The 223,611-nt window shown below is 65.5% G+C and carries 212 protein-coding genes, 1 tRNA gene and 2 riboswitches (1 of these 215 only partly in view); of the genes, 106 read left to right on the top strand and 107 right to left on the bottom strand.

Translation table 11 applies throughout. The features are described from left to right. On the top strand, positions 1–729 hold the 3' portion of the coding sequence (locus AB4Z00_RS16630; RefSeq protein ID WP_442046634.1) for an alpha/beta fold hydrolase. Its footprint begins 33 nt before the window's first position; the window shows 729 of its 762 coding nt (coding positions 34–762); the start codon falls outside the window, past its left edge; its stop codon occupies positions 727–729. 246 nt (positions 730–975) lie between these two features. Further along, complete coding sequence (locus AB4Z00_RS16625) at positions 976–2,811, top strand: M2 family metallopeptidase (RefSeq protein ID WP_442046633.1); 1,836 nt, start codon at positions 976–978, stop codon at positions 2,809–2,811. A 181-nt stretch (positions 2,812–2,992) separates the two neighbouring features. Here the strand turns inward: AB4Z00_RS16625 and AB4Z00_RS16620 are convergent, their stop codons facing one another. From AB4Z00_RS16620 to AB4Z00_RS16590, 7 genes are all read right to left on the bottom strand, one after another. Beyond that, positions 2,993–5,779 (bottom strand): TonB-dependent receptor, encoded by a 2,787-nt coding sequence (locus AB4Z00_RS16620; protein ID WP_442046632.1) that lies wholly within the window; start codon positions 5,777–5,779, stop codon positions 2,993–2,995. A gap of 399 nt (positions 5,780–6,178) precedes the next feature. Further along, on the bottom strand, positions 6,179–7,609 hold the full coding sequence (locus tag AB4Z00_RS16615; protein WP_442046631.1) for an AMP nucleosidase: 1,431 nt from the start codon (positions 7,607–7,609) through the stop codon (positions 6,179–6,181). A gap of 82 nt (positions 7,610–7,691) precedes the next feature. Beyond that, positions 7,692–8,192 (bottom strand): GNAT family N-acetyltransferase, encoded by a 501-nt coding sequence (locus AB4Z00_RS16610; RefSeq protein ID WP_442046630.1) that lies wholly within the window; start codon positions 8,190–8,192, stop codon positions 7,692–7,694. A gap of 88 nt (positions 8,193–8,280) precedes the next feature. Then, on the bottom strand, positions 8,281–8,877 hold the full coding sequence (gene rplI, locus AB4Z00_RS16605; protein WP_132263229.1) for a 50S ribosomal protein L9: 597 nt from the start codon (positions 8,875–8,877) through the stop codon (positions 8,281–8,283). A gap of 14 nt (positions 8,878–8,891) precedes the next feature. Next, positions 8,892–9,116, bottom strand: a complete 225-nt coding sequence (gene rpsR, locus AB4Z00_RS16600; protein WP_021232952.1) for a 30S ribosomal protein S18 — start codon at positions 9,114–9,116, stop codon at positions 8,892–8,894. 5 nt (positions 9,117–9,121) lie between these two features. Next, the gene (rpsF, locus tag AB4Z00_RS16595; RefSeq protein WP_132263227.1) at positions 9,122–9,484 is read right to left on the bottom strand and encodes a 30S ribosomal protein S6; all 363 of its coding nucleotides are present in this window, start codon (positions 9,482–9,484) and stop codon (positions 9,122–9,124) included. A 289-nt stretch (positions 9,485–9,773) separates the two neighbouring features. Continuing rightward, on the bottom strand, positions 9,774–10,595 hold the full coding sequence (locus AB4Z00_RS16590; protein ID WP_132263226.1) for a flagellin N-terminal helical domain-containing protein: 822 nt from the start codon (positions 10,593–10,595) through the stop codon (positions 9,774–9,776). Positions 10,596–10,818: 223 nt separating this feature from the next. Here AB4Z00_RS16590 and AB4Z00_RS16585 point away from each other — a divergent pair, with 223 nt between their 5' ends. After that, positions 10,819–11,763, top strand: coding sequence for a DUF808 domain-containing protein (locus AB4Z00_RS16585; RefSeq protein ID WP_132263224.1), 945 nt, complete (start codon positions 10,819–10,821; stop codon positions 11,761–11,763). A gap of 58 nt (positions 11,764–11,821) precedes the next feature. Here the strand turns inward: AB4Z00_RS16585 and AB4Z00_RS16580 are convergent, their stop codons facing one another. Further along, positions 11,822–13,234 (bottom strand): glutamate ligase domain-containing protein, encoded by a 1,413-nt coding sequence (locus tag AB4Z00_RS16580; RefSeq protein WP_442046629.1) that lies wholly within the window; start codon positions 13,232–13,234, stop codon positions 11,822–11,824. A 53-nt stretch (positions 13,235–13,287) separates the two neighbouring features. Between AB4Z00_RS16580 and AB4Z00_RS16575 the strand changes: the two genes are divergently transcribed. The 5 genes from AB4Z00_RS16575 to dnaN all read left to right on the top strand — a co-directional run bounded on the left by AB4Z00_RS16575 (position 13,288) and on the right by dnaN (position 17,783). Further along, positions 13,288–14,115 carry an LD-carboxypeptidase gene (locus AB4Z00_RS16575; protein ID WP_442046628.1) on the top strand — a complete coding sequence of 276 codons (828 nt, stop codon included), beginning with the start codon at positions 13,288–13,290 and terminating at the stop codon, positions 14,113–14,115. 78 nt (positions 14,116–14,193) lie between these two features. After that, on the top strand, positions 14,194–15,129 hold the full coding sequence (gene fabD / locus AB4Z00_RS16570; RefSeq protein WP_442046627.1) for an ACP S-malonyltransferase: 936 nt from the start codon (positions 14,194–14,196) through the stop codon (positions 15,127–15,129). A gap of 109 nt (positions 15,130–15,238) precedes the next feature. Continuing rightward, on the top strand, positions 15,239–16,003 hold the full coding sequence (gene fabG, locus AB4Z00_RS16565) for a 3-oxoacyl-[acyl-carrier-protein] reductase (RefSeq protein ID WP_132263218.1): 765 nt from the start codon (positions 15,239–15,241) through the stop codon (positions 16,001–16,003). 22 nt (positions 16,004–16,025) lie between these two features. Continuing rightward, the gene (locus AB4Z00_RS16560) at positions 16,026–16,478 is read left to right on the top strand and encodes a GNAT family N-acetyltransferase (RefSeq protein ID WP_442046744.1); all 453 of its coding nucleotides are present in this window, start codon (positions 16,026–16,028) and stop codon (positions 16,476–16,478) included. Between the two features lie 186 nt (positions 16,479–16,664). Beyond that, a complete protein-coding gene (gene dnaN, locus AB4Z00_RS16555; RefSeq protein WP_132263216.1) occupies positions 16,665–17,783 on the top strand; it encodes a DNA polymerase III subunit beta in 1,119 nt (372 codons plus the stop codon). A gap of 123 nt (positions 17,784–17,906) precedes the next feature. On the opposite strand, the gene AB4Z00_RS16550 is transcribed toward dnaN, so the two are convergent. Next, positions 17,907–19,277, bottom strand: a complete 1,371-nt coding sequence (locus AB4Z00_RS16550) for an FAD-dependent oxidoreductase (protein WP_442046626.1) — start codon at positions 19,275–19,277, stop codon at positions 17,907–17,909. A 186-nt stretch (positions 19,278–19,463) separates the two neighbouring features. Here AB4Z00_RS16550 and AB4Z00_RS16545 point away from each other — a divergent pair, with 186 nt between their 5' ends. The 6 genes from AB4Z00_RS16545 (at position 19,464) to AB4Z00_RS16520 (ending at position 28,326) form a co-directional block, all read left to right on the top strand. Further along, positions 19,464–22,172, top strand: coding sequence for an EAL domain-containing protein (locus AB4Z00_RS16545; protein ID WP_442046625.1), 2,709 nt, complete (start codon positions 19,464–19,466; stop codon positions 22,170–22,172). A 66-nt stretch (positions 22,173–22,238) separates the two neighbouring features. Next, a complete protein-coding gene (gene lepA / locus AB4Z00_RS16540) occupies positions 22,239–24,041 on the top strand; it encodes a translation elongation factor 4 (protein WP_132263211.1) in 1,803 nt (600 codons plus the stop codon). Positions 24,042–24,498: 457 nt separating this feature from the next. Continuing rightward, positions 24,499–25,068 carry a helix-turn-helix transcriptional regulator gene (locus AB4Z00_RS16535; RefSeq protein WP_442046624.1) on the top strand — a complete coding sequence of 190 codons (570 nt, stop codon included), beginning with the start codon at positions 24,499–24,501 and terminating at the stop codon, positions 25,066–25,068. Positions 25,069–25,134: 66 nt separating this feature from the next. Then, positions 25,135–25,473: a hypothetical protein gene (locus AB4Z00_RS16530; RefSeq protein WP_442046623.1), complete on the top strand. Its 339-nt coding sequence runs from the start codon at positions 25,135–25,137 to the stop codon at positions 25,471–25,473. A gap of 467 nt (positions 25,474–25,940) precedes the next feature. Next, positions 25,941–26,579: a JAB domain-containing protein gene (locus AB4Z00_RS16525; RefSeq protein ID WP_442046622.1), complete on the top strand. Its 639-nt coding sequence runs from the start codon at positions 25,941–25,943 to the stop codon at positions 26,577–26,579. A 97-nt stretch (positions 26,580–26,676) separates the two neighbouring features. Beyond that, positions 26,677–28,326, top strand: coding sequence for an alpha-D-glucose phosphate-specific phosphoglucomutase (locus tag AB4Z00_RS16520; RefSeq protein ID WP_442046621.1), 1,650 nt, complete (start codon positions 26,677–26,679; stop codon positions 28,324–28,326). Between the two features lie 3 nt (positions 28,327–28,329). On the opposite strand, the gene AB4Z00_RS16515 is transcribed toward AB4Z00_RS16520, so the two are convergent. Genes AB4Z00_RS16515 through npdG form a run of 4 tightly spaced genes read right to left on the bottom strand, consistent with a single transcriptional unit; the run spans position 28,330 to position 31,430 of the window. Then, positions 28,330–29,250, bottom strand: coding sequence for a TIGR03619 family F420-dependent LLM class oxidoreductase (locus tag AB4Z00_RS16515; protein WP_132263204.1), 921 nt, complete (start codon positions 29,248–29,250; stop codon positions 28,330–28,332). After that, the gene (locus tag AB4Z00_RS16510; protein WP_442046620.1) at positions 29,247–30,125 is read right to left on the bottom strand and encodes an SDR family NAD(P)-dependent oxidoreductase; all 879 of its coding nucleotides are present in this window, start codon (positions 30,123–30,125) and stop codon (positions 29,247–29,249) included. Before AB4Z00_RS16510 ends, AB4Z00_RS16515 begins: the two co-directional genes overlap by 4 nt. A gap of 13 nt (positions 30,126–30,138) precedes the next feature. Then, a complete protein-coding gene (cofC, locus tag AB4Z00_RS16505; protein ID WP_442046619.1) occupies positions 30,139–30,783 on the bottom strand; it encodes a 2-phospho-L-lactate guanylyltransferase in 645 nt (214 codons plus the stop codon). Next, on the bottom strand, positions 30,780–31,430 hold the full coding sequence (gene npdG / locus AB4Z00_RS16500) for an NADPH-dependent F420 reductase (protein ID WP_442046618.1): 651 nt from the start codon (positions 31,428–31,430) through the stop codon (positions 30,780–30,782). The genes cofC and npdG overlap by 4 nt, the downstream gene beginning before the upstream one ends. A 99-nt stretch (positions 31,431–31,529) precedes the next feature. Between npdG and cofE the strand changes: the two genes are divergently transcribed. From cofE to cofH, 3 genes are read left to right on the top strand one after another with little or no spacing between them, the layout of a single operon-like run. Beyond that, positions 31,530–32,312 (top strand): coenzyme F420-0:L-glutamate ligase, encoded by a 783-nt coding sequence (gene cofE, locus AB4Z00_RS16495; protein WP_442046617.1) that lies wholly within the window; start codon positions 31,530–31,532, stop codon positions 32,310–32,312. Continuing rightward, a complete protein-coding gene (gene cofD, locus AB4Z00_RS16490) occupies positions 32,309–33,265 on the top strand; it encodes a 2-phospho-L-lactate transferase (protein ID WP_442046616.1) in 957 nt (318 codons plus the stop codon). The genes cofE and cofD overlap by 4 nt, the downstream gene beginning before the upstream one ends. A gap of 11 nt (positions 33,266–33,276) precedes the next feature. Further along, positions 33,277–35,595 carry a 5-amino-6-(D-ribitylamino)uracil--L-tyrosine 4-hydroxyphenyl transferase CofH gene (cofH, locus tag AB4Z00_RS16485; protein ID WP_442046615.1) on the top strand — a complete coding sequence of 773 codons (2,319 nt, stop codon included), beginning with the start codon at positions 33,277–33,279 and terminating at the stop codon, positions 35,593–35,595. A 117-nt stretch (positions 35,596–35,712) separates the two neighbouring features. Here cofH and AB4Z00_RS16480 read toward each other — a convergent pair whose 3' ends face one another. From AB4Z00_RS16480 to AB4Z00_RS16470, 3 genes are all read right to left on the bottom strand, one after another. Continuing rightward, complete coding sequence (locus tag AB4Z00_RS16480; RefSeq protein ID WP_132263193.1) at positions 35,713–36,186, bottom strand: VOC family protein; 474 nt, start codon at positions 36,184–36,186, stop codon at positions 35,713–35,715. Between the two features lie 88 nt (positions 36,187–36,274). Further along, positions 36,275–37,456: a sulfotransferase family protein gene (locus AB4Z00_RS16475; RefSeq protein ID WP_442046614.1), complete on the bottom strand. Its 1,182-nt coding sequence runs from the start codon at positions 37,454–37,456 to the stop codon at positions 36,275–36,277. A gap of 148 nt (positions 37,457–37,604) precedes the next feature. Continuing rightward, positions 37,605–38,498, bottom strand: a complete 894-nt coding sequence (locus AB4Z00_RS16470; RefSeq protein WP_442046613.1) for a helix-turn-helix transcriptional regulator — start codon at positions 38,496–38,498, stop codon at positions 37,605–37,607. A 182-nt stretch (positions 38,499–38,680) separates the two neighbouring features. Between AB4Z00_RS16470 and AB4Z00_RS16465 the strand changes: the two genes are divergently transcribed. Genes AB4Z00_RS16465 through AB4Z00_RS16455 form a run of 3 tightly spaced genes read left to right on the top strand, consistent with a single transcriptional unit; the run spans position 38,681 to position 41,752 of the window. Then, positions 38,681–39,472: an SDR family NAD(P)-dependent oxidoreductase gene (locus AB4Z00_RS16465; protein WP_132263188.1), complete on the top strand. Its 792-nt coding sequence runs from the start codon at positions 38,681–38,683 to the stop codon at positions 39,470–39,472. A gap of 23 nt (positions 39,473–39,495) precedes the next feature. After that, positions 39,496–40,503, top strand: coding sequence for a zinc-dependent alcohol dehydrogenase (locus AB4Z00_RS16460; protein WP_442046612.1), 1,008 nt, complete (start codon positions 39,496–39,498; stop codon positions 40,501–40,503). 1 nt (position 40,504) lies between these two features. Beyond that, entirely contained in the window at positions 40,505–41,752 is a 1,248-nt protein-coding gene (locus tag AB4Z00_RS16455; protein ID WP_442046611.1) for an MBL fold metallo-hydrolase, read from the top strand. 136 nt (positions 41,753–41,888) lie between these two features. Here AB4Z00_RS16455 and AB4Z00_RS16450 read toward each other — a convergent pair whose 3' ends face one another. After that, positions 41,889–42,992: a helix-turn-helix transcriptional regulator gene (locus tag AB4Z00_RS16450; protein ID WP_442046610.1), complete on the bottom strand. Its 1,104-nt coding sequence runs from the start codon at positions 42,990–42,992 to the stop codon at positions 41,889–41,891. 105 nt (positions 42,993–43,097) lie between these two features. Here AB4Z00_RS16450 and cysD point away from each other — a divergent pair, with 105 nt between their 5' ends. The 10 genes from cysD (at position 43,098) to AB4Z00_RS16400 (ending at position 54,356) form a co-directional block, all read left to right on the top strand. Beyond that, complete coding sequence (gene cysD, locus AB4Z00_RS16445) at positions 43,098–44,000, top strand: sulfate adenylyltransferase subunit CysD (RefSeq protein ID WP_132263182.1); 903 nt, start codon at positions 43,098–43,100, stop codon at positions 43,998–44,000. Next, positions 44,000–45,937 (top strand): sulfate adenylyltransferase subunit CysN, encoded by a 1,938-nt coding sequence (cysN, locus tag AB4Z00_RS16440; protein ID WP_442046609.1) that lies wholly within the window; start codon positions 44,000–44,002, stop codon positions 45,935–45,937. The genes cysD and cysN overlap by 1 nt, the downstream gene beginning before the upstream one ends. Next, the gene (locus tag AB4Z00_RS16435; protein ID WP_442046608.1) at positions 45,937–46,674 is read left to right on the top strand and encodes a 3'(2'),5'-bisphosphate nucleotidase CysQ; all 738 of its coding nucleotides are present in this window, start codon (positions 45,937–45,939) and stop codon (positions 46,672–46,674) included. Before cysN ends, AB4Z00_RS16435 begins: the two co-directional genes overlap by 1 nt. Positions 46,675–46,747: 73 nt before the next feature. Then, on the top strand, positions 46,748–47,416 hold the full coding sequence (locus AB4Z00_RS16430; RefSeq protein WP_132263176.1) for a TetR/AcrR family transcriptional regulator: 669 nt from the start codon (positions 46,748–46,750) through the stop codon (positions 47,414–47,416). Between the two features lie 307 nt (positions 47,417–47,723). Then, positions 47,724–48,707 carry an acrylyl-CoA reductase (NADPH) gene (gene acuI, locus AB4Z00_RS16425; protein WP_442046607.1) on the top strand — a complete coding sequence of 328 codons (984 nt, stop codon included), beginning with the start codon at positions 47,724–47,726 and terminating at the stop codon, positions 48,705–48,707. Positions 48,708–48,805: 98 nt separating this feature from the next. Then, complete coding sequence (locus AB4Z00_RS16420; RefSeq protein ID WP_442046606.1) at positions 48,806–50,506, top strand: class I adenylate-forming enzyme family protein; 1,701 nt, start codon at positions 48,806–48,808, stop codon at positions 50,504–50,506. Between the two features lie 47 nt (positions 50,507–50,553). Further along, positions 50,554–50,973: a nuclear transport factor 2 family protein gene (locus tag AB4Z00_RS16415; protein ID WP_442046605.1), complete on the top strand. Its 420-nt coding sequence runs from the start codon at positions 50,554–50,556 to the stop codon at positions 50,971–50,973. A 266-nt stretch (positions 50,974–51,239) separates the two neighbouring features. Further along, positions 51,240–51,977, top strand: coding sequence for an SDR family oxidoreductase (locus tag AB4Z00_RS16410; RefSeq protein WP_314465627.1), 738 nt, complete (start codon positions 51,240–51,242; stop codon positions 51,975–51,977). Positions 51,978–52,024: 47 nt separating this feature from the next. After that, complete coding sequence (locus tag AB4Z00_RS16405) at positions 52,025–53,509, top strand: aldehyde dehydrogenase family protein (RefSeq protein WP_442046604.1); 1,485 nt, start codon at positions 52,025–52,027, stop codon at positions 53,507–53,509. Between the two features lie 19 nt (positions 53,510–53,528). Next, entirely contained in the window at positions 53,529–54,356 is an 828-nt protein-coding gene (locus AB4Z00_RS16400; protein ID WP_442046603.1) for a TetR/AcrR family transcriptional regulator, read from the top strand. Between the two features lie 59 nt (positions 54,357–54,415). Here the strand turns inward: AB4Z00_RS16400 and AB4Z00_RS16395 are convergent, their stop codons facing one another. From AB4Z00_RS16395 to AB4Z00_RS16385, 3 genes are read right to left on the bottom strand one after another with little or no spacing between them, the layout of a single operon-like run. Continuing rightward, positions 54,416–55,849, bottom strand: a complete 1,434-nt coding sequence (locus AB4Z00_RS16395; RefSeq protein ID WP_442046602.1) for an efflux transporter outer membrane subunit — start codon at positions 55,847–55,849, stop codon at positions 54,416–54,418. After that, positions 55,846–59,046 (bottom strand): efflux RND transporter permease subunit, encoded by a 3,201-nt coding sequence (locus AB4Z00_RS16390; protein WP_132263162.1) that lies wholly within the window; start codon positions 59,044–59,046, stop codon positions 55,846–55,848. The genes AB4Z00_RS16395 and AB4Z00_RS16390 overlap by 4 nt, the downstream gene beginning before the upstream one ends. 8 nt (positions 59,047–59,054) lie before the next feature. Continuing rightward, complete coding sequence (locus tag AB4Z00_RS16385) at positions 59,055–60,236, bottom strand: efflux RND transporter periplasmic adaptor subunit (RefSeq protein WP_442046601.1); 1,182 nt, start codon at positions 60,234–60,236, stop codon at positions 59,055–59,057. Between AB4Z00_RS16385 and AB4Z00_RS16380 the strand changes: the two genes are divergently transcribed. Beyond that, positions 60,235–60,564, top strand: coding sequence for a hypothetical protein (locus tag AB4Z00_RS16380; RefSeq protein ID WP_442046600.1), 330 nt, complete (start codon positions 60,235–60,237; stop codon positions 60,562–60,564). The two genes, AB4Z00_RS16385 and AB4Z00_RS16380, sit on opposite strands and share 2 nt — an antisense overlap. Here AB4Z00_RS16380 and AB4Z00_RS16375 read toward each other — a convergent pair. From AB4Z00_RS16375 to infA, 11 genes are all read right to left on the bottom strand, one after another. Then, positions 60,525–61,547: a glycosyl hydrolase family 8 gene (locus AB4Z00_RS16375; protein ID WP_132263161.1), complete on the bottom strand. Its 1,023-nt coding sequence runs from the start codon at positions 61,545–61,547 to the stop codon at positions 60,525–60,527. The genes AB4Z00_RS16380 and AB4Z00_RS16375 overlap by 40 nt on opposite strands. A 32-nt stretch (positions 61,548–61,579) precedes the next feature. Then, entirely contained in the window at positions 61,580–62,041 is a 462-nt protein-coding gene (gene bcsD / locus AB4Z00_RS16370) for a cellulose biosynthesis protein BcsD (protein ID WP_134093044.1), read from the bottom strand. Beyond that, positions 62,038–65,541 (bottom strand): cellulose synthase subunit BcsC-related outer membrane protein, encoded by a 3,504-nt coding sequence (locus tag AB4Z00_RS16365; RefSeq protein ID WP_442046599.1) that lies wholly within the window; start codon positions 65,539–65,541, stop codon positions 62,038–62,040. The genes bcsD and AB4Z00_RS16365 overlap by 4 nt, the downstream gene beginning before the upstream one ends. Further along, complete coding sequence (gene bcsA, locus AB4Z00_RS16360) at positions 65,538–70,004, bottom strand: UDP-forming cellulose synthase catalytic subunit (RefSeq protein WP_442046598.1); 4,467 nt, start codon at positions 70,002–70,004, stop codon at positions 65,538–65,540. Before bcsA ends, AB4Z00_RS16365 begins: the two co-directional genes overlap by 4 nt. Then, the gene (locus AB4Z00_RS16355) at positions 70,001–70,732 is read right to left on the bottom strand and encodes a cellulose synthase operon protein YhjQ/BcsQ (protein ID WP_442046597.1); all 732 of its coding nucleotides are present in this window, start codon (positions 70,730–70,732) and stop codon (positions 70,001–70,003) included. Before AB4Z00_RS16355 ends, bcsA begins: the two co-directional genes overlap by 4 nt. Further along, positions 70,732–71,079, bottom strand: coding sequence for a hypothetical protein (locus AB4Z00_RS16350; protein ID WP_132263153.1), 348 nt, complete (start codon positions 71,077–71,079; stop codon positions 70,732–70,734). The genes AB4Z00_RS16355 and AB4Z00_RS16350 overlap by 1 nt, the downstream gene beginning before the upstream one ends. Before the next feature lie 261 nt (positions 71,080–71,340). Beyond that, positions 71,341–71,416, bottom strand: a tRNA-Val gene (locus AB4Z00_RS16345). A gap of 139 nt (positions 71,417–71,555) precedes the next feature. Then, positions 71,556–71,711: a DNA gyrase inhibitor YacG gene (yacG, locus tag AB4Z00_RS16340; RefSeq protein WP_132264136.1), complete on the bottom strand. Its 156-nt coding sequence runs from the start codon at positions 71,709–71,711 to the stop codon at positions 71,556–71,558. Between the two features lie 74 nt (positions 71,712–71,785). After that, positions 71,786–72,760, bottom strand: coding sequence for a ribonuclease E/G (locus AB4Z00_RS16335; protein ID WP_442046596.1), 975 nt, complete (start codon positions 72,758–72,760; stop codon positions 71,786–71,788). Then, the gene (locus AB4Z00_RS16330) at positions 72,753–73,370 is read right to left on the bottom strand and encodes a Maf family protein (RefSeq protein ID WP_442046595.1); all 618 of its coding nucleotides are present in this window, start codon (positions 73,368–73,370) and stop codon (positions 72,753–72,755) included. Before AB4Z00_RS16330 ends, AB4Z00_RS16335 begins: the two co-directional genes overlap by 8 nt. A gap of 2 nt (positions 73,371–73,372) precedes the next feature. After that, complete coding sequence (infA, locus tag AB4Z00_RS16325) at positions 73,373–73,618, bottom strand: translation initiation factor IF-1 (protein WP_132263148.1); 246 nt, start codon at positions 73,616–73,618, stop codon at positions 73,373–73,375. A 460-nt stretch (positions 73,619–74,078) separates the two neighbouring features. On the opposite strand from infA, the gene AB4Z00_RS16320 reads away from it, so the two are divergent. The 3 genes from AB4Z00_RS16320 (at position 74,079) to AB4Z00_RS16310 (ending at position 81,628) form a co-directional block, all read left to right on the top strand. Further along, positions 74,079–76,637 carry a TonB-dependent receptor gene (locus AB4Z00_RS16320; protein WP_442046594.1) on the top strand — a complete coding sequence of 853 codons (2,559 nt, stop codon included), beginning with the start codon at positions 74,079–74,081 and terminating at the stop codon, positions 76,635–76,637. A gap of 146 nt (positions 76,638–76,783) precedes the next feature. Beyond that, on the top strand, positions 76,784–78,727 hold the full coding sequence (gene uvrC / locus AB4Z00_RS16315) for an excinuclease ABC subunit UvrC (protein ID WP_442046593.1): 1,944 nt from the start codon (positions 76,784–76,786) through the stop codon (positions 78,725–78,727). A 198-nt stretch (positions 78,728–78,925) separates the two neighbouring features. Beyond that, positions 78,926–81,628, top strand: a complete 2,703-nt coding sequence (locus AB4Z00_RS16310; protein ID WP_442046592.1) for a M1 family metallopeptidase — start codon at positions 78,926–78,928, stop codon at positions 81,626–81,628. Between the two features lie 113 nt (positions 81,629–81,741). Here AB4Z00_RS16310 and AB4Z00_RS16305 read toward each other — a convergent pair whose 3' ends face one another. From AB4Z00_RS16305 to AB4Z00_RS16270, 8 genes are all read right to left on the bottom strand, one after another. Further along, on the bottom strand, positions 81,742–82,602 hold the full coding sequence (locus tag AB4Z00_RS16305) for a transcriptional regulator (RefSeq protein ID WP_208324774.1): 861 nt from the start codon (positions 82,600–82,602) through the stop codon (positions 81,742–81,744). Further along, on the bottom strand, positions 82,599–83,753 hold the full coding sequence (locus AB4Z00_RS16300; RefSeq protein ID WP_442046591.1) for a GNAT family N-acetyltransferase: 1,155 nt from the start codon (positions 83,751–83,753) through the stop codon (positions 82,599–82,601). Before AB4Z00_RS16300 ends, AB4Z00_RS16305 begins: the two co-directional genes overlap by 4 nt. Before the next feature lie 130 nt (positions 83,754–83,883). After that, on the bottom strand, positions 83,884–85,977 hold the full coding sequence (locus AB4Z00_RS16295) for a sodium-translocating pyrophosphatase (protein ID WP_442046590.1): 2,094 nt from the start codon (positions 85,975–85,977) through the stop codon (positions 83,884–83,886). Positions 85,978–86,115: 138 nt separating this feature from the next. Next, on the bottom strand, positions 86,116–87,075 hold the full coding sequence (gene thiL / locus AB4Z00_RS16290) for a thiamine-phosphate kinase (protein ID WP_442046589.1): 960 nt from the start codon (positions 87,073–87,075) through the stop codon (positions 86,116–86,118). A gap of 82 nt (positions 87,076–87,157) precedes the next feature. Then, positions 87,158–87,604 carry a transcription antitermination factor NusB gene (gene nusB, locus AB4Z00_RS16285; protein WP_134093033.1) on the bottom strand — a complete coding sequence of 149 codons (447 nt, stop codon included), beginning with the start codon at positions 87,602–87,604 and terminating at the stop codon, positions 87,158–87,160. Continuing rightward, a complete protein-coding gene (gene hisD, locus AB4Z00_RS16280; protein WP_431567046.1) occupies positions 87,601–88,890 on the bottom strand; it encodes a histidinol dehydrogenase in 1,290 nt (429 codons plus the stop codon). The genes nusB and hisD overlap by 4 nt, the downstream gene beginning before the upstream one ends. Continuing rightward, the gene (hisG, locus tag AB4Z00_RS16275) at positions 88,890–89,558 is read right to left on the bottom strand and encodes an ATP phosphoribosyltransferase (RefSeq protein WP_132263134.1); all 669 of its coding nucleotides are present in this window, start codon (positions 89,556–89,558) and stop codon (positions 88,890–88,892) included. Before hisG ends, hisD begins: the two co-directional genes overlap by 1 nt. A gap of 70 nt (positions 89,559–89,628) precedes the next feature. After that, positions 89,629–89,901: a BolA family protein gene (locus tag AB4Z00_RS16270; RefSeq protein WP_207912811.1), complete on the bottom strand. Its 273-nt coding sequence runs from the start codon at positions 89,899–89,901 to the stop codon at positions 89,629–89,631. Positions 89,902–89,940: 39 nt separating this feature from the next. Here AB4Z00_RS16270 and AB4Z00_RS16265 point away from each other — a divergent pair, with 39 nt between their 5' ends. Beyond that, a complete protein-coding gene (locus AB4Z00_RS16265; protein WP_132263131.1) occupies positions 89,941–90,540 on the top strand; it encodes a J domain-containing protein in 600 nt (199 codons plus the stop codon). Between the two features lie 45 nt (positions 90,541–90,585). Here the strand turns inward: AB4Z00_RS16265 and AB4Z00_RS16260 are convergent, their stop codons facing one another. The 7 genes from AB4Z00_RS16260 to AB4Z00_RS16230 form a co-directional block, all read right to left on the bottom strand. Further along, positions 90,586–91,044 (bottom strand): SRPBCC family protein, encoded by a 459-nt coding sequence (locus AB4Z00_RS16260; RefSeq protein WP_442046588.1) that lies wholly within the window; start codon positions 91,042–91,044, stop codon positions 90,586–90,588. A gap of 26 nt (positions 91,045–91,070) precedes the next feature. Continuing rightward, complete coding sequence (locus AB4Z00_RS16255; protein ID WP_442046587.1) at positions 91,071–91,736, bottom strand: glutathione S-transferase family protein; 666 nt, start codon at positions 91,734–91,736, stop codon at positions 91,071–91,073. Next, the gene (locus AB4Z00_RS16250; protein ID WP_442046586.1) at positions 91,733–92,248 is read right to left on the bottom strand and encodes a VOC family protein; all 516 of its coding nucleotides are present in this window, start codon (positions 92,246–92,248) and stop codon (positions 91,733–91,735) included. The genes AB4Z00_RS16255 and AB4Z00_RS16250 overlap by 4 nt, the downstream gene beginning before the upstream one ends. After that, the gene (locus AB4Z00_RS16245; protein ID WP_132263124.1) at positions 92,245–92,871 is read right to left on the bottom strand and encodes a glutathione S-transferase family protein; all 627 of its coding nucleotides are present in this window, start codon (positions 92,869–92,871) and stop codon (positions 92,245–92,247) included. The genes AB4Z00_RS16250 and AB4Z00_RS16245 overlap by 4 nt, the downstream gene beginning before the upstream one ends. 102 nt (positions 92,872–92,973) lie before the next feature. Next, on the bottom strand, positions 92,974–93,780 hold the full coding sequence (locus tag AB4Z00_RS16240; protein WP_132263123.1) for a VOC family protein: 807 nt from the start codon (positions 93,778–93,780) through the stop codon (positions 92,974–92,976). Then, positions 93,777–94,163 (bottom strand): DUF1428 domain-containing protein, encoded by a 387-nt coding sequence (locus AB4Z00_RS16235; RefSeq protein ID WP_134093027.1) that lies wholly within the window; start codon positions 94,161–94,163, stop codon positions 93,777–93,779. The genes AB4Z00_RS16240 and AB4Z00_RS16235 overlap by 4 nt, the downstream gene beginning before the upstream one ends. Positions 94,164–94,173: 10 nt before the next feature. Continuing rightward, entirely contained in the window at positions 94,174–94,839 is a 666-nt protein-coding gene (locus tag AB4Z00_RS16230; protein WP_132263120.1) for a glutathione S-transferase family protein, read from the bottom strand. A gap of 140 nt (positions 94,840–94,979) precedes the next feature. On the opposite strand from AB4Z00_RS16230, the gene AB4Z00_RS16225 reads away from it, so the two are divergent. Then, on the top strand, positions 94,980–95,747 hold the full coding sequence (locus AB4Z00_RS16225; protein ID WP_442046585.1) for a winged helix-turn-helix transcriptional regulator: 768 nt from the start codon (positions 94,980–94,982) through the stop codon (positions 95,745–95,747). Positions 95,748–95,902: 155 nt separating this feature from the next. Further along, positions 95,903–96,895, top strand: a complete 993-nt coding sequence (gene cobS / locus AB4Z00_RS16220) for a cobaltochelatase subunit CobS (protein WP_132263117.1) — start codon at positions 95,903–95,905, stop codon at positions 96,893–96,895. Between the two features lie 84 nt (positions 96,896–96,979). Here the strand turns inward: cobS and truA are convergent, their stop codons facing one another. Continuing rightward, on the bottom strand, positions 96,980–97,726 hold the full coding sequence (gene truA / locus AB4Z00_RS16215; RefSeq protein WP_132263115.1) for a tRNA pseudouridine(38-40) synthase TruA: 747 nt from the start codon (positions 97,724–97,726) through the stop codon (positions 96,980–96,982). 96 nt (positions 97,727–97,822) lie between these two features. Here truA and AB4Z00_RS16210 point away from each other — a divergent pair, with 96 nt between their 5' ends. Further along, positions 97,823–98,389, top strand: coding sequence for a cupin domain-containing protein (locus tag AB4Z00_RS16210; RefSeq protein ID WP_442046584.1), 567 nt, complete (start codon positions 97,823–97,825; stop codon positions 98,387–98,389). Between the two features lie 3 nt (positions 98,390–98,392). On the opposite strand, the gene fmt is transcribed toward AB4Z00_RS16210, so the two are convergent. Next, complete coding sequence (gene fmt / locus AB4Z00_RS16205; RefSeq protein WP_442046583.1) at positions 98,393–99,304, bottom strand: methionyl-tRNA formyltransferase; 912 nt, start codon at positions 99,302–99,304, stop codon at positions 98,393–98,395. Between the two features lie 60 nt (positions 99,305–99,364). Here fmt and recR point away from each other — a divergent pair, with 60 nt between their 5' ends. The 3 genes from recR (at position 99,365) to rmuC (ending at position 102,700) form a co-directional block, all read left to right on the top strand. Further along, the gene (gene recR / locus AB4Z00_RS16200) at positions 99,365–99,961 is read left to right on the top strand and encodes a recombination mediator RecR (RefSeq protein ID WP_132263112.1); all 597 of its coding nucleotides are present in this window, start codon (positions 99,365–99,367) and stop codon (positions 99,959–99,961) included. Between the two features lie 62 nt (positions 99,962–100,023). Beyond that, positions 100,024–100,593 carry a peptide deformylase gene (def, locus tag AB4Z00_RS16195; RefSeq protein WP_132263110.1) on the top strand — a complete coding sequence of 190 codons (570 nt, stop codon included), beginning with the start codon at positions 100,024–100,026 and terminating at the stop codon, positions 100,591–100,593. Positions 100,594–101,089: 496 nt separating this feature from the next. Continuing rightward, positions 101,090–102,700: a DNA recombination protein RmuC gene (gene rmuC / locus AB4Z00_RS16190; RefSeq protein WP_442046582.1), complete on the top strand. Its 1,611-nt coding sequence runs from the start codon at positions 101,090–101,092 to the stop codon at positions 102,698–102,700. 3 nt (positions 102,701–102,703) lie between these two features. Here rmuC and AB4Z00_RS16185 read toward each other — a convergent pair whose 3' ends face one another. The 8 genes from AB4Z00_RS16185 to AB4Z00_RS16150 form a co-directional block, all read right to left on the bottom strand. Further along, the gene (locus AB4Z00_RS16185; RefSeq protein ID WP_134093021.1) at positions 102,704–103,135 is read right to left on the bottom strand and encodes an META domain-containing protein; all 432 of its coding nucleotides are present in this window, start codon (positions 103,133–103,135) and stop codon (positions 102,704–102,706) included. Positions 103,136–103,185: 50 nt separating this feature from the next. Next, on the bottom strand, positions 103,186–104,031 hold the full coding sequence (locus AB4Z00_RS16180; protein WP_442046581.1) for a TrmH family RNA methyltransferase: 846 nt from the start codon (positions 104,029–104,031) through the stop codon (positions 103,186–103,188). Further along, complete coding sequence (locus AB4Z00_RS16175) at positions 104,028–104,306, bottom strand: HPr family phosphocarrier protein (RefSeq protein WP_132263103.1); 279 nt, start codon at positions 104,304–104,306, stop codon at positions 104,028–104,030. The genes AB4Z00_RS16180 and AB4Z00_RS16175 overlap by 4 nt, the downstream gene beginning before the upstream one ends. After that, the gene (locus AB4Z00_RS16170) at positions 104,303–104,710 is read right to left on the bottom strand and encodes a PTS sugar transporter subunit IIA (protein ID WP_132263101.1); all 408 of its coding nucleotides are present in this window, start codon (positions 104,708–104,710) and stop codon (positions 104,303–104,305) included. The genes AB4Z00_RS16175 and AB4Z00_RS16170 overlap by 4 nt, the downstream gene beginning before the upstream one ends. A gap of 55 nt (positions 104,711–104,765) precedes the next feature. After that, positions 104,766–105,737, bottom strand: a complete 972-nt coding sequence (gene rapZ / locus AB4Z00_RS16165) for an RNase adapter RapZ (RefSeq protein WP_134093019.1) — start codon at positions 105,735–105,737, stop codon at positions 104,766–104,768. A gap of 56 nt (positions 105,738–105,793) precedes the next feature. Next, the gene (locus AB4Z00_RS16160; protein WP_442046580.1) at positions 105,794–106,222 is read right to left on the bottom strand and encodes an HPr kinase/phosphorylase; all 429 of its coding nucleotides are present in this window, start codon (positions 106,220–106,222) and stop codon (positions 105,794–105,796) included. Between the two features lie 2 nt (positions 106,223–106,224). Continuing rightward, positions 106,225–107,802, bottom strand: coding sequence for a sensor histidine kinase (locus AB4Z00_RS16155; RefSeq protein ID WP_132263097.1), 1,578 nt, complete (start codon positions 107,800–107,802; stop codon positions 106,225–106,227). A 66-nt stretch (positions 107,803–107,868) separates the two neighbouring features. Further along, the gene (locus AB4Z00_RS16150) at positions 107,869–108,672 is read right to left on the bottom strand and encodes a response regulator transcription factor (RefSeq protein WP_442046579.1); all 804 of its coding nucleotides are present in this window, start codon (positions 108,670–108,672) and stop codon (positions 107,869–107,871) included. A 258-nt stretch (positions 108,673–108,930) separates the two neighbouring features. Between AB4Z00_RS16150 and AB4Z00_RS16145 the strand changes: the two genes are divergently transcribed. Both AB4Z00_RS16145 and AB4Z00_RS16140 read left to right on the top strand, forming a co-directional pair. After that, positions 108,931–110,532: a phosphoenolpyruvate carboxykinase gene (locus tag AB4Z00_RS16145; RefSeq protein ID WP_134093015.1), complete on the top strand. Its 1,602-nt coding sequence runs from the start codon at positions 108,931–108,933 to the stop codon at positions 110,530–110,532. 156 nt (positions 110,533–110,688) lie between these two features. Further along, positions 110,689–111,042, top strand: coding sequence for a hypothetical protein (locus tag AB4Z00_RS16140; protein WP_132263092.1), 354 nt, complete (start codon positions 110,689–110,691; stop codon positions 111,040–111,042). Positions 111,043–111,102: 60 nt separating this feature from the next. Here the strand turns inward: AB4Z00_RS16140 and AB4Z00_RS16135 are convergent, their stop codons facing one another. Beyond that, a complete protein-coding gene (locus AB4Z00_RS16135) occupies positions 111,103–112,935 on the bottom strand; it encodes a DUF885 domain-containing protein (RefSeq protein WP_442046578.1) in 1,833 nt (610 codons plus the stop codon). A 94-nt stretch (positions 112,936–113,029) separates the two neighbouring features. On the opposite strand from AB4Z00_RS16135, the gene AB4Z00_RS16130 reads away from it, so the two are divergent. Further along, complete coding sequence (locus AB4Z00_RS16130; protein WP_132263089.1) at positions 113,030–113,242, top strand: hypothetical protein; 213 nt, start codon at positions 113,030–113,032, stop codon at positions 113,240–113,242. Positions 113,243–113,295: 53 nt separating this feature from the next. Here the strand turns inward: AB4Z00_RS16130 and AB4Z00_RS16125 are convergent, their stop codons facing one another. Continuing rightward, on the bottom strand, positions 113,296–113,952 hold the full coding sequence (locus AB4Z00_RS16125) for an alpha/beta hydrolase (RefSeq protein ID WP_132263087.1): 657 nt from the start codon (positions 113,950–113,952) through the stop codon (positions 113,296–113,298). A 130-nt stretch (positions 113,953–114,082) separates the two neighbouring features. Between AB4Z00_RS16125 and AB4Z00_RS16120 the strand changes: the two genes are divergently transcribed. Genes AB4Z00_RS16120 through AB4Z00_RS16110 form a run of 3 tightly spaced genes read left to right on the top strand, consistent with a single transcriptional unit; the run spans position 114,083 to position 116,548 of the window. Further along, positions 114,083–115,138 carry a cysteine desulfurase family protein gene (locus tag AB4Z00_RS16120; protein ID WP_442046577.1) on the top strand — a complete coding sequence of 352 codons (1,056 nt, stop codon included), beginning with the start codon at positions 114,083–114,085 and terminating at the stop codon, positions 115,136–115,138. Continuing rightward, positions 115,135–116,214: a cysteine desulfurase family protein gene (locus tag AB4Z00_RS16115; protein WP_442046576.1), complete on the top strand. Its 1,080-nt coding sequence runs from the start codon at positions 115,135–115,137 to the stop codon at positions 116,212–116,214. The genes AB4Z00_RS16120 and AB4Z00_RS16115 overlap by 4 nt, the downstream gene beginning before the upstream one ends. Before the next feature lies 1 nt (position 116,215). Further along, positions 116,216–116,548, top strand: a complete 333-nt coding sequence (locus tag AB4Z00_RS16110) for a 2Fe-2S iron-sulfur cluster-binding protein (RefSeq protein ID WP_132263082.1) — start codon at positions 116,216–116,218, stop codon at positions 116,546–116,548. A 58-nt stretch (positions 116,549–116,606) separates the two neighbouring features. On the opposite strand, the gene AB4Z00_RS16105 is transcribed toward AB4Z00_RS16110, so the two are convergent. Then, a complete protein-coding gene (locus AB4Z00_RS16105; RefSeq protein ID WP_134093009.1) occupies positions 116,607–117,146 on the bottom strand; it encodes a type 1 glutamine amidotransferase domain-containing protein in 540 nt (179 codons plus the stop codon). A gap of 102 nt (positions 117,147–117,248) precedes the next feature. Here AB4Z00_RS16105 and parC point away from each other — a divergent pair, with 102 nt between their 5' ends. Beyond that, complete coding sequence (gene parC / locus AB4Z00_RS16100; RefSeq protein ID WP_132263079.1) at positions 117,249–119,558, top strand: DNA topoisomerase IV subunit A; 2,310 nt, start codon at positions 117,249–117,251, stop codon at positions 119,556–119,558. A gap of 44 nt (positions 119,559–119,602) precedes the next feature. Here the strand turns inward: parC and AB4Z00_RS16095 are convergent, their stop codons facing one another. The 7 genes from AB4Z00_RS16095 to AB4Z00_RS16065 form a co-directional block, all read right to left on the bottom strand. Continuing rightward, the gene (locus tag AB4Z00_RS16095) at positions 119,603–120,259 is read right to left on the bottom strand and encodes a retropepsin-like aspartic protease family protein (RefSeq protein WP_442046575.1); all 657 of its coding nucleotides are present in this window, start codon (positions 120,257–120,259) and stop codon (positions 119,603–119,605) included. 43 nt (positions 120,260–120,302) lie between these two features. After that, positions 120,303–120,974, bottom strand: coding sequence for a retropepsin-like aspartic protease family protein (locus tag AB4Z00_RS16090; RefSeq protein WP_442046574.1), 672 nt, complete (start codon positions 120,972–120,974; stop codon positions 120,303–120,305). After that, positions 120,971–122,143, bottom strand: a complete 1,173-nt coding sequence (locus tag AB4Z00_RS16085) for a CCA tRNA nucleotidyltransferase (RefSeq protein ID WP_442046573.1) — start codon at positions 122,141–122,143, stop codon at positions 120,971–120,973. Before AB4Z00_RS16085 ends, AB4Z00_RS16090 begins: the two co-directional genes overlap by 4 nt. After that, positions 122,136–122,729 carry a CoA pyrophosphatase gene (locus AB4Z00_RS16080; RefSeq protein ID WP_314465535.1) on the bottom strand — a complete coding sequence of 198 codons (594 nt, stop codon included), beginning with the start codon at positions 122,727–122,729 and terminating at the stop codon, positions 122,136–122,138. Before AB4Z00_RS16080 ends, AB4Z00_RS16085 begins: the two co-directional genes overlap by 8 nt. Next, entirely contained in the window at positions 122,726–123,271 is a 546-nt protein-coding gene (locus tag AB4Z00_RS16075; RefSeq protein ID WP_442046572.1) for a DUF1285 domain-containing protein, read from the bottom strand. Before AB4Z00_RS16075 ends, AB4Z00_RS16080 begins: the two co-directional genes overlap by 4 nt. A gap of 133 nt (positions 123,272–123,404) precedes the next feature. Beyond that, the gene (locus AB4Z00_RS16070; protein ID WP_132263069.1) at positions 123,405–123,923 is read right to left on the bottom strand and encodes a GNAT family N-acetyltransferase; all 519 of its coding nucleotides are present in this window, start codon (positions 123,921–123,923) and stop codon (positions 123,405–123,407) included. 115 nt (positions 123,924–124,038) lie between these two features. Next, positions 124,039–125,220 (bottom strand): PQQ-dependent sugar dehydrogenase, encoded by a 1,182-nt coding sequence (locus AB4Z00_RS16065; RefSeq protein WP_442046571.1) that lies wholly within the window; start codon positions 125,218–125,220, stop codon positions 124,039–124,041. Between AB4Z00_RS16065 and AB4Z00_RS16060 the strand changes: the two genes are divergently transcribed. The 4 genes from AB4Z00_RS16060 (at position 125,219) to folP (ending at position 129,339) form a co-directional block, all read left to right on the top strand. Further along, on the top strand, positions 125,219–125,854 hold the full coding sequence (locus AB4Z00_RS16060) for a ribonuclease HII (protein WP_442046570.1): 636 nt from the start codon (positions 125,219–125,221) through the stop codon (positions 125,852–125,854). The two genes, AB4Z00_RS16065 and AB4Z00_RS16060, sit on opposite strands and share 2 nt — an antisense overlap. Beyond that, positions 125,851–126,765, top strand: a complete 915-nt coding sequence (locus tag AB4Z00_RS16055) for an oxidoreductase (protein ID WP_132263063.1) — start codon at positions 125,851–125,853, stop codon at positions 126,763–126,765. The genes AB4Z00_RS16060 and AB4Z00_RS16055 overlap by 4 nt, the downstream gene beginning before the upstream one ends. Positions 126,766–126,986: 221 nt before the next feature. Continuing rightward, positions 126,987–128,120 carry a site-specific DNA-methyltransferase gene (locus AB4Z00_RS16050; protein WP_442046569.1) on the top strand — a complete coding sequence of 378 codons (1,134 nt, stop codon included), beginning with the start codon at positions 126,987–126,989 and terminating at the stop codon, positions 128,118–128,120. 109 nt (positions 128,121–128,229) lie between these two features. Then, a complete protein-coding gene (gene folP / locus AB4Z00_RS16045) occupies positions 128,230–129,339 on the top strand; it encodes a dihydropteroate synthase (protein WP_442046568.1) in 1,110 nt (369 codons plus the stop codon). Positions 129,340–129,343: 4 nt separating this feature from the next. On the opposite strand, the gene AB4Z00_RS16040 is transcribed toward folP, so the two are convergent. Continuing rightward, entirely contained in the window at positions 129,344–130,090 is a 747-nt protein-coding gene (locus tag AB4Z00_RS16040; protein WP_132264131.1) for an SDR family NAD(P)-dependent oxidoreductase, read from the bottom strand. Positions 130,091–130,413: 323 nt separating this feature from the next. On the opposite strand from AB4Z00_RS16040, the gene AB4Z00_RS16035 reads away from it, so the two are divergent. Further along, positions 130,414–130,800 carry a hypothetical protein gene (locus AB4Z00_RS16035; RefSeq protein WP_243654071.1) on the top strand — a complete coding sequence of 129 codons (387 nt, stop codon included), beginning with the start codon at positions 130,414–130,416 and terminating at the stop codon, positions 130,798–130,800. 97 nt (positions 130,801–130,897) lie between these two features. Here AB4Z00_RS16035 and AB4Z00_RS16030 read toward each other — a convergent pair whose 3' ends face one another. Further along, positions 130,898–132,322: a sigma-54-dependent transcriptional regulator gene (locus AB4Z00_RS16030; RefSeq protein ID WP_442046567.1), complete on the bottom strand. Its 1,425-nt coding sequence runs from the start codon at positions 132,320–132,322 to the stop codon at positions 130,898–130,900. Positions 132,323–132,596: 274 nt separating this feature from the next. Here AB4Z00_RS16030 and AB4Z00_RS16025 point away from each other — a divergent pair, with 274 nt between their 5' ends. The 12 genes from AB4Z00_RS16025 to AB4Z00_RS15970 all read left to right on the top strand — a co-directional run bounded on the left by AB4Z00_RS16025 (position 132,597) and on the right by AB4Z00_RS15970 (position 143,289). Next, the gene (locus tag AB4Z00_RS16025; RefSeq protein WP_132263053.1) at positions 132,597–132,722 is read left to right on the top strand and encodes an aa3-type cytochrome c oxidase subunit IV; all 126 of its coding nucleotides are present in this window, start codon (positions 132,597–132,599) and stop codon (positions 132,720–132,722) included. Positions 132,723–132,725: 3 nt separating this feature from the next. Beyond that, positions 132,726–133,859 (top strand): NAD(P) transhydrogenase subunit alpha, encoded by a 1,134-nt coding sequence (locus AB4Z00_RS16020; protein ID WP_134093000.1) that lies wholly within the window; start codon positions 132,726–132,728, stop codon positions 133,857–133,859. Between the two features lie 41 nt (positions 133,860–133,900). Continuing rightward, positions 133,901–134,236, top strand: coding sequence for a proton-translocating transhydrogenase family protein (locus tag AB4Z00_RS16015; protein WP_132263049.1), 336 nt, complete (start codon positions 133,901–133,903; stop codon positions 134,234–134,236). Beyond that, positions 134,236–135,648, top strand: coding sequence for an NAD(P)(+) transhydrogenase (Re/Si-specific) subunit beta (locus AB4Z00_RS16010; RefSeq protein WP_132263047.1), 1,413 nt, complete (start codon positions 134,236–134,238; stop codon positions 135,646–135,648). The genes AB4Z00_RS16015 and AB4Z00_RS16010 overlap by 1 nt, the downstream gene beginning before the upstream one ends. 25 nt (positions 135,649–135,673) lie before the next feature. Further along, positions 135,674–135,991, top strand: coding sequence for a hypothetical protein (locus AB4Z00_RS16005; protein ID WP_132263045.1), 318 nt, complete (start codon positions 135,674–135,676; stop codon positions 135,989–135,991). Positions 135,992–136,033: 42 nt separating this feature from the next. Beyond that, complete coding sequence (locus AB4Z00_RS16000; protein ID WP_442046566.1) at positions 136,034–137,194, top strand: deoxyguanosinetriphosphate triphosphohydrolase; 1,161 nt, start codon at positions 136,034–136,036, stop codon at positions 137,192–137,194. Continuing rightward, positions 137,187–137,867 (top strand): NAD(P)H-binding protein, encoded by a 681-nt coding sequence (locus AB4Z00_RS15995; protein ID WP_314465503.1) that lies wholly within the window; start codon positions 137,187–137,189, stop codon positions 137,865–137,867. The genes AB4Z00_RS16000 and AB4Z00_RS15995 overlap by 8 nt, the downstream gene beginning before the upstream one ends. A gap of 101 nt (positions 137,868–137,968) precedes the next feature. Beyond that, positions 137,969–138,074, top strand: a riboswitch (glycine riboswitch). Between the two features lies 1 nt (position 138,075). Beyond that, a riboswitch (glycine riboswitch) is annotated at positions 138,076–138,193 on the top strand. Positions 138,194–138,227: 34 nt separating this feature from the next. Then, positions 138,228–139,397: a glycine cleavage system aminomethyltransferase GcvT gene (gcvT, locus tag AB4Z00_RS15990; RefSeq protein WP_442046565.1), complete on the top strand. Its 1,170-nt coding sequence runs from the start codon at positions 138,228–138,230 to the stop codon at positions 139,395–139,397. A 12-nt stretch (positions 139,398–139,409) separates the two neighbouring features. After that, positions 139,410–139,781 carry a glycine cleavage system protein GcvH gene (gene gcvH, locus AB4Z00_RS15985; RefSeq protein WP_314465499.1) on the top strand — a complete coding sequence of 124 codons (372 nt, stop codon included), beginning with the start codon at positions 139,410–139,412 and terminating at the stop codon, positions 139,779–139,781. A gap of 31 nt (positions 139,782–139,812) precedes the next feature. Beyond that, positions 139,813–141,171: an aminomethyl-transferring glycine dehydrogenase subunit GcvPA gene (gene gcvPA, locus AB4Z00_RS15980; protein WP_442046564.1), complete on the top strand. Its 1,359-nt coding sequence runs from the start codon at positions 139,813–139,815 to the stop codon at positions 141,169–141,171. After that, positions 141,168–142,769 carry an aminomethyl-transferring glycine dehydrogenase subunit GcvPB gene (gene gcvPB, locus AB4Z00_RS15975; protein ID WP_442046563.1) on the top strand — a complete coding sequence of 534 codons (1,602 nt, stop codon included), beginning with the start codon at positions 141,168–141,170 and terminating at the stop codon, positions 142,767–142,769. The genes gcvPA and gcvPB overlap by 4 nt, the downstream gene beginning before the upstream one ends. A 4-nt stretch (positions 142,770–142,773) precedes the next feature. Then, a complete protein-coding gene (locus AB4Z00_RS15970) occupies positions 142,774–143,289 on the top strand; it encodes a DUF1453 family protein (protein ID WP_132263032.1) in 516 nt (171 codons plus the stop codon). A gap of 66 nt (positions 143,290–143,355) precedes the next feature. Here the strand turns inward: AB4Z00_RS15970 and AB4Z00_RS15965 are convergent, their stop codons facing one another. From AB4Z00_RS15965 to AB4Z00_RS15955, 3 genes are all read right to left on the bottom strand, one after another. Continuing rightward, positions 143,356–143,484, bottom strand: coding sequence for a hypothetical protein (locus AB4Z00_RS15965; RefSeq protein ID WP_431567012.1), 129 nt, complete (start codon positions 143,482–143,484; stop codon positions 143,356–143,358). Positions 143,485–143,652: 168 nt separating this feature from the next. Further along, positions 143,653–143,787, bottom strand: a complete 135-nt coding sequence (locus tag AB4Z00_RS15960; RefSeq protein ID WP_132263029.1) for an entericidin A/B family lipoprotein — start codon at positions 143,785–143,787, stop codon at positions 143,653–143,655. Between the two features lie 83 nt (positions 143,788–143,870). Further along, positions 143,871–144,791 carry a DMT family transporter gene (locus tag AB4Z00_RS15955; protein WP_442046562.1) on the bottom strand — a complete coding sequence of 307 codons (921 nt, stop codon included), beginning with the start codon at positions 144,789–144,791 and terminating at the stop codon, positions 143,871–143,873. 92 nt (positions 144,792–144,883) lie between these two features. Between AB4Z00_RS15955 and AB4Z00_RS15950 the strand changes: the two genes are divergently transcribed. Further along, positions 144,884–145,090 carry a hypothetical protein gene (locus AB4Z00_RS15950; RefSeq protein ID WP_132263025.1) on the top strand — a complete coding sequence of 69 codons (207 nt, stop codon included), beginning with the start codon at positions 144,884–144,886 and terminating at the stop codon, positions 145,088–145,090. Here AB4Z00_RS15950 and AB4Z00_RS15945 read toward each other — a convergent pair. The 7 genes from AB4Z00_RS15945 to AB4Z00_RS15915 all read right to left on the bottom strand — a co-directional run bounded on the left by AB4Z00_RS15945 (position 145,087) and on the right by AB4Z00_RS15915 (position 153,285). After that, on the bottom strand, positions 145,087–146,583 hold the full coding sequence (locus AB4Z00_RS15945; protein ID WP_134092991.1) for a CpaF family protein: 1,497 nt from the start codon (positions 146,581–146,583) through the stop codon (positions 145,087–145,089). The genes AB4Z00_RS15950 and AB4Z00_RS15945 overlap by 4 nt on opposite strands. A 258-nt stretch (positions 146,584–146,841) precedes the next feature. After that, entirely contained in the window at positions 146,842–148,389 is a 1,548-nt protein-coding gene (locus tag AB4Z00_RS15940; RefSeq protein ID WP_442046561.1) for an ArnT family glycosyltransferase, read from the bottom strand. A gap of 43 nt (positions 148,390–148,432) precedes the next feature. After that, a complete protein-coding gene (locus AB4Z00_RS15935) occupies positions 148,433–148,687 on the bottom strand; it encodes an ATP synthase F1 subunit epsilon (RefSeq protein WP_132263020.1) in 255 nt (84 codons plus the stop codon). A 6-nt stretch (positions 148,688–148,693) separates the two neighbouring features. Beyond that, positions 148,694–150,151: a F0F1 ATP synthase subunit beta gene (gene atpD / locus AB4Z00_RS15930; RefSeq protein WP_132263019.1), complete on the bottom strand. Its 1,458-nt coding sequence runs from the start codon at positions 150,149–150,151 to the stop codon at positions 148,694–148,696. 24 nt (positions 150,152–150,175) lie between these two features. Continuing rightward, positions 150,176–151,057 carry a F0F1 ATP synthase subunit gamma gene (locus tag AB4Z00_RS15925; protein ID WP_132263017.1) on the bottom strand — a complete coding sequence of 294 codons (882 nt, stop codon included), beginning with the start codon at positions 151,055–151,057 and terminating at the stop codon, positions 150,176–150,178. A gap of 130 nt (positions 151,058–151,187) precedes the next feature. Further along, positions 151,188–152,717: a F0F1 ATP synthase subunit alpha gene (gene atpA / locus AB4Z00_RS15920; RefSeq protein WP_132263015.1), complete on the bottom strand. Its 1,530-nt coding sequence runs from the start codon at positions 152,715–152,717 to the stop codon at positions 151,188–151,190. 13 nt (positions 152,718–152,730) lie between these two features. Further along, on the bottom strand, positions 152,731–153,285 hold the full coding sequence (locus tag AB4Z00_RS15915) for a F0F1 ATP synthase subunit delta (protein WP_132263014.1): 555 nt from the start codon (positions 153,283–153,285) through the stop codon (positions 152,731–152,733). 228 nt (positions 153,286–153,513) lie between these two features. Between AB4Z00_RS15915 and AB4Z00_RS15910 the strand changes: the two genes are divergently transcribed. Together AB4Z00_RS15910 and ada are read left to right on the top strand one after the other, a co-directional pair. Continuing rightward, the gene (locus tag AB4Z00_RS15910; protein WP_132264127.1) at positions 153,514–153,993 is read left to right on the top strand and encodes a DUF1203 domain-containing protein; all 480 of its coding nucleotides are present in this window, start codon (positions 153,514–153,516) and stop codon (positions 153,991–153,993) included. Then, positions 153,990–155,030: a bifunctional DNA-binding transcriptional regulator/O6-methylguanine-DNA methyltransferase Ada gene (gene ada, locus AB4Z00_RS15905; RefSeq protein ID WP_442046560.1), complete on the top strand. Its 1,041-nt coding sequence runs from the start codon at positions 153,990–153,992 to the stop codon at positions 155,028–155,030. The genes AB4Z00_RS15910 and ada overlap by 4 nt, the downstream gene beginning before the upstream one ends. Before the next feature lie 40 nt (positions 155,031–155,070). Here ada and AB4Z00_RS15900 read toward each other — a convergent pair whose 3' ends face one another. Next, positions 155,071–157,236 (bottom strand): primosomal protein N', encoded by a 2,166-nt coding sequence (locus AB4Z00_RS15900; RefSeq protein ID WP_132263010.1) that lies wholly within the window; start codon positions 157,234–157,236, stop codon positions 155,071–155,073. Between the two features lie 48 nt (positions 157,237–157,284). On the opposite strand from AB4Z00_RS15900, the gene AB4Z00_RS15895 reads away from it, so the two are divergent. The 6 genes from AB4Z00_RS15895 to AB4Z00_RS15870 all read left to right on the top strand — a co-directional run bounded on the left by AB4Z00_RS15895 (position 157,285) and on the right by AB4Z00_RS15870 (position 165,263). After that, a complete protein-coding gene (locus tag AB4Z00_RS15895; protein WP_442046559.1) occupies positions 157,285–158,070 on the top strand; it encodes a DUF4197 domain-containing protein in 786 nt (261 codons plus the stop codon). 130 nt (positions 158,071–158,200) lie between these two features. Beyond that, positions 158,201–158,851, top strand: coding sequence for a fructose-6-phosphate aldolase (gene fsa / locus AB4Z00_RS15890; RefSeq protein WP_132263009.1), 651 nt, complete (start codon positions 158,201–158,203; stop codon positions 158,849–158,851). 162 nt (positions 158,852–159,013) lie between these two features. Beyond that, positions 159,014–160,840 carry a cobaltochelatase subunit CobT gene (gene cobT / locus AB4Z00_RS15885; RefSeq protein ID WP_442046558.1) on the top strand — a complete coding sequence of 609 codons (1,827 nt, stop codon included), beginning with the start codon at positions 159,014–159,016 and terminating at the stop codon, positions 160,838–160,840. A gap of 140 nt (positions 160,841–160,980) precedes the next feature. Beyond that, positions 160,981–162,432, top strand: a complete 1,452-nt coding sequence (cysS, locus tag AB4Z00_RS15880) for a cysteine--tRNA ligase (RefSeq protein ID WP_442046557.1) — start codon at positions 160,981–160,983, stop codon at positions 162,430–162,432. Positions 162,433–162,553: 121 nt separating this feature from the next. Next, on the top strand, positions 162,554–163,492 hold the full coding sequence (locus tag AB4Z00_RS15875; RefSeq protein ID WP_442046556.1) for a D-2-hydroxyacid dehydrogenase: 939 nt from the start codon (positions 162,554–162,556) through the stop codon (positions 163,490–163,492). A 97-nt stretch (positions 163,493–163,589) separates the two neighbouring features. Next, on the top strand, positions 163,590–165,263 hold the full coding sequence (locus AB4Z00_RS15870; RefSeq protein WP_442046555.1) for an acetolactate synthase large subunit: 1,674 nt from the start codon (positions 163,590–163,592) through the stop codon (positions 165,261–165,263). A 57-nt stretch (positions 165,264–165,320) separates the two neighbouring features. On the opposite strand, the gene AB4Z00_RS15865 is transcribed toward AB4Z00_RS15870, so the two are convergent. Further along, the gene (locus tag AB4Z00_RS15865; RefSeq protein WP_442046554.1) at positions 165,321–165,716 is read right to left on the bottom strand and encodes a hypothetical protein; all 396 of its coding nucleotides are present in this window, start codon (positions 165,714–165,716) and stop codon (positions 165,321–165,323) included. Between the two features lie 280 nt (positions 165,717–165,996). Between AB4Z00_RS15865 and AB4Z00_RS15860 the strand changes: the two genes are divergently transcribed. Together AB4Z00_RS15860 and AB4Z00_RS15855 are read left to right on the top strand one after the other, a co-directional pair. Beyond that, entirely contained in the window at positions 165,997–166,647 is a 651-nt protein-coding gene (locus AB4Z00_RS15860; RefSeq protein WP_442046553.1) for a S24 family peptidase, read from the top strand. Positions 166,648–166,718: 71 nt separating this feature from the next. Further along, positions 166,719–167,411: an MBL fold metallo-hydrolase gene (locus AB4Z00_RS15855; protein WP_314465462.1), complete on the top strand. Its 693-nt coding sequence runs from the start codon at positions 166,719–166,721 to the stop codon at positions 167,409–167,411. A gap of 62 nt (positions 167,412–167,473) precedes the next feature. Here AB4Z00_RS15855 and AB4Z00_RS15850 read toward each other — a convergent pair whose 3' ends face one another. After that, complete coding sequence (locus tag AB4Z00_RS15850) at positions 167,474–167,866, bottom strand: MAPEG family protein (RefSeq protein ID WP_132262994.1); 393 nt, start codon at positions 167,864–167,866, stop codon at positions 167,474–167,476. A gap of 161 nt (positions 167,867–168,027) precedes the next feature. Between AB4Z00_RS15850 and rpmF the strand changes: the two genes are divergently transcribed. From rpmF to AB4Z00_RS15825, 5 genes are all read left to right on the top strand, one after another. Then, positions 168,028–168,207, top strand: coding sequence for a 50S ribosomal protein L32 (rpmF, locus tag AB4Z00_RS15845; protein WP_132262993.1), 180 nt, complete (start codon positions 168,028–168,030; stop codon positions 168,205–168,207). Positions 168,208–168,234: 27 nt separating this feature from the next. Further along, positions 168,235–169,296, top strand: coding sequence for a phosphate acyltransferase PlsX (gene plsX, locus AB4Z00_RS15840; protein ID WP_132262991.1), 1,062 nt, complete (start codon positions 168,235–168,237; stop codon positions 169,294–169,296). Next, positions 169,296–170,264 (top strand): beta-ketoacyl-ACP synthase III, encoded by a 969-nt coding sequence (locus tag AB4Z00_RS15835; protein ID WP_442046552.1) that lies wholly within the window; start codon positions 169,296–169,298, stop codon positions 170,262–170,264. Before plsX ends, AB4Z00_RS15835 begins: the two co-directional genes overlap by 1 nt. Positions 170,265–170,377: 113 nt before the next feature. Continuing rightward, positions 170,378–170,671 (top strand): integration host factor subunit alpha, encoded by a 294-nt coding sequence (locus AB4Z00_RS15830; protein ID WP_132262987.1) that lies wholly within the window; start codon positions 170,378–170,380, stop codon positions 170,669–170,671. A gap of 41 nt (positions 170,672–170,712) precedes the next feature. Further along, on the top strand, positions 170,713–171,153 hold the full coding sequence (locus AB4Z00_RS15825; RefSeq protein ID WP_132262985.1) for a MerR family transcriptional regulator: 441 nt from the start codon (positions 170,713–170,715) through the stop codon (positions 171,151–171,153). Between the two features lie 30 nt (positions 171,154–171,183). Here AB4Z00_RS15825 and AB4Z00_RS15820 read toward each other — a convergent pair whose 3' ends face one another. Together AB4Z00_RS15820 and AB4Z00_RS15815 are read right to left on the bottom strand one after the other, a co-directional pair. Further along, positions 171,184–171,729, bottom strand: coding sequence for a SixA phosphatase family protein (locus tag AB4Z00_RS15820; RefSeq protein ID WP_132262983.1), 546 nt, complete (start codon positions 171,727–171,729; stop codon positions 171,184–171,186). Positions 171,730–171,753: 24 nt separating this feature from the next. Continuing rightward, positions 171,754–174,528 (bottom strand): ATP-dependent DNA helicase, encoded by a 2,775-nt coding sequence (locus AB4Z00_RS15815; RefSeq protein ID WP_442046551.1) that lies wholly within the window; start codon positions 174,526–174,528, stop codon positions 171,754–171,756. A gap of 168 nt (positions 174,529–174,696) precedes the next feature. Here AB4Z00_RS15815 and AB4Z00_RS15810 point away from each other — a divergent pair, with 168 nt between their 5' ends. From AB4Z00_RS15810 to AB4Z00_RS15795, 4 genes are all read left to right on the top strand, one after another. After that, the gene (locus AB4Z00_RS15810; protein ID WP_442046550.1) at positions 174,697–175,479 is read left to right on the top strand and encodes a PadR family transcriptional regulator; all 783 of its coding nucleotides are present in this window, start codon (positions 174,697–174,699) and stop codon (positions 175,477–175,479) included. Beyond that, entirely contained in the window at positions 175,476–175,769 is a 294-nt protein-coding gene (locus AB4Z00_RS15805; protein ID WP_134092975.1) for a DUF2218 domain-containing protein, read from the top strand. The genes AB4Z00_RS15810 and AB4Z00_RS15805 overlap by 4 nt, the downstream gene beginning before the upstream one ends. A 177-nt stretch (positions 175,770–175,946) precedes the next feature. Next, a complete protein-coding gene (locus tag AB4Z00_RS15800) occupies positions 175,947–177,581 on the top strand; it encodes a lysine--tRNA ligase (RefSeq protein WP_442046549.1) in 1,635 nt (544 codons plus the stop codon). Between the two features lie 20 nt (positions 177,582–177,601). Then, positions 177,602–178,183: a DUF1003 domain-containing protein gene (locus AB4Z00_RS15795; protein WP_442046548.1), complete on the top strand. Its 582-nt coding sequence runs from the start codon at positions 177,602–177,604 to the stop codon at positions 178,181–178,183. 130 nt (positions 178,184–178,313) lie between these two features. On the opposite strand, the gene AB4Z00_RS15790 is transcribed toward AB4Z00_RS15795, so the two are convergent. The 3 genes from AB4Z00_RS15790 to ettA form a co-directional block, all read right to left on the bottom strand. Then, entirely contained in the window at positions 178,314–178,979 is a 666-nt protein-coding gene (locus AB4Z00_RS15790) for a 2OG-Fe(II) oxygenase (RefSeq protein ID WP_134092973.1), read from the bottom strand. Between the two features lie 112 nt (positions 178,980–179,091). Next, entirely contained in the window at positions 179,092–180,132 is a 1,041-nt protein-coding gene (locus AB4Z00_RS15785; protein ID WP_442046547.1) for an RcnB family protein, read from the bottom strand. 225 nt (positions 180,133–180,357) lie between these two features. Beyond that, the gene (gene ettA / locus AB4Z00_RS15780) at positions 180,358–182,031 is read right to left on the bottom strand and encodes an energy-dependent translational throttle protein EttA (RefSeq protein WP_132262972.1); all 1,674 of its coding nucleotides are present in this window, start codon (positions 182,029–182,031) and stop codon (positions 180,358–180,360) included. Between the two features lie 323 nt (positions 182,032–182,354). On the opposite strand from ettA, the gene AB4Z00_RS15775 reads away from it, so the two are divergent. Further along, positions 182,355–183,743, top strand: a complete 1,389-nt coding sequence (locus AB4Z00_RS15775) for a M28 family peptidase (RefSeq protein WP_442046546.1) — start codon at positions 182,355–182,357, stop codon at positions 183,741–183,743. A 145-nt stretch (positions 183,744–183,888) separates the two neighbouring features. Here AB4Z00_RS15775 and AB4Z00_RS15770 read toward each other — a convergent pair whose 3' ends face one another. From AB4Z00_RS15770 to AB4Z00_RS15760, 3 genes are all read right to left on the bottom strand, one after another. Continuing rightward, a complete protein-coding gene (locus AB4Z00_RS15770; protein ID WP_442046545.1) occupies positions 183,889–184,788 on the bottom strand; it encodes an HpcH/HpaI aldolase/citrate lyase family protein in 900 nt (299 codons plus the stop codon). A 357-nt stretch (positions 184,789–185,145) separates the two neighbouring features. Further along, positions 185,146–186,051: an SDR family NAD(P)-dependent oxidoreductase gene (locus AB4Z00_RS15765; protein WP_442046544.1), complete on the bottom strand. Its 906-nt coding sequence runs from the start codon at positions 186,049–186,051 to the stop codon at positions 185,146–185,148. Between the two features lie 42 nt (positions 186,052–186,093). Continuing rightward, complete coding sequence (locus tag AB4Z00_RS15760) at positions 186,094–186,831, bottom strand: TetR/AcrR family transcriptional regulator (RefSeq protein WP_442046543.1); 738 nt, start codon at positions 186,829–186,831, stop codon at positions 186,094–186,096. Between the two features lie 72 nt (positions 186,832–186,903). Between AB4Z00_RS15760 and AB4Z00_RS15755 the strand changes: the two genes are divergently transcribed. The 7 genes from AB4Z00_RS15755 (at position 186,904) to AB4Z00_RS15725 (ending at position 194,300) form a co-directional block, all read left to right on the top strand. After that, positions 186,904–188,265 (top strand): hypothetical protein, encoded by a 1,362-nt coding sequence (locus AB4Z00_RS15755; protein ID WP_442046542.1) that lies wholly within the window; start codon positions 186,904–186,906, stop codon positions 188,263–188,265. Continuing rightward, positions 188,262–189,680, top strand: coding sequence for an acyl-CoA reductase (locus tag AB4Z00_RS15750; protein WP_442046541.1), 1,419 nt, complete (start codon positions 188,262–188,264; stop codon positions 189,678–189,680). Before AB4Z00_RS15755 ends, AB4Z00_RS15750 begins: the two co-directional genes overlap by 4 nt. 134 nt (positions 189,681–189,814) lie before the next feature. After that, a complete protein-coding gene (locus AB4Z00_RS15745) occupies positions 189,815–190,045 on the top strand; it encodes a biotin/lipoyl-containing protein (protein WP_132262960.1) in 231 nt (76 codons plus the stop codon). Between the two features lie 74 nt (positions 190,046–190,119). After that, positions 190,120–190,662 (top strand): peroxiredoxin, encoded by a 543-nt coding sequence (locus tag AB4Z00_RS15740; protein WP_132262958.1) that lies wholly within the window; start codon positions 190,120–190,122, stop codon positions 190,660–190,662. A gap of 189 nt (positions 190,663–190,851) precedes the next feature. Continuing rightward, the gene (gene prfB, locus AB4Z00_RS15735; RefSeq protein WP_132262956.1) at positions 190,852–191,979 is read left to right on the top strand and encodes a peptide chain release factor 2; all 1,128 of its coding nucleotides are present in this window, start codon (positions 190,852–190,854) and stop codon (positions 191,977–191,979) included. A 74-nt stretch (positions 191,980–192,053) separates the two neighbouring features. Then, positions 192,054–192,818, top strand: coding sequence for a class I SAM-dependent methyltransferase (locus tag AB4Z00_RS15730; RefSeq protein ID WP_132262954.1), 765 nt, complete (start codon positions 192,054–192,056; stop codon positions 192,816–192,818). 75 nt (positions 192,819–192,893) lie between these two features. Continuing rightward, the gene (locus AB4Z00_RS15725) at positions 192,894–194,300 is read left to right on the top strand and encodes an NAD(P)H-dependent flavin oxidoreductase (RefSeq protein ID WP_132262952.1); all 1,407 of its coding nucleotides are present in this window, start codon (positions 192,894–192,896) and stop codon (positions 194,298–194,300) included. A 102-nt stretch (positions 194,301–194,402) separates the two neighbouring features. Here AB4Z00_RS15725 and AB4Z00_RS15720 read toward each other — a convergent pair whose 3' ends face one another. The 9 genes from AB4Z00_RS15720 to miaA all read right to left on the bottom strand — a co-directional run bounded on the left by AB4Z00_RS15720 (position 194,403) and on the right by miaA (position 204,014). Beyond that, entirely contained in the window at positions 194,403–195,266 is an 864-nt protein-coding gene (locus AB4Z00_RS15720) for a GGDEF domain-containing protein (RefSeq protein WP_442046540.1), read from the bottom strand. A gap of 242 nt (positions 195,267–195,508) precedes the next feature. Beyond that, on the bottom strand, positions 195,509–197,182 hold the full coding sequence (gene leuA, locus AB4Z00_RS15715) for a 2-isopropylmalate synthase (protein WP_442046539.1): 1,674 nt from the start codon (positions 197,180–197,182) through the stop codon (positions 195,509–195,511). Positions 197,183–197,483: 301 nt separating this feature from the next. Then, complete coding sequence (locus AB4Z00_RS15710) at positions 197,484–198,113, bottom strand: TMEM175 family protein (protein WP_442046538.1); 630 nt, start codon at positions 198,111–198,113, stop codon at positions 197,484–197,486. 108 nt (positions 198,114–198,221) lie between these two features. After that, complete coding sequence (locus tag AB4Z00_RS15705) at positions 198,222–198,548, bottom strand: I78 family peptidase inhibitor (RefSeq protein WP_442046537.1); 327 nt, start codon at positions 198,546–198,548, stop codon at positions 198,222–198,224. A 72-nt stretch (positions 198,549–198,620) separates the two neighbouring features. Then, a complete protein-coding gene (locus tag AB4Z00_RS15700; RefSeq protein ID WP_132262942.1) occupies positions 198,621–199,277 on the bottom strand; it encodes a YceI family protein in 657 nt (218 codons plus the stop codon). Positions 199,278–199,387: 110 nt separating this feature from the next. Beyond that, positions 199,388–200,407, bottom strand: a complete 1,020-nt coding sequence (gene ilvC / locus AB4Z00_RS15695) for a ketol-acid reductoisomerase (RefSeq protein WP_132262940.1) — start codon at positions 200,405–200,407, stop codon at positions 199,388–199,390. Between the two features lie 103 nt (positions 200,408–200,510). After that, positions 200,511–201,029: an acetolactate synthase small subunit gene (ilvN, locus tag AB4Z00_RS15690; RefSeq protein WP_054441698.1), complete on the bottom strand. Its 519-nt coding sequence runs from the start codon at positions 201,027–201,029 to the stop codon at positions 200,511–200,513. A gap of 31 nt (positions 201,030–201,060) precedes the next feature. Continuing rightward, positions 201,061–202,803, bottom strand: a complete 1,743-nt coding sequence (gene ilvB, locus AB4Z00_RS15685; protein WP_442046536.1) for a biosynthetic-type acetolactate synthase large subunit — start codon at positions 202,801–202,803, stop codon at positions 201,061–201,063. A 218-nt stretch (positions 202,804–203,021) separates the two neighbouring features. Continuing rightward, positions 203,022–204,014, bottom strand: coding sequence for a tRNA (adenosine(37)-N6)-dimethylallyltransferase MiaA (gene miaA, locus AB4Z00_RS15680; RefSeq protein ID WP_442046535.1), 993 nt, complete (start codon positions 204,012–204,014; stop codon positions 203,022–203,024). On the opposite strand from miaA, the gene serB reads away from it, so the two are divergent. Together serB and AB4Z00_RS15670 are read left to right on the top strand one after the other, a co-directional pair. Then, entirely contained in the window at positions 204,007–204,891 is an 885-nt protein-coding gene (gene serB / locus AB4Z00_RS15675) for a phosphoserine phosphatase SerB (protein ID WP_442046534.1), read from the top strand. The two genes, miaA and serB, sit on opposite strands and share 8 nt — an antisense overlap. A gap of 14 nt (positions 204,892–204,905) precedes the next feature. Further along, positions 204,906–205,565, top strand: a complete 660-nt coding sequence (locus tag AB4Z00_RS15670) for a DUF1345 domain-containing protein (protein WP_442046533.1) — start codon at positions 204,906–204,908, stop codon at positions 205,563–205,565. Between the two features lie 67 nt (positions 205,566–205,632). Here the strand turns inward: AB4Z00_RS15670 and purL are convergent, their stop codons facing one another. Then, positions 205,633–207,804 (bottom strand): phosphoribosylformylglycinamidine synthase subunit PurL, encoded by a 2,172-nt coding sequence (gene purL / locus AB4Z00_RS15665; protein ID WP_442046532.1) that lies wholly within the window; start codon positions 207,802–207,804, stop codon positions 205,633–205,635. A gap of 140 nt (positions 207,805–207,944) precedes the next feature. Between purL and AB4Z00_RS15660 the strand changes: the two genes are divergently transcribed. The 9 genes from AB4Z00_RS15660 to tgt all read left to right on the top strand — a co-directional run bounded on the left by AB4Z00_RS15660 (position 207,945) and on the right by tgt (position 215,540). Then, positions 207,945–208,229, top strand: a complete 285-nt coding sequence (locus tag AB4Z00_RS15660) for an exodeoxyribonuclease VII small subunit (protein ID WP_132264115.1) — start codon at positions 207,945–207,947, stop codon at positions 208,227–208,229. A gap of 3 nt (positions 208,230–208,232) precedes the next feature. Next, on the top strand, positions 208,233–209,141 hold the full coding sequence (locus AB4Z00_RS15655; protein ID WP_442046531.1) for a polyprenyl synthetase family protein: 909 nt from the start codon (positions 208,233–208,235) through the stop codon (positions 209,139–209,141). Continuing rightward, the gene (coaD, locus tag AB4Z00_RS15650; protein WP_132262929.1) at positions 209,141–209,659 is read left to right on the top strand and encodes a pantetheine-phosphate adenylyltransferase; all 519 of its coding nucleotides are present in this window, start codon (positions 209,141–209,143) and stop codon (positions 209,657–209,659) included. The genes AB4Z00_RS15655 and coaD overlap by 1 nt, the downstream gene beginning before the upstream one ends. 111 nt (positions 209,660–209,770) lie before the next feature. Continuing rightward, positions 209,771–210,457 carry a peptidylprolyl isomerase gene (locus AB4Z00_RS15645; protein ID WP_132262927.1) on the top strand — a complete coding sequence of 229 codons (687 nt, stop codon included), beginning with the start codon at positions 209,771–209,773 and terminating at the stop codon, positions 210,455–210,457. A 53-nt stretch (positions 210,458–210,510) separates the two neighbouring features. Continuing rightward, a complete protein-coding gene (gene queA, locus AB4Z00_RS15640; protein WP_442046530.1) occupies positions 210,511–211,545 on the top strand; it encodes a tRNA preQ1(34) S-adenosylmethionine ribosyltransferase-isomerase QueA in 1,035 nt (344 codons plus the stop codon). A 42-nt stretch (positions 211,546–211,587) separates the two neighbouring features. Beyond that, positions 211,588–212,523, top strand: coding sequence for an ABC transporter ATP-binding protein (locus tag AB4Z00_RS15635; RefSeq protein WP_132262923.1), 936 nt, complete (start codon positions 211,588–211,590; stop codon positions 212,521–212,523). After that, positions 212,520–213,293, top strand: a complete 774-nt coding sequence (locus AB4Z00_RS15630) for an ABC transporter permease (RefSeq protein ID WP_134092956.1) — start codon at positions 212,520–212,522, stop codon at positions 213,291–213,293. The genes AB4Z00_RS15635 and AB4Z00_RS15630 overlap by 4 nt, the downstream gene beginning before the upstream one ends. A gap of 47 nt (positions 213,294–213,340) precedes the next feature. Beyond that, positions 213,341–214,384 (top strand): DUF481 domain-containing protein, encoded by a 1,044-nt coding sequence (locus AB4Z00_RS15625; RefSeq protein ID WP_243840837.1) that lies wholly within the window; start codon positions 213,341–213,343, stop codon positions 214,382–214,384. Positions 214,385–214,403: 19 nt separating this feature from the next. Beyond that, positions 214,404–215,540 (top strand): tRNA guanosine(34) transglycosylase Tgt, encoded by a 1,137-nt coding sequence (gene tgt, locus AB4Z00_RS15620; RefSeq protein ID WP_442046529.1) that lies wholly within the window; start codon positions 214,404–214,406, stop codon positions 215,538–215,540. Positions 215,541–215,959: 419 nt separating this feature from the next. On the opposite strand, the gene AB4Z00_RS15615 is transcribed toward tgt, so the two are convergent. From AB4Z00_RS15615 to rpiB, 7 genes are all read right to left on the bottom strand, one after another. Further along, entirely contained in the window at positions 215,960–216,157 is a 198-nt protein-coding gene (locus tag AB4Z00_RS15615) for a hypothetical protein (protein ID WP_134092953.1), read from the bottom strand. Between the two features lie 167 nt (positions 216,158–216,324). Beyond that, the gene (rpsD, locus tag AB4Z00_RS15610) at positions 216,325–216,939 is read right to left on the bottom strand and encodes a 30S ribosomal protein S4 (protein WP_021235709.1); all 615 of its coding nucleotides are present in this window, start codon (positions 216,937–216,939) and stop codon (positions 216,325–216,327) included. 308 nt (positions 216,940–217,247) lie between these two features. After that, a complete protein-coding gene (locus tag AB4Z00_RS15605; protein WP_442046528.1) occupies positions 217,248–218,000 on the bottom strand; it encodes an RNA methyltransferase in 753 nt (250 codons plus the stop codon). Then, on the bottom strand, positions 217,993–218,481 hold the full coding sequence (nrdR, locus tag AB4Z00_RS15600) for a transcriptional regulator NrdR (protein WP_132262913.1): 489 nt from the start codon (positions 218,479–218,481) through the stop codon (positions 217,993–217,995). The genes AB4Z00_RS15605 and nrdR overlap by 8 nt, the downstream gene beginning before the upstream one ends. Before the next feature lie 32 nt (positions 218,482–218,513). Continuing rightward, the gene (locus AB4Z00_RS15595) at positions 218,514–218,738 is read right to left on the bottom strand and encodes a hypothetical protein (RefSeq protein ID WP_132262912.1); all 225 of its coding nucleotides are present in this window, start codon (positions 218,736–218,738) and stop codon (positions 218,514–218,516) included. A 19-nt stretch (positions 218,739–218,757) separates the two neighbouring features. Beyond that, the gene (glyA, locus tag AB4Z00_RS15590; protein ID WP_442046527.1) at positions 218,758–220,056 is read right to left on the bottom strand and encodes a serine hydroxymethyltransferase; all 1,299 of its coding nucleotides are present in this window, start codon (positions 220,054–220,056) and stop codon (positions 218,758–218,760) included. Positions 220,057–220,073: 17 nt separating this feature from the next. Continuing rightward, on the bottom strand, positions 220,074–220,511 hold the full coding sequence (rpiB, locus tag AB4Z00_RS15585) for a ribose 5-phosphate isomerase B (protein ID WP_132262908.1): 438 nt from the start codon (positions 220,509–220,511) through the stop codon (positions 220,074–220,076). Positions 220,512–220,677: 166 nt separating this feature from the next. On the opposite strand from rpiB, the gene AB4Z00_RS15580 reads away from it, so the two are divergent. Both AB4Z00_RS15580 and AB4Z00_RS15575 read left to right on the top strand, forming a co-directional pair. Further along, a complete protein-coding gene (locus AB4Z00_RS15580) occupies positions 220,678–222,390 on the top strand; it encodes a M28 family peptidase (protein ID WP_442046526.1) in 1,713 nt (570 codons plus the stop codon). Positions 222,391–222,485: 95 nt separating this feature from the next. Next, entirely contained in the window at positions 222,486–222,737 is a 252-nt protein-coding gene (locus AB4Z00_RS15575) for a hypothetical protein (protein WP_132262905.1), read from the top strand. 67 nt (positions 222,738–222,804) lie between these two features. Here AB4Z00_RS15575 and rpoD read toward each other — a convergent pair. Next, a partial coding sequence (rpoD, locus tag AB4Z00_RS15570) for an RNA polymerase sigma factor RpoD (RefSeq protein WP_442046525.1) occupies positions 222,805–223,611 on the bottom strand: 807 nt, incomplete at its 5' end.

Genomic DNA, 223,611 nt, shown 5'->3' with positions numbered 1-223,611 from the left:
TACGCAGGCACCGATCTGGCCGTGCACGTCACGGGCGACACGGGCGCGCGGCCGTTGCTGCTGCTCCACGGCCTGTTTTCCAGCGCCGACGTGAACTGGATCAAGTACGGCAACGCGAAGATCCTTGCCGATGCCGGGTTCGAGGTCTTCATGCCCGACCTTCGCGCTCACGGCCAGAGCGGCGCGCCGCACGACCCGGCGGCCTATCCCGCCGACGTGCTGGTTGAGGACCTGAAGCTGGTGATAGCGGCGCTCGGCCTTGCCGACTACGACCTCGGCGGTTTCTCGCTCGGCGCGCGAACGGCGGTGCGCGGCGTCCTGGCGGGGCTCGCTCCCCGTAAGCTGATCCTGGGCGGCATGGGCCTGACCGGCCTGTCCGGCTGGGCACGGCGCAGCGCGCACTTCGTGGATGCCATCGACCGTTTCGGCACCATCGAGCGCGGCGACAAGGCTTTCGTCGCGCAGGCCTTCATGAAGTCGATGAAGATCGACCGCGTTGCCGCGCGGCTGCTGCTGGGTTCGGTCGACGATACGGGGGCGGATGCGATCGCGCGGATCACCATGCCCACGCTCTGCGTCTGCGGCGGGGAAGACCACGACAACGGTTCCGCGCGGGAACTGGCAGAGGCGCTGCCGCAAGGCGAGTATGTCGAGACGCCGGGCAATCACATGTCCTCGGTGACGTTCAAGGATATGGGGCGGGCTATGGCGGCGTTTCTGCTCGATTGAACCTCGTCATTGCGAGGAGGCGAAGCCGACGCGGCAATCCAGAGCGGCGCGGGACTGCCCTGGATTGCTTCGCTACGCTCGCAATGACGAAGTGAGGGAAGGGGGAAGGTGTACAGGCATATAGGAGGGAACGCACGCATCGGTGTCTCCCCTGCTTATTCTCCTCCCTTTCTGCCTCGACGGTTGATCTGACGCAGCGGGCGACTAGTCTCCCGCGCCATCAGAGAGAAAAATGAGGCAAACCCCATGAAATTCGCATCCACTGCGCTTGCCGCGCTCGCGGCCGGCCTGTCGTTCGGCGTGGCGGCGCCCGCCTTTGCCGAGGACGCGCCGGCTTACCCGGAAACCGCACAAGGCGCCGCGCAGTTCATTGCCGCCGCCGAGAAGGACCTGTTCGATTTCTCGGTCGACAATGCCCGCGTCAACTGGGTGAACTACACGTATCTCACTGACGACACCGATGCCCTGGCGGCGCAGTCCAACGGGCTGCTGACCGAGAAGCAGGTCGCCTATGCCGTGGAAGCCGCGAAGTTTTCCAAGCTGCCCGGCCTCGACGCCGACGTCTCGCGCAAGCTGGGCATCCTGCGCCAGGGCATCGTCCTGCCGGCGCCGACGACGCCCGGCGCGGCGGCGCAGTTGAGCGAGATCAGCACGCGGCTTGCCTCCACTTACGGCAAGGGCCGCGGCACGCTGGACGGCAAGGAAATCAACGGCTCGGATATCGAGGCGGAGATGGGCAACCTCACGCACACGCCTGCCGAGTTCGCCGAGATGTGGACGACCTGGCACGACAATGTCGGCAAGCCGATGAAGGGCGACTACGTCAAGATGGTCGGCATCGCCAACCAGGGTGCCAAGGAACTCGGCTATGCCGACGTCGGTGCCATGTGGCGTTCGGGCTACGACATGAGCCCCGAGCAGTTCTCCGCCGAAACGCAGCGCCTTTGGGAAGAAGTGAAGCCGCTCTATCTCGCGCTGCATACGTATGTCCGCCATAAGCTGAACGAGAAGTACGGCGATGCCGTGCAGCCCAAGACCGGACCGATCCGCGCCGACCTGCTGGGCAACATGTGGGCGCAGGAGTGGGGTACGATCTATCCGCTGGTCGCGCCGAAGGGTGCCGGCGATCTCGGCTACGACATCGGCGATCTGCTGAAGGCGCAGGGGCGCACGCCGATCGACATGGTCAAGGCGGGTGAGGGCTTCTACTCGTCGCTCGGCTTTGCGGCGCTGCCCGAGACCTTCTGGAAGCGCTCGATGATCGTGAAGCCCGCCGACCGCGAGGTGATCTGCCACGCCTCGGCCTGGGACGTGGACAACAAGGACGACGTGCGCATCAAGATGTGCACCAAGGTGGATTCGACCGACTTCGTGACTATCCACCACGAACTCGGCCACAACTACTACCAGCGCGCCTACAACAAGCAGCCGTTCCTCTACCTCAACGGCGCCAACGACGGCTTCCACGAGGCCATCGGTGATTTCATCGCGCTGTCGATCACGCCGCAGTACCTCGTGCAGATCGGCCTGCTCGACAAGGCCAAGGTGCCCAGCGCCGACAAGGACATCGGGCTCCTGCTGCGCCAGGCGATGGACAAAGTGGCTTTCCTGCCCTTCGGCCTGCTGATCGACCGTTATCGCTGGGGCATCTTCGACGGTTCGATCCAGCCCGCCGACTACAACAAGGCCTGGACCAAGATGCGGCTGGACTACCAGGGCGTTACCCCGCCCGCCGCACGCAGCGACGACGGTTTCGATGCCGGCGCGAAGTTCCATGTTCCCGGCAACACGCCTTACACGCGCTACTTCCTCGCCCGCATCCTGCAGTTCCAGTTCTACCAGGCGGCGTGCAAGCAGGCCGGCTGGAAAGGGCCGCTGCACCGTTGCAGCTTCTACGGCGACAAGAAGGTCGGCGCGAACCTGAACAAGATGCTGGAAATGGGCATGTCGAAGCCCTGGCCGGAAGCGCTCAAGGCCTTTACCGGCACCCCGCAGATGAGTGCCAAGCCGATGCTCGACTACTTCGCGCCGCTGAAGAAGTGGCTCGACGAGCAGAACAAGGGCGAGAAGCAGGGCTGGTGACGCCTGCGCCCGCGCGATCGAGGGCGGCGCGAGGTGGCCCTGGATTGCCGCGGGCCTTCGGCCCTCGCAATGACGAGGTTGGGGAAGATACCTTGAATTGAAAAAGGGGAGCCGGTTTGCACCGGCTCCCCTTTTTGTTTGCGCGGCAAGGGGTGATCGCCCCCTGTCCGTCCTTGGACGCTTAGAAGTCCACCGTGATGCCGGTGAAGAACGTGCGGCCGTAGACGTCATACGTCGTCGGGTACGTGTTGGCCTGTTCCTGGTTGTCGCCGAGGATCGGCGGCTTCCTGTTGAACATGTTGTTCATGCCGATATTCCAGGTGAAGCGCTTGGCCACGTCGATCTGCGCGGTGAGATCGAAGTAGTCGTAGGCCTTGATCCGCTCGACGCTGTAAGTGGTCGAGCCGTCGTCATCCTTGACCGGCGAGAGATGACGCCAGGCGAGCGAGAGCGTCTTGCCCTCGGTCGACCAGGTCGCGCGGCCGTTGAGGCGCCACTTGGCGTAGACATTGCCGCAGAGCAGGCCGAACTTGCCGGCGCATTCCACGGTGAGGTCCGACAGGGCGGCGATCGGCTTGAACGTGAAGTTCATCAGGCGCGTGCCGCTGAAGCGCAGGGTCAGCTTGCTGGAATCGTGCACGCCGAATGCCAGCGGAACCGCATACTGCATGTCGAAGTCGATGCCGTCGGTCTTCACGCCGCCCGAGTTGGACAGGTTGTCTGCCGCGCCGGTGATCGTGTAGCTGTTGGCGTCACGCGGCAGCATCGAGCAATAGCTGGTGTCGTAAGGCGTCCAGCCGTTCGCGGCGGTGCCGTAGCAGGCCGAGATGATGTTCGAGGTGCCGGCGGCGGTGATGTAGTTGTCGATCTTGATGTGGTAGTAATCGACGGTCAGCGACAGGCCCGGGATGAAGCGGGGCTGGATCATCGTGCCGAAGGTCCAGGTGTTCGCCGTTTCCTCACGCAGCGAAGTGTTGCCGCCGTTGTAGCTGTCGATCTGCGAATCGCCGCCGTTGTATTCGGTGCCGATCAGGTTCGCCGGAATGCCTGCCGAAACGCAGCTGGCGTTGAGGTTGGCATTCGAGAGCGCTGCCGTCGTCGCGCAGGGGTCGGTGGCCTGCTCGAAGTTCTGGGCGTTGCCGCTGTAGAGGTCGTTGACCGTGGGTGCCCGCACCGCGCGCGAGAACTGGCCGCGCAGGCTGACGTCCTTGATCGGAGCCCAGACGAGGCCGCCAGAGAACGTGCCGACCGACTTGGCCGCCGTCGAATAGTACGAATAGCGTGCGGCGCCGTTGAATTCGAGGCGGTCGATGAAGGGCTTGTCGGCGATCAGGGGCACGTTGAACTCGGCGAAGAGTTCCTTGACGTTGTAGCCGCCTGAAATCGGTTCCGAACCGTTGAAGCCGATCACGTCACCCGAAGCGAGGGCTTCGTCGGGATCGAAGCTGCCGTGCTCGCTGCGATACTCGCCGCCGATCGCCAGGCCGGCCGGACCGGCGCCGAGATCGAACAGGTTGTTGTTGGTGATCGCGCCGCTGACGACCTTCTCGGTGATGGTCGAGCGATTCACCGTGTCGATCGAGATGAAGTCGGCCGCTTCCTGGCTGATGTTGCCGGCGCCGAAGATGTTCAGCGGGACGCAGCCATTGCTGGTGTCCGAGCAGACGAGATTGCCGTCGGTATCGTACGTGGTGCGCAGGGCCTGCTGGACACGGCTGGCCGAGACGTTGCCGTACTGGTGCTCGACCTGCTTCGTGCGCGAATAGCTGAAGTAGGCGTCGTAGCTCCAGTCGCCCGAAATCTCGCCGCGCGCGCCGATCAGGCCGCGATAGGCCTTGCTGTCGAGGTTGGAGATGCGGTTGCCCACTTCGGACAGGCGGCGATAGACCGATGCCGAGGTGTAGCCGTCGCCGTCGGTGTCGTAGCTGCCCAGCAGCGACTGGGTATCGGCCGACAGGAACGAGGAATCGGTGTCGAGCGAGAACGTGCCGGTCAGCGGGGTCGGCGCGAGCTGGTTCTTCACGCGGTTGTGGATGTACTGGCCTTCGCCGTAGATCGTCAGGTGATCGCTGACGTCGAAGTGTGCCTGGGCCGAGAAGAGCGCGCGCTTCTGCGGGACCTGGAGGTAGTTCTCCGAGGCGTAGTTATAGGCATCGGCCGAAGTGTAGGCAGAGGTGCTGCCGTCCTGGCCGAACTTGTAGTTGCTGCCGTCAAGCGCGATACGGCCGGCCGGGATCGAGCTGGAACCGCCGCCGGTCAGGCCGCCTTCGCCGTCATCGGTCTGCGCGATCGAGGTGTAGCTGCGGGCGGACTGCAGGATCGACTTGCGGCGCATGTAGTCGCCGTAGATCGTGATATTGCCGCGGCCTTCGGCGAAGTTCTTGCCGACGAGAAGCCCGCCATTGTACTGGGCGCCGTCGCCATTGCCGGTCAGGCGGTAGTTGGCGTTGGCCTGCACGCCTTCGAAATCCTGCTTGGTGATGAAGTTCACCACGCCGGTCACGGCGTCGGAGCCATAGACCGCGGACTTGCCGCCGGTCACCACGTCCACGCGCTCGATCAGCGCGGTCGGGATCGTGTTGAGGTCGACGATCTGGTTGGTGTCATAGGACACGTAGCGATGGCCGTTGACGAGCACCAGCGTGCGCGCGGCGCCCAGGCCGCGCAAGTCGGCCGTGGCGACGCCGCCGCCCGGATTGTTCGATGCGGCCGTCGCGCCCGGCAGGATCTGTGGCAGGTCCTTGAGGATGTTCTCGACGTTGACCTGGCCGGTCAGCGCGATTTCCTTGGCGGAAACGGCCATGATCGGCGCGGCCTGTTCCAGGTTCGGATTGGACAGGCGCGAGCCGGTGACGACGATGGCGCCGCCTTCGGGCTCGGCATCGGCGGAGGCTTGGGCATGCGCCACGGTGGGCAAGCCCATCAGCAGGGTGGACGCCAGCAGCAGGCGCTTCATCTCGGATGTCATTCGGTACTCCCTTTGCAGTTTCCGGCGCGGGATTTGCCGCAGGCCGGAACCAGATCAGGGGGTGTGCTCCCAAGATGAACTATCTGTCATCATGTAATAATAGTTCAAATCTATTGTTGGATCGCCGAGTTGTAGATGAGCAACTATTATTTCAACTGTTGATACATCTATGTAAAAATAGCGTAAAATATTGAAACAAACGCTTCACATGAAATAACTTGTTGATGGATCTTATCTGAAGAATATTATTATCATGTGCTGATGTTTGGTGTCACAAGATTGCTGAATTCGGTGACCGATGCAATGGATCATTCTGATCGTTCGCCGGGAAACTCTGAAACAAAACGGGCGCCGCTCCTTTCGGAACGGCGCCCGCCGGATGTCTCGCTGCGCCGCGGCTTAGCGGAACGGCGGCTCGTTGAAGGCGCGCAGCTTGCGGGAATGGAGTTTCTCGCCCTCGGCGCGCAGCAGGTCGCAGGCGTGGAGACCGATCTTGAGGTGGCTGGCGATGGCCTCCTCGTAGAAGCGGTTGGCCTGACCCGGCAGCTTGAGTTCACCGTGTATCGGCTTGTCGGACACGCAGAGCAGGGTGCCGTAGGGCACGCGGAAGCGATAGCCCTGGGCGCTGATCGTGGCGCTTTCCATGTCGATGCCGATGGCGCGGCTGAGGCTGAAGCGGTGGGCAGATTCGGTATAGCGCAGTTCCCAGTTGCGATCGTCGGTGGTGACGACGGTGCCGGTGCGCATCCGCTTCTTGAGATTGGCGCCGCCTTCGCCGCTGACGGCCTCGGCAGCCGAGGCCAGTGCCTGCTGCACTTCGGCGATCGCGGGAAGCGGGATTTCCGGCGGGAGCACCGGATCGAGCACATGGTCGTCGCGCAGATAGGCATGGGCGAGCACGTAGTCGCCGATGCGCTGCCCTTCGCGCAGACCGCCGCAGTGGCCGATCATCAGCCAGACTTCGGGGCGGATCACCGCGAGGTGATCGGTGATGGTCTTGGCGTTCGAGGGACCGACGCCGATGTTGACGAGCGTGATGCCCGACTTGTCCGGCCGGATCAGGTGGTAGGCCGGCATCTGGTGGCGGCGCCAGGCCGTATCGGACAGACGCTCGCGCGCATTGTCCACCGGCGTGTCGAGGTAGAGGCCGCCGGCGCCCGAGAGTGCGGTGTAGCCGTCCGAACCGATCTGCTTGCCGGCCCAGTCCACGAACTCGTCCACGTAGCGGTGGTAATTGGTGAAGAGGATATAGCGCTGGCAATGCTCGACGCTGGTGCCGGTGTAGTGCTGCAGGCGCGCCAGGCTGAAGTCGGTGCGCAGGCCATCGAAGAGGGCCAGCGGCAGCGGCTCGTTGGAGCCTTGGCGGAAGACGCCGTCGGCGATTTCGTCACCGATCATGGCCAATTCGGTGGTCGGGAAATGCGCGGCCAGTTCCTGCGGGGTGACACTGCCCATGCCGACGCCGTCGAGGACGTAGGGGAAGGGGATTTCCTGCGTCGAGCGGCCGACCTCGATCTCCACCTCGTAATCCTCGTGGAGCAGCGCGAGCTGTTCCGTCAGGTAGTCCGCGAAAAGACGCGGCTTGGTGATCGTGGTGACATAGACCCCGCTTTCGTTCAGGCGGCCGAAGGATCGGCTGTAGAACGTGCCGCGCTCGATGCCGGCATAAGTGATGCGCAGCTCGGGATAAGACCAGGCGCGCGTCTCGCGGCGGTCGAGCGGGGGCGGGGTGCCGTTTTCGATGAAGGCGGAAATGTCTGCGCGCAGGGTGCTGACGGCAGTTTCGTATACGCGGACCAGTTCCGCGAGGGTGTTTTCTATCGTTTCCATCGCCCACTCTTACGCGATTCGTATTGCAGTGCAATAGTCGCGGGCGAGGATGGCTGAACCCTGCGGGCGGCAGGCGCGGTGGCTACAGCGGCCGCATCAGATAAGTCACGGTCTTGCCGTTCTCCAGCAGYGCCTCGCCAACGGGTTCGAAGCCGAGGGCGCGATGGAAGGCTTCGCTGGCGGGATTGGGCGGATCGGAATTGACCTCGCAGACCGCCCGGTCGTGACCGGCCGCGCGCGCCTCATCGAACAAATGCGCATAGAGCTTGCGGGCAAGGCCGCGTCCCCGCGCCTGGGGAGCGGTGACGACGCGGTCGATATAGACGAAGCGCGGATACTTGGCGCGGAACCACTGGAAGTTGGCGCTGTCGTAATCGGCGTCCTGATCGAAAGCGATCAGGGCTGCGTCCAGTCGCCCGATCCGCGCCGCCACGAAAGCGCGCTCCACCAGCATGTCCATGCGGGCCTCGTCGGCGAGCGAGAGTTCCACGGCATGGCTGTTGTTGAGCGCCAGCAGTGCGGCGCGCAGATCCGCGTCGGCCGCGTAGTCGTGCCGAAGCTCGGCCGGGATGTCGGTGGTCATGGTCTATTTCCTGCAAAAAGAGAAAGGCCCCCGCTCCGGTTGGAGCGAGGGCCCTGAATCTCTTCGGTCGTTACCGCGAAAAGGAAGCTCAGGCTTCTTCTTCGGTCTCGGCAACTTCCTCTTCGACCGCGATTTCGCCGGGTTCGGCGTTCGGGTCGTAGGCTTCGGTGAAGCCCGAGACGTCCTGTTCGAACATCGCGGCCATCACGTCCACGCCCTGCGACTGCAGGTCGGCTTCGTCGGGCGAACGGGCAACGTTCACCTTGACGTTCACCGAGACTTCGGGGTGCAGGTTAACGCGAACGTCGAACACGCCGATGGTCTTGATCGGGCGTTCGAGCACGATCATCTGCTTGCTGACTTCGGCGCCCTGCTCGTTGAGAGCGTCGACGATGTCACGCACCGAGACCGAACCGTAGAGCTGGCCCGAGTTCGACGAAGCGCGGATCAGGACGACCTGCTTGCCTTCGACGTTACCCGAGTGCGCTTCGGCCGAGGTACGGCGTTCGGCGTTTTCGGATTCGATCTTCGCGCGGTTGGCTTCGAAGACCTTCTTGTTCTTCTCGTTGGCGCGCAGGGCCTTCTTGTTGGGAAGAAGGTAGTTGCGGGCGTAACCGTCCTTGACGGAAACGACATCGCCGATGGCGCCGAGCTTTTCGACGCGTTCGAGGAGGATGATGTCCATGGGGCTAGCCCTCCTTACTTGACGATGTAGGGCAGCAGGCCGATGTGCCGGGCGCGCTTGATCGCCTGGCTCAGCTCACGCTGCTTCTTTGCGGAAACCGCGGTGATGCGGCTGGGAACGATCTTGCCACGCTCGGACATGAAGCCCTGAAGCAGACGCACGTCCTTGTAGTCGATGGCCGGAGCGTTCTTGCCCGAGAACGGGCAGGACTTGCGGCGGCGGAAGAATGCACGTGCCATGGAAATCAGTTCCCTTCACGTTCACGACGGCGAGTACGCTCGCGGTCGCTCTTGCGCATCATGACCGACGGACCGGCTTCGTGCTCGTCGACACGAATGGTCACGTAACGAATGACGTCTTCGTTGATCTGCGTCTGGCGCTCGAGCTCGGCGACGACGTCGCCCGAAGCTTCGATGTTCAGCATCACGAAGTGCGCCTTGCGGTTGCGCTTGATCTTGTAGGCGAGATTCTTGAGGCCCCAGGTCTCGGTCTTGGTGACCTTGCCCTGATTCGACTCGACGATCTCGGTAGCGGTGGTGGCAAGCGCGTCGACTTGCGCCTGGCTGAGGTCCTGGCGTGCCAGGAACACGTGCTCATATAGAGCCACGGCAGCTTCCTTTTCTCTAGTCTAACCGATCGCTGGCTTGTCCGCGGGATTGCGGGGCCCCTCCGGCTTTCTTCCCTCCCGTCCGGCATGTCGCACGAGACGGAAGGCGGCCCCTTAGCGGATCTGGCGCGGAACGCAAGCCAAAGCTGCATTCCCGGCGGCCGGGAAACGTTCCTAACCGCAATCCGGCCTCGGGCGCAACCGGGCGGCAGGCGATCCCCGCGCATGGCAAGACGGCGGACCTTGCGGCCCGCCGTCTGCTTGCGACCCTTCCCGGGCTAGTCTTGCGTCAGCGCAGCAGGCTCATGACGTTCTGCTGGGCCTGGTTGGCCTGGGCCAGCATCGCGGTCGAGGCCTGGCTGAGGATCTGCGCCTTGGCCATCTGCGTGGTTTCGGTGGAATAGTCGGCATCCTCGATCCGCGACTTCGCATCGGACAAGTTGGTGACGTTGTTGGTCAGGTTGTTGATCGCCGATTCGAGGCGGTTCTGCCCGGCGCCGAGCGAGGCGCGGTTGGCGTTGACGTCCGCCAGGGCGTCGTCGACGTTGTCGAGCGTGGCGGAGGCGGCCGTGCTGGTCGAGACATCGAGCGCCGAGGCGGTGAGGTTGGCGCCGTCGATCACCTTGGAGGTCAGCGTAACGGTTTCACCCGAGTTCGCGCCGGTCTGGATGTCGAAGGTGACGTCGCTGCCGGTCGTGGCGAAGAGGTTGTTGCCGTTGAACTTGGTCTGCGAAAGGACGTCGCCGATCTGGTCGGTGAGCGCCGTGACTTCCTGCTGCATCGCGTCGCGGTCGCTGTCCTGATAGGTGCTGGAAGCCGACTGGATCGCCAGTTCGCGCACCCGCTGCAGCATGTTCGACACTTCGGAAAGCGCGCCGTCGGCGGTCTGGGCGAGCGAGATGCCGTCGTTGGCATTGCGGATGCCCTGGCTCATGCCGCGAACCTGCGCGGTCATCGAGGTGGAGATGGCGAGGCCGGCGGCGTCGTCCTTCGCGGAGTTGATGCGCTTGCCGGTGGAGAGGCGCTCCATGGCGGTGCCCAGCATCTTGTTGGCGGAGTTGGAAGCGTTTGCGGCGCGCAGGGCGCTGATATTGGTATTGATGACGGACATCGTAAATCCCCGGATTGTCAGGCGGTTGGCAGGTGGCGGAAGCTCTCTTCCGTTCGAAGCTGAGAACGGATGCCGGCTTGCGGAGTTAAGGGCAGGGCGGGGATTTCGTGAGCGCTGCGGGTGCAAGTCGCTTGGGACTCACGACTTTGTCCGCTTTCGCTTGATCGCGGGTGGTTTCCCCCGCATGGCTGCTGCCACCATTCAACAGGGGATATTCTTAAAGATGGCTTCCGGCCTCGTTGCTCTTCTCGATGACGTTGCGGTGATCGCCCGCGCCGCCGCAGCCTCGCTCGACGACGTGGGGCTGGGCGTCGCCAAGGCCGGGAGCAAGGCGGCGGGCGTCGTGATCGACGATGCCGCGGTGACGCCGGGCTACGTCACCGACTTCACGCCAGAGCGCGAATTGCCGATCATCTGGAAGATCACCAAGGGCAGCTTGCGCAACAAGCTGTTCATCCTGCTGCCGATCGCGCTGCTGCTCAGCGCGTTCCTGCCCTGGCTGATCACGCCGATCCTGATGCTGGGCGGCAGCTATCTGGCGTTCGAAGGCGCCGAGAAGATCCTGGAGAAGTTCGGCGGCGCCCATCACGGCGAGACGCTGGAGGCCCCCGTCACCGACGTGGCCGCTTTCGAGCAGGCGCGCGTCTCGGGCGCGATCCGCACCGACCTGATCCTCTCGGCGGAGATCATGGCGATCGCCCTTTCCGAAGTGGCCGACAGTTCGCTTCTCACCCGCGCGGTGGCCCTGGCGCTGGTGGGCATTCTCATCACCGCGGGCGTTTACGGCGCCGTCGCGCTGATCGTGAAGATGGACGACATCGGCCTGCATCTCGCCAAGAAGCAGGGCAAGGGCACGCAGGCTTTCGGGCGCATGCTGGTGAACGGCATGCCGAAAGTGCTGACGGTGCTGGCCTCGGTCGGCACACTGGCGATGCTCTGGGTCGGCGGCGGGATCATCCTGCACGGGCTGGAAGAGCTGGGCGTTCCCGCTCCCGCGCATGTGGCGCACCAGTTCCAGCACTGGCTGGCCGTGCTGGGCGGCCCGGTCGGCGGCGCGCTCGGCTGGCTGGGCTATGCCGCGGCGTCGGCCGTGGTGGGCCTGGCGCTGGGCGCGGTGATCGCGGCGATCGTGCACTTCATCGCCAAGGCGCGCGGCGGGGCGCATTGATCGGCTGAAGCCAAATTCTGGATAGCCGTCGTCCCGGATTAAGTCCGGGAACGACGTTTCAGAGCCTTGCCAGCAGGTCCTTCGCGAACACCGTCAGGGTATCGTCTCGCGCGCCCATGACGACCACGCGGTCGCCGGGTTTGGCGATTTCGGCGATGCGAGCGGCGCAGTCTTCGCGGGAGGGCAGGTACTCGGCCTTTCCGCCATCGGCCTCGATCAGGCGCACGATGCGTTCGCTGCCTTCGGAGCGGTCCACGGTGCCGCCGAAGTAGACCGGGTCGCACAGGATCGTCATATCGTCCGGCCCCAGCCTGGTCGCCAGAACTTGCGCCAGTTCACGGCCCATCTGCTTGAGCGGGCCATAGCCGTGGGGCTGGAAGAACGCGATCACGCGCCCCGGATGGGCCTTGAGCGTTGCCAGCGTGGCGGAAACCTTGTCCGGGTTGTGGCCGAAGTCGTCGATCACTGTCACGCCCGAGGGAGAGGTGCCGACGATGTCGAACCGCCGGGCGAGACCCACGAAGCTGCCGAGCCCTGCAACCGCATCGGCCACGGCAACCCCGGCCGCGTTGGCGGCGGCAATGGCGGCCAGCGCGTTGTAGAGATTGTGGCGCCCCGGCACCTTGAGTGCGAGCGCATGCGAAGATCCATCGCGGCGATCGAGCACGGTGGCAGTCAGCGAAGTCGGGCCTTCGAATACTTCGGTCGCGCCGATCTGCGCGTCCGGTGAGGTGATTCCAAACGTCACCAGCGCCTTGGCATGCGGGGCGAGGGCGGCGGTCTCCGCGTCGTCGAGATTGATCGCGGAAACGTCCGCGCGGGTAAGGAAGTCCCCGAAAAGCTGGCGCAGTTCCTCAAGGCTCTTGTGGTCCAGGCTGACATTGCCGAGCACCGCCACCTTGGGGCGATAGAGCGCGATGGAACCGTCGCTTTCGTCCACTTCCGACACGAAAACCTCGCCTTCACCGACGCGGGCACTGGCGAAAGGCGCATCGGGGCTGGCGAAGTTCTTCATCACTGCGCCGTTCATGATCGTGGGATCGCGCCCCGCATGGGTCATGATCCAGCCGGTCATGCCGGTGACGGTGGACTTGCCCGAAGTGCCGCCGATGGCGACGCCGAACGGTGCGGCGTTGAACAGCGTCGCCAGAAGTTCGGCGCGGCTCATGCGCGGGCAGCCGAATTCCTTGGCGCGGACCACTTCGGGCACGGTGTCTTCCACGGCTGCCGAAGCCACCAGCGTCTGCTCCGCGCCGGTGATCCCGCTGCCGTCCTGCGGGTGCAGGTCGAAGCCGAGGCTCTCCAGCCAGGCGAACTTCTCGGGCGTGCGGCCCTGGTCGCGGCTGCGGTCCGAGCCGGCGACTTGCGCGCCGTGGCCCTTGAGGATCAGCGCGAGCGGCAACATGCCCGATCCGCCGATGCCGCAGAAGAACCAGGGATGTGAAGTGAGTTCGTGATGCGCGGAAGTCATGACGCTTCGGTATGCGGCCTTGTTCGTCCTGACAACCTCGATAGGAAGGTGCCATGACCCGTATCGCAGTTTGTGCACCGTCCACCCCGATCACCCGCGAGGATGCGGAGGCCGTCACCGCGCTCGCCGCCGCCGAGTTCCCCGATGTGGAGTTGGCGATCCACGACCAGTGCTTCGAGGTGGAGGGCCACTTCGCCGGCAGCGATGCGCGGCGGATCGCGGCGCTGGTGGAATGCGCGAACGATCCCTCGGTGGACGCGGTGTGGTTCGCCCGCGGCGGCTATGGAGCCTGCCGCGTCGCCGAAGCGGCCATCGCCAGGTTCACGCACGATGCGCAGGGCAAGACGTTCCTCGGCTATTCCGATGCCGGATATCTGCTCGGCGGTCTCTACCGGGCGCGGATCGGCAAGCCCGTTCATGGCCCGATGCTGGCCGACATCCGGCGCGACGGCGGGGCAGAGGCGGTGCGCCGCGCGCTCCGCTGGCTGACCGGCGATGCCTCGGGGCTGGAGCCGACCGGAGACGATCATCCGCGCGTCGCCTTCAACCTGATGACGCTGGCGATGCTCTGCGGCACCCCGCTGATGCCGGGGCTCGCCAAGCATGTCGTGCTGGTGGAAGAGGTATCGGAATATCTCTACGCGGTGGACCGCCTGTTCTTCCACCTGACTGCGCATCTCGGCGGGGTGGCGGGATTGCGGCTTGGCCGGGTCAGCGACGTGCCTGAAAACGACCGCCCGTTCGGCGTCGAGGCCGAGGAGATCGTGCGTCACTGGTGCACGCACCATTCGATCCCCTACCTTGGCCGCGCGGATATCGGCCACGACGCGGCGAACCGTATCGTGCCCTTCGGGCTTGCAGAGCGGCTCCAAGGTCAATAACGCGCCGCGCCACACAAGAATTTCAAAAAATCGGCAGGGCGCAACCGTAGGGCCCGCCGGACAGAAGGAGCCGCCAAGATGCGTGCATTCGTTTTCCCCGGACAGGGCAGCCAGAAGGTCGGCATGGGCGCCGAACTCGCCGAAGCCAGCGCCGTCGCGCGCGAAGTCTTCCAGGAAGTGGACGAGGCGCTCGGCCAGAACCTCTTCCGCGTGATGACGCAGGGCCCCGAGGAGGAACTGACCCTCACCGAGAACGCCCAGCCCGCGATCATGGCCAATGCCATCGCCGTGCTGCGCGTGCTGGAGAAGGAAGGCGGCGTGACGCTGGCCGACAAGGCGGACTTCGTCGCCGGCCACTCGCTGGGCGAATATACCGCGCTCTGCGCCGCCGGTGCCTTCAGCCTTGCCGACACCGCGCGTCTGTTGAAGCTGCGCGGCCAGTCGATGCAGGCGGCCGTTCCGGTCGGCCTTGGCGCGATGGCGGCACTGCTGGGCGCGGACATCGAGAGGGCCACCGAACTCGCTGCTGCTGCGGCCGAAGGTCAGGTCTGCACCGTCGCCAACGACAACGATCCCACGCAAGTCGTGATCTCGGGCCATCGCGAAGCCATCGAACGCGCCGTTGCGCTGGTGAAGGACTTCGGCATCAAGCGCGGTGTCCTGCTGCCGGTTTCGGCGCCGTTCCACTGCCCGCTGATGCAGCCCGCCGCTGACGCCATGGCCGAAGCCCTGGGCAAGACCCCTCCCGGCAGCCTGCATGTGCCGCTCTTCGCCAACGTCACTGCCTCGGTCGTCACCGATCCTGCCGAAGTCCAGCGCCTGCTGGTCGAGCAGGTCACCGGCCGCGTCCGCTGGCGCGAAAGCGCGATCGCCATGCGCGAGGCGGGCGTCGAGACCTTCGTCGAACTCGGCGGCAAAGTGCTCGGCCCGATGATCAAGCGCTCGGCCGGTGAGGTGGAGGTGATCTCTGCCGTGACCATGGCCGAGATCGAGGAACTGGCCAAAACCCTTTGATCCGCGTCGTCCTGGGCTTGACCCGGGACCGCAGGAGGCTTGAAGAAAGGTCCGTTCAGCGGGCCAGCGCTCCCCGCCTTGGGAGAGCGCGTCACGGAGATTTGAAAAGATGTTCAACCTCAACGGAATGACCGCCCTCGTCACCGGCGCCTCGGGCGGCATCGGCTCCTCGATCGCCCGCGCGCTGGCCGCGCAGGGTGCGCGCCTGGCTATCTCGGGCTCGAATGCCGACAAGCTGCGTGCCTTCCGCGACGAGCTGGACGAGCACACCCCGCAGCATGTGCAGGACGTCGACCACGTCGCCATCGCCTGCAACCTCGGCGATCCCGAGCAAGTGGAGAAGCTGGTTCCCGCCGCGCTCGAATCGCTCGGCAAGATCGACATCCTCATCAACAACGCCGGCATCACCCGCGACAATCTCGCCATGCGGATGAAGGACGAGGAGTGGGATCAGGTCATCAAGATCAACCTCGAATCGACCTTCCGCCTGATGCGCGCCGTCACCAAGCCGATGATGAAGGCGCGCTTCGGCCGCATCATCAATGTCACCTCGGTCGTCGGCACCACCGGCAATCCCGGCCAGATGAACTACTGCGCGGCCAAGGGCGGCATCACCGCCATGTCGAAGAGCCTCGCGCAGGAACTCGCCAGCCGCAACGTCACTGTGAACTGCGTCGCGCCGGGCTTCATCCGCACCGCGATGACCGACGTTCTGCCCGATGCGCAAAAGGACGCGCTGAACGGCCGCATCCCGATGGGCCGCATGGGCGAGGGCGAGGATATCGCTGCCGCCGCCGTGTTCCTCGCCTCGAAGGAAGCGGGCTACGTCACCGGCCAGACGATCCACGTCAATGGCGGCATGGTGATGATCTGACAGGACGCGCGGGGTCGTGCGGATGGTAAGGGTCGAACCTTGCGATCCGCGCGAGCCCGATGCAGTCGCGGTGATGGCGCGCCTTTCGGGTGCGCTCGCCGCGATAACCGGCGATGGCGGCACGGCCTCGTTCGATCCGTCCGACGTCCTTGTGCCCCGCTCCCTTTTCGTGCTGGCGCGGGACGGGGAGGGCGCCGCGATCGGTTGCGGCGCCTATCGGCCTCTCGAAGGCGATGTGGCCGAGATCAAGCGCATGTATGCCGAGCAGGGCTGCGGCGCGGCGCTCCTGGCCAAGCTGGAAAGGGCTGCATCGGCCGATGGCTATCGGCAGGTCTGCCTTTCCACCCGCAAGATCAACGAACGGGCGACGGCCTTTTATCGGCGGCACGGCTACCTGCCCATTGCGCCTTATGGGCGATATGCGGGCCGGAAAGAATCGATCTGCCTGGGCAAGGCCTTGATTGAAGCAATTTGACGGAGCGGCGCACGAAACGCGTTCGAAGTGGACGAAAAACGTCTAAAGTCCCCTCATTTATCCCCAGATTCACCGGTACCCGGTCAATACTCGCTTGCCGCATGCCTTCCGTTCGCTAGAGATATTCGTCCTGAAATTCGGGATGTTTTGCATCCCTTGCCCGATCAAGGGGGACTAAAGGCTGTCATGAAGGCCACCATCGAACGTTCCACGCTCCTGCGCTGCCTGTCGCACGTGCAGTCCGTTGTCGAGCGGCGCAATACCATTCCCATTCTCTCGAACGTCCTGATCGAGGCCTCGGGCACCGGGTCCTTGCGCATCATGGCGACCGACCTCGATCTGCAGGTCGTCGAGACGCTTGGCGTCGTCTCGGTCGAGCAGGCCGGCGCGATCACCGTTTCCGCCCACTTGCTGTTCGACATCGCGCGCAAGCTGCCCGATGGCAGCCAGGTGAGCCTCGACGCTTCGGACAACCGCATGGTCGTGAAGGCCGGACGCAGCCGCTTCCAGCTTCCCACCCTGCCGCGCGACGATTTTCCGATGATCGCCGAGGGCGAGCTGCCGACCAGCTTCGAGATTCCGGCCGCCACGCTGGGTCAGCTGATCGACCGCACGCGCTTTGCGATCTCGACCGAAGAGACGCGCTATTACCTCAACGGCATCTTCCTCCACGTTTCGGACGAGGAACTGAAGGCCGCGGCTACCGACGGCCACCGCCTTGCGCGCTTCACCCTGGCCCGCCCGGACGGCGCCGAGGGCATGCCCGATGTGATCGTGCCCCGCAAATGCGTCGGCGAGCTGCGCAAGCTGCTTGAAGAAGCGCTCGATACCAATGTCCTGGTCGATCTTTCGGCCAGCAAGATCCGCTTCACTCTGGGCGGCGAGCACGGCGTTGTGCTGACGAGCAAGCTGATCGACGGCACGTTCCCCGATTACACGCGCGTGATCCCGACCGGCAACGACAAGCTGCTCAAGATCGATCCCAAGAGTTTCTTCGAAGGCGTGGACCGCGTGGCGACCATTGCCACCGAGAAGACCCGTGCCGTGAAGATGGCGCTGGAGCAGGACCGCGTGACCCTGTCCGTCACTTCGCCGGACAACGGCACGGCAGCGGAAGAAGTCCCGGCGGACTACTCTTCGGATGGTTTCGAGATCGGCTTCAACGCCAACTATCTCAAGGACATCCTGGGCCAGATCGACGGCGATACCGTGGAACTCCACCTTGCCGACGCCGGCGCGCCGACGCTGATCCGCCAGGACGAGAAGAGCCCCGCGCTCTATGTCCTGATGCCGATGCGCGTCTGACCGGACGGTTCGATCGAACAGGAAAAGGCCGGGGTTCACCCCCGGCCTTTTTTGTTGGCGCCGTAACCGCCGCTGCCACCGCCGCCGTCCGGGCCGCCCTGGGCCCGAAGCGGCAGCCTGCTCTCAGCTTTCCTGGATCGAGGGGTGGGCCTTGGCGATCATGCGGTCCACTTCGGTGAACTTCTCGCGCGGGGCGCCCTGGCGGGCATTGGCGACTTCGGCCTCGTCGATCTTCTGCCACTCGGTGAACTTCACGTAATCGATCCCTCGCTCGGCGGCGAGGGCGTCGAAACCGGGACGTCCGGCCTTGCCGCTGCCGGCTTCGCCCAGGCCGCCGACATCGGCGTCGATCTTCTCCACGATGGCGAAACCATCGGGGCGGTTGGTGCCGATCGTGCCGGTCGGTCCACGCCGCGCCCAGCCGACGCAGTAGAGGCCGGGCATGATCCGCCCATCGACATTGGCAAAGCGGCCACCCTGCTCGTCGTAGGGCACGTCGGGAATGCGCGAGGTCTGATAGCCGATGCAGGCCACGACGATTCCGGCCGGCACATGATAAGTCTCGCCCGTTCCCACTGGCTTGCCGTCAACCAGCCGCGTGCGTTCCACCTCCACGCCTTCCACCCGGTCGGTGCCGAGTATGGCGCGGGGGGCGGCGAAGAAATCGAACTCGATTCGCACGTCGCGGTCCGGGCAAGGCGCATCGTCGGCCGTGCCGGTGCCGTTGTCGTTCGCGCTGCCGCCCGCCATCGCGAAGCTGCGCAAGTGGCCCATGGTCTTGCGCATGCCCGGATCGAGCGCCGCGTCTTCCGCCAGGGGCGGCAGGTCGGCGGGATCGACGCGGGGGCAGGCGCGCGAGAGCTTCGCCAGTTCGCCCAGCTCCTTCGGCGTCATCGTCACCTGGTGCGGTCCGCGCCGCCCGAGAATGACGATGCGCCTGATCCGCGAGGCTTCGAGGGCGGTGAGGGCATGGGCGACGATGTCGCTCCCCTCGAATTCGGCGCCGGACTTGGCAAGGATCCGCGCCACGTCGAGCGCGACATTGCCGTTGCCCACGACCACGGCCGTGTCATGCGCGAAATCGGGATGCAGCTCGGCGAATTGCGGATGTCCGTTATACCAGCCGACGAAGGAGGCGCTGCCGAAGACATTGGGCAGGTCTTCTCCCGGAAGGTCCAGCCTGCGGTCGTTGGGCGCGCCCGTGGCGAGGACGACGGCGTCGTAGAGGCCGCGCAATTCGTCGATCGAGATGTCCCGGCCCACCATGACATTGCCGACGAAGCGCACGTTCTCGCTGAGGGCGGTGGTTTCGTAGCGGCGGGCCACGCTCTTGATCGACTGGTGATCGGGGGCAACGCCGGTACGGATCAGGCCGAAGGGGACGGGCGAGGAATCGAAGATGTCGACCCGGACGCCGTCTTTCCATTGCTTGAGCGCTGCCTCGGCCGTGTAGTATCCGGCCGGTCCCGATCCGACGATGGCGATGTGTCGCATGGATTTTTCTCCCAAGCGGGCGGAACCTGGGCAAATGCGCCCGCCAGCAAAGAAGCAAACACGGCTGCGGACCGGCGGCAAGCGAAATCCGGCAGATCGGGCGAGATGTGCCATATCCGGTCGACAATGGGTTTGGTTGCCGGGACTTAACACTTTCGCAATGGCCGCGCGGCAATAGCCGATGCGATGGCGAGGAAGGGATTCAACAAGCTGCCGGGGGCACCGCGTGAAGACGCGCAGAACCCGCATGCCCCTGCGACTCGTCCCGAGGCCCAGAACCGGCCCGGCATTCCGAATTTCGCCTTTTTGCGCCCGCGTGGACCGAGCAGCGATCCCCTTCATTTCTTCATAGCCCGGCGCTGGGAACTCATGGCGCCGGCCATGGTCTGCATCATGGTGGGGCTGGGCGTCGTCTCGCACAGCGCGCCGGGCCGGCTGCCCCTGGCACTGTCCTTTGCGGCCATGCTGCTCTGTCTTGGCGCGCCGCTGCTGGCGACCGTGGAGAACAGGCTCCATCATCGCAGCTGGAAACGCTACCCCCTGATGTTGCTGGCGGTGGCCATGCCCATGCTGCTCTTCGGCGTCGCCGCGGCGCAATGGACTCAGGATACTGCCGCACTCGACTGGCGGCTGACCGTCAAGGGCTATGGCATTCTGGTTCTGCTCGCCACCGTGCTGCTCGACCGCCGCCTGACCTCGATCGTGGCCGCCACCGTCGGTCTCTGGGCCGGCGCGGCGGCGCATTCCGCTTCGACCGCGACCCTGGGCATGCTGGGTGCGGGCCTGGGCATCGGCCTTGTCGTGGCGATGCGCCAGGCGCGGCTCGGCGCCGAGGAATCGGCGCACCGCGCGGAGCAGGAACGCGAACGGCACCGTGCCGAGGAACTCCTGCGCGAATATGAGGATACCGGGCAGGGCTGGTTCTGGGAAACCGACCGCCGCGGCTGCATCGCCTATGTCTCGCCGCGCATTGCCGAACTGCTCGATACCGAACAGATCCAGCTTTACGGACGACCGTTCCTGAGCCTGTTCCGCCTGCGCGCGGAAGACCATGACAGCGAGCGGACGCTGGCGTTCCACCTCTCGACCCGCTCGTCCTTCCAGGACGTGACGGTGCGGGCGGCGACGAACGAGAAGGACGAGCGCTGGTGGTCGATCAATGGTCGCCCGGTGCTCGATCAGTTCCACAATTTCCTGGGGTTCCGCGGCTCCGGCATAGACCTCACCGAGACGCGCAAGTCGCAGCAGCATGTCACTCAGCTGGCGCGCTTCGATTCGCTGACCAAGTTGGCCAACCGGTTCCAGATGTCGGAATGGCTGGAAAAGGTCATCAACTCGCCCCGCATCGAGAACCGCGCCTGCGCGGTGTTCCTGCTGGATCTCGACCGCTTCAAGCAGGTCAACGATACGATGGGCCATCCGGCCGGCGACGCCCTGCTCAAGCAAGTGGCAGAGCGCCTGCGCGTGACCGTGGCGAACATGGGCCGGGTCGGACGGCTCGGCGGCGACGAGTTCCAGGTCATCCTGCCCGGCTATCACCAGCACGAGGGGCTCGGCCATCTCGCCCGCCGGATCATCGAGAATCTCTCGCAGCCCTATTCGATCGACGGCACCCGCGTCATCATCGGCGCTTCCCTAGGCATCGCCATGTGCCCCGAAGACGGCACCACGGTCGAAACGCTGATCCGCAATGCCGACCTCGCGCTCTATGCCGCCAAGGGCGGTGGCCGCGGGCGCCATCATTTCTACGACGACGATCTTCATTCCGACGCCCGCGAGCGCCAGCAGCTTGAACAGGACTTGCGCGACGCCATCGACGCGGGCGCGCTGGAGCTGCATTACCAGCCGCAAGTGCACACCACGACCGAGAAGATCACCGGATTCGAGGCGCTGCTGCGCTGGAAGCATCCCAAGCACGGCTATCTCTCGCCCGCCAAATTCGTGCCCGTGGCCGAGGAAACCGGCCTGGTGGCGGAAATCGGCGAATGGGCACTGCGCAAGGCCTGCAGCGATCTGGCCGGCTGGCCGCACGCGGTGCGCGTGGCCGTGAACGTCTCGCCGCTCCAGTTCGCCAATACCGAACTGCCGGCGATCGTCGCGCGCGCGATCGCCGATTCGGGCATCGATCCCGGCCGGCTCGAACTGGAAATCACCGAAAGCGTGTTCCTGGGCGAGGACATCTCCACCGAGGCGATGTTCAGCGCGCTCAAGGATGTCGGCGTGCGCCTGGCGCTCGACGATTTCGGAACCGGCTACTCCTCGCTCGGCTACCTGAAGAAGGCGCCGTTCGACAAGATCAAGATCGACCAGAGTTTCGTGCGCGGCGCCACCATCGAGGGCAGCCGCAACGGCGCGATCATTTCCTCCATCGTCAGCCTCGCCGAGGCGCTGGGCATGGAAACGACGGCAGAAGGAGTGGAGACGCTCGACGAACTCGATCTCGTACGCCTGCTCGGATGCAGCCACGTTCAAGGCTATATCTATGAAAAGTCGCTGACTTCCACCGAAGTCGTGGCGCGGCTGGAGCGGGGGTTGATCGCGGTGGCCGTGGGCCCGCGCTCGGCCCGCGCACCGCGCCAGACCATGCTGCGCAAGGTCGTGCTGGAGCACGGCGGGCACATCTATCACGCCACGATCCGCAACATTTCCAGCACCGGCGCCATGGTCGAGGGCTTGTGGAACGTGCCCGCGGAGACCCAGTTCGGCATTCATCTCGCCGACGACAATGTCGTTCTGGCCACCGCGCGCTGGTGCCGGGAGGATCGCATGGGCGTGGAATTCGTCCGCCCGCTCGAACTCGATGCCACCGGCGGGGTGCAGTTCACGCCGGCCCGCGCCGGGCCGGAATCCGCTCCGGAAGGCGCCGATGCGGGATTGCTGCGCAAGGCTGGCTGACGCCCTACCCGAAAATGCGCGATCACCGCATTTTCAAACGATCCAAGCGCTGCTAACGGCGCTTCCATGACCGAACTCGCCCAGATCCGAAATTTCTCGATCATTGCCCATATCGACCACGGCAAGTCGACGCTTGCCGACCGTCTGATCCAGCGCACCGGTGGCCTCTCCGACCGTGAGATGAGCGCCCAGGTGCTCGACAACATGGACATCGAGAAGGAACGCGGCATCACCATCAAGGCGCAGACCGTGCGCCTGAACTACACCGCGTCCGACGGGCTCACTTATGAGCTGAACCTGATGGACACGCCGGGCCACGTCGACTTCGCTTATGAAGTCAGCCGCAGCCTGGCCGCTTGCGAAGGCGCGCTGTTGGTGGTGGACGCGGCGCAGGGCGTGGAAGCGCAGACCCTGGCCAATGTCTATCAGTCGATCGAGCACGACCACGAAATCGTCCCGGTCATTAACAAGATCGACCTGCCTGCCGCCGAACCCGAAAAGGTGCGCCACGAAATCGAGGAAGTGATCGGCATCGACGCTTCCGAAGCCGTGCTGGCCTCCGCCAAGTCGGGCATCGGCATCGACGAGATCCTCGAAGCCGTCGTCGCCAAGATACCTGCGCCGAAGGGCGACCGTACCGCGCCGCTGAAGGCCATGCTGGTCGATTCCTGGTACGATCCGTACCTGGGCGTCGTCATTCTGGTGCGCGTGATCGACGGCGTCATCAAGAAGGGCCTGAACGTCAAGTTCATGCAGGGCGGCACCGATCACCTCGTAGACCGCGTGGGCTGCTTCACGCCCAAGCGCATCGACCTGCCGGAACTCGGTCCGGGCGAGATCGGCTTCATCACCGCGCAGATCAAGGAAGTGGAACAGGCCAAGGTCGGTGACACCATCACCACGGTGAAGGGCGGCGCGACTCAGGCCCTGCCGGGCTACAAGGAAGTGCAGTCCGTGGTGTTCTGCGGCCTTTTCCCGGTCGACGCCAACGACTTCGAAAAGCTGCGCGAATCGATCGGCAAGCTGCGCCTGAACGACGCCTCCTTCAGCTTCGAGATGGAATCGAGCGCGGCGCTGGGCTTCGGCTTCCGCTGCGGCTTCCTGGGCCTGCTGCATCTGGAAATCATCCAGGAGCGCCTGAGCCGCGAGTACGACCTCGACCTCATCACCACTGCGCCTTCGGTGGTCTATCGCCTGACGATGACCGACGGCACCGTGAAGGAACTGCACAACCCGGCCGACATGCCCGATCCGGTGAAGATCGACTTCATGGAAGAGCCGTGGATCAAGGCGGTGATCTACACGCCGGACGAATACCTCGGCTCGATCCTGAAGCTCTGTCAGGACCGTCGCGGCATCCAGAAGGACCTGACTTACGTCGGCGGCCGCGCCCAGGTGACGTACGAGTTGCCGCTGAACGAAGTGGTGTTCGACTTCTACGACCGCCTGAAGTCGATCAGCCGCGGCTATGCGAGCTTCGACTACGAGCAGATCGGGCTTCAGGAGGGTGACCTCGTGATGATGAACATCCTCGTGAACAACGAGCCGGTCGATGCGCTGTCGATGGTGGTCCACCGCAGCCAGGCCGAACCGCGCGGCCGTGCGCTGGTGGAACGCCTGAAGGAGCTGATCCCCCGGCACATGTTCAAGATCCCGATCCAGGCCGCTATCGGCGCCAAGGTGATCGCGCGCGAGACGATCTCCGCGATGCGCAAGGACGTGACCGCCAAGTGCTACGGCGGCGACATCACCCGTAAGAAGAAGCTTCTGGAAAAGCAGAAGGAAGGCAAGAAGCGCATGCGCGAGTACGGCAACGTACAGATCCCGCAGGAAGCCTTCATCGCCGCACTGCGCATGGGCGAGGAATAAGTCCCGCCTGATCCGGCGGCGGTTCGAATGACCGCCGCCGCCTTCCATCATTGAAACGCTTGTCCGTCCGCACCGAGATGTCGGTGCGGGGCGGCCGGATGCTTGCGCCCTGGTTCGCGCCCGTTCTTGACCAGATGCGGGGTAAATCAGTCCATTTCCGATCCAATTCCCCTTGGATTTCGCTGAAATCGGTTGCGACTCGTTGCCTGAGCAAGGTTGGTTAAGGTTCCCGACTTAGGTCGTGGATGGCTGACGGCGCGATTCGATGTCTTCAGCAATCGTTTCCAGCGCAATGCCTTGGTCATAGTGGCCCGGCGATGAGTCCATTGTGGTTAAATTGGCGCCTGTAACGGGTTGATAGTACGTTTACAGACAACCTATAACTGCGTGGCAACGGTGGCGCGGATGAGGCACGACGGAACGAGGGTGGTTCGGTAGCGTTATGGAACTTGAGCGAATGGACGCTGGCGGCGACATGACGCAGTTTCAACGCATTCTTGCGATATTTCCCAGTCTGACTTCGAAACAGCACGAGGTGTTGGGCTTCGTCGCCGAAAACCGCACCAGCAAGGAAATTGCCTGGGAACTGGGCATTTCCGAAAGCGCCGTGAACCAGCGGATCGAAGGCGTTCGCAGCCGCACCGGATCGCCGCCGCGTGCCGAGCTCGCCCGTGCTTACAGGCAGTTTCAACAGGACCAGGCTCAACCGGAACAGGTTCAGCCGGACCTGGCAGCAGCCTGTAATCCGCTACCAGAGAAGAATCCTCAGGTTCCGACCGTTTCCCTCTTCGATGAGGATCGGGGCAGGGACGAACTGGTCGAAAGGCTCACGCTTGCCGACGGCGCCAAATTCAAGGTGACGGCGCCCTGGCAGGAAGAGAATTTCTCCCGGGTCGTTCCGGAGGTGCTCGATGGAGCGAACGCGGGTCTCAGCCGCACGGCCGCCATGATCGCCATCGCCGGGGGATTGCTCCTCGTCGCGGTGTTCGGTCTGGATCTGGCCACCAAGCTGAGCAGCCTGCTTTGACCCAACCTCCTGCCACGATTGAGACACGCGCATCGGACGGGCCGATGCCGCTGGATGGGGGTCACTATGTCGATCACGATTTCCGCTGCTACCGCCCGGATCGCGCGCCAGCTTCCCGAGGCCGAACTTTCGCTCGATTCGGCTCTGCTCGCTTCGGCGCGTCTGATGGAATCGATGCTGCTGGCACGCCAGGCAGATGGCAGCGCCACGTTCACCGGCCAGACCGCGCTGATGCGCCTGGCCAAGACCCAGCGCACTTTGCTCGAAAGCCAGAACGACATGATCCGCGTCCACCAGGAACTCCTGGGCATCGGCCGCGACATCAATGCGATTGCCGACGAGCCGGAAGCCTGCCCGGATCGCGCCCAGCTGGTGGACGCCGCCGCCATGTTGCGATCGGCCTAAGCGACCCAGGTACGATCGCGGGTTCCGCGCGTTTCGGGCGGCATGGCCATGGGGGGCTTGCATGCTGACCTGGGGCGCGCGGGCCTACGTTCAATATGGGCTCTACCTCATACTCTTCCTCTTGGCCTGGCGCCGCGGCGATGCACCTGAGCGCGTCCTTGCCGGGATCATGCTCGGCATGGTCGTGGTGGACCGGATCTATCATCTCGGCCGCGGCACGGACCTGCTGGTGTACCACGGGGTGGATGTCGTCCATCTGGCGATCGACACGTCGAGCCTGCTCGGCATCGGCTACGTCGCGCTTCATGCCAACAGGTTCTACCCGTTATGGATAGGTGGGGCGCAGATCATCGCCTTTTCGAGCCATTTCTATCGGCTGGGTCTCGTCGAAATCCAGACGACGGCCTATCAGGTGATGTCGATCATACCATCTTACGTGCAGCTGCTGCGATGGCCCTGGGCCTGGCATGTCACATGCGGCGGCAGAAGAGACGGGGCAATTATCCGTCCTGGCGCAGATACTCCGCCCCGTCGTCGGCGCGGGGAGCGAGATCGTTGCCCGCCGTCTGATTCGGCGCTTCGGCTCGCTGAGCACGATCTACACCGCTTCGGCCCAGGCGCTGGCGGACGAAATCGACGAATCGGGCATCAACAGCCGCGCCATCGCGGCAGTGATCGTCGCGGCGCGAGACCTTGCAGCCGTTGCCGGGCGGGAAACCCTGCTGGGCGAACCGATGAAGACGGGCAGTCCGGCTTTCCGCCAGTATCTCGCCAAAAGGCTGCTCGGCCGCCGCGAGGAATGCGTGATGGTGCTGTTCTTCACCCATGAAGGCCTGTTCATCGCGGAGGACTTCCACGTCGGCACGCGTCAGTCCACCTGCGAACTGCCCTTGCGGCGGACGGTTCGCCGGGCTTTCGACCTCGACGCCCGCCGCTTGGTGATGGCGCACAACCACCCCTCCGGCGATCCCACGCCCAGTGCCGACGACGTCCAGTCCACCCGGACTTTCCGGCAGGTGATGGGGGCTCTGGAATTCAGCCTGGACGACCATTTCGTCGTCGCACGGGGGGGTATCTTCAGTATGAGTGACAACGGTCTGATTTAGATGGCGATTTGCCTTAAGGGACGTGCAACCGGATTGTCTTAGGGGCTATCTATACCGACACGCGCATTCGCGCCGCACGCCTGCATGGAGATTGGGTTTGACCGACATCGTCACCGTACCGACCACGCCTTTCGAGGGACAGGCGCCGGGAACGTCCGGCCTGCGCAAGAAAGTGCGCGTGTTCCAGCAGCCGAACTATGCCGAGAACTTCATCCAGTCGGTGTTCGACGTGGTGAAGCCGCAGTCTGGCGCTGCCTCGGCCGACGCGGCGCTGGTGATCGGCGGTGACGGCCGCTTCCACAATCGCGCGGTGATCCAGCAGGCGATCCGCATGGCCGCGGCCAATGGCTATGCCCGCGTGCTGGTGGGGCAGGGCGGCATTCTTTCCACGCCGGCCGCCAGCAACGTGATCCGCCAATACGGCGCCAGCGGCGGCCTGATCCTCTCGGCCAGCCACAACCCGGGCGGCCCGGATGAGGACTTCGGCATCAAGTACAACATCGCCAACGGCGGTCCTGCGCCGGAAGGCGTGACGGACGCGATCCTGGCGCGGACCAAGGAAATCAGCCTCTGGCTGACCGTCGACACGCCGGACATCGATCTCGACACGCCGGGCGAAGTCACGGTCGGCGATATGGTGGTGCAGGTGATCGACCCGGTCGCCGACTATGCCGACCTGATGGAAGAGCTGTTCGACTTCGACGCGATCCGAAAGGCGGTCGCCAGCGGCTTCACGATGCGCTTCGACGCCATGAGCGCGGTCACCGGCCCTTACGCGGTCGAGATCCTCGAAAACCGGTTGGGCTTCGCTGCGGGCACCGTGGTCAACGGCACGCCGCTGGAAGATTTCGGCGGCCATCATCCCGACCCCAACCTGATCCACGCCAAGGAACTCTACGACCTCATGATGGGGCCGGATGCGCCGGACCTGGGCGCCGCGTCGGACGGGGACGGGGATCGCAACCTGATCATCGGGCGCGGGCGCTTCGTTACGCCTTCCGATTCGCTCGCCATGCTGGCCGCCAATATCGAAATCGCACCGGCCTATCGCGGCCGCCTTTCGGGCATTGCCCGTTCGATGCCGACCAGTGGCGCCGCGGATCGCGTGGCGGAAGCTCTCGGCATCCCGTGCTTCGAAACGCCAACGGGCTGGAAGTTCTTCGGCAACCTGCTCGATGCCGGAATGGTCACGATCTGCGGCGAGGAAAGCGCGGGCACGGGATCGGACCACGTGCGCGAGAAGGACGGGCTCTGGGCCGTGCTGCTCTGGCTGAACATCCTGGCCGTTCGCGACATCAGCGTGGACCAACTCGCCCGCACCCATTGGGCGCGCTTCGGCCGCAATTACTACGCCCGCCACGATTACGAGGCCGTCGATAGCCAGGCTGCGGCTGGCCTGATGTCCGAACTGAAGGGCGCGCTTGCGGACTTGCCGGGCAAGAGGTTCGGATCGCTCACCGTGTCCCATGCGGACAGCTTTGCCTATACCGACCCTGTGGATCAGTCGGTCAGCGAGAACCAAGGCGTGCGCGTGCTGTTCGAGGACGGCAGCCGCGTGGTCTTCCGCCTTTCAGGCACGGGCACCCAAGGCGCCACCTTGCGCGTCTATCTGGAGCGTTACGAGCCGGCGTCCGGCCAGATCGATGCGGATACCGGCGTCATGCTGGAAGCCCAGATCGCCGCCGCGCAGGAAATCGCCGGTATCGCCCGCCACACCGGGCGGATGGCGCCCGACGTGGTGACCTGAGCGTCAGAAGTCGATCCGCGCAATCACGTCTTCGCCGAACTTCAGGGCCTGGTCACAATACTCGGCCCGGGTTTCGGCGTAGACGGAGGCGCCCGCACCGTGGATGCCGAGCGACTTCAGGTGCGCGAAATGGTCCAGCGCTTCCTGCGCGTTCCACCCCGGCTTGATCGAATATGTCGATGAGGCGATGACCTTAGGCGGCTCGGCGCGGCCGATCTTTTCCGCATGGGCGTTCATGTAGGCGATCGCTTCGCTGATGTCCTCGTCGCCCTCCAGATTGGCCGTGCGCGCGGTGTCGGTGACTGACTTGGGCACGAAGAAGGGGTGCCAGGCGTCGCCCATCTCGGCAGCACGGCGCAAGGCGCGCTTCGAATTGCCGCCGACCAGCAGCGGCGGATGGGGCTTTTGCGCCGGGGTAGGCAGGACGCGGTTGCCCAGCGCCGTGTAGCCCGTGCCTTCGAAGGTGAATTCCTCGCCGGTCCAGGCCAGCTTCATGGCCATGATGTACTCATCCATGAGATCGTTGCGCGCATCGAAATCGACGCCGAGCGCCTTGTACTCGGCTTTCATGTAACCCGCGCCGAGGCCCAGGATCACGCGGCCCTGCGTGAAGTGATCCAACGTCGAGACCCCCCGCGCCACCACGAAAGGGTTGCGATAGGGCAGGACGAGAATGTTGGTCTGCAGGCGCAGCCTGGTCGTCACAGCGCCCAGCATCGAAAGCATGACGAACGGGTCCTGCGCATAGTGCCCGCCGGCATCCAGCCAACGCGCGGAAGGCACCGGATGGTCAGTGACCGTTCCGGCGTAGAAGCCGGCCCGTTCCACCGTGCGCGCGATTTCCTGCAGGGCTTCGAGCGTGCCGTATTCCTCGGGCCTGTCGATGCGATCGAAGGGCAGGCTGGTGCTGAGCGTGAAGGTCATGGCTGGCTTTCTCTCGTTCGCGATGCGGCTTCGGGGGGCAGGACCCAGTCGTCCTGATCGTTGCGGACCCAGCCCCCGGAAGCCCATGTGCCGCCATCGACGGGGATGATCGTGCCCGTGAGGTAGCTTGCGAGTTCGGAGGCGAGAAACACCGCAACGCGGCCGCATTCCTCGTCGATTCCGGCTCGGCCCAGCGGGATGCGGCGGCGGATCGCTTCCTCCTGCTGCGGCGTCGGCCGGTGCCAGAGCGCCGGATCGACCGGCCCCGCGAACTGGCCCCGCGTGCCCGGCGTCTCGGTGAAGTCCGGCGCGATGGCATTCACGCGGATGCCGTGATGGGCAAGTTCCACGGCCAGGGTGCGGGTCAGGTTGTTCAGCCCGGCCTTGCAGGCGGCATAGACCGCATATCCCGGCGCGGCGCGTGAGCCTTCGATACTGGTGACATTGATGATCGAGCCGCCGTTGCCGCCTTCGATCATGATCGGCACGGCAGCCTGCGTCGCGGCGAGGTTGGACACCAGGTTGAGATCGATGTGTCGGCGCCAGTTCTTCTCGGCGAGGTCTACGAAAGGCCGCCGCGAGACGCCGCCGACATTGTTCGCCAGCACGTCGAGCCGGCCGAACACGCGTGCGGCCTCTGCCACGGCGTTCTGGACGACATCCGCGTCCATGGCATTGCCTGCGATGCAGAGCGCCCGCCGCCCGCGCGCCTCCACCAGTTCGGCCACCTGGTCGCAGCGTTCGGGAATGGCTTCCAGAATGGCGACGTCCGCGCCCATGTCTGCCATGCAGAGCGCAATCGAGCGCCCTATGCCGCCGCCACCGCCGGTGACGAACACGACTTTACCTGTCAGGTCGATGACCGTGCCATCCACACCGCTTCTCCCATCATGCCGGACGTTTTCGGCGCTCCATGCGTGGTCGGCGGCCTGGTCCGGCGTTGAACACGCGTCTTAGCAGGCGGACAGCATCCGCGAGATCGAGGGGGTGGTCTATATCTTTCTCCAACCCGCACGAGACGATCGTCTCCACGGTAAGTCCGCGATTTATGGCGTGATTGCAGTGGGTTGGAAAACTGTTCTGGCCGAAGGAAAAGGGAAACCAGATACCGTCGGGCAGCGGCAGGGAGAGACCGTTGGTGCCGGTGTGATGGCGGTCGGGGGCGATGCCGACGGTGCCTGCGGGAAGGCGCGCCAGTCGCTCCACGTCGGCGAGGCTCAGGCAGGGCAGGTCGGCCGGGAGGATGACGATACGTTCCGGCCCGGCGGCGGTGATGGCGGCCATGGTGCTTTCCAGCGCGCCATTGAGATCGGGGCCGGGATCGTCGAAGCGCAGGATGCCGGTGCCGAGATTGGGCCGGGCCGGGCCCAACACGCAGACGCGCTGGATCGCAGGGCAGGCACCCACCGTGTCGAGGACGTGGCGCAGCATCCCGGAAACCAGCGCCTCGCGCGCCTCTGGGTCCAAGGCGGAGGCCAGTCGGGTCTTGCCCAGACGCGGCGCCTTGACCGGGATGAGTGCCCAGCAGCTCACGGCACTTGCGGCGCTGCGGTGAGGTTGGTGAAGCGTATCCCGGCGCCGTCGGCCTTGTAGGTCTTGTTCATGTAGATGAGGATCGAGGTCAACGCTTCCGCCGCCGCGGAATTGGCCAGTGCGCCGCCGGAAAGCCCGCGCAGGCCCATGCCGGGGCAGAGGTCCACCACCGTCTGGCGCGCCTCCACGTCGTCCGAGAAGACCAGCACGTCGCAGTCGATCGCATGGTCGCTGTCGAGGTGGTGGGCGGAGACGTTATGGAAGGCAGTGACGAGCCGTGCGTCCGGTCCCAGATGCGCGCGCGCCTGCATGGCGGCGCTGCCCTCGGCCGGTAGCTGCACGCGCATGACCTTGGGCGGCACCAGCGGCACGGTGGTATCGACGACCACGGCATTGCCCACCACGCCTGCGATCTGCCGCAACGTATCACCTTGCGAGGCATGGGGTACGGCGACGATCACCACGTCCTTGCCCTTAGCGGCATCCCCGTTCTCGGCATGGCCGGCCGCGCCCAGTTCCTCGGCCACCGCACGGGCCTTGTCCGCCGTGCGTGAGCCGATGGTCACCTGATGCCCCGCCTTGACGAGCCTTCGCGCGATACCCTTGCCGAGCGCTCCGGTTCCGCCGATCACCGCGATTGCTGCCATCAGATTATCTCTCCCGCGAATTCTTGGTTGTTGTCATTGTCGTTCCCGGCATTTTCGTTTCCGATAGGGCGGTTTTTAGAAAGGCGTTCGGGAAGACCGATGAAGCGAAATCCAGAACTGACCGTGCGACCGCTCGCCGGATTGCCCATGTTCGCTACCGGAATGTCGATTGCGCAAGCGATATGCGCGAGCCTTGCGGCTGAAGGCGACCGGTTCCGCGATGGCGATATCTTGGTGGTGGCGCAGAAGATCGTCTCCAAGGTGGAGGGCCGCGCCCGCGATCTCGCAAATTTCTCCGCTTCTGAGGAAGCACTTGAACTTGCAGGCGCAACCGGACGGGAGCCGGAGATGATGCAGGCGATACTGGAGGAAAGCTCTCGGATCCTGCGCCGCACGCCCGCCGCCGTGATCGCAGCGCACCGGACGGGCCACGTACTGGCCAACGCGGGGATCGATGCCTCCAATGTCGAGGGCGGTGAGAGTGGCCGTGTGCTGCTCTGGCCGCTCGACCCGGACGCCTCTGCCCGTGCCTTACGGGCCGAAGTTCAAAACGCGTGTGAAGTCAGGGTTGGCGTCGTGATCGCGGATTCGATGGGTCGGGCCTGGCGGATCGGGACGCTGGGCACTGCGATCGGTTGCGCGGGGCTGACCGTATTGGAAGACCGTCGGGGCCGTGCGCAGGACTTATATGGCCGCACCTTGCAGGCAACCGTGATCGGTGTTGCCGACTCCATTGCGGCCATGGCGGCGCTGGCCATGGGGGAGGGGGCGGAGGGTACCCCGGCTGCTCTGGTGCGGGGCTGCGAACGCTGGATAACCGAGGAAGACGGGCCGGGCGCGGTCAGCGGGCTACGGCCCATTGAGCAGGATATGTTTCGATGAGCGGCAAGCACATTCTCGCGCTGTCCGGCGGAGTCGGAGGCGCGAAACTGGCGGCGGGACTGGCTGCCGTCATGGCGCCCGACGATCTCACCTTGGTCGTCAACACCGGAGACGATTTCGAGCATCTTGGTATAACTATCTGTCCGGACTTGGATTCCGTAACTTATGCGTTGGCCGGGCTTAACGATGCCGTGCGCGGTTGGGGCGTGAAGGACGAAACATGGCAGACCATGGCGATGCTGCGTGCATTGGGCGAAGAGGGCTGGTTCAACCTTGGCGACCGCGACATGGGCATGCACATCGCGCGGTCCTGGCGGCTGCGCGCAGGTGAGACGCTTTCCGAGGTGACGGCGCGGCTGACGCGGGAACTCGGCATTGCCCATGCAATGGTGCCGATGAGCGACGATCCGGTGCGTACGCAAGTTCTCACCGATGCGGGATGGACTGATTTCCAGAGATGGTTTGTGGGAAATCAATGTGTTGATCCGGTACTTGATGTGCGGTTCGAGGGAGTGCCGGGTGCGAGGCCGTCGCCCTGTCTGGCGAAGACATTGGCGCGGGACGACCTCGCCGCCGTCATCATCTGCCCTTCCAACCCCTTTCTCAGCGTCGATCCGATTCTTGCGCTCGATGGTGTGCGAGACGCGCTGGCGGCGCTGCGGGTGCCGGTGATCGCGGTCTCGCCTCTGGTGGGAGGGGCTGCAATCAAAGGGCCGCTTGCCAAGATGCTCGCCGAGCGCGGGCACGGCGTCAGCAACGAGGCCATCGCCTGTCACTACCAAGATCATTGGGGCGATCTTCTCGACCACCTCTTGATCGACGAGGCCGATGAGGCCGATGTCTCATGCTTGCAGGCACGGGGCCTTCGGGTCACCGTGACGAAGACAATGATGCGCGAAGCCGCCGATCGGGAAAGGCTCGCGAAGGAGGTGCTTGCCATCGCAGGCATCTGAAGGGTGAGCAGATGCAGGATGAGACCCGCCAGTTGAAGGCATGGTTGCTGGCCGCTCCGCTGGAGGAGGTCACCGCCCGGGCAAGAGCCCGCCGCGATGCGAAGGGCCCGGCGCGGATGACTTATTCGCCCAAGGTCTTCATTCCGCTGACGCGCCTTTGCGCCGATGTTTGCCACTACTGCACTTTCGCGACCACGCCCTCGCGTCTTGCGGCGCCCTACCTGACGCCTGAAGAGGTGCTGGAGATCGCCCGCGCCGGCGCGGCTGCGGGGTGCCGCGAGGCGCTGTTCACGCTGGGAGACGCGCCGGAGCGCCGCTATGCCGTCGCGCGCGAATGGTTGGCGGAGCGTGGTTTCAAGCGCACCATCGATTACGTCCGCCACTGCGCCGAACTGGTGCTGAAAGAGACCGGCCTGCTGCCGCACGTCAATGCCGGCGTGCTGGAGGAAGACGATTACCGCATGCTCCGCCCGGTCTCGGCTTCGGCGGGGCTGATGCTGGAAAGCACGTCGGAACGGCTGCTGGAAAAGGGCATGTGCCACCACGGCTCGCCCGACAAGGAACCGGCCCTGCGTCTTGCCTCGCTGGCCGCTGCGGGCAGAGCGAAGGTGCCGATGACGAGCGGGGTGCTGATCGGCATCGGCGAGACGGCGGACGAGCGGATCGATGCCCTGCTGGCCCTGCGCGACCTGCATCTTGAGCATGGCCACCTGCAGGAAGTGATCGTCCAGAACTTCTGCCCCAAGCCGGGCACGAAGATGGCGAAAGCGCCCGAGGCGAGTGAGGCCGATTTCCTGCGCATTGTCGCGGCCGCGCGCATCCTGCTGCCGGACGGGGTTTCCGTGCAGGCGCCGCCCAATCTCAATGACGAGCGCCTGGTCGAGCTGATCGACGCGGGAATCGATGATTGGGGCGGCATTTCACCGGTCACGCTCGATCATGTGAACCCGGAGGCGCCGTGGCCTGAAGTGGAACGGCTGCGCGCCATCTGCGCCGCGAAGGGCCTGCCGCTGGTCGAGCGGCTGACGGTCTATCCGCGCTTCGTCATGAGCGAGGACCGGTCATGGCTCGATCCGGCGATCCGTCCGGCGGTGCTGCGCCATGCCGATGCCGAAGGGCTGGCGCGCGACAGTGTCTGGAGCCCGGGGCTGGCCGATCAACATGCGCCGGGCAGTGTGCGGGCGCCGCTGGGGCGGTATCACGAAGGCCCGGTTGCGGCCTCGCTCCACCGTATCCTCGACCGCGCGGCGAGCGGGGCGACATTGAGCGAGGACGAGATCGTCGCGCTGTTCGCGACGCGCGGCGCGGCGGCGCAGACGGTGATTGCGGCGGCGGACGCGCTGCGGGCGGAAGTCAGCGGCGATACCGTGACTTACGTGGTCAACCGCAATATCAACTATACCAATATCTGCACGCACACCTGCTCGTTCTGCGCGTTTTCCAAGACGAGCAGCAAGGCGGGCTTCCGCGACAAGCCGTATAACCTGGACCTGTCCGAGGTCGCCGGCCGCGCGCGAGAGGCGGTGGAGCGGGGGGCGACCGAGGTCTGCCTGCAGGGCGGCATTCACCCGAGCTATACCGGCGAAACCTACCTTGCGATCCTGCGCGAGGTGAAGGAGGCTTGTCCCAGCCTGCACGTCCATGCCTTCTCGCCGCTCGAAGTCAGTCAGGGCGCGCGGACGCTGGGCATGCCGGTGCGGGACTATCTGGCGATGCTGAAGGACGCGGGGCTGGGCTCGCTGCCCGGCACCGCCGCCGAGATCCTCTGCGACGACATTCGCGAACAGATCTGCCCCGGCAAGCTCACGACCCAGGAATGGCTCGACGTGGTCGGCACCGCCCACCGGGTCGGACTGCCGACGACTTCGACAGTGATGTTCGGCCATCTCGAAGGTACCGAGCACTGGGCGCGGCACTTGCTGGCCTTGCGCCATCTCCAACTCGACACCGGCGGCATCACGGAGTTCGTGCCGCTGCCGCTGGTCCACATGGAAGCGCCGTTCTACCGGCGCGGACAGTGCCGCAAGGGGCCGACCTGGCGCGAGGCGGTGATGATGCATGCGGTGGCGCGCCTGGCGCTGAACGGGGCGATCAATTCGATCCAGTGCTCGTGGGTGAAGCTGGGCATGGACGGCGCGGCCGCCGTGCTGGCAGCGGGAGCCAACGACCTCGGCGGCGTGCTGATGGACGAGAGCATCAGCCGCGCGGCGGGCGCAGCGCACGGACAGGGCGTGACCATCGCTGAACTGCGCGCGGCGGCGGAGAGTGTGGGGCGCACACTGAAACAGCGGACCACGCTCTATGGGGAAGTGGTGCTGGAAACGGCTTAAAGCTGCGTCGCAGGCTTTTCCTGGCGTCTAACTCGACATGAGCGCGGGACGTAGACTGCAAGCCCAAGGCATGCGGTTCGGGGGGGCAGGGGCGATGGCCCCTGCTTTTCCTTTATCTTACATGGCCTTGATCTGCTGCCACATTGCGTCAGGCATCCAGGTATATTCGATGTAGTGCCCAAGAACGTTGCGCGCATCGAGGTAGAGGAACTTCAGCGCGTTCGGATCGTCGCCTTCCGGCCGCTCCATGGCGAGCGGGAATTCCTGCGTGTCCACGCGCTTACGGAAATCGGCCCAGTCGTCGACGCCGAAGCAGATGTGGTGGAAGCGCAGCGGGCCGCCGTTGGACTGGCAGCCTGCATAGATGCCCGCTTCATCGATCTCGTTTTCGATCAGTTCGATCTGGAGTTCGCCGATCCAGATGAAGCAGATCCGGCCCTTCTGGCGCTTCAATCCCTGCGGGGTGAGCACTTGCTGATCGACCGGGATGATCATCGGTTCGCGGGTCAGCCCGCGCCCGCGGAACAAGTCGATCCCGGCTTCCAGATTGTCGCAGACGTAGGCATTCTGGTAGTGACGGCCTTCGAGCATCAGTCTCTCCTAAAGTTTCTAGCGCCCGGCCTTAATTGCCATCGCCCGCGAAAGCGGGGGCGATGGGCTTAGGTAGGCGGATGGGCGATCAGCCTTCGCGGGCCACGTCGTAGCGCGACAGATAGCGTTCGAAGAGCGGATCCAGCTCGGCTTTCTCGATGCCGTACTGGGCCAGCTTGTATTCGTGCTTGCCGAACTTGTCCTGCGGGTTGTCGTCCACCCATTGCTGGATGCCGGCCTCGGCCTCGGCGGTCCATTCGTCGCCGAGCTGCTGGTAGACCTTCTTCATCGTGCCGATGGGATCGGCGGTCATGTCCGCATAGTGGACGTCGATCACCTTGTCCTCGCCGTGTTTGTCGCGGAAATCCATGATCCGGTTGGCGTGCTCGGCTGCCTGCCAGGTGTAGTTCTCCTTGAGCCACGCGGTGTCCGGCTTGCCCATGTGCGCCATGTGGCTGAGCGAGATGACGGAGCACAGCGAGCCGGTGGCGGCGAAGGGATCGCGGTGGGCCCAGAGCACGCGGGCGTCGGGATAGACCTTGAAAATCGTTTCCAGCCAGAGCGCGTGGCTCGGTTTCTTCACGTTCCAGACTCCGCCGGCATTCTGCTGCAGCACCTGAAGGAACTTCTTGTGGTACTCATAGGCGCTGGTCATGTCGCAGGAGAAGATGAACTCCTTGTATTCCGGCAGCTTGCCCTTGGAATCGATCATCAGCGTCTTGAAGTCATGCGCCATGAAGAACACGCATTCGTTCGGATAGACAGCGGAGCCGCGATAGTACTTGCCCATGGCCGGATTGGCTTCGAGCATCGCCTTTTCCTGCGTCAGACGGGTCTGCGCGCGCGGATCGGTGGTGAGCAGGTCCTTCGAGGCGACCGGAGGCACCGGATCGTCGATTTCCCAGGTCAGCGGCGAACGGCGCGCCGGATCGGCGGCGAGCAGGTTGGACAGCAGCGTGGTGCCGGTGCGCGGCACGCCCATAACGAAGACGGGACGCTCGACCGGGCGGGTGAGCAGTTCCGGGTTCTGGCGCAAATAGTCCGAGATTTTCAGGCGGCCGCGAAGGTAGTGGAGGGTATCGGCGGTGGCGCGGGCGATGCCGCCTTCGGTGTACTGGCCGCGCGCGATTCCGGCGTTGAAGTCGTTCACGAAGACGTCGAAGCCCTCGCGCCAGGTGTCGTTGTCGAAGGCATCGATGCCGGTGTCCTTCATTGCCTGTTCGACGAGGGCGTCGCCGACGATCTGGTCCGCCGTAAGTTGCTCGGCCATTGCGTGATCCTCTTTCCCGTGTCTCTGTGCGGGCCGCTGCGGCGGCCTCATGGATACGAGATAGCCTGCGCGCGGGGCCGATTGGCAATGCGGCAGGCGCGTCAGATCGGGCCGTTATGTCGAATCCGGGTCAAGACCGGCAGCAGCCTCACGCCGCGACCGACGTCGAGGCCAGGGCGCGTCCCTGCCGCTGGCGGAAGGTGCTGGGGCTGGCGCCGACCGCGCGGCGGAAGGCGAAAGTGAAGCTGGATGGCGAGGCGAAGCCCATCGAAAAGGCGATCGTCTTCACGCTCTCCCCCTCCATCAGCAGGCGCTTGGCGGCTTCCATGCGGCGCTGTTCGATATAGTCGCCGATCGAGCAGGCGCGGCTGACGCGGAACCCGCGCGTTAGCTGGCGCACCGAAAGGCCGCACAAGTCTGCTAGTTCCTTGAGCGGCGGCGCGTTCAGGTCGCCGGCAAGGCGTTCTTCGATCACGCGCAGGCGCCAGCCGGACAGGCCGCCGGTCATCGGCCTTTCGGAGACTTCCAGGCCATAGCGCCCCAGTTCGATGGCCAGTTCGCCGCCCAGCAGTTCCAGCATCCGGCGTGAGGCGAGCCCGGGGTGACGCACTTCGGCGGTGATGCGGAACAGCAGCGCGCGCACTTGCGCGCTGCCGATATCCAGCGCGGCGGCGAGGTGAGCATCGTCCCACGGCAGTTCCCGGCCGAGCAGTTCGTGCACCAGCGACGCGTCGATCGTGCAGACCAGCGATGCCTGTCGTCCGCTCCCGCCCCGGATGTAGAGCGACTCGCCGGGGGGAATCGCGAAAACGTCGCCCAGCCGCTCGAATCGATGCGGCCCCCAACGCTCGCGATAGCCGCCGCGCGATTGCAGCGGGCGAGGCGTGAGGCACAAGTTCACATGGTATCCGGCGCCCACGGCATGGCGGGTGTCGGTGGGCTCGGGGATGTCGAAACGGACGATTTCGGCATGGATTCCCGGCGCGGAAAGCGCGGCATCGACAGTCATGGTCGGCAGCGGGGCGGCCGTGCTGGCGGGCATCTCTCATTCTCCCGGACGCTTCAGGTGCCTATCGGGTCTCTGGCCCGAATTCGTGTCCCTGACGCTTGGATAAGGCTTGATTTCTATTCCCCCCACGCTTGCGGGACAAGGCCGGTGTCGGGAAACATCGCGCCAACGAAAGTGCCGGCAGGAAGGCCGGTAACGGGATCGAGGAGAGAATGATGGCCAAGGGCCTTTTCGACTGCACGGGCAAGGTGACGGTGGTGACCGGCGGCAACGGCGGCATCGGCTTCGGCTTCGCCATGGGCGTCGCCAAGATGGGGGGCGACGTGGCGATCTGGGCCCGCAATGCCGAGAAGAGCGCCAAGGCCAAGGCCGAACTGGAAGCGGCCGGCGCGGGCAAGGTGATCGCCTATCAGGTGGACGTTTCGCAGGAAGCGAACATCGTCGAAGGCTACAAGCAGGTCATGGCGGATTTCGGCCGGGTGGACTGCGTTTTCGCCAATTCAGGCGCTTCGCCGCGTTATAATTCGGTATTCGAGATGCCGACCGAGCACTGGCATGAATTCCAGAACACCGCGCTCCATGGCGCTTTCTTCACGCTGCGCGAAGGTGCACGGTTGATGAAGGAACGGGTCGAGGCGGGTGACGAAAGCGGCGGCAGCCTGGTCGCTTGCGGTTCGCTTTCGCTGTTTCAGGGCCTGCCGGGCAAGATGGAATATGCCTCTTCGAAGGCCGCGATTGCGGCGGCGGTGCGCTGCCTTGCCATCGAACTGGCACCGCTGGGCATCCGCGCCAACGTCGTCGCGCCCGGCCTGATCATGACGCCGATGATGGGTGACGGCGCCCGCGCCGACGCCGTGGCCGCGCACTTCGCCCCGACGATCCCGATGAAGCGCACCGGCTATCCGGCGGACTTCGAAGGCATCGGCGCCTATCTGTGTTCGGACGCCAGCTCGTTCATGACCGGTGAGACCGTCACCATCGACGGCGGCTACATGGTCCGCCCCTAAGCGGCCGGATGAGGAGAGAAGCTATGGAACTGCTCAAGATCCACGGCGTCGGCGATGTCCGCGTCGATGCTTACGAACGTCCGACGGCGGGACCGAAGGATGTGGTCGTGAAGATGAAGTCGGTCGGCATCTGCGGATCGGACCTGTCCTACATCAAGATGGGCGGCATTCCGCCGGGCGTCGAAACCGCGCTGGGCCATGAAGGCGCCGGCGAGGTGATGGAAGTGGGCGCGGAAGTCTCCGGCATTGCGGTGGGCGATGCGGTGATCGTCAATCCGATGATGACGCCCAGCAACATCGGTTCGGGCGGGCCGGAAGGCGCGTTCACGCAGGAACTGCTGGTGCGCGAGGCGCGTCTTGGCGACTCGATCCTCCCGATCCCCGAGGGCATCTCTTACGACGTTGCCGCCATGTGCGAGCCGCTGGCCGTCGCCATGCACGGCGTCAACCGGGCGGACGTTAAGCCCGGCGACAAGGTCGTGGTGTTTGGCTGCGGCCCGATTGGCCTCGGCATGCTGCTCTGGCTGATCGATCGCGGCGTGACCGACGTGGTTGCGCTCGATCTGTCCGAGGAACGGCTGGAACGCGCGCGCGCACTGGGCGTGCAAGCCGCGCTCGATCCCAGCAAGATCGATCTGCGCGCGGAACTGGTAAAGCTTCACGGCGAAGTGCCCAGCTATGGCCGCGTGGGCGTGGGCACCGATGCCTTCATCGACGCAGCCGGCGCGCCGAACATCCTCACCGAAGTGATCATGATGGCCAAGTTCCATGCGAAACTGGTCATTACGGCCGCCTATATGCGGCCGATCGAGTTCCCGGTCGGTCGCATGCTCACCAGCGAGATGACCATCACCACGGCGGTCGGTTATCCCACCGAAATGCCCGAGGTGATCGCCGCTATGCCGCGCCTGAAGGACAAGATCGCAGCGATGATCAGCCACAAGCTGCCGTTCAGCGAGATCATGAAGGGCCTGGAAATCGCCGCAACGCCGCAGTCCGCCAAAGTCATGATCGGCATCGAGGAGGCTTGAGATGAGCGAAGTGAAAGACGCCGGACCGAAGCTGGCCGGTCTCGTCCGTTCGGGCGACGAACAGGCGGAAGCCATCGCGATCACCGATTTCGTGTTTCAGGCGAACGACATCTCGAACGCCTATCTGGTGACGACGGCCGAGGGCGACGTCATGGTCAACACCGGCTTCATGGACAATGCGGAGCGCACCAAGCGCCTGCTGACGCCGCCGCGCACCGGGCCGCTGGCCTTTATCATCCTTACTCAAAGCCATGCCGATCACTACGGCGGCGTGCCGGAATTCCTGGAGGACGGCACGCAAGTCGTCGGCGGGCCGGGCTTCAACGAGGCGCTGGGCGACATGATGGGCCTCCAGTCCTTCTTCGGGCCGAGGAGCGGCAAGCTCTGGGGATCGACCCTGAAGCGCGGCGGGACGCCGAAGCCTGCGCCGAACGTGGTTCCCGACATTCTGGTCGACCGCAAGCTGACCATCGAACTGGGCGGCCGTACTTTCGAGCTGATCTCCACGCCTGAGGGCGAGACGGTCGACTCGCTGACGGTATGGATGCCCAAGGAGAAGATCGCCTTCACCGGCAATGTCTTCGGCCCGGTCTGGCTGTCGATGCCGTTCCTCAACACCTTGCGCGGTGACAAGCCGCGTCTGGTGCGGAACTACCTGAAGTCGCTGGAGACGATCCGCGATCTCGGCGCCGAGATCATCGTCACCGGCCATGGCGAGGCCATTCGCGGTGCGGAGCGCATTCGCGCCGATCTCGACAAGATGCATGCGGCCGTCAGCTTCGTGCGCGACTATACGCTCGATGGCATGAAAGCGGGCAAGGACGTTCACACGCTGATGCGCGAATTCGCCTGGCCCAAGGGGCTGGAAATCGGCGAATTCCACGGCAAGGCGTCCTGGGCGGTCAAGTCGATCTGGCGCGAGTATTCGGGCTGGCTTCACTACGAGGATGGTACCACCGCGCTCTATGGCGTGCCGCGTTCCAGCGTGGATGCCGATCTTGTCGAACTGGCGGGCGGCGCGGCGAAACTGGCCGAACGTGCACAGGCCAAGCTGGATGCGGGGGCTCCGCTGGAGGCCGTGCATCTGACCGATATTGCGCTCAGTGCCGAGCCGGACAATGCGGCGGTGCTCACCGTGCGCAAGGCGGCGCACGAGGCGCTGCTGGCGGCGTCCGGCGGCAAGAACCTGTCCGAGACGATGTGGCTGCGGTCCGAGATTGCGGCGATGGAGGCCAAGCTCAGCGATTGATGGTTTGGGTATGGGGCATCGGCCCATCACCTCCGACCAGACAATCTACCACGGAGGGTGGTTGCGATAGCTTGTGACGGACTATTCAGGTGGTAGTCGCCCTAGGTGTAGTCAGCGCGTGAATGATATTGCGGCACTACCCCATCACCGCGCTGCTCTCGTAAACCAGCCGCACCAGTTCCGCCTGCCCCCGCACGCCCAGCTTGGCATAGAGTCGCTTGGAGTAGTTCCGCGCGGTTTCCAAAGTCAGGCCCATACGCGCAGCTGCTTCGGCGATGGAGTGGCCGTCCGCCAGCGCCATCGCCAGTTCCGCCTCGCGCCGGGGCAAGTCGAACACTTCGGCCAATCGGTTCGCGCCATCACCGGAAAGTGCGCGGGGCAGGGTGCAAAGTGCGAGCAGGGCCGGCGCGGCAAGGGCCTGTTCCGCCGCATTTTCGGCCGGCATCAACAGTGCCTCGACATGCGGCTTCTCCCGCAGCAACAGCGGCCGTGCGGACAACGAGCGATCCTGCGCCATTTCCGCCGCGACACTAGCCAGCTTGCGCTCTGCATTGAGATCGAGCCCCAGCACGCGCTCGCCGGGGCGCAGAGCGGCGCCGCAGTGCTCCTGCCAGAACTGCGATAGCGCCGGATCGGCCGCCACCACGCGCGCCTCGGCGTCGAGCAGCATCCAGCCTTTGCCCGTGCGCTCCAGCCCCATGGCATTGATCCGCGCAGCCATGCGCTCGCGGTCCATCGAAACGAGGTTTTCGACCGCGATGGCGACATAGGGTGCCAGGCTGGAGAGCAAGGCGCTGTCGGAGGCCGTGCACTCGCGCGTGCGGGCCATCATCAGCCATGCGCTGTAATGCTCGCACCCCGCGATCCGTACTACCCGCTCATCCCCGATGCCGAGTTTCGCCATGCGCCGGTTGCGATCCGCGCGCGCCACGGGGTCGTGATCGATCATCTCCCCGATCGAATAGACCCGGCCCGGTCGCAGCCCATCGTAGAGATAACGGTCGAGGTCGAACGGGCCTTGCGTTTCCGACTCGCGGGCGCGTTTTCTGAGGTCGATTCCGGCGTAGCTTTCCACGATTACGGCATGCGGCCCATCGCCCATGCGAAGGATCAGGCTGACGTAATCGGCTTGGGTGCGACGACGCAATCTTTCCAGAAATGTCGAAAAGCGCGGATTTTCGGCATTTCCCTGAAAGAGCGGGATCAGGAGATCGGTCTCGTCGTTGCTGGTAAGAGCCATGCCCTCCCATATGGGAGGTTCGCGTAAATGTCATCCCTGCGATTCGGTTTGGGACAGCACCAGAGGAAACAGCCAACGGGCACGCGCCCCGGCAGAGGAAACCTGATGAAGACACTCACGCACCTGGAGCGCCTCGAAGCCGAGAGCATCCATATCATCCGCGAAGTCGTCGCCGAGGCTGAAAAGCCGGTGATGCTCTATTCGGTCGGCAAGGACAGCGCCGTGATGCTGCACCTTGCTCGCAAGGCCTTCTATCCTTCGCCGCCGCCGTTCCCGCTGCTCCATGTCGACACGACCTGGAAGTTCAAGGCGATGTACGATCTGCGCGACAAGATGGCGCGTGAGAGCGGCATGGAACTGCTGGTCTATCAAAACCCCGAAGCCATCGAGAAGGGCATCAATCCCTTCGACCACGGCGCGCTCCACACCGACATGTGGAAGACCGAAGGCCTGAAGCAGGCGCTGGACAAGTACGGTTTCGACGCGGCCTTCGGCGGCGCCCGCCGCGATGAGGAGAAGAGCCGCGCCAAGGAGCGCATCTTCTCGTTCCGCACATCCTCGCACGGCTGGGACCCGAAGAACCAGCGCCCGGAACTGTGGAACCTCTACAATGCCCGCAAGGCGCGCGGTGAATCGATCCGCGTCTTCCCGATCTCCAACTGGACCGAGCTGGATATCTGGCAGTACATCCACCTGAACGACATCCCGATCGTGCCGCTCTACTTCGCCGAAAAGCGCCCCACCGTGGAGCGTGACGGCATGCTGCTGATGGTGGACGACGAACGCTTCCCGCTCCAGCCGGGCGAGGTTCCCGTCGAACGCTCGATCCGCTTCCGCACGCTCGGCTGCTACCCGCTGACCGGCGCGGTGGAGAGCGAGGCGAAGACGCTTCCCGAAGTGATCCAGGAAACGCTCCTCACCACCACATCGGAGCGGCAGGGCCGCGCCATCGACAAGGACGCCGGCGGTGCCGGCATGGAAGTCAAGAAGCAGCAGGGGTACTTCTGATGGCCGATATCGAAACCAAGGAAGCGGTCTACGTCACCGACCAGCTGATCGCAGACGACATCGACGCCTATCTCGTCCAGCACGAGCACAAGACGATGCTGCGCTTCATCACTTGCGGCAGCGTCGATGACGGCAAGTCCACCCTGATCGGGCGCCTGCTCTACGATTCGAAGATGATCTTCGAGGACCAGCTGGACGCGCTCCAGTCGGATTCCAAGAAGGTCGGCACGCAGGGCCAGGAAATCGACTTCGCGCTGCTGGTCGACGGTCTTGCCGCCGAGCGCGAGCAGGGCATCACCATCGACGTGGCCTATCGCTTCTTCAACACCGAGAAGCGCAAGTTCATCGTCGCAGACTGCCCGGGCCACGAACAGTACACGCGCAACATGGTCACCGGCGCTTCCACTGCCGACCTTGCGGTGATCCTGATCGATGCGCGCAAGGGCGTGCTGGTGCAGACGCGCCGCCACTCGTACTTGTGCCACCTCATCGGCATCAAGAACATCGTCCTGGCCGTCAACAAGATGGACCTGGTGGACTACAGCCAGGAAGTCTTCGACAAGATCGTCGAGGAATATGGTGAGTTCGCGCGGGACATCGGCATCGAGAGCTTCACCGCTCTGCCGATCTCGGGCTTCAAGGGCGACAACATCACCACGCTCTCGGACAAGACCCCGTGGTACAAGGCGCCGCAATACGCGGGCATCACGCTGGTCGAGCACCTGGAAACGGTCGAGGTTCTCTCCTCGGTCGACGCCGACAAGCCGCTGCGCTTGCCGGTGCAGTGGGTGAACCGGCCGAACCTCGATTTCCGTGGTTTCTCGGGCCTGATCGCCACCGGTTCGGTGAAGCCGGGCGACAAGATCCGCGTCCTGCCCTCGGGCAAGACCAGCACGATCACCCGCGTCGTCACCTATGACGGCGATCTGGAAGAAGCGGTTGCCGGCCAGTCGGTCACCGTCTGCTTCGCCGACGAGATCGACTGTTCGCGCGGCTCGGTGATCTCGGTCGCGGACAATCCGCCGCAGACTGCCGACCAGTTCGAGGCGACGTTCGTGTGGATGGCCGATGAGGCCATGGTGCCCGGCCGTGCCTACTGGCTGAAGGTCGGCACGCAGATGGTTTCGGCGACGGTTCAGGAGCCGAAGTACGAAGTCAACGTCAACACGATGGAGAAGCTGGCGGCCAAGACGCTGGAGCTGAATTCGATCGGCGTGGCGGAACTGACCACCGACAAGCAGATCGTGTTCGAGGCCTATGCCGACAACCGCACGCTGGGCGGCTTCATCCTGATCGACAAGATGACCAATGCCACGGTGGCGGCGGGCATGATCCACTTCTCGCTGCGCCGTTCGCAGAACGTGCACTGGCAGGCCGTGGACATCGACCGCAAGCAGCACGCCGGCCTCAAGAACCAGCGCCCGGCGGTGCTGTGGTTCACGGGCCTGTCGGGCTCGGGCAAGTCGACCATCGCCAACCTCGTCGAGAAGAAGCTGCACCGGATGAACCGGCATACCTTCCTGCTCGATGGCGACAACGTGCGTCATGGGCTCAACAAGGACCTGGGCTTCACCGAGGCTGACCGTATCGAGAACATCCGCCGCGTGGGCGAAGTCTCGAAGTTGATGACCGACGCGGGCCTGATCGTGATCACCGCCTTCATCTCGCCCTTCCAGGCGGATCGCGAGATGGTGCGTTCGATGCTGCCTGAGGGCGAGTTCTTCGAGGTGTTCATCGACACGCCGCTGAAGGTGGCCGAGGCGCGCGACGTCAAGGGCCTCTACAAGAAGGCGCGTGCGGGCGAGCTGAAGAACTTCACGGGTATCGACAGCCCGTACGAAGCGCCGCGCAACCCGGAAATCCGCGTGGATACCACGCTGATCTCGCCGGAAGACGCTGCGAACCTGATCGTCGACACGCTGCTGGGAGACGCCTGATGAGCCTCAATGACGGTGATCTCGCGGCCCATCTGGCCGAAGTGGCGGGGAAGATCCTGCTCGACGTGCGGGCCTCCGGCCTGTTCTCGGGCAAGTCGCTGGGTAAGGCGGGGGACCAGACCGCCAACCAGTTTCTCTGCCACGCCCTTCGCGAGCAGCGGCCCGAGGACGGGCTGCTCTCCGAAGAGGAGAAGGACAATGCCGAGCGTCTGGCCAAGGAGCGGGTATGGATTGTCGATCCTGTCGACGGCACCCGCGAATATGGTGAGGAGCGGGCCGACTGGGCTGTCCATGTCGGGATGGCGGTGGACGGCGAGCCGGTGCTGGGGGCGGTCGCGCTCCCCGGTGCGGGTGTGGTCCTGCGCTCCGACCAACCGGGCGAAGTGCCGCCCGCACCTGAGCGGCTGCGCATGGTCGTCAGCCGCACGCGTCCCGCCAAGGAAGCAACCGGCGTGGCCGAAGCCATCGGTGCCGAACTCGTTCCGATGGGATCGGCAGGCGCCAAGGCCATGGCGATCCTGCGCGGAGAGGCGGATATCTACCTCCATTCCGGCGGCCAGTACGAATGGGACAGCTGCGCGCCTGCCGCCGTCGCACAAGGCTGGGGCCTCCACGTCTCGCGCATCGACGGCAGCCCGCTGGTCTACAATCGGGAAGACGTCTATATGCCGGACTTGCTGATCTGCCGGAAGGAGCACGCGGAACTGGTGCTCGAAAAGGTGAAAGCCTTCCTCTGAGGTCAAGCTGATCAACATTGTCGATTAGTAAGCCTGCCGCTATGCTCGCCCTTTGATAATGAGAGGGGCGAGCATGGAGGCGAAAATCAGGCGCAGGACGCGCGACCCGGTCGCGACGCGCGCGGTGATCCTCGATGCCGCTGCCAACCTGCTGGCCAAGGACGGGCCGGAAGGCGTCAGCCTCTCCGCCGTCGCCCATCTCGCCGCCGTCAATCGAGGCACCGCCTACCAGCATTTCGAAACGCGCGAGAAGCTGATCGAGGCGACCATGCAGTGGGTCTCTGACAAGCTGTTCCACGCCGTTTTCGGCGATCCCGAAACTGTCGGAGAGCGCCGGGTCGAGGATGTCGACGTGGTCGCGCTGACCGAGCGGCTATGCGATTTCGCGATGGAAAATCCGGACATCTGCCGCGTCTGGCTCCAGCAAGTGCTGGCCTCGCCCAACCCGGCGCAGGATCCGTTCTGGCGGGAGTATTGCGGCTCGCTTGGCCGCTTTGCGGGCACCGATCTGGCGGAACCGGGCATCGATTTCGAAGTCTATTCGGTGATGAACCTGGCCGGGGTGTTCTTCTGGCCGATCCTCGCCCGCGCGCATGCCGCGGACGAGGGCGAACGCCGGGAACTGTCGCGCCGCTATTCGCGCGAGATTCTGCGGCTTTCGATGTACGGTACGATGCGGGCCAAGGCGTTCCCCAAGGTGGCGGACCTGCTGGCAGCTCACGGCGTTTCACCGGGCGGCTGAGGCTGCGTCGCTCTCATGCGGTCCGTCTTTTCTTCTCCTCGTCATTGCGAGCGCAGCGAAGCAATCCAGGGCGGTTTACGCGACTCTGGATTGCTTCGCTGCGCTCGCAATGACGAGGTGAGGGGGCAGGCGAAGGAGATAAGTCGGCGCGTAACGTGGGCTGCCAGGCCCCAGCGGGATACCCTGCCCATGATGCCGCTTCGCCTAGGCGATGCCGTGGCGCGCCGGCATTGACGCAGCGGCGCATATTCCCTTTCAGCTAGGGACTGCATCGTCGGGCCGGAAAGGGCCCCTGAGGGAGTATGCCATGTTTTCCGCTATCGTGATCGACAAGACCGATGAGGGCCAGACGGTCGCTCTCCAGCAGCTTGACGAAAGCGCGCTGCCCGAAGGTGATGTCGCCATCGACGTCGCGTTCTCGACGCTCAATTTCAAGGACGGCCTGGCCGTTACCGGCACTTCGCCGGTCGTGCGCAAGTTCCCGATGGTGCCCGGCATCGACCTCGTCGGCACTGTTACCGAAAGCAGCCATGGCGACTGGAAGGCCGGCGATACCGTCGTGCTCAACGGCTGGGGCGTGGGTGAGGGCCACTGGGGCGGTCTGTCGCAGAAAGCCAGGCTCAAGGGCGAGTGGCTGGTGCCGCTGCCCTCCGCCTTCACGCCGAAGCAGGCCATGGCGATCGGCACGGCCGGCTATACCGCCGCGCTCTGCGTCGATGCGCTGGTGGATTGGGGTGTGACCCCCGATCAGGGCGAAATTCTCGTCACCGGTGCCACTGGCGGCGTCGGCTCGGTCGCCATCGCGATCCTCAAGAAGCTGGGCTACTCGGTCGCCGCGCTCACCGGCAAGCCGGGCGAGGCGGACTATCTAAAGTCGCTGGGCGCAGAGACGATCATCGACCGCGCCGAACTGTCCGAGAAGGGCAAGCCGCTCCAGAAGGAGCGCTGGGCCGGTGTCGTCGACACCGCCGGCAGCCACACGCTGGCCAATGCCATCGCCCAAACCCGCTACGGCGGTGCGGTGGCGGCTTGCGGCCTGGCGCAGGGCTTCGACCTGCCTTCGACCGTCATGCCCTTCATCCTGCGCGGCGTTTCGCTGCTCGGCATCGACAGTGTCATGGCCCCCAAGGCCAAGCGCCTGAAGGCCTGGGACCGCCTCGCCAAGGATCTCGACCCGGCAGCGCTGGAAACCATCGGCCAGACCATCGGCCTGGGCGAGGCGATCGAGGCTGCGCGCAAGTTCATGTCCGGTGAGGTCACTGGCCGTTACATCGTTGACGTGAACGCCTGATGCAGCCGGCGCGGCAGGCGGCTTGAGGGAGCCGCCCGCCGCGCCTGTACTTTGATGCGACAAGCGGGCCGCAGGCGCGCAAGGACGATGAGGAACGCATGGTCGAGGTAACCGCAGGCTTGTCCATCGCAAACGGCATTCCGCTGGCGGAAGAGCAGGGCATCGGCCCGCTCACGCTAGGCGGCTTCGTCCGCGAGGTATCGCGTCGTTATGGCCCGTCAGAAGCGGCGGTGATCCACCTTGGCGACAAGATCGAGCGCTGGACTTATGACGAGCTTTGGGCCCGCTCGATGGAAGTTGCCCGCGCGCTCACGGCCTGCGGCGTCGGCAAGGGCACGCGTGTCGGCGTGCTGGCGACCAACCGGCTCGAATTCCTCTCCGGCGTCTTCGGCACCGCGCTGGCGGGCGGCGTCGCCATGACGGTGAGCACCTTCTTCACGCCGGCGGAACTCGAAACCGTCTTGCAGATGGGCGGCTGCTCGGTGCTGCTGCTCGAACGCCGCGTCCTCAAGAAGGATTTCGCGCAGACCCTTGTCGATCTGGAGCCGCAGATCGGCACGGCCCGGCCGGGCGAAGTCGCTTCCACCAAGTTCCCGTTCCTGCGCCATCTCGCGGTGATCGACAGCGACGAAGGCCTCGGCGCGATCGAAGGCTGGAGCACGTTCCTCGCGCGCGGCAACAGTGTCGATCCGGCGCTCGTCGATGCCGCCGCAGCCTCGGTGCAGCCCAGCGATCCCGGCGTGCTGTTCTTCTCCTCCGGCTCGACCGGCAAGGCCAAGGGCATTCTGTCGGCGCATCGCGGTGTTTGCCTGCAACTCTGGCGCTGGCCGCAGTGGTATGACGTCAAAGTGCCACCGCGCACCTGGTCGGCCAACGGCTTCTTCTGGTCTGGCAATTTCTCGATGGCGCTGGGCGGCACGCTGGGTTGCGGCGGGTCGCTGGTTCTCCAGCGCTGGTTCGATGCCGAAGAAGCGCTGGCGCTGATGGAGGCCGAGAAGGCATCGATGATGCTCGCCTGGCCGCACCAGTGGGCCCAGCTCATGGCGGCTTCAAATTATGAGAGCGTCGATCTTTCGGCGATGCACTATATCGACGCGCTGACGCCCTGCGCGCAGCATCCAACCATCGATACCGACTGGCGCGAACCGGCGCAGGCCTTCGGCAATACTGAGACGTTCACGCTGATTTCGGTCTTCGCCTCCGGCACGGCGGAAGAGATCGCCGGCAAGTCGCACGGCGTGCCGACCGCCGGCTCCACGATCAAGATCGTCGATCCGATGACCGGCGCGACGATGCCCTTGGGCAAGCGCGGCGAGATCGCCGTCAAGGGCCCGACGCTGATGCTCGGTTATCTCGGCGTGCCGCTGGACGAGTCGCTGGACGGTGAAGGCTTCCTGCGCACCGCGGACGGCGGCTACATCGACGAGCAGGGCCGTCTGTTCTGGGAAGGCCGCCTGAACGACATCATCAAGACCGGCGGTGCCAACGTCTCTCCGATCGAGATCGACGAAGTGATCCGCGCCCATCCCGAAGTGAAGATGGTGCAGACCGTCGGCGTGCCGGACGATCTTCTGGGGGAACTGGTGGTTTCCTGCGTCGTCGCAGTCGATGGGTCGCGCCCGGATGCCGGTGCGATCCGCGATTTCGCGAAGGAAAAGCTGGCGAGCTACAAAGTGCCGCGCCGCGTGCTCTTCGTGGCCGAGAGCGACCTCAAGACCACGGGCAGCGCCAAGATCAAGACCGCGGACTTGCGCAAGCTGGCCGCCGAACGATTGGAAGCGGAAGTGAGTCCAGGCTGACCGGGCCTGGATAGCAGGGCCAAGCTGACGCCAGAGGGGAGAAGCGCATGACACAGGCACTCGATTTCGGGGACTGGCTGGATATCTGCAATCTCAAGGCCCGTTACTGCCGCCTGCTCGACACCAAGGACTGGGAGGGCTGGGCCGCGCTCTTTACCGAGGATTGCGAGATCGACACGCGCCCGGCCGGCGGCACATTGGAAAAGGGGCGGGACAGGTTCGTCTCCATGGTCCGCCAGTCGCTGGCGGACGCAAAGACCGCGCATCAGATCCATTCGCCGGAAATGAAGCTGGACGACGGCAAGGTCGAAGTGATCTGGGCCATGCAGGATCGTGTCATCAAGGACAGTTTCGCGCTCACCGGCTACGGGCACTATCACGAGACCTGCGTGCGGACGGCCGAAGGCTGGAAGATCGCCAGACAGACGTTGTCCCGGCTGATCGTGGACATGTCCCGGCCCTCCTGACCACTGCTGTTTCGAAGAGCGGCGCCCGGCGGGCGCGCCGGGTGTGGGAAGGCTCCTCAAGACCGGGAAGCGATGCCGGTTTGAAGCCCGCCGATCCGGGCGGTGAGGGGGCGGTATCGGCGCGTTTCTTCGCGGCCAAGGTATCGCGGGGACGCTCCCGTCGAACCATCGTCGCCGCGATAGGCGGCGGCTTGCGGAGAGGCTAGTGTGTGCGAAATCGTGTCGGCAAGCACCGGCACTCGATAGCCGTAAAAGCGGGAGGATGCGTGGGTAAGACGATCGTGATCACTGGCGCCGGGGCCGGCCTCGGACGCGCGCTGGCAAGGCGCTTCGCCGGTGAGGGGGAAACCGTGATCCTGCTGGGGCGCACGCTGTCCAAGGTGCAGGAACTCGCGAGCGAAATCGGCGGCGCGGCCATGGCCGTGGAATGCGATGTCGCCTCTGCCGAATCCGTGCGCAAGGCCTTCGCGGCGATCGCTGAAAAGCACCCGAAGATCGACGTGCTGATCAACAATGCCGCAATCTACGAGCCGTTCACGGTGGCCGAGGCTACCGATGCGCAGATCAACGACATCATCGCCACCAATCTCAACGGACCGATCTACTGCTGCCGTGCGGCCATTCCGATGATGGAGACGGGGGCTCAGATCATCAACGTGGGCAGCGAATCCATCGCCGTGCCTTTCGTGATGCTCTCGCTCTATCAGGCCACCAAGGCAGGCCTCGAGCGGTTTACGGAGGCCCTGGTGGAGGAACTGGAGCCCGCGGGCATCCGCGTGACCACCGTGCGCGCGGGGCCGATGTACGAGCCCGGCAAGACCGCGCCGGGCTGGGATCAGGACGCGGCCATGCGCTTCCACGGCGGTTGCGCCGCAAAGGGCATCGACCTGCGCACGCGGCCGATCTCGCAGACCGAAAATGTCACCGGCGTGTTCCGCTCAGTGCTCGACCTGCCGCCAGACGTGCGCGTGCTGCACGTCTCAGTCGGGGCGCGCCGCCCATGAACGCTCCCGATCTCGTGCAAGAACCCGTTTCCGCCAAGGACCCGAACATGACCACTCTTCCCGAAGCCAAGCTCTATATCGACGGCCAACTGCGCGGCGCCAGCAACGGCGCCACGTTCGATGTGATCAGTCCCTGGACGGGCGAGCCGGTGGGCAAGGCCGCGGATGCCACTGCCGATGACGTGAACGCCGCGATTGCCGCGGCCCGCCGCGCCTTCGACGAAACCGACTGGGCCACCAATGTCGAAAAGCGCGTGGCGCTGGTCAAGAAATACCGCGATCTCTTCGAAGCCGCCCGCCCGCGTCTGGGCGAACTGGCGATGTACGAGGCCGGCGCGGCGCAAGGCGCGGTGAACCGCGCCCATGTCGACATGGCGCTTGACGGTTGGGACGATTACATGCGCGTCTTCGACCAGCTGGAGTGGGAAAAGGACTACGGCGAGAAGCCGGCCTTCGGCATGATCCACAAGCGCGTCGGCGTACGCGAGGCGGTGGGTGTGGTCGGTGCGATCACGCCTTGGAACGTGCCGCTCTATGTGAACATCGGCAAGATGGTCGCCGCGCTGCTGGCCGGCTGCACCGTGATCCTGAAGCCCGCGCCGGATACCCCGGGCATGGGCGCGATCTTTGGCGAACTGGCCAGGGAAGCCGGTTTCCCGGATGGCGTGATCAATGTCGTCTTCGGCGCGGACCCGGCGCTGGCGGGCGAAATGCTGGTCACCGATCCGCGCGTGGACCTGATCTCCTTCACCGGCTCCACCGGCGTCGGCAAGCGCATCATGGAGCAGGGCGCGCCCACGCTGAAGCGCGTGTTCCTCGAACTCGGCGGCAAGTCGGCCAAGATCGTGCTCGACGACGCGCCGAACTTCGCGATGGAAGTGGGCATGGCGATGCTGGTGTTCCACGCCGGGCAGGGCTGCGCCGTGCAGTCACGCCTGCTGGTGCCCAGGAGCCGCTATGACGAAGCCAAGGCCATCCTCAAGGGCGCCTATGGCAACTTCGGCGACAACTGGGGCGATATCGCCAATCCGGCGCATATCATGGGGCCGGTGATCTCCAGGCGCCAGATGGAGCGCGTGAAGAGCTACATCGACCTTGGCCAGGAAGAAGGCGCGACCCTGCTGGCGGGCGGCAGTATCCGTCCCGACAAGGGAGGCGGTTATTTCGTGGAGCCTACCTGCTTCGTGGACGTTACCAATGACATGCGGATCGCCCAGGAAGAGATTTTCGGCCCGGTGCTTGTCGTCATTCCTTACGAGGACGACGAGGACGCCGTGCGGATTGCCAACCAGAGTTCCTATGGCCTATCGGGCGGTGTCAGCTCGGGTGACCTGAACCGGGCCATCAATATCGCCAAGCGCGTGCGCACGGGTTCGATGAGCGTCAACAACGGCATGTGCATTGCCGGCGACATTCCGTTCGGCGGATACAAGGCGAGCGGCATGGGCCGCGAATGGGGCGTTGAAGGCATTGAAGAGTTCACCGACGTCAAGATCCTCGCCTGGCCGGTCGGCCAGGTCCAGGCAGCCTGACGGCGAACGGCCCGGCCCGGTGGAATCCACGTCGCAGGATGCCGGGCCTGAAGCTGCCGGGAATCAGAAGATAGCGTCCGAAGAGACTGGCAGGGACGGGGCTGGCAAGGACGAGACGGCGATCGGACTTTCCGCTTTGCCGCCCTTGCTGGCCGCGGCCGTCACGGACGCCAGTGCGGGGATCAGCCACAACCTTCACGGACAGCGGCTGGGCAAGAAAGGTCGGATCACGCGCGAGCGCATTCTCGCGGCTGCGATCGAACTGGTCGAGAAGACCGACGAACCCGTCACGCTGGGCGCGGTTGCGCGTGCAGCGGGGCTGGGGATGACCTCGCTCTACAACTACTTCACCGATTTCACGGAATTGCTGCTGGCGATCCTCGAGCCGGTCATGGGCACCGCTCAGGAGGAATATTTCGCGCAAGTCCGCGACTATTGGCCTGACGACGACTTGTCCTCGCGCGCCATGTCCTTCGTGCGATCGTACCACCAGTTCTGGGCCCGCCACACCGGACTGCTCCACTTGCGCAATGCCATGGCGGACCAGTTCGACGTTCGCATCATGCATCAGCGCGTCAACTCCACCCGGCCGTTGATCGGTCTGTTCGTGGCGCAGATGGACCACCGCGGTATCCTGGGCGATACCGCCGTGCTCATGGCCACGACGCTGATGACCGGGATCGAGCGTTCGATCACGCTGGCGACCGACCGCAGGCTGCGGCGCATCCTGGGCACGCTGCCCGGGCGGCGGGACGAGAGCCTGCTCGAGATCAACGCCCGGCTGATGGAGCTGGCCATCCGCGACACGCGTGAGCGCGCGGCCGCCGAAGAGGCGCAGTCCCGCTAAAGGACTGGCCAGGCTTCAGCCGCGGTAGGCTTCAGCCGCGAACTTGCCTGAATTCTGCCTCACTGGCCCGATGCAGGCGTGGCCTGATCGCCGCCGAGCACGCGGTAAAGCGTGATGCGATTGCTCGCCGCGGCAAGACGTACTGCAATTTCCTGCTGCCTGGCGCTGTAGAGGCTGCGCTGCGCGTCCAGGTTTTCAAGCGAACTGGTGATGCCCTGCCGGTAGCTGGCCTCGGTCAGCCTGGCGGTATCGGAGGCGGCCTCGGTGAAACGGGAGGCAGCGCGCATCCGTTCGTTCAGCGTGCCCTGGTCCGCCAAAGCGTCGGCCACTTCGCGGAAGGCGGTCTGGATGGCCTTTTCGTAAGTTGCCAGCGCGGCGTCGCGCTGGGCCTTGGCGACGTCGACATTGGCCACTCGGCCGCCGGCGTTGAAGATCGACCAGCTGGCGTCGGCGCCCAGGCTTGCCGTGAAGGCGCCCTTGTCGAACAGGGCGGACAGCGCATTGCTGGCGAAGCCGAGCAGGCCGGTCAGCGAGATCGAGGGGAACAGCTCAGCCCGCGCCGTGCCGATATCGGCATTGGCCGCGCGCAGCGAATATTCGGCTTCCACCACATCGGGGCGGCGAAGCAGGACTTGCGAACTGGTGCCCGCTGGCAGAACGGCGAGCGACTGGTTCACTTCGTCGACGCTGGCGGGAAGCAGGCTCTGGTCGAAATCGGCGCCGACCAGAAGGCGGATCGCGTTCACATCCTGCGCCAGTGCCGTTCTCTGCGACGCGACATCGCCGCGCGCGGTTTCCAGCACTTGTTCGGCCTGCCGCAGATCGGTGCGCGGGGCGACGCCGCCCTTGAGGCGGGCGCTGGTGAGCGTAACGCTACGCTCGGCATTGGCGGCCGTGGCCTGGGCAATGCGGAGCAGGTCGTTGTCGGCGGCGTAATTGGCCCATGCCTGCGCGAGGTCTGCGACGAGGCCGAGGCGCACCGTGCGCGCTGCCGCCTCGGTGGAGACGGCGGTATCGCGCTGGGCCTGGGTGGCGCTGGCATATTTGCCGAAGAAGTCGAGTTCGAAGCTCGAAATACCGCCCTGCACGGAATAGGAGGTGCGGTCTCCCGTCCCGTTGGTGCCTGATCCGTTCGTCGTGCTGCCGCTGCCCGCTTCGGTTCGCGTGACCGATCCGTTGACACCCACGGCCGGGAACTGGTTCGCGCGGACCACCCTGACTTGCGCGCGGGCGGCGGCCAGGTTGGCTGCGGCGACCCGCAAGTCACGGTTGTTGGTGAGCGCCTGTTCTACCAGCGACTGCAGGCGGCGGTCGCGGAAGATCTCGGTGTAGGACACCAGCGGCAGCGCCGCCTCGCTCTGCGCGAGATAGGCGTCTCCGACCGGCCAGGAGACTGGGACGGGCGGGGCCGGCGCGACATATTTCGGTGCCATCGAGCAGGCGCCGAGCATGAGGGTGAGCGCGGAAAGGCCCGTGAAACGAGAGCGGATCATGCGGCGCCTCCCTTGCGCGCGCGGCGCTCCTGCATGCGGCGGCGGACCGAGGCGATGCCATCGCGTACGCCGCGGCGAACGAGCACGAAGAAGAGCGGGATGAAGAAGATCGCCAGCAGGGTTGCGGTCAGCATGCCGCCGACCACGGCGGTGCCGATGGCGATGCGGCTGTTGGCGCCGGCACCGCTGGCGATGGCCAGAGGAACCACGCCGAAGATGAAGGCGAAGCTGGTCATCAGGATCGGCCGCAGGCGGATGCGGGCGGCTTCGAGGGCAGCGTCGATCACGCGCTTGCCCTGTCGCTCGGCCTGTTCGGCGAACTCGATCATGAGGATCGCGTTCTTGGCGGCCAGACCCATCGTCGTAAGCAGGCCGATCTGCAGGTAAACGTCGTTTTCCAGCCCGCGCAAGGTGACGGCGAGGATGGCGCCGAGCAGACCCAGCGGAATGACCAGGATCACCGCGATCGGGATCGACCAGCTTTCGTAGAGCGCGGCGAGGCAGAGGAACACGACCAGGAGCGAGAGCGCATAGAGCAGCGGCGCCTGGCCCGAGGAAAGCCGCTCCTGATAGGACGAGCCGGCCCAGGCGACGGCGGTGCCGGGGATCTGGCTGGCCAGTTCCTCCATCACGTCCATGGCCGTGCCGGAGCTGACGCCGTCCCCGGGGCTGCCTGAGAATTCGTAGGCCTGAAGGCCATTGAAGCGCGAGGACGTGCTGGGCGCCGTGGACCAGCTGATCGTCGAGAAGGCCGAGAAGGGCACCATCTGGCCGCTCGTGCCGCGCACGAACCAGTTGGCGAGATCCTCCGGCCGCGACCGGAACTGGGCGTCACCCTGGACGTAGACACGCTTGACGCGGCCCTTGTCGATGAAATCGTTGACGTAAGTGCCGCCCCAGGCCGTTTGCAGCGTGGAATTGGCATTCGCCGCCGTCACGCCGTAAGTCGTCAGCGCGCGCGTGTTGGAATTGACCTTCAGGGTCGACACGTCGGGAAGGTCGCTCAGGCGCACGTTGGTGAGGCGGTCGTCGGCGCCGGCCTTGGCCAGCAGTTCGTCACGCGCCTTCTGGAAATCGGCGCGGGCCATGCCGTTGCGGTTCTGCAGTTCCATCGTGAAGCCCGAAGACGAGCCGAGACCCCGGATCGCGCCCGGAACCAGTGTGAACACTTGCGCATCGCGAATGCCGCGGAACGCGCCATTGGCCCGCTGGACGATGGCATCGGCGGTGTTCTTGCTGCCCGGGCGTTGCTCCCAGTCCACCAGCGTGACGAAGGCCTGGCCGGTGTTCTGGCCTGCCGCGCCCTGGCCGCCGCCCGAAAGCGTGAACATGCTGGCGATGTTCGCCTTTTCGTATTTGGTGAAATATTGCTCGACCTGGCGCTGCACGTCTTCGGTGCGGGTGCGCGGGGATCCGGCCGGCAGGCGCCACTGCACGATGATCGTGCCCTGGTCCTCGTTCGGCAGGAAGCCGGTGGGCAGGCGCTGGAACAGGCCATACGTGGCGACGCAGGCAATGGCGAAGAGCAGCAGCCAGCGCCACTTGTGCTCGACGACGCGGCCGACGCGGTGGGCATAGGCCTCGGTCAGGTTCTCGAAGCTGCGGTTGAACCAGGTGTGGAAGCGCTCCCAGGGCCTCACGACCCAGGGCATCCGGCGCTGGATCCAGCTGGGCACTTCCTCGCCCTCGATATCCTTGGGCTTGAGCAGGGTGGCCGTCAGCGCCGGGCTGAGGATCAGCGCGACCAGCACGGACAGGACCATGGCGACCACGATGGTCAGCGAGAACTGGCGGTAGATCACGCCCGTCGAACCGCCGAAGAAGGCCATCGGCAGGAACACCGCCGAGAGCACCAGCGCGATCGCCACGAGCGCCGTCTGGATTTCCTCCATCGACTTGATCGTGGCCTCGCGCGCGGACATGCCCGGGTTTTCCTCAAGCAGCCGCTCGACGTTCTCCACTACCACGATCGCGTCGTCCACCAGCAGGCCGATGGCGAGGACGAGGCCGAACAGGGTCAGCGTGTTGATCGAGAACCCAGCCACGTAGAACACCGCGAACGTGCCCAGCAGCACGACCGGCACCGCGATCGCCGGGATCAGCGTGGCGCGCCAGCTTTGCAGGAACACGAACATGACGATGACGACCAGCACGATCGCCTCGAACAGCGCCTTTTCCACTTCCGCGACGGAGAGCTTGATGAAAGCGGTGGAATCGTTGCCGTACGTATAGGCGAGGCCGTCGGGCATGCCCTTGGCCAGCTCGGTCATTTCCGTCTTCACCAGCTCGGCCGTGGCCAGCGCGTCGGCGCCCGGCGAGAGCGAGATCGAGATACCGGCGCCGGGGTGGCCGTTGATGCGGCTGATCGAGCTGTAGTTCTCGGCGCCGATCTCCACGCGGGCGACATCGGCAATGGTGACGACGGAACCGTCGCTGTTGGTCTTGAGCACGATGTTGCGGAACTGCTCGGCCGTCTGGAGGCGCGAGCCGGCCGTGACGATCGCGTCGATCGCCTGGTCCTTGGGCGAGGGCAGGCCGCCGATCTCGCCGGCGGCAACTTCGGTATTCTGGGCGGTGATAGCCGAAGTGACGTCGCTGGGCATCAGCGCGACAGCGGCAAGGCGCGTCGGATCGAGCCAGATGCGCATCGCGTGAGGCGCGCCGAAGACGTTGACGTCGCCCACTCCGGAAATACGCGAAAGCGGGTCCTGGATGTTCGAGGCCAGATAGTCCGACACGTCCTGGTTGGAGCGGGTGTCGGTCTCGTCATAGACGGCCACGAGGAGGAGCTGGTCGGGGTTGGACTTGGTGACCGTGACGCCCTGGTTCTGCACCGCCTGCGGCAGGCGGGAGAGCGCGGACTGGACCTTGTTCTGGACCTGGACCTGCGCGATGTCCGGGTCCGTGCCCTTGGTGAACACGGCGCTGATCGAGGCCTGCCCGCGGTTGGACGACTGAGAGCTGAAATAGAGCAGGCCGTCGATGCCGGTGAGCTGCTGCTCGATCACCTGGGTGACGCTGTTCTCGATCGTTTCGGCCGAGGCGCCATTGTAGGTGGCGCGGATGTTCACCTGGGTCGGCGCGATGTCAGGGTATTGCTCGTTCGGCAGGTAGGCCAGCGCGCCGAGGCCCGCCAGCATGACGATGATGGCCAGAACCCAGGCAAAGATCGGTCGGTCGATGAAGATGCGCGACATGGGGTGGCTCAGTTCCCCTTGGCGGCGGGCCGGCCGCCGGCATTCGCCCCGCCGGATTTGCCTTCACCGGGCTTGCCGGAAGGCGGGGAGATGGTCTGCGCGCTCGACGCCGCGACCGGGGTGATATCCGCGCCCTGCTTGAGGCCATTGAGGCCCTGAACGATGACCTTGTCGCCCTTCTTCAGGCCGGCTGTGACCACGGCGTTCACGCCCTGCGTGCGATCGGCGGTGACCTTGCGGCGCGCGGCCTTGTTGTCGGCGCCGACGACCATGACATAGGCCGAACCGTCGAAATCGCGCTGGACCGAATTCTGGGGGATGAGGAATGCGTTGGGATCGGTGGCCTGATCGAACACCGAGGAAACGAACATGCCGGGCAGCAGCAGGCCGTCCGGATTGGGGAAGCTGGCGCGCAGGGTGACGGTGCCGGTGTCGGGATCGACGGTTACTTCCGAGAACTGGACGGTGCCTGGCAGGGCATATTGCGATCCGTCGTCGAACTTGAGGTGGACTTGCGTGCTGCCGGGATTGACGCCGCCGGCCGCCAGCTTCCGCCGCAGTGCGGTGAGGTCCGAGGCGGACTGCTGCATGTCGACGTAGATCGGGTCCATGCGCTGGATGACGGCCAGGGGGTCGGTCTGGCTGGCGCTGGCAAGCGCGCCGACGGTCGAGAGCGAGCGGCCGATGCGGCCGCTGATCGGCGCGGGCACGGTGGTGAAGCGCAAGTTGATCTTGGCCGTATCCAGCGTGGCCGCGTTCTGGGCGATCGAGGCCTTGGCCGAACGCGCGGTGGCCAGCGCGTCGATATAGTCCTGGCGGGCGACGGCTTCCATGTCGGCCAGCGGCTTGTAGCGCTGGGCCTTGGCGGATGCCGCTTCGGCGGTGGCGCGGGCGCTGGTCAGGTCGGCCTCGGCCTGGTTGACGGCGGCGCGGTAGAGGCTGGGGTCGATCTGATAGAGCGGTTGCCCGGCCCGGACCATCGACCCTTCGGTGAAGAGGCGCTTGACGACGACGCCGGTGACCTGCGGGCGGACTTCGCTGGTTTCGAAAGCGACGGTACGGCCGCTCAGCGTGACGGCCAGGGCGACCGAGGATGGCTCCACGACGACGAAGCCCACTTGCGGGGCTGCGCGCTTGTCATCCTTCTTCTCCCCCCCGGAACAGGCCGCGAGCAGCGCGGCGGAAAGCATGGCAAATGCCACCCGGCTCGCAGAGAGACGCAGGGAAAGGCGCGGCAGCGAAGCCGCCACAGGGGAAGAAGACGTGATTTTCAAGTCGCGCACCGTCAAAAGTCGTGTCGGCGCAGCTATTCAGCCTATTGTTGCCGCCCGCAAGCGGGCTTTTCGCAAGTGCGACAATTTGCGACCAAATACGAAGATTCTGGTGCGTTTTCGGCTCACCTATACGTCAAACACCCCCGTTTCCGGGGGTGTCCGAGATGTCCAGCCGATCCGGACGTCCTATTGGCGCGAAACGCCCTACTGGTACCGCGCGAGCATCTGGAGCGAGGCGGCGTAATAGTCGTTCGTCAGCTGCGAAGGCTGGGCGCTGCCAAGCAGTTTGCCCACGACAGCGGCGCCGCCTGCCGAAAGGGCGTAGTTTGCCTCCTCGCCGGTGACCACGTCCACCCAGGCCGGGATCGGCTTGTTGGCGGCAAGGCAGGAGCGCCAGTAGCCGGCAATGTCCGGAACCAGCGACTGCCGGCCGCTGAGCGCGGCATAGAGGGGCACGCGGATGGCGTCGTAGCCGAAGCGGGGGGGCTTGTCCCGGGCCGGGGCGACCTGGTTGGGCGCGCTGATGACCACCCAGTCACTGGGCAGATGGTGGGTTCCGAAGCGGGAAAGGCGAGTGATGGCCTCGCAATCGCTGATGATCGGACCCCAGACCTGCTGGCCGTCGAGCTTGGTAAAGGCGTCCATCGCGGGCCAGGCGAAATAGGACAGGTTCAGCGTGACTTCCTCGCCCTTCACGAAGCCCTGGACACCGGGCAGCAGCAGGCGGCGGCCGTGGCGTTCGACCACGCAGTGGCTGCGGATCGAGGAGCGGATCTGCGCGGCTCGGGCGGTGTAGTCGCCCCGGTTCCAGCGCTGCCCGGCCATGCCGAGGGCCCAGGCGATGACGAGATCGCCATCGGTGGCGTTGTTCTGGTCGGCCACCGGGTTGGGCGAGGCGGGATCGTAGCGCCAGGCATGGAGCGCCATGTCGGTGCGCGAGAGGTGGCTCTGCGTCCAGCCGGCGATCCGTTCGAATGCCTCGGTATCGCCTGCCTTGTAGGCGAAAAGCAGGCCGTAGCTCTGGCCTTCGCTATGGCTGATGCCGTTGTTGCCGGTATCGACGATACGGCCTTCGGGATTGACGTAGAGGTCGCGCCAGGTGCGCCAGCTGGCGTCGCGCACGGGTGCGCGGCTTTGCGCGTCGGTGTTGCAGGCAGCCGTCATCGCCAGCATCAGCCCCAGTGAGAAGTTGCGGCGGTTGATGCCGGTGTCGAGAAGGAAATTCATGCCGATGCTCTTTCGTTGATCGACGGAAAGGCTCAGCGGCCGTGGCGCAGTTCGATCACGTCGCCCTGCCATTGGGCGACCGTGTGCAGCGCCGGGCCGCTTCCGAGCACGCGGAACCACGCATCGTAGGCGCCTTGCAGCAAGCCCAGCAGCATCGTGTTCCAATTGCCCTGCTGGTCGGAGGCAAGGGCCTTGGGCAGGTTGCGGTGGTGGACGACGATGGCATCGTCACCCACGGCCAGTTCGATCTCGCCCCAGCCCAGGTCCTGCCAGAAGCCGTTGATGCGGGCGCAGAGCACGGCTGCATCGCTGACGCCTTCCAGCGGCTCCAGCGTGGCCATGCGCCGGCCTATGGCCGCGAAGAAACCCTGCGCCTGCGCGGAAGGTGCGCCTTCGCAGACTTCGGCTGCGGCCATCATCGCGAAGAGCGCAAGGCCCCCTGCGCCGCTCTGTTCGCCCTCGGAACGAGGGGAGGGAAATGCGTGAAGTTTCATCGGCCGGTGCTCCCGAAATTCTGTCTCACGCCCAATAAGCTCCGGAACTCGTCATAAGATCCGAAGGTGTTGTAGCTGGCCTCGCCGCCGATGCGGGTGGTGGGGCTCAGCTTGTAGTAGATCGACAGGTCGCTCGACACGGCGAAGCCGGTCTTGCTGATGCTGTCGTAGTAGGAACGCACGTCGTTGTTCGCCGCCTTCAGCACGTCGAGCGCAGCCTGCAACTCGTCGTTGATCGGATAGAGGTTGGTCTGATCCTGCTTGTAGCTTTGGAAACCGGGCGTGAACGAGGCGCGGATATCGAAGAGTTCGTCTTCCATGGTGTAATTCACCGGGAAGCCGACGCTGATGAAGTTCTGCGGGCTGAAGTAGCCGCCGTTGCCCCAGGTGAAGTAGTTCTGGCTCTTGTCGTAGCCCTGGTAGTTCACGTTGAGGCCCACGGTGAGGTTGGCATGCGTGCCGTGGTAGGCGCGCAGGTAGCCGCCGACGTTGGCCTCGAAACCGTCGTTGCGAGCGACGTTGGTGCCGCGGAAGCGGTAGTAGCGGCCTTCCGCGTAGACGCCGCTGCCATCCTCGTCATAGGAAAGCCCGGCGCCGCCTGCCGAGCGCATGACCTGGCCCCAGCGCATGCCCGTCACCGGATCGCGGGTGCCGGCGTAGGACAACACGCTGTCGGTCACGGGCTGGCGCTCCGCGAAGACCTTGGCGCGCACGGTTTCGGATAGCTTGGGCGAGGCTTCGGCGTGGAAGGTGGCCTTGGTCTTGCCCATGCCGACCGGCGTGGTGCCGCCTTCGAGCTTGACAGTGTCGCTCTCGTAACCCGCCGTGAAGGCGACGCCCGAGGCGTTCTGGGTCTGGGCCGAGGGGAAGACCGAGGGCTGTTCCAGGACGATGGCCGCCGCCTCGATCAGGCCGTTGAGGCCGAACCGTGCCTGACCGGACTGGTTGGCCCGTCCGGCATCGATCACCGAGGCTTCCGCCTTGGCATAGACCCGGCCGCCCGGCGCATCGGTGGAGAAGCGGGCCGAACCCTTGATCTCGTCCAGCTGGCTGAGCCCCGCTTCGCCCGAGCGGCGGCGGTATCCGGTGACGATGTCGGCGCGGGGGCCGCTGTCCTGGGAGAGGTCGGCGATCTGCGACTGGATCTGGGCCATGACCGGATCGGCCGAGTAAGCGGTGGCCGAGCCTGCATCCATGCCCGCGTCGGCCAGTCCGCTTCCGTAGCTGCCGCCACCATACGTGTTGCCGCCATAGCTGCCGTTGCCGGCTGCCGGGTAGGGCGCTGCGGCCATGGCGGGGGCGCCGTAGCCCGAGGACGCGCCGTAGCTGGGTGCCGCGCCATAGTTCGAAGGCGCGTCGTAGCTTGCGGCCGAGCCATAGCTTGCGGCGGGCGCGCTCGGGACGCGGGTGCCGCTGCCCAGAGCGAAGGGGTTGACTGGCTGAGGCGCGGCGACGGCGCGGCCCCGGAACGGGTTGGAGCCGCCGGCCGGGGTCATGGCCGCGAAAGGATTGCCGCCGGCAAGACCCTCGATCGAGGTGCCGCCCTGGCCGCGCGCATAAAGGTTCTGCGCATCCTTGAGCAGGTTCATGGCTGCCCGGTCGTTGCCGCGCGCGCGCTCCACATTGGCGAGCGAGAGGCGGACCTGGTAGTCCTGCGGGAAGGCGCGGAGCACGTCGTTCTGGGCGCGGCGGGACAGATCGTTGTCTCCGGCCGCCTGCGCGGTTTCGGCCAGGCCGAGCAGGGCGTCCTTGTCGCCGGGCTTGCGCGCCAGCACGAGCTGCCAGGTCTGGGCCGCGCGTGCGGGCATCTGGCCGCCCTGGTAGAGGCGGGCGAGACCGGCAAGGATGTCCATGTTCTGCGGAGAGGCGCTCCAGGCGCTCTGCAGTATGTCGAAGGCCTCGGCGAAGCGGCCTGCCTGGCGCGAACGGTCTGCCTGGCTGACGAGCAGGGCGGCGTTCATGCGGGCATAGGCCTGTTGGCCCTCGGCCGAAGTGCCGGCCATGGCGCTGGCGCGCTGGAGTGCCTGCTGCGCGAGATCATCGCGGCCGACGCGGGCGAGGACGCTGATCAGGCCCTCGTAGTCGGCAATCCCCGTGACCTGGCCCTGCATGGCGTTTTCCGCCACCGCGGCGGCGCCCTGGGCATCGCCCAGATCGTAAAGGGCATTGGCGACGGCGGCCTGCTTGCCGACCGGAATGGCCGACATGGCGCCCAGCTGGCGGAGCGAGGCGAGGGCCTGGGCCTGTTGGCCGCTGGCGGCCATGGCCTTGGCGCGGGCGATCGCGGCATCGCTCTTCACGCCGATGGCGAAAGTGCGCATCGGTGCGGTGCGCTGTGCCTCTGGGATCATGTCGATCAGGCGAGCGGCTTCGGGCGCGCGGCCGAGATCGTTGTTGAGCAGGGCGGCGGCGTAGAGCGCGTCGGGCTGGCCCATCGAGGTCAGCGAGCGCAGCAGCGATTCCGCTTCGGGAATGCGGCCGCGGCGGATCTGGAACTCGGCGAATTCGTAGCGGATCCACGGGTCGGTCGGATCGAGCACGAGGCCGTTCTGGAACTCGCGCATGGCGCCCATGTCATCGCCATTGGCGGCCGCGGCCAGGGCCCGGCCGCGGGCGGCGCGCATCTGCAGGCGCTTGTCGTCGGAACCGCCGCCCTGGCCTGCCTGGCGGTAGAGATCGGCGGCGTCGGCGTAGCGGCCCTGCTTCTCGTAGATGTCGGCCAGGATTTCGAGCGCGGGCGCCGGTTCCTTGTAGCCCGAGCGGATCAGGCCCTCGGTCACCGACTGTGCATCGGCAAGGCGGCCCTGGGCCACGAAATTGCGGGCATCGGCCAGCCCGGCAAAGAAGCGCGCGGAGGCAAGGCCTTCGGCCCATTGGCTGGCCTTGCCGTAACGCGAGGCCTGTTCGAGGTAATTGGCCGCCTCGGCGAAATTGCTCTCGCGCAGGCGCACGAGGCCCAGTCCGCCCAGGGCGTCGGGGTCGCGGGAATTGACCGAGAGCGCGCGCTGGAACTGGCTGGAAGCCGAAGCGAGATTGCCGTCCTCCAACGCGTCGAAGCCCGCTACGCGGGCCTGACCGGCGCGGTTGGCCGAAGAGGTCGGTGCCGGCGTACTGCGCGTCGGCGCCGCGGCAACGCGCGCGGGCTGCTGCTGCACCGGCTGCGGGGCCGGCGTGCGCGCCGGCGCAGGCTTCGGGGCGGCTGCCTGCCTCGGTGCGGGCGCGGCCTTCGGAGCGGGCTGCGGCGCCGGCTTCGGGGCTGCGGGCCGGGCATTGAGCGCCTGGTTCACCGCGGCACTGTTTGGATCGAGCGCCTTGGCGCGTCGCAGCGCCTGCTGGGCCAGATCCTCACGCCCCTTGGAGCGCCAGTACTTCGCCTGCTGCAACAGGGCGTCTACCCCGGCCGCCTGGGCATGAACCGATACCGGGCTTACGCCGGCGGCCGCGGTGGAGAGCAGCAGGGCCAGGCCGACGAGGCGCAGGCGGGTCTTCGCGGAACTCATGCGTTGTCGTCCTGGTGGCCGAGGCGGCGCTGCGCCTGGCGACGGAAGTAGAGGTAGGTCGGGCCGGCGAGGATGGCGGCCAGGAACAGCGAGAACAGGCCCATCAGCATCGGACGCTGGCTGAACCAGTAAGCCAGCTTCATCCAGACCGGCAGCGAGCCGACCCAGTAGCGGTCTCCGATGGCGAAGCTGGTCATGCCGTCGCCCTTGGTCACCGCGAGGTCGCCCTGGATGGCGGCGTTGATCTTCACGTCGGACATGCCGTCGACCAGGGTGGGCAGCGCGCCGGCGTTGTCGGCCAGCATCGCGACCACGGTGCGGTCGGACGAATAGGGCGAGCGGAAGCTGACGATCCCGGAGAAGCCCCGCGCATTGTAGACGAGCGGTGCAGCGGCCATCGGGTCGTTGCGCTCGGTGCCGCCGAAGAACGAGGTGGCATATTGCAGGGGCGAGCGTTCGGTCACTTCGAGGTGGCCGCCGACGTAGCGCACGGGCGCCTTGTCGAACAGCGAGCCGGCCGAGGCCAGTTCCACGCCGCCCACGACCAGCACGTCCTGGTCCTGCAACTCGCTGGCGCTGGCCGAGGAGCTGACGGTGATCCCGGTTACCGGAACGCCGGTGGAGTCGCCGAAGCGGCCCATCAGCGCGAGGAAGGCCTCGACCGAGGAGGGTGAGGGATTGGCAGCCATCACCACCGTGGTTTCGGCAAGGTCGGGCGCCGCGGTGAAGGGGAAGCCGGCGCCGGCGAACGTCGCCAGGTCGGGCATGAGGATCGCGTGGTAGGCCGAAGTCAGGTCGATCGTGCTGGTGGGGTCGATCGACGTGCGCACGTTCTCGGGAAGAGTGCCGGTGCACTTCTTCTTGTCGGCGATGATGAGGTTGTAGTCGAGCGCCAGCTCGTTCTGTCCGAACAGGTTGTAGCGCGGCAGCACGACCGTGGCCGAAGAGTCTTCGCTCTTGGCACCGCGCGCGCCGAACAGGTTGGTCCACCAGGTGGAGCTGAGCGGCAGCGTCTTGAGGTACTGGCCATTGAGCGAGGCATCGAGGCGCGAGGCGCGCTGGTCGAGCCAGTCGGCCGTGGGATAGCGGTAGGTCAGGTTCAGGCGGCCGCCTTCGCGGGGCCAGAAGAACAAGTCCGGCGCGACGCGGAAGCTGGCGGTGAGCGGACCGGGACGGAAGCCCATGCCCTGCAGTGCGTAAGCGGGCATGATCTTGCCCAGCTGCACCGGCTTGTCGGTCGAGATCCAGCGCAAGGCGCCGTAACGCGGCCAGGCGGGGATGCGCACGCCGTCGAAGGACATGCGCTGTCCGCCGAACACGCCGCGGCCCAGGGCCACGGCACCGGCAGCGATGCGAAGGTCGGCGTCGCCCCGGCCCATCAGCACCAGCAGGGTGCCGGTGGGATCGACCGGGTTGCGCACGGCCGCGGCGCTGGGACCGGTCGCGGGTGCGATATCCAGGCCGGGGATCGACTGGCCTGCCTTGAGGAAGACCACGGCATTGCCCTTGGGCAGCGAGCCGTAGACCGGCTTGAACGAGAAGCCGCGATAGGAGGCCAGCGAGCCGAGCCAGGATGCCGTGGCGGCTGCGGCCTCAAGCTCGCCCTTGTGCGGCTGTCCGGCAAAGACGAAAGGCATGCGCAGCGGCACGTTCTGGCCCTTGTCGAAGAACGGCAGCGGCAGACGCGAGAGGTCGGGCTGGAAGGTCAGCGCCTGGTATTCGACCTCGAGGAACGAGCGGGTATTGCTGATGTTCGCCCAGAGCGAGCTGTGGAACGGATCCTCGCAATCGCGCGCGTAGTGCCCCAGGAAGCGGATGTTGAGCTGGTTGTCGCCCGGCAGGAGCAGGGCGGCGTTGATCGGGATGCGCAGGACGTGGCCGCCGGCCTCGCCGCGGGTCAGCGGCACGGCCTGGACCACTTCGCCGTTCACGATCACCACAAGCTGGCTGATGTCGTCCAGCATCTGGGCGGACCACGAGAGCTGCAGCGTGAGCACGGCCGAGGTCACGACGCGGTCCTGGCGCATGCCGAAGGGAATGCCGATTTCGCCCTGGGTGCCCTGGAGGCGGATCGGGCTGGTGACGCGCATGTCCTTGAAGGTCAGGCGCTCGTCAAGCCCGCTGCGCGGCGGGGCGGCGGCATCGGCCGGTCCGTTCGCGGCGGTTTCCTGCGCAGGCGCCGCTGCGGACCGGGTCGGCGCGGCGTGGACTTCCTGGCTGCCGAACAGCACGGTGGCCACGCCCAGCGCAAGCGCGGCGGCCACGCCGGCCGCCTTGGCCAGCGGCAGCAGCGAACGCATGCCCTTGGCTTCCTTCGTCACCTCGGGGGCGGGCAGGGCCGGCATACGGGCAGCGATCTCGGCCATTTGCCGACGTTCGGAGAAATTGAGACGCAGCATGCGCTTGATCGTTACCATGTCGACAAGAATGATATCTGCCAGCGAGCGAAGCGCGCTGACCTGCGGGTTGGGGCCGGTGGGCTGCCAGGCGTCGGCACGGCCCATGACGGCGCGCACGAGGTGGCGGTTTGCCAGCATGTCCAGCTGTTCGAAGCGGACGTAGGCATTGCTGGAGCGGGTGCGCATGGTCTTGACCGGGATCGAGAGCACTTCGTCGCCCATGGCCATGGTGATGTGCGTCACCTCGACATCGCGCAGCGGCAGTTCCGGCGGCAGCGAGAGCGCGGCGCCGCCCATCGAGATGTCGATGGTGGTCGCGCTGACGACATGGCCGGAAGCGAGGTAGGCCGTGACCGGCAGCGAGACCGGAATACGAATGTCCTGTCGCGCCTGCCGGGTCTCACGCGCCACCGAGACGGCGGCGAGCAGGATGATGAGGCTGAAGGTCGCCCAGGCGCAGTTCAGCACCAGCGTATCGGTCTGGATGTTGAACATGTAGGGGAAGAAGGCCCATTTCACGACGGCGAGCAGGATGCCGCCCACGAGCAGGCCGATGCAGACGAGATGCGGCCGCACGATCGCCCAGTCGAAATAGGTCTTGTCGAGCAGCGAGCCCTTGTCGGTCACGTTGAACTTGCCCTTGCGGGGCTGCAGCCAGGTCATGACCGTGGGCTTCACGAGGTGGAAGGCCAGAATCGTTTCGTAGACTTCGCCCCAGTAGGGGCGGCGGTCTCCGCCCTGCGTGCGCTCGTTCGCGATCGAGGAGCAGAACAGGTGCGGCATGGCATAGGCGAAGATCAGCGAGGCCGAAGCCTGGATGATGTTCTGGCCGAAGATCAGGTAGGCGAGCGGGCTGGTCAGGAAGGCGATGCGGGGCAGCGGATACTGGAAGTGCAGCATCGCGTTGAGGTAGCAAAGCCGCTGCTGCCAGGTGAGGCCCTTGCCGGTCAGCGGGAAGTCGATACGCAGGATCTGCGTCATGCCGCGGGCCCAGCGGATGCGCTGGCCGACGTGGAGCACGAGGCGCTCCGTGGCCAGGCCGGCCGAAAGGCGGGCGCTGATATAGGCAGTGTTCCAGCCGGTGCGCTGCAGCTTGAGCGCGGTATGGGCGTCCTCGGTCACGGTCTCGCCCGCGAAGCCGTTGGTTTCCATCAGCGCCTCGCGGCGGATGATTGCGCAGGAGCCGCAGAAGAAGGTGGCGTTCCAGAGGTCGTTGCCGCCCTGGACCGCGCCGTAGAACAGATCGCCCTCGCCGGGCATGTCGCCCATGGTCGAGGCCAGGTTGCGCTGCACGGGATCGGGCGAATACATGTGGTGCGGCGTCTGCAGCAGCGCTAGCCGCGGGTCGGTCTGGAACCAGCCCACGGTCAGCTGCAGGAAGGCGCGGGTGGGAACGTGGTCGCAGTCGAAGATGGCGATCAGTTCGCCGTCGGTCTTCTTCATCGCCGCGTTGAGATTGCCCGCCTTGGCGTGAAGGTTGTTGTCGCGCGTCAGGTAGCCGCAGCCGGCTTCCTTGGCGAAAGCGCGGAATTCGGGACGCTTGCCGTCATCGAGGATGAAGATGCGGTAGCGGTCGACCGGATAGTCGAGGTCCATCGCCGCGAAGACCGTGTTGCGCACGATCTCCAGGCTTTCGTTATAGGTAGGGATGTAGATGTCGACGGTGGGCCAGGTCTCGGGATCGCCCTTGGGCTCGATCACCGGGCGGTCCAGCGGCCAGCTCGTCTGGATGAAGCCCAGGATGAGGATCACCCAGGCGTAGAGTTCGGCCAAGTAGAGCCCGGTGCCGAACAGGAATTCGGGCAGGGTGCCGAAAGCCAGCGTCTGCGTCGTGCGCCAGAACATGTAGCGCGTGGACATGAGCACGGCCAGCAGCCCGAGCGCGAGCGCGCCCTTGCGGCCGGGCCAGCGCTTCATCACCAGCGTTCCCAGGATCGTCACGCCCGCGAACATCCACTGGGCATTGGTGTCGAGAGGGACCCCGATCACCATGGCCGCGATCAGGGCGATCGGAACGATCGCCAGAAGTCTGACGGCGCGGTGCGAAACGAGATTTCGGATCATGCGGCGAGGCTCACCGGCGCGACCCAGCTGTTGGTGGTGGAATCGAGGGTGGGCGCGATGGCCTCCGCGATCTGCTGCACGTCCGCCAGGGCCACGCTGGCCGGCGCGTAGCGGCCGAGCATCTGCAAGGTGGCGATGGCTTCGGGCACGGCTTCGTCCATGCGGATGCGGCCGATCAGGCGCTGTCCGGCCAGTTCGCGGATGAAGGCGGCACCGTGGCGGCCAAGGCGGCGCGTTTCGTCGAGCGCATTGATCACGAAAGCGGTGCGCGCCAGGCCCTCGGGGCCGGCTTCGCCGAAGACCTGCGGCAGCAGGGCCAGGGTGTCGGGCTGGGCATTGATGGTGCAGACGTGCGCGCAGGCGTGTTCGATCAGGCGGCGCGCCAGGCGCGTGTCGCCTGAGGGCACGTCGACGACCAGGACGCGTTCCTTGCCGGGCTGGAAGTAACCCAGCTCGTTCAGCATCGGCACGAAGTCGAGATCTTCGGCCGCGCGGCGCCAGCTACGCAAGTTGATGCCGCCCACCAGCACCGCCTCGTCGGCCGGCGCGGTGATCGCGGGAAGCGACGTGGCGGGAGAAAGGCCGAAGTGAAGCGGCAGGGAATCGCGCGCGGCGACACTCACCACGGTCACGTCCGCGCCCTGCGCCGACAGACCCATCGCCAGATGAGCGGCAACGAAAGTGTTCCCGGTCCCCCCCTTGGGACCGTGACAGACGATCATCGGCATCAGATTTCCCCCCGGGCGCCAAGGTCCGACAAATGGCGCAACATCGCTCGTACATCGCGAACGGGCTCTTCAACAACTGATTTTGCAATCGATGGTGAAACAGAATGTTGCTCATAGCGGCTGAAGAGGTTCTTCAGCGGCTCCGCAGCGAGTTCCGGGTCGGAATTTTCCGTCTCGACAGGCGGCGCTTCGGCAGCCGTCTGGTCGAGCGTCTGAAGGCGTGGATCGCGCAGCAGGGCTTCGAGGATCGGCCAGAGTTCGAGGTCGGAAAAGCGATCCTCGAATTCCTTGTACGCGAATTCGTTGCGGCCCAAGCGGTCCAGCAAATTCCTGGCATCAATGCGCATGACAATCCCCGTTGTTGCCCGAACAGGACTGACAACTAATGGTTAACATCGTATTTATACGTGAAATCCCGGTCCGAAAATCCTGCAATCGCAGTTTATTTTTCGATTCGGCCCGCAATTCTGTCACCGCGAGGATACATATGTTCACTTTGGAACACGCGCGCGGGTACGCCCCTCACTAATGCGAGAAAGCTAACGGAGATGTCCAGAGGCTATGTGAGGGGAGGCCCAAAAGGAAAAGGCACCACCCTCCGAAGAGAGTGGTGCCCGGGGACGGGATCGAACCGCCGACACCATGATTGTCAGTCATGTGCTCTACCAACTGAGCTACCCGGGCTTACCAAACCGAGTTTGGTCATCGTGCGAGACCAAGCTTTTCAGCGAATTTTTCGGCTGCCGAGGCGGCCGTTCGCTGCTGGTGGCGGGCCTATGAAGAACATGAACCGGCTTGGCAACCCTAAAATGACACGATCATTTCAATCGTCCTGTGGATAAAGGTCCGAGTCCGGATTTTGAGGCGCGGGCGGGCCGGGAAGGGCATAGCCGTCTTCCAGCCACTGCAGCAGATCGCGGTCGCGGCAGCGCTTGGAGCAGAAGGGCGTATGTTCGACCGCGCGCGGCTTTCCGCAGATCGGGCACTTGCGATTGGGCCTGCTGGCAGCGCCTTGGCCCGCGGTTTTGGCCGTGCTTGGATTTGTATCGTCGCTCATGAGGTGATCGCCTGCGCGAAACCGCCCGCCAGTGCAAGGCCCGGGTCTTCGCGCCAGGCCAGCATGCGTCCGGTGCGCCGTGCCAGTTCGGCTTCCCATTCCGGCCGCACTTTGGCGCGGACGCGCGGATGGGCGGTCAGCAGGAGCGTTCCGGGCTCCTGGACGCGTTCGGCCTGCCGCAGAAGCAGCCGCGCACAGGCGCCGGCCGGTTCGTGGCGCAGGCGGTGGAGCAGCGAGGGCCGTTCCAGCCGCGCCACCAACTGGACGAAGCCGAACCCGTTCATTGCCGTGTGCTGGTGCGGCCAGTGGTCCAGCGCCGCGGCCAGCGCCTCGTCCACCGCGCGTCGGTCTTCCTTGCGCTCCAGCGAGGGGAAATCGATGCCGATCGAGCCGCCAAGGTCCAGCAGGCCCACGGCGCGTGCTATCGCGGGGATCGCCGCCAGCGCCAGGGCCCGCGGGGGGAGGGTGCCGTCGATGTCGATCAGGGTCATCGCCGGAGTAGGGATCACCAGGATCGCGCCGCCGTCGAAGGCCAGTTCGCCGTCCAGCGCTTCGGCGAAAAGCTCCGGCCAGGGGTCTTGCGGAAAGGCGCGGAGCGTGCGGACCGGGAGGCCGCCGCCGCGCAGCGATTCCGCGAGTGTCGGCGCGGGACGGATCGGCGCGGCGCTGGGCCGCGCCTGCGCGCGCTTCAATCGGCCGGTTTCCGCCATGGCCGCGCGTGTCACTTCGACACGCAGCGTGGCGCCCTCGCTGGCTTCCGGCGGCAGGCCGTCGACCAGCGCTTCTTCGCCGGAAGCGAAGCGGAGCGTGCCGCGCCGCGCGCCCTTCGTGCGGGAGAGCAGCACCGCGTCGGCCACTTCACCGGGGGCGAGGCGGCCGTGCCATTGCAGCCGGGCAGCCAGGACCTCGCCATTCTCGACCAGGATCGCGCGGCTCTCGCCGATCCCGTCCTCGACGAGCCACTCAGCCAATCGCGAAGCCCGCTGCCTGCAGCAATGCACGGGTTTCGAACAAGGGCAGGCCGACGACGCCGGAATGGCTGCCGGTGATCGCGGCGATGAGGCCCTCGGCGCTACCCTGGATGGCATAGCCGCCCGCCTTGCCGTCCCACTCGCCGCCGGCGATGTAGGCGTCGATTTCCTGCTTCGTGAGCGGTTTGAAGCGCACGATCGTTTCCGACAGCCTTTCGCGAAGCGTGCCGTCGGGCGATTTGAGGGCGATGGTGGAGAGCACGCGGTGGCGGCGGCCGGAGAGCAGGGCCAGGCAGGCGCGCGCGGTCGCCTCATCCTCTGCCTTGGGCAGGATGCGGCGGCCGCAGGCGACGACGGTATCGCCCGCCAGGACATGAGCATCGCCGGCTTCGGCCGGAAGCACCACGGCGAGTGCCTTCTCCCGCGCCATGCGGCGTGCATATTCGCGAGGAACCTCGCGGTCTCCGTGCGCCTCGTCGATATCGGCAGCGATGATGGCGTGGGGAACGATGCCCAGCCGCGCGATCAACTCGCGGCGGCGCGGGCTGGCCGAGGCGAGGACCAGTTGCGGGTCGTGCCGGGCTGCGGAGGCGTTTTCGGCAGGGGTCACGATCAGTACTGACCGGGGCCAGCGCGACCCGGCATGAAGCGGTAGGTGATACGGCCCTTGGTAAGGTCGTAAGGGGTCAGCTCGACGAGCACCTCGTCGCCGACCAGCACGCGGATGCGGTTCTTGCGCATCTTGCCGGCGGTATGCCCGAGGATCTCGTGGCCGTTTTCCAGCTCAACGCGGAACATCGCATTCGGCAGGAGTTCGATGACCCGGCCACGCATTTCAAGGAGTTCTTCTTTCGCCATTGGCGATCAATACCCGTAAGCCTGCTGCATGATTGGGGCGCGCCATAACCACGACTCGTCGAAAATGGAAGCCTTGCTTGGCGAACTCTTGAACGGGGCCAGCAGATAGCCCGTTTTCGCCGGTTGTCGTTTCAAAAATGCCGCACACGACATGTCGCTTGGGCGGATGCGCCTGCGAATAGTTGGCCGAACGCTTCCGGAACTGTCCTGCGACAAATGCATATTCTGTTGCGACAAAAAGTTACCCGCCCCGACCTTGCGGCATGTTCGCAGTCGCGGCATCAGCGCAGCGGGCCGAGAACAAGGCTCATTGGCGGGAAATATCTTTTTCAATCGGAGGTTTGATTTGCGGTGCGTGCATCTGGTCCCATGGGTTGGGCCACTGTTTGCCGGCGTGTGCCTGCCGGCGCTGGCCCAGGCACAGGTCGTCCCGGCTTCGCCGGCAGGTGCAGAGGCCGCGATGATGACCAGCGCCGCCACCAGCACGGCCGTTGCCGGCGCCGGGATCGCCGCGGCTGTGAACCCCAGTGACGCATCGGTGCCGCCGGACGAGGACAAGGACGACGATCCGCTGGAAGTGACCGGGGGGGACATCGTCGTCGTCGCCCCGCGCATCCTGGGCCAGCTGGACGTTCCCAACCAGCCGATCGCCACGTTCGACGAGGACGACATCGCCGCTTACGGCGTGGACTCGATCGGAGACCTGATCGATGCGATCTCGCCGCAAACGGGCAGCGGGCGAGGGCGCGGCAGCGGTACGCCGGTCATTCTCGTCAACGGCCAGCGCATCACCAGCTTCCGCGAGATGCGCAACATCCCGCCGGAGGCGATCCGCAAGCTGGAAGTGCTGCCCGAGGAAGTGGCGCTGCGCTTCGGCTATCCGGCGAACCAGCGCGTCGTCAATCTCATCCTCAAGGACAAGTTCTCGGCCACGACCGTCGCCGGAGAGTTCAACAATCCCACGCGCGGCGGCTACGACAATTACGAGCTGGAAAGCGGCATCGTGAAGATCGCCGGGCCGCGGCGGTACAATTTCAACGCTAAGTATACAGACACGTCGATGCTCACCGAGGACGAGCGCAATGTGCGGCAGGAGGACGGATCGCAGCCCACGGTGGCCGGCGATCCCGAGCCGGCGCGCTATCGCAGTCTGGCAGCCGCGGATTCCGAGTTCACGGTGGGCGGCAACATGACGCAGAACCTTGGCGACAAGGGCATGGCCGGTTCGATCACCGCGAACGGCGCCTTCACGCACGAAGTATCGACCTCGCTTTCGGGGCTCGACACGGTGACGCTGACGTCGCCTGCCGGCAGCCAGGAAGTGCGCACGCTGCCCGATCCGCTGACCTCGCGCGTCGTTACCGACACGTTCGAGGCGGGGCTGGGCTACAACACCATGGTCGGCCGCTGGATGTTCAACGTCACCGGTGACGGCAGCTATACCGATGCCGGCACGCGCACCGATCGCAAGCGCGACCTTACGGGGCTTCAGGATGCGGCCGCGGCCGGTACGCTCGACATTGCCGGCGCGCTGCCCGTGGTTGCCGGGGCGGGCGTAGACACCGCGCGCAGCCGCACGCTCTCGCTCAGTTCCCTGGCGACTCTCTCCGGCACGCCCTTCATCATGCCGGCAGGCGATGCCAACCTGACCTTCAAGGGCGGCTACGATTTCAGCCGGGTGCAGAGCGAGACCCATTCGGATACCTCCGCCGCCAGTACGCTGACGCGCGGCGATGTCTCGGGCGGCGTCAACCTGGCGATCCCGCTGACCAGCCGCGGCGATTTCCTGGGCGGCATCGGCGATCTCGCGCTCAACGTCAGTGCTGGGCTGAACCACCTGTCGGACTTCGGCACGCTGACCGACTGGAGCGCCGGACTCACCTGGTCTCCCACCGAGAAGCTGACTTTCCAGGCAAGCTACCTGGTGGACCAGGAAGCGCCGACCCTGGCGCAGCTGGGCGCGCCGAGCGTGCTGACCTACAATGTCTCGGTCTACGATTTCACCACGAATTCCACCGCGCTCGTGACCGTGCTGACTGGCGGCAACCAGGATCTGCGCAAGGAAACCCAGCGCGACATCAAGCTCTCGGCGACCTGGGAACTGCCCTTCATGGAGCGCTCCAACCTCATCCTGGAATACTTCCACAACCGCTCCTCGAACGTCAGCGAATCCTTCCCCATGCTGACTTCGGCGGTGGAGGCGGCGTTCCCGGATCGGGTGCAGCGCGATGCCTCCGGAAACCTCGTCTACGTCGACCGGCGCGCGGTGACCTTCGACGAGGAGACCAGTTCGCGTATCCGCTGGGGGCTCAATCTCTCGGGCAATCTCGGCAAGAAGGAGACCGGCGGCGGGCAGGGTGCATTCGGCGGGCCTCCGCCTCCGGGCGCAGCGCGCGGTGGTGACGGCGGCGCTCGTCCCTCGGGCGCTTCCGGTAGCGGCGCTTCCGGTGGTGGCCACCAGGCAGGCGGCGGCGGCGGGCCCGGTCCGGGTGGCGGCGGTCCACCGCCGGGCGGTCCGGGTGGCCCCGGCGGCAAGGGCGGCCGCTGGAATCTGTCGGTCTATCATACCTGGCGCTTCACCGACCGCGTCAAGATCGCCGACGGCGTGCCGGAACTGGACCAGCTCAACGGCGAGGCCCTGACGGCCGGCGGCGTCCCGCGCCATGCGATCGAGGCCGAAGGCGGCATGTTCAAGAACGGCTACGGCTTCCGCCTCAAGGCGGAATGGGACGCGCCGACGCGGGTGGACGGCACCGGCCTGCCGGGCAGCTCGGACTTGCGCTTCGGCAGCACGTTCGACGTCAAGCTCCGCATTTTCGCGGATCTGGGAAAGAATGCCGATCTCGTGGCCAGAGTGCCGTTCCTCAAGGGCACGCGCTTGTCGCTCGTGGCGGACAACCTGCTGGATTCGCGGCAGAAGGTTACAGACCAGAACGGGGAAGTGCCGATCGCCTACCAGGCGGCCTATCGTGAGCCGCAGGGCAGGGTGCTGGGCATCGATTTCCGCAAGATGTTCTGATCACGCCGTCGTCCCGGACTGGCCTGCCGGCCATTGGCCAGCGGCGAACGCCGCCCATCGGCCCAGCGGCGGGAGATCCGGGACGACGGTGAAATCCCCTTCGCAGACCGCTTCCCCTTCGGCCGTTCAATCTCTATCTGGCCCTGATGGCGCGAACACCTGCCGGCACTCCCGAACACCCCCAAGGCACCGAACGCTTCAACGAGGAGCGGGCGACTTTCACCCTGCGCGGCTCCGAACAGCCCGATCTCCAGCAGGGGGTCGAGGCGATCCGGGAAACCTTGCGGACTCTGCCGGCCAAGCCCGGGGTCTACCGCATGCAGGATGCGCGCGGGGACGTGCTCTATGTCGGCAAGGCGCGGGTGCTGAGGAACCGGGTCGCCAACTATACCCAGTGGGAGCGGCTGCCCGGCCGCCTGCAGCGCATGGTCAGCCAGACGCGCAGCATGACCATCGTCACCACCAATTCCGAGGCCGAGGCGCTGCTGCTGGAAGCGCAGCTCATCAAGCGCTTTCGCCCCGCCTACAACGTGCTGCTGCGCGACGACAAGTCGTTCCCCTTCATCCTGCTGCGGTCCGAACATGAGTTCCCGCGCATCATGAAGCACCGCGGCGCGCGCAAGATGAAGGGCAATTATTACGGCCCCTTCGCCAGCGCCGGTTCGGTGAACACCACGATCAACGCCCTGCAGAAGCTGTTCCTGCTGCGCAGCTGCACCGACAGCTTCTTCTCCCGGCGCGACCGGCCCTGCCTGCTCTACCAGATCAAGCGCTGCTCCGCGCCTTGCGTCGGCCGGATCGATGAGGCGGGCTACGGAGAACTCGTGAAGGAAGCAAAGGACTTCCTTGGCGGCAAGTCCAACGCGGTACAGAGGAAGATCGAGAGCCAGATGGCCGAAGCCGCGGCCTCGCTGGACTTCGAGCGCGCGGCCATGCTGCGCGACCGCCTGCGCGCGGCCACATTCATCCAGGGCAGCCAGGCGATCAACGCCGAGGGCATGGACAGTGCCGACATCTTCGCCATGGCCTGCAAGAACGGGCAGATCGGCGTGCAGGCCTTCTTCATTCGCGGCGGCCAGAATTGGGGTCACCGCGCCTTCTTCCCGACGCATACCGAAGGGCTGTCCGAGGAGGAAGTGTTCCAGAGTTTCCTTGCCCAGTTCTACGAGGAAGTGCCTCCCTCTCGAACCATCCTGGTCGACCGCGAACTGCCCGAGGCCGAACTCATGGCCGAGGCCTTCCGCGAACTGGCGGGCGGCAAGGTGGAAATATCGGTGCCCCAGCGCGGCAGCCGCCGCCGCCTGATGGACCAGGCGGTGCGCAATGCCGTGGAGGCGCTGGACCGCCGCATGGCCGAGCGCGGCTCGCAGGCCAAGATCTGGCGCGAGATGACGGAATTCCTCGAACTGCCGGACCTGCCGCAGCGCGTGGAAGTCTACGACAACTCGCATATCCAGGGCAGCAAGGCGGTCGGCGCGATGGTGGTGGCCGGGCCGGAGGGTTTCCTCACCAGCCAGTACCGCAAGTTCAACATCCGCGAGGCGCAGAGCAACGACGATTTCGCGATGATGCGCGAAGTCATGACCCGTCGTTTCGGGCGCGTGCAGGAAGAGGACCCCGAACGCGAGAGCGGTATGTGGCCCGACCTTGTGCTGATCGACGGCGGCAAGGGCCAGATGAGCGCGGTGAAGGACGCGCTGGAGGAACTCGGCATCGAGGACGTGAACCTCATCGCCATCGCCAAGGGGCCGAACCACGGCCGCGAGGGGCGGGAGATATTCCACTTCCCCGACGGGCGCGAAAAGATGCTGCCGGTGAACTCGCCGCTGCTGTTCCATCTCCAGCGCCTGCGCGACGAGGTTCACCGCTTCGTCATCGGCGCGCATCGCGCCAAGCGCAGCCGGGCGATCACCGCCAGCCCGCTCGACGAAATTCCCGGCATCGGCCCGGCCCGCAAGCGCGCGCTGCTGCTGCACTTCGGCACCGCCGGCAAAGTGCGCGCCGCCAGCCTGGAAGACCTCCAGCGCGCGCCCGGCGTCAGCGCGGCGGTGGCACAGACGATCTACGATTTCTATCATCCGAACGGCTGACGGGGCGCTGCGAAGGAGGCCGATAGCCGCGGCCCCACCCTCCGCGCCGAAGGACCAACAGCCGACTCCCATCGACGAACGACATGAGCCTCGCGTGACACTGCGGTGACGTTCGCGCTAGGACGCGCGCATCCGCTGGCGCGCGGGGGCAGCCCTGCGCATCCGCAACAAAGCCGATTTCCGGAGCTTCAGCCCCTCATGCGTTCTTCCTTGCGTAATCTCGCCACGGCCGGCGCCGTGATTGCCCTTGTCGTTTCCGCGCAGGCCTTCGCCGCAGCACCTGCCGCCGTTCCTCCGGCCGCCTCGCCCGAGGCCGTGCCGCTGGCCGAAACCGTCCCCAGCGACCTACCGCGCAATGCCCGGCCCAGCCACTACCGCATCGAAGTGACCCCCGATGCCAAGGCACTGACCTTCAGCGGCATCGCCTCGATCGACCTCACCGTCTTCACCGCCACCGACGCACTCACGCTGCACGGCAATGGCCTGGCGGTATCGTCCGCCAGCCTGGTCGCCGCCAATGGCGTCACCCTTCCGCTCCAGACGAGTGCCGACGAGAACGCGCAGACCTTGCGCTTCGCCGCCGGCAAGACGCTCGCGCCGGGCAGATACCGCCTCGATGTGACTTATGCGGGCAAGATCGGCACTCAGCCCTCCGGCTTCTTCGCGCTCGACTATCCCGACAAGCGGACCGGCGCGGGCAACCGCGGCGAAGTGCGCGGGCTGTTCACCCAGTTCGAAGCGCCTGACGCCCGCCGCTTCGTGCCAAGCTTCGACGAGCCGAGCTACAAGGCGACGTTCGACCTTTCCGCCGTCGTCCCCGCAGACCGCATGGCGATCAGCAACATGCCGGTGAAGGGGCAGGAAATGCTGGCGGGCGGGCTCAAGCGCGTCACGTTCGGCACGACTCCGAAAATGAGTTCCTACCTGCTGTTCTTCGGTGTAGGCGATTTCGAGCGGACCGCGAAAAAGGCGGCGGACGGCGTGGACGTGGGCATCATTTCGCCCGCGGGCAGCGGCGCTCAGGCCGACTACGCGCGTGACGGCCTCGCCCAGATCCTTCCCTGGTTCGACGACTATTTCGGCGTGAAGTTCCCGCTGCCCAAGCTGGACAACATTGCCGCGCCCGGCTCCTCGCAGTTCTTCGGCGCCATGGAGAACTGGGGCGCGATCATGACATTCGAGCGCATCCTGCTGCTCGATCCCGCCGTCACCAGCCCTTCCGGCAAGCAGAGCATCTACAGCGTGCAGGCGCACGAAACCGCGCACCAGTGGTTCGGCGATCTCGTGACGATGGCCTGGTGGGACGATATCTGGCTGAACGAAGGCTTCGCCAGCTGGATGGCCGACAAGGTCACCGATCACTTCAACCCGGAATGGAACTGGAAACTGGGCGGCATCGACGGCCGCGAAGGCGCCATGGCGCTCGACGCCCTGCCAACCACGCACCCCGTCGTGCAGAAGGTCCGCACGGTTTCCGAGATGGAGCAGGCCTTCGATTCGATCACTTACCAGAAGGGGCAGGCGGTCATCTCGATGCTGGAGGACTATGTCGGCGCCGATACCTGGCGCACCGGCATGCAAACCTACATGCGCAGCCATGCCTATTCGAACACGGTCAGCAAGGACCTCTGGGCGGCCATGGAATCGGCGGGCGGCAAGGACGTGGACCTGATCGCCGAGGCGTTCACCCATACCCCGGGCGTACCGCTGCTGCGCGTCAAGGTATCCGCCTGCGCGGCCGGCAAGACGCGCCTCGACCTGACGCAGGACGCCTTCTCGCTCGATCCCTCGACCCGCGGCGGCAAGGCGCCGACCTGGCCCATGCCGCTGCTGATCCGCGCCGGAAACGGGGAGCCCATGCGCCATCTCATGACCGGCAGGACCGACAGCGTCACGCTGGACAGCTGCGATGCCGTGCTCGTGAATGCGGGCCAGCTCGGCTATTACCGGACGCTCTACGATGGCAAGGCGCTCGATGCGCTGGTTTCCGGTTTCGCGTCGCTGGCGCCGATCGACCAGTACGGCCTCCTGCGCGACAACCTTTCGCTGTCGCTGGCGGGTTACCAGGACATGGCGGCGGGCCTGCGCCTGCTGTCGGCCGTACCCGCGACGGCCGATGCCACGCTTTCGGGCAAAGTCGTCGGCCAGTGGGAAGGCGTCTACGGCCTGCTCGACGATGCCAAGGTCAAGTCCAGGCTCGCCGCGCGGATTTCGAAGACCTGGGCGCCGCGACTGGACAAGCTGGGCTTCGACCCGGTCGCAGGCGAGCCGCTCACCGACACCAAGCTGCGCTCGCAGCTGATCGACACGCTCGGCACGATCGGCGACGCCCGTGTCGTTGCCGAGGCGCGCCGCCGGCTCCAGGGGCTCGCTGCCGATCCCAAGTCGCTTGACGGTCCGATGAAGGCCACCTGGCTGAGCGTGGCTGCGGCCAATGCCAACCGTGCCGACTGGGATCTCCTGCGCCAGCAGGCCGCCAAGGCCACCGGCTTCGTGGAACGCCAGCTCTACTATACGGACCTTGGCATGGCCGGGGACGAAGCGATCGCCAAGGACGCTCTCGCGCTCGCCATTTCCGGCACGCCCGATGCGACCAGCGCCTCGCAGATCATCACCACGGTCGGCCGCGCCCATCCGGAGATGACGTTCGACTTCGTTCGCGCGCACCAGCAGGCGATCGACGGGCTGATCGAGCACTCCGGTCGCGCCCGCTTCTTCGCGCGCATCGTCGCGTCGAGCACGAACCCGGACATGGTCGGGAAGATCGAGGCCTATGCCGCAACGCTTCCTGCGGATGAGGCCAAGCCGGTGGTGCAGGCGCTGACCGGACTCAAGGAGCGTCTGGCCAATCGCCCCCGCCAGCGCGTCGAGGTCGCGGCCTGGGTGAAGAAGACTAAGTAAGGGGGCGCAATTCCGGGGGGTGACCCCCGGGCCCTCGTAATGGCGACATCCCGCATTGCCGGGCAGGGCGGAGAACAGGAGAGGCAGGGGGGCCTGGATCCCCTGCCTCTTCCTTATTTGCCGAACCTGCGAAGCACGCGCCACCCGAAAGCCTTTATCCGGTTCCGCGCGGGCCAGCGCTTCGTTCGTCCCGGCGAGAGGCCGAACCCCCGCAGCCAGCCATTGAAGGCCCGCGCATCGGCCTCGGCAAAGCTCCATTCGGAACGCCAGGTGATCGACAGGGAAACCGATGGCGCGCCGCCGTTACGCACGAAATGGGGCGCCATGACCGGGACATAGACCGCCTCGCCTGCGCTCAGGGCGAACTCCGTGCCTCCGGGCAGGAGGTCGTCGTGCCACTTGAGTTCGCGGCCGCCGCCCGTGTGGTAGGTCTCGTGGACCCGGTCCGGCGCGAAGCGGGGATCGCCGGCGGGGAACTGGGTCATGACCTTGGTGCCGCGCACTTGCAGCAGGATGTTGTGTTCGGGGTCGAAGTGATAGGGCGTGACGCCGCCCGCCGAAGTGACGAAGGCAAAGGCCTGAAGCTTCATCATGCGGCCGGTTTTCGCCTCGATGGCGGGGCGCAGCTCGTCCAGCAGCTCGCCCAGAAGGCGGGCGTAATCGGGGTCCTGTTCGATGTTCTTGATGACGGCCCAGGAGTTGGTCGTCTCGATCTCGCGGATCGTGCGGCCGATGGGGATGCCGGTGGGCGCGGGCTTGCCGTCGATGCCGAGCGGCTGATTGCCGAAATTGTACTCCACCGACCCGGCCGGCAGCGATTCCGCAAGGGCGGCAAGCGCTTCCAGCGCCATCAGCGGATGCTCGCCAAGGGCATGGGTCAATTTGTGCGGCACTTCGGGGTAATTGGCGGAAAAGCGGGCGCGCGCCTCTTCGGAGAAGACGGCAGCGCCTCCGGTCTTGGAAAACAGGTTCACAGGTTCCCTCCTGCGGGACGGCGCGCGATTTCCGCGCGGACGAAGTGGCGGAACAAGCGGCGGCGGAGCGGACCGCCGATGGCGATCGAAATTCGCGCGACCGTGCGGCGCTGGCGCCAGAGATGGTCGATCATCGGGTGGTCGGCCGCGGCGCAGCTGTCGGTCCAGGCAATGTCGTCGCGGTCCAGCACGCGCAGGTTCTCGCGCTGGAGCAGGACCCCCGGCGAGTATCGGGAGTAGCCTTCGTCGAAAGCGGTCTTGAAGGAATAGGCGCCCGGCGGGGTCAGGAAGCTGGCCAGCATGGCGATGGGCCGGCCGTCGAGCATGAGCGAGAGACGTTCGAGACGGCCCCGCCGGGCCGCGCCTTCCAGGCTTTCACGCAGCAGGGCGGTTGTTTCAGGGTGGTTGGCCAGCGCCGATCCGGCCTTGCCCTTCCAGCCAGAAGCCTCCAGCGCGAGGAAGGCGTCGCACCATGCGGCCAGGCCGTCCTCACCCGAGTGTCGCTCGACATCCACGGTGCCCAGTTCCGCCAGGCGGCTGGCCTGTCGGCGCAGTTCCTTGCGTTTCTTGCCCGATAGCGAGGCCTCCAGATAGGCGTCGCCGGTCAGGTCCGAGGCGAGCAGGGCGCGTTCCTCGCGGTGTACCACTTCGGACTGGCGCGGTTCTGCGGCAAGCAGCGCCGAAAGGGCGGCGTGAACGGGGCCGTCGACGGGAATGCCGCGCAAGTGGAGGAACAACGCCTGTCCCGCGTGACCATCCGCCCAGTCCAGCACCGCGCGCCAGAACGCGGTCTCCGCGCCCCGTGCGATTAGCGGGACGCCGCAGAAGCAGTTGTCGTGAAGCCAGCTTGTCAGGTTCGGCACCGGCCAGCGATAGTAGCGGGGTGTTTGCAGGATCGGCAGAAGCCCGGCCAGCTCCCCGGCCCGCTCGAACCGCAGGATCATCACGTCCTGTCCGCGCGCGAGGTGACGCAGCGAGGGCAGGAGATACCAGCTTTCGAAAAAGGGATTGGGCTCGCTCGCATCCAGCGCGAGCCGGTCCCAGGCGGCGATCTCGGCCTCCAGCGCACGCCACGGGACGCAGCGCAGCGAATAGGGCGCCGCCGCCGGAGCGACGTCCCTGCGAACCGAATGGGCCTGGCGGTCGAACATGGTGCTTGCGAGCCTGCTTATCCTTCAGCAGCCTCTAGCGCCCCGGCATCAAGGAAGTGCTAACGCCGCCTTCCATGCCAAAGCCCCGGCGGATCGCTCCGCCGGGGCCGGCCATCATGGTCTTGTCGTTTCAGCCTGCTGCCAAGGCGGCGAGCAGGAGCAGGGCGACGATATTGGTGATCTTGATCATCGGGTTCACCGCCGGTCCGGCCGTGTCCTTGTAGGGATCGCCGACCGTATCGCCCGTCACCGCGGCTTTGTGAGCTTCGGAGCCCTTGCCGCCGTGATGGCCGTCCTCGATGTATTTCTTCGCATTGTCCCAGGCGCCGCCGCCCGAGGTCATCGAGAGCGCCACGAACAGGCCGCCCACGATCACGCCCAGCAGCAAGGCGCCGAGCGCGGCGAAGCCGTTTTCGGTGCCCGCGACCGCCGAGATCACGAAGTAGACCACGATCGGCGCCAGCACCGGCAGCAGCGAGGGCACGATCATTTCCTTGATCGCGGCCTTGGTCACGAGGTCCACGGTCCGGGCGTAATCGGGCTTGGACTCGTAAGTCATGATGCCGGGATTGGCCTTGAACTGTTCGCGCACGTCCACCACCACATCGCCGGCCGCGCGGCCCACGGCGGTCATGCCCATGGCCCCGAACAGATAGGGCAGCAGCGCGCCGAGCAGCAGCCCGACGATGACGTAGGGATTCTCCAGGCTGAAATCGACATTCAGGCCGGGGAAGAACTCCCTAAGATCGTTGGTATAGGCCGCGAAGAGCACCAACGCGGCGAGGCCCGCCGAGCCGATGGCATAGCCCTTGGTCACGGCCTTGGTGGTGTTGCCCACCGCATCCAGCGCGTCCGTCTTCTCGCGCACGGCGTCGTCCAGACCGGCCATTTCGGCGATGCCGCCGGCATTGTCGGTGACGGGGCCATAGGCGTCCAAGGCGACGACCATGCCTGCCAGCGCCAGCATGGCGGTAGCCGCATAGGCGATGCCGAGCAGTCCCGCGAGCTGGTAGGCCACGATGATGCCGGTGACGATCACCAGGGTGGGCAGTGCGGTGGCCTCAAGGCTGATCGCAAGCCCCTGGATGACGTTGGTGCCGTGTCCGGTCTCCGAGGCCTTGGCGATGGAGCGGACCGGCCGGTAGCCGGTGCCGGTGTAATATTCGGTGATCCAGATGATGAGGCCGGTGATGACCAGCCCGACCAGCGAGCAGTAGAACAGCGTGCGGCCGGAGAAGTCCGTTTCGCCGATGAGGGCGTTCATATCTCCGAGCGAATAGTCGATCGCCCACCAGATGGCCGGCACCGAGAGCACGGCGGTGACAAGGAAACCCTTGTACATGGCGCCCATGATGTTCTGCGATCCGCCGAGGCGGACGAAGTATGTGCCGATGATCGAGGTGACGATGCAGACGCCGCCGATCAGCAGGGGCAGGGCCATCAGGCCGGAAAAATTGTCGATGCCCTTCATGAGGAGGGCGGTCAGCACCATGGTGGCGCCGACGGTGACGACGTAAGTCTCGAACAGGTCGGCAGCCATGCCGGCGCAGTCGCCCACGTTGTCGCCCACGTTGTCGGCGATGACGGCGGGATTGCGGGGATCGTCTTCCGGGATGCCGGCTTCGACTTTGCCGACAAGGTCGGCGCCGACATCGGCCGCCTTGGTGAAGATGCCGCCGCCGAGGCGGGCGAAGATCGAGATCAGGGACGCGCCGAAGGCGAGGGCGGTGAGACCCTGGACCACGGTGCGGTCTTCTCCGCCCACGGTATGTCCGCCCGGCCCGGTGAGGTACCAGTAGAACACGGCGATGGCGAGCAGCGCGAGGCCGGCCACCAGCATGCCGGTGATCGCACCGGCACGGAAAGCCAGGGTCAGGCCCTGTTGCAGGCCGGTCTGCGCGGCGGCCGCGGTGCGCACGTTGGAGCGGACCGAGATGTTCATGCCGATGAAACCGGCAAAACCGGAAAGGATCGCGCCGATCACGAAGCCCACGGCCGAAACGGTCCCGAGCGTGACGACGATGATCAGTGCAACGACGATCCCGACAACGGCGATCGTCGAATACTGCCGTTTCAGGTAGGCTTGTGCGCCTTCCTGAATGGCGGCGGCGATTTCCTGCATCTTTTCGTTGCCGGCTGGAGAGCCGAGCACTTGGCGGCTGGTGACGAAGCCATAGAGAATGGCCAGAAGCCCCAGGACAATTGCGATCGTGACTGGATTCACAAAACGCCCCCTTTTCCCAATATGTAACGACGGGTTTTCCCGCTCGATACGACTAGGGCTATAGGGAAGCTCGACTAGTGGCAAGCGCCTTGATAAGCCGGGTTAGTAAGGTTTCCGTCGCAAGGTACGACGGGGCGCTCAATGCTGGTAGCCCAAGCGCTCTGGCAGGGGCGTGGGCTGGCCCTGCCACTCCAGCGCAATATCCGCGCCTTCTGCCACGGCGCCGATCGGCCGGACATGCGAGCCCGCCGCTGCGGCCGCCGCACGCACATAGGCGCTGTTCACGGCAGGCGCGGTGAACAGCAACACGTAGTCGTCGCCCGCCGTCATGGCCTGGAGCCTCTGTTCCAGACCATCGCCGACAGTGGCGACCAACGCTCTGGACAGCGGCACGTCGTCGGCAGTGATGACGATCGAGACGCCGCTGGCATCGGCCATGCGCCGCGCATCCACCAGCAGGCCGTCGGAAACGTCCATCATGGCGGTCGCCAGGGGGGCCAGCGCCACGCCCAGCGCCGGCTCGGGCATGGGGCGGTGGTACCGGTCGATCAGCCAGCCGGCTTCGGGCGTCTGGACCCGGCCTCCCGACGTCAGCAGCTCCAGGCCGAGCCCGGAATCGCCGATCGTGCCGCTGACCCACAGCAGATCGCCCGCTTGCGCCCCGCTGCGCGAGGGCACGGGGCAATCTTCCGGCCCGCGGCCGAGGGCAGTGAGCGAAAAACTGCGCGCCGAACCCTTGGGCATGCGTACGGTGTCGCCGCCGAGCAGCGGCAGCCGGAAATGCCGGCAGGCGAGTTCGAGCCCGGCCAGGAACGCGCGGTCCCAGTCCTCTTCGCCCAGAGCGTGCGACTTGAGGCAGCCGAGCGGTTCGGCGCCTTTCGCGGCCAGGTCCGAGGCGTTGACCGCCACCAGCTTCCACGCGACATCTTCGGGTGGATCGCCGGGCAGGAAATGCACGGCCTCCACCAGGGTGTCCATGGTCAGGACCAGCTTCTGTCCGCCGAGTTCGAGGACGGCGGCATCGTCCGCCAGCCCGCGTGCGGCGGGGCTGACGGCAATGGCGCGCAAGGCGTCGATGAAGGCGAATTCGCGGCTCACGCTGAGACCATGGGCCGCGCCGGGCCCCTTGTCGAGATCAGGCCTTGAGGATCATGCCGCGCGAAACACGCAGCGCGGCGCGTCAGCGGACCGACTTCGCCACGGCATCGAGCACGCCGTTCACGAACTTCGCCTCGCGCGCGTCGAAGAAGGCATGGGCCACGTCGAGATATTCGCTGATCGCAGCCGCCGTGGGCACGTCCGGGCGGGCCATCAGTTCGTAGGCGCCGGCGCGCAGGATCTGCAGCATGGTCTTGTCGAGGCGGGGCAGTGCCCAGCCTTCGGCCAGCTTGCCGGTGATCAGTTCGTCGATCTCGTCGCGGCGGGCGATCACGCCCTTCACCACGTCGTCGAAGAACGCGACTTCGGCCTTGGCGTACTGGTCTTCGTCGATTTCCGCACCCAGGCGGTGGCGGTGGAACTCGTCCAGCAGCGTGGGAAGCAGGGTCGCTTCCATCTCGAACTGGTAGAGCGCCTGAACGGCCGCGAGGCGGGCGGCCGCACGGGCCTGCTTGGAATAATTCGTCATTGGCCGAGCCTTATGGAAATGGAGCGCGCATGCGCAGGAAGCCCTTCCGCATCGGCAAGGGCGACGGCGGCGGGGCCAATGGCCTCAAGCGCCGCCTGATCGAGCTGGATGAAGCTGGTGCGCTTCATGAAATCGAGGACCGAGAGGCCCGAGGCGAAGCGCGCGCGCCGCCCGGTGGGCAGGACGTGGTTCGGGCCGGCCACATAGTCGCCCACGGCTTCGGGGGTCATGCGGCCGAGGAATACCGATCCGGCATGGCGGATCTTGCGGAACAGGCTTTCGGGATCGTCGGTCGCGATTTCGACATGCTCGGCGGCAAGCGCATCGGCCAGGATCGGCGCCTGTTCCAGGCTCTCGACGACGACGATGACGCCGTATTCGTTCCAGGACTGGCGGGCGGTCGCCTGGGTGGCGAGCGCGGAAAGTTCCAGCTCCACGGCCTCGGCCACGGCATCGGCAAAGGCTGCGTCGTCGGTGATGAGGATCGATTGCGAAGTCGGGTCGTGCTCGGCCTGGCTCAGCAGGTCGGCGGCAATCCGGCGCGGTTCGTTCTTCGCATCGGCAATCACCAGGATTTCGCTGGGACCGGCCACCATGTCGATGCCGACGACGCCGTAGAGCTGGCGCTTGGCCTCGGCCACCCAGGCATTGCCGGGGCCGGTGATGACATCGACCGGGGCGATCCGCTCGGTACCATAGGCCAGTGCGCCGACGGCATGGGCACCGCCCACGCGCCAGACCTCGTCCACGCCCGCGAGATGCGCGGCGGCGAGCACCAGGGCATTGACCTCGCCCTTCGGCGTCGGGGTGACGACGACGAGACGCTCCACGCCGGCCACTTTGGCGGGGATCGCGTTCATCAGCATCGAGGAAGGATAGGCCGCGCGGCCGCCCGGCACATAGAGCCCGGCGGCATCGACCGCGCGCCAGATCGCGCCGAGGCGCACGCCGGCTTCGTCGGTATAGTCGCGGTTTTCCGGGAGCTGGGCGGCGTGATAGGTGCGGATGCGGTTGGCAGCCAGTTCGAGCGCATCGCGCAGGGTCGGCTCCAGGCCATCGAAAGCGGCGCGGCAGGTCTCGGCATCGATCTGCCAGCCGCTCTCGTCAAGGTCGTGGCCATCGAAACGTTCGGTATATTCGGCCAGGGCCGCATCGCCGTTCTCACGCACGGCGGAGAGGATCTCGGCCACGTCGCGCGCGACATCGACAGCGCTTTCGCGGCGGTCGGCGACGACACGCTGGAACGCCTCGGCAAAGCCTGCGTCCTTGCTGGAAAGCCGCAGCATCAGGCGGCCGCCTCGCGCGTCCGGGCATTTTCGGCCACCAGCGCGCGGAAGCGTTCGACCAGTGCGGCCACACGCTCGTCAGTCTTGAGCGCTGCGCGATTGACGATCAGGCGGGCCGAAATGTCGAGGATGCGGCTGGTCTCGACAAGGCCGTTTTCCTTCAGGGTGCGCCCGGTGGAAACGAGATCGACGATGCGGCTCGACAGTCCCAGCGTCGGCGCCAGTTCCATGGCGCCGTTCAGCTTCACGACTTCGGCCTGCACGCCCAGCTTTTCGTAGTGGCGGCGCGTGAGGTTCGGGTACTTGCTGGCGACGCGCAAGTGCGACGGCAGCGCGCCCCCGACTTCGCCTTCGCGCTCCGCCACGGAGAGGCGGCAGTGTCCGACATCGAGGTCAACCGGCGCGTAGAGGTCCGGGTAGGCGAATTCCTCGACCACGTCGGAGCCGACGATCCCGACTTGCGCCGCGCCATGGGCCACGAACGTCGCCACGTCGAAAGCGCGCACGCGGATCAGGCGCGTGTCGCTGTTCTCGCAGGCGAAAGAGAGCGCGCGAGACTTCTTGTCGTGGAATTCCGCCTCGGGCACCACGCCAGCGCGCGCCATCAGCGGCAGCGCCTCGTCGAGGATTCGGCCCTTGGGCACGGCGAATGTCAGGGTTGTCGGCATGGTGCGCGCATTTAGGCTGCCATTGCGCAAAGGGCAACCGGGGATAACGGGCGTCTGACGACCCGGCCTGTTATTCGCCTGGGGCGCGGGCCTTGATGGCAAGGGCATGGACGCGCGTTCCGGGAATGTCGCCGAGCGCGGCATTGACGAGACGCTGGCGCTGGAGGCGGGAAACGCCGGTGAAAGCAGGGGTTTCGATCTCGATGGTGAAATGCGATTCGCCGGTGCCATCGTCGCCCATATGGCCGGCGTGGCTGGCGGAATCATTGATTACCGCGAGGTGGGTGGGGGCGAAGGCGGCTTCGAGAAGCTGCCGCATTTCCTGTGCGATCGGTCCGGTCATGTCTTCCATTTAGACGCAGCTTATCCCATCTGGAAGCCGGTGAGACATTCTAGATTTCATGGCAGGGTCGAATCCGGCGGACGCGAATGCAACTGGCCGGGATGTGAGGAAGCGGGCGAGTTTCGCGCGCCGGGCGTTCGTTTGCCGGGTTTCGACGGGCCGGGCGACTATCGCTGGTTCTGCCTCGACCACGTTCGCGAGTTCAATTCGGGATACGATTATTTCGACGGCATGAGCGCGGAGGAAATCTTCCGTGCCCAGTCGCCGCTTCATGGCTGGGAAGCGCAGAGTCGTGCCTTCCGGCCGGACGCGGGTGTGGACGGAACGCCGCGGTGGGCCGATTTCGCGGACCCGCTGGAAGCGATCAGCGGGCGGGCGAGGGCCCATGTCCGGCAGCGCCAGGCCGACATGAAGCCGCAGAACATCCGCTTCACGCCGGAAGAGCGCCGCGCCCTGGAATTCCTGGGACTGGACGGTGACATCGACAGCAAGACCTTGCGCCTGCGCTATACCCGGCTGCTCCGGCAGTATCATCCCGATCACAATGGCGGAGACCACAGCCACGCCGAGCGGCTGCAAGGCGTAGTGGAGGCCTACCAGCTGCTGCGAAAGTCTTCGGCAATGGCTTCGGCCGGATAGGCGTTCAGCCGGGGGATCGAGAACTTGCGGCGGATGCGAGCCTGCTCAGGCTCCCTCCGCCTCGCAGATTTCGGCGAGTTGATCGGCGCAGGCAGACCAGCCGTCCACGAAGCCCATCTCTTCGTGCTGCTTCTTCGTTTCGCTGCTCCAGTGGCGAGCGGCAGCGGTGTAGCGAGTGCCGTTGCCTTCGCTTGCCACTTCCCAGATGCCGATCATGAAGGGGCCGGAGGGCTGGAAATCGGCAGTGACGGCATCGGTCGTCACGAAGCGGCGGCCTTCCTCGTAGGCGAGATAGATGCCGTTCTGCGGCGCTTCCTCACCGTCGGGGCCATACATCGTCATCCGGCAGGCGCCGCCGGCGCGCTTGTCCTGCTCGTCGATCTCGACCCGCCAGGGGCGAGGGCACCACCATTCCTCCTGGCGATTGGCCATGACGTCCCAGACTTTCTCCACGGGAGCGTCGATGAAGCGCGTGATCGAGAGTTCGTTGCTGGCATCGTTCACGGACAATCTCCTCAATCGCGAATCGTTCAGTCGCGGTCCGGCGCGCCTAGCGGGAAGTAGGCGCGGAAGGGTCGGGCATCCTCGACGCAGCGCGCGACGGAGGGCAGGGACAGCAGATGCGCGCGCCATTGCCGCAGGCGCGGCCTGTCTTCCGGGATGGGGTGGACCCAGTCGGCATAGAACAGCGATGGCGCCGCCGCGCATTCGATCAGGGTGACCTGATCCATCGGCGGATAGAACTGCAGCCAGCCTTCCAGCCAGGCATAGACCCTGTCGAGTTGGGCGCGCGCTTCCGCGCAGCGGGCAAGGTCGGGGTTCTTGCTGTCGCGGATATATTCGTTCACGACGATCTGCATCACGTTCATGACGTAGTTGTCGAACACGCGGTCAAGCATCCGGATCGCCGTGGCCGCATCGGGATCCTCGGGAACCAGCGTGCCGGGCGCGATGAGATGCCGGTCGATATATTCGACGATCGTCGTCGCTTCGAACAGAAGGTTCTCGCCATCGCGCAGCACCGGGAACTTGCCGAGCGGGCCGGCGGTCTGGACGACTTCGGCATGTTCGGGGTGCTCGGCATCGATAATGCGGAACGCGAAAGGCACCTCATAGGCGTAAAGCGGGATCAGCGCCTTCCAGGTGTAGGACGAGAACGGATGGCCGAACAGTTCCAGGCTCGGTTCCGGATTCATGCGCCGGTTCCTTGCCCGTCATGACCGGCGACGGCGGCCTCGATCGCCGCGATGTCGATCTTGCGCATCGTCATCATCGCCTCCATCCCCCGCTTCGCTGCCGCGCGGTCCGGATTGGTAAGGGAATCGCTGAGCGCCTTGGGGGTTATCTGCCAGGAAAGGCCCCACTTGTCCTTGCACCAGCCGCACATGCTTTCGGCCCCGCCATTGCCGACGATCGCATCCCAGTAACGGTCGGTTTCCTCCTGGTTCAGGGTTTCGACCTGGAAGGAGAAGGCTTCCGAATGCTGGAAAGTCGGGCCGCCGTTGAGGCCGATGCATTCAATGCCCATGACCGTGAATTCCACGGTGATGACCTCGCCCTGTTTCCCGTCCGGATAGTCCGTGGGTGACTGGACGACGCGGGTGACGTGGGTGTCGGGGAAGACCGAGGCATAGAAATTCGCCGCCTCTTCCGCCGCGCCGTCGTACCAGAGGCAGACGCGGTTCTTTGCAGGGCGCCCGGCGGTCATTTCTTCATCTCCCCGATCAGGGTGTTGTCCACGGCCTTGGCGGCCTTGTAGCCTTCCCGCGCCTGGAAACGCTCGGCGTAGGCAACGAAAGCCCGGCGCGGCGGCATCGTGCCGAACGTGAGTCCCCAGTCGACCGCGCTGCCGACGTAGACGTCCGCCATGGTGAAGCGTCCGCCGCAGACATAGTCGGCCTGGTCGAAATGGCTCTCCAGCGCGTTCATCGTGCGCTCGAAGTTGCCCCAGCCGGCCATCGGCTCCTGCTCGGGCGTGGGTTCGCACTTGAGGTGGCGGGAGGTGATCGCCTGTTCGACCGGTCCGGAGGCAAAGAAGGTCCAGCGGTAATAGTCCGCCATTTCGGCATCGTTCGGCAGCAGCCCGGCCTCGGGATGCATTTCCGCCAGGTAGAGGCAGATCGCCGCCGCTTCAGTGACGACCCGGTCTCCGTCTTCGGCATGGTGGACGATGGTGGGCACTTTGCCCATCGGATTGACCGCCAGGAAACTCTCCGGCTTGTCCTTCCAGTCGATCAGGATCTGCCGATAATCGGCCCCGACTTCGTGTAGCGCCCAGCGCGCGATCTGCCCGCGCGACATGGGATTGGTATAGAAGGTGTAGTCGGCCATGATCCTACTCCATCGTCTTGCTTGAAGGCGGAACAATCATGGAACATCGTTCCGCCGTCAATGGCCTTTCGTTCCTGTCGCGCCCCGGTCTTTTTTCGGGGATCAGTCGCCTTTCGGCCCCACCAGTCCGAAGCCGGCGCCCTGAGGATCGAGCGCGACGATGATCCACTCCCCGCCCGGCACTTCGTGCGGTCCCATCAGGACCTTGCCGCCATTTGCCTCCACCGCCGTTTTCGCCTGTGCGATGGAGGGCACGCCGAAGTAGAACATCCAGACCGACGGCTGGCTCTCTTCCTGCCGCTGCATGATCGCGCCCAGCGTCTGGCCGTGGTGCCCGATGAAGCAATAGTCGCCCATCTCGCCCATCGACATCTTCTCGTCGAACGTGAAGCCGAAGTGCTTGCCGTAGAAGGCCATGGACCCGGCCTGGTCGGGGCTGGCGAGTTCGTTCCAGCGCACCCGCTGGTTCTCCGTGACGGAGAAGACGTCACTGGCGGCATCCGGTTTGTCGGCAGGTGGGACCGGCTTCATCAGATAGATCGGCACGCCCTGCGGATCGGCGACCATGGCGATGCGGCCGACGGGGAGGTCCGTGGCCGGCATCTGCACTTTGCCGCCCTCGGAAGTGATCGCCTCCACCGCGGCATCCACGTTCTCCACGTAGAAATAGGGGAGCCAGATCGGCCTTGCGCCGCCTTGCGCCATGTCCTCGGTGATGGCCATCGCGCCCCCGGCCATGCCGCCGTCGTCACGAACGATCATGCGGTAGTCGAGGCCTCCTGCCTCGGGATCGGCATGAGTGGCGATCGTCCAGCCGACGACCTCGCGATAGAAGGCGGCGGCGCCCTCRATGTCGCTGGTGAGCAGTTCGTACCAGATGAAGCTTCCGACGGGATTGGCCACGGTCATTCTCCCTGTTCGGTCTGGGGCAGCACGACGACGGACTGGAAGCCGCCGAAGATCATGCGGGCGCCGTCGAACGGCATGGGGTTCTTCTCGGGGTCGAAGCGCGGGTCGGTCTTCATCAGTTCCATGAGCAGGCCCATCTGGCGATCGCGGGTGCCCTTGTCTGGCCATTCGATCCAGCTGAAGCAGACCACTTCGTCCTCCTTCGCCGCGACGGCGCGGAAGAAGTCGGTCTGCTTGCCGTGCTCGACATCGTCTCCCCAGCATTCGACGATGCGCGTGGCGCCGTACTCCATGAAGTAAGTGTCGAATTCCCGGGCGTGGGCGATGAACTTGTCCTTGTTGGCGGCAGGGACGGCAATCACGAAACCATCGACGTAAGGCATGGCTATTCTCCTAAGTGGCGGGAGAGGCGTAGCTTTCGAGTTGTTCGGCAAGGGCCCGGCGGAAGGCCGGACGGTTTTCGCCGCGCGCCTTGTAGGCGGCGAGCGCGGGAAACTCTGCGAGGATCGCGGTATGGTCCAGGCTGCGCAGCACGGTGACCAGCAGGATATCGGCAATGGAGAAATCTCCGGCGATCCAGTCCTTGTCGCCGAGCGCGGTCTGGGTGGCGGCGAGGCGCGACTGCGCCAGCTTCACCGCGCTTGGCCGCGCTTCGGCTGCCCAGGGTTTGCCTGCGTGGAAGATATCGAGCGCGCCGATCTGCGCGACGAAGGGCTCCACGCTGTTGAGAGCGGCGAACAGCCAGGTGATCGCCAGCCAGCGTGCGCCGGGCTCGGCGGGCAGCAGGCGTTCGTCCTGCTCGCCCAGGTAGAGCAGGATGGCGCCGCTTTCGAACAGCTTGCGCGTGCCGTCGTCGAAGGCGGGGACCTGGCCGAAGGGTTGCCATTCCCGGTAGGCATCGGGGCGCGGGTGATAGACGTCGAGTTCCTCCACCCGGTAGTCCCGGCCCAGCTCTTCGTGCGCCCAGCGCAGGCGAAGATCGCGGACCTGCCCGCGAACCGGCGGCGGAACGTCGGCATAGGCCGTGAAGACGGTGGAAGCGGTCTCGCTTCGAGGCATCGACACTCTCCTGTTCCCATGACCGCGGCCTGTGCGGCACAGCCATGAACGGCGCCCGTTGCGGGCTCCGATCGGTGTCGCCCTGGGCCGGGCGATTCGTTATTGCAGGAGCCTGGGCAATCAGGTTACAAAAAGCAACTATGAAGTTGAAAAAGGAAACCGGCGCCGGGTCGAAGCGGCTGGGCGGCGCGGTGAACGAACCGGAAGATACCAGCACGCAGGCCGCATTGCACGGACGCTGGTATCGCGACGCCTGCGGCGCGGCTTTCGCCATGGAACTCGTGGGCGAGCGCTGGACCCTGCCGATCGTGCGCGAGATGATGCTCGGGCCGCGGCGCTTCAACGGGTTGCGCGCCTCGCTGCCCGGAATCAGCGCCAAAATATTGACCGAGCGACTGGGCAGTCTGGAGGCTTCGGGCATCGTGCGGCGCGCGGAACTTCCGCCGCCGGCTTCGATCAAGGTCTATGCGCTGACGGAGTGGGGGCTGGCGCTGGAGCCGGTCATGCAGGAGCTGGGCCGCTGGGCGGTGCGCTCGCCGGGACACGACCCCTTCCTGCCGCTGACGCCGGTGGCTTTCATGCTTTCCCTGCGCACGATGATCGAGCCGGCGCGGATCGGCGCGCTTGCCTTGCGGGTGGTGTTCGATGTGGCGGGCCAGGCCTTCGTCGGCACTTTGGGGCGGGGGGAACTGGGCATCGCCCCGGCCGGGGAAGAGGTCGGGGCTGTCGATTTGCGCTTCGCTGCGGAAACCGCGACCGATTTTCTCCCGGTGTTCTACGGCAAGCGCTCGGCCGAAGAGGCGGGGGGGCGATTGTCGATAGAGGGCGACCCGGCGCTCGCTGCGCGTTTCATCGATCTGTTCGCGCTGCCGCGGAAACTCGGGCGCGCCGACGATGCAGGGGATTGAGGCCCGTCGCCATCACAAGCGTGACCAATGCTCTTGGCGGCGGACGACCCCGACCTTTCACGGAAGCAGCGCCTGTCGGCATCGCGCCCTGGTTTTACCCATAAGCCGCAAAGCCTGTTGCGGTGCAGCGCTCGCTTGTCTACGCGAGTGCAACGATGACTGAGACCGAGACCATGAAAGCCGAGAACCGAGACGCCACCGTGCTGGCTGCTCCCGACATCGAACTCGACGTGCGCGAGACTTTCGGAATCGATATCGACTGGAAGGTGCCCGCCTTCTCCGTCGCCGACGAGCGCGTTCCGGATCTGGACGAGACTTACGTCTTTGACCCGGACACCACGCTCGCGATCCTGGCGGGCTTTGCCTACAATCGCCGCGTCATGGTGCAGGGCTATCACGGCACCGGCAAGTCGACTCACATCGAACAGGTCGCCGCGCGCCTCAAGTGGCCGTGCATCCGCATCAACCTCGACGCGCACATCAGCCGCATCGACCTGATCGGCCGCGACGCCATCGTCCTGCGCGACGGTCTGCAGGTCACCGAATTCCGCGAAGGCCTGCTGCCCTGGGCGCTCCAGCACCCGGTGGCGCTGGTGTTCGACGAATACGACGCGGGCCGCCCGGACGTGATGTTCGTCATTCAGCGCATTCTTGAAACCGAGGGCAAGCTGACCTTGCTCGACCAGAACCGCGTGATCCGTCCGGACCGCAATTTCCGCCTGTTCGCCACCGCCAACACGGTCGGCCTCGGCGATACTTCGGGACTCTATCACGGCACCCAGCAGATCAACCAGGGTCAGATGGACCGCTGGAACCTGGTGGTCGGCCTCAATTACCTGCCCGAGCCGGTCGAAACCGACATCGTCACCAAGAAGGTGCCGCAGGTGGATGCCAAGGTCGTCGCCAACATGGTCAAGGTCGCGGACTTCACCCGCCAGGGCTTCATGAACGGCGATATCTCGACGGTGATGAGCCCGCGTACGGTGATCACCTGGGCGCAGAACTCGGCCATCTTCAACGACGTGGGCTTCGCCTTCCGCCTCTCGTTCCTCAACAAGTGCGACGAGACCGAGCGCGTGATGGTGGCCGAATACTACCAGCGCGTCTTCGGCAAGGACTTGCCCGAGAGCGTGGTCGGCAAGGTCTGACCTTCGAATTGCGAAACAGGAAAAGGGAGGCTGCGGCCTCCCTTTTTTTATGCTCGCCTAGGATCGCGACGCCTCAAGGCTTCGTCAGCTCTCCGGGTAGATGGCCTTGACGAAATAGAGCCCGTCCGGCGGCGAATTCAGGCCGAGCGCCTGCCGGTCGCGCGCTTCCAGCGCCTCGGCAACCCGCGCTTCCGTCCAGCGGCCCATGCCCACCAGCGCCAGGCAGCCGACCATCGAGCGGACCTGGTGATGCAGGAAACTGCGCGCCTCGGCCTCGATCAGCACCATCTCGCCTTCGCGCCGCACATCGAGCCGGTCGAGCGTCTTGAGCGGGCTTTGCGACTGGCAATGGGCCGAGCGGAAGGTCGTGAAGTCATGCAGCCCGACCAGCGTCTGCGCCGCGCGGTGCATGGCGGCCGCGTCGAGCGGCTTGGGCACCTGCCAGGCCTTGCCGCGCTCCAGCGTGAGCGGGGCCCGGCGGTTGGCGATACGATAGACATAGGCGCGGCCGATGCAGGCGAATCGCGCATGCCAGTCGTCCGGCACGATCTCGCAGGCGACCACCGCGATCGGATGAGGCCGCAGCCGCGCATTCATGCCCTCCATGAACTGGAAGGGGGTGAAGGGCTTGGCGATGTCGATATGCGCTCTCATGCCCAGAGCATGGACCCCCGCGTCAGTGCGCCCGGCGGCATGCATGCTCGTGGTCTCGCCGGTAAGGGCGAAAGCCGCTTCCTCGACGCTCTGCTGCACCGAAGGACCGTGCGCCTGGCGCTGAAGGCCCATGTAGGGGGCGCCGTCGAATTCGAGAGTGAGGGCAAAGCGGGTCATCGCGCCGCCGATACAGGACTGTGCGCGGACTGCAAACGCCTTGGCTCACGGCTGCAAGCGGCGCATCCTAACGGGCGCTTCATGGGAGAAGGCAGGATGAGCGACGAAAGGACTATCGCCGAGCGGCCCCGTTTCGAGACGTTTCGCGGCGGCGCGGCGCTTTCGCTGGACGAATGCGGTTGCATGACCCTGGCAGGCGAGGCGCCGAACATGCTTGCGGCGCTGCCGCTCTTCGCGAGCGCCGGGCCGGAGACCGGGGAGCGGGTGGACGTGCCCTACCGGCGGCCGGGCATGAGCCTGGCGCGGCTCCAGCTGAAGAGCGGCTTCGCCCTGCCGCTGCACAGCCATGACTGCGATTGCCTGTACTATATCGTCGCGGGCAGCGTCGAACTCGGCACCGAAACGCTGTCGGCAGGCGACGGCTTCTTCGTGGGCAGCGATGTGCCCTATGCCTATATGGCCGGGCCGGAGGGCGCGGAAGTCCTGGAGTTTCGCGCTACCGACAGTTTCGATATCCGGGTGCGCGACAAGTCGCCGGCAGGCTGGGCCCGCGCCGCCGAGCGGGTCCGCGACGCGCAAGCCAGATGGGCGAACGAGCCGCCGCCCGCTCCCCGTCTCTCTGGCGGCCAGTTGCCCGAGCGCCAGGCGCCCGAGCCGTCGTAACGATCAGCCGAGGCGCGTGCCTGCCGGTATCGGCCGGCCGCGCAGCAGGTCGGCCGTGTCCATCGCAGGCTTCCCGGCGCGCTGGATGCGGGTCACGCGGATGGCGCTGTCGGCACCGCACGCCACGGTGAGCACTTCGTCGAGCGTCAGGCCAGGCTCGCCCGAACCTTCGGCGACGTCGGCCGCCAGCACTTTGTAGCGCTCACCTTCAAGTTCGAAGAACGCGCCGGGCGCAGGCATGAAGGCGCGAACCTGACGCTCGACCTGCTCGGCGGCCTGCGTGAAGTCGAGCCGGGCTTCGGCCTTGTCGATCTTTTTTGCGTAAGTGACGCCGTCTTCCGGCTGGGAAACGTGGCGATGGACGGCCAGGTCGCGCAGCGTGCCGACCATCAGTTGCGCCCCTTTTTCCGCCAGTTCGCTTGTCAGTTCGCCCGCCGTCTTGCGCTCTATCGTGGTGCGCAGGGTGGACAGCATCGGCCCGGTGTCCAGCCCGGCCTCCATCTGCATGATGGTGACGCCGGTGGTGGGATCGCCGGCGAGGATCGCCCGCTGGATCGGCGCCGCCCCGCGCCAGCGCGGCAGGATCGAGGCGTGGATGTTCAGGCACCCCAGGCGCGGCGCGTCCAGCACCGCCTGCGGCAGTAACAATCCGTATGCGGCGACCACGGCGATATCCGCCTCCAGCGCGGCGAATCGGTCCTGTTCCTCTGCGCTGCGCAGCGAGACGGGGTGCCGCACTTCGATCCCGCGCATCTCCGCTTCCTTGTGCACGGGCGAGGGCGTCAACTCCTTGCCGCGCCGGCCACCGGGGCGAGGGGGCTGGCTGTAGGCCGCGACGATCTCGTGCCCGGCCTCCACCAGCGCGACCAGTGCGGGCACTGCGAAGTCGGGCGTTCCCATGAAGACGATACGCATGGTGTGGGGAAATCTCCGAAACACTTCCTCTAAGGCTCTGGAGGCCCTATCCCCGGCGCCATGGCATCGCAAGAGATCGAGACGCTTACGGCCGCGCTGTCGCGCCTTCCCGGACTTGGCCCCCGTTCCGCGCGGCGGGCCGTGCTCTGGCTCATCAAGCGGCGCGAGACCTCGCTGGTGCAACTGGTGGAGGCACTCGGCGCCGTGAAGGAAGCGCTGGTAGAGTGCGCGACCTGCGGCAATATCGACACGACCAACCCTTGCGGCATCTGCGCCGATCCGCGCCGCGACGCCGGATCGCTCTGCGTGGTGGAGGAAGTGGCGGACCTCTGGGCGCTCGACCGGGCGCGGCTCTTCACCGGGCGTTATCACGTCCTCGGCGGTCGTCTTTCCGCGCTCGACGGCGTGCGGCCGGAAGATCTGACGATCGACCGGCTGCTCGTGCGGGTGGAGGCTGGCGGCATCGACGAAGTGGTGCTGGCCATGAATGCGACGCTCGAAGGGCAGACCACGGCGCATTACATTGCCGAGCGTCTTGAAGGGCTTCCGGTGCGCATTACCCAGCTTGCCCACGGCCTGCCGGTGGGCGGTGAACTCGACTATCTGGACGAGGGTACGCTGGCCCAGGCGATCCGGGCACGACGGCCTGTGAGCTAGCCGATCACTGTCATCGAAGCGTCCATCTTGCGAAAAACCGCCATCGCGACTATCTGCGCCCCATGGCTATCCGTGAAATCCTCGAAGTTCCCGATCCGCGTCTCAAGCAGGTTTCGGTCCCCGTCGAAAAGTTCGACGACGAGCTCAAGACGCTCGTCGAGGACATGTTCGAGACCATGTATGACGCACCGGGCATCGGCCTGGCCGCCATCCAGGTGGGCGTTCCCCTGCGCGTTCTGGTGATCGACCTTCAGCCGGACGACGAGGATGCCGAGCCGGAAGTGTGCACCGCTCACGGTGATCATCACCACACGCACCAGCCGACCAGGAACGAGCCCCGGATCTTCATCAATCCGGAAATCCTCGATCCTTCGGAAGAGCATACCGTCTACCAGGAAGGCTGTCTCTCGGTCCCAGAGATCTATGCCGACGTGGAGCGCCCCTCGCGCATCCGTGCCCGCTGGCAGGACCTCGACGGCACCGTGCACGAGGAAGACATGGAAGGCCTGATGGCCACTTGCCTTCAGCACGAGATGGACCATCTCGAAGGCATCCTCTTCATCGACCACCTCTCGCGCCTCAAGCGCCAGATGGCGCTCAAGAAGCTGGACAAGCTGCGCAAGGCGGCGTGAAATATCCTTCAGTTGGCTGCTTTTTTGCGGGCCGTGGATAATTCCACGGCCCGCTTGCGTTCTTCATACGTTCCTGCATGATGGCGTCACTTCATCCACTAGGGCGAGTGAAGTGCAGATTCGCTGCTAAACCTGAGCGGGCCCGTCGCGAGATTGAACATTAGTCTCTTTGTGCTGATCGTTGCCCTCTTGAGAGAAGTTGCCCTCTTGAGAAAAAGCGCGTTAGGCCGACCACGTCAATTTCGTGACCGCTTTAACAGATTAGCCCGAAACACAAGGGGATACGCTGTGATTGAACAGTTGTACTCATTGTGTTGCCTAAGCGACGGATTTCATTGGCTGGTGATCTCGCCAAGTGGTGAAATTCTCCGGTGCTCTGCCTTTGGCTTTGCAACGGAAGAACAGGCGCTTCGGGACCTTCAGATTTATATCTGAAGGAAGCAACACAGGATGCCGGCGAGTTCGCTCGCCGGCATTTCTGGCGGATTGGATAAATATGGAAATCGCTGTCGTCGCCATACTTGCGCTCGTTGTCGGCCTGGGGGCCGGTTGGTTCTTCGGCTCCCGGCCCGGCGCCGAATGGCGTGCCCGCCACGAGACGCGCGACCGTGAGGCGCGCGATCTCGACGAGCGCTTCCGGGCAGCGATTCGCGACCTGGCAGGCGCCACGGAGCGCGCCAGCCGGGCCGATGACCTTGCGGCTTCGTTGGAACGCACGCGGGCCGAACATGGCCTGGCGGTGGACCAGCTGCGCAAGGACCATGGCGAGACGGTGGAGCGCCTGCGCTTCGAGCATGTCCAGATACTGGACCGCACGCGCGGCGAATTGACCCAGGTTATGGACCACACGCGGTCCGAGCATGCCGGTCTGGTCGATGGCTTGCGCCGCGAGCAGCGCGAACTGGCTTCCGAACTCGCGACGCTGCGCGAAAAATCCGCCAATTTCGACGAACAGAAGCGGCTTCTGCTGCAAGCGCAGGAAGCGCTGCGCAAGGAATTCGAAAATGCGGGCGCGAAAGTGCTCGCAGGCGCGCAGGATGCTTTCCTGCGCCGCGCCGGGGCGCGGTTCGAGGAGAGCGAGAAAGCCAACGCCGAGCGCATCGCCACGCTGCTGGCGCCGGTCGGCGAGCGCCTCAAGTCCTACGAACTGCAGGTATCCGCGCTCGAAGCCAAGCGGGTCGATTCGTTCGGCCAGCTCACCGGCCTGATCCAGTCGATGCGCGAAGGGCAGGAAAAGGTGCGCGAGGAAGCGCAGCGGCTCGGCAATTCTCTGCGCAATGCCCCCAAGGCGCGAGGGCGCTGGGGCGAGCAGCAACTTCGCAATGTGCTGGAGCAATGCGGTCTTGCCGAGCACACGGACTTCGTCACCGAACATTCGATCGACACCGAGGAAGGCCGACTGCGGCCGGACGCGATCGTCAACATCCCGGGCCAGAAGCGGCTGGTGATCGATGCCAAGGTCTCGCTCAATGCCTATCAGGAGGCCTTCGAGGCGCAGGACGAAACGACGCGTGACGCCGCGCTGCGCCAGCATGTCGCCTCGATGCGCAATCACGTCCAGACCCTGGGCGCCAAGAGCTACCAGAGCCAGTTCGAGGATGCGCCGGATTACGTGGTCATGTTCGTGCCGGGCGAGCATTTCGTGGCCGCTGCACTGGAGCAGGATCCCGAACTCTGGGACTTCGCTTTCCGCAACCGTGTGCTGCTGGCCACGCCGACCAATCTCGTCGCCATCGCCCGCACCGTGGCGCAAGTCTGGCGACAGGACGGCCTGGCGCGCGAGGCGCGCGAGATCGGCCGGATGGGCGGCGAACTCTACGATCGGTTGGCCACGGCCAGCGAGCACATGAAGCGCGTGGGCGCGGGTCTCGAATCGGCGGTGAACAATTACAACAAGTTCGTAGGCAGCTTCGAGCGCAACGTACTCAGTTCGGGCCGCCGCCTGCGCGACAAGCACATCGAGATCGGCAAGCGCGAGATCGACGACGTGCCGCAGATCGAATCGACGCCGCGCTATGGTGCCGAAGCCGTGGCCGAGGAGATCGAGGCCATTGCCGAGACCCGGCCCGCCGTAGCGGATAATCCCCTGTCGGAAGCGGCCGAATAGACCTCAGCTGCCGTCAGCGGTGCGTGTCGGTCGTTCGATGGGGCCGCCTTCGCGAACCAGTTCGGCCGTGTGCCCGCTCGATTGCAGGATCATGTGATTGCCTTCGACGGCGAAGCGGGGCGTTGCGACGAGCAGGGCGTTCACGGCCTTTTCCTGGTCCCAGGCGGGAACGGTGCAGGTCATTTCGGTAAGGGCGAGGGGCCCGGCGATCAGGCGCTCCTCGTCGATGCGCCAAGGGCCGTCCATGCGGTTGCAACCGACCTGAACGCCGACCTTGCGTCCTTCGAAGGTCAGGCGCGCATCCGTGGAATCGGGGCGTTGCCCGTCGATCAGGGCAAAGCGCCAGGTCGTGCGGGCCAGGGGCGAATCGTCGCCCTGTATGGAACAGGCAGCGAGGGGCGACAGGAGGCAGAGAGATAGCAGAGCGGCACGCATGATGCGGCGCACTCTACACGTCCCAGATGATGCCCGGATGAACGCCCTTTTCAGTTACCGTCCTGACGATGGGGTCCGTCAAGATGCGCCAGGGCTTCGTAGGCCAGCACGGCACCCGCCACGGCGGCGTTCAGGCTGTCCGCCCGCCCGCGCATGGGAATGGTGACGCGCAAGTCACAGGCTTCCTCGTAGGCTTGCGGCAGGCCCTGCGATTCGTTGCCGACCATCAGGAAGCACGGCGCGGCGTAAGGCGCCTGGCGATAATCCGTGGGATCCCGCAGCGAGGCCGCGACGAGCTGGCCATCGCCGGCCCGCAACCAGTCCTGGAATTCGTCCCACCGGGCGATCGCGATCTTTTGCGTGAAGATCGCTCCCATGCTGGCGCGCACCGCTTCGACCGAAAAAGGATCGGCGCAGTCGTCAAGCAGGATCAGCCCGCCGGCACCGACGGCATCGCCCGTTCGCAGCATCGTTCCGAGGTTGCCCGGGTCGCGCAGGGCCTGCGCCACCAGCCAGATCGGGGCCGAAGCGCGGTCTAGATTGGCAATGCGCGTGTCGAACTCGGCGAAAACGCCCGCGACGGCCTGCGGATTGTCCTTGCCGGTGACCTTGGCAAGAATTTCCTCGTCCATTTCGACGATATCGCCGCCAGCCTCCGCGACAGCCTGTTCGAGCGCATCGAGAAGAGGGTGTGGATCGCGGCCAATGGCCATGACGAGCATCTCCGGCACGATGCCGCATTCGCGGGCATCGGTCAGGAGGCGCAGGCCCTCGGCCAGGAAGCGCTGTTCCCGCTTGCGGTGCTTCTTCTCGCGCAGAGAGCGCAGGAATTTGACCAGCGGGTTGGAGAATCCGGTAATGGTGCGGCGGTAGACCGCGCGGTCGGAAGGCGTCATTCTTCGCCGAAACCGTCACGCACGAGCGTGGCGAGGACCGCAAGCGCATCCTGCGCGCCTTCGCCCTGGCAGGCGATCTCGATGCTGTCGCCCTTGGCGGCACCGAGCATCATCAGCCCGAGAATGGAATTGCCGGCCGCTTCGGTCCCGTCCTTGCCGACGGTGACCAGTACGGATTCCGGCAGTTCGGCGACGTGGTTGACGAACTTGGCACTGGCGCGGGCATGAAGGCCGCGCTTGTTGACGATCAGCACCGTCTCACGCGCAGCGCTCATGCGGCGTCCTGCCCGAGGTATTCGCTGGCGATCGTGATGTAGTTTCGCCCGGCATCGCGCGCGGCTGCGGCAGCGTCGCGCACGGACATGCAGGCACGTGCCTTGGCGAGGCGGATCAGCATGGGCAGGTTGATTCCGGCGATCACTTCGACTTTGCCGGCCTGCATCAGCGAGATGGCGAGATTCGAAGGCGTGCCGCCGAACAGGTCGGTGAGGATGATGACGCCTTCGCCGCTGTCCACGGCTGTGATCGCTTCGGCAATCTCGCTGCGACGGCGCTCCATGTCGTCGTTGGGACCGATGCAGACGGTGGCGACCGCGGACTGGTCACCGACGACGTGCTCCATCGCGTGTACGAATTCCTCGGCAAGATTGCCGTGAGTGACCAGGATCATGCCGATCATGCTGGGGTTAGGCTCCGAATTTCCTGCGAATGCGACCGGGTTATATAATCTTCTTTCACGCCACCGGACCCCTTCGAGAATTTCCCCCCTCGAGCAGATCAGCAGCCCGCGAGCCCAGGTTGCGATGCAACAATGTGGGCGAAAAACCCGCTTCGCGCAAGGCCGCTGCCATTTGCTCGGCGGTAAAAACGGAGCGGTGTCGCCCTCCGGTACACCCGAAGGCAATGTGGAGATAGGCCTTGCCCTGGGCGCGGTACCGCGGAAGCAGGAGCAGCAGAAGGTCGCGAATCCGCGCAAATGCTTCGTCGAAAGCAGGGTCTTTGCGGATATAGTCGCCCACCGGGGCGTCCTGTCCGGTCATCGGGCGTAACTCCGAATCCCAGTGCGGGTTCTCCACGAAGCGCATGTCGAAGACGAAGTCGGCCAGCGGGGGCATTCCGCGCGAGAAGCCGAAGCTGGACACCGTGATCGTCAGGTCTTCCGGCTCGTCAGTGGCGAACCGCTCGCGAATCGCGCGTTGCAGGTCGTTAGACGTGAACTCCGTGGTTTCTATCAGGATGTCGGCCCAGCGGCGCAGCGGCGCGAGCAGTTCGCGCTCGGCCCGGATGCCGCTGTCCACCGGTGCGTCGGCCGCCAGGACATGGCGCCGGCGGGTCTCGTTGAAGCGGCGCTCCAGCTCCTTGCTCGAACAGTCGAGGAACAGCGTGGTGACTTCCAGATCCGCGCGTTCACCCAGCGCCTTGACCTGTGCGATGACCCGCTCGGGATTGAAACCGCGGGTACGGCAATCGAAGCCGATCGCGAGCGGCGATGGGTCGTCCGAGGGTTTGCCCTCGATCATGCGCTCCAGCAGACGGACCGGGAAATTGTCGATGATTTCCCAGCCGAGATCCTCCAGCACCCGCAGGACCGTGGTCTTGCCGGCACCGAGCATGCCGGTCACCAGCAACACTTTCTGTCGGCGGGCGGGCTGAGTCGGGTCGAGAGGGGCCGGGGAAGCCGCTCCGGGGGGGAGATCGTCCTGCATCCGGGGCTGTTTGCGCCCCGGCGCGGGGAAAGAAAAGGGGCGATCTTACAGGTTTGTCACCCGGTGAGACCATAATGCAACAACGCCAGCTCGACCTTCAGCGCCAGGGGCCCGGCATCGGGCCAAAGGCGCAGCGCGGGGATGGCGATGCCGCCGAGGTCGATGGTCTCCGCTGCTTCGATGAAACGCGGCGCGGCGGGGTCGAGCGTGACCAGCAGGGCCACCGGCGCCTCGTCGGCGCAGGGGAAGGGTAGAATGCCGAGATTGCGCACTTCGATCAGGCCCCGCGTGTGGGGATGCGGCCGCGCCCAGAGGCGGCCGCTTGTCGCTTGCAGCAGAATGCCGTCGTCACCCACCAGACGGGCGCCGCGGTCGATGAGCGCGAGGGCCAGGCCAGACTTGCCCGTGCCCGATGGCCCTTCGATCAGCACTGCGCAGTCCGCGATGGCGACGCAGGTGGACTGCCGGGCGAAAGGCGCGGTCATCGTCATTCCCCCTGCCACGCGGGCAGCGAGAGGAGCAGCCGTGCGCCATGCGTGCCGTCCGTGCGGTCCGTGGCGCGCAGCTTGCCGTAATGCGCCTCCACGATGGTGCGGGCGATGGCCAGGCCCAGACCCGAATGCTTGCCGAACTCCTCGCTGTTCGGCCGCAGCGAATGGAAGCGTTCGAAGATGCGCTCGCGGGCGGCTTCCGGGATGCCGGGGCCGTGGTCGGACACGGAGAGAGTGACGCGGCCCTCGCTGCGGCCCACCGCGACTTCGATCGGCGTGCCGCCCGGCGAAAAGGATATGGCGTTGTCGAGCAGGTTCTGGAGCACGCGTTCCAGCCGCGACGCGTCGCCGGGAACCAGGAGGTCGCCGTCGGCCTCGCGAATGATGCGGACCGGGCAGGCGCCGTTGACGCCGCGCTGCTCACGTTCCGCGACGAGCGCGCGGACGAGGCGGAGCATGTCGACCGGCTCGAACGTCGTGCGGCTGAGTTCCGCGTCGATGCGGCTGGCATCGGCGATTTCGGTGACGAGAAAATCGATCCTCCGCACGTCGTCCTTGGCGATGCCGATCAACTGGCGTCGCAAGGAAGGCTCATCGACGCGGTCGAGATTTTCAAGCGCGCTGCGCAGGCTGGTGAGGGGGTTTTTCAGTTCGTGGGCAACATCGGCCGCGAAACTCTCCACCGCGTCGATGCGCTGGCGCAGGGCGCCGCTCATGTCCGAGATCGCGCGGGCGAGCAGGCCGATCTCGTCGCGGCGGTCGGGCAGGCGCGGCACGATCACGCTGCGGTCGCGGCCGAGCCGCACGCGCACGGCGGAGCGGACCAGCTTGCGGAGCGGCTCGACGATGGTGCGCGCGAGGAACAGCGAAAGCAGGATCGAAACGGTGAGCGCGGCGCCGACGATGATGGCGAGCGTCTGGCGGGCCATGCGCACGTTTTCGGTAATGTCGCGCGCGTTGCGGGTGACGAGCAGCGCCTCTCCGCGGTGCCCGACCGGCGTTGCGGCGATGATCACCGGTGTACGGTCAGGCGCGGCCTTGTGGCTGACTTCGGTGCGTCCGCTGGCAAGAGCGGCAGCCACTTCCGGCCAGGCGGAGGCGCCGGCGCCGGGCGCATCGTGGTAATCGGCGACCGGCGGTGAGCCGAGGACCCAGTCCATGCCCTTGTCCAGCGCGCGGGCGGCATCCTGGAACCAGGGCTCCGTGGCGGGATCGATGAGGGTGTAGGAGGGCCTGGCCAGCGTGAAGCTGTCTGCCGCGAGCTTGCCGTTGCGGTCGAACAGGCGCAGGCGCAAGGCCTGGCCGGAGCCGATGCGGGCGATCAGGTCGCGGCGGCGCTCGGCCTGTTCGCCGTTCAGCGTGATGGCGACGACTTCGGCTTCCGCGCGGGCCAGGCGGAAGCGTTCGTCCAGCAATTCGCGGCGGTAGCTGTCGATGTAGAACAGGCTGCCCGCCAGCAGGGCCAGGGCGATCACGTTCACGGCGAGAATGCGCGCCGTCAGGGAGACGCGCCAGGACAGGCCGAGCCTGACCGGCAGAGGGGCCTTGCGTCGCTTGCGGGTGGGGCTGGACATCACGGCCGGGCGGAGGGGTGCAGAGGCGCGGGCGGGTTGGCGAGGGGCCGGAGGCGGCGATGCGGTTCAGCCATCGGTGAACGAATAGCCGGCGCCGTAGAGCGTATCGATGGCGGAGAATTCGGGGTCGACCCCGCGGAACTTGCGGCGCAGGCGCTTGATATGGCTGTCGATCGTGCGGTCGTCGACGTAGACGTCCTCGCTATAAGCCGCATCCATCAGCTGGTTGCGGCTTTTCACGACGCCGGGCCGCAAGGCGAGCGCTTCCAGGATGAGGAACTCGGTAACGGTCAGCGAGACCGGTTCGCCATTCCAGGTCACCTGATGGCGCGCGGGGTCGAGGCTGAGGCGGCCGCGTGTCACCGGGTCGGGCAGGTTTTCCTGCACGGTCTCCTCGCTGGACGTCTTCGCCAGTTCGCTGCGGCGAAGGATCGCGCGAATGCGGGCGATCAGCAGGCGCTGGCTGAACGGCTTGGTGATGTAGTCGTCCGCGCCCATCGCCAGGCCGAGCGCCTCGTCCGGTTCCTCGTCCTTGGAGGTCAGGAAGATCACCGGCAGGCTGGACTGTTCGCGCAGCGCCTGGAGCAAGTGCAGCCCGTCCATGCGCGGCATCTTGATGTCGAAGATGGCCAGGTCCGGCGGATTCTCCAGCAGGGCCTTCAGCGCCGTTTCGCCATCGGTATAGAGGCGGGTGGCGAAGCCTTCGGCCTGGAGACCGATCGACACGGTGGTCAGGATGTTGCGGTCGTCGTCCACCAGCGCGATCGATTGCTGGCGGACGGGTGCCGGCAGGGTCTCTTCGGAGGAAGGGCTGCCCGTGGCGGGGGAGCCGGCCGGGCCTGGCGTGGAAGATGCCGTGGATTCAACCATGGATTGCGCTGCGTTCCTTCCGTGCAATCGAACGCCGTGACTAGCGGCTGCCGGCCTGGCCGTCCACGCCTTTGCGATTCGTCCCGAATTTGCCCCGGAATGGTCGAGGTGCATTCGTCCTACCTCCCCCGCTCCATTTATTTTTGCAAAAATTTGACGGAAAAGGGGCTGGGCGAATAATCGCCAGCCGATTCTTGCGCAAAAATGTCGGGGCGTGCCCGGTTCCCGCCGGTCCCGCCTTAAATGGAGGAGATGACATTGGCCGCTTCCCTTAACTATCCGCTCGCCAGTCAAGGCATAGAAACAGGCGCGAAAGTGCTCGCGAACCTCGGCACCGCGCCGTTGATCGAGCAAGCCGTCAAGAATGGCGAGGGCATGCTCGCTGCGGACGGCCCGTTCGTCGTGGCGACAGGCAAGCACACCGGGCGCTCGGCCAAGGACAAGTTCATCGTCAAGGACGCCGAGACCGAAAATACGGTCTGGTGGGGCAAGACCAACGTGCCGATGACGCCGGAACATTTCGCCGCGCTCAAGGCCGATTTTCTGGCCGCCGTGTCCGAGAAGGATCAGCTCTACGTGGCCGACCTGTTCGGCGGCTCGCAGCCGGAACACCGCGTGAAAGTGCGGGTGATCAACGAGTTCGCCTGGCACAACCTGTTCATCCGCACGCTGCTGGTGCGCCCGACCGAGACGGAGCTGGAAAGCTTCGTGCCCGAATACACCATTATCGACCTGCCGAGCTTCCGCGCCGATCCCGAGCGCCATGGTTCGCGCAGCGAGACGGTGATCGCGGTCAATTTCAGCGAGAAGCTGATCCTCATCGGTGGCACCTCCTATGCAGGCGAGATGAAGAAGTCGGTCTTCGGCATTCTCAACTACCTGCTGCCGACCAAGGGCGTGATGCCGATGCACTGCTCGGCGAATATCGGTCCCGAGGGCGATACTGCCGTGTTCTTCGGCCTTTCCGGCACCGGCAAGACCACGCTTTCGGCCGATGCCTCGCGTACCCTGATCGGTGACGACGAGCATGGCTGGTCCGATACCGCCGTGTTCAACTTCGAAGGCGGCTGCTACGCCAAGATGATCCGTCTTTCGGCCGAAGCCGAGCCGGAAATCTTCGCCACCACCAAGCGCTTCGGCACGGTGCTGGAAAACGTGGTGATCGATCCGGAGACGCGCCAGATCGACCTCGACGACAACAGCCTGGCCGAAAACAGCCGCGGATCCTACCCGATCGACTTCATTCCGAACTGCTCGGAGAAGAACCTCGGCCCGGTTCCGAAGAACATCATCTTCCTGACCGCCGATGCCTACGGCGTGCTGCCACCGATCGCGCGGCTCACCCCGGACCAGGCGATGTACCACTTCCTCTCGGGATATACCGCGCGCGTTGCCGGCACCGAGATCGGCGTGACAGAACCGGAAGCGACGTTCTCCACCTGCTTCGGCGCACCATTCATGCCGCGCCATCCCTCGGTCTACGGCAATCTCCTCAAGGAGCGCATCGCCAAGGGCGGCGTGAAGTGCTGGCTGGTGAACACCGGCTGGTCGGGCGGCATGGCGACGATGGAAGGCATCAAGCGCATGCCGATCAAGGCCACCCGCGCCCTGCTCAATGCCGCGCTCGACGGCAGCCTCAACAATGCCGAGTTCAAGGAAGATCCGAACTTCGGCTTCGAGGTTCCGGTGGCGGTTCCGGGAGTCGACAGCAAGCTGCTCGACCCGCGCGGCGCCTGGGCCGACGGCGATGCCTACGACAAGACGGCGCAGACGCTGGTGCGCCAGTTCATCGAAAACTTCGCCCAGTTCGAAGAGCATGTCGACGAAGGCGTGCGCAAGGCGGCGCCGGTCGCGGCCTGATCTTGGACAATCCTGCTTCGAAAGCGCTTGGTTCTACGTGAATCAGGCATTCCGGCTTGAAATAAACAGGGGGCCTCGGAACTTCGGTTTCGAGGCCCTTGTTTTGTCATCAAGACAGTGCATCCTCCTCTTCCCCCTCTCTCCAGGAGAAAGACCATGGGACTTTTCGACGGCATCCTTGGACAAGTCAGCGACCACCCCGACATCGCGAACCTCGCCTCCAAGCTCGGCATCGAGCCGGCGCAGGCTGAAAAGGCGATTGCCGCGCTCGGACTGGCGCATCAGGAAGAGGGCGACACGGCGCAGCTGGCCGCGCAGAAGACCGGTCTCGGCGTCGGCACGATCCAGCAGGTGATCGCGGCCATCGGCGGCGAAGGCTCGCTGGGTCAGTTCGCCAGCCTGGTCGGCAGCGATCCTTCGAAGTTCACCGCGTTCCTCGACAAGGACGGGGACGGCAGCGTGATCGACGACCTGACCGACATGGCCAAGGGCTTCTTCGGCAAGAAGTAAGCGAACGGCCCAACTCGTGAATTATCGTCGTCCCGGATCCGATCCGGGACGACGTTACCATCAACCGGCCTTGCCGGTGGCGATATAGCTGTCGATATTCTTCGCCAGCACGTCCAGCGGCACATTGCCGCCGTCGACCACGGCCTGGTCGAAATCGCGCAAGTCGTAGCGGGTGCCGAGCGCCGCCTGCGCGCGGTTGCGCTGCCGATTGATCTCGGAATGGCCCATCTTGTAGCCGCAGGCCTGGCCCGGCCAGGAGCAGTAGCGGTCCACTTCGTTGGCCACTTCCTCGCGCTTGTTGCCGTTCTTCTCCATGAAGAAGCGCACGGCCTCTTCCCGGCTCCAGCCCTTGGAATGGAGGCCGGTGTCGACGACCATGCGGCAGGCACGAAACGCGATCGACTGGAGATAGCCCAGCTGGCCGACCGGATCGTCGGCATAGGCGCCAAGCTCGTCGGCCAATTGCTCGCCGTAGAGCGCCCAGCCTTCCGAATAGGCGTTGAAGGCCAGGATCGAGCGGATCAGCGGCAGGCGGTTGGCATATTCGCCCTGCCAGACGTGGCCCGGGATCGCTTCATGGTGGACCAGTGTGGGCAGGTCGTACTTGCGGTGCAGGTCCGTGGTGCGCAAGTTAATCCACATCTTGCCCGGAACCGAGCCGTCGATCGAGCCGGCGCCGCCGTAAGCGGTCGGCGCGCCGGGTTCCTCGGCCAGCGGCAGGCGTCGCACTTCGACATTGCCCTTCACCGGATCGCGGAAGGCGCGCGGCATCTGGGCGCGGATCCAGTCGATGCGGTGGCGGATGAAGGCCATGATCTCGGTGCGGCCGGGATCGCCCTCGGGGAACATGAAGCGCTTGTCGGTGCCGAGCGCGGTCATCCGCTCGCCCACGGTGCCGGTGGTATAGCCCAGCTTCTGAAGGATCGGGTCCATGCGGGCATGGAGCGCGGCCAGTTCCTCAAGCCCGCGCTGGTGGATCTCCGCGGCGGGCACCGTGGTGGTCGTGCTGGCGCGCAGGGCCCAGGCGTAGAATTCCGCGCCATGAGGACGCTCGCGCATGCCCGGGTCGCCCTTGGCTACACCGCGCTGGCGCTTCAGTTCGGCGAGCTGGCGCTCCAGCGCGGGCACGACTTCGGCGGAAACGATGGCCTTCGCACGATCCTCCCAGTTGCCGGGGATGGTCTTGGTGCGATCGACCAGCGAACTGACGAGGCCGCCGCCGTTGTTGCGGGCATCCTCGAGAGTGCTGGTCATCTGCGCGATGGCGCGGTCCAGCAGGAAGTCCGGCGGGACGAGGCCCTGGTCGGTGGCCTTGCGCATGCGCTCCAGCTCTCCGTCGAGCTGGTTGTCGAACTGCGACAGGCGCGAGATGTAGGCCTCCGCATCGGCGGCGGACTTCACGGGATGGTCGGCATCGAGGAATTTGGGCGTGTCGAGATAGGCGCCCACGTTCTGGATCACGACATAGGGCGTGTTGCGCCAGCCGCCCACGGCGACATCGCCATAGGGCTGCGCAAAACCGTCGAGCGAGGTCTTGTAAGCGCTGCGCACCACGGCAAGGCTGGTCTGCGTCGCATGGTCCAGGCCGGACACCGGGAATGCCTCCACGCGGGCGAGGTCTTCGCGCAAGGTCTTGGCGAGCGCGGCCTTGCCCGCGAAGGAGCGGTCCTCCGCCTTGGAGCGCAAGGCGGCATGGGCGCCCACGTCGATGCCCAGGCCGGTTGCGCCTTCCGGATTGTGCTCCAGCAGCCTCCAGGCGATCGAATCGAGCAGGGCGGCCGCGTCCTGTGGCCTGGCCGCCGCGGCGCGGGCGACGCCGGGCAGGGCGATGCCGGCAGTTCCGGCGGCGAGGAGTTGGAGCGTGGTGCGCCGCGAGAGTGCTGCGGCCGTCATGTCAGGGTTCTTCATGGCCGCGAAATCTGGCGGCGACGTTCCCGCCTGTCAAACCCGCTCGCGCCGGCCAGGCGAGTGCGTTAGGGGATAAGCCATGGACTTCGCCCTATCTCTCATGATCCTGACCATTGTTCTGCTCGTGCTGGGGGCCGTCGCGCTCTTTCGGCGCGGGGGCTACCGCAAGCAGGCCGCTTTGATGCTGGTGCTGGCGGGCGTGTTGACCGTGAACGTCGCGATCTGGACTTTGCCGAATTCGCAGGGCGACACGCTGGCCAAGGCTGGGGATACGAAAAAGGCGTCGGAGTGACTCCAACGCCTTTTTCGCTCTGAAGGGCCTGGTTCTTCGGCCCTAGGAACCCGTCACTTGATCGGGCAATCCGGTGCCAGACGCATGTCGAGGTAATTGTCGACCGACCGCATCAGGTCGTCCATCTCGTTCTCGAAGAAATGGTTCGCGCGGGGGATCTCGTCGTGGTGGATCGTGATGTGCTTCTGGGTGCGAAGCTTGTCGACCAGCTTCTGTACGGCGTTCGGCGTCACCACCGTATCTGCCGCGCCCTGAATCAGGATGCCCGATGCGGGGCAGGGGGCGAGGAACGAGAAATCGTACATGTTGGCAGGCGGGGCAACCGAGATGAAGCCGCGGATTTCCGGGCGGCGCATCAAGAGCTGCATGCCGATCAGCGCGCCGAACGAGTAGCCGGCGATCCAGGTGGTCGAGGCTTCGGGGTGGATCGACTGCACCCAGTCAAGCGCGGCGGCGGCGTCGGAAAGCTCGCCCACGCCGTTGTCGAAGCTGCCCTGGCTGCGGCCGACGCCGCGGAAGTTGAAGCGCAACGTCGCGAAGCCGCGATTCACGAAAGTCTTGTAGAGGTGCTGCGTGATGCGGTCGTTCATCGTGCCGCCGGCCTGGGGGTGCGGGTGAAGGATCATCGCCACGGGCGCGCGCGGACGCGGCGCCGGCTGGAAGCGGCCTTCGAGGCGGCCTTCGGGTCCGGGGAAGATGACTGCGGGCATAAGTTTCGCGAACCTGACCTGTTGAAACTCCCGCGAAAACGGCGGCGAATTTCTCGCCAGCCATCGCGGGAGTGGAAAAAGGGAAGATCGCTATATAGAAACCTTCGCTCCAAAAACAACTTTTCAAGCGATGTCAGCCCAACAGATCTATCTCGACCATGCGGCGACCACGCCGCTCCTGCCTCAGGCCCGCGAGGCGTGGCTGGAAGGGGCGGCGCTCTGGGCCAACCCGTCCAGCCCGCACAAACAGGGCCGCGCCGCTCGCGCCAGCCTTGAGGACGCGCGCGAGCGGGTGAAGAAAGCGCTCGGCTGGCAGGGCGAGGTGATCTTCACGTCCGGGGCGAGCGAAGCCCTGGCGATCGGTCTCGGCCGGGCCAGGGCAGAGCGGCGGCTGGTCTCGGCCGTGGAGCACGATGCCGTGTTCCGCGCCGCGCCGGACGCGCAGGAACTGCCCATGCGGGAGGGTGAAATCGATAGCGATGCCCTGGCAAGGGCGCTGGCCATGCCTGGCCGGGCGGTCGTGGCGGTGCAGTCGATCAATTCGGAGACCGGCACCGTTCTCCTGCCTTACGCTCGCAATCCGCTGGTGGAGCAAGTGCGCGCCGCGGGAGGGCTGGTCGTGGCGGACTGTTCACAGTCGGCCGGCAAGGCGGCGCTGCCCGATGCGGACATGATCGTGCTTTCGGCGCACAAGTTGGGCGGACCCATCGGCATAGGCGCCTTGCTCGTCAGGGATTTCGCCATGCTCGCACCGAGCGGCGGGCAGGAGCGCGGCTACCGCGCAGGGACCGAGAATCTGCCGGGCGCTCTCGGCTTCGCGGCGGCCCTGGAAGCGATGGGGCTGGAGGGTTGGGCGACCACGGCGGAGCAGCGCCTCGATTTCAGGGCGGCGTTGTCCCGGTATGGCGAAGTGCTCCAGCCGGGCATGCAGTGCTCGCACATCTTTGCCGTGGCCGCGCCGCGTCTGGCGGCGACGGCCATGCTGATCCGCATGGACGCGGCGGGTTTCGCGATCTCGGCCGGAAGCGCGTGCTCGTCCGGTACGCTCAAGCAGAGCAGGGTGCTCAAGGGTTTCGGCATCGACGAGGATCTGGCCCGGCGCACCGTGCGCGTCAGCCTTGGCTGGAACACCACGCCCGCCGATCTGGACGCCTTTGCCGAGGCCTGGTCGCAGGTGAATGCGTGATCTACCTCGACTATCAGGCCACCACCCCGCTCGCCCCTGAAGCGCGGGAGGCGATGCTGCCCTGGCTCGGCGGGCCGGAGGGCATGGGTTTCGCCAACCCGCATAGCCCGCACCGTCCGGGCCGAGCCGCTGCCGCCATAGTCGAAGTGGCGCGCGAGCAGGTGGCTGCGCTGCTGCCACCCGGTGGGCGGGTGATCTTCACTTCGGGAGCCACGGAAGCTCTCAATCTCGCCCTGGCGGGAAGCCGCAGCACGCGACTGGCCGTCTCGGCCATCGAACATGCCGCCGTTCTCGATAGCGCGCGGGCGATCGATGCCGCGGTCTCGATCCTGCCGGTGAGCGCGCAAGGGCTGGTCGATCCTGCGCGGCCGATCCCGACGGGGACCGGCCTTGTCGCGGTGATGCAGGTCAACAACGAGATCGGCACGGTCCAGCCGGTGGAGGCGCTGGCCGAGGCCGCCCATGCGGCCGGGGCGCTGTTCCTTTGCGATGCCGTGCAGGGCGCCGGAAAGCTGGCCCCGCCGGCCGGCGCCGACATGATCGCGATCTCGGCGCACAAGCTCTACGGCCCCAAGGGAATCGGCGCGCTCTGGGTGCGGGACGGCGTGGCGCTTGCGCCGCTGATCCATGGCGGCGGACAGGAGCAGGGCCTGCGTTCCGGCACCCTCAGCCCGGCACTCTGCGCCGGTTTCGGGGCTGCGGCGACCATCGCGGCCGCGCGCATGGAGGAAGATGCCCGGACCGTCGATGCCCTGTGGAATGCCGCGCGCGATATCCTCTCGCGCTGGACGCTCAACGGGTCGCCGGAACATCGCTGGCGCGGAAACCTCAACCTGCGGCTGCCGGGGCTGGATCTTGCCCGGCTCATGTCGGACGTTCGGAACGTGGCCTTTTCCGCCGGTTCCGCCTGCGCCAGCGGTTCGGGACGGCCGAGCCACGTCCTCAAGGCGATCGGACTGTCCGATTCAGAAGCCAAAGCCTCTATCCGTCTGGGATTCGGGCGATATAGTGACCTTGGGGAGCTTGTGGATGCCTGCGAACGAATAGAAGCCGCAGCGGCGGTGCAGGGAGTCTGAATTGCTGAACGTGAGGTTCTTGACCGCGGAAGGAAAACTCGTCCTGGCGGAAGCCGAGACGGGAGACGTGCTTCTGCGCGTGGCGCAGGGCGCCGGCATGCCGCTGGAAGGAACCTGCGAGGGGCAGATGGCCTGCTCGACCTGTCATGTGATCGTGGCGCCCGACTGGTTCGACAAGCTCGAACCCGCCTCCATGGACGAGGAGGATATGCTGGACCTTGCTGCCGGCGTGGCGCGAACCAGCCGGTTGTCCTGCCAGATCGAGCTGACCGACGCGATGGACGGCCTGGAAGTGCGTATTCCGGGCTTGGCGCGGGATATGCAGATAGACTGAGAGATCTAGCTTGTCGTCCCGGATCAGATCCGGGACGACGATCCGGGACGACAAAGGGTCAGGCGTCTGCTGCCGCGTCCTGCACGGCCTCGATCACGGCCTTGGAAAATGCTGGAATGTCGTCCGGCTTGCGGCTGGTGATGAGCAGGCCATCCACGGCGACTTCCTGGTCCACCACGTTCGCGCCGGCATTGCGCAAGTCCGTGCGGATGGAAGGCCAGCTGGTCACCGTCTTGCCGCGCACGGCGTCGGCTTCCACCAGGAGCCACGGGCCGTGGCAGATCGCCGCGACCGGCTTGCCCGCGGCCAGGAAGTCCCGCACGAGCTGAACCGCTTCCGGCTTGGTGCGCAGGACGTCCGGGTTCATCTGACCGCCCGGCAGCACGAGGGCGTCGAAGTCCCCCGCGCTGACGGAGTCGAGCGAAGCGTCGACCTTGACGCTGTCGCCCCAGTCGGTGTGCTGCCAGCCCTTGATCTCGCCGCTTTCGGGGCTGGCGATCACGGTTTCGATGCCGGCTTGGTTCAGCGCGTCGCGCGGGCCGGTGAGTTCGGATTGCTCGAAACCGTTGGTGGCGACGATGAGCACGCGCTTGGTCATGGAAAATTCTCCAGTGTCTAGGGTTTGCAAAAGGAATGAACGGCGGAAAACTTCCGTTCCGGTGGTTCCGCTCGGCTCGCCGCGTTGCTAGGCCTGCTGGTCATGGTGACCACGACCGACGAAGACTCCGATCCCTTCGACGCCATCGTCGATGCGCCCTTCGATGCTGCGCTTTCCGAGCGCTACCTCGTCTACGCATTGTCCACGATTACAGCGCGTTCGCTGCCGGACTTGCGGGACGGGCTGAAGCCGGTCCACCGCCGCCTGCTCTGGGCGATGCGGCAGCTGAAGCTCGACCCGGCCAGTGCCTACAAGAAATCCGCCCGCGTGGTCGGCGACGTCATCGGTAAGTATCACCCGCATGGCGATGCCTCGGTCTACGATGCCATGGTCCGCCTCGCGCAGGACTTCTCGCTGCGCTATCCGCTGGTGCAGGGGCAGGGCAACTTCGGCAATATCGATGGCGATAACGCGGCAGCCTACCGCTACACCGAAGCGCGCCTGACGCGCACGGCAATCCACCTCATGTCCGGCCTGGACGAGGGCACTGTCGATTTCGTCCCCACCTACAATGGTGAGGAAAGCGAGCCGGAAATCTTCCCCGGCATGTTCCCGAACCTGCTGGCGAACGGTTCCACCGGCATTGCCGTGGGCATGGCGACCTCTATCCCCAGCCATAACGTCGCCGAAATCATCGACGCCACGATGATGCTGATCGACAATCCCCATGCCGAGCATGACCAGCTCATGCAGGTCTTCCACGGACCGGACTTCGCGACCGGCGGCATGGTGGTCGACAGCCCGGAGGCGATCAGCCACGCCTACGCGACCGGCAAGGGCGCCTTCCGCGTGCGCGGGCGGTTTTCCTGCGGAAAGGACGAGGCGGGCAACTGGGAGGAAACCGGGGTCGAGAAACTCGGCAGCGGCCAGTGGCAGCTGGTCATTTCCGAAATCCCCTACATGCTGGCCAAGGGCAAGCTGATCGAGCAGGTCGCCCAGCTCATCGCCGACCGCAAGCTGCCGATCCTCGAAGACATTCGCGACGAGAGCGACGAGCAGATCCGCATCGTCTTCGTGCCCAAGAGCCGCAATGTCGATCCRGAGCTGCTGAAGGAAAGCCTCTACCGGCTGACCGATCTGGAGAGCCGCTTCTCGCTCAACCTCAACGTGCTGGACTCGCACCGCACGCCGGGGGTCCTGGGGCTGAAGCTGCTCCTGTCGGAATGGGTCTACAGCCAGATCGACATCCTGCTGCGCCGCACCCGGCACCGGCTGGAAAAGATCGCCTCGCGGCTGGAGCTGGTGGCAGGCTACATCATCGCCTACCTCAACCTCGACCGAATCATCGAGATCATCCGTACCGAGGATGAGCCCAAGCCGGTGATGATGGCCGAGTTCGAGCTGACCGATCGGCAGGCCGAAGCCATCCTCAACATGCGCCTGCGTTCCTTGCGCAAGCTGGAGGAAATGGAGCTGCGCAAGGAGCACGCGGACCTGCTCAAGGAGCAAGACGACCTCAACAAGCTGCTCGAGAGCCCGGCCCGCCAGCGCACCCGCCTGAAGCGCGACCTGATGAATTTGCGCAAGGACTACGCCGAGGACACCGCTCTCGGCCGCCGTCGCACCACGATCGCGCAGGCTACGCCGACCGTGGAATTCTCGATGGACGCCATGATCGAGAAGGAGCCGGTGACGGTGATCCTCTCGGCCAAGGGATGGATCCGCGCGGCCAGGGGGCATGTGCCCCTCGGCCAGGATGCGAAGGGCGGCGACTTCAAATTCAAGGAAGGCGACGGCCCGGCTTTCGCCTTCCATGCGCAGACCACCGACAAGATCCTGATCGCGGCGGACAACGGGCGCTTCTACACGCTGGGCGCGGACAAGCTGCCCGGCGCGCGCGGCTTCGGCGAGCCGATCCGCACCATGGTCGACATCGATGCCGATGCGCATCTGGTGGCGGCACTGCCTTACAAGCCCAAGGCGCAGCTGCTGCTGGCCTCCAACGTCGGGCGCGGCTTTGCCGCCGAGGCGGACGAATTGCTGGCGGAGACCCGCAAGGGCCGCGCCGTCATGTCCACCAAGCCGGGTGTGCAACTGGCCTTCGTTCGCGAGATCCCGGCGGAGCACGATCACGTCGCGGTCGTCGGTGACAATCGCAAGCTGGTGATCTTCAGCCTCGAGGAGCTGCCGGTCATGGCCAAGGGGCAGGGGGTCACGCTGCAGCGTTACCGCGATGGCGGACTTTCCGACATCATCACGCTCAAGCTGGAGGATGGCCTTTCCTGGACCATGGGCGGCGAAACCGGCCGCACCCGGACCGAGAAGGACATGGTCATGTGGAAGGTCGCACGCGGCGCCGCGGGCCGCCTGCCGCCGGTCGGCTTCCCGCGCGACAACAAGTTCCAGGGGTGATTCGAAACGCGTCGCCCGGACTCGATCCGGGGCGACGCGGTTTCTTAGCTTGCCGGCTGAGGGTGATGGGGAACGAGGATGAGCGTCCGGCCTTCTACGCGCCAGCTTGCCAGCCGCGAGAGCAGGTTCATGCCGATGACGTTCTGGTCCTCCAGACCCGGCGCCACGACCACGTCCAGCTGCCGCGCGACGACGCTGCCAAAGCGCAGTTCGTCCGCCGTGCCCAGCTCCGCCGCGACCGTGCCGTTGGCCGTGCGCATGGCGATGTTCTGACGCAGTGGCTGCGCGCGGACTTCGGCGCTGTTGGCCAGGCGCGGGGAGATCGCGGTAAGCGTCGCGCCGGTGTCGACCAGGAAATCGCCTTCGACCCCGTTGATCGTGGCATGGACCCAGAAGTGACCGTCCCGCGCCATCGGCACGCGGGTTTCCCCGCCGCTCACGCTCTGGCGGGACAGGCCCAGCTCCGGCAGTTCTATTCCCGGCAGGGCGAAGTCCGTACCACTGGTCAGGCGCGTCGCTTGCACCACGGTCAGCAGCAGGGCGGCCACCAGTCCCAGGTTGCCGAGCCCGCGTACGAAGCCGCCCAGCAGCGGCAAGGGGCCGCGCAGCAGTCCGCCCAGCACGGTGACGAAGATCGCCGCCAATGCCAGGGCCAGCAGCGGCTGACCGGCGAGGAAAGACAGGAGCTGAGGAAAGTCCATCAACAGGTCATAACAGGAACATCCTGTCGGAATGCTGACAGGATCACGATTTGGGCGAGGAGGAGGCCGAGGGTGCGTGCGGGGCCGCCTGGCGAGGCACCAGGATCAGGCGGCCGTTTTCCACCCGCCAGGCGGCAAGCTGGGAGAGCAGATTCATGCCGATGACGTTGGTTTCCACCTCGTTGTCCGGTCCGATGGCGACTGGCAAGGCATGCGCCTCGATCGAACCGAACGCCAGCGAGGCGGCACTGGCCATGCGCGCGACGATGGTGCCGTTGGCGGTTTCCAGCATGACGCCCTGGTCGTCGCCATCGGGCTGGATCCCCGCGCGTTCGGCCACCGACCTCGAGATGCCGGTGTAGGTTGCGCCGGTGTCGATCAGGAAATCCACCGGCTCGCCATTGAGCCTGGCCTGGATCCAGTAATGCCCGTCAGCACGAAGCGGGATCACCGTCTCGCCGCCCTCGACCGAAGGCGGGCGCGTCTCGTCCAGCCAGAGCGCGGCTTCGGAGCGGGTGTTGTGAAGCGCGACTTGCGTCACGGTCAGCAGCAGCGCGGCGACCAGTCCGAGGTGCGAAAGGTTGCGCAGCGACTGGCCCAGCCGCGGTCGGCGGCCGGCGAGCATCCCGGCCAGCACCGCGACGAGAATGGCCAGGATGGTCAGCGCCAGCAGCGGCTTGGCATAGAACAGATCGGTCAGCTGCCCGAGGTTCACGAGCTTTGGCCGGCAAGTTCGGCATCGAGCAGGGCGGAAACCCGTGCTTCGTCCGGGAAGCCTTCCGCGATCCAGCGATCCTCGACCCGGCGCAGCAGGCGCGCCACTTCGGGGCCGGCGCCGACACCGCGCGCGACGATCTGGCCGCCCTTCAGCGGAAAGGCCGGTATGTCCCAGTCCCGCAGCGCCGCCGTGTCCTCGCCTGCGATCAGGAAGCGATCGAGCGCGCCTTCGATGCCCAGGCGATAGGCGAGCGCGCGGGGCTCGCCCAGGGCTTCGTCCCGCCCGGCAGCCACGGCGAGGCGCTTCTTCTGCGCACCCGAAAGGCGGAAGCGCGAGGCGACCTGTTCTGCCAGCGACACTTGCGGCGGCAGCAACGCGGCAAGACGGCGGATCGCATCGGGGGCGATCTCCTGCGCCTGTTCCACGGACACGAGGGCAGCGAGCGCTTCGGGCCGTGCCTCGGGCAGGATCACCGCCAGCACACCAAGCTGCGCCATGCGCGCCACGGTCGGCGCTGGATCGGGCAGGCCGAGCAGGTTCATCGTTTCCATGCCCACGCGTTCGCGCGAAAGGCCCTTCAGCGTGGAGGCGAGTTCGGCGCAGGCACCTTCCGCTTCCTGATCGGCGGGCATGGTGCCGAAGCGGGCCTGGAAGCGAAAGTAGCGCAAGATGCGCAAGTGGTCTTCGCGAATGCGCTGACGGGCATCGCCGATGAAGCGGACGCGGCGCGCGGCAAGGTCGTCGAGCCCGCCGAACCAGTCGAATATCTCGCCGCTCGCCGGGTCGGCGTAGAGCGCGTTGATGGTGAAGTCGCGCCGGGCCGCGTCCTCGCGCCAGTCGGTGGCGAAAGCCACGGTGGCGCGGCGGCCGTCCGTGGCGACATCGTGGCGCAAGGTGGTGATCTCGACCGGGCTGCCCGGCAGCACCGCGGTGACGGTGCCGTGCTCGATCCCGGTGGGGACGTGGCGGATCCCGGCGTCCCAGAGGCGCTGCATGACGTCCTCGGGCGTGAGGAGCGTAGCCATGTCGATGTCCTTCACCGGCTGGCCGAGCAGGCTATCGCGAACCGCCCCGCCGACGTAGCGCGCGTTTCCGTGGCCCAGTGCGGCGACGAGCGCGGCAAGGTCTTCGCGCTCCATCCACGGGGCAGTCAGTCTTTCAGTCATTCCAGTTCAGCCTGCGGGCAAGATTGTGGAGGATCGCACCGGTAACGCCCCAGATGCGGTGGTCATGCCAGGTGATCTCGACAAAGGCATGGCGGCTGCCTTCGGCCTCGATCCACCTGGTCTTCTGGTTGACCGGGTCGAGCACGAATTCGGCCGGCGCTTCGAACCACTGCGCCACTTCGGCGGGGTTCGGGATGATCGGCAGGTCGGGCGGGATGATGCCGATCACGGGGGTGATCTCATAGCCGCTGCCGGTGCGATAGAGATCGCTGGTGCCGATCACCTTCACGTCACCGGGCCTGATGCCGAGTTCCTCGTGCGCCTCGCGCAGGGCGCCCTCCACGGCGGTCTCGCCGGGATCGAGGCGGCCGCCCGGGAACGCGATCTGGCCGGGGTGGGCGCGCATGGTAGAGGGACGGTGCAGCATCAGCATGCCGGGGCGCGGGCGCTCGGTCAGGGTGATGAGCACGGCGGCCGGCTTGAACGTTTCGATCTGGTGGATGCGCGGGTCGATCCACAGCGCGTCCGGCGCGCCGTGACGTCCGGCCTCGAAGCGGCGCGATACGTCGTCGAACAGCCCGTTCATGCGGGAACGAGCGAGAATGTCGCGCCCTGGCTGGATACGGAGAGGTCGCCGCTCGCAAGGGCGATCTCGGCGATCTGGCTATAAGTGCTGCGATTGAGGCGTGCCTCGGTACCATGGCGCACGCCGAGGTAGAGTGCGGGCGTCTCCGGATCGCCCACGCTGCGAATGGGGTGGTCCGGCCCGGCCACCACGAGATCGTCGCTATTGAGCCGGAACACCAGCGTATCCCCGTCCTGCCGCACGTCGACGGCGATGAAGGCCGCATCCTCGACCTCGATCGAGAGCTTCTCGGCGGGTGTCACCAGCCAGTGGCGACCCTCGGCGTCGCGCAGCAGCAGCGAGGCGAAAGCGCGGACCATGGCGGGACGGCGAATCTCGCCGCCCTGATGAAACCAGCGGCCATCGGCGCGAATGACCATCTCGCTGTCGCCGCTGCTGGCGGGCGCCCACTCTGCGACCGGCGGCAGCTTGCGCGCGGCGACCAGCTCGGCGACCTGGGCGAGCGAAAGGGCGTTCAGTTCGGGCGGCGGTTCATAAGGCATGGGCTTGCGATGCCAGATAGGGCTTCGCGCGCCAAGGTCCAGTGCGCAGCGTCATGCGCGAAGAGCAACGAGGCCCGGCGCGCGGGTTCACTGCGCAGGCTTGTCGTCCAGGCTCGTGACTTCGGCCGGCGGTCTAGCGGAGCCAGGGGCCCAGCATGCCTTCGCGCGGCAGGACGGCGGGATTCTCGCAGCGGACCAGAAGTCGGTGACGCTCGAACGGGCCGGGGAGGTTCCAGCCCTGCGTCCATTCGTTGGAATAGCCCCAGAACCGGCCGTAATACTCGGGGTCGCCGACCATGACTTGCGGCAGGGGTGCCCGCGAGTCGATGCCCGCCATCGCCGCCGACATCAGCGCCTGGCCATAACCCTGGCCCTGGTGGCCGGGCATGACGGCGACCGGGCCGACCATGATCATGGGATGGGCGCGGCCCTCGGCATCGTTGAGCGCGACCGGCCAGCACTGGATCGTGCCGACCAGCATCTCCTCGCCATCGAGCGCTGCGAAGCTGAGGCCGGGAAGCCAGTCTACCCCTTCGCGCACCTTGTAGGCGGTGCGGCGGTGACGCTCCGGTTCGAACGCGCTGTCGAGCAGGGACTCGACGAGAACGGGATCGACATTGTCGAGCGGGATGAGCGTGGCAGCATCGGACATGGCGCGCGCCACTAGGTGCGGCGGGCGCATTTGTCGATTCAATTCGGCGGCGGTCGGATGGCTGCCAGACCCTTTGCCACGCCGTTTGCCCGTCTGCTGCAAGGCTCCTGGTGGGTCAGGACTTCGGCGTCAGCTTCAGCAGATGGCCCGAAGCGCCGGCCGGTCCGTCTTCCAGCAGCCAGATCGTGCCGTCTCCGCCCTGTTCGATTTCGCGGATGCGATTTTCCATCGGGTAGCGGGCTTCCTCGGTCGCCTTCTCGCCCTTGATGCTGACGCGCACCAGGCCGGGCAGGGTGAACGAGGTGATCAGCACCTGGCCTTTCCACTGCGGGAACAGCGGGCCCTTGTAGAAGATGAAGTCGCCGGGCGCGATGACCGGGTTCCAGCTGATGGCCGGAGCGGCGAGGTCCGGCCGGGTGGAATGGCGCGGGATCGGCTTGCCGTCGTAATGGTCGCCGTCCGAAACCAGTGGCCAGCCGTAGTTCTGTCCGGGCTTCACGAGGTTCAGCTCGTCGCCGCCGGCCGGGCCGTGCTCCAGATCCCAGAGCCGGCCCTGGTCGTCGAAGGCGAGGCCCAGCACGTTGCGGTGGCCATAGGACCAGATCTGGTTGGTCGGCGCGGGCTTGTCGGCCCACGGGTTGCCCGGCGCGGGCGTGCCGTCGGGCAGGAGGCGGACGATCTTGCCGAGATTGGTGCCGAGGTCCTGCGCGGGCGTGAATTTCTGCCGCTCGCCCGAGCTGACGAACAGATACTTGCCATCGGGCGAGAAGGCCAGGCGGTGCGAATAATGCCCGCGGCCGGTCACTTTGGGCACTTGCCGCCAGATCACCGAGAGGCCCTCGATCGAACAGGTGGCCGGCGCTGGGCAGGAGAGGGTGCCGCGGCCCACCGCGGCGCTGCGCGTATCGCCTTCGCCCGCTTCGGCCCAGCTCAGATAGATCACGCGGCCGTCAAGCGAGGCGCCTTTCTGGTCCGGCGCGAAGATCACGTCGCCAAGGCCGCCCTGGCCGCCGTAATCGACTTTCGGGGCGCCCGAGACGGCGCCAAGCGTGCCGTCCGGGAGGCGCAGCTTGATCGTGCCCTTCTTCTCGGTGACGATCATCGCGCCGGTTGCCTTGTCGATCGCCATGGCCCAGGGTTCGTCGAAGCTGGCGACCTGTTCGGTCTTGAAGGAGATTTCTTCGGAAGCGCTGGCCGAGGCCTTATCCCCCGTGGCCGCCGCTCCGCAGCTTGCGAGCGCGAAAGCGACGGGCGATACCGCCGCAAGGAAGGATCTGGAGTTCACCGGCTTGGTCATGTCGACTGCATCCCTGTCTGTCATCGTGCCCGGCACGGGTGCCAACCGCCTCGTCATCGGGGTCGATGAAGCGGGGCGAGGGCCTCTGGCCGGCCCGGTTGTGGCGGGCGCGGTGGTGCTGTGCAAGCCCCGACCCTCGGGGCTGGACGATTCCAAGAAGCTCTCCGGCAAACGCCGGGGCGAGCTGGAAGCCACGATCAAGCGCCGCTGCCGCTGGGCCGTGGGCGTGGTGGACGTGGAAGAGATCGACCGTCTCAACATCTTCGGCGCGACGATGCTGGCCATGACCCGGGCCGTGTCCGCACTCTGCGCCGGGCTGGACGAAGAGCCGCACGAGGTGCTGATCGACGGCAATCTCACCCCGGCGGGCCGCACGGCGGACTGGCGCTGGCAGGCCCGCGCCATCGTTGGCGGGGACGCGATCGAACCCTGCATTTCGGCCGCTTCGATCATCGCCAAGGAGCACCGCGACCGCATGATGCGCACTCTGGCCGAAGCACATCCGCACTACGGGTGGGAACGCAATGCCGGCTACGGCACCGCGCAGCACCTGGAAGCCCTGCGCAAGCACGGCCCGACCCCGCACCACCGGCGCAGCTTCTCTCCCGTCGCCCAGCTGGAGATGGCGCTTTGAAGGGCTTTACCGCCGCCTCGGTCGCCGGGCAGGCGGGCAAGTGCTTCCTTGTCACCGGGGCCAATACCGGGCTTGGCTTCGAGGCCACCCGGGTGCTCGCGGCTCATGGCGCGCGGGTGCTGATGGCCTGTCGCAACGAGGAAAAGGCGCGGCTGGCCATGGAACACATCCGCATGGACGTGCCGGGCGCCAATCTCGCCTTCGTGCCGCTCGATCAGGCGGACCTGTTCAGCGTGCGCGAATGCGCGGAGCAAGTCGCCCGCGATGAACCGCGGCTCGACGTGCTGGTGAACAATGCCGGCGTCATGGTCCCGCCGCTCGAAAGGACGGTGCAGGGCCACGAACTGCAATTCGGCGTGAACCACCTGGCGCCTTTCGCGCTGACCGGGCTGCTCCTGCCGAAGCTGGCCGAGACGCCCGGCGGGCGCGTGGTCATCACGGCCAGCCTGGCGCATGGACGCGGCCGGATCGACTGGGACGATCTCGACGCGCGGCACAGCTACAAGGCGCGGCAGCGGTATGGAGACAGCAAGCTCGCCAACCTGCTGCACATGTTCGAGCTGGACCGCCGCCTGCGCGCCGCAGGATCGCCGGTAAGCGCCTATGCCTGCCATCCGGGCATCGCCTCGACCGACCTCGGCCGGCATTCGCTGGCATTCCGGGCGCTGTTCCCGATCGCGGGCGCCGTCCTCAACACGGCCGAAGAAGGGGCGTGGCCGACGCTCCAGGCGGCAACCGATCCCGCCGCCGAGCCGGGGCAATATTACGGACCGCAGCGCTTCGGCGGCATGTCCGGGCCTTCCGGCATCGCCCGCCGCAATGCCGCCGCACGCGATCCGCAGGCAGCGCGCCGGCTTTGGGAAGTGAGCGTGCAGATGACCGGGATCGACTGCGGCCTGGCGGGGCTCTGACTCTTTCGGCGCAATAAAAATTGCCCTGAGTCCATCGAGTCACAACCCCCATATCTAGAGTCTGCCGAGTCGATCATGACTCGACATCTTGTGTCGGATTCGTTTTGTTCCATTTGCTGAACATCTGAATCGCAAGGGAATCCGCCGAGTCGCGGCTTGACGGCGAGTCCCGGAAGACTCACTAGGGAGTCAATCCACAGTTCAAATTTCCCGGAGCATACATGGGCCAGCTACTCGTCAAGCAGAAGATCCGCGCGCGCGCACCGGCGCCGACGCCGAAGGAACTTCTGCCCCTTGGCCAGATCATCCCGGGCGACTGCATCGAGGCGATGCGCTCCATTCCCGACGCCAGCGTCGACATGGTCTTCGCCGATCCCCCGTACAATCTCCAGCTCGGCGGCGACCTTTCACGTCCGGACGGCAGCCATGTGGATGCCGTCACCAACGATTGGGACAAGTTCTCCAGCTTCGCCGTCTACGACCAGTTCACGCGTGACTGGCTGACCGAGGCCCGCCGCGTGCTCAAGCCCGAGGGCTCGCTGTGGGTGATCGGTTCGTACCACAACATCTTCCGCCTCGGCGCGATCATGCAGGACATGGGGTTCTGGATCCTCAACGACATCGTCTGGCGCAAGGCCAACCCGATGCCGAACTTCAAGGGCACCCGCTTCACCAATGCGCACGAGACGCTGATCTGGGCCTCGATGGGCGAGAAGTCGAAGTACACCTTCAACTACCGCGCGATGAAGACGCTCAACGACGAATTGCAGATGCGTTCGGACTGGGTCCTGCCGATCTGCAACGGCGCCGAGCGCCTGAAGAAGAGCGGCCGCAAGGTTCACCCGACGCAGAAGCCGGAAGCGCTGCTCTACCGCGTGATGCTGGCCACCACCAATGCGGGCGATGTCGTGCTCGATCCCTTCTTCGGCACCGGCACCACGGGGGCCGTCGCCAAGCGTCTCGGCCGCGAGTGGATCGGCTGCGAGCGCGAAGGCGACTACCGCGAGGCCGCTCTGGAACGCATCGAGATGGCGCTGCCGCTCGACGAATCGACTCTCAAGACCATGCAGTCCAAGCGCAGCGCGCCGAAGGTGGCGTTCGGCACGCTGATCGAAACCGGCTGGATCGCTCCCGGCACCCGGCTTACCGACAAGAAGGGTCGTTTCGAAGCCCTGGTCCGTGCCGACGGTTCGCTGGTGAGCGGCGCGCTCAACGGTTCGATCCACGGCGTGGGCAAGGAACTGCAAGGCGCGCCCTCCTGCAATGGCTGGACGTACTGGCACCTGGAGCACGAAGGCCAGATCAAGCCGATCGACGCGATCCGCCAGCTCTATCTGCTCGCCACCGAACCATGAGGACTTCGGCCGCGCACCTGGCCGAGACCTATCGCCCGATTAGCCAGAGGTAATCGGGCAGCCTGTAAATCCTGTTCTGCGCCGGGCGCCACCGGGCTAAGGGGCGGTCATGACCCGAACCGTTTACATTCGCCCGATCGCCCTTGCCGACAGCCCCCAGAGCGAGGAGGGCGAGGCGATCCGTCTCGGCGGGTCGATGGCATGGGCCAGCCGTTTCGCGCTGATCGTGCGGGAAAACGGCCAGGTGCTCTCGCGCAGGCGCTTCGGCGCGGCAGAGGCGGGTGAGGCGCTGGCGGCGCTTCCGGCCGATCTTGGCGCCGCGGCCGAACTCCAGTGGTCGAACTTGCGCAAGGTGCACGCCCCGCTGATCTGCGGGGCCCGCTCGATCCGGCTGGAGCAGCCCCAGATCGCGGGCATCCTCAACATAACTCCCGACAGCTTCTCCGATGGCGGCGCCTTCCTCGACGACGCGCAGATCGCCGCCGACCATGCCGCCGCCATGCTGGAATCCGGCGCGGCGATGATCGACATTGGCGGCGAATCGACGCGGCCGGGTGCGGCTGCGGTGTGGGAAGGCGATGAGCTGAAGCGCGTCGTGCCGATGGTGGAGCGGCTGGCGGCGATGGGCGCGGCGATCAGCGTCGATACGCGCCGCCCGGCAGTGATGGAAGCGACCCTGCAGGCCGGCGCTCACATCATCAACGACGTCTCCGCCTTGCGCCACGATCCGCGCAGCCTCGAATTCGCGGCCGCCTCGGGCGCACCGGTGGTGCTCATGCATGCGCCGGGCGATGGGGACGATCTTCACGCGGACGGCCGCTACGACGATGTCGTGCTCGACGTGTTCGACTGGCTGGGCGCCTGCCGCGACAAGGCCGTGGTGGCCGGGATCGCCCCCGAGAAGATCCTGCTCGATCCCGGCATCGGCTTCGGCAAGACGCTTACCGAGAACCTCCAGCTCATGAACGGCCTGGCTCTGTTCCATGGGCTTGGCCATCCGCTGTTCGTGGGGGCCAGCCGCAAGCGCATGATCGGTGCGCTCTCGAACGAGGCGCCCGCGCACCAGCGGCTCGGCGGTTCGGTCACGCTGGCGCTGAAGGCGATGGACGCGGGTTCGCATATTATCCGCGTCCATGACGTGGCGGAAACCGTCCAGGCCGCCCGCGTCTGGCGGGGACTGCGCGATGCCGCTCTCACTGACTTCGCGCAGATGGCGTGACGGTTCAGATCGCCAGGTAGCCGCCGTCGACCGGATAGTACGTGCCGGTCACGAAGGAGGCCCGCTCGGATAGCAGGAAACTGGTGACCATGGCGATCTCCTCCGGCCGCGCCAGGCGGTTGAGCGCGTGCTTGCCGGCCAGACCGGCCATTTCCTGTTCGGTCATGGTCTTTTCCAGCGCCGGCGTGGAGACGAACCCCGGCCCCACCGCGTTGATGCGCAGCCCGGCATCGGCGTAGTCGAGCGCCGCCACTTTGGTCATGCCCAGCAAGGCATGCTTGGAGGTGACATAGGCCGCGGAGCCCGCCCAGCCCACCGCGCCCAGGATGGAGGCCATATTGACGATGGAGCCGCCGCCGCGCGCGACCATGGCCGGGATCTGGTATTTCATGGCGTAGAACACGCTGTTGAGGTCCACATCGATCACCCGCGACCAAGAATCGAGCGGAATATCCGCCAGCTTCGTGGAGGGCGCGCCGATCCCGGCGTTGTTCACGGCGAAGTCCAGCCGGTCGAACGTCCCGAGAGCGAAGGCGACCAGCGCCTCGTTGGCAGCGGGATCGGCCACATCGAGCCGGAAGACGGCCGTGCTTTCCGGCCCCAGTTCCTGCGAGAGCGCGCGCGCCGCTTCCTCATCGAAATCGGCGATCACCACGCGGCCGCCCTGGTTCACCAGTTCGCGCGCAACAGCGGCACCGATGCCGGAAGCTGCACCCGTCACGATTCCGGCCTTGTCCTTGAAATCCATCATCTTCGTCTCCTCGGTCACCGGCTCAACGCGGGAGCGGGGGCCGGGTTCTCGCCATGCCGGATGACCTTTTTGCAAAGCGCGGCGCGTGAACCGGCAGCCGGAGAGGCCTGAAAACAGCGACAAATCTGGCGGTCAGATGAACGGCGCCTTGCTCCGCGATGAACCGGCCTGCGGCGGAGTGTGAACCCGTGAACGCAAGCACCAATGCGTCCCGGCAGCGGCCCGTTTCGTCCCAAGGGCGGGAGGAAAACGGCGGGCACGCTCGTTGCACTTCCAAACGCAGGCAATGGAGCCCGCGTCGTCAAGCGAAAGGGAACCTTCCCATGAAGCAGACCAACAACACCCGCACCATCCGCCCCACCAAGGCTCTCGTTGCGCTCGTCGCCGTTCCGGCTCTTGTCGTTCCGGCCGTGGCCATGGCCGTGCAGCCGATGATGTACGAGAAGCAGGTCGCCCGTCACGAAGAGTCGCTGGTGATCCAGAACCCGATCGGCGGCGTCCAGAACAGCAAGTGGTACGACTACCGCATCAATGTGAACGAGAGCCAGAAGGAGCTTACCAGCGACTTGCGCCGTGCCACCGACATCGAGGACCAGCGCGATGCCTGGGAGGAATACGGCACCGAGCTGCACAAGGAACGCGGCAAGTACGTGAGCTATATGAGCAAGCGCGGGTATCGCGTGCCGCAGGTCTACTTCGAGAACCTGTAACTTCGATCCACCGAAACCGGAATGCCGGCGCGCCTGAGGCTCGCCGGCATTTTCGCGTGGGCATCAGCCAGACACCGGCGTCATGTTGCCGGCAGCCTCAGGCCGCGTTGTCGATCCCGAGTTCGCCCAGCTTGCGATAGAGCGTCGAGCGCCCGATGCCGAGCCGCCGCGCCACTTCGGTCATGCGTCCGCGATAGAGGCCGATGGCGAGACGGATGACGTCGGCCTCGATCTCGTCCAGCGGGCGCAAATTGCCGTCTGGTGTGTAGAGCATGACGCCCGAGCTTTCCTGCATCGGATTGCCCGAGGCCGTGGCCGGGCCGGAGCCGAGGATGTTCAGGAGCTGGGGGAAATCCTCGGAAGTCAGCGCGCCGCCGTCGCAGAAGACCGCGGCGCGGAACAGCACGGCCTGGAGCTGGCGGACATTGCCCGGCCAATCGTAGGCGGCCAGCAGGGAAAGCGCGCCGTCCGTTATGCCGAGTTCGCGCAGCCCGGGTTGTTCACCGATGCGGGCCAGGAAGAAGCGGGCGAGGGCGGGTATATCGCCCGTCCTTTCGCGGAGCGGCGGCAGGCTGACCTTGGTGGGCGAAAGCGCTTCCAGCAGTTCGGGCAGGAAGTGGCCTTCAGTCACCAGGTCCTGAAGCGGAAGGTTGCTGGCGGCGATCAGGCGCGCATCGATGCGGAAGGAATGGCGCGCGCCGATGGGGCGCACGTCGCTCTTGCGGATCGATTCGAGCAGGCGCTCCTGCACCGAGAGCGGCAGGCGGTCCACTTCGTCGAGCGCCAGGGTGGCGCCGTCGCAGTGCTGCAGGGCGCCGATCTGGCGATCGAAAGCGCCGGGGAAAGCGCCCTTTTCGTGCCCGAACAGGGCGGATTCGATGGAGTTTGCAGGCAGGCCGCCAACGTTGACGATCCGCAGCGGAGACTTGGCGCGCGGGCTGGCCGCATGCATCGCGCGGATCAGCATTTCCTTGCCGGAACCGGTCTCGCCCTCGATCAGCACCGGGCCGTGCCCGCGTGCGGCCTTGGCAGCGACGGCCAGGGCCTTGCGGAAGTTCGGTGCGGCCCCGATCATCGATTCGAAATCGGGGTTGGAGGGCATTTTCTCGGTCAGCGGGGCCAGTTCGTCACGCGGCGCTTCGCGGGTCGTGGCGGAGCGGAGCGCGTGCATGAGACGGTCCGGCGCAACCGGCTTGACGAGATAGTCTGCCGCTCCGGCGCGCATCGCTTCCACGGCGAGCAGCGGCGAGGTGCTGGCCGTGAGCATCAGGATCGGCAGGGCGGGGCGGCGGGACTTCAACTCGGCGATCAGGGCGCAGGCATCGTCGCCGGGCACCCATTGGTCCAGGATGATCGCGGAAAGCTGCATGCCCTGGCGGGTGCCGAGCGTCGCGATGGCGGTCTCGGAATCGCGGGCGATCACCGTGCGCCAGCCTTCCCGCGCCGCGAGCGCCGAGATCAGACGGCTCTGCGCCGGCTCATCGTCGATGAGCATGAGGAGGCGTTGTTCCTGTTCCGCCATGATAATGCCCGCGCGTGTCGCCTCCCTGGTGTTACGATCCGGATCTAGAAGATACCGGTAAAGACGAAATTAAGGCTCCGCTCGTTTCATCGAAAAGACGGTCCGTGCAAAGTTTGCCGTGCCGCGCTTCGAAAGCGCAGGTTCGGCATCGAACTTGAGCATGCCCGGCGCTTCTTGATCAATGCAAGACATCGCCGCTTCGCACTTGAGCGCAAGGGCCGTCAACGCTAAATATCCCGGATCAAACAGCAATAATCACAGAGGATTCCGTTTCATGGCTTCAGGCAAGGACATCAAGGCGGCGACCGAAACCTACAACGGCTTCGTCAAGGTCACGGCCTGGAGCACGGGCATCATCGTCGTTATCGTGGCTTTCGTCGTCAGCCTGATCGCTCGGTAATCCGTGGCGCAAGGCACGCGGATCGCCGTCCTACGGGAGCGCGCATCCGGCGAAACGCGGGTTTCGGCCACGCCGGAAACGGTCCGCAAGCTTGTCGGGCTGGGCGCGGCGCTGGCCGTCGAGAGCGGGGCCGGGCTCGGGGCAAGCATCGCCGATGCGGATTATAAGGCTGCCGGCGCCGAACTGGGATCGGCCGAGCAGGTTCTGGCGGGCGCCGATATCGTTCTGGGGGTTCAGGGGCCGGATCCCGCCCTGCTGGGGCCGGTTTCGCCCGGCGCCTGGGTGGTGGCGGCGCTCGATCCCTTCGTGCAGCGCCAGCGCGTGACGGACTACGGCGCGGCCGGGCTGGAGGCTCTGGCGATGGAGTTCATGCCCCGCATCACGCGGGCGCAATCGATGGACATCCTGTCCTCGCAGTCCAATCTCGCCGGATACAAAGCCGTTCTAGTGGCCGCGAACCTCTATGGCCGCGCTTTCCCGATGATGATGACTGCGGCCGGCACCGTGAGCGCCGCCAAGGCCTTCGTCATGGGCGTGGGTGTGGCCGGTCTCCAGGCGATCGCCACCGCGCGGCGTCTGGGCGCGCAAGTCTCCGCCACGGACGTGCGGGCGGCAACCCGGGAGCAGATCCTCTCGCTGGGCGCCAAGCCGATCTTCGTGGAGACAGTCGGCGGCATCGAAGGCGAAGGCTCGGGCGGCTATGCCACGGAAATGAGCGCGGAATACCAGCAGGCGCAGGCCGCGCTGGTATCCAGCCATCTGGCCAAGCAGGATATCGTCGTGACCACGGCGCTGATTCCCGGCCGCGCCGCACCCCGCCTGATCTCCGACGCGCAGATCGCCACGATGAAACCGGGAAGCGTGATCTTCGATCTCGCGGCTCCGCAGGGCGGCAATGTCGAGGGCTGCGTTCCCGATCAGGTGGTGGAGCGGCACGGCGTCAGGATCGTCGGCTATTCCAACACGCCCGCGCAGCTTCCCGCTGACGCTTCGGCGCTCTTCGCGCGCAACCTGTTCAATTTCCTCTCGGCATTCTGGGACAAGGATCTGGGCAAGCCCGTGCTGGACGAGGAAATCGGCAATGCCATCCGCCTGACGCAGGGCGGCAAAGTGGTCCACGAGCGGCTGCTCGGATGAGAAGCGCGCCGGAAGGGCGCTGAAAAGGGGCTAGCGAGTTCATGGACTTCGTCTCGATCCTGTCGATCTTCGTGCTGGCCTGCTTCGTGGGCTACTACGTCGTCTGGTCGGTAACGCCGGCCCTGCATACGCCGCTCATGGCGGTGACCAATGCGATTTCCTCGGTGATTATCGTTGGTGCGCTGGTGGCGAGCGCGGCACAGGGATCGCCCCTGGCGAAATGGCTCGGGCTGGGGGCCGTGGTGCTGGCCAGCGTCAACATCTTCGGGGGCTTTGCCGTCACCGAGCGGATGCTGGCGATGTACCGCAAGAAGGACAAGCCGGCCGCCAAGGCGAAGCAGGCTCCGCCGTCCGCCCAGGCGGGAGGCGAGCGCTGATGGAAGCCCATGCCCTGAACCCCTGGGTCGCCGGCGCCTATCTCGTTGCGGGCATCTGCTTCATCCTCGCCTTGCGCGGGCTATCGTCTCCCTCCACCAGCCGCGCGGGCAATCGCTACGGCATGCTGGGCATGGCCATCGCCGTGGCCACCACGCTGCTGACGCACGAGATCGCCAGTCTGCCGGAGATCCTGGGCGCGATTGCCATCGGCGGCGGCATCGGCTTCGTGATCGCGCGCAGGATCCAGATGACGGCGATGCCACAGCTTGTCGCGGCGTTTCACTCGCTGGTCGGCCTGGCCGCCGTGCTTGTCGGCATCGCGGCCTATTACAATCCCGCCGCTTTCGGCATTCTCGCAGCGGGCGGCCTGGACATCCTGAAGGGAAGCCGGATCGAGATGGGGCTGGGCGTCGCCATCGGTGCGGTGACGTTCTCGGGCTCGGTGATCGCCTTCGCCAAGCTCAACGGCAACATGAGCGGCGCGCCGATCCTGATACCGGGCCGGCACGTCATCAATCTTGCGGCGCTGGTGGCCATCGTCGTGCTCGTCGGTCTGTTCCACTGGAACACGCCCGCGCTGTTCTGGGCGATCGTGCTCCTCAGCTTTGCCATCGGCTTCCTGCTCATCATCCCGATCGGCGGAGCGGACATGCCGGTGGTGGTGTCCATGCTCAATTCCTATTCGGGCTGGGCCGCGGCGGCGATGGGCTTCACGCTGCACAACACCGCCATGATCATCACCGGCGCGCTCGTGGGTTCCTCGGGTGCGATCCTGAGCTACATCATGTGCAAGGCGATGAACCGCAGCTTCATCTCGGTGATCGCCGGAGGCTTCGGCGCCGAGGCTGGCGCAGGCGGCGGCGCTGCCGTATCGGACCGGCCGTGGAAGCGCGGCTCGGCCGAAGATGCCGCGTTCCTGATGAAGGAAGCGGAGAACGTCATCATCATCCCGGGCTACGGCATGGCGGTGGCCCAGGCCCAGCATGTCCTTCGCGAGATGGCGGACCGGCTCAAGGCGCACGGCGTCGGCGTCAAATACGCGATCCATCCGGTCGCGGGCCGCATGCCCGGCCACATGAACGTGCTGCTGGCGGAAGCCAACGTTCCTTATGACGAAGTCTTCGAACTGGAGGACATCAACGGCGAATTCGCCCAGTGCGACGTCGCCTTCATCATCGGCGCGAACGACGTGGTGAACCCTGCCGCCAAGACCGACAAAAGCTCGCCGATCTATGGCATGCCGGTCTTCGATGTAGAGAAGGCCAAGACCATCTTCTTCATCAAGCGATCGATGGGCGGGCAGGGCTATGCCGGGGTGGACAACGAGGTGTTCTACATGGACCAGACCATGATGCTCCTGGCGGATGCCAAGAAGATGGTCGAGGACATCGTGAAAGCGCTGGCGGACTGATCGCGGCGCCCTATAGGGCGCTGCCATGTTGCGCTTCCTCAAGTCTGCCCTTCTGCTCGTCGGCCTGGTCGCCGTGCTCTCTTTCGGCGTCCACCTTTATGCCGGCTGGCGCCTGCGCACGGCCCTTGTGGAGGCCGGGATGTCGGACCGCGTGGCCACCTGCATGTCGAAGCGCATGGTGAAGCGGCTGGGCATCCTGCAGCTGATCAAGCTGCAGAAACTGGAAGGCGACAAGAAAACGCCGGGAGCCTGGGTTCGCGGCGTGAAAGCCGTGAACGACAGCCAGGCCATTCTCGTGACCACTTCCTCGGCGGCCTTGTGCAAGACGGGTCTTGCTCGCTAGTAGGGCGCCGAGAGCAAGCCTGCTTTCGGGAAAGACTTCAGCTTGACCCTTGCACCTTACGCCTCCGATCCGGCTCGCTCGCGCGGCCGCGAGTTCCCCGTGGACACCGGTCTGCCGCGCGGACAGCGCAGCCCCTACCAGCGTGACCGCGACCGGATCGTGCATTCGATCGCTTTCCGCCGCTTGCGCTACAAGACCCAGGTGTTCATCGCGCCCGATGGCGACCACTACCGCGTGCGCCTGACGCACAGCCTGGAAGTGGCGCAAGTCGCCCGCGTGATCGCCCGGATCCTCGGCCTCGACGAAGACCTTACCGAAGCCCTCGCCCTTGCGCATGATATCGGCCATCCGCCTTTCGGCCACGCCGGAGAGGAAGCGCTCGACGCCGCGCTCCACAAGGCGGGCGGCTTCGATCACAACGCCAATTGCCTGCGCACCCTGATGCGGATCGAGAGCCCCTATTGCGAGCATGACGGGCTGAACCTGACCTGGGAAACGCTGGAGGGCCTCGCCAAGCACAATGGACCGGTGTCCGAGCCGAACTGGGCGCTGGCGGAACTGGACGCGGCCTATGGCCTGGAACTGGGCACTTATGCCTCGCTCGAAGCCCAGGTCGCGGCGCTGTCCGACGATATCGCCTACGACAACCACGACATCGACGACGGCCTGCGCGCGGGTTTCCTCGATCTCGACGAACTGCTCGCCCATCCTTTCATCGTGCCGCGCTGGGCCGACGTGGAACGCCGCTATCCGGGCGTTCCGCGCGATCGCCAGCTCGCCGAACTGATCCGAAGCCAAATCGGCTTCATGGTCAACGACCTGCTGGACGAGACGCAGAAGCGGCTGGTCGGCATCGATAGCATCGATCAGGTGCGCTCTGCCGGTCGCCAACTGGTGGCCTTCTCGCCCGAGGTCGAGGAGGGCGAGCGGCAGTTCAAGCGCTTCATGTACGAGAAGCTCTACTACCATCCAGAGCAACTCGAAACGGCGCGTCGTGCGCGGGCGCTGCTGGCGGAGCTTTACTCGGCCTATTCGCAGGAGCCGGTGCTGATGGAGGAAAGCTGGATCGACGGTTTGCCCCGCCACGAACCGGCCCGCAGCCGCCACATCGCCGATTACATCGCCGGCATGACGGACCGCWACGCCATCTCCTGCCACGCCCAGATATATGGCAGCACCCCGGAAGGGCTGCGCAATGTCTGATACGATCGTGGCCGCGCGGCGTCTCTGCCTCGTCGGCGCGAGCGGGCTGGTCGGGGCTGCGGTGATCGAGGAAAGCATCCGGCGTCCGGATGTCCGCATCATCGGCGTCGCGCGGCGCGAGGTGCCTTTGCCGGCGGGCGCGCGGCTGGAAATCCTGGTCGGCGGTACCGGCGAGTGGCCGACGCTGATCGAGGCCGCGCATGGCGACGTTCTCGTCTGCGCTCTGGGCACCACGCGCAAGGCGGCCGGCAGCGACGAGGCGTTTCGGGCGGTCGATCATGACCTCGTGCTGGAGACGGCTCGGGCGGCCCGCGCGGCCGGGATCGACAGGATGATCCTGGTCTCCTCCGTGGGTGCCGATGCCGAAAGCACCAACCTCTACTTGCGCACGAAAGGCGAAGTGGAAAAGGCCCTGGGCGAACTGGGCTTCGCGCGGCTCGATATCCTGCGGCCCGGCCTGTTGCGCGGGCGGCGGATCGAGGATCGTCCGCTGGAAATGGCGGGGCAGGTGATCGCTCCCCTGGCAGATCTGCTGGTTTTCCATGCCAGGCTGCGCCGGTTCCGCTCCATCGCGGCCGTGCGCCTCGCGCAGGTCATCCTCGCGCTGAGCGGCGAGGAGGCACCTGGAATTTTCGTTCATGAGCACGATTCCATGGCGGCGGTCCTGCGCTGAAGGCCCCACCGTCGGCCTCGCGGCTATCGGTGGAAATTATGATGCGCCGCAGCGCGATTGCGTTGACTTGGGCGCGGCGCTCAATCAAGTGACGAGGTATCGCTGACAGCGCGGGAGAGACCTGCTGATTCGCACATGCGGAAACATGCAGGCGCCGAAGGAGCAACCGCCCCGGAATCTCTCAGGCAAAAGGACCGCGCAGCGTCGATAGCGAGACTCTGGAAAGTGTCTCATCCCTTGGGATGAGGCCGCCGACGGTGTAACTTTGGTCAAGCCTTTTGGTTGGCCAAGGGAAGCTCTCAGGTTTCCGTGACAGAGGGGGCACCTGGAATGGTGTACCGAACTGTGCGGAGTCATGTCTTGAGCGAATATCCGATTACCGATTCCGATCAGGAAGAAGCCCCCCTCGAACCGATGCTGCTGCCGCTCAATGGCTGGCACCGCGATCAGGGCGGCCGCATGGTCGAGTTCGCCGGCTATATGATGCCTGTGCAGTACGACGTCGCAGGGGGAGGCATCATGGCCGAACACCTCTGGACGCGTGAAAACGCCGGCCTGTTCGACGTCAGCCACATGGGCCAGCTGCTGGTCACCGGCGAGGAAGACGCACAGACCGATATCGAGCCTGCGCTGGAAGCTGCGCTGCCGATCGACCTCTCGACCCTGAAGCTGGGCGCGGTGCGCTACTCGCTGTTGCTGGACGAGAACGGCGGCATCCTTGACGACCTGATGGTCTCGCGCTGGCCGGGCGGTTTCTACATCGTCGTCAACGGCGCCACCAAGTGGGACGATATCGGCACGCTGCGCGAATATCTGCCGGACGACGTCACGCTCAACCACCTTGACGACCGCGCGCTGCTGGCGCTGCAAGGCCCCAAGGCTTTCGCCGCGCTGGAACGCGTGGCCGAGGGCGAATACCCGCTGTCAGCGCTGACGTTCATGAAAGGCGGCCGCTTCACGCTGGGCGGCGTCGATGCCTGGATCAGCCGTTCGGGCTACACCGGCGAGGACGGTTTCGAAATCTCGATCCCCGGCGAAGCTGCCGCCACCGTGGCGGACCTGCTGCTGGCCCAGCCCGAAGTGAAGCCGATCGGCCTTGGCGCGCGCGATTCCCTGCGCCTCGAAGCCGGTCTGCCGCTCTATGGCCATGACATGGACCCCGAGCGCGGCCCGGTCGAGGCCGGTCTTGCCTTCGGCGTCAACAAGCGCCGCCGCCTCGAAGGCGGCTTCCCCGGCGCGGACCGCGTCCAGCGCGACTTTGCCGAAGGCACCGCGCAGAAACGCGTCGGCCTGAAGCTCGAAGGCCGTCAGGCTGCCCGCGAAGGCGCCAAGGTTTTCCAGGGCGAACAGAAAGTTGGTGTGGTGACTTCAGGCGGTTTCTCGCCTTCGCTCCAGCATCCCATCGCCATGGCCTATGTCGACGCGGCGCTTGCCGCCGACGGCACCGCCCTTTCCATCGAAATGCGGGGCAAGAAGCTCGACGCCACCGTCGCAGCCATGCCCTTCGTCCCCAACCGCTATCACCGCTGAGGATACCTACCCATGACCCGTTATTTCTCGCAGGAACACGAGTGGATCGAAATTGAGGGCGACCTCGGCACCGTGGGCATCACCGACTATGCGCAGGGCCAGCTTGGCGACATCACCTTCGTTGATCTGCCCGAAGCCGGCGCCGCCTTCGGCAAGGGTGACTCGGTCGCCGTGGTGGACTCCGTAAAGGCCGCTTCGGACGTCTACACCCCGGTTTCCGGCGCCATCGCCGAAGCCAACGGCGCGCTCGCCGATGAGCCCGAACTGGTCAATACCCAGGCCGAAACCGGCGGCTGGCTGTTCCGCATCACTCTTTCGGACGCTTCCGAACTCGGCGCGCTGATGGATGAGGCTGCTTACAAGCAGTACGTCGAAAGCCTCTGATTTACCGATAGAATTCACGGAGTATCGCCGCTTGCGCTACCTGCCCCTGACTCCCGCCGATCGTGCCGAGATGCTCGGCGTCATCGGTGCCGACACGGTCGACGACCTCTTCGTCGACGTGCCCGCCGAGGCCCGTCTTTCCGGTCCCATCGCGGGGTTGCCGCTCCACGCCAGCGAAATGGCGGTGGAACGGCACATGTCCGCGCTTGCGGCCAAGAACCTCTCGGCCGGAACGGCGCCGTTCTTCATCGGCGCTGGCGCTTATCGCCATCACGTTCCGGCCTCGGTCGATCACCTGATCCAGCGCGGCGAGTTCCTGACCGCCTACACGCCCTACCAGCCGGAAATCGCGCAGGGCACGCTGCAGGTGCTGTTCGAGTTCCAGACGCAGGTCGCGCGCCTGTTCGGCACCGACATTGCCAACGCCTCGATGTACGACGGCTCGACTGCCTGCTGGGAAGCGATCCTGATGGCCAGCCGCATCACCCGCAAGACCCGCGCCGTGCTGTCCAGCGGCCTGCATCCGCACTACGCCGAAGTCGTGCGCACGATGGCCAAGTTCACCGAAGACGACATCGTCTCGTTGAAGGCCGAACTCGTGGCTGAGCCCGATGACGCCGCTGTCATCGCTCAGATCGACGACAAGACCTCCTGCGTCGTCGTCCAGTATCCGGACGTGATGGGCCGCATTTCCGACCTCGCCGCGATTGCCGATGCCGCGCACGCCAAGGGCGCGCTGCTCATCGCGGTCGTCACCGAGCCGGTGGCGCTGGGCATGATCGAGGCGCCGGGCGCGCTGGGTGCCGATATCGTCGTGGGCGAAGGCCAGTCGATCGGCGTCGGCCTCCAGTTCGGCGGGCCTTACCTGGGCCTGTTCGGCTGCCGCGAGAAATTCGTGCGCCAGATGCCGGGCCGTCTCTGCGGCCAGACCGTGGACGCCGAAGGCAAGCGCGGCTTCGTGCTGACGCTCTCGACGCGTGAACAGCATATCCGCCGCGAGAAGGCGACCAGCAACATCTGCACGAATTCAGGGCTTTGTGCGCTGGCTTTCAGTATTCACCTGACCCTGCTGGGCGGTGAAGGTCTGGCCCAGCTGGCCGCCGTGAACCACGACAAGGCGCAGGCAATGATCGAGCGTCTGGCCAAAGTGCCGGGCGTGACGGTGCTGAACCAGGCATACTTCAACGAAGCAACGCTGGTCCTGACCCGCGACGCCCGCGAAGTGGTTCGCGAACTGGCGGACCGCAAGGTTCTGGGCGGCGTCTCGCTCGGCCGCCTGTTCCCCGAGGACAGCGATCTGCACAAGGGCCTGCTGGTGACGGCGACGGAGACCGTGACCGACGAGGATATCGAAACCTTTGCCCGTGAGCTTGAAGGAGTGCTGGCATGAACGCGGTAAACGCAAGCGGCTGGCGCCCGAGCATGGGTGAAGTCGGTGAGGGCGCTGGCTTCAAGACCGCCTCGGGCGATTATGGCCTGATGCTGGAAGAAGCACTGAGCTTCGAACTCGGTTCGTCTGAGAAATGCGGCGTCGATCTCGACACGCCCAGCCGTCCGGCAGCGGCCGGCCTGTCGAAGTTCCTGCGCAAGTCGGCTCCGGCGCTGCCCGGCCTGACCGAGCCCGAAACCGTCCGCCATTACACCCGCCTGTCGCGCCAGAACTACGCGATCGACCTCGGGCCGTTCCCGCTCGGTTCGTGCACGATGAAGCACAATCCGCGCCTGAACGAGAAGATGGCCCGCCTGCCGGGCTTTGCCGACGTTCACCCGCTCCAGCCGCAGAAGACGGTCGAGGGCGCGCTGGAAGTGATCGAGCAGCTGGCCGACTGGCTGATCACGCTGACCGGCATGGCCTCTGTGGCGATGAGCCCCAAGGCCGGCGCGCACGGCGAGCTTTGCGGCTTGCTCTGCATCCGCGCTGCGCTCGACGCGCGCGGTGAGAAGCGCGACGTTGTGCTGGTGCCCGAGAGCGCCCACGGCACCAACCCGGCGACCGCCGCTTTCGCGGGCTTCAAGGTCCAGTCGATCCCGGCGACCCCGGAAGGCCGCGTCGATGTAGAGGCGCTCAAGGCCAAGCTGGGCCCGAACGTCGCTGGCGTGATGATCACCAACCCGAACACTTGCGGTCTGTTCGAGCCGGAGATGAAGGCGATCGGTGATGCGGTTCACGCAGCCGGCGGCTACGTCTATTGCGACGGCGCGAACTTCAACGCCATCGTCGGCAAGGTTCGCCCGGGTGACCTTGGCGTCGATGCCATGCACATCAACCTGCACAAGACGTTCTCCACCCCGCACGGCGGTGGCGGACCCGGTGCCGGCCCGGTCGTGCTGTCCGAAGCGCTGGCGCCCTTTGCGCCGCTGCCCTTCGTCAGCCGCGGTGAAGATGGCCGCGTCCACTTGGTCGAGGAAGAGAACGCGGGCGAGGGCCATGCGCAGGCATTCGGCCGCATGGTCGCCTTCCACGGCCAGATGGGCATGTTCACCCGCGCGCTGACTTACATCCTCAGCCACGGCGCGGACGGTCTGCGCCAGGTGGCCGAGGACGCGGTGCTCAACGCCAACTACGTCCTGCGTTCGTGCGAGGATCTGCTGCCGGCACCCTTCGCCAAGAGCGGCCCGTGCATGCACGAGGCGCTGTTCAGCGATGCGGGTCTGGCCGAGGGCTTCTCCACGCTGGACATCGCCAAGGGCCTGATCGACGAGGGCTTCCACCCGATGACCGTCTACTTCCCGCTGGTGGTGAAGGGCGCGATGCTGGTCGAGCCGACCGAGACGGAAAGCAAGGCCGGCCTCGATCGCTTCATCGGTTCGCTGCGCAGCCTGGCCCAGCGCGCCAAGGATGGCGACCAGAGCCTCCACAGCGCACCGCACTTCGCACCGCGTCGCCGCCTTGACGAAACGCTCGCGGCGCGCAAGCCTGTGCTCGTATGGCAGGGCGCCCCGGGTGAGCCGGGCACGCCTTCGCTGAGCGAAATCGGGGGTAGCTGAGACTATGGGGGGAAACGGATATGCGGCCTGGCTGCCGCTGCTGATTTTCGCAGCAGTGATGGCCTGGCGTTTTCGCAGCCTTGAAAAGGCGCGGCCGCTCCGTCTCCCCCTTCTCTGGATTGCGCCGCTGATCGTCGGAGCGACCGTCAGCCTGGCGCTTTATGGCATGCCGCCGGGCGCGCTGGGCTGGATGGCCCTGGCCGCCGGCTTCGCCATCGGCGGCGGGATCGGCATGCAGCGTTCGCGCCTCATGCGGCTCCATGTCGAGGGTGAGGGGGACGAGGCCCGGGTAATGATGCGCCAGTCGCCCTTGGCGCTGGTGCTGATTCTGGTCGTCTTCGCCTTGCGGCGGATGATCTTGCCGGGCGGAATGGCGATCGGGGCGGGCCATCCGGCTGCCAATGCCCTGCTGATGACCGATGCCATGCTCGGCTTCGTGCTTGGGATGGTGGTGATCAGCCGCATGATCCTGTGGCAGAGGGCGCGCGCCATGGTGGCGAACCACATCTCGGACAGCTGATCTTCAAAGGAAAAGCTTGTGGCGCGAAGCGGCTGACCGTTTCGCGCCACATTACCTTCGGAGACCTCAGGTCGCGCGGTCAACCGCGTTTGCGGCAGACTCGATGTCCTGGCCGACGCCGCGAACGGTATTGCAGGCCGCCGCACTGAGCACGAGGCCCGAAACTGCAAGCGCCAGAACCGCTTTCCTGATCATGATTGCTTGACCCTTCAACGAACAATGTCCGAGGCGGATGCCTCGCGCTGTCGCTAATCCATCTTCCGATGGAGAGAAAGGGGCTCGCGGTCAGGTCAGCAGGCTATCCGCCGCGCCGATACGGCGTTGCGCCGCATCGGAGCAGCGGTGCCGGACGCCTCGGGCGAATTACTTGTTGATGGCGTCGTCGCCGGCCTGGCCGACCGATTCAACGTCCTTGCCCGCGCCCTTCACGGTGTTGCAGGCTGCGGCGGAGAAGACGATGCTTCCGGCGACCAGCGCGAGAACGAGATTCTTGACCATGTGAGGTTCCTTTCTACGCAATCCCGATCATTCAAGCGGGAACGTTGGAGGCAACTCTCGGTGAAGCCCCCGGTTCCCGGAGGCTAGCGCGAAGGCAGCACGGATTCTTCGATCGCGCTTTCATCCAGGGCGGAAGTCGGGGAGATCCGCTTGCTCAGGACGTGCTCCCGCCAGGTGATGACGAGCCCGGCAGCGATGATCAGCGGGGCGCCGAACCAGATCGAAGGCGGCGGCGCGTCGCCGAAAACGGTGTATCCGTAAGTGGTTGCCCAAATGAGGGCGGTGTAGTCCATGACCACCACCGTGGCGACCGCGCCGTGGCGCAGCGCCGCGGTGATGAGCAGTTGCGCCAGGGTTCCGGTAACCCCCACGGCGACAAGCAGCAGCCATATCTGGGGTTCGTGAGCGCGACCGTAGAAGGGCAGAAGCACGGCGGCGAAGAGCGAACCGAAGAAGGCGAACCAGAACACGCAGGCGATGGGTTCTTCGGTCCGGGCAAGGTCGCGGATCTGGAAGCTCACCACGGCGACGATGACGCCGGCGCCCAGTCCGGCGGCCAGCCCCACCAGTGGCAGGTCCTGCACCGGCGCATCGGGCCGGGTGATGACAAGCACCCCCAGGAAGCCCAGGACCACGGCCAGCCAGCGCCAAGGTCCGACTATGTCGCGCACGACCAGCGCAGTGATGAGCACGGCGAAGAGCGGCGCGGTGAAGCCCAGGGTCGTGCCCACCGGCAACGGCAGCAGCATGGCTGCGGTGACGTTGCAGACCAGGCCGAGCGTGCCTGTGGTCGCGCGGGCGGCGTGAGTGCCGAGGCGCCGTGTTCGCAACATCGGCAGGCGGCCCGTCAGCAACAGTCCTCCGGCGATGAGGGGCACGGCCATGGCCTGGCGCCAGAATACCATCTCCGCTGCGGAGACCCCGCTGCGCCCTGCCAGCTTGACCAGCATGAACATCGTCGAGAGCATCACCATCGCCATCAGGCGCAGGGTGATGGCCAGCATCGGGCGGTCGGGCCGGGATGTTTTCGATGATGGGCGGGCGGCGTTCACCGCCAGGGCTTTAACTTGGCGGCGGAAGGAGGCAAGGGCGGGCCATGAACGATTCCGATAAGATCATGGCCGTGATCGGCGGCCTGGCGGTTGCCCTGGCGGCCGTGGCCTGGCTGGGCGACCGCCGCCGCATGAAGCGCCGCGACCTCGACCGGGTGGGCTTCATGCCCTGGACGCCCGTGTTCTTCTTCGCCCTCATGGCAGCGGTACTGCTGCTGGGGGTGGTTGGGAAGGATCTGTTCAGGGGTTAGAGGCAGGCTTCGAGATAGGCCTGGTCGAAGCCGAACTGGCGCGCCTTTTCCAGAGTGTAGGGGCGCAGGCCGGAGCTGCGGAATTCGCCGATGATCTTGCCGTCGTCGGTCTCGTCCAGATATTCGAACTTGAAAAGTTCCTGGGTGACGATGACATCGCCTTCCATGCCGATCACTTCGGTGATGTTGGTGGTGCGGCGCGAACCGTCGCGCAGGCGCTTCACCTGCACGATGAGGTCGACCGATTCGGCGATCTGGCGGCTGATCGCTTCCTTGGGGATCTTGATGTCGCCCATCAGGATCATGTTTTCCATACGGCCCAGGCACTCGCGCGGGCTGTTGGCGTGAAGCGTGCACATCGAGCCATCGTGGCCGGTGTTCATCGCGGCCAGCAGGTCGAAGCATTCCGCGCCGCGGATTTCGCCCAGGATGATGCGGTCGGGACGCATGCGCAGTGCGTTCTTGACGAGATCGCCGATGGTGATGGCGCCCTGGCCTTCGAGGTTCGGCGGGCGGGTTTCCAGCGGAAGCCAGTGTGGCTGCTGCAGGCGCAGTTCGGCGGCGTCCTCGATGGTGAGCACGCGCTCGCCGGGGTCGATCATCTTGGACAGCGCGTTGAGCATCGTCGTCTTGCCGGACCCGGTACCGCCCGAGATCACGACGTTCATCCGGCAGGCTCCGGCGATTTTCAGCGTGGTCGCCATCTTCTCGCTCATCGAACCGAAGTCCTTGAGCATGTCGATGGTGATCGGCTTCTCCGAGAATTTACGGATCGAGATGGCGGTGCCGCGCAGTGAAAGCGGCGGCACGATCACGTTGACGCGGCTGCCGTCCTTGAGGCGGGCGTCGGCCAGCGGCGTGGTCTGGTCGACGCGGCGGCCGACCTGGTTGACGATGCGCTGGGCGATCTGGAACAAGTGCTGCTCGTCGCGGAACTTGGTCGTCGCGAGCTGGAGCTTGCCCTTCTTTTCGATGTAGGTCTGGTTCGGACCGTTGACCATGATGTCCGAGACGTCGGGATCGTTGAGCAGCTCTTCCAGCGGGCCGAAGCCCAGCAGCTCGTCGATCAGGACTTTCTCCAGCGCGAACTGCTCGCGGCGGTTGAAGGTGATCTTCAGCTCGGCGAGGACTTCCATGATGATCGGGCGGAATTCCTCGGACAGTTCGTCCTTGGTCAGCGTGGCGGCGGCTTCCGGATCGACGCGCTCCAGCAGGCGCGGCAGGACCTGCTCCTTGATCTTGTGGATCGATGCCTCGAAGCCGCTCTGCTCGGATTGGCCATCATGCACGGCATTGGCGCGGTCCGCGAGGCGCGACATCGCATCGTCGCGGGAGTTTTGCGGCGCAGCGGCTTCCGACGGGGCAGGGTCGGCATTGCCGGGTGCCACGGGCTTATCGGCAGCCCCTACCTTCAGCGGCTTGGCCACGCCGAATGCGGGCCTGGCACCCTGGCCCAGACCGCCGATTCCGTTGCGCCGCCCGAATGCAGTCATTGTCTCGTCAAACCCTTTCAACGCTCCGGTCTGGCCCGGTGGCGTCCCGCGATAAGCAAAGGATTAAGGTTGAAACTTTGATAACTTCCTAATGGGTGACGAATGGGGTGAAGCGTCTGGAGCTTCCTATCCCGATCTGTCGGCTTCGATACCGACACGCCGGGATAGCTCGGAAACGTGCCGTCCAGCCCACGTTCCGCCGCGCTATTCATGCAACTTTTGTAATGCCGAACATGAGCGGCGAGGCAGCGCTCGCCGTTAGTTGCCGCCGCAGCGGCTGTAGACACGCTGTTCCTGTTGCGGCTCTTCAAACGTATGGATGACAATGGACCGCTTCTTCCGGCAACTGCGCAAATACCGCCGCACGGCTTCGTTGTTAACCAAATTCTGCGGCGTCCAATAATCCAGATTGGCCTCATAGACTACGGTTTCCGGCCGGGATTCGAGAACCCGGCGAAGTTCGCGGTGCTCGTCCATGCCGGTGACGCCGGATTCGGCATCGTCGAAAAAGTGGTGGGCGAAGGCTATCCGAGAGAGCAGGGGGGCGTCCGTCAGAGCGTATAAATAGTTGGCTGAACTGTAGACGAATAATTTCCGGTTCGGCGTTTCCGAACGAACATAAGAGGCTAACTCTGTGCCGCTCCGCAAGGCATCCTGACGGAAAGCAAGATCGAACTGACCGCCGACCGCGAAGTTATAAATCGACAACACGGCAAAGGCCGCCAATCCGATGAGTCCTCGCGCGAAATAGCGCGCCGCCAGGATGCACGACGCCCCTGCGACAGGGAGGCCGTAGTGCAAATAGATATTCGGGAAAATCAGTACTGCGGCCATGGCGACCGCAGCCCAGCATCCGAGAAACAAGGTTAGCAGTGACCTGCCGCGTGTTAGCATTGAGAGATGCCATCCGATCGCGGCGAAAGCGAGAATGGGCGCTAGGCTGCCCAACATGACACCCGATCGCCACATGCGTTCGTAGAGCGTCTCATAGGCACGATTGAAATTGGACAGCACGAGCGCATTCCAAACCGTGCCAAAATGTCCGAGCCAGGTGAAATACAGAAATGTGATCAGGTAGGGCGCGAGAGCGATAATCGCTAATCCGACGACGCGTGCCAACAGACGTGGTTTGGTACAGTTCGAGCGCCAGAGCAGCCACAGAATAACAAGGCCGAAAAATATGCCCTCGATGGCAGCGGTTGCCTTGACCGCCATCGCGAGACCCGCGCAGAATATTCCAAAGTAGACTCTCGGTGGAACCTGACCGTCGCGGAGCCTGTCAAGGCTGCTTCCGATCGCGTAAGCTGCGTGAAGCATCAGCGTGTTGTAGAAGACCGGTGATTGCCCCCCGCCGCCACCGAAATGGGCGAGGAGCCCATAATAAGCTATGCCGGCCAGTAACGCATATCGCACTTCGGTCAGCCGGGCAGCCAGCCGGGTGATGAGGAATGCTCCGAGTGCCGCGCTGATGGTTGCCGCGATCTGGTAAGACAGCACGCTGCTTGAGATCAATGCGCAGGCGGCATAAATGAGGAAAAGAACCGGACCCTTCCGGTCCCAGATATCGACGTAAAGAAGCTTCCCTTCGAGCATCCGCTGGGCGGCGACCGAATAGAATTCTTCGTCGGTATGATAGGTCCAGTCCCCAAAAACCGATGCTCGTACTGCAAAGGCAATTGCGATCAGAACGATAAATTGAAGCGTCGAGCTCGCTTCGATTGCGGTGAGGCAATTCGACAAGGAATCGAAGCGATTGCGGGATTTACCCGCAATCGCCTCGGAATTTTCCGCTTTCGCAAGGGTCATGGAAGCGGTTTAGCTACGAGCCCTTAATAAAAGGAAAGCTGGTTCAGCCGACGTGCTCGGCGAGTACGGTCAGGCCTTTGTCGCCCACTTCGGCGAAGCCGCCGGTGATGCGGATTTCTTCCGGAGTGGCGTTCTCGGTCCGGTAGACCTTGAGCGCGCCGTCGGCGATCGTCGACATGAAGGGCGCGTGGCCCTCCAGCACGCCGAACTCGCCTTCGGTGCCGGGGACGACCACCATGTGGACGTCTTCCGAGCGGACGAGCTTGGCCGGCGTGACGAGTTCGAAGTGCAGAGCCATGATCGATTACGCCTCTTCGGCCAGCTTCTTGGCCTTGGCGACCGCTTCCTCGATGCCGCCGACCATGTAGAAGGCTGCTTCCGGAAGGTGATCGTATTCGCCTTCGACGACGGCCTTGAACGACTTCACGGTGTCTTCGAGCTGGACGAACTTGCCCGGGATGCCGGTGAAGACTTCCGCGACGTGGAACGGCTGCGAAAGGAACTTCTGGATCTTGCGGGCGCGGGCGACGGTGAGCTTATCTTCTTCCGAAAGCTCGTCCATGCCCAGGATCGCGATGATGTCCTGAAGCGACTTGTACTTCTGCAGGGTTTCCTGAACGCGGCGGGCGGTCTCGTAGTGCTCGGCACCGACGACGCGGGGCTCAAGAACGCGCGAGGTCGAGTCGAGCGGGTCGACGGCCGGGTAGATGCCCAGTTCCGAAATGGCGCGGTTCAGCGTGGTCGTCGCGTCCAAGTGGGCGAACGAGGTGGCCGGCGCCGGGTCGGTAAGGTCGTCCGCGGGAACGTAGATCGCCTGGACCGAGGTGATCGAGCCCTTGGTGGTCGAGGTGATGCGTTCCTGCAGCTGGCCCATGTCGGTCGACAGGGTTGGCTGATAACCCACGGCCGAAGGAATACGGCCGAGCAGCGCCGACACTTCCGCACCCGCCTGGGTGAAGCGGAAGATGTTGTCGACGAAGAACAGAACGTCCTGGCCTTCCTGGTCGCGGAAGTACTCGGCCATGGTCAGGCCCGAAAGCGCGACGCGGGCACGGGCGCCCGGCGGCTCGTTCATCTGGCCGAACACGAGAGCAACCTTCGAACCTTCCGACACGGCGTTGCCTTCGGCGTCCTTGGCGATAACGCCGGCGTCGAGGAATTCGTGGTAGAGGTCGTTGCCTTCACGGGTACGTTCACCGACGCCCGCGAAGACCGAGACGCCGCCGTGGCCCTTGGCGATGTTGTTGATCAGTTCCTGGATGAGAACCGTCTTGCCCACGCCGGCGCCGCCGAACAGGCCGATCTTGCCGCCCTTGGCGTAAGGCGCGAGAAGGTCGATGACCTTGATGCCAGTGACCAGGATCGCCGCTTCGGTCGACTGATCGACGAAGGGCGGGGCTTCGGCATGGATCGGGGCGAACATGTCCGAGCCGACCGGGCCGCGCTCGTCGATGGGATCGCCGACGACGTTCATGATGCGGCCGAGCGTCTTGGGGCCGACCGGCACCGAGATCTGCTTGCCGGTGTTCGACACGGGCTGGCCGCGGGTCAGACCGTCGGTGCCGTCCATGGCGATGGTGCGCACGGTGTTCTCGCCGAGGTGCTGGGCGACTTCGAGAACCAGCTTCTGGCCGTTGTTCTCGGTCTCCAGCGCGGAGAGGATGGCGGGCAGTTCGCCTTCGAAGGTCACGTCGACGACGGCGCCGATGACCTGGCTGATCTTGCCGGTAGAAGTTTGGTTGAGCACGGGTGCAGTGGCCATTTCGGTKTCCTTGCCTGCGATGACTTAAAGCGCTTCCGCGCCAGCAATGATTTCGACGAGTTCGGTGGTGATCGCAGCCTGGCGGGTGCGATTGTAGACGATGGTCAGCTTCTTGATCAGGTCACCGGCGTTGCGGGTGGCGTTGTCCATCGCCGTCATCGACGCACCCTGTTCGGACGCGGCGTTTTCCAGCAGGGCGCCGAACAGCTGGGTGCGCAAGTAGCGCGGCAGCAGCGCGGCGAGGATTTCCTCTTCCTCCGGCTCGTATTCGGTCACCGCATCCGCACCGGCGGTAGCGGCCACCGCCTTGGGAGCGGGGACGGGAATGATCTGCTGGTCTGTCGGCTCCTGCAGCAGGGCCGACCGGAACTTCGAGTAGAACAGATGCGCCACGTCGAACTTGCCGGCTTCGTACATCGCCACCAGTTCGTTGGCGATACGCTCGGCTTCGTCGAAGCCGGGGTCACGCACATCGGTGGTGTCGAACATGTGGGCGATCTGCTTCGGGAACTCGCGGCGCAGCGGCGCGCGGCCCTTGCGACCGACGAGGTAGAACAGGACGGTCTTGCCCTGTGCTTCCAGTTCACGCGCCTTGACGCGGGCAGCCTTGACGATGTTCGAGTTGAACGCGCCGCACAGGCCCTTGTCCGAGTTCGCGACGACGAGCAGATGTACCTTGTCGCTGCCGGTGCCGGCGAGCAGCTTGGGGCTGTTCTCGCTGACGGTGATCTTGGACGCGAGCGAGCCCATGACCTCTGCGAGGCGGGCGGCGTAGGGACGCGCGGACTCCGCGGCGGCCTGCGCCTTGCGCAGCTTGGCCGCGGCGACCATCTGCTTGGCCTTGGTGATCTTCTGGGTCGACTTGACCGAGTTGATGCGGCCCTTGAGTTCCTTGAGCGAAGCCACTCGTTGTTCCTCGTTTCGTCTTTCCCGGGATGGTCCGGGACCGGTGGGCCATCTTCAGGAAGTGCCTCGCAGGGAGGTCGGTCCCGATGATGGCCCGCGATCCCGGCTTACACCGGGATGACGGTTTCTCTTAAGCGAACTGCTTGGCGAAGGCGTCGAGCGCGGCCTTGGTCTTGCTCTTGGCTTCGTCGCCGAAGTCCTTGGTCGAGCGGATCAGCGCGAGGACGTCGGCATGCTGTTCGTGCATGAAGTCGAGCATTTCGGCTTCATACTCGGTGACCTTGGCGACCGGCAGGCCGTCGAGGTAGCCGTTGGTGCCGGCGAAGATCGACACGGTCTGCTCTTCGAACGACAGCGGCGAGAACTGCTTCTGCTTGAGCAGTTCGGTCAGGCGCGCACCGCGGTTGAGGAGCTTCTGGGTCGAGGCGTCGAGGTCCGAACCGAACTGGGCGAAGGCCGCCATTTCGCGGTACTGCGCCAGCTCCAGCTTGATCGAGCCGGCAACCTTCTTCATCGCCTTGGTCTGGGCCGAACCGCCGACGCGCGACACCGACAGACCCACGTTGATGGCCGGACGGATGCCCTGGTAGAACAGGCCGGTTTCCAGGAAGATCTGGCCGTCGGTGATCGAGATCACGTTGGTCGGAATGTAGGCCGAGACGTCGCCGGCCTGCGTTTCGATGATCGGAAGCGCGGTGAGCGAGCCGTTGCCGTTCTCGTCGTTCATCTTCGCGGCGCGCTCAAGCAGGCGGCTGTGGAGATAGAACACGTCGCCCGGATAGGCTTCGCGGCCCGGAGGACGGCGCAGCAGCAGCGACATCTGGCGATAGGCGACGGCCTGCTTGGAAAGGTCGTCATACACGATCACGGCGTGCATCGCGTTGTCGCGGAAGAATTCGCCCATCGCGGCGCCGGTGTAGGGCGCGAGGTACTGCAGCGGAGCGGGCTCCGAAGCGGTGGCGGCGATGACGATGGAGTATTCCATCGCGCCGTTCTCTTCGAGCTGACGCACGATCTGCGCGACGGTCGAGCGCTTCTGGCCGACGGCAACGTAGATGCAGTAGAGCTTCTTGGATTCGTCGTCGCCTGCGTTCGCTTCCTTCTGGTTGATGAAGGTGTCGATGGCGACGGCGGTCTTGCCGGTCTGGCGGTCACCGATGATCAGTTCGCGCTGGCCGCGGCCGACGGGAACGAGCGCGTCGATCGCCTTGAGGCCGGTCTGCACGGGTTCGTGCACCGACTTGCGCGGGATGATGCCGGGAGCCTTGGCTTCGACGCGGGCGCGCTTCTCGGCGACGATCGGGCCCTTGCCGTCGATCGGGTTGCCGAGGGCGTCCACCACGCGGCCGAGCAGGCCCTTGCCGACGGGAACGTCGACGATGGTGTTGGTGCGCTTGACGCTGTCGCCTTCCTTGATCTCGGCGTCCGAGCCGAAGATCACGACGCCGACGTTGTCGGCTTCGAGGTTGAGGGCCATGCCCTGAACGCCGTTGGCGAATTCGACCATTTCACCGGCCTGGACCTTGTCGAGGCCGTGGATGCGGGCGATGCCGTCACCGACCGACAGAACCGAGCCGACTTCGGAAACCTGGGCTTCGGTGCCGAAGCTGGCGATCTGGTCCTTGATGACCTTCGAGATTTCTGCTGCGCGGATATCCATTGTTCTGCCTTTCTTAGCCCTTCATGGCCTGGGCGAGCGAATTGAGACGGGTGCGGATCGAGCTGTCGATGCGCTTGGAGCCGATGGTGACGACGAGACCGCCGAGCAGGTCCGGATCAACCTTGGTGCTGACCTTGACCTTGCGACCCTCGCGCAGTTCCAGCTTCTGGCGCAGCTGCTCGACCTGCTGGTCGTCCAGGGCGTGAGCCGACGTGACTTCGGCGGTCGATTCACCGCGCTGGGCGGCGGCGATCGAAGCGAAGGCGCGGATGATCTCGGGAAGGGCGACGAGACGGCGATTGGCCGCCAGAACGCCCAGGAAGTTCCTGGTCAGCGGCGCAAGGCCGAGGACATCGGCAACGGCTTCGATGGCCGCGCCGGCAGCCTTGCGGCTGATTTCGGGGTTGCGAATCAGCTCGGCCAGATCGGCGCTTTCGCTGATGGCGAGGGCGATCTTTTCGAGGTCGGATTCGACCGTCGTTACGACGCCGTTCTCGCTGGCAAGATCAAACAGCGCCGAAGCGTAGCGTCCTTGCAAGCTGGCCTTGATGCCGCCGGAATTCTCCACGCGTGTCCTATCCTTACATCGGGTGGGCTGGGACACTTTGGGGCGCACGACAATGACGTGCCCCCCGGCCCGCAGACGGGGCGCGCATAGCGACGATAGTGTTACGATGCAAGCTATGGGAGGCGGCCTGACCACAATGGTTGGGAAAGCGCTTTAAAAGCAAGGGGCGGGAAGTATCGCCGCAGCGGCTGCTGCAAGGTTGGGACAAACGAACCAATGGAGTTTGCCATGACCTATCGAATCATCGGTTTGCCGAAAGATCGGTTCGCACCGTTTTTCGCGATGGACGCGCAGGAACTGGAGAAAAACGGGATGCGGCGCGTGATGGCGACCTCCCGCCCGGGCTATCCATGCCGTGTCAGCCTGCAGGATGCCGAGCCGGGCGAAAGCCTGATCCTGGCGAATTTCGTCAGCCATGATGTCGCCGGTCCCTATCGCAGCGCCTATGCGATATATGTAAGGGAGAACGCGGCGGAGACCGAGCCGCATGTCGACCGGCTGCCACCGGTGTTCGCCGGTCGCACGCTTTCGTTGCGGGGCTTCGACCGGGAGGGGATGCTGGTCCGGGCCAGACTGGCAGGACCGGGCGAGATCGAGAAAGCGATCGGGGCCTTGTTCGAAGATCCCGCGATTGCCGGGATTCACGCTCACAATGCCGCTTACGGCTGCTTTGCCGCGCGGATCGAACGCCATGGAGAGATGCAGTGACCGTCCTGGACACCCCCGTAAGCGAGGACCGCGCCTGGCAGGCCGTGCAGTCGCGCGACCGCACGTTCGACGGCCGCTTCGTCACCGGCGTGCTGACCACCGGCATTTACTGCCGCCCCTCCTGCTCGGCGCGGCACCCCCGGCGCGAGAATGTGCGGTTCTTCCCGGATGCCGGCGAAGCGGAGCAGTTCGGCCTGCGCGCCTGCATGCGCTGCCGGCCCAACGATGTCTCGCGCGACGAGGAAGCGGTGACGATTGCGCTGCGGTTGCTCGATTCCGATGAGGAGCGAACGCCGGGCCTTGCCGAACTGGCCGAGGCGACGGGCTATAGTCCGACGCATTTCCAGCGGGTGTTCAAGCGCGCGGTCGGTCTGTCGCCGGCGGAATATCTCCGGGCGAAGCGGGTCGCGCGGGCCGGCGATGCCCTAAGCAGCGGCGCGAGCGTGACCGAGGCGATCTACGAGGCCGGGTTCGGCGCCAGCTCGCGGTTCTACGAGGCAAGCGAGGGCAGGCTGGGCATGACGCCTTCGGCCTGGCGCGAAGGTGGGCGCGGCGTGACCATCCACTGGGCCGTCGTTCCCACCAGCCTGGGCGCCATGCTGGTGGCGGCGACCGGCAAGGGCGTGTGCCGGCTCTCCTTCGAGGAAGGGTGCGAGGAACTGGCGGCGCGGTTTCCGAATGCGGAACTGGTGGAAGGAGGCAGCGACTTTGCGCACCTGCTGGCAAGCGTCGTCGCGGCGGTGGAGCAGCCGGGGCAGTCGCGGGTGATCCCGCTCGATGTGCAGGGCACGGCATTTCAGGAGGCGGTCTGGCGCGAGCTGCAGCGCATTCCCGCCGGCGAGACGCGCAGCTATGCCCAGATCGCGGCGGCGGTCGGCAAGCCGGGCGCGGTGCGCGCGGCAGGCTCGGCGAACGGGGCCAACAATGTCGCGGTGCTCATTCCCTGCCACCGAGTGATCCGCACCGACGGGTCGATCGGCGGCTATGCTTACGGCGAGGAGATCAAGCGGGAACTGCTCAAGCGGGAGCGGGGGTGAACGAAGGCCTTCGCCGCGCATCGATCCGGCGCGGTGAAATTCACACGAACGAATAAGGGTCGATGTCGATGTTCACCCGCACACCGCGGGGGAACTGCAGCGGTTCCAGCCATTCGCGCAAGGTCTTCTGCAATTCGGCCGAGCGACGGGCATTGATCAGCAGGCGGAACCGATGACGGCCGCGGAGCAGCGATAGCGGGGCAGGGGCCGGGCCGAGCACCAGCATGTCGGGATGGTTTGGCGCCGTGCCGCCAATGGCGCGGGCGGCGGCTTTCGCCTCGGACTGGTCTTCCGAGGAAACGATGATCGCCGCCCAGCGTCCGAAGGGGGGCGCACCCGCATCGCGGCGGGCCTCGGTCTCGGCGGCGTAGAATGCGTCCCGGTCCCCGGCGGCCAGCGCCGAGATCACCGAGGCTTCCGGATGGCGCGTCTGGATCAGCACTTCGCCCGGCTTTTCGCCGCGGCCCGCGCGTCCGGCGACTTGGGCGACCTGCTGGTAGGTGCGCTCCGCCGCCCGCAAGTCGCCGCCCTCCAGGCCCAGGTCGGCATCGACCACGCCCACCAGGGTGAGATCGGGGAAGTGGTAGCCCTTGGTCACGAGCTGCGTGCCGACGATGACGTCGATCGCCTTACCCTCCGCCTTGGCGACGAATTCGCCGACGGCCTCGGCCGTGTTCATCGTATCGGACGTGACGAGCGCGACACGGGCCTCGGGCAGGATCTCGGCGACTTCGTCGGCAATGCGCTCGACCCCCGGCCCGCAGGCGACCAGGCAGTCTCCGGTGCCGCATTCGGGGCAGGCCGCGGGCACCGGCACTTCATGGCCGCAGTGGTGGCAGGCCAGGCGCTGCGAGAAGCGGTGCTCCACCAGCCAGGCCGTGCAGTTCGGGCACTGGAAACGGTAGCCGCAGTGACGGCAGAGCGTCAGCGGCGCGTAACCGCGGCGGTTGAGGAACAACAGGGACTGTTCGCCGCGCGCCAGCCGCGCCTTCATTTCCTCCACCAGACGCGGGGCGAGCCACTTGCCGCGCTCGGGCGGCTCCTGGCGCAAGTCGAGGATCTGGATGTCGGGCAGCTGCGCGCCGCCGAAGCGCGAGGGCAGGTCGACCTTGCGATAGACGCCTGCCTCGGCCAGCTGCATCGATTCGAGCGCGGGTGTCGCGCTGGCGAGCACGACCGGTATCCCTTCGAACTTGGCGCGCATCACCGCCACATCGCGCGCGTTGTAGCGCACCCCGTCGTCCTGCTTGAACGAGACTTCGTGAGCCTCGTCGACCACGATCAGGCCGAGGCGGGCATAAGGCAGGAACAGCGCCGAGCGCGCGCCGACCACGACTTGCGCCTCGCCCGCCACGATGGCGCGCCAGGCGCGGCGCCGCTCACTGGATTTCAGCGAAGAATGCCAGAGGATCGGTGGCACGCCGAAGCGGTGCTCGAAGCGGCGCAGGAAATTCTCGGTCAGCGCGATCTCGGGCAGCAGGACCAGGATCTGCCGTCCGCGCCGCAGCGCCTCGGCCACCGCCTCGAAATAAGTCTCGGTCTTTCCAGAGCCGGTCACGCCGTCGAGCAGGAACGGCGCGAACGCATCGGCGCGAACGGCCTCGACGAAGATGTCGGCCGCTTCCTGTTGACCGTCCGACAGCATGGGCTGGGCATGTTCGGGCCGGGCGCGGGCATAAGGACGGTCGAGATCGACGACCACCGGCTCCAGCAGGCCCGCGCCGACCATGCCGCGCAGAACGCCGTCCGACACCGAGGCCAGCTCGGCCAGTTCCTTGATCGAGGCCTGCTCGCCCTGGAGTGCGTCCAGCGCGGCGGCGCGTTGCGGGGTGAGCCGGGCGGGCTCCTGTCCGGTCAAGCGGTATTCGGTGGTGGTGCCGCCGCCGCGCAGCGCCGCCATGCTGCCCAGCGCCATGCGCGCCACGGACGAAAGCGAGGCGCAGTAGTAGTCCGCGGTCCATTCGATGAGGCGCCGCAGACGCTCCGGCAGGGGCGGCACGGGCATGACTTCCAGCAGGGGGCGCAGTTTCGATTCAGGCACTTCCTGCGTGTTCAGGCGTTGCGGCTCCCAGACGATGCCGAGGACCTGCCTCGGCCCGAGGGGCGCAACCACCACGGAGCCGAATTCTATCGCCATGCCTTCGGGGACGCGGTAGTCGAGGACGCCCAGTGCGGCGTTGAAGACGAGGATTCGGACGCGTTTCATGTAGGTTGCATATAGGCACTGCTGTCCGGGGGCGTGAAGGAGTTGATGATGGTGAACTGGGGAACAGGGGATAATTCGGCAGCCATGGGCGCTTCGGCGGAAGCGGACATGCATGTCGAAACCGGCGCGGCAAGCGCGTTTCGGTCCGACTGGAGCCGCCGCGGCGTGCTCATCGGCATGCTTGCAACCGGAGTGCTGATGCTGCCGGGCTGCTCGACTCTCGCGGCGGGTTCGGGCCTGGGCTCGGGCTCTTCCGCCGGCGCGGACCCGGTACGCCGCCTCATGCGCTTTTCCTCGGAACGGGCTTTCGCCTGGCTCGGCCAGCCCGAGGGCTTCTGGACCAGCCCCGTGGCCCGCATCCCGATGCCGGTGCTGTTCGACCGCCCCGGGCGCACCACCACGGGCGTGCTCAAGTCGAAGGCCTTCCGCGACAAGCTTCAGTATCAGCTCAACCTCTTCGCGACGCCCGGCGCGCGCGTGGCCGGTCCGCTGGTGCTCAAGACCGTGCAGAGCGTCGCCATCCCGAATCCGGCCGAAGTGATGGCAGGCGGCAATACCGCGGCCACCACGCTGCTGCGCCGCGCGATGGGGCCGGCTCTCGTCAACGCCATGATCCCCGAGATCGAGCGCGCCATGAAGGAGGCGCAGGACCCCACGCTGAACCAGGCGATCGCCGCGCTGAAGGGCGTGACCGTCCAGGACACCGCCCATGCCCTCGCGCTCGATGCCGACAACGGCATCTGGTACGAAATCGGTGCGGCCGAGGCGGCAATCCGCCAGGATCCGGCCGATACCAACGATGCCGTACTGATCGGCGCGTTCAAGAAGGCCTGACCGGCCGGCCGCTCCGGCGGCCGCAAGGCGCAGGGTAGCGGGGAAGGGCGCGCTTCCCTATAGGGGGCGCCAGAATCGACGGGCAGCGCGACGCCGCCCGTCGCAGCCCCGCACCCACAGGAACCGCGCCATGAAGTTCTTCGTCGACACCGCAGACACCAACGACATCGCCGATCTGGCCGCCACCGGCCTGCTCGACGGCGTCACCACCAACCCCTCGCTGATCGCCAAGTCCGGCCGCGACTTCCTGGAAGTCACCAAGGAAATCTGCGGTCTGGTCGACGGTCCGGTCAGCGCCGAAGTCGTCGCGCTCGACCATGAAGGCATGATGCGCGAGGCCGAAATCCTCCGCAAGATCGCCGACAACGTCTGCATCAAGGTGCCGCTCACCATCGATGGCCTGAAGACCTGCAAGAAGCTGACCAGCGACGGCACGCTCGTCAACGTCACGCTCTGCTTCTCGGCCAACCAGGCCCTGCTCGCGGCCAAGGCTGGCGCCAGCTTCGTCTCGCCTTTCGTCGGCCGTCATGACGACAACGGCTTCGACGGCATGGACCTGATCCGCGACATCCGCCTGATCTACGACAACTACGCCTTCGAGACCGAGATCCTCGCGGCCTCGATCCGCCACCCCGTCCACGTCCTCGAATGCGCCCGCATCGGCGCCGACGTCGCGACGATGCCGCCGGCCGTCATCAAGAACCTCGTGAAGCACGTCCTCACGGACAAGGGCATCGAAGGCTTCATGGCCGACTGGGCCAAGACCGGCCAGTCCCTCTGATTTGACGCCGCTCTGATTTGACGCCGCTCTGATCTGAAGCCGTTCCGGCCCGAGGTCAGGGCAGCATGGATCGTCGTCCCGGACCGCGTCCGGGACGACCTCTTGCTCCCAACCGATCCTTCCCGGCTTGCACCCGGCGGACTATGTCGCCATTGAGCGGTCATGTCCGATGAAACACCCGTCGATCGCTTCAAGCTGGCCCTGACCGGCGCTTCGCGCGCCATCGCGCAGGATGCCGAAGTCGAGGTCAACTGGACCGCCGACGCTCCAAGCTCCACCGGCCAGACGTTCCGCGTGCCGATGCCGGGCCGCTCGATTCCGCAGGCGGCCGCCATGCAGGCGCGCGGCTATGCCGACAGTTTCGCGCTCAGGCTGCGCCACCACAACGACAGGCTGCACATGCGCAATGCGCCCGCCGATCCTTCGGCCCGGGCCTGCTACGATGCGGTGGAGGCCGTGCGCTACGAGGCGCTGGGCGCCAATCACTACGAGGGCATGCGCGCCAACCTCGACGCGTCGCTGGAAGCGCGCATCGCCAGCGATCCGATCTCGCGGGCGGACAGCCCGGACGGCGTGCCGATCCCGACTGCGCTGGCGCTCATGCTCCGCGAGCGTCTGACCGGCCAGCCAGTGCCGGAATCGGCCCAGTTCGGTGTCGACATGGTCCGCCGCTGGATCGAATCCAAGGCGGGTGACGATTTCGAGGCGCTGGCCGATTCCATCGAGAACCAGAAAGCCTTCCAGAAGCTCTCGCTCGACATGCTCATGCACCTGGAGATGACCCAGGCCGAGCAGATCGAACAGCCGCCCGAAGAGCCCGAGGACATGGATGGCGACGAGGAGACCGAGGAAGACGAAACCGGCGACGAAAGCGGCAAGGAGGAGCAGTCCACCGAGATGGCTGCCGAGCCGTCGAGCGGCCAGGACGAGGGCGAGAGCGAGGCCGAGGGCGAGAACTCGGACGAGATGGAGGACGGCGAAGAGGGACAGGAAGGCGAGGAGGGCATGATGCCCGTGCGCCCGAACCGGCCCTGGACCGACATTCCCGACAGCTTCGACTATCAGGTCTTCACCGAGGCCTTCGACGAAGTGGTGGTCGCTTCCGAACTGTGCGACGACGAGGAACTGACCCGTCTGCGTGCTTATCTCGATGCCCAGCTCAAGGGGTTGCAGGGCGTGGTGACGCGCCTTGCCAATCGGCTCCAGCGCCGCCTCATGGCCCAGCAGAACCGTTCGTGGGACTTCGACCAGGAAGAGGGCATGCTCGATGCCGCGCGGCTCGCCCGCGTGGTCGTCTCGCCCGGACAGTCGCTGTCCTACAAGATCGAGCGCGACGTCGAGTTCAAGGATACCATCGTCACCCTGCTGCTCGACAATTCCGGCTCGATGCGCGGTCGTCCGATCTCGATCGCGGCGATCAGCGCGGATGTGCTGGCGCGCACGCTGGAGCGCTGCGGCGTCAAAGTGGAGATCCTGGGCTTCACCACGCGCGCCTGGAAGGGCGGGCAGAGCCGCGAATCCTGGCTGTCGAACGGGCGCCCCCAGCATCCGGGCCGCCTCAACGATCTTCGTCACATCATCTACAAGAAGGCCGACGAGCCGTGGCGCCGGGCGCGCAAGAATCTGGGCCTGATGATGCGCGAGGGCCTGCTGAAGGAAAATATCGACGGCGAGGCGCTGCTCTGGGCGCACAACCGCATGCTGGCCCGGCCTGAGGACCGGCGGATCATGATGGTGATCTCCGATGGCGCTCCGGTGGACGATTCGACGCTATCGGTGAACTCCGCGGGCTATCTCGAAGCGCACCTTCGCCGCGTGATCGAGTGGATCGAGACCAAGAGCCCGGTCCAGCTCGTCGCCATCGGCATCGGCCACGATGTGACGCGCTACTACCGCCGCGCCGTGACGATCATGGACGCCGAACAGCTCGGCGGGACCATGATCGAACAGCTCGCCGGACTGTTCGAAGAGGAAAAGGGCAGGAAATGAGGGCGTCCCGGACCGGGTCCGGGACTGCCGGCCTTTCTTCGGGGTGTCGCTTGCGCGGGAGCTTCCCGCCATCGGGATCCGCTCGGGTCGGCGTCCTCAAGGATTGACCTCGCCTCGGCCAGCCGCTTATGCCGCGGCGCATGACCGAAACCCAAAGCCTTACCCTGTTCAACAGCCTCACCCGCCAGCTGGAGCCGTTCCAGCCCGTCCATGAAGGCGAGGCGCGGGTCTACAGCTGCGGGCCGACGGTCTACAACTACCCCCATATCGGCAACATGCGCGCCTATGTCTTCGCGGACATCCTCGGCCGGACGCTGAGCCACAAGGGCTACAAGCTCACCCACGTCATCAACATCACCGATGTCGGCCACCTGACCGACGACGCCGATGCCGGTGAGGACAAGATGGAGAAGATGGCGCGCACCCAGGCGCAGTCCATCTGGGACATCGCCGCCCATTACACCCAGGCCTATTGGGCCGACATCAAGGCCCTCAATATCCGTCAGCCGGCGAAGTGGTCGATCGCGACCGACTATGTGCCGCAGATGATAGAATTTGCCGAAAAGATCGCTCCAACTCACTGCTATGAATTGGAAAGTGGTCTTTACTTCGACGTTTCCACCGTATCCGACTATGGCCGCCTGGCCCGTGCCGTCACGGACGAGGGGGAGGGGCGTATCGAGGCCGTCGCGGGCAAGCGCAATGCGGCGGACTTTGCCATATGGCGCAAGACTCCATCGGGCGAGACGCGCCAGATGGAATGGGATTCGCCTTGGGGCAAAGGTGCTCCGGGATGGCATCTCGAATGCTCGGTGATGTCCGGCGACTTGCTCGGCTTTCCCTTCGACATCCACACCGGCGGCATCGATCACCGCGAGATCCATCACCCCAACGAAATTGCCCAGAACCAGGCATTCTGCTGCACCAACGGCCTCGACGTGGCTGCAAATTCCGGTGCCAAGATATGGATGCACAACAATTTTCTGGTCGAACGCTCAGGCAAGATGAGCAAGAGCTCGGGTGAATTCCTGCGGCTGCAATTGCTGATCGACAAGGGCTACCACCCGCTCGGCTACCGCATGATGTGCCTGCAGGCGCATTATCGCTCGGAGCTGGAGTTTTCGTGGGATGGGCTGGCCGCCGCGCTGGTTCGCCTCAAGCGCATGATCATCGTGATCGAGCGACTGGGCGACGTGGAGCCGGGCGATGCCGGTCATCCCAAGCTCGCGCCCATGCTCGAAACTTTCGAGAAGGCGGTGGGAGAGGATCTGAACACCGCCGTGGCGCTCACCGCGCTGGAAGACGTTCTGGCCGCCAAGAAAGTCGATCCCGGCGCCAAGCGGGCCGTGATCGAGGCGATGGACGCGGTGCTGGGCCTCGACCTGTTCGGCACCAGCCGCGCCGATCTTCGCCTTCGGCCCAAGGCGGCCGAGATCACCGAGGCCGAAATCGAGAGCGTCCTCGTCCAGCGCAAGGAAGCGCGCGCGCAGAAGGATTTCGCGACATCGGATGCCCTGCGCGACGCGCTGACCGCGAAGGGCGTGGACGTGATGGACGGCGATCCGCTGGGTTGGGAATGGAAGCTCGGCTGACCGCTTGAGCGGGGCGGGACCGGGCTTGCAGTAAGCGCGGGCCAGCCCCCCTTGTCATCCCTGCTGGCCATCCCGATCAAGGTGCAAAGGCCTGAAATGGGCCGCCAATCGGAGTCCGTCCATGACCGCCGCCGTGATCAACGCCAAGTCGCGTGCCCTTCTTGAAGGGCGCTTGCCCGAGGGCGTGGAGCCGCTCTGGTTCGAAAGCGATGCGCAATTGCTGCAACTGGCGCCGCGCGGGGAGATCGCCTGGCTCGATCCCGTATCGCCTGCCATCGCGGCCGAGTTCATTGCCGCCGCAGACAAGCTGACCTGGTACACCGCGCTGTCGTCTGGGGTCGACTGGCTTCCCCTGAAACTCCTGGCGGAGCGCGGCGTCCAGCTTACCAACGGTTCGGGCATTCATGCGCAGTCGGTGGCCGAATATGCGGTGATGGGGATGCTGACGGTCGCCAAGGGCTGGCGCGAGGTGGTGCGGGCGCAAGATCGGCACCAGTGGCTGGCCCAGTCGCCCGGCAAGCGCGAACTGCTGGATTCGAAAGTCCTGGTGGTCGGTGCCGGCGAGATCGGCGGCCGGATCGCCGAACTCCTGCGCGTGTTCGGTGCGGACGTGACGGGCGTGCGCCGCCGTCCGGGACCGGGCGACCTGGCGTCGGATGCCTGGCGCGCTGAACTCGGCCGATTTGACTGGGTCATCGCCATCGTGCCCTCGACCCCGGAAACCCAGCGCATGTTCGGTGAGGCGGAGTTCTCCGCGATGAAGCCCGGCGCCGTCTTCCTCAACTTCGCGCGCGGGACGGTGATCGACCAGGACGCCCTGCTGGCCGCCATCGACTCGGGCCATCTGGTCGGCGCTTTCCTCGACGTGACGGAGCCCGAGCCGCTTCCGGCCGACCATCCGCTCTGGTCGCGCGAAAATATCCATATTTCGATGCACCTGGCCGGCCGGGCGCAGGACACCCTGTACGAGCGCGGATCGGCGCGATTTCTCGCCAATCTTCAGCACTTCGTGCGCGGCGAGCCCCTGGACCATGTCGTCGATCTGTCGCGGGGTTATTGACCGGCCACTACTTTGGCCAGATGCCCGGCGTTGAATTCTTCGCCACATGCCCTGACACTACGACCTGAATTCGGGATCAAGCGGAGGGAAGATGCACATGGCAGAGAGCGACAAGCGCAAGGCGTCCGATCTATTCATCGAATGCCTGGAAGCGGAGGGCGTAGAATATATCTTCGGCGTTCCGGGTGAGGAGAACCTCGATTTCCTCGATTCGCTTTCGCGGTCCAAACAGATCCGGCTGATCCTCACCCGGCACGAGCAAGGGGCGGGCTTCATGGCGGCCACTTATGGCCGCCATACCGGGAAAGTGGGCGTCTGCCTCTCCACACTCGGCCCGGGCGCGACCAATTTCGTGACCGCCGCGGCTTATGCGACGCTTGGCGGCATGCCGATGCTGATGATTACCGGGCAAAAGCCGATCAAGAAATCGAAGCAGGGGCGCTTCCAGATCCTCGATGTCGTTTCGATGATGCAGCCCATCACCAAGTACGCGCACCAGATGGCCAGTTCGGACAATATCCCGAGCCGCGTCCGCGAGGCGTTCCGCATCGCCGAGGAAGAGAAGCCGGGCGCCACCCATGTCGAACTGCCCGAGGACATTGCCGACGAATATACCGATTCGCGCCCGATTCCGCGCTCGACAGTGAGGCGGCCGACAGCTGACGCGAAGTCGATCGCACAGGCGGTGGAGGCCCTGCAGAAGGCGAAGCGCCCGGTGCTGGTGATCGGTGCAGGCGCCAACCGCAAGATGACCAGCAAGATGCTGGGCGAATTCGTCGAGAAGACCGGAATTCCTTTCCTCACCACGCAGCTCGGCAAAGGCGTGATCGACGAGCGCCATCCGCGCTTCCTGGGCTGCGCGGCGCTGTCCTCGGGCGATTTCGTTCACCGCGCGATCGAGGACGCCGACTGCATCGTCAATATCGGCCACGACGTGATCGAAAAACCGCCGTTCTTCATGCATAACGACGGCACGCGAAACGACCGCGTGGTGATCCACGTCTCGACCAAGACCGCGGAAGTCGATCCGGTCTATTTCCCTCATATCGAGGTGATCGGCGATATCGCCAACGCCGTATGGCAGATCAAGGAAGCCATCGCGCCTTCCGCGAAATGGAACTTCGATGCCATGCTCGGCTATCGCCAGGCCGAAGTGGAGCATACCGAAAGGCTGGCTGCCGACGAGCGCTTCCCGATCTTCCCGCCGCATCTCGTGAAACAGGTTCGCGGCGCCTTGCCTGACGACGCGATCGTCTGCCTCGACAACGGCGTCTACAAATTGTGGTTTGCCCGCGGCTATTGCGCGTCCAAGCCCAATACCGTGCTGCTAGACAATGCGCTGGCATCGATGGGAGCAGGGCTGCCGTCTGCCATGGCCAGCGCGATGGTCTATCCGCACCGCAAGATCTTCGCAGTCTGCGGCGACGGCGGCTTCATGATGAACAGCCAGGAGATGGAAACGGCGGTTCGCCTGGGCCTCAACCTCACCGTGCTGATCCTGAACGACAATGCCTACGGCATGATTCGCTGGAAGCAGGCCAACATGGGCTTTGCCGATTTCGGGCTGACTTACGGCAACCCCGACTTCGTGAAATATGCAGAGAGCTATGGCGCCAGCGGCCACAGGGTGGAGAGCGCGGCCCATCTCAAGACACTGCTGGCCCACTGCCGCGATACACCGGGCGTCCATGTGATAGATTGCCCGGTCGACTATTCGGAAAACGATCGGATCCTGAACAGCGAGATCAGGGAGCTTTCGCTGGCCCTCTGAATGAAAACGGGAAGGCAGGGCGCGCGCCTGCCTTCCCGCATCGTGGCTTTTTCCCGATCAGCAGTCTTCGAGCAGCAGAAGTTCGATTTCCACGGTCAGGCTGGGCGGCAGACCTGCCCGGTGGTCGGCTTCGGTCACCACCGCGTCCGCCACCAGGTGGCCGGAAATGGTGAATTCATGGTCGGGCAGAGCCGCGATCAGGTTCTCTCCGTCCTCGATGGCGTCCTCGCCCGCGAAGGACAGTGCCACCGTATGACGAGAGCCGGCGAAAGTGGCGCTCGTCCAAGGGCGTTCGGCGTGGCGCAGGAACTCGGCGCGGGAACCGGCGAGTTTGAGCAGGGCCGCAATCAAGGGCAGCCATGGTCCGCGCGCCGCACAGCGCTGCGCACCGTCGCCCAGGGCCTGTCGAGCCGATGCTAGCATCGCGCGGTCATGGGCAAAATTAACGTGCATGTGGGCTCTCCAGGTAAGTCGTCATGAAAAGTCGGATGCGTGCCGCGGTCCCGGCGCGCGGCCGGCGCCCGTTGCGCAAATCGCCGACGAATCGCGGATCGTGTGCAGCGAGGCGCCCGAACTTGGTCCACGGCATCCGGGTGAGGCGCAGGAAGCGCTCTATCTGGCGTAAAAGCATGGAACCGTGTGCTCCGGTGAGTGGGATTCGCGACTCGTGTTCCTAATATGTTCCAATCGAATGGGGCTTGTCTAGGAAATTTCCTACGACTAGGATTACATTATGGAAAACGCCGAAATTCGCCGCCGTTTGCTGGAACTTGCTGAGGAACGCGGTGCGAGCCTCTCATCCCTGTCGCGAATGATCGGAAAAAATACCACTTATCTTCAGCAATTTATAAGAAAGGGTAGCCCGAGGAAGCTGGAGGAGGGGGATCGCGGCCAGCTTGCACGGTTCTTCGGAGTGGACGAATCGGAATTCGGGAAATCGAAGGAAAAATCCTACGTAAACGACAAAAATTCCTACGCCGGTGACTGGGTGGACGTCCCGCGTCTTTCGATCGGCGCCTCCGCGGGGCCGGGCGCCTTGCCGGACGGGGAGGACGTGTTCGGAACGATCCGTTTCTCCCCCCGCTGGCTGCGTTCGATGGGGCTGCGCCCGGAGATGCTCTCGGCCATCGTGGTCAGCGGCGATTCGATGGAGCCGGTGCTGCGCGATGGCGACGAAATCCTCGTGGACCGCGACTGGCGGCCGCTGCGGGACGGCATCCACGTCGTCCGACTCGACGATACGGTGTTGGTGAAGCGACTGGAGGCCGGGCGGGCCGGACGCATCGCCTTGCTGAGCGATAACCCGGCCTATCGGCCTATCGAATGCGATCTCCAGGAAATCGAGGTGATCGGCCGCGTCGTGTGGAAGGGCGGGCGAATCTGAACGGCTCGCAGGCCTGACGGGGAGGGGGCGCAAGGTTGCATTCCTCCCGGCTTGCGGCCATTTCCGCAGCCATGACCCAAACCAGCGAGAAGCCTCAGGAACAGTCGATGCGTGTCGGCATCATTCCCGTCACGCCGCTCCAGCAGAACTGTTCACTGCTGTGGTGCACCAAGACCATGCGCGGTGCCTTCGTCGATCCGGGAGGAGACCTTCCCAAGCTGCGGCAGGCTCTGGAAAAGACCGGGGTGACGCTGGAGAAGATACTCGTCACCCATGGCCATCTCGATCACTGCGGCATGGCGGGAATCTTCGCGAAGGAAATGGGCGTCCCGATCGAGGGGCCTCACGAAGAGGATCGGTTCTGGATATCCAAACTGGACGACGACGGTCCGCGCTGGAACATGGAAGCCGAGACGTTCGAGCCCGATCGCTGGCTCGAAGACGGCGACAGGGTGACCGTGGGCGAGCTGGAACTGGATGTGGTCCATTGCCCGGGGCACACGCCGGGGCACATCGTGTTCCATCATGCGCCCAGCAAGTTCGCGATGGTGGGAGACGTGCTGTTCAAGGGCGGCATCGGCCGGTGGGACTTCCCGCGCGGCAATCTTCAGGACCTGGTCGAATCGATCACCGCGAAGCTCTGGCCGCTGGGTGACGAAGTGACGTTCGTCCCGGGCCACGGACCTATCAGCACGTTCGGAGACGAGCGGGCGAGCAATCCCTATGTCGGCGACGCGGCGCTGGAGCACGGCTTGCCGGGCTGAGGGCTGCGCCATTCCTCACGCTATTAGTAGGAGGGCGGTGCCGGTGCACCGCCCTTTTCGTTTTAGAACCACCCCAGGGCGATCAGCACGGCCACGGCGGACAGTCCGGCCAAGGTGAGGACGGTCACGAGAACGCCGACCATGCGCAGCGGGTTGGGCCTGTCGATGTCCATGCCCAGGCCATGGGACACGCGGCCCAGCATGAAGAGCGAGCCGACGATGGCCAGCCAGATGCCGCCCTTTCCGGTCATTTCGATCGCTGCGGCCAGGATCAGCACGAAAGGCGTGCTTTCCACGAAATTGAGCTGGGCCCGCATGCGCCGTGCGAGAGGATCGTGACCTCCGTCGCCGAACAGCACCTTTTCCCGCATGCGCATCTGGCCGATACGCGCTATATGCCAGAAGGTAATCACGCCGGCCGCGGCCGCGAGGCACAAAGTTGTCTGCAGAATCATGGTTCGAATTCCCCCTAGGTGGATTTCACGTTCATGCTGCGGGGAGGAACGGGTTGCAACTCGTGCGAAATCGGTTATAGGCGCGCCTTCGCAAGCCGCCGGTCCGCGAACACGGTTTCCGGCGGCCTTTTTGACATTCAATTCCAGGAACAGGTGCCGAAATGGCTGTCCCTAAAAGAAAAACGTCCCCGTCCCGCCGGGGCATGCGCCGCAGCCACGATGCTCTGCAGGTCGAAGCATTCCACGAATGCCCGAACTGCGGCGAACTGAAGCGCCCGCACAACCTCTGCAACGCTTGCGGCCACTACAACGGTCGTGAGATCGTCGCGGTCGAAGCTTAAGACCAAGACGATTTTCGGAGGTTGCCCATGAGTTTGCCGCGTATCGCTGTCGATGCGATGGGCGGCGACGAGGGCGTGCGCGTCATGATTGAAGGCGCTGCTCTCGCGCGCCGTCGTCACGATCGCTTCAAGTTCCTGTTGGTCGGTGACGAGCCGCGGATCAAGGCCGCGCTCGAAAGCCATCCGAATCTCAGGGCAAGTTCCGAGATATTGCACACTGAAGGCGTTATCAGTGGCGAGGATAAGCCCAGCCAGGCATTGCGCCGGGCCAAGGGTACCTCGATGGGACGCGCTATCGAGGCGGTGAAGGCGGGTGACGCCGGAGCCGCCGTCAGTGCCGGCAATACCGGCGCTTTGATGGCGATTTCCAAGCTCGCGTTGCGCACGATGCCCGGCATCGATCGCCCGGCGCTGGCTGCCCTGCTGCCGACTCTGGAAGATCATGACCTGGTCATGCTCGACCTCGGCGCCAATGCCGAGTGCGATGCGCGCAATCTCGTGCAGTTCGCGATCATGGGCGCTGCCTATGCCCGCGTCGCCACGGGCCGCGAGCACCCGCGCGTGCGCCTGCTGAACATCGGCACCGAGGAAACCAAGGGCACCGAAGACTTGCGCGACGCTGCGGCGATGCTCAAGGCCTCGGCCGCCGACCTGTCGATCTCGTTCGACGGTTTCACCGAAGCCGACAAGCTCGGCCGCGGGGACATGGACGTCGTCGTGACCGACGGTTTTTCGGGCAATGTCGCGCTCAAGGCTGTCGAAGGCACGGCGCGCTTCGTGGCGGACCTGCTGCGTCGCGGCTTTTCGAGTTCGCTGCGCTCGAAGATCGGTTTCCTGATCTCGAAGCCGGCCACCGAGCTGCTCAAGCATCACCTCGATCCCAACAATCATAACGGCGCGGTTTTCCTGGGCCTCAACGGCATCGTGGTGAAAAGCCACGGCGGTGCGAACGCCGCAGGCGTCGCCAATGCCGTGGCGGTTACCGCGCGCCTCCTGGAGGAAAACGTGACCGAGCGGATTTCCGCGGACCTTGCCCGTCTGGGCGGGACGTCCCTGCGCAAGCCTCGCGTCCAGGAAGAGAGTGCCTGATGATTCGTTCGGTTCTCGTCGGTACGGGTTCGGCCCTGCCGCGACGCGCGGTCAGCAATGCCGAACTCGCCGAGCGCGTCGACACCAGCGACGAATGGATCGTCGAGCGTACCGGCATTTCCAATCGCCATATCGCCGCGCCCGACGAAACGACCTCTAGCCTGGCCACCGATGCGGCCCGCAAGGCCATCGAGGCGGCCGGCTTCGAAGCTTCGTCGATCGACCTGATCGTGCTGGCCACGGCCACCCCGGACCAGACGTTCCCGGCCACGGCCACGATCGTCCAGAACAACCTCGGCTGCCGCGGCGGAATCGCTTTCGACGTCGCCGCCGTCTGCTCCGGTTTCCTCTACGCAGTGGGCGTTGCCGATTCGATGCTCCGCACCGGCATGGCCAAGCGGGCACTCGTCATCGGTTCGGAAACCTTCAGCCGCATTCTCGACTGGGAAGATCGCACCACTTGCGTTCTTTTCGGAGATGGCGCCGGGGCGATCGTTCTCGAAGCGCAGGAGCAGGGCGAAGAGGGTTCGCGCGGTATCCTGGCGACGCGGCTTCATGCCGATGGCGCACACAACGAACTGCTCTATGTCGATGGCGGTCCCTCGACGACCGGCACCGTGGGCAAGTTGCGCATGAAGGGCCGTGAGGTCTTCCGGCATGCTGTCGTGAACCTGGCCGAAGTTCTCAGGGAAGTCCTTGAGGAAACAGGACATTCTCCTTCCGATATCGATTGGCTGGTGCCGCACCAGGCCAATGCCCGCATCCTCGATGCGACGGCGCGCAAGCTCAATCTGCCGGCCGAAAAGGTCGTGATGACGGTGGGCCAGCACGCCAATACTTCAGCTGCCTCGGTGCCTCTGGCGCTCGACCAGGCCGTTCGCGACGGCCGCATCGTGCAGGGCGATCTTGTCGTCCTCGAAGCGATGGGCGGCGGTTTCACCTGGGGCGCAAGCGTCGTTCGGATCTGATTCGGTGCTCCGTTATGGAGGATCGGGTGAACTGATGTGGGGGAGCATTGCTTTTCCCGCATTTTTTCATAATATTGTCCGGGGGGTTGTCGCACGGAGGGGATGCGGGACTTATGCGCTCCACGGACACATTGACGAGGGCCGAAATCGCTGAAGCCATCCACAGGAAGCTGGGATTGTCCAGATCCGAGTCGCTTGCGATGGTCGAAGCTATACTGCAGCATATGTCGGAAGCCCTTTCGGAGGGCGAAAATGTCAAGATTTCCGGGTTCGGGACTTTCCTGCTTCGCGACAAGGGCGAACGGATCGGCCGCAATCCGAAAACCGGCGTGGAGGTGCCGATTACGCCTCGCCGGGTCATGACATTCCGGGCCAGTCAGATGCTGAAGGACCGCATTACCGACTGATCCGGTTCCGGCATCACGTTGGTTATACGGAGAATTCTGCCATGACTGCGATCGAAGCGAACCGTCCGGAAGCGACCATCGTCAATGATGGAGCGTCCGGGACGGGGGTCTTCAACGACGGCAAGGCGCACGATGCGCTGCGCACGATCGGTGAAGTGACGAAGGCATTGGGCATTCGCCAGCATGTCCTGCGTTACTGGGAAGAGCAGTTTCCTGCCCTTCAGCCGATCAAGCGCAGCGGCAACCGTCGCTATTACCGGCCGGAAGACGTCCTGCTGATCGCCGAGATCGACCGACTGGTCAATCGCGAGGGCTATACCTTGCGCGGCGCGCGCATGGCTCTTGAGGAGCCGGCATCGGCGGAGACCGGCGCGGAGAGCGATCGACTCGCGGAGGCGGCGCCTGCAGGCGCGTCCGATTCCCTCATTCAGGAACTGCTCGGAATTCGCCTTCGACTGGCACGGGCGCTGGCCGCGGCCTGACAGGGCCGAGGCGGTACGCCGAGTTCCGGCTTAATCCAGCGCGCTGGGCCCCAGTTCGGGATCGAGGTCGCGTGGACGGGTGAGATGCACCAGCCGGCCTGTGCCTTCGGCGATCTCGTCCCAGGATTCGATGTCCAGTTCCACCACGGCATAAGCGGCGGTGGGAAATTTTTCCTCGACCACGTCGCGCATCGGGCTGCTGCCGTCGTCCGGCACGAGATCGAAGATCAGGTCTTCGAGGCCCGGATTGTGCCCTATCAGCATAATCGAGCGCGGATCGCCCGCTTGTTCGCGCAGGAGATCGATCAAGGTGGCGGAACTGGCAAGGTAGATCCGGCGATCCCAGGTGATCGGCGGCATCTCGCCCGCGGCTTCTCCGGCCAATTCGATCGTCTGGGTGACGCGAACGGCGGGGGAGGCGAGGATGCGCTTCCAGCCCACGGCGTGGTCGCGGATGTGCAGGCCGATCAGGGCGGCGCCCTTGCGGCCGCGCCCGTTGAGCGGGCGGTCGAAGTCCCGGAGGCGGGCATCGTGCCAGTCCGATTTGGCGTGTCTTAGGATTCCGAGGGTTTTCATCGAGACTTTCGGTTCGCTGATCGGTCAAATGGGCGGTTGGCTGGGCGGGGCTTCGGCGGTGCCGGCTGCCTCGTCTGGTTTTTCGCTCCCCCCGGAACTGCTCCCTGCTGAACTGTTCTCTCCTGAACCATTCCAGCTCACGCGTTGCAAGGCTTCCTCCAGCGAAATGCGAAGCACCGGCGTGCCGGCCGGGAAGGCGCTGAGCAGCCGCGACGGGAATGCCGAAGACAGTACCACGAAGTGCCCGCGGTCGCCGCGACTGCGGATGAGCCGGCCGAAAGCCTGGGCCAGCTTGGCGCGGATCAGGCTGTCGTCATAGGAGGAGCCGCCGCCGGCCAGCCGGCGCGCGCGGTGCAGGATGGTCGGGCGCGGCCAGGGGACCTGTTCCATGATGACCAGTCGCAGCGATTCTCCGGGAACGTCCACTCCGTCGCGCAGGGCATCGGTGCCCAGCAGCGAAGCGGCCGGATCGTCGCGGAAGATGTCTACCAGGGTGCCGGTGTCGATCGGATCGACGTGCTGCGCATAGAGCGGCAGGCCCGCGCGGGCGAGTCGATCGGCGATGCGGCCGTAGACCGCGCGCAGGCGCCGGATCGCCGTGAACAATCCGAGCACGCCGCCGCCCGCCGATTCGATCAGCCGCGCATAGGCCCCGGCCAGCGCCGGAATATCGCCGCGCGGGATATCGTTGACGATCAGCACTTCGGCCTGGGCGGCATAGTCGAACGGGCTGAGATGCTCCGAAAGCCGGGGCGCCACTTCGATATGGGCGGCGCCGGAACGGGCGATGGCCTTGTCCCAGCTCTCGCCGTCGCGCAGCGTCGCCGAAGTCATGACGACGCCGTGGGCGGGTTCCAGCACGACGCTGGCGAAGGGTTTCATCGGGTCCAGCCAATGGCGATGAATGCCGACGTCGTATTCGCGCGCCTCGGAACGATCGAGGGCGAGCCAATCGACGAATTCGGGATCGGCGGGTCCATTGAGGCGGCCCAGCATGGATTCCCAGGCGAGCAGCAAGTCGACGCGCCAGGACAGGGACTGGCGCGCGCCTTCGATCCGCGCGCGGCCCTGGCCGTCCAGCCAGTCAGGTCCGTCCTCCAGCAGGGCTTCAAGGCGCAGCCCTAACCGGACGAGGGGCTGGCGCAGTTCGCCAAGCGCCTCGCGCGCTGCCTCGGTCACTTCCGCGAAGGCGCCCTCCAGCCCCGCCGCTTCGGTTTCGAGGCCGTAGCCGGCCTCCTGTCCGCCGCTTTCGTCGCGCGCGTAGACGGTGGCGCGTACCGCCGCGAGCAGTTCCTCGATCGGACCGGAAGGCTCACCTTCGGTCAGGCGCTGCATCCAGCCGTCACCGGGAAGCGCCTCGGCGGCGGCGCGCGCGGCCTCGATCGCCTTGGCGCCGGCTTCATCGTAGCTGGCGACATCGGCGAGCCGGGCGGAGAGGCCGCGGCGTCTGCCGCGCGAGGCTTTCTCGGGGCCGATCACCCAGCGGCGCAGTTCGATGGCCTCGCTGCCTGTGAGGGCTGCCGCGAAAGTCGAGTCGGCGGCGTCGAAGACGTGATGGCCTTCGTCGAAGACGATGCGCGTGGGACGCGCGGCGTGATCGCGCCCGCGCGCGGCGTTGATCATGACCAGCGCGTGGTTGCCGATCACCAGGTCCGCCCCGGCGCTGGCGCGCGCGGCGCGCTCGATGAAGCATTTGCGATAATGCGGGCAGCCCGCATAGACGCATTCCCCGCGGCGGTCGGTGAGCGCGGTGATGCCGCGTTGGCGGAACAGCGTGCCGAGCCAGCCCGGCAGGTCGCCGCCGATCATGTCGCCGTCCTGGGTATAGGCGGCCCAACGCGCCACGAGCTGCGCGAGAATCGCCGCGCGGCCGGCGAAACCGCCTTGCAGCGCATCTTCCAGATTGAGCAGGCAGAGGTAGTTCTCGCGCCCCTTGCGCACGACGACGGGCCGCGAGCCGTCCGCGCGCCGGTCCGGCCAGGCGCGGCGGCTTTCCTTGCGAAGTTGGCGCTGCAGGGCCTTGGTATAAGTGGAAACCCAAGTGGTGCCGCCCGACAAGCCGCTCCAGAGCGAAGCCGGCGCGAGATAGCCAAGCGTCTTGCCGATGCCGGTTCCGGCCTGGGCCAGGAGGACGTGCGGGCGGCCCGAGGACTGGCGCGGGGCGAAGGCGGCGGCGGCCTCGGCAGCATAGGCCTGCTGGGTCGGTCTCTGCTCCGCGTCGCTGCCGGTCAGCTCCGCAAGGCGTTGCAGCACTTCGCCGCGTTCCAGCGTGACTTGCCGGGGCTGGGGCAGTTCCGGGCTCTCCTCCCATTCGGGCAGGCGCGTGAAGAGCCAGCGTTCGGCGCGCTCGGGCCGGGCGACACGCGGGTTGAGCAGGGTAGCCCAGGGCCAGCGCATGCGGGTGAGCGATTGCAGTGCGGTCCAGGCGCCTTCGCGCTCGGGCCAGTGGGGACTCTCGCAAATGTCGAGCAGGGCGCCGGCCGCTTCCTGAAGCAGGCGCGGCACGTCGGCATCGTCCTTCGGTTCTTCGAGGCCAAGCGCATGGGCAAGGCCCTTGGGCGTCGGCACCACGAACCGGGCCGGGTGCATGAAGGCGTAGAGTTCCAGCAGGTCGAGCCCCGAGAGATCGGGATAGCCGAGACGCGTGGCGATGAGCGGAGCGTTGAGGATCAGCAGCGGCGTGTCCGCCGCCGACATGACCGCCTCACCCTTGGAAACGGGACGCGTTCTGCCGGCTCCGTCGCGCATCCAGGAACCGCCATGGCTGGCGTGAAGGGCGGGGAGGGGCAGGGCGGCCATGGTGATCGTCTTAGGCAAGGCGCGGACAAAAGGGAAACCTCTGAACCGGCCTCCGCGGTCGAAAACCCGGCGCTCCGGCAGAAAAATACATCAAGATACATTTTAGTGCCTTGCGAAGATCGATTTAAGATATATCTTGTGGCCATCATGAGAAACAAGAGAGATGAAATGAGAAACATCAACAATCCTTACGGACATGGCGGCTTCGGCCGTGATCGCGGCATGCGCGATGGCATGGAACACGACATGGAGCGGGGCGGCGGCCGATGCGGCCATCGCGGTCATCGCCATGAAGAACACGGCATGCGCGGTCGCGGCGGCTTCGGCATGGCCCGCGGACCGTTCGGCCGCGATGGCGACGGGTTCGAAGACGGCTTCCCCGGTGGCCGAGGACGGGGTCGCGGCGGCCGCGGGGAAGGCTTCGGGGGCGGCTTCGGCGGCGGTTTTGGTGGCGGCTTCGGAGGTCGCCCCGGTGGCGGTCGCCGCAAGCGGCTGTTCGATCAGGGCGAACTCCAGGTGCTCCTGCTTGCGCTGATCGCCGAGGCGCCGCGCCACGGTTACGACCTGATCCGCGAGATCGAGACGCTGTCCGGCGGCGACTATGCGCCGAGCCCGGGTGTCGTCTATCCGGCGCTGACGTACATGGAGGAATCGGGGCTGATCGCTCCGACCGCCGAGGAAGGTTCGCGCAAGTCCTATGAAGCGACCGAGCAGGGCCGGACCCAGGCCGACGCCGATGCCGAAAAGGCCGCTGCGCTGAAGCTGCGTCTCTCGGCTCTGGCCGAAGCACGCGAGAAGGTCGATCCTGCCCCGGTCCGCCGCGCGATGCATGCGCTGAAGATCGCCATGTTCGACCGTCTCTCCAAGGACGGCGCCAATCGCGAGGTGATCCTGCAGATTGCCGATGCCCTCGACGAGGCGACCCGCAAGATCGAAAGGATCGAAGGTTGAGCACGATCGCAGCCCGCGTGCCCACGGAGAATGGCGGCAAGTACGTCCGCCAGCTCTGCAAGCACTGGAGCCACAAGCTCCAGACCGAAGTCGAAGGCGATACCGGCACGGTGACCTTCCCCACGGCCGTTGCCACCATGGCGGCCGACGGGGAGGGCATCTCCATCGCCATCACCGGCGAAAACCGCAGCGATGTCGAGGGTTTGACCGACGTGGTCGCCCGCCACATTGACCGTTTCGCCTTCCGCGAGGCGCCGCTGGCCTACGATTGGCAGTGGCGGGAAGATTGAACTCCATACCGCATCCCGGGTGCGATCCGGGGCTGCTGGTCCGGGCGCGCTTTGCCCTTCGCAAGGCGCCTCCGGGCCGATGGCGGCTGCCGATCGAGTCCGGGGCGCGGCAATTTCACAGGCCGTGCTTGCGCCTTCGCCCTTGCGAAATGCGCGCTTTTCGCCAAAGAGCGCTGCATGACTGAACAAGCCCTGATCGAAGCCGCACGCGTATCCAAGGCCTGGCCCTTCCAGGAGGCCCAGAAGCTGCTGAAGCGTTTTCCTCAGGGCAAACCCGGCGGCGCGCCCGTGCTGTTCGAGACTGGCTACGGTCCTTCGGGCCTGCCGCATATCGGCACGTTCCAGGAAGTTCTGCGCACCACCCTCGTGCGCCGTGCCTACGAAGCGCTGACGGGCGGCGCGCCCACGCGCCTTGTCGCCTTCTCGGACGACATGGACGGGCTGCGCAAGGTGCCGGACAATATCCCCAACGCCGAAGTGCTCGCCGCCAATCTCGGCAAGCCGCTCAGCCGCATTCCCGATCCTTTCGGCCATGAAGGCGAGCAGGGGCATGAGAGCTTTGCGCATCATAACAATGCGATGCTGCGCGATTTCCTCGACCGTTTCGGTTTCGACTACGAATTCGTCTCGGCCAGCGATCGCTACAATTCCGGTGCTTTCGATTCCGCGCTGACGCGGGTGCTGGAGTGCAACCAGGCCATCCTCGACGTCATGCTCCCCACCTTGCGCGAGGAGCGCCGCAAGACCTATTCGCCGGTGCTGCCGGTTTCGCCCACCAGCGGCGTCGTGCTGCAGGTGCCGGTCGAAGTGCTCGATCCCGCCACCGGCCTGATCCGTTTCACGGACGAGGACGGCACCGTGGTCGAACAGTCGGCCTTTGGCGGCAAGGCCAAGCTCCAGTGGAAGGTCGACTGGGCGATGAGCTGGTATGCGCTGGGCGTCGATTACGAAATGTGCGGCAAAGACCTGACCGACTCGGTCACCCAGTCCGGCAAGATCGTGCAGGTTCTGGGCGGCCGCAAGCCGGAAGGGCTGATCTACGAACTGTTCCTCGATGAGAATGGCGAGAAGATCTCGAAGTCCAAGGGCAACGGCCTCACCATCGAGCAGTGGCTGACGTACGGCACCGAGGAGTCCTTGGGGTTCTACCTGTTCCGCGAACCGAAGAGCGCCAAGCAGCTTCATGTCGGCGTGATCCCCAAGGCTGTGGACGAGTATTGGCAGTTCCGTGGCAATCTGGCCGGACAGGCGCTCGACAAGCAGTTGGGCAATCCGGTCTGGCACCTGCTGCGCACGGCGGGCGGCAACCAGGGCGAGGCCACGGAAGGCGCGGGCGATACCGTGCCGGTGACGTTCTCGCTGCTGCTCAACCTGGTGGGCGTGCTGGGTGCCGATGCGACGGCCGACCAGGTCTGGTCCTACCTCGGTAACTATGTGGCCGACGCCACCCCCGAGGCGCACCCGGAACTCGGCGAGATGGTGCGGGCCGCGCTTGCCACCAACCGCGATTTCATTGCGCCCACCCTCCAGCGCCGCGCGCCCACCGCCAATGAGGCGGAAGCGCTCGCCGTGCTCGATGCCGAACTGGAAAAGGCCGGACCCGAAGCCACCGCAGAAGCGCTGCAGAACGTGGTCTACGAGATCGGCAAGAACGAGGCCTATCAGTTCGAAAGCCTGCGGGACTGGTTCAAGGCGCTTTACGAAACGCTGCTCGGTTCCTCGCAGGGTCCGCGCATGGGCAGCTTCATTGCGCTCTACGGCGTGCCGGAAACGCGCAAGCTGATCGCCGAGGCTCTTTCCGCGGCGGGCTGACGTCGGGGATCGAGGCGGCGATGCACAAGGATCCGCGAACGCCCGAGGAACTTGCCGAAGAGTTGCTCGGGCGCAATTTCGCGGAACTGGGAGGCGAGGAGCAGCGCGTGCTCTGCCGCATCGCCTCGGGTACGGTGATCGGGCTGGATGCCGACGAACTGGCCGCGACCCATGCCACCCGCGCGGACCGTCTGGCCGATCGGGTGGCGGCGGTGGGTGGCAGCTGGGGCTTCATCATGGCTTTTGCCGTGGTGCTGCTTGGCTGGATGCTGCTCAACAGCGCGATCCTCCAGGCGCTGGGTATCAGGCCCTTCGACGGCTATCCCTATATCTTCCTGAACCTGATGCTCTCGATGCTGGCCGCGATCCAGGCGCCGGTAATCATGATGAGCCAGAACCGCCAGGCCGACAAGGATCGCATCACGGCGCGCCACGATTACGAGGTGAACCTCCGCACGCAGTTGGAGATCATCCGGTTGCACCGCCGTTTCGACCGGTTCGCCGAGTATTTCGAAGCGCGTCGCTCTGCCGAAGATGGCAAGGAATGCCAGGTGCCGAGCGGCAGTCAGTCCCAGGCCGACGGCGGCCATACCTGCGGGTAGTCATTCGAGCGCTAGCCCTCGCAGTCTCTCGTTGTGCTTGTCGGCTCCACCCGCGCGGGAAGACAGTCGCGAAAGCGGCCGACATCTCCCTGCCAATGCCGATCGGCAACAGAGAAGGGAGCCTTGGACCTCAGCGCCAATGGCGCGCCCGGAACCACTTCGTCACGACATATTTGACCCCGCTCACCACCGGGCGCGCCGCGTGCATCGTCAGCGGGTTGGGTGTGCCGTCCGGAAGGGCATTGTTCCAGATCAGCAGCGATCCCGCGGCAGGCGCGACCTTCAGGTCGAGATGGACGAAATCCGTCGTTCCGCCTTCGTCCACGGCGTTCAGGTAGACCATCGCCGTCCAGCTGCGCTGACCGCCGTTGCGGCTTTCGTGCCCCCAGTAGGGGGCATCGGTGTCGAACCAGTCCCAGTGATCGTGGTAAAATTCGCCCCGGTGGTAGCGCTGGCCCTGGGTGGACTCGCCGTGGCCGGGATCGATTCCGGTCAGCTTGCAGAGCCGGGCGTCGAGCGAGCGGACGATCCGGTCGCGGGGGTTGATGTCGCCCGAGAAGCTGGTGCGGTAGCCGTCCCAGTCGTCCTCGTCGACGAGGCGCGAAGGGCAGGCGACGCCATCGATCAGGCCGATGACATGGCGGCAATGCGCCTCGCTGAGGAATTCGGCGGCCCTGTAGATTTCCGCACCTTCCACGGGAAAGCGAGAAAAGGCAGTGTTTCCGGCCAGGCGCTCGCGCACCGAGATGCCGATCCTGGCCAGGGCGTCGCAGTCAGGATGGGCGGAGTTCGGCATCGTCCGGCGAGAGTACCGGCGCCTTGCCGCGGATCAATCGCACTGCCTTAGGAAACTGTGGCTGACTTGCGAAAAGAGCCCCCGGATCGCGAAATCCGGGGGCTCCATCGTGTTACCAGAAGAAGTCGTAGATCACGTCCACCACTTCGCCGGAGTAAGTGTCCACCAGCAGCACGTCGTCATAGTAGCGGACCCAGCGATAGGCACCGTAGACGGGCGGCAGGCGGTACTGCCAGGGATCGTCGAGCCAGTAGTTGTTGCCGTAGAACATCGAACCCAGCGTGAAGCCGATGCTCAGGCGGCGATAGGCGTAGCCGCGATAGGGCGCGTAGTAGCCGCCGATATGGTAGACTGAGCGGTTGCGGTCGCGATAGCGCTGCCAGTCGTAGCGGTTGTCGCGGCGCCAGTCGTTGCGGTCCCAGCGGCGGTTGTCGTTGCCGGACCAGCGACGATCGTCGTCGCGGCGATCCCGGCCCCAGGCGTTGCGGTCCGGGCGATTGTCGTTGTTGTTCCAGCGGCGGTCGTTGTCGCGGCGGTCCTTGCCCCAGGCATTGCGGTCGGGCCGGTTGTCGTTGCGGTTGTCGTTGTTCCAGCCGGGACGGCCGTCGGGACGGTTCTCGCCCGGCCGAACGTCCGGACGATCCGGGCGATTTCCGCCATTCCAGCGACGGTCGTCGTTGCGGGACGACCCACGCAGGTTATCCGGCGTAGCGCCGTTGTTCCAGCGAACGTCGGAAGTCCAGCTCGGATTGCCACGCACGACACCGCGATCGGGCCGCTGCGACTGGCCCGCCTGCTGGGGCGGACGGGCATCGTTACCGGGGCGACCACCCTGCGGCGCCTGTTGGGGCTGCTGACGCTGCTCACCGCCGCGCCAGGCCGAAGGGCGCTGGGCTGCCTGCGGACGCGGCATTTCCGGCCGAGCCTGCTGGGGTTGCTGACGGGCCTGTTGCGGCTGAGGCGCAGGGCGATAGGCGCCCCCGTTGCCGCCCTGGCGTTCTCCGCCGCTGCGGCCTTCGCTGCGGGCGCGCTCCTGCCGGGGTTCCGCCATGGCGGCGGCCGGAAGGGTGAGCGCGACGGCGGCGACTGCCATGGCGCCAAATGCGCCGGCCGAGAGAAGCCTTCTCGCCTTCAGTGTATGTTCCTTCTTCATTTTCCGGTCTCCAAAACCGGATTTGCCGCCCGGCGATGACGGTTCATCCTAATGCATACCCCTAGGGGAAATGCACTGTCGGAATGGTGAACCGGGATGTGGCTATTTGTTCATATTCGATCGCGCTGAAATGAACAAAGCCGCCGACCGGCTTTCCCGGACGGCGGCTTTGGATCTTTCAGCCTTGCGCCATGAACCGGCGCGTCGGCTTCGAGCCTCTGCGGGTCAGCGCGTCAGCTTCTTGTAGGCCAGACGGGTCGGACGGTCGGCCGCATCGCCCAGGCGGCGGCGCTTGTCTTCTTCGTAGGCCTCGAAGTTGCCTTCGAACCATTCGACGTGGCTGTCGCCCTCGAAGGCCAGGATGTGCGTGGCCAGACGGTCGAGGAAGAAGCGGTCGTGGCTGATGACCACGGCGCAACCGGCGAAGTTCTCGATCGCTTCTTCAAGCGCACCCAGCGTTTCGACGTCAAGGTCGTTGGTCGGTTCGTCGAGCAGGAGCACGTTGCCGCCCAGCTTCAGCATCTTGGCCATGTGGACGCGGTTGCGTTCACCGCCCGAGAGCTTGCCGACGTTCTTCTGCTGGTCGGCGCCCTTGAAGTTGAACGCGCCGACATAGGCGCGGGTCGACATCTCGTGCTTGTTGACGGTCATGTAGTCATGACCCTCGGAAATTTCTTCCCAGACGTTCTTCTTCGGATCGAGGTGGTCGCGGCTCTGGTCCACGAAGCCGAGATGCACGGTCGAGCCGATCTCGATCGAACCCTCGTCCGGCGTTTCCTTGCCGGTGAGCAGCTTGAACAGCGTGGATTTGCCGGCGCCGTTCGGGCCGATCACGCCGACGATGCCGCCCGGCGGCAGGATGAACGAGAGGTTTTCGAACAGCAGCTTGTCGCCGTAAGCCTTCGAGATGTCCTTGACCTCGATGACCTTGCCGCCGAGGCGCTCAGGCACCTGGATGACGATCTGGGCCTTGCCGGGCTTGCGGCCGGCCTGGGCATCCTGGAGCTGTTCGAACTTGCGGATACGCGCCTTCGACTTGGTCTGGCGGGCGGCGGGGGTCTGCCGCATCCATTCCAGCTCGTCCTTGAGCGCTTTCTGGCGGCCGGATTCCTCGCGGTCCTCCTGCTCCATGCGCTTGGCCTTCTTCTCCAGGTAAGTGGAGTAGTTGCCTTCGTAGGGGAAGTACTTCCCGCGGTCGAGTTCGAGGATCCAGTCCACCACATGGTCGAGGAAGTAGCGATCGTGGGTGATCATCAACACCGCGCCCGCGTATTCCTTGAGGTGGTTTTCCAGCCATTCGACGGATTCAGCGTCGAGGTGGTTGGTCGGTTCGTCGAGCAGCAGGATCGACGGCTTCTGGATCAGCAGGCGGGTGAGGGCCACACGGCGCTTTTCACCGCCCGATAGCTTGTCCACCGGCCAGTCGCCCGGCGGGCAGCGCAGCGCTTCCATCGCGATTTCGAGCTGGTTGTCGAGCGTCCAGCCATCGACTGCGTCGATCTTGTCCTGCAGTTCGCTCATCTCGGCGCCGAGCGCTTCGAAATCGGCGTCTTCCTCGCCCATTTCCATGCCGATCTGGTTGAAGCGGTCAACCATGTCGGCGGTCGCGCGCGCGCCGTCCTTGACGTTCTCGAGGACGGTCTTGGTCGGGTCGAGTTCCGGTTCCTGCTCCAGATAGCCGACGGTGATGTTCTCACCGGCCCAGGCTTCACCCGTGTAGTCGGTGTCGATGCCGGCCATGATCTTGATCAGGGTCGACTTGCCCGCGCCGTTCGGACCGACGATGCCGATCTTGGCACCCTGGTAGAATTGCAGGTTGATGTCGGACAGCACCGGCTTCGGAGCGCCGGTGAAGGTCTTGGTCATGCCCTTCATGACGAAGGCGTATTGGGCAGCCATCGGTTTCCTCTGGAAATAGGATCTGGATCGGATAGATTTGCGGCCCGCTCTACAGGCGCGCGGGCCTGTTGCCAAGGGCAGCGGCCCGGAGCGCTTGCCGGCGTCGTTGGCAGTGGCCATTGGCAGTGCCGGGCGCCTGACGCGGCGGGTTACATATGAGAACAAGATTGTGCCGTGACGGCGAAGTTTCAAGCCGTGATGAAGCGGCGGCCCGCCCTGTCGTGCCCGCACCCGGCCTCCACTGCTCCGCCGCGGCCGGAACCTCATCAGGCAATCGGGATGGACCGGTTGGCAGGAGCGGCAGGGCGCGTTACGCATCTGCCATGCAACGCAGATTCTCCCGCGCGGCGGTTCTCGCCGTCTCTCCGCTCCTCGTCGCCGCTCCGCTGCTGACGTGCCCCGCACAAGCCACCCCCGCCGAGGGTTCGGGCGTCGCCTGGGAGATCGTGGAGGGCCTGACCACCGAGATCGGTCCCCGCCTCGCCGGGTCGCCGCAGGAAGGACAGGCACGCGCCTGGGCCGAAGCCAGGCTGAACGCCCTGGGCTTCCAGAACGTCAAGGTGGAGCCGTTCAAGACTCTCGCCTGGACGCGCGGCGAAGAGCACGCGAAACTCACGGCGCCTTATGCGCAGCCGCTGGCCATTGCCGCGCTGGGCATGTCTACGCCCACGCCGGCCAAGGGCCTCCAGGCCGAACTCGTCTATTTCCCGACGCTCGACGCGCTGCGCGCGGCGCCGGACGGCTCGCTGAAGGGCAAGGTGGCCTTCGTGGACCATGCGATGCGGCCGGCGCAGGACGGCTCGGGATACGGCCCCTATGGCGACGTGCGCCGCCGGGGACCGTCGATCGCATCGCAGAAAGGCGCTGCTGCCATCGTCATCCGCTCGGCCGGCACGGACAACCATCGCAATCCGCACACGGGCGTCACCGTGTTTGCCAAGGGTGTGACCGGCATTCCGGCTGGCGCCGTCTCCAATCCCGATGCAGACCTGATCGCGCGCATCGCCGGGCGCGGCAAGCCGATGAAGATAGACCTGACCCTGCTCGGCAAGCCGTTCCCGGATGCTCCCTCGGGCAACGTGATCGCCGACCTTCCGGGCCGCGACCCCTCGCTGCCCAAGATCGTGCTCGCCTGCCATCTCGATTCCTGGGATTTGGCGACCGGCGCCATCGATGACGCCTCGGGCTGCGGCATCGTCACGGCCGCGGCACTGGCCGCGCAGAAGGAGGGCAAGACCCTGCGCACGATCCGCGTGCTCTGGGCCGGAAACGAGGAAATGGGCGTCACCGGCGGCGGCAGCAAGGCCTATGCCGAGATGCATGGGGACGAGCCCCATGCCGTGGCGATGGAAAGCGATTTCGGGGCGGACAAGGTCTGGCAGTTCCGCCTGACGCTCGCCGACAGCAACCAGGCGATGGCGGAACGGATCAAGGCGGCGCTCTGGCCGATGGGCATCGTCTATCACGAAGGGGCGGCCACGGGCGGCGCCGATGTCTCGGGCATCATCGCCAAGCAGGAACTGGCCGTCGTCGATCTTGGGCAGGACGGCATGCACTATTTCGACTTGCATCACACGCCGGACGATACGCTGGACAAGGTCGATCCGGCGGCTCTTCAGCAGAACGTGGATGCCTGGACGGCCGTGCTGAAAGTGATCGCCAACGAGCCCGGCGCGATCGCGCGGGTGCCAGGTTCGAAGGGCGAAGGCTGACGGTTTGGCGAGGCGACGATCATCGTCTCCTCGCTATCGACCAGGCTGATCTCGTCCCGGCCTCGTTATCCTCGCCAAGGCAAGGATCCCGTTTCTTTCCAACAGCTGGCGCGGCCTCCGATTTGGCGCATGCACCGCCGCTTTCTTACCTCACGCCGATCTGCCTTGCGATCTCCACCAGCCGCCGTGCCTGCTCCAGATGCAGCAGTTCGGTCATCTTGCCCTCGACGCGGATAGCGCCCTTGCCCTGGTTTTCCGGCAGGGCGAACGCCTCGATCACGCCCCGCGCCCAGTCCAGGTCGGCTTCGCTCGGAGAAAACACCGTGTTGCAGGGGTCGATCTGGGCGGGGTGGATCAGGCTCTTGCCATCGAAGCCGAACATCAGGCCCTGCCGCGCCTCGGCCTGGAATATGTCGAGATCGCGAAACTCGTTGCAGACGCCGTCCAGGATCGACAGGCCGTGGCTGCGCGCGGCGGCGACGGCCATGGCCAGGAACGGCAGGAACGGCGTGCGACACGGCGTGAGCTGCGCGCGCATTTCCTTGGCGAGATCGTTGGTGCCCATGATCCACAAGGAGAGCCGGGTGCTCCGGGCCATGGCGGCCATTGCGGGAAGGTTGCCGACGCTCTCGCAGGTCTCGATCATCGTCCAGAGCTGCATCCGCGGCGCCGCGCCGGACAGGGCGGCGTGATAGCGTGCGATGTGCTCGGGCGAATCCACCTTGGGCACGAGCACGGCATCGGCTTGCGAAGCGGCGATGGCGGCTAGGTCCGCGGCGCCCCACTCGGTGTCGATGCCGTTCGCGCGAATGGCGACCTCGCGCTGTCCGAAACCGCCTTCCGCGACGGCGGCAATGGCGGCGGCGCGAGCGGCCTCCTTCGCTTCCGGCGCGACGGCGTCCTCAAGGTCCAGCACGACCATGTCGCAGGGCAGGGTGCGCGCCTTGGCGATGGCCTTGGCGTTCGAGGCGGGCAGATAGAGGGCGCTGCGCCGGGGACGCTCCGCGCCATGGTGCGTGCCAGTATCAGAGGAAGAGACGGTCATCGGGCAGGGCTCCTCGCAGTTGGCGGAGGCATTGCGGAGCCGGGCAGGCAGGTCAAGGCTCACGGCTCTTGACGTCGGTCGAGACCCCCGCAGCGATGGAGGCGCCCGAGAAAAAATTCGCCTTGAATGTTGCTACAGGGCTGCCGGGTAGTGCAAACGTTTGAAAGTTCGTGTAGCAGCGCGCCGTCGTATTCGATCGTTCCTCCTCCTCCACGATCGAAGAACGCGCGGGCCGGAACTTTTCGGCTCACGCTGCGATAGCCCTTTACGGGTCGCACAGCCGTCCCGCGACCGCTTCACGAAGAAGCGGCGCGGGACGGTTTTTTTATGGGGGACCCGTTGCGGAAAGCCCCGGTCTCATAGAGTCAGCGGCGCTTCCAGCACTTGCTCCAGAATGCGCTCGCTTTCCTGCCAGAGTTTTTCCGCTTCGAAATCGTCCAGCGCCTGAGGGGCCGGCGTTTCCTCGGCAAGATCGTGGAAGTAGTGGCCGCCTTTGCCGCCCAGATCGGGATCGGTCGCCAGCCAGACGATCGTGCGGGCCGGCTGTTCCGGCGCGGCGCATTCGTTGGCGGCCATGTAGGCCTGCATGGCCTCGTCCCCGTGGCTGGCGAAGTTGGAGCCGACCCGGCCCGGATGCATGGCAAGGGCGACGATTCCCTTGTCGATCAGCCGGCTGTGCAGCGCCCGCGTATGAAGCAGGTTGGCGAGCTTGGCCTGGCAATAGGCCGTGCCGGGCTCGAAGGCGGCCTTCATCATGAGGTCGTACCAGCGCATGCCGGCGCAGGCCCGGTGGCCGCTGGAGGAGACGGCGATTATCCGCACTTGTCCCGGCGGGGCATCGCCGGCCGCGCGTTCGAGCAAGGGTTGAAGTTCCCGCGTGAGCAGGAACGGTGCCAGGTGGTTGGCCGCAAAGGTCGCCTCCAATCCTTCCGAAGTCGCGTGGAATCCGTCGCGGACACCGCCCGCATTGTTGACGAGCACGTCGACCCGGTCCGTGAGCGCGCGAATTTCTCCGGCCACGCGGCGGACCTCATGCATTTCCGAAAAGTCGCCGCGCAGCATGTCGACGCGGGCGTTTTCTGAACCTGCCGCCCGAATTTCGGCCTCCGCGTCCTCACTGCGCTTGCGGTCGCGGCCCGTGCCGATGACGTGCCAGCCCATGCGGGCGAAAGCCGCGGCGCTGGCCCGGCCGATCCCGGAACTCGCCCCGGTGACGACGACGCATCGCTGGCGGACCTCGGGCTGATCGTCTTCTTGCGGCATCGTTCTGTTCTCCCTGATGAAATCCGGTTCGGCGCGGCGCTCTCAGCGTGGGAGAGCGCCCTTGAGGAACAGCCTCACGGCGAAGCGAACCCTTCGGTCCACATCCTGCGCCGGAAGCTCGTTCCCCGAAATCAGGAAACGTACGGGGGCGCTGACCACCATGCTCATGAACACCGTGGACGAAAGCATCGCGTCCTCGATGGCCAGGCGTCCCGCGCGGGTCTCTTCGTCCAGGATATCCGCTAGAAACTGCACGGTGGGGAGGGCGGCGATCTCGTAATAGGTCTGGAAGATGTCCGGAAAGCGGTAGGCCTCGGTGTTGATGAGGCGCTGGAGTTTCACGCCCTCCGGCGACCCTGCGAGCTGGATGCGCAGCATGGCTATCCCCACGAGCGTCTCTTCCAGGGTATCTGCGCGGGTCGCCGCGATGGTTTCGGCACTGGCGGCGCGGCGTTCGGTCCCCCGCTGGATGGCGGCGCGGAACAGGGAGGCCTTGTCCGGATAGCGGGCATAGACGGTGCGTTTCGTCATGCTGACTTCGGCGGCCAGTGCCTCGATCGTCGTCGGCTCGAACCCTTTGTCGAGGAAATGGTCGAAGGCGCAGTCGAGCAGCTGCGCATGACGCGCCTGGGCCTGTTCGCGGGTGGGCCGACCGGCGCGGACGGGCGAGGGCGGGGCGTCGGTGGCAGCGATGCGCTTGGGTTGGATCGTCTCGGGCATCTGGCCATTCGAGCCGATCGCGCTTGCGCTGCCAAGAGGATCGTGAATAATGATACGCATGAGTTGTCATTAATCGAGTCGTGCGGATCTGTCCACTGGAGGCGGAGCGCACGGCGATCCGGGAGAGAACGAATGGGTGAAGCCGTCGACAGGCTCATGGCGCTGGTCGCCGCTCCGCAGCGTTTCAGTTTCAGTGCCGAGGAACTGCGCGCAACGCAGGTTGCCGCGCTCGACGAGCGCTTTCAGGAGCGGAGGGATCGCATCAAGCTGTTGGCTCTGCGTGCCCGTGATGCCGGGATCGATAAGATTGGGTCCGTGGCGGACATGGTGCCGCTCCTGTTCCCGCACACCGCCTACAAGTCGTACCCCGAGAGCTTTCTGATGGAGGAGCGCTGGGATCGGCTGACCAAGTGGCTCGGCACGATCTCGCCTTACCCGATCGAGGGGCTGGACCTCGAAGATGTGGAGGGCATCGACGACTGGATCGAGCGGCTGGCGGCGCTGGGCTATTTCATCTCCTGCTCCAGCGGCACCACCGGCAAGTCGGCCATGCTGATCGCCTCGCAGAAGGACATGGACTGGTCGAAGATCGATACGGTCAACGTCTTTGCCTGGGGCTCGGGCGTGGTTCCGGCGCAGGACCGCGTGATCGTCGGCTGTGCCCCGGTGGCGACCGTGCCGAAGAACGCCACGATCGCCCAGGCGCAGTATGAGGCATTTGCCGATCCCAGCGCGCCGCGCTGGCACTATCCGGTGCCGCCGATCACCGTGGGCTCGCTGACCGCGATGGTGGTGATGCGCAAGAAGATCGCCGATGGCACTGCCCGTCCCGACGAGATCGCGGCTTTCGAGGAAACCTCCGCCGCGCGCGCCAAGGCGGTGGCCGACGCCATCCCGGCGACGGCGCAGTTCATCATCGAGAACCGCCATCGCAAGCTCCAGCTTTCGGGCTTGTGGAGCGGGCTATGGCAGGTCGCCAAGGCGGTACGGGATGCGGGCTATGGCCGCGCAGACTTCGATCCGGACAACTCGATCTATGTCGGTGGCGGGCTGAAGCGCGCACAACTTCCCGATGATTATCAGGAATATGTGTTCGATACCTTCAACATTCCTGAGGATCGTCACTTCCAGAATTACTCGATGCAGGAACTGAATTCCGGCATGCCGAAGTGCCGCGAAGGCGGGCGCTATCATGTGTCGCCGTGGATCGTGCCGGTGCTGCTCGACAAGTCGGGCGACGCTCTTGTCGAGGGAGCCCTCGACCACACTTCAGGTGAAATGGAAGGTCGCGCCGCGTTCTTCGATCTGTCGCTCGACGGGCGCTGGGGCGGGGTGATTACCGGCGATCGGATCTCGCTCGACCATGGCCCCTGCAAGTGCGGCAACCATGGTCCTTCGATCCGCGACAATATCGTTCGCTACGCGGATCTGGAAGGGGACGACAAGATCGGCTGCGCGGGCACGGTCGACGCCTATGTGCGAGGTGTAGCATGAACTCCGTGACGCAAGTTGCTGAAAACGAAGAACTCGTTTCGGCGCCGTTCTTCCTGCGCGGGGAGGTGCTGCACGGCACCGACGTGATCCAGACCTCGCGCGACCTCGGCGTGACTTTTGCGACGCCCAGGATACCCTTCGACCGCGCCGTGCCGCCGCGCACCGAGGTGCCGCCACTGCTGAACGTGCCGCTGGCCGAAATCATCGACTTCCTTGTCGAGACCGGCCAGCGCCTCATCGCGCCTGACAACGACCACATGCAGGAATGCATTGAGCGGATGTGTCGCACGCATATCCTGCCGCGCGCCGTGGTCGAGAACACCGCGCGCCATGCCGCAGCCTATCTCGACAAGCGCGTGCTGATGGCGGAGGTGGAGCAGAACTTCCCCGATCCGCGCGCGCTCGATGAGTGGGTGCCGAAGCAGGACTTCACCGGCCGCAAGAGCTTCGTGCGCGCCTTCGCGCCCCGCCTGATCCACGTGCTGCCGGGCAATTCGCCGGGCGTGGCGGTGAAGTCGGTGGCGCAGGGATCGATGGTGAAGGGCGTGAACCTGTTCAAGATGAGCAGCGCCGATCCCTTCACCACGGTCGCGATCCTGCGGACCATGGCGGATATCGATGCGAACCATCCCATCGTCCGTTCCATGTCGGCGGTCTACTGGCGCGGCGGCGACGACGCGACGGAGCGCGTGCTCTATCGCCCGCAGTACTTCGACAAGATCGTCGCCTGGGGCGGCGGCGATGCGATAAACAACGTTATCAAGTATTTGGGACCGGGTTTTCAGCTCGTTTCCTTCGATCCCAAGACCTCGATCTCGATGGTCGGGCGCGAGGGGCTGGTAGACGAAGCGACGGTGGACCGCGTGGCGGACCTCTGTTCCACTGACGTCATGACGTTGAACCAGGAGGCCTGCGTCGCTAGCCGCTTCCAGTTCGTGGAGGGCAGCGAGGAGGAAGTGGACCGCTTCTGCGAGCGCCTCCACCACCACATCGCCCGCCGTGCGGCGGAGAGCGGCGACGTGCGTCCGCTCGATCGTGATATGCGCGAGGCGGTGGATACGATGACCTTGATGGACGACGAATACGGCGTCTGGGGGCGGACCGACGGCAAGGGCCTCGTCATCCGCTCCGAAGAGCCGGTCGACTTCCATCCGATCAACAAGACCGCCAACGTCGTGCGGGTGGACAGCCTTGATGAAGCGGTGAAGTGGATCAATGTCGCCACGCAGACGGTGGGTTTCTATCCCTTCGACCGCATGGCCGATTACCGCGACCGGCTGGCGGCGGGCGGTGCGCAGCGCGTGGTCCATCTGGGCGAGGCGGGGCCCTCGACGATCGGCAATCCGCACGATGCGATGTATCCGCTTCACCGCTTCGTCCACTGGATGGCGCATGAGGATGGCAAGCCGGATTGAGGCTCTCATATCGCCGGCGCGGATAGCGGGGTGGGCGGCTTGCCTGCCCCGCGCCTTGCGCTAGTCAGAATGGCAAATCGCCGTGATGGGGCAGGGGCCTCGGGCACGCGAAATCCTGGAGGACTGGAAGTACCATGGCCGTTGAAATCCTGCTCCCGAAGATCGGTTTCTCGATGCAAGAAGGCCAGGTTGCCGAATGGCTGGTCGGCGATGGCGCCGCCGTGACCGAAGGCGAGCCGCTGTTCTCGCTGGAAGCTGACAAGTCCACCAATGAGGTGGAGGCGCCCGCCTCGGGCACCCTGCGGATCGTCGCAGCGGTGGGTGAGACCTATGAGGTCGGCACGGTGCTCGGCTACATCGAATAAGCGGCAGGAACGGAGGCGCGATAGGGGCCGGGAAGGGGCTGGACAGGTCCCTTTCCGAAGTTCAGATTGCCGCCATGCGCAAGATCCTGCCCGCCGCCATCGCGGCTCTCGCCCTCGCTGTTTCCGCCGGTGCCGCTCAGGCAGCATTGCCCGTCGGAGCCAAGGCTCCCGCGTTCTCGACGCAGGGCGCGAAGGGCGGCAAGGTCATGGCCTTCGACCTCAAGGCGGCGCTGAAGAAGGGGCCGGTCGTGCTCTACTTCTATCCCAAGGCCTTCACGCAGGGTTGCACGCTGGAAGCCCATGCGTTCGCCGATGCGACCCCCGATTTCGCCAAGTTGGGCGCCACCGTGGTGGGCATGTCGGCCGATGACCTGCCGACGCTGCAGAAGTTCTCGACCGAAGCCTGCCGGGACAAGTTCGCCGTCGCCGTCGCCACGCCGGCGATCACCAAGGCCTACGATGTCGCGATGAAGCGCGAAGGCGTGCCGGCCGGCATGACCGACCGCACCAGCTACGTGATCGCGCAGGACGGGCGCATCGTCATGGTCCATTCGGAACTCGACTACCGCGACCATGTGAAGCTCACCCTTGAAGCCGTGAAGAAGCTAAAGGGCTGAGGGTCGCGCTTATTGCAGCGGGCTGAGGCGGCCTGGAACCTTCACCGGGTGAACAACCGCACTCCAGCCTTGAACAGCACCCCCATAGGCGGGTAAGAGCGCCGTTTCCGCGCGCCACTTTGCTCGCGCGCTTTACATATGCCGTCGCTGCGCTATGCGCGCGCTGTCGCTTCTTGGGAGTTTCAAGTCATGCGTGCCGAAGGGCAGGCCCACATTGCGCGTATCGAGAAGGCCCTCGCGCTGGTCCGCAAGTTCCTCGATTGGGACCGCGCCCTGCGCCGGTTCGACGAGCTGAACGCGCGTGTCGAAGACCCCACGCTTTGGGACAAGCCCAAGGAAGCCGAAGCGGTGATGAAGGAGCGTCGCCGTCTTGAGGCTGCGATCGGTGCCGTGAACGATATCGGCCGCGAAATGCAGGACGCCATCGAGTTCGTCGAACTGGGCGAGATGGAGGACGACGAGGATACCATCAACGAAGGTATCGCCACGCTCGCCGCTCTTGCCGAACGCGCCGACCAGGACAAGGTGACCGCGTTGCTTTCCGGCGAGGCCGACAGCAACGACACGTATCTCGAAGTCCATGCCGGTGCCGGCGGGACGGAAAGCCAGGACTGGGCCGAAATGCTCCAGCGCATGTACACGCGCTGGGCGGAGCGTCACGGCTACAAGGTCGAACTGGTGGACTACCACTCGGGCGAAGCCGCGGGCATCAAGAGCTGCACCCTGCTGATCAAGGGCGAGAACGCCTATGGCTATGCCAAGACCGAAAGCGGCGTCCATCGCCTGGTCCGCATCAGCCCTTACGACAGTTCGGCGCGGCGCCACACCAGCTTCTCCTCGGTCTGGGTCTACCCGGTGATCGACGACAGCTTCGAGATCGACATCAACCCGGCGGACCTGAAGATCGATACTTATCGCGCTTCGGGTGCGGGCGGGCAGCACGTCAACACCACGGACTCGGCAGTGCGCATCACGCACGGCCCGTCCGGCATCGTCGTCGCCAGCCAGATCGACCGTTCGCAGCACAAGAACCGCGAAATCGCGATGGGCATGCTGAAGGCGCGCCTGTTCGAGGAAGAGATGCGCAAGCGTGAGGAAGCGGCCAGTGCCGAACACGCCAGCAAGAGCGACATCGGCTGGGGCCACCAGATCCGGTCCTACGTTCTTCAGCCCTACCAGCAGGTGAAGGACCTGCGCACCGGCGTCGTCTCGACGGCGCCCGGTGACGTGCTTGACGGCGCGCTCGACCCCTTCATGGCCGCCGCGCTTTCGCAGCGCGTGACGGGTGAGAAGGTCGAAGTGGAAGACGTCGACTGAGATCGGTAGCGGAATTCGAACCCGCGCTTCGGCAGCGATTTTGCCAAGCGCGGGGCGAACCGCTAAAGGGCCGCATGCGCTTGTCCTTCCCCCTTTCCTGCCGCTCCGCCCTGGCGGTGTCGACGCTCGCGCTCGGCCTGGTTCTGGGGGGGTGCCACCGCGAGCCGGTCGACGAATCGCGGGCCGAAAGCGCGCGCGCCTTTCCGGTGGCGGACCGCCCGGTTTCCAGGACGCCCGACGGCGCCGTCGGCACCGAAGTCCAGCGCGACAGCCTGAACGAGGCGCAAGTCGTCATGGACCTGGCCAGGATCGAGCCGGGCATGAGCGTTGCCGATCTCGGCGCGGGTGAAGGCTACTACACGGTTCGCCTGGCCCAGCGCGTCGGGACCAAGGGCCGTGTGCTGGCCGAGGATATCGACCGCGCGGCGAACGAGCGGCTGGGCAACCGCGTGATGCGCGAGGAACTGGAGAACGTCTCCATCAAGCTCGGCACGCCGGACGATCCGAAACTGCCGGAAAACAGCTTCGATCGCGTCTTCCTGGTGCACATGTACCACGAAGTGACGGAGCCTTACGCGTTCCTCTGGCATTTGCGGCCTTCGCTGCGCGAGGGCGGGCGCGTGGTCGTTGTCGACGTCGATCGCGCCAGCGACAGCCACGGCATTCCGCCGCAACTCCTTTTCTGCGAATTTGCGTCCATGGGCTTTCGTTTGACGGAATTTGTCCGTAAGCCGGAGCTCCAGGGCTACTACGCACAGTTCGAGGTCGCCGGTCCGCGTCCGGAGCCGGCAAACATCGTACCTTGCCGGATATCCGGCAACACCATGACGCAAAAGTAGTGCGTCAGTAGCACAGGGCGTATACAGGGCCGCTGAACCGGCGTGCCTCACGCCGGGGGAAAGACGAAAGAGAAAATGGGTTTCAAGGGTCTCAAGCCGATTGTCTATGGTGGACGCGAAGTCTGGCCGCTCGTTGAGGGCGGCAAGGGTGTTGCCGCGACCAACCACATGAGCTCGGGCGCCTGGGCGGCGGCCGGCGGCATCGGTACGGTCAGCGCCGTCAATGCCGACAGCTATGATGCCGAGGGCAAGATCGTCCCGCAAGTCTACAACGCCCTTACCCGCAAGGAGCGGCACCAGGAATTGATCGACTACGCCATCGACGGCGCTGTCGAGCAGGTTCGACGTGCCTACGAGATTTCCGGCGGCAAGGGCGCGATCAACATCAACGTCCTGTGGGAAATGGGCGGCGCCCAGACCATCCTCGAAGGCGTTCTGGAGCAGACCCGCGGCATGGTCACGGGCGTGACCTGCGGTGCGGGCATGCCTTACAAGCTGTCCGAGATCGCGGCCCGCTTCAACGTCAACTACCTGCCGATCGTCAGCTCCGGCCGCGCTTTCCGCGCGCTGTGGAAGCGCGCCTATCACAAGGTGCCCGACCTGCTGGGCGCAGTGGTCTATGAGGATCCCTGGCTCGCCGGCGGCCATAACGGCCTGTCGAATGCCGAAGACCCGCTCAAGCCGGAAGATCCCTATCCCCGCGTCAAGGCGCTGCGCGACACCATGCGGGCGGAAGGCATTGCCGACACCGTGCCGATCGTCATGGCCGGCGGCGTCTGGTTCCTGCGCGACTGGGAAAACTGGATCGACAATCCGGAACTGGGCTCGATCGCCTTCCAGTACGGCACGCGTCCGCTGCTGACGCACGAAAGCCCGATCCCGCAGGCGTGGAAGGACCACCTTCGCACTCTCGAGCCGGGCGACGTGCTGCTGCACCGTTTCTCGCCGACCGGGTTCTATTCCTCGGCGGTACGCAACCCGTTCCTGCGCAATCTCGAGGCGCGTTCGGAGCGCCAGATTCCCTACTCGAAGGTCGAGGCCGGCGAGCATACCGTGCGTCTCGACGTCGGCGTGAAGGGCAAGAACTTCTGGGTCGCGCCCAAGGATCTCGACCGTGCGCGTTCATGGTCGGCGCAGGGCTTCACCGATGGCCTGCGCACACCCGACGACACGATCATCTTCGTCGATCCTGCCGAGCGCGACGATATCCGCAAGGACCAGGCCGACTGCATGGGCTGCCTGTCGCATTGCGGCTTCTCCTCGTGGAAGGACCATGACGACTACACCACCGGCCGTCTCGCCGATCCGCGCAGCTTCTGCATCCAGAAGACGCTCCAGGACATCGCTCACGGCGGCCCGATCGACGAAAACCTGATGTTTGCCGGCCATGCCGCCTACAAGTTCAAGCAGGACCCGTTCTATTCCAACGGCTTCACGCCGACGGTGAAGGAACTGGTCGATCGCATCCTGACCGGCGACTGATCGCCGCGGGAAACGGACCGATACAGGAAAAGGGCGGCTCTCGGGCCGCCCTTTTTTGTTTCCATCAACCGAAGTCCGACCTTCGGATCCGGCCGTCCTGCGTCAGGAGCCGACTTCCTGCCCGGCCACCGAGGCGGCGCGGCAGGTCCGGTCGCGGCCCGATCGCTTGGCTTCATAAAGGGCCTCGTCGGCAGAGTGCAACGCGGCCTCGATGTCTTCGTCGTTCCAGCAGCAGAGGCCGGCGGAGAAGGTGATGGGGCGCCCATCGACGGTGCCGATCGGCTCCTCGCGCATGCGGGCGGCGAGCCGGGCAAGTGTCCAGTCCGCTTCGTCCTCGATGCATTCGTGGAACAGGATGGCGAACTCTTCACCGCCCCAGCGAGCCACCATGTCGGCGCGGCGTATCTGTGAAGAGAGCCGGTCCGCGAATGCGCAGAGCACCCGGTCGCCTTCGTCATGGCCGAGCCGGTCGTTGACTTGCTTGAAGAAGTCGATGTCGACGATGGCCAGGCAGCCTTTGCGCTGGTGGGCGGGCAGGGCCTGGACCTGCTCCAGGAAACCGCGACGGTTGGCGATCCCGGTGAGGGGGTCTTCCAGTGCCGCGATGCTGAGGTCTTCCATCTGTGCGCGCGTGGCGGTGGCTGCGCGGTGGACGCCTGCGTAAAGCGTCTGGATCACGTCCCCCACTTCGGGGAGCGGTGCGCCGTCCTCTTCCTTCGGATTCAGGGCGGCCGCCAGGGCATGGATCGGGTCGAGCAGGGCCCCTATGCCGAACAGGGCGAGGGCGGTGCCCAGGACCGTCGCCAGGGTAAGCAGGACGAATTCGAACAGGGCGATCCGCCCGGTCGACAGGCCCCACACACAATAGCCGATCAGCGGAAGATGAGTGGCGAGGAAGCAGATGGCAAAGATGCGCAATCGCAGCGAGCGCGGAAATATGAAGGACGTTGCGAGGTAGAACTGCATTCAGGCATCCCGGTTCTCGTTAGAATTGCCGGAAAAAATTGTCGACGGTTCTAAACGGTTCCTAAAAATTCATCGTTAATTTGCGTACGCAAGATGAGCCGTGCGACCTCCATGGCCGGTCGTTTCGCTCCGTTCCCTGTGCACATAACGACTGAGGCGGGAGTCCGCAGACCCCCGCCTCAATCGATTTCAACTCATTCAATTCAATGCATTGCCGAAAAGGCCGGAGCGTGGACGGATACTCAGCCACGCACCGTGTTGGCAGCGCTCAGCACCGCGCGGACACTGGCGGTCGCCACGTCCTCGTCGATGCCGACACCCCAGATCACGCGCCCATCGGGCGTCACGCATTCGACATAGGCGGCGGCGCGGGCGTCAGTGCTCTTGCCCATCGAATGCTCGGCATAGTCGCGCACGTCGAGCGTCACGCCGAAGCTTTCCGCCAGGGTCGCGGTGACCGAGGAGATCAGGCCGTTGCCGCGACCGGATACCGACTGCTCCCTGCCGTCGACGCCGATCTTCCCGGCGAAGACGCGGGTGCCGTCGGCGGCCTTGGCTTCTTCCCAGTCGATCAGCTGGAAGTGCTGCGGATCGTCGATGCGATAGGCCTTGCGGAACACGTTCCAGATGTCGGCGGCCTGGAGTTCGCGGCCGAGTTCGTCGGCCAGTTCCTGGACGTGCTTCGAGAAGTGCGCCTGCATGCGCTTGGGCAGCTTGAGGCCCTGGTCCTGCTCGATAACCCAGGCGAAACCGCCCTTGCCGGACTGTGAGTTGACGCGGATCACCGCTTCGTAGTCGCGGCCGAGATCGGCCGGATCGATCGGCAGGTAAGGCACGGCCCAGATCTCGTCGTTGCGCTTTTCCTGCGCCGCGAAGCCCTTCTTGATCGCGTCCTGATGGCTGCCCGAGAAGGCAGTGAACACCAGTTCGCCGCCGTAGGGATGGCGTTCCGCGACCTTGAGCTGGTTGCAGTATTCCACCGTCTGGATCACTTCGTCGATGTCCGAGAAGTCCAGCTGCGGGTTCACGCCCTGCGTGTACATGTTCATCGCCACGGTGACGAGGCAGCAGTTGCCGGTGCGCTCGCCATTGCCGAACAGGCAGCCCTCGACGCGGTCGGCGCCGGCCATCAGCCCCAGTTCGGCGGCAGCCACGCCGGTGCCGCGGTCGTTATGGGTGTGCAGCGAGATCACGGCCGATTCGCGGTTCGGCAGGTTGCGGCAGAAATACTCGATCTGGTCGGCATAGACGTTGGGCGTCGCCGCCTCGACCGTCGCCGGCAGGTTCAGGATGATCGGGTTTTCCGGCGTCGGCTGGAGAATTTCCATCACCGCCTCGCAGCACTCGATCGAGAAATCGAGTTCGGCGGTGGAGAACGTCTCGGGCGAGTATTCGAACTGCCACTGGGTACCGGGATACTTCGCCGCCTGGTCGCGCATGATCTTGGCGCCGTTTTCAGCGATGCCGCGGATCTCGTGCTTTTCCATGCCGAACACCACGGTGCGCCACAGCGGCGAGACGGCGTTGTAGAGGTGGACGATCGCGGCGTGAACGCCTTCCAGGCTCTCGAACGAGCGGGTGATCAGGTCTTCGCGCGACTGGGTCAGCACCTGGACCATGACGTCTTCGGGAATGCGGTCGTTCCTGACGAGTCCGTTGATGAAATCGAACTCGGTCGCGCCCGCGCTGGGGAAGCCGACTTCGATCTCCTTCAGGCCGACCTTGACCAGCAGGTCGAAGAAGCGGTTCTTCTTTTCCGCGCCCATCGGGTCGATCAGCGCCTGGTTGCCGTCACGCAAGTCGGTCGAGAGCCAGCGCGGCGCCTTGGTGATGACCTGCGAGGGCCACTGGCGGTTCGGCAGGTCGATCTGCGGGAAGGGACGGTACTTGACCGAAGGGTCTTTCAGCATGGTCATGGGTAATCTCGCTCGGAAATGATCTTCGTGTCGCTGGCTTTTTGCCATTGGCTAGCCTGCTTGCGTCTTGCCGGCCTGCGTTTGGCCGGTCTTTGCAGGTCCCCTTGAGCGCCGAGCGCGCCGCAGGACCGACGCGTCACCTCACGCCCAAGGGCGGATAAGTCGCAGGGTTAGGCCAAGACGAAGGGTCATGGCGCTGCCTATGGGCATTCGGGCCGCCGAAGTAAAGCGAAAAGGGCGCCCGCTTGCGGCACGGCCGATCCCGCGCGCAGCTATCCCGGTGCGCAACAAACTGTCGCGGTCAGGAGCCGGCGGGCGGATGGCGGTCGAGGAACAGCCGATCGAGCACGCTCCAGGGCAGCATCCAGAACACCGCGACCAGCGCCGCGCAGGCGATGCCGAGCCAGGGGGAAAGAAAAGTCAGCGGAAGACCGAGCGCATAGACCACCGAGGCTGCGATGCCCTTGCGATGCGAGGCCTTGTGATAGCGCCGGCTCGCCACGTTTTGCGCGCCGGTCGCCGCGATCCGGCCCTGGAGCAGGATATAGGCAAGGGCCGGTGTCAGCATCGTCACCAGATAGAGCAGCGTGGCCTCGCGGCTGAAGTGGTGCTCTCCCAGGTAGGCGGTGGAGAAGGGGATGAGCGACAGGGTGAAGAGCAGCAGCATGTTGGACCAGAGCAGGCCGCTGGTCACCCGCCGCGCATGGCCGAGTAGGCGATGGTGGTTCACCCAGTAGATCGCGACGTAGGCATAACTCAGCACATAGGCGATGAAGATCGGCCAGAGCGACCAGAGCGCGCCGAGGCCCTCGGTGACCGGGGTCTTCAGCTCCAGCACCATGATGGTGATGATGATGGCGATGACGCCGTCGGAAAAGGCCTCGACACGGGTGAGGCCGTCCTCGCGGTCGATTTCGTCTGCTTCGCTCATCGGGCGTCCCTGTTCAGATTCTGGCCGTTTCAATTCGGCAAGGATGTCCGGCCGAGAAAGAGACTTGGCCGACAGGGACGCCCGGATCAAGATATCGCTTGGTATGGGTCAGGTGCAGGTGAAGCCCTTGATCTTGCCGTCCTCATCCACCTGGACGTTCAGGCGGTCGGGCCGATAGTCCATGGTCACGGCCATGCCGGGCTTCAGGACGCGCATCGGCTTGTCGCCGCGCCACACGGTGATCTTGGCGATCACTTCGTCGCTGGCGGGCTGGCCCACGTAGGAGGCAAGCTGGTCGGCGCCGCAGCTGGGTTCCATCGACGACGGCGGTGGGCTGGCATCGGCCACATTGTCGCTCCCTGTGCCGGTGCAGCCGGAAAGGGCGGCTGCAAGGGTGAGGGCGGGGGCAATGGTCGCGAACAGTCTGGCCTTCATGCCGGTCTCCTTTCGGGGTGTCTGATCCCGCGACTATGGCCCATCCGCCGTGAACGGTCGATGACGCCCGCGTTACTGCTTCTCGAACGCGGCGTTGATGACGAGCACGGTCTCGTCCGAGACGACCGGGACGTACTTGGTCACGCCGAAGTCCGAACGCTTGATGATCGCGCGGGCCAGGAAGCCGACCGAATCCTTCTTGCTCATCGGGTTCTGCGCGGCGCCGAAGAAGCGTGCCATGATGGTGATCGGCTTGCTGACGCCGTGAAGCGTGAGGGTACCGTCGATCGCGGCGGCATCGGGACCGCGCGGCGTGACCGAAGTGGCGACGAACGTCGCGGTGGGGAACTTGGCGGCGTCGAGCCAGTCTGCGCTGCGCAGTTCCTCGGTCAACTTGTCGCTGGTGGTCTGTACCGAAGTGACCGGGATGGTGACGTTGAGCTTGGTGGCGGCAAGGTTCTTGGGGTCGAGCGTCATCGAGCCGCTGGCGCCGGAGAACGTGCCCGCAAAAGGCGAGATTCCCATGTGGGAGACGCTGAAGGTGACCTGGGTGTGAGCAGGCTCGACGGCGTAAGTGCCCGCCTTGACGTCCGTGGGTGCGCCGGCGCCGTGGAGCATTTCCATCCGTTCGCGGCCGCCGCCCGGGCCGCCGGGGCCCGGCTGGGCGATGACGGGGGCCGCGAGAGCGGCTGCGGCGGCGAGGACGAGGGGGATATGGATGCGGCGCATTGGGTATGCTCCCGAAAAAGAAGAGGCGGCGCATTTCTGCGCCGCCTCCGAACCTTCGTCAAACGCGAAATGCGTAAGAGAAATCAGTTCTCTGCCTTGAACCTCAAGGCTTAGTTCTTCGCCTTGTCGACCAGGGCGTTGGCGCCGATCCAGGGCATCATGGCGCGCAGCTTCGAGCCGGTTTCCTCGATCGGGTGACGCTTGGCGGCGATGCGCGAAGCCTTCAGTTCCGGCTGGCCGGCGCGGTTGTCGAGCACGAAGTCCTTCACGAAACGGCCCGACTGGATGTCTTCCAGAACGCGCTTCATTTCCTTCTTGGTTTCTTCGGTGATGATGCGCGGGCCGGTCTTGATGTCGCCGTATTCGGCGGTGTTCGAGATCGAGTAGCGCATGTTGGCGATGCCGCCTTCATACATCAGGTCGACGATCAGCTTCAGCTCGTGAAGGCATTCGAAGTAGGCCATTTCCGGTGCGTAGCCGGCTTCCACCAGCGTTTCGAAGCCGGCCTGGACCAGCGCGGTGGTGCCGCCGCAGAGCACGGCCTGCTCACCGAACAGGTCGGTTTCGCATTCCTCGCGGAAGTTGGTCTCGATGATGCCCGAACGGCCGCCGCCGACGCCCGAAGCGTAGGCCAGGGCCACATCCTGCGCATTGCCGGTCACGTCCTGGTGGATCGCGACGAGGCAGGGCACGCCGCCGCCCTTGACGTATTCGCCGCGAACGGTGTGGCCCGGGCCCTTCGGCGCGATCATGATCACGTCGATGTCGGCGCGGGGTTCGATCAGGCCGAAGTGGACGTTGAGGCCATGGGCGAAGGCCAGCGCTGCACCGGGCTTCATGTTCTCATGGATGTCGGCGGCGTAGATCGCGGCCTGGTGCTCGTCGGGCGCCAGGATCATGAGCACGTCGGCCCATGCGGCCGCTTCGGCGTTGGCCAGCACCTTGAAGCCGGCGCCTTCGGCCTTCTTGGCAGAGGGCGAGCCGGGACGAAGCGCGATGGCCACTTCCTTGACGCCCGAGTCGCGCAGGTTCTGCGCGTGGGCATGACCCTGGCTGCCGTAGCCGAGGATCGCGACCTTCTTTTCGGTGATCAGGTTGATGTCGCAATCGGCGTCGTAATAGACCTTCATTGTACTACCCTTTCGACGGCCCGTCCCCGTGAGGCGGGGCCTAATTGATTTGCGCCGGTGGCGCATGGTCGGTTGGTTCCGGTTTCTGGCCGGAGGATATGGGTTAAGCCTCGTGCGGCCCGCGGATCATCGCGACGATGCCGGTACGGCCGACTTCGACGAGGCCGAGGTCGCGCATCAGCTGCACGAAAGTATCGATCTTGTCCGGCGCGCCGGTCAGTTCGAAGATGAAGCTGCCGGTGGTCGTGTCCACCGCCTTGGCGCGGAAGATGTCGGCCAGGCGCAGTGCCTCGACGCGCTTCTCGCCCAGGCCCGCCACCTTGATGAGCGCCAGTTCGCGGGCGACGTGGGGGCCTACCTCGGTGAGGTCGACCACCTTGTGCACCGGCACCAGGCGTTCGAGCTGGGCGTGGATCTGGTCGATCTGGCTCGGCGGCCCGTGCGTGACGATCGTGATCCGGCTCACCGCGTGGTTCTCGGTGATGTCGGCCACGGTAAGGCTGTCGATGTTGTAGCCACGCGCGGTGAACAGGCCGGCGATCTTGGCGAGAATGCCCGCCTCGTTATCGACGGTAATGGTGAGGACGTGGCGTTCCTCGGCCTCTTGCTTGATGTGCATCATGATATGTCTTTCGGATCCTGCGCGCGCGTTCTCAGACCAGAGCCTTGGCTTCGTCGTCCATGGTGCCGGCCACGGTGTCGCCGTAGAGGATCATTTCGGTATGCGCCGCGCCCGAGGGGATCATCGGGAAGCAGTTCGATTCCTTGGCGACCAGGCAGTCGACGATGACGGGACCGTCGTAGTCGATCATTTCCTGGATGCCGGCATCGAGCTGGCTTTCGTTCTCGATGCGGATGCCCTTCCACCCGTAAGCTTCAGCCAGCTTCACGAAGTCCGGCAGGCTGTCCGAATAGGACTGCGAGTAGCGGCTCTCGTAAGTGAGTTCCTGCCACTGGCGGACCATGCCCATCCACTCGTTGTTGAGGATGAAGATCTTCACCGGTAGGCGGTACTGGGTGGCGGTGCCCAGTTCCTGGATGTTCATCTGGATCGAGGCGTCACCGGCGATGTCGATGACCAGGCTGTCCGGATTGCCGAGCTGCGCGCCGATCGCGGCGGGCAGGCCGTAGCCCATCGTGCCGAGACCGCCCGAAGTCAGCCACTTGTTCGGACCGAAGAAGTGGAAATACTGCGCCGCCCACATCTGRTGCTGGCCGACTTCGGTGGAGATCACCGGGTCCTTGTCCCTGGTCAGCTCGAACAGGCGCTGGACCGCCAGCTGCGGCATGATCGCCTTCTTCGAAAGCGGGAAGGACAGGCTTTTCTTGCCGCGCCATTCCTCCACGCGGGCCTTCCACGGCGCCAGATCCTGGCCCTTGCGGTCGCCCCAGAGCGTCAGGATCTGGTCGAGCACGGTGGCGCAGTCGCCGATGATCGGCAGGTCGACGCGAACCGTCTTGTTGATCGAGGCGCGGTCGATGTCGATGTGGATCTTGGTCGAATTCGGCGCAAAAGCGTCGAGACGGCCGGTCACGCGGTCATCGAAACGGGCGCCGACGCAGACGATCAGGTCGGCCTGGTTCATCGCCAGGTTGGCCTCGTAGGTGCCGTGCATGCCCAGCATGCCCAGCCAGTCGGCGTGGTCTGCGGGGAAGGCGCCGAGGCCCATGAGGGTGGACGTGACGGGCGCGCCGGTCTTGGCCTGAAGCTCGCGCAGCAGGGCGGTGGCGCGCGGGCCGGAGTTGATGACGCCGCCGCCGGTATAGAACACCGGCGCCTTGGCCTTGGCCAGCAGTTCGACCGCCTGTGCGATCTCGTCCGCCGTGCCTTCGGTGCGCGGCGAATAGCGCTGGCGGCGCTGCGCCGGGGCATCGTTCCAGGCGGCGGAGGCGATCTGGACGTCCTTGGGGATGTCGATCAGCACCGGGCCGGGACGGCCGGACGTGGCGATCTGGAACGCCTCGTCGATGATGCCTGCCAGTTCGGCCGGGTCTTTCACCAGGTAGTTATGCTTGGTGCAGTGGCGCGAGATGCCGACCGTGTCCGCTTCCTGGAAAGCGTCCGAGCCGATCAGCGCCGTCGGCACCTGGCCGGTGATGATGACCAGCGGAATCGAATCCATGAAAGCATCGGCAATACCGGTGATGGCATTGGTTGCGCCCGGGCCCGAGGTGACGAGAACGACGCCGGGCTTGCCGGTCGAACGCGCATAACCTTCGGCTGCGTGGGCCGCGCCGGCTTCGTGGCGGACCAGGATGTGCCGAAGTCGCTCGTCGCCGAATAGAGCATCGTAGATCGGTAGCACGGCGCCGCCGGGATACCCGAATACGAATTCGACCCCCTGCTTGACCAGGCTTTCGACCAGGATGTTCGCGCCGCTGCGCTCTTCAGTCACAACACATTCCTTTACCGATTCGTGGGCGTTTCCCGAGGGAAGGGCTGCCCTTCGAATATTGCGCGCCACGAAGGTCGCGCATTACCAAAAAACCATAGCGCGCCCTTGGGCGAACTATAATGAAACCGACCCGACACGACGGGCGCCGTGCCGGGTCCTCCCTCTCCTCCCTGCATACTTTCATCAGCAGGTGAGGGCGCTCTAAGGGGCCGAAAATATTACGTCAACCCTATAACGTGAAATAATCTATCTTGAAGGGTTTTTTGGTCGAAATATTCGAACTCGATCCTTGCCCAATCTTGCGGGGGCTGGTGGCGCAACCAGGTGAACTGGCGCTTGGCGTAGTTGCGGGTGGCCTGCGATCCCCGGGCGACGGCCTCCTCCAGCACACTTTCCCCGCGCAGGACGGCGGCGAGTTCCGGCACGCCGATGGCGCGCATCACCGGCAGGTCGGGATCGAGGCCGCGGGCGAGCAGCCTCTCCACTTCGGTGACGGCGCCGCGCTCGATCATGCGCGCGAACCGCAAGTCGCAGCGGCGGTAGAGGGTCTGGCGTTCGGGAAGCAGGATTGCGGCGTGAAGCGAGACATCGCCGCCGATGCCGCCGCTGGTCCGGGCCTGCCAATGGGCAATCGGCAGGCCGGTAGAGCGGACGACTTCCAGGGCGCGGGCGATGCGCGCGCTGTCTGCGGGAGCGAGGCGCGCGGCGCGTTCAGGGTCCTCGCCCTGCAAGGCGGCATAGGCCTCGGCAACGGGGAGGGCGCGGACCGCGTCGCGCACTTCCGGGTCGATTGGGGGGACCGGAGCGATGCCGTCCAGAAGCGTGCGTATATAAAGGCCGGTGCCGCCCACCAGCACGGGCACGGCGCCCTCGGCATGGATTGCGGCGATGGCCGCGCGCGCGGCGCGGGCCCATTCGGCGGCGGAGCAGGTCTCGGCCCCGTCCCAGGCGCCGAACAGGCGGTGCTCGATGCCGCCCATTTCCTCCGCCGTGGGGCGGGCGCTGAGCACGGTCAGGTCGGCATAGACCTGCGAACTGTCGGCATTGACGACCACGGCCCGCTTACCGCGCCGCTCCAGTTCCTGTGCCAGCGCCACGGCACAATCGCTCTTGCCGCTGGCGGTCGGCCCTGCGATGAGCGCGAGGGGTGGCTTTTCGCGGCCGCCCGTGGAATTTTCATACGCAGCTTCAAGGGAATTCGCAGTGCTCATTGCGCGGCTGATAGCAGAACCGGACCACCTCTCGGCAAGAATCGATGCGGCGCGGGCCGAAATGCAGGAAAGCGGTGTGCGGCTCGCTTCGGCGGCGATGCTCGATTTCTGCGGCAAGACCATGCAGCTTGCCTCGCCTGACGATGACGCCGCCGCGCTGCGCAAGGCCCTGGATGACCATTTCGCGCCGACCGACGGCCTGGTCTGCGATCATGAGCCGACGATTCCCGGGCTGTTCATCTCCGACATGGATTCGACCATGATCGGCCAGGAATGCATCGACGAACTGGGTGACTTCGCAGGCCTCAAGGAGCGCATCGCCGAGATCACCGAGCGGGCCATGCAGGGCGAACTGGACTTCGAGCAAGCCCTTCTGGAGCGAGTCGGGCTGCTCAGGGGCCTTTCGGTCGGCGCCATCGAGGAATGCCTCGCCAGCCGTATCCGGCCGATGCCGGGCGCGCGCACGCTGGTGGAGACGCTCAAGAAGTTCGGCTGCCGCACCGTCCTGGTGACCGGCGGCTTCCACCACTTCGCCGATCCGGTCGCCGCGCAGCTCGGTTTCGAGCATGTGGTCGGCAATCGGCTGGAAGTGGCCGACGGCAAGCTGACGGGCGGCCTTGCCGGCCCGATCGTCGACAGCGCCGTCAAGAAGGCGACGTTGCTGGCCGAGGTGGCGGCGCTGGGCGACGACGTCACCAGCCTTGCCACGGGCGACGGCGCGAACGACATTCCCATGCTGGAAGCCGCGACTTACGGTATCGCCTATCACGCTAAGCCCAAGGCGCGCGCTGCGGCGAACGGCTGGGTCGACCGCGGCGATCTCACCAGCGTGCTGCGGCTGCTCGGTATCGACGAGCAGGAATGGGTTCGCATCTAGGAAAGGCGACGATGATGGCCGGCGATGAAACCTCTTTTCTCAGTCGGCTGTCGCACCCGCACTATCTGCTGTTCCTGGCCGCGCTTCTGCTCGCGCCCTGGCCGCTGCTGTCCGTGATGCGCAAGGTCGAGGCGGTCGTGACCGCGTTCGATCTGGCCGTGATCGTCTTCACCCTGAGCTGCATCCCGCTATGGCGCGGCGGCACGGCCGATGTGATGCGCCGTCAGGCCAAGCGCGACGATGCGGGGCAGGTCCTGCTGCTTCTGCTGACCGGGCTGATATCCTCGATCATTCTCGCCGCGCTCGGCACTCTGGTGCTCGACAACCAGAGCCTCGTGCCCGGCGAGATTGCGCTGCTGGTGGTGACGCTGCTGGCCTGCTGGACTTTCGCCAACCTCATCTACGCCTTCCATTACGCGCGGCTCTATTATTCCTCCCGCGACGGCGGAGATCACGAAGGCCTGGACTTCCCCGGCGGCTGCGTGCCCGATTTTGCCGACTTCGTGAACTTTGCCTTCGTGATCGGCATGACCTGCCAGACCGCGGACATCGAGATCACCGATTCGGACCTACGACGGGTTTCCACCTTCCACGGCCTGTTCGCTTTCGCCTTCAACCTCGGCATCCTGGCATTGACGGTGAACGTGCTGGCCTCTTCCACCGGGGGCGGTTGACCGAGCAGAAAAAAAGGGCGCCCGTCGGGGCGCCCTTTTTCCGGTTCCGTTCCGGGAGGAAGAGCGATCAGCCCTCCATCCAGTCCCTGAAGAACGCCTCGTTGGCGTCGCGAAGATCGCTGACTTCGTTGCCGGCGACCTTGGTGCCTGCAACAGTGCCGATGCGGCGCGCGCCGGGCAGTTCGGTGCCAGCGGGGGCGGTGACGAGGTAGCGGCTCTGGTCTTCGCCGAAGGCCTCGGCCGTGCTCAGTTCCACGTCGAGATTGCAGCCGAGGCCGCTGGCAAGAGCCATTTCGGCCAGGGCCACGAGCAGGCCGCCGTCGCTGACGTCATGGACCGCGGTAACCTTGCCCGCGCCGATCCACTCGCGGATCGCGGCGCCGTTCTCGGCCTCGACCGTGAGATCGACCCTGGGTGCTTCGCCGGCTTCCTGGCCCGCGATCTCGCGCAGCCAGAGCGACTGACCCAGGTGCGAACCGAGCTTGCCCTCAGGCGCGCCGAGCAGGAAGATCTCGTCGCCGACGTTCTTGAAGGCGACGGTCGCCATCTTCTCGTGGTCGGCCAGGATGCCCACGCCGCCGATCGCCGGGGTCGGCAGGATGGCCGAGCCGCCGCCGGTGGCCTTCGATTCGTTGTAGAGCGAGACGTTGCCCGAGACGATCGGATAGTCGAGCGCGCGGCAGGCATCGCCCATGCCGTTCAGGCAGCCGACGATCTGGGCCATGATCTCGGGGCGCTGCGGGTTCGCGAAGTTCAGGCAGTTGGTTATGGCGAGCGGAAGGCCGCCGACTGCGCTGATGTTGCGATAAGTCTCGGCCACGGCCTGCTTGCCGCCCTCATAAGGGTCTGCATAGCAATAGCGGGGCGAGCAGTCGGTGCTGATCGCCAGCGCCTTGGGCGTGTTGTGGATACGTACCACGGCCGCGTCGCCGCCGGACTTCTGCATCGTGTCGCCGCCGACCTGGCTGTCGTACTGTTCCCAGATCCACTTGCGCGAGGCGAGGTCGACCGTGCCCATCAGCTTGAGCAGATCGGCGCCGATGTCGGCGCTTTCCCCCACGTCGCCCAGGGCCGGAACCTTGGCCCAGGCCTTGTATTCTTCAGGCGAAACGTAAGGACGCTCGTATTCCGGCGCGTCGTCGGCCAGCGGGCCGAGCGGGATGTCGCAGACCACTTCGCCATTGAATTCGAGAACCATGTGGCCGGTGTCGGTCACTTCGCCGATCACGGCGAAGTCCAGTTCCCACTTCTTGAAGATCGCCTCGGCCATCGGCTCCTTGCCGGGCTGGAGCACCATGAGCATGCGCTCCTGGCTTTCCGAGAGCATCATCTCGTAAGGCGTCATCGCCTCTTCGCGGCAGGGCACATTGTTCATGTTCAGGCGAATGCCGGCGCCGCCCTTGCTGGCCATTTCGACCGACGAGGAAGTGAGGCCGGCCGCGCCCATGTCCTGGATCGCGACGATGGCGTCGGTGGCCATGAGTTCGAGGCAGGCCTCGATCAGCAGCTTTTCGGTGAAGGGATCGCCCACCTGCACGGTCGGGCGCTTCTCGTCCGAATGCTCGTCGAAGTCGGCCGAAGCCATGGTGGCGCCGTGGATGCCGTCGCGGCCGGTCTTCGAACCGACGTAGACGATGGGGTTACCCAGGCCGGTGGCGGCCGAGTAGAAGATCTTGTCCGTATCGGCGACGCCCACGGTCATGGCGTTGACCAGGATGTTGCCGTCGTAAGCCTTGTGGAAGTTCGTCTCGCCGCCGACGGTGGGCACGCCCACGCAGTTGCCGTAGGAGCCGATGCCTTCGACAACGCCCTGCACCAGGTGCTTCATCTTCGGATGCTCGGGGCGGCCGAAGCGCAGGGCGTTCATGTTGGCGACCGGGCGGGCGCCCATGGTGAAGACGTCGCGCAGAATGCCGCCGACGCCGGTGGCCGCGCCTTGGAACGGCTCGATGTAGCTGGGGTGGTTGTGGCTTTCCATCTTGAAGATGGCGGCCTGCCCGTCGCCGATGTCGATGACGCCCGCATTCTCGCCGGGGCCGCAGATGACCCAGGGAGCCTTCGTGGGCAGCTGCTTCAGGTGGAAGCGGCTCGACTTGTACGAGCAGTGCTCGGACCACATGACCGAGAAGATGCCAAGCTCAACCAGGTTGGGCTCTCGGCCGAGCGCGTTCAGGACCCGCTCGTATTCCTCGGAATTGAGGCCATGCGCCTCGACGACATCGGGAGTGATTTCGGACATGCGACGCGCCTTAGCGCCGAGCGTGGCGCTTCGCTAGACGTAAAAACGAGGCCATTTCGCCGTGCCCCTCGCCGTTTGCCGAAGTGCCGTCCCCCAGTCCCGCCTTGACCGCCGAACGCGGCCGCTCCATTGCGGTGGGCATGACTGAGAACAGTGCTGAAATTGGCGCCCCCAATAGTGCCGGCCCGGATATTGCGGGCATGAGTTTCGAAGATGCGCTGCGTGCGCTGGAGGACGTGGTGCGTCGCCTCGAAAGCGGCGATGTGCCGCTCGACGACTCGATCACGCTCTACGAACGCGGCGAAGCGCTGCGCCAGCATTGCCAGAAGCGGCTCGATGCCGCGCAGGCACGGATCGAGCGCATCGTCGCCGGGCCGGACGGGGCTCCGGCAGGAACCCAGCCGTTCGACGCGGCGGATCGCTGATTCGTGAGTGAGGTCGCCGTGACCGATCCGATCCTTTCCGAAGGCCTCGCCCGCATAGCCGAGGAAATCGACGGCGCCTTCGATGCGCTGTTGCCGGTTCCCGACGATGCCCGGGCACGGCTGGTGGAGGCCATGCGCTACGCCGCGATCGGCGGCGGCAAGCGTTTGCGGCCGCTGCTGCTGGCCGGGGTCGCGGAAATGTACGGCGTCGTGCGCGAGGCGGCGATTCGCGCAGCCATCGCCATCGAATCGATCCATGTCTATTCGCTGATCCATGACGACCTGCCGTGCATGGACGATGACGCCCTGCGCCACGGCAAGCCCACGCTTCATCTCGCCTTCGACGAGGCCACGGCCGTGCTGGCGGGCGACTCGCTCCATGCCTTCGCTTTCGAGGTGCTGAGCGATCCGGCCACGAGCGCGGATCCCTTCACCCGCATCGAACTCGTGCAGGCGCTGGGTCATGCCAGCGGTGCGCAGGGCATGGCCGGCGGGCAGATGATGGACCTCGTGGCCGAGACCAGCGAATTCGACCTCCAGACCGTCACGCGGCTGCAGCAGCTCAAGACCGGCGCGCTGCTGGGCGCGGCGGTGGAGATGGGTGCTATCCTCGGGCGCCTGCCGCCGGAAGGCCGCGCCCACTTGCGCGGCTATGCGCGGGACATCGGCCTCGCCTTCCAGATCGCGGACGACCTCATCGATCATGAGGGCGACGCTTCCGTCGCCGGCAAGGCCGTGGGCAAGGACGCCACGGCGGGCAAGGAGACATTCGTCTCGCTGCTCGGCCCGGATCGCGCCCGCGAACAGGCCCGCATGCTGGTCGAACAGGCTATCGGCCACCTGGCGCAGCACGGCAAGGAAGCCGACCTGCTGCGTGCCGTGGCGCGCTATATCATCGAGAGGGATCATTGATGAGCCTTGGTGAACGTATCGGGGTCTATCCCGGCACTTTCGATCCCATCACGCTGGGCCATGCCGATATCATCCGGCGCGGCGCCAAGCTGGTCGATCGCCTGATTATCGGCGTGACGACGAACCCTTCGAAGAATCCGCTGTTCACGCCCGAAGAACGGATGGCCATGGTCGAGCGCGAAGTGGCGGCGCTGGGGATCGAGAACGTCACCGTGGTAGGCTTCAACGCGCTGCTGATGAAGTTCGCGCAGAAGCAGGGCGCCAGCGTCATCGTGAGGGGGCTGCGCGCCGTCGCGGACTTCGAATACGAGTACCAGATGGCGGGGATGAACCAGCAGCTCAATCCTTCCATCGAGACGGTGTTCCTGATGGCGGACGTCAGCCTCCAGCCGATCGCCTCCAAGCTGGTCAAGGAAATCGCCATGTTCGGCGGGGAAATCGCCAAGTTCGTGAGCCCCGCCGTGCGCGAGGACGTGATGGCGAGAGTCTCCCGCAACGGTCTCCTCGGCGACTACTGAGAACCTCGCAGAACCCTTCACGCGGTCCTTGCGACAAATTCATTCATTGTCACGTCAGCAGCGGGGCACTATCGCCCCTGGCCTGAACGGCTTCCTTCCTGTGAGTATTCGATGACGTTTCGCCTGACCCTTACCGCGACGATGATCGGCCTGGCGCTGGCGGCTACGCCTGCTCTGGCCAAGAAGAAGGAAGATCCGACCCCGACGCCGCCGGTGGCAGCGCTGCCCACTTTCGTCGATCCCGACGTCACGCACCAGCCCGAGAACGTGCTCCTGCTCGATCTCTCGGACGGCGGCCGCGTCGCCATTCGGCTCATGCCGGAATGGGCGCCGCACCACGTCGAGCGGGTCAAGACGCTGGCGGCGCAGGGCTTCTACAACGGCCAGATCTTCCACCGCGTGATCGACGGCTTCATGGCGCAGACCGGTGATCCGACGGGCACCGGGCAGGGCGGCTCGCAGCTTCCCGACCTCACCGCCGAATTCAACGCGATGCCGCATGTTCGCGGCACGGTGTCGATGGCCCGCACCAACGAGCCGAACAGCGCCAACAGCCAGTTCTTCATCGTGTTCTACCCGCGCTTCTCGCTGGACCGTAAGTACACGAACTTCGGCCGCGTGATTTCGGGCATGCAGTACGTCGACGCGATCCAGCGCGGCGAGCCGCCGCAGAACCCGACGAAGATCGTCCAGGCTTCGCTGGCTTCCGAGCACAAGGCACCGCCGCCGGTTGCTCCGGTCGCCCCGGCGCCGCAGTCGATCACGGCCGACCAGCTCAGCAAGTCGAAGTCGAACTGACCTGACGCGAAAAATGGATGACGCCGCGTGTGAGCGCCCCTAGAGGGCGCTCCATGCGCGTTGACCTTTTCGACTTCGACCTTCCGCCTGAGAACATCGCCCTGCGTCCTGCGCGTCCTCGCGATTCGGCGCGGATGCTGGTGGTGCAGGGGCGCGCTGCAGGCCCGATGGCCGAACGCGTCGTGCGCGATCTTCCCGGCGAACTGCGGGCCGGCGACGTCCTGGTCTTCAACGACACCCGCGTCATTCCCGCCCAGCTCGAAGGGCGCCGCGGAGAAGCGCGGATCGGCGCCACCCTGCACAAGCGCATGGACTTGCGCCGCTGGCAGGCTTTCGTCCGCAATGCCAAGCGCCTGAAAGCCGGCGACCGCATCGAATTTCCTGCCGACGTCACGGCACTTGCCGAAGAACGGCACGATGACGGCAGCTGGACCTTGCACTTCGAAGGCGACGAGCCCGTCGAAGTCCTGCTCGAAAGGGCAGGGCGCATGCCGCTGCCGCCCTATATCGCCGGCAAGCGCGAGACCGACGAGCAGGACGCCAGCGACTACCAGACGGTGTTCGCGCGCGAGAAGGGCGCCGTCGCGGCGCCTACCGCGGCGCTGCATTTCACGCCCGAACTCATCGAGCGGCTGGATGCGGCAGGCGTGAAGCGCGAGACGCTCACGCTCCATGTCGGCGCGGGCACCTTCCTCCCGGTCAAGGCCGAGGAGACCGCGGACCACCGCATGCATGCCGAATGGGGCCGGATCGACGCAGAGACAGCGAACCGTCTCAACGCCGCGCGCGCGGCGGGCGGCCGGGTCATCGCGGTCGGCACCACCAGCCTGCGCCTACTCGAAAGCGCGACCGGGGAGGACGATGTGATTCGTCCCTTCGAAGGCGATACCGCGATCTTCATCACCCCCGGCTACCGCTTCAAGGCGATCGACGGGCTGATGACCAACTTCCACTTGCCGAAATCCACGCTGTTCATGCTGGTCTCGGCGCTGATGGGACTGGAGCGGATGCAGGAAGTCTACGCCCATGCTATCGGCGAGGGTTACCGCTTCTATTCCTACGGAGATTCCAGTCTACTTTTACCCTGAGGGGACTTGGAACTGTCACCGGTTTCGCGCATCACGCGCTCCATGGAACCCATTCTCGAAATCAGCGGCCTGACCAAGACTTACGCCGGGGGCTTCACCGCGCTCCAGGGCGTGGACCTCACGATCAACAAGGGCGAGATCTTCGCACTGCTCGGCCCCAATGGCGCCGGCAAGACCACGCTGATCGGCGCCGTCTGYGGCCTGGTCCGACCGAGCAGCGGGACGATCCGCGCTTTCGGAGAGGACATGACTCACGGCTGGCGCGCACTGCGTGCCCGCATCGGTCTGGTGCCGCAGGAACTGGCGACCGACATGTTCGAGACGGTCCTCCATTCCGTCAACTATTCTCGAGGGCTGTTCGGGCTGGCGCCCGATGCCGCGCGGATCGAGGAAATCCTGCGCGCGCTCAGCCTGTGGGACAAGCGCAAGTCGCAGATCCGCGCGCTTTCCGGCGGCATGAAGCGGCGCGTGCTGATCGCCAAGGCGCTGGCGCACGAACCGGACCTGCTGTTTCTGGATGAGCCGACCGCCGGCGTCGACGTGGAACTTCGGCGCGACATGTGGGCGCAGATCGCCCAACTCCGTGACCGCGGCACCACGATCATCCTCACCACGCACTATATCGAAGAGGCCGAGGAGATGGCCGACCGCGTCGGGATCATCCAGGCCGGCAGCATCCGCATGGTCGAGGACACCCGCTCGCTGATGAAGCGGCTGGGCCGTACCGAGGCGCATATCGGCCTTCCCGTGCCGCTGCCCGCCATTCCCGCGGCCCTGGCGGACTACAACCTCACGCTCGCGGACGACGGGCTGGAACTGGTCTATCGCGGCGGCGACGGTTCGGGCGGCGGCAAGGCGCAAGTGGCGCAGCTGACCAAGGACCTGGTCGCGAACGGCATCGACTATACCGCCATCGACATTCGCGAATCGAGCCTCGAAGACATCTTCGTCGACCTTCTGGAAGGAGCGGCGGCATGATCGCCTTCAATGCACGCAGCACCTGGACCATCTACAAGCGCGAGGTCATGCGGGCCCTGCGCACGGCCATGCAGTCGATCCTCGGGCCGGTGCTGACGACCGTGCTCTACTTCGTCGTTTTCGGCGCGGCGATCGGCAGCAAGATGGATTCGGGCATGGCCGGGGTGAACTACGGCGCCTTCATCGTGCCGGGCCTGCTGCTGCTGACCCTGCTCAGCGAAAGTACCTCGAACGGCAGCTTCGGCATCTACATGCCGCGCTTCACCGGCGCGATCTACGAGCTGCTTTCGGCGCCCGTCGGCGTGGCCGAGACGCTGATCGGCTTCGTGGGTGCAGCGGCCACCAAGTCGCTGATCCTGGCCGCCATCATCCTCACCACCGCCACGTTCTTCGTCGACTATACGGTGGCCCATCCGTTCTATGCGCTGGGCTTCATCCTGCTGGTTTCGGCGAGCTTCTCGCTGTTCGGCTTCATCCTGGGCATCTGGGCGGACAGTTTCGAAAAGCTGGGCATCGTTCCGGTGCTGTTCATCGTGCCGCTGACATTCCTGGGCGGCACCTTCTACTCCATCGACCTGCTCCCCGAGCCCTGGCGGTCTGTGGCGATGGCAAATCCGGTCGTCTATCTGGTCAACGGACTGCGCTGGTGCTTCTATGGCAGTTCCGATTTCCCGATCGGCCTGTCGCTGGGCATGACGCTGGGCTTCCTGGCGCTGTGCGTCAGCTTCATCGCCTGGATCTTCCGCACGGGGTGGCGCCTGCGCGCCTGAATCGGTAATATCGTGACATGACAATGCGTTCGGCTGTTTGTTTTAGTGTGCCTGCTCTGTTCATCGCCGTCTCGGCGCAGGCCCAGGAACCCCTGTCGGTTCAGTTTCAGCCCTATCATTTCGAGACTTTCCCCGAGCTGGAACTGGTGCCGCTGTTCCCCGTCGAGGAACTGCCGGTGCGCCTCGAACTGCCGGACTATGTCGCTCCGCCGCCTTACATCGCCGTGTCGCCGCCGCGCCTGCCGGGCAATGTGAAATCGATGCTCGAAGCGGCGGTCAAGACCAAGGACTCCGCCGTCGTCGGTGCCGTGGTGAAGGCCGCGCTCTCCACGCAGCCTTATGACAAGGACGAGATCCGCGCGATCCACCAGGCGTTCCTGGATGCGAACGCCCAGGAGATTGCGGACAAGGCGAACGCCGAAAGGGAGCGCATCCGCCGCGCCGCGCTGCTGGAGCTGTGGACCGGCAAGGTCGAGCTGGGCGCCTTCCGCGCAACCGGCAATACCAGCAATTTCGGCTATACCGGCGCGGTCAAGCTCGACCGCAAGGGGCTCAACTGGCAGCACACCGTGCAGCTCAATGCCGACTATCAGAAGGACCGCGGGGTCGTTTCGCGCGAACAGTACGGGGCCAGCTACCAGCCGCGCTACACGCTGAACGACGGCCTCTTCACATATGGCCGCGTGCAATACGAAAAGGACCGGATCCAGGGCTTCCTCGACCGCTACTCGCTGTCCGGCGGTCTCGGCTACCGCGTCCTGAAGCGCGACAATGTGACGCTCTCGCTGGAAGTCGGACCGGCGCTTCGCCGCACGCGCTACGTAACCGTGCCGCAGGAAACGACATGGTCGGGACTGACATCGATCGATTTCGACTGGCAGGTCGGGCCGACGATCAAGCTGACCCAGGATGCCTCGTCCTACATCGAGACCGGCAACAGTACCTTCACATCGGCCACAGGCCTCGAAGCGGGTATGGCCAAAGGGCTGAAGGCGCGGATGTCCTATTCGATCGAGCATGAAACCTCGCCGCCGGACGGATCGCTGCGGACCGACACGATCTCGCGCTTCTCACTGGTCTACGGCTTCTGAAGGCTGTAACGGGCGGCGCATGAACCCCCGTTTCGAATTCTCCATCCACGCCACCGACGGCAAGGCCCGCACCGGCGTCATCAAGATGCGTCGCGGCGAAATCCGCACGCCCGCCTTCATGCCGGTGGGTACCGCTGCCACCGTGAAGGCGATGAAGCCGCAGGACGTGCGCGCCACCGGCGCCGACATCATCCTGGGCAATACCTACCACCTCATGCTGCGCCCCGGCGCCGAGCGCGTCGCGCGGCTTGGCGGATTGCACAAGTTCATGAACTGGGATCGCCCGATCCTGACGGACAGCGGCGGCTATCAGGTCATGAGCCTCTCGGATCTGCGCAAGATCACGGAGAACGGCGTGACGTTCGCCAGCCACCTCGACGGATCGCGCCACCTGCTGACGCCCGAGCGCTCGATGGAGATCCAGCGTCTGCTCGGCTCGGACATCGTCATGTGCTTCGACGAGTGCCCGAAGATCGACCAGCCGCGCGACGTGATCGCGCGCTCGATGGAAATGTCGATGCGCTGGGCGAAGCGCAGCCGCGACGGTTTCGACAGCGGCGGCGAACATGCGGCCAATTCGGCGCTGTTCGGCATCCAGCAGGGCGCGCTCGACGAAGGCCTGCGCAAGGCGAGCGCCGATGCGCTCACCGACATCGGTTTCGACGGCTATGCCATTGGCGGTCTTGCCGTGGGCGAAGGGCAGGAGGCGATGTTCGCTACGCTCGAATTCGCACCGGACCAGCTTCCGGCCGACCGTCCACGCTACCTGATGGGCGTGGGCAAGCCGGACGATCTGGTGGGCGCGGTGGAGCGCGGAGTCGACATGTTCGATTGCGTCCTGCCCAGCCGTTCAGGGCGCAATGGCCAGGCCTTTACCTGGAACGGCCCGCTGAACTTGCGCAATGCCCGCCATGCCGAGGACAACAGTCCGCTGGACGAGCGCTGCAAGTGCCCGACTTGCGGGACCTACAGCCGGGCCTACCTCTATCACCTCGTCAAGTCCGGCGAGATCCTCGGCGCCATGTTGATGACCGAGCACAATATCTCGTTCTACCAGCAGCTCATGCAGGGCATGCGCGGCGCCATCGCCGCAGGCACTTTCGCGCAGTTCGCGGCCGATTTCCGCCGCGATTATTTCGGCGGACGCGACGGGTAGCCTGAAAGGGGCGTGCCGGTCTCCTTCCGACATGATGGGAGCTTGGGGCGAGGCGGAGGTGATGTTCGGGGCTAATCCTAAGAGGCCAGCCCAATTCGTCGCTCTCCTAAGCCGCCACACACACCCTTCGTCATTGCGAGCGTAGCGAAGCAATCCAGAGTCGCGCAGAGCCGCCCCTGGATTGCTTCGCTACGCTCGCAATGACATGTGTATTGGGCAACCGACGACGATGTGTATTGGGCAACCGACATAGTATCAGCAGGCGCCATCACATTTTGCGGAGATCGCATCGCGTTGGCAGGCGGCAGTGCGTTGGTGGCGCATCGCGCGGACGCGGCTTCGAGTATCCGGAATAACCCGGCGCTACTGATCCAAGGCTGTCAGCGAGGCGCAAAGGCCCGCATACTCACCGCCCTAGATCAGGCGGGCTCCAGGCCTTCTTCGAGGTCCTCATGAAGGGCGCCGATCTCTAGCTTGGTGCCGACGTACGTCACAAAGCGTCCGGTTCTGGAATCGAGGAATCCGGCACCGATCTCGGCCGCGAACTGCTTGGCGGTTTCGAGGTCGGGGTACCATTTGCCAGTGCGATTGGGAGTGATGAAACGATATCGGGACATGATGCAGGTCTAATGCACAAGTTCCATGTCCGTTCCCTGACAGAACCAACGATTCGGCGCGGTTTTTCAGCGTTTTGGCGCAGCAAAAATAAGACTGCGCAGGGCAACAAAAAGGGCAGCTCCACGAGGGAGCCGCCCTTCCTATTTCTGGCCGATAGGCCCGAAACTTAGCGCGAGTAGAACTCGACGACCAGGTTCGGTTCCATCTTCACCGGATAGGGCACTTCGTCCAGCGAGGGAACGCGAACGAAGGTCACCTTGTCGGTGCCGTCCTGAGCGACGTAGTCGGGGACTTCACGCTCGGGCAGGTTCTGGGCTTCGATGATCAGCGCCATTTCCTTGGCCTTGTTGCCCAGGCTGATGACGTCGCCGACCTTCACGCGACGCGAAGCGATGTTGCACTTCACGCCGTTGACGCGGATGTGGCCGTGCGAAACGATCTGGCGAGCCGCAAAGATGGTGGGCGCGAACTTCGAACGGTACACGACCATGTCCAGGCGCTGCTCGAGGAGGCCGATCAGGTTCTGGCCGGTGTCGCCCTTCATGCGCGAGGCTTCCTGGTAGGTAGCCTTGAACTGCTTCTCGGTCACGTCGCCGTAGTAGCCCTTGAGCTTCTGCTTGGCGCGGAGCTGCAGACCGTAGTCCGACAGCTTGCCCTTGCGGCGCTGGCCGTGCTGGCCAGGGCCGTAGCTGCGGCGGTTGACCGAGCTCTTCGGGCGACCCCAGATGTTCTCGCCCATGCGGCGGTCGAGTTTGTACTTGGCGCTTTTACGCTTCGACATAAGTCGTTCTCCTTTTCTGCTGCCGCTGCCACGGTGGAAGCGGTCCATGTTTTCCCGGGGCGCACCATTCCGCCTAATATGCGGAATGCGGCCGCCGCTTCACCGGGGTGCGGGGCCGAATGGACAGACCTGTCAAGAAGGCAGGCGCCATGTGAAGGGGTGCCCCATACGGGCTCGGGCAGGAATGTCAAGCGAGATGGCGTTTTTGGACAATCCGCAGCAGCGGATTGTAGCGGCACCGGCCCTTTTCCACCGCGTTAGGTGGACAGGGAACCATTGCCGCTACCCGGCGTCAGCCGGGCAAAAATTCAATCTCGCGGGCGACGCTTGTTTCCGAGGGCAGAGAGCACACCGCGAAGGGTGCGCACTTCGAGGTGATTCCAGCCCGGCTTCGTGAGAAGATTGCGCAAGGTCAGCCGGTTGGCTGCCGCGCGCGTTTCGGGCCAGAAATAGTTCTTGGGTTCGAGCAGTTGCTCGAAGTGGCCGATGAGGCCTTCCAATTCGTCCTGCGGGGCAGGGGGAAGCAGTTCCTCCTGCGTGGGCTGCGCGAGTTCGCCGGACGCCGCGGCGCCCTTGGACCACTCGTAGGCGCAGAGGATCACCGCCTGCGCCAGGTTGAGCGAGGCGAATTCGGGATTGATCGGCACCGTCAGGATCGCGCGGGCGAGCGCGACGTCCTCGGTCTCCAGGCCCGAACGCTCGGGTCCGAATACGTAGGCCGAGCGGGCGCCGGTGGCTTCCGCTGCAGCGTGGATTTCACGCGCGGCCTGCTCGGGGGTGACGACGGGCTTGGTGACGCCGCGCTTGCGCACGGTGGTGGCGTAGACGTTGGCGCAGTCAGCCACGGCTTTGGCCAGCGTCTCGAAGACTTCCGCCTGCTCCAGGACAACGTCGGCGCCTGCCGCAGCCGGACCGGCAGAGGGATTGGGCCACCCGTCGCGCGGGGAGACGAGGCGCATTTCCACGAGGCCGAAATTCAGCATGGCGCGCGCGGCCTTGCCGATGTTTTCGCCCAGTTGCGGGCGGACCAGCACGACGACCGGCTTGTTCACGTCAGTCATTCTTGCTGCCTTCCATGGCGCCCGGACCCGCGACATCGCGGACTGTTCCGGCAAATTCCTCGAAGTCACGCGCTTCATTGAAGGCGCGGTAGACCGAGGCGAAGCGGATGTAGGCAACGGAATCGAGCTGGCGCAGGCCTTCCATCACCATTTCCCCGATTTCGCGCGAGGAGACTTCCGATTCCCCCAGGGTCTCGACCTGGCGCTGCACGCCGGAGACCAGTTGGTCGATCTTCTCGCGCTCGATACCGCGCTTGCGGCAGGCGAGGGTGGCCGACTGCTCGATCTTCGCGCGGTCGAACGGTTCGCGGGTGTCGTCGCTTTTCACCACGGTGATTTCGCGAAGCTGCACGCGTTCGAATGTGGTGAACCGCGCGCCGCAGCTGGAACACTGGCGGCGGCGGCGGATCGCGGTATTGTCCTCGGTCGGGCGGCTGTCCTTGACCTGGGAATCATCGTGAGCGCAAAAAGGACAGCGCATTCAGTCAGCTGCTTTCAAAACTTGAGAGACTTTCAGGGGCGCACGCGCTTGTAGAACTGGTATCCCGCACCGACCGCAAGGCCGAGCGGGATAGACACGAACGGCAGCACGGCGGCCGCGACCGCACCCGCCGCGCCCCAGATCAAGACCGGCTTGGTGGAGGGATGGCCCATGCCATCCTGAAGCATTCCGGCCAGCTCATGGCGGGCGTCGGACATGAAATCACCGGTGTCGTTGGGGCGGTTCGGGTCGGTCATGGCACTAGGGCTCCTGAAATCAGTCCTCGTAGATCGGGAATCGATCGCACAGCGCTTCAACGCGCGCACGCACGTTCTGCTCCACCTGAGCGTCGCCCGCTTCGCCGCACTTGGCAAGGCCGTCGAGCACGTCGGCGACCATGTTGCCGATTTCGCGGAATTCTTCCGGGCCGAAACCGCGCGTGGTACCGGCCGGCGAGCCGACGCGGATGCCGCTGGTCTTCATCGGCGGCAGCGGATCGAAGGGGATGCCGTTCTTGTTGCAGGTGATGCCCGCACGTTCCAGCGCCTCGTCCGCGTCCTTGCCGGTCACGCCGAGCGGCGAGAGGTCGATCAGGGCGAGGTGCGTGTCAGTGCCGCCGGAGACGATCGCTGCGCCGCGTTCCTTCAGCGTTGCCGCGAGGACCTGGGCGTTCTCGATCACGCGCGCGGCGTAGTCCTTGAACTCGGGACGCAGCGCTTCACCGAAGGCCACGGCCTTGGCGGCGACGACGTGCATCAGCGGGCCGCCCTGAAGGCCGGGGAACACCGCCGAGTTGATCTTCTTGGCGAGCGCCTCGTCATTGGTGAGGATCATGCCGCCACGGGGGCCGCGCAGCGTCTTGTGCGTGGTGGTGGTGGCGATGTGCGCGTGCGGGAAGGGCGAGGGGTGCAGGCCAGCGGCGACCAGACCTGCGAAGTGCGCCATGTCCACCTGGAACAGCGCGCCCACGGCATCGGCGATTTCGCGCATGCGCTTGAAGTCGATGACGCGCGGATAGGCGGAGCCGCCGGCGATGATCAGCTTGGGCTGGTGTTCCTTGGCCAGGGCCTCGACCTCATCGTAGTCGATCAGGTGGCTGTCCTTGGTCACGCCGTACTGCACGGCCTTGAACCACTTGCCCGAAAGCGCGGCGCGCGCGCCGTGGGTAAGGTGGCCGCCGGCATCGAGGCTCATGCCCATGATGGTGTCGCCCGGCTTGACGGTGGCGAGGAGAACCGCGCCGTTGGCCTGCGCGCCCGAGTGGGGCTGGACGTTGGCGAAGCCGCAGTCGAACAGCTGCTTGGCGCGCTCGATGGCGAGCGTTTCGACTTCGTCCGAAGGCTCGCAACCCTGGTAGTAGCGCTTGCCGGGGTAGCCTTCGGCGTACTTGTTGGTCAGCACCGAGCCCTGGGCTTCCAGCACGGCCTTGGAAACGATGTTTTCCGAGGCGATCAGTTCGATCTGCTTGCGCTCGCGGCTGAGTTCGTGGCCGATGGCCTTGGCGACGGCGGGGTCGCTCTGGGCAACGCCGTCAGTGAAGAAACCGGCGGAACGGATGGCGGTATCTACAGTCATGTTCGGGTTTCTCCGTTTCAGAAGACGGGGTTGGAAAGCTTTTCGACGCGGCCCGCGTGGCGTCCGCCACCGAACTCGGCCGAAAGGAAGGCATCGAGGCAGGCCTTGGCCATGTCTTCGCCGGTCAGGCGAGCGCCCATGGCGATGACGTTGGCGTCATTGTGCTCACGCGCCAGAGCGGCCGAGAGCGGCTCGGATACGAGCGCGCAGCGGCAGGCGGGATCGCGGTTCACGGCAATCGAGATGCCGATGCCCGAGCCGCAAAGCGCGACCCCGAACTGGACCGTACCGTCGGCAACGACGGAGGCCAGCTTGTAGCCGTAGTCGGGATAGTCGACACGGTCCGCGGTGTCCGGGCCGAGGTCGGCGACTTCGTGGCCTTGCTCGATAAGGTATTCACGCAGGGTCGCCTTGAGGTCGATGGCGGCGTGGTCTGAAGCAATCGCAATGCGCATGGGATCGGGCTGCCTGTCCTGATGCGGAGATTCGTTGCGCCTCCCCTTAGTCGTGACTTCGTCGCATTGCGAGTCTTGCGCGCGAACGGATTCGAAAGGGACTGGTTCCCCGTGAGGGAAGTGGCATTGTGCACGGGGAATGTTACCGGAATTTCAGGAGGATCGCATGAAAAACGGCAAGTGGCTGATGGCGGCGATCCTTCTGGCGATCGTGCTCGCCATCCTGGGCACGACACCGCCGCGCCCCGCGCCGGTTTCCGCGCCGCCCGCGGAATTCTCGGCCATGCGGGCCATGGGCGATATCGAGCGCATTGCCCGCGCGCCGCATCCCAGCGGCTCGGACGAGCACGCGGCCTTGCGCGGTTATCTGATGCAGCGCCTGGGCGGATTGGGGCTGACCGTGCGTACGCAGAACGGGCAGTTTCCGGAAGGCGCACGCGCGGCGCTCAACCGGCGCAGCGGGGCGAAGGCGGAACGCATTCCGCTGGTCAATGTGCTGGGGCTGCTGCGCGGCAAGGAGCCGAATCTCCCGGCCGTGGCGCTGATGGCCCATTACGACAGCGTCTGGGGCTCTCCGGCAGCGGCGGACGACGGCGCGGGTGTGGCCTCGATTCTCGAAACGGTGCGCGCGCTTTCACTCGATCGCGACCGGAAACGCGATGTGCTGGTGATCCTGACCGATGGCGAGGAAGCCGGGCTGAACGGGGCGAAGATGTTCTTTGCCGAGGCGGGCGAGGCAGGGCGGATCGGCGCGATCGTGAATCTGGAGACGCGTGGGGGCGGCGGGAAGGCCAATCTGTTCCAGACTTCTGCGCTGAACGGCGAAGCGGCGCGGATCTGGGCGGCTTCCGCGCCGCATCTGGCGGGCACTTCGCTGGCGACGTTCATCTACAGCATTCTGCCCAACGACACCGACCTGAGCGTCGCCCTGCCGCGCGGCTACGCCGCCTGGAACTTCGCCTTCATCGGCAGGCCCGGGCTCTATCACTCGCCGCTGGCGACCGCGCAGAACCTTGATCGCGGCGCGCTTCAGCAGATGGGCGAGCAGACCCTGGGACTGGCGCGCGCCTTGACGCAAACCTCGGAACTGCCGGGGCGGGCGCCGGACATCGTGTTCTTCGATGTCTTCGGCCTGTTCGTGCTCCACTATGCGCCGTGGTGGGGCTGGGCGATGCTGGCGGTGGCTTTCGCGGGCTATGGCATGATGGCCATGCGGCGGCTCGATCCTCCCGCGCTGGTGGGCGGGGCAGTGCGGATGCTGGCGCTTGTCGTGCTCACCGGCGGGTTGCTCTGGGCGCTGAACCTGGTGTCCGGAGCGGACGGCCCGGTGAACTATTACGACCGGCTGGCGGCGATCCCGAGGCTTCAGGTGGTGGCCTTGTGCGGTTCGCTCGCGGTGGGGCTGGCGTTGCTCTGGCGGCGGCCCGATTCGGCATCGGGCGAAGTGGGGCTGGTCCTGCCGGTCTGGCTGGCCGGAGCGACGTTCCAGGTTTTCGCGCCGACGGCGGCCTATGTCCTGACCGTGCCCTTGCTGCTGAGCGGCGTGGTCGCCTTGCTGCGAGGCGCGATGCCCAGGCGCGACCCGGTCCTTGCGAGCGTGATCGTTGCGGCCCTGGTGACAGGCTATGCGCTGCTCCTGGGCTATTCGCTGATGCAGGCGGTGGGGCCGGTCGTTCCGATGGTTTGCCTGGTGCCGCTGCTGATGGCGGTGCCGGTGCTCGTGCCGCTAAGGCGGCCGCTGCCGAAAGGGGCGGTGCGAGGGGCGGCCGCGGTACTGCTGGTACTGGCGATCGGGATTGCGCTCTGGGTGCGGTGGGACGCCCCGGCAGCAAGCGTGGCGGCCTACGACCAGGTTCGTAAGCTCGGGGTGAAGGGCTAAGGGTTATTCCGGATGAGGAAAGACTGTAGTCTTGCGATTACCGCAAGCTGCGGGCAGCCTCGTGGCGGTTTTGACCCGCGGAAGGGAGAGCGACCGTGAAGCGTATTGTGCTGTCGACATTGGGTATGGCCGGCATTCTGGTGATGGCGGGATGCATGGAGACCATGCCGGGGCCAGACCGCCCCCATCGGCCGCCTCCGCCGCGCCCTGAGCAACCGGCGATGTGCACGCGGGAATATGCACCGGTATGCGCGGTGAAGCGCGGTAAGCGCCAGACCTTCAACAATGCCTGTATGGCGCGGGCGAAGGGCTACGACGTGGTCGACCAGCGTCCTTGCGGACGATAGCCCGGCGGACGAAGATCGAAAAAAAAGCCCCGCTTCGGCGGGGCTTTTTCCTGAGATTTCGCTGCTTTCACTGATCGAGGAACGAGCGCATCTTGCGGCTGCGGCTCGGGTGCTTGAGCTTGCGCAGCGCCTTGGCCTCGATCTGGCGGATACGTTCGCGGGTGACCGAGAACTGCTGGCCGACTTCCTCAAGGGTGTGGTCGGTGTTCATGCCGATGCCGAAGCGCATGCGCAGCACGCGCTCCTCGCGCGGGGTCAGCGAGGCAAGGACGCGGGTGACCGTTTCCTTGAGGTTCGCCTGGATCGCCGCATCCACCGGGATGATCGCGTTCGTATCCTGGATGAAATCGCCGAGGTGCGAATCTTCCTCGTCGCCGATCGGCGTTTCGAGCGAGATCGGCTCCTTGGCGATCTTCATCACCTTGCGGACCTTTTCGAGCGGCATGGACAGGCGCTCGGCCATTTCCTCGGGCGTGGGCTCGCGGCCCTGCTCGTGAAGGAACTGGCGGCTGGTGCGGACCAGCTTGTTGATCGTCTCGATCATGTGGACCGGGATACGGATCGTGCGGGCCTGATCCGCGATCGAGCGCGTGATCGCCTGCCGGATCCACCAGGTGGCGTAGGTCGAGAACTTGTAGCCGCGGCGGTACTCGAACTTGTCGACCGCCTYCATTAGGCCGATGTTGCCTTCCTGGATGAGATCCAGGAACTGAAGGCCGCGGTTCGTGTACTTCTTGGCGATCGAGATCACCAGGCGCAGGTTCGCCTCGACCATTTCCTTCTTGGCGATGCGCGCCTCGCGCTCGCCCTTCTGGACCATGTTGACGATGCGGCGGCGCTCGCCCTTCTGGACCATGTTGACGATGCGGCGGAA

The organism is Novosphingobium sp. YAF33 (assembly GCF_052113265.1).
Classification (GTDB): domain Bacteria; phylum Pseudomonadota; class Alphaproteobacteria; order Sphingomonadales; family Sphingomonadaceae; genus Novosphingobium.
Note: the sequence above shows the minus strand (reverse complement) of the source record. Positions and strands in the feature narration are given on the sequence as shown.

What these genes read in the sequence shown, in the direction of transcription:
- hisD (WP_431567046.1), bottom strand. Translation starts at nt 88,890, where the DNA reads ATGCTGCGGCTTTCCAGCAAGGACGCAGGCTTTGCCGAGGCGTTCCAG.
- AB4Z00_RS16450 (WP_442046610.1), bottom strand. Translation starts at nt 42,992, where the DNA reads ATGGCTCTTACCAGCAACGACGAGACCGATCTCCTGATCCCGCTCTTT.
- AB4Z00_RS16560 (WP_442046744.1), top strand. Translation starts at nt 16,026, where the DNA reads ATGGTAAGGGTCGAACCTTGCGATCCGCGCGAGCCCGATGCAGTCGCG.
- AB4Z00_RS16120 (WP_442046577.1), top strand. Translation starts at nt 114,083, where the DNA reads ATGTCAGCCCAACAGATCTATCTCGACCATGCGGCGACCACGCCGCTC.
- AB4Z00_RS16380 (WP_442046600.1), top strand. Translation starts at nt 60,235, where the DNA reads ATGGCAAATGCCACCCGGCTCGCAGAGAGACGCAGGGAAAGGCGCGGC.
- AB4Z00_RS16580 (WP_442046629.1), bottom strand. Translation starts at nt 13,234, where the DNA reads ATGACTTCCGCGCATCACGAACTCACTTCACATCCCTGGTTCTTCTGC.
- AB4Z00_RS16310 (WP_442046592.1), top strand. Translation starts at nt 78,926, where the DNA reads ATGCGTTCTTCCTTGCGTAATCTCGCCACGGCCGGCGCCGTGATTGCC.
- AB4Z00_RS16185 (WP_134093021.1), bottom strand. Translation starts at nt 103,135, where the DNA reads ATGCGTGCCGCTCTGCTATCTCTCTGCCTCCTGTCGCCCCTCGCTGCC.
- AB4Z00_RS16040 (WP_132264131.1), bottom strand. Translation starts at nt 130,090, where the DNA reads ATGATGGATTTCAAGGACAAGGCCGGAATCGTGACGGGTGCAGCTTCC.
- bcsD (WP_134093044.1), bottom strand. Translation starts at nt 62,041, where the DNA reads ATGAAACTTCACGCATTTCCCTCCCCTCGTTCCGAGGGCGAACAGAGC.
- AB4Z00_RS16300 (WP_442046591.1), bottom strand. Translation starts at nt 83,753, where the DNA reads ATGTTCGACCGCCAGGCCCATTCGGTTCGCAGGGACGTCGCTCCGGCG.
- AB4Z00_RS16435 (WP_442046608.1), top strand. Translation starts at nt 45,937, where the DNA reads ATGAGCCTCAATGACGGTGATCTCGCGGCCCATCTGGCCGAAGTGGCG.
- plsX (WP_132262991.1), top strand. Translation starts at nt 168,235, where the DNA reads ATGAGTTTGCCGCGTATCGCTGTCGATGCGATGGGCGGCGACGAGGGC.
- AB4Z00_RS15955 (WP_442046562.1), bottom strand. Translation starts at nt 144,791, where the DNA reads ATGCTGGCCATCACCCTGCGCCTGATGGCGATGGTGATGCTCTCGACG.
- AB4Z00_RS16170 (WP_132263101.1), bottom strand. Translation starts at nt 104,710, where the DNA reads ATGATCGGCATGATCCTGGTCACTCACGGCAATCTTGCCGAGGAATTC.
- AB4Z00_RS15825 (WP_132262985.1), top strand. Translation starts at nt 170,713, where the DNA reads ATGACTGCGATCGAAGCGAACCGTCCGGAAGCGACCATCGTCAATGAT.
- AB4Z00_RS16590 (WP_132263226.1), bottom strand. Translation starts at nt 10,595, where the DNA reads ATGTCCGTCATCAATACCAATATCAGCGCCCTGCGCGCCGCAAACGCT.
- AB4Z00_RS16085 (WP_442046573.1), bottom strand. Translation starts at nt 122,143, where the DNA reads ATGACTGAAAGACTGACTGCCCCGTGGATGGAGCGCGAAGACCTTGCC.
- AB4Z00_RS15615 (WP_134092953.1), bottom strand. Translation starts at nt 216,157, where the DNA reads ATGTCCCGATATCGTTTCATCACTCCCAATCGCACTGGCAAATGGTAC.
- AB4Z00_RS15770 (WP_442046545.1), bottom strand. Translation starts at nt 184,788, where the DNA reads ATGACCGTCTCTTCCTCTGATACTGGCACGCACCATGGCGCGGAGCGT.
- cysS (WP_442046557.1), top strand. Translation starts at nt 160,981, where the DNA reads ATGACCGAAACCCAAAGCCTTACCCTGTTCAACAGCCTCACCCGCCAG.
- AB4Z00_RS15870 (WP_442046555.1), top strand. Translation starts at nt 163,590, where the DNA reads ATGGCAGAGAGCGACAAGCGCAAGGCGTCCGATCTATTCATCGAATGC.
- rplI (WP_132263229.1), bottom strand. Translation starts at nt 8,877, where the DNA reads ATGGACATCATCCTCCTCGAACGCGTCGAAAAGCTCGGCGCCATCGGC.
- AB4Z00_RS16070 (WP_132263069.1), bottom strand. Translation starts at nt 123,923, where the DNA reads ATGTCCGATGCTGCCACGCTCATCCCGCTCGACAATGTCGATCCCGTT.
- AB4Z00_RS16615 (WP_442046631.1), bottom strand. Translation starts at nt 7,609, where the DNA reads ATGGAAACGATAGAAAACACCCTCGCGGAACTGGTCCGCGTATACGAA.
- AB4Z00_RS16030 (WP_442046567.1), bottom strand. Translation starts at nt 132,322, where the DNA reads ATGGCGGAACAGGAACAACGCCTCCTCATGCTCATCGACGATGAGCCG.
- AB4Z00_RS16095 (WP_442046575.1), bottom strand. Translation starts at nt 120,259, where the DNA reads ATGGACTTTCCTCAGCTCCTGTCTTTCCTCGCCGGTCAGCCGCTGCTG.
- AB4Z00_RS15740 (WP_132262958.1), top strand. Translation starts at nt 190,120, where the DNA reads ATGCGCAAGATCCTGCCCGCCGCCATCGCGGCTCTCGCCCTCGCTGTT.
- glyA (WP_442046527.1), bottom strand. Translation starts at nt 220,056, where the DNA reads ATGACTGTAGATACCGCCATCCGTTCCGCCGGTTTCTTCACTGACGGC.
- truA (WP_132263115.1), bottom strand. Translation starts at nt 97,726, where the DNA reads ATGACCCGCTTTGCCCTCACTCTCGAATTCGACGGCGCCCCCTACATG.
- rmuC (WP_442046582.1), top strand. Translation starts at nt 101,090, where the DNA reads ATGGAAATCGCTGTCGTCGCCATACTTGCGCTCGTTGTCGGCCTGGGG.
- bcsA (WP_442046598.1), bottom strand. Translation starts at nt 70,004, where the DNA reads ATGATCCGAAATCTCGTTTCGCACCGCGCCGTCAGACTTCTGGCGATC.
- miaA (WP_442046535.1), bottom strand. Translation starts at nt 204,014, where the DNA reads ATGAGCACTGCGAATTCCCTTGAAGCTGCGTATGAAAATTCCACGGGC.
- AB4Z00_RS16395 (WP_442046602.1), bottom strand. Translation starts at nt 55,849, where the DNA reads ATGATCCGCTCTCGTTTCACGGGCCTTTCCGCGCTCACCCTCATGCTC.
- AB4Z00_RS15765 (WP_442046544.1), bottom strand. Translation starts at nt 186,051, where the DNA reads ATGCCGCAAGAAGACGATCAGCCCGAGGTCCGCCAGCGATGCGTCGTC.
- AB4Z00_RS16225 (WP_442046585.1), top strand. Translation starts at nt 94,980, where the DNA reads ATGAAGTTGAAAAAGGAAACCGGCGCCGGGTCGAAGCGGCTGGGCGGC.
- AB4Z00_RS15605 (WP_442046528.1), bottom strand. Translation starts at nt 218,000, where the DNA reads ATGACTGACGTGAACAAGCCGGTCGTCGTGCTGGTCCGCCCGCAACTG.
- AB4Z00_RS16460 (WP_442046612.1), top strand. Translation starts at nt 39,496, where the DNA reads ATGGAACTGCTCAAGATCCACGGCGTCGGCGATGTCCGCGTCGATGCT.
- AB4Z00_RS16010 (WP_132263047.1), top strand. Translation starts at nt 134,236, where the DNA reads ATGGAAGCCCATGCCCTGAACCCCTGGGTCGCCGGCGCCTATCTCGTT.
- gcvH (WP_314465499.1), top strand. Translation starts at nt 139,410, where the DNA reads ATGACCCGTTATTTCTCGCAGGAACACGAGTGGATCGAAATTGAGGGC.
- rapZ (WP_134093019.1), bottom strand. Translation starts at nt 105,737, where the DNA reads ATGCAGGACGATCTCCCCCCCGGAGCGGCTTCCCCGGCCCCTCTCGAC.
- AB4Z00_RS16575 (WP_442046628.1), top strand. Translation starts at nt 13,288, where the DNA reads ATGACCCGTATCGCAGTTTGTGCACCGTCCACCCCGATCACCCGCGAG.
- AB4Z00_RS16080 (WP_314465535.1), bottom strand. Translation starts at nt 122,729, where the DNA reads ATGAACGGGCTGTTCGACGACGTATCGCGCCGCTTCGAGGCCGGACGT.
- folP (WP_442046568.1), top strand. Translation starts at nt 128,230, where the DNA reads ATGACCCGAACCGTTTACATTCGCCCGATCGCCCTTGCCGACAGCCCC.
- AB4Z00_RS15875 (WP_442046556.1), top strand. Translation starts at nt 162,554, where the DNA reads ATGACCGCCGCCGTGATCAACGCCAAGTCGCGTGCCCTTCTTGAAGGG.
- AB4Z00_RS16515 (WP_132263204.1), bottom strand. Translation starts at nt 29,250, where the DNA reads ATGACCTTCACGCTCAGCACCAGCCTGCCCTTCGATCGCATCGACAGG.
- cofE (WP_442046617.1), top strand. Translation starts at nt 31,530, where the DNA reads ATGAAGCGAAATCCAGAACTGACCGTGCGACCGCTCGCCGGATTGCCC.
- queA (WP_442046530.1), top strand. Translation starts at nt 210,511, where the DNA reads ATGCGCGTTGACCTTTTCGACTTCGACCTTCCGCCTGAGAACATCGCC.
- AB4Z00_RS16430 (WP_132263176.1), top strand. Translation starts at nt 46,748, where the DNA reads ATGGAGGCGAAAATCAGGCGCAGGACGCGCGACCCGGTCGCGACGCGC.
- prfB (WP_132262956.1), top strand. Translation starts at nt 190,852, where the DNA reads ATGCGTGCCGAAGGGCAGGCCCACATTGCGCGTATCGAGAAGGCCCTC.
- AB4Z00_RS15710 (WP_442046538.1), bottom strand. Translation starts at nt 198,113, where the DNA reads ATGAGCGAAGCAGACGAAATCGACCGCGAGGACGGCCTCACCCGTGTC.
- rpmF (WP_132262993.1), top strand. Translation starts at nt 168,028, where the DNA reads ATGGCTGTCCCTAAAAGAAAAACGTCCCCGTCCCGCCGGGGCATGCGC.
- AB4Z00_RS16375 (WP_132263161.1), bottom strand. Translation starts at nt 61,547, where the DNA reads ATGAATTTCCTTCTCGACACCGGCATCAACCGCCGCAACTTCTCACTG.
- AB4Z00_RS15580 (WP_442046526.1), top strand. Translation starts at nt 220,678, where the DNA reads ATGAAAAACGGCAAGTGGCTGATGGCGGCGATCCTTCTGGCGATCGTG.
- AB4Z00_RS16105 (WP_134093009.1), bottom strand. Translation starts at nt 117,146, where the DNA reads ATGACCAAGCGCGTGCTCATCGTCGCCACCAACGGTTTCGAGCAATCC.
- npdG (WP_442046618.1), bottom strand. Translation starts at nt 31,430, where the DNA reads ATGGCAGCAATCGCGGTGATCGGCGGAACCGGAGCGCTCGGCAAGGGT.
- hisG (WP_132263134.1), bottom strand. Translation starts at nt 89,558, where the DNA reads ATGCCGACAACCCTGACATTCGCCGTGCCCAAGGGCCGAATCCTCGAC.
- fmt (WP_442046583.1), bottom strand. Translation starts at nt 99,304, where the DNA reads ATGCGTATCGTCTTCATGGGAACGCCCGACTTCGCAGTGCCCGCACTG.
- AB4Z00_RS15750 (WP_442046541.1), top strand. Translation starts at nt 188,262, where the DNA reads ATGAACTCCGTGACGCAAGTTGCTGAAAACGAAGAACTCGTTTCGGCG.
- nusB (WP_134093033.1), bottom strand. Translation starts at nt 87,604, where the DNA reads ATGACGAATTATTCCAAGCAGGCCCGTGCGGCCGCCCGCCTCGCGGCC.
- AB4Z00_RS16130 (WP_132263089.1), top strand. Translation starts at nt 113,030, where the DNA reads ATGGACTTCGCCCTATCTCTCATGATCCTGACCATTGTTCTGCTCGTG.
- AB4Z00_RS15810 (WP_442046550.1), top strand. Translation starts at nt 174,697, where the DNA reads ATGAGAAACATCAACAATCCTTACGGACATGGCGGCTTCGGCCGTGAT.
- AB4Z00_RS16255 (WP_442046587.1), bottom strand. Translation starts at nt 91,736, where the DNA reads ATGAATCCGGAACCGAGCCTGGAACTGTTCGGCCATCCGTTCTCGTCC.
- AB4Z00_RS15945 (WP_134092991.1), bottom strand. Translation starts at nt 146,583, where the DNA reads ATGACTGCATTCGGGCGGCGCAACGGAATCGGCGGTCTGGGCCAGGGT.
- AB4Z00_RS16250 (WP_442046586.1), bottom strand. Translation starts at nt 92,248, where the DNA reads ATGACCGCCGGGCGCCCTGCAAAGAACCGCGTCTGCCTCTGGTACGAC.
- AB4Z00_RS16135 (WP_442046578.1), bottom strand. Translation starts at nt 112,935, where the DNA reads ATGACGGCCGCAGCACTCTCGCGGCGCACCACGCTCCAACTCCTCGCC.
- AB4Z00_RS16175 (WP_132263103.1), bottom strand. Translation starts at nt 104,306, where the DNA reads ATGAGCGCTGCGCGTGAGACGGTGCTGATCGTCAACAAGCGCGGCCTT.
- AB4Z00_RS16530 (WP_442046623.1), top strand. Translation starts at nt 25,135, where the DNA reads ATGTCGATCACGATTTCCGCTGCTACCGCCCGGATCGCGCGCCAGCTT.
- AB4Z00_RS16230 (WP_132263120.1), bottom strand. Translation starts at nt 94,839, where the DNA reads ATGCCTCGAAGCGAGACCGCTTCCACCGTCTTCACGGCCTATGCCGAC.
- cofD (WP_442046616.1), top strand. Translation starts at nt 32,309, where the DNA reads ATGAGCGGCAAGCACATTCTCGCGCTGTCCGGCGGAGTCGGAGGCGCG.
- AB4Z00_RS15785 (WP_442046547.1), bottom strand. Translation starts at nt 180,132, where the DNA reads ATGAAGAAGGAACATACACTGAAGGCGAGAAGGCTTCTCTCGGCCGGC.
- ilvN (WP_054441698.1), bottom strand. Translation starts at nt 201,029, where the DNA reads ATGATGCACATCAAGCAAGAGGCCGAGGAACGCCACGTCCTCACCATT.
- AB4Z00_RS15755 (WP_442046542.1), top strand. Translation starts at nt 186,904, where the DNA reads ATGGGTGAAGCCGTCGACAGGCTCATGGCGCTGGTCGCCGCTCCGCAG.
- AB4Z00_RS15660 (WP_132264115.1), top strand. Translation starts at nt 207,945, where the DNA reads ATGACTGAGAACAGTGCTGAAATTGGCGCCCCCAATAGTGCCGGCCCG.
- AB4Z00_RS15790 (WP_134092973.1), bottom strand. Translation starts at nt 178,979, where the DNA reads ATGCCGAACTCCGCCCATCCTGACTGCGACGCCCTGGCCAGGATCGGC.
- AB4Z00_RS15855 (WP_314465462.1), top strand. Translation starts at nt 166,719, where the DNA reads ATGACCCAAACCAGCGAGAAGCCTCAGGAACAGTCGATGCGTGTCGGC.
- AB4Z00_RS16245 (WP_132263124.1), bottom strand. Translation starts at nt 92,871, where the DNA reads ATGGCCGACTACACCTTCTATACCAATCCCATGTCGCGCGGGCAGATC.
- AB4Z00_RS16625 (WP_442046633.1), top strand. Translation starts at nt 976, where the DNA reads ATGAAATTCGCATCCACTGCGCTTGCCGCGCTCGCGGCCGGCCTGTCG.
- AB4Z00_RS16415 (WP_442046605.1), top strand. Translation starts at nt 50,554, where the DNA reads ATGACACAGGCACTCGATTTCGGGGACTGGCTGGATATCTGCAATCTC.
- fabG (WP_132263218.1), top strand. Translation starts at nt 15,239, where the DNA reads ATGTTCAACCTCAACGGAATGACCGCCCTCGTCACCGGCGCCTCGGGC.
- AB4Z00_RS16270 (WP_207912811.1), bottom strand. Translation starts at nt 89,901, where the DNA reads ATGACCGGACCGATCGCACAGGAAATGCGGCAGCTTCTCGAAGCCGCC.
- AB4Z00_RS15835 (WP_442046552.1), top strand. Translation starts at nt 169,296, where the DNA reads ATGATTCGTTCGGTTCTCGTCGGTACGGGTTCGGCCCTGCCGCGACGC.
- cobS (WP_132263117.1), top strand. Translation starts at nt 95,903, where the DNA reads ATGACTGAGACCGAGACCATGAAAGCCGAGAACCGAGACGCCACCGTG.
- AB4Z00_RS15860 (WP_442046553.1), top strand. Translation starts at nt 165,997, where the DNA reads ATGGAAAACGCCGAAATTCGCCGCCGTTTGCTGGAACTTGCTGAGGAA.
- ilvC (WP_132262940.1), bottom strand. Translation starts at nt 200,407, where the DNA reads ATGAAGGTCTATTACGACGCCGATTGCGACATCAACCTGATCACCGAA.
- AB4Z00_RS15645 (WP_132262927.1), top strand. Translation starts at nt 209,771, where the DNA reads ATGACGTTTCGCCTGACCCTTACCGCGACGATGATCGGCCTGGCGCTG.
- fabD (WP_442046627.1), top strand. Translation starts at nt 14,194, where the DNA reads ATGCGTGCATTCGTTTTCCCCGGACAGGGCAGCCAGAAGGTCGGCATG.
- infA (WP_132263148.1), bottom strand. Translation starts at nt 73,618, where the DNA reads ATGGCGAAAGAAGAACTCCTTGAAATGCGTGGCCGGGTCATCGAACTC.
- AB4Z00_RS15995 (WP_314465503.1), top strand. Translation starts at nt 137,187, where the DNA reads ATGTCTGATACGATCGTGGCCGCGCGGCGTCTCTGCCTCGTCGGCGCG.
- AB4Z00_RS15700 (WP_132262942.1), bottom strand. Translation starts at nt 199,277, where the DNA reads ATGCGCCGCATCCATATCCCCCTCGTCCTCGCCGCCGCAGCCGCTCTC.
- AB4Z00_RS16455 (WP_442046611.1), top strand. Translation starts at nt 40,505, where the DNA reads ATGAGCGAAGTGAAAGACGCCGGACCGAAGCTGGCCGGTCTCGTCCGT.
- AB4Z00_RS15830 (WP_132262987.1), top strand. Translation starts at nt 170,378, where the DNA reads ATGCGCTCCACGGACACATTGACGAGGGCCGAAATCGCTGAAGCCATC.
- AB4Z00_RS16140 (WP_132263092.1), top strand. Translation starts at nt 110,689, where the DNA reads ATGGGACTTTTCGACGGCATCCTTGGACAAGTCAGCGACCACCCCGAC.
- dnaN (WP_132263216.1), top strand. Translation starts at nt 16,665, where the DNA reads ATGAAGGCCACCATCGAACGTTCCACGCTCCTGCGCTGCCTGTCGCAC.
- AB4Z00_RS16075 (WP_442046572.1), bottom strand. Translation starts at nt 123,271, where the DNA reads ATGCCTTATGAACCGCCGCCCGAACTGAACGCCCTTTCGCTCGCCCAG.
- AB4Z00_RS15760 (WP_442046543.1), bottom strand. Translation starts at nt 186,831, where the DNA reads ATGCGTATCATTATTCACGATCCTCTTGGCAGCGCAAGCGCGATCGGC.
- AB4Z00_RS16390 (WP_132263162.1), bottom strand. Translation starts at nt 59,046, where the DNA reads ATGTCGCGCATCTTCATCGACCGACCGATCTTTGCCTGGGTTCTGGCC.
- fsa (WP_132263009.1), top strand. Translation starts at nt 158,201, where the DNA reads ATGAAGTTCTTCGTCGACACCGCAGACACCAACGACATCGCCGATCTG.
- AB4Z00_RS15720 (WP_442046540.1), bottom strand. Translation starts at nt 195,266, where the DNA reads ATGCAGTTCTACCTCGCAACGTCCTTCATATTTCCGCGCTCGCTGCGA.
- acuI (WP_442046607.1), top strand. Translation starts at nt 47,724, where the DNA reads ATGTTTTCCGCTATCGTGATCGACAAGACCGATGAGGGCCAGACGGTC.
- AB4Z00_RS16585 (WP_132263224.1), top strand. Translation starts at nt 10,819, where the DNA reads ATGGCTTCCGGCCTCGTTGCTCTTCTCGATGACGTTGCGGTGATCGCC.
- AB4Z00_RS15960 (WP_132263029.1), bottom strand. Translation starts at nt 143,787, where the DNA reads ATGGTCAAGAATCTCGTTCTCGCGCTGGTCGCCGGAAGCATCGTCTTC.
- AB4Z00_RS16470 (WP_442046613.1), bottom strand. Translation starts at nt 38,498, where the DNA reads ATGCCCGCCAGCACGGCCGCCCCGCTGCCGACCATGACTGTCGATGCC.
- cobT (WP_442046558.1), top strand. Translation starts at nt 159,014, where the DNA reads ATGTCCGATGAAACACCCGTCGATCGCTTCAAGCTGGCCCTGACCGGC.
- atpA (WP_132263015.1), bottom strand. Translation starts at nt 152,717, where the DNA reads ATGGATATCCGCGCAGCAGAAATCTCGAAGGTCATCAAGGACCAGATC.
- AB4Z00_RS15910 (WP_132264127.1), top strand. Translation starts at nt 153,514, where the DNA reads ATGACCTATCGAATCATCGGTTTGCCGAAAGATCGGTTCGCACCGTTT.
- AB4Z00_RS16065 (WP_442046571.1), bottom strand. Translation starts at nt 125,220, where the DNA reads ATGACCAAGCCGGTGAACTCCAGATCCTTCCTTGCGGCGGTATCGCCC.
- AB4Z00_RS16550 (WP_442046626.1), bottom strand. Translation starts at nt 19,277, where the DNA reads ATGCGACACATCGCCATCGTCGGATCGGGACCGGCCGGATACTACACG.
- AB4Z00_RS16365 (WP_442046599.1), bottom strand. Translation starts at nt 65,541, where the DNA reads ATGAGTTCCGCGAAGACCCGCCTGCGCCTCGTCGGCCTGGCCCTGCTG.
- AB4Z00_RS16620 (WP_442046632.1), bottom strand. Translation starts at nt 5,779, where the DNA reads ATGACATCCGAGATGAAGCGCCTGCTGCTGGCGTCCACCCTGCTGATG.
- AB4Z00_RS16015 (WP_132263049.1), top strand. Translation starts at nt 133,901, where the DNA reads ATGGACTTCGTCTCGATCCTGTCGATCTTCGTGCTGGCCTGCTTCGTG.
- lepA (WP_132263211.1), top strand. Translation starts at nt 22,239, where the DNA reads ATGACCGAACTCGCCCAGATCCGAAATTTCTCGATCATTGCCCATATC.
- AB4Z00_RS16235 (WP_134093027.1), bottom strand. Translation starts at nt 94,163, where the DNA reads ATGCCTTACGTCGATGGTTTCGTGATTGCCGTCCCTGCCGCCAACAAG.
- AB4Z00_RS15850 (WP_132262994.1), bottom strand. Translation starts at nt 167,866, where the DNA reads ATGATTCTGCAGACAACTTTGTGCCTCGCGGCCGCGGCCGGCGTGATT.
- AB4Z00_RS15935 (WP_132263020.1), bottom strand. Translation starts at nt 148,687, where the DNA reads ATGGCTCTGCACTTCGAACTCGTCACGCCGGCCAAGCTCGTCCGCTCG.
- AB4Z00_RS16320 (WP_442046594.1), top strand. Translation starts at nt 74,079, where the DNA reads ATGATGACCAGCGCCGCCACCAGCACGGCCGTTGCCGGCGCCGGGATC.
- AB4Z00_RS16405 (WP_442046604.1), top strand. Translation starts at nt 52,025, where the DNA reads ATGACCACTCTTCCCGAAGCCAAGCTCTATATCGACGGCCAACTGCGC.
- cysD (WP_132263182.1), top strand. Translation starts at nt 43,098, where the DNA reads ATGAAGACACTCACGCACCTGGAGCGCCTCGAAGCCGAGAGCATCCAT.
- AB4Z00_RS16025 (WP_132263053.1), top strand. Translation starts at nt 132,597, where the DNA reads ATGGCTTCAGGCAAGGACATCAAGGCGGCGACCGAAACCTACAACGGC.
- AB4Z00_RS16385 (WP_442046601.1), bottom strand. Translation starts at nt 60,236, where the DNA reads ATGCTTTCCGCCGCGCTGCTCGCGGCCTGTTCCGGGGGGGAGAAGAAG.
- recR (WP_132263112.1), top strand. Translation starts at nt 99,365, where the DNA reads ATGGCATCGCAAGAGATCGAGACGCTTACGGCCGCGCTGTCGCGCCTT.
- cysN (WP_442046609.1), top strand. Translation starts at nt 44,000, where the DNA reads ATGGCCGATATCGAAACCAAGGAAGCGGTCTACGTCACCGACCAGCTG.
- AB4Z00_RS15940 (WP_442046561.1), bottom strand. Translation starts at nt 148,389, where the DNA reads ATGACCCTTGCGAAAGCGGAAAATTCCGAGGCGATTGCGGGTAAATCC.
- AB4Z00_RS16210 (WP_442046584.1), top strand. Translation starts at nt 97,823, where the DNA reads ATGAGCGACGAAAGGACTATCGCCGAGCGGCCCCGTTTCGAGACGTTT.
- cofH (WP_442046615.1), top strand. Translation starts at nt 33,277, where the DNA reads ATGCAGGATGAGACCCGCCAGTTGAAGGCATGGTTGCTGGCCGCTCCG.
- uvrC (WP_442046593.1), top strand. Translation starts at nt 76,784, where the DNA reads ATGGCGCGAACACCTGCCGGCACTCCCGAACACCCCCAAGGCACCGAA.
- rpsD (WP_021235709.1), bottom strand. Translation starts at nt 216,939, where the DNA reads ATGTCGAAGCGTAAAAGCGCCAAGTACAAACTCGACCGCCGCATGGGC.
- AB4Z00_RS15595 (WP_132262912.1), bottom strand. Translation starts at nt 218,738, where the DNA reads ATGACCGACCCGAACCGCCCCAACGACACCGGTGATTTCATGTCCGAC.
- AB4Z00_RS16480 (WP_132263193.1), bottom strand. Translation starts at nt 36,186, where the DNA reads ATGCTCGAAGGCCGTCACTACCAGAATGCCTACGTCTGCGACAATCTG.
- AB4Z00_RS15705 (WP_442046537.1), bottom strand. Translation starts at nt 198,548, where the DNA reads ATGAAGGCCAGACTGTTCGCGACCATTGCCCCCGCCCTCACCCTTGCA.
- AB4Z00_RS16035 (WP_243654071.1), top strand. Translation starts at nt 130,414, where the DNA reads ATGAAGCAGACCAACAACACCCGCACCATCCGCCCCACCAAGGCTCTC.
- leuA (WP_442046539.1), bottom strand. Translation starts at nt 197,182, where the DNA reads ATGACCATGCTGAAAGACCCTTCGGTCAAGTACCGTCCCTTCCCGCAG.
- AB4Z00_RS16535 (WP_442046624.1), top strand. Translation starts at nt 24,499, where the DNA reads ATGGACGCTGGCGGCGACATGACGCAGTTTCAACGCATTCTTGCGATA.
- AB4Z00_RS15730 (WP_132262954.1), top strand. Translation starts at nt 192,054, where the DNA reads ATGCGCTTGTCCTTCCCCCTTTCCTGCCGCTCCGCCCTGGCGGTGTCG.
- AB4Z00_RS15970 (WP_132263032.1), top strand. Translation starts at nt 142,774, where the DNA reads ATGGGGGGAAACGGATATGCGGCCTGGCTGCCGCTGCTGATTTTCGCA.
- AB4Z00_RS16465 (WP_132263188.1), top strand. Translation starts at nt 38,681, where the DNA reads ATGGCCAAGGGCCTTTTCGACTGCACGGGCAAGGTGACGGTGGTGACC.
- AB4Z00_RS15820 (WP_132262983.1), bottom strand. Translation starts at nt 171,729, where the DNA reads ATGAAAACCCTCGGAATCCTAAGACACGCCAAATCGGACTGGCACGAT.
- AB4Z00_RS16350 (WP_132263153.1), bottom strand. Translation starts at nt 71,079, where the DNA reads ATGCGCATTGATGCCAGGAATTTGCTGGACCGCTTGGGCCGCAACGAA.
- AB4Z00_RS16475 (WP_442046614.1), bottom strand. Translation starts at nt 37,456, where the DNA reads ATGGCCGAGCAACTTACGGCGGACCAGATCGTCGGCGACGCCCTCGTC.
- tgt (WP_442046529.1), top strand. Translation starts at nt 214,404, where the DNA reads ATGAACCCCCGTTTCGAATTCTCCATCCACGCCACCGACGGCAAGGCC.
- AB4Z00_RS15815 (WP_442046551.1), bottom strand. Translation starts at nt 174,528, where the DNA reads ATGGCCGCCCTGCCCCTCCCCGCCCTTCACGCCAGCCATGGCGGTTCC.
- AB4Z00_RS16180 (WP_442046581.1), bottom strand. Translation starts at nt 104,031, where the DNA reads ATGACGCCTTCCGACCGCGCGGTCTACCGCCGCACCATTACCGGATTC.
- AB4Z00_RS15950 (WP_132263025.1), top strand. Translation starts at nt 144,884, where the DNA reads ATGAACGATTCCGATAAGATCATGGCCGTGATCGGCGGCCTGGCGGTT.
- AB4Z00_RS16155 (WP_132263097.1), bottom strand. Translation starts at nt 107,802, where the DNA reads ATGTCCAGCCCCACCCGCAAGCGACGCAAGGCCCCTCTGCCGGTCAGG.
- AB4Z00_RS16050 (WP_442046569.1), top strand. Translation starts at nt 126,987, where the DNA reads ATGGGCCAGCTACTCGTCAAGCAGAAGATCCGCGCGCGCGCACCGGCG.
- rpsR (WP_021232952.1), bottom strand. Translation starts at nt 9,116, where the DNA reads ATGGCACGTGCATTCTTCCGCCGCCGCAAGTCCTGCCCGTTCTCGGGC.
- AB4Z00_RS16525 (WP_442046622.1), top strand. Translation starts at nt 25,941, where the DNA reads ATGTCACATGCGGCGGCAGAAGAGACGGGGCAATTATCCGTCCTGGCG.
- AB4Z00_RS16420 (WP_442046606.1), top strand. Translation starts at nt 48,806, where the DNA reads ATGGTCGAGGTAACCGCAGGCTTGTCCATCGCAAACGGCATTCCGCTG.
- gcvPB (WP_442046563.1), top strand. Translation starts at nt 141,168, where the DNA reads ATGAACGCGGTAAACGCAAGCGGCTGGCGCCCGAGCATGGGTGAAGTC.
- AB4Z00_RS15630 (WP_134092956.1), top strand. Translation starts at nt 212,520, where the DNA reads ATGATCGCCTTCAATGCACGCAGCACCTGGACCATCTACAAGCGCGAG.
- rpiB (WP_132262908.1), bottom strand. Translation starts at nt 220,511, where the DNA reads ATGCGCATTGCGATTGCTTCAGACCACGCCGCCATCGACCTCAAGGCG.
- purL (WP_442046532.1), bottom strand. Translation starts at nt 207,804, where the DNA reads ATGTCCGAAATCACTCCCGATGTCGTCGAGGCGCATGGCCTCAATTCC.
- AB4Z00_RS15865 (WP_442046554.1), bottom strand. Translation starts at nt 165,716, where the DNA reads ATGCACGTTAATTTTGCCCATGACCGCGCGATGCTAGCATCGGCTCGA.
- AB4Z00_RS16125 (WP_132263087.1), bottom strand. Translation starts at nt 113,952, where the DNA reads ATGCCCGCAGTCATCTTCCCCGGACCCGAAGGCCGCCTCGAAGGCCGC.
- AB4Z00_RS16150 (WP_442046579.1), bottom strand. Translation starts at nt 108,672, where the DNA reads ATGGTTGAATCCACGGCATCTTCCACGCCAGGCCCGGCCGGCTCCCCC.
- AB4Z00_RS16545 (WP_442046625.1), top strand. Translation starts at nt 19,464, where the DNA reads ATGGCGAGGAAGGGATTCAACAAGCTGCCGGGGGCACCGCGTGAAGAC.
- AB4Z00_RS15745 (WP_132262960.1), top strand. Translation starts at nt 189,815, where the DNA reads ATGGCCGTTGAAATCCTGCTCCCGAAGATCGGTTTCTCGATGCAAGAA.
- def (WP_132263110.1), top strand. Translation starts at nt 100,024, where the DNA reads ATGGCTATCCGTGAAATCCTCGAAGTTCCCGATCCGCGTCTCAAGCAG.
- AB4Z00_RS16160 (WP_442046580.1), bottom strand. Translation starts at nt 106,222, where the DNA reads ATGACCGCGCCTTTCGCCCGGCAGTCCACCTGCGTCGCCATCGCGGAC.
- AB4Z00_RS16060 (WP_442046570.1), top strand. Translation starts at nt 125,219, where the DNA reads ATGTCGACTGCATCCCTGTCTGTCATCGTGCCCGGCACGGGTGCCAAC.
- ettA (WP_132262972.1), bottom strand. Translation starts at nt 182,031, where the DNA reads ATGGCTGCCCAATACGCCTTCGTCATGAAGGGCATGACCAAGACCTTC.
- AB4Z00_RS15725 (WP_132262952.1), top strand. Translation starts at nt 192,894, where the DNA reads ATGGGTTTCAAGGGTCTCAAGCCGATTGTCTATGGTGGACGCGAAGTC.
- AB4Z00_RS15965 (WP_431567012.1), bottom strand. Translation starts at nt 143,484, where the DNA reads ATGATCAGGAAAGCGGTTCTGGCGCTTGCAGTTTCGGGCCTCGTGCTC.
- AB4Z00_RS15900 (WP_132263010.1), bottom strand. Translation starts at nt 157,236, where the DNA reads ATGAAACGCGTCCGAATCCTCGTCTTCAACGCCGCACTGGGCGTCCTC.
- coaD (WP_132262929.1), top strand. Translation starts at nt 209,141, where the DNA reads ATGAGCCTTGGTGAACGTATCGGGGTCTATCCCGGCACTTTCGATCCC.
- atpD (WP_132263019.1), bottom strand. Translation starts at nt 150,151, where the DNA reads ATGGCCACTGCACCCGTGCTCAACCAAACTTCTACCGGCAAGATCAGC.
- AB4Z00_RS15800 (WP_442046549.1), top strand. Translation starts at nt 175,947, where the DNA reads ATGACTGAACAAGCCCTGATCGAAGCCGCACGCGTATCCAAGGCCTGG.
- AB4Z00_RS15795 (WP_442046548.1), top strand. Translation starts at nt 177,602, where the DNA reads ATGCACAAGGATCCGCGAACGCCCGAGGAACTTGCCGAAGAGTTGCTC.
- AB4Z00_RS15670 (WP_442046533.1), top strand. Translation starts at nt 204,906, where the DNA reads ATGGCCGGCGATGAAACCTCTTTTCTCAGTCGGCTGTCGCACCCGCAC.
- AB4Z00_RS16355 (WP_442046597.1), bottom strand. Translation starts at nt 70,732, where the DNA reads ATGCCGATGATCGTCTGTCACGGTCCCAAGGGGGGGACCGGGAACACT.
- nrdR (WP_132262913.1), bottom strand. Translation starts at nt 218,481, where the DNA reads ATGCGCTGTCCTTTTTGCGCTCACGATGATTCCCAGGTCAAGGACAGC.
- AB4Z00_RS15895 (WP_442046559.1), top strand. Translation starts at nt 157,285, where the DNA reads ATGGTGAACTGGGGAACAGGGGATAATTCGGCAGCCATGGGCGCTTCG.
- AB4Z00_RS16005 (WP_132263045.1), top strand. Translation starts at nt 135,674, where the DNA reads ATGTTGCGCTTCCTCAAGTCTGCCCTTCTGCTCGTCGGCCTGGTCGCC.
- AB4Z00_RS15775 (WP_442046546.1), top strand. Translation starts at nt 182,355, where the DNA reads ATGCAACGCAGATTCTCCCGCGCGGCGGTTCTCGCCGTCTCTCCGCTC.